Consider the following 230,686-nt stretch of genomic DNA (forward strand, 5'->3'; position numbering starts at 1 on the left):
GATGCGCGCTGATCCTGATGCATGGGCAACGCGCCTCAATGGCGAAAGAATTTGTGAGCGCACAGTGCGCCTTGCGGCGGTCAGCAAGGTGTTTGAGCTGGATGGATTCAAATCAGGTGACTGGTGGGTCCAGGATGCGGCAGCTTCCGTTCCCGCTGATCTTTTGATGAATGCCTTACGGCGCGGTGGTGCGCTAGGCGATACGCATGTGCTGGATGCCTGCGCTGCCCCCGGTGGCAAGACGGCTCAATTGGCAGCTGCCGGGCTGCAGGTTACGGCACTGGATATCTCTGCGCACCGTGTGAAGCGCCTTCAGGAAAACCTGCAGCGTCTCAACCTGTCGGCGAAAATGGTCACTGCTGATTTGCTGACTATGAATGACCCATCGGCCTTTGATGCCATCCTGCTGGATGCACCCTGTTCGGCCACGGGAACGATCCGACGGCACCCGGATGTGGCCTGGTTGAAAACCCGAGCCCAGATCAATGAATTGGTGGCCTTGCAGCGCAACATGCTGGCCAAGGCTGCAAAGCTGTTAAAGCCCGGCGGAACCATGGTCTTCTGTACGTGCTCGCTTCTGGCCGAGGAAGGCGAAGCACATCTTGACTATGTGCAAAACGAGCTTGGACTTGTGCTGGACCCAATTACGCTGGACGAGACGAATTTATGCAGCCCGTTGACCGTTGCAGATGGTGTCTTTAGAAGCACGCCAGACATGGTGCCAAGTATGGATGGATTTTTCATCCTAAGGTTAATGCGCCCTTAATGGTAACTGCTGTATCTGTGGGTGGTTGAACGAAGTTGCGCACGCAATTTTAAAGGCGCTCCGTTTTAGAGTGAAGGGATTTCGCCGTTGTCAGACGCGCGTAGAATGGTGGAAATCAAATTACCTGGTGCTTTTGCCGGGAAGTTTCGCCTGTCCAGCGTTGTAGCTCGTGCAGCGTTCCAGTCCCTCAAACGCAGCTTCCACTCCAGCCCGGCCTACCGCTGGAGCTATGGCGGTCCTGCGCCGGAACGGTTGCTGATTGCCCCGCCCGATGTGCGCACTGCTGATCCCACCATTGCAACAGAACTGATCAACGGCACATTTGTGTTTGCTGGCGAAGTTGTGGAAGCACCGGATTACTCTCCGTTTGAAGTCATTCCGCCAACACCGGCCTGGGGCCGTGAAATCCACGGGTTTTCCTGGCTGCGCCATCTCAAGGCGACCGACGATCCGGCAGCCCGACAAGTTGCGCGCGAAATGGTGGAAGACTGGATCGAAATTCACGGACGATGGGATGATCTTGCCTGGGATCATGAAGTCACCTCAACCCGCATTCTGGCCTGGCTGGCTCAGTCACCGCTGGTGCTGCAGGGCAGTGATCATGAATTCTACACCACGTTTTTGAAATCACTGAACCGGCAGGTCCGTTATCTGCGCCGCATGGTGGGTGATTTGCCCCCTGGTGTCGGGCGGCTGAAAGCATCCATTGCGCTGGCCGCTGCGACACTGTCGATGTCTGGTCAAAAACGCTATTCCCGATCCAGCGCCCGGCGTCTGGATGAAGAACTGAATTCCCAGATTCTACCCGACGGTGGCCATATCAGCCGCTCACCAGCTGTGATCATTGATATTCTGACAGATCTTCTGCCGCTTCGGCAGGCGTTTACAGCGCGTGGTCTGGAGCCAACCAAAGCCATCATGACTGCTATTGACCGGATGATGCCGATGCTGCGGTTTTTCCGCCATGGCGATGGCGCTTTTGCCCATTTCAACGGGATGGGTGGCACCAAGTCTGATCTGATTGCCACTCTGCTGGCCTATGATGATGCGCGTGGAAAGCCCGTACTTCAGGCCAAATACACTGGTTACAGCCGTATGGAAGCTGGCACTGCGATTATTATTGCTGACACCGGACCCGCACCGCCCATGCGGTTGAGCGATACCGCCCATGCGGGCACGCTGTCGTTTGAGTTTTCCAGTAACCGGCAGCGGATCATTACCAATTGCGGTGCGCCGTCTGCTCATCTGTCCGAGTGGCGCCAAATGACCCGCTCGACGGCAGCTCACAGCACGCTGGGCCTGAATGACACATCCTCGGCCCGGTTCCTGACCGATTCAAGCGCTGAAAAATGGCTTGGCCCGGTGGTCATCTCCGGTCCCGAAGATGTGCGGTCCAGCATTTACGAAAACGAGCGTGGCCATGAACTGGTCATGAGCCATGATGGTTATGGTGCGCTGTTTGGACTGGTCCATGAACGCACATTGATTTTGGAGCAGGACGGCAAAAGCCTGTTTGGCGTCGATACATTGTCCGGACGGCCTATGGAGGGTTTTGATGAATTCGCCATACGTTTCCACATTCACCCTGGCGTCTCGGCCAGTACGACATCCAATGGAGAAAGCGTATTTCTGTCATTGCCCAATGGCGATGCCTGGGAATTTGAGGCCACGCCCGGTATCGAACTTGCGCTGGAAGAAAGCATCTACATGTCCGAAACCTTCGGCCATCGGCGCAGCGAACAGATTGTGATCTACGGCAATGCCAGCAAAATGAATTCGGTCACCTGGTCCTTTGTCCAGTCCGGCAGTGCGCGCTCCCGGCCCTTGTCCGAGGCAGATCGGGAAGTTGCCATGCGGGTCGACGAAAAAGACTACGCCACAGCGCCGCAATATGCCGATGATGATGATGAAGAGGTTGGCAAAGACGATCCGCTCAAGTAAGCAGGTCGGACTTTCCACAAACTTTCATCGCGAGTCTCTCCATGTCTGCGCCCATCGCCAAAGCGATCTCATTTCCGGATATTGTTCCGGTCAAAACCGCCCTGCTGTCTGTCTCTGACAAAAGCGATCTCATTCCCTATGCCAAGACGCTTCATGAAAACGGGGTGGAACTGATCTCCACTGGCGGCACGTTCAAGGCGATTTCCGATGCCGGTATACCGGTACGCGATGTCTCATCCGTCACCGGCTTTCCAGAAATCATGGATGGGCGGGTCAAAACCCTTCACCCGTCCATTCACGGTGCCTTGCTGGGTCTGCGCGATGATCCTGAGCACCAGGCCGCCATGGCAGACCATGGAATTGCGCCCATCGATCTGGTTGTGGTCAATCTGTACCCGTTTGAAAAAACCGTTGCCTCTGGTGCGGATTATGCAAATTGCGTTGAGAACATCGATATTGGCGGCCCCGCAATGATCCGGGCAGCGGCCAAGAATCATGGCTATGTAACTATTGTCACGGATGCCGCAGATTATGATCTGGTTGGCAAGGCCATTGCGGAGCAGGGCGGCTTGTCCCTTGATGCGCGCAAATCATTTGCCGCACGGGCCTATGCCCGCACCGCCCGTTACGATGCCGCCATCAGCACCTGGTTCGCAGGTCAGTTGGAGAATGAACTGGGCACCGAGCGCGCTTTTGGCGGCACGCGTCATTTGTCTCTGCGCTATGGCGAAAACCCGCATCAGAAGGCCGCATTCTATCTCAGCGATGAAACCCGCAATGGCGTTGCGACCGCTGTTACCCTGCAGGGCAAGGAACTCTCTTACAACAACATCAATGACACCGATGCAGCCTTTGAACTTGTCAGCGAATTCGACCCAGCGGAGACACCGGCTGTCGCCATCATAAAACACGCCAATCCGTGCGGCGTGGCCACTGGCAGCACCCTGATTGAAGCCTATGGCAAAGCCCTTGCCTGTGATCCTGTTTCAGCCTTTGGCGGCATTGTGGCGCTGAACCAGACTTTGACGGCAGAGATGGCCGAGCACATTTTGAAGGTCTTTACCGAAGTCATCATTGCACCGCAAATCGACGAAGCCGCAAAAGCGGTTCTGGCACGCAAACCAAACATCCGCGTCCTGTCTACCGGTGGTCTCTCCAACCCGCGCGCCGTTGGTCAGATGATCAAATCAGTGTCGGGCGGCCTGCTGGTGCAAAGCCGCGATAATGTCTGTGCCGCTGATCTGACTTTGAAAGTCGTTACCAAACGGGCACCGACCCCGGAAGAACTTGCTGATCTGCGCTTTGCCTTCACAATTGCCAAACACGTCAAATCCAATGCCATCGTCTACGCCAAGGACAGGGCAACGGTAGGCATTGGCGCTGGCCAGATGAGCCGTGTGGATTCCACCCGTATTGCTGCTCGAAAATCGGAAGACGCGGCTGAAGCCATGGGCATCAAACACGCGCTCACAAATGGCTCCGTTGTTGCATCCGATGCGTTTTTCCCCTTTGCTGACGGTTTGCTGACAGCAGCCGAGGCCGGCGCAACAGCGGTCATTCAGCCCGGCGGCTCCATGCGCGATCAGGAAGTCATTGAAGCCGCCGATGGCGCGGGCCTTGCCATGGTCTTCACTGGTATCAGGCACTTCCGGCACTAGCCAACGCAGGAGAGATCCTAACGCGTCGCCTTGGCCGCAAAGCAGCCTTGCTTGGCATTGTGGATATGAGCGTAATCAATCGCCGGGTTGGCAAACAGGGCATCGAGTTTTGCAGCCAAGGTTTTGCCGTCCACCAGATCAGCCTCTTTCAAGAGATGATCATTGCCAAATCCCCTCACAGAAAGAACGCGAAGAGACAGCGATTGCGGTACTTCGTTTCGGTCAGGTTTGGCTTGGCATGCGCCCTTGCGCACATAAATGGCGTGGGATGCCTGATACGGAGAATTTTCCGGCAGGTGCTTAAAATTTGTCAGAATAAGCTCATCACCAATGTTTGCATCCTGAAGGCTGACGCGGCAGGGAAATCCCGGCTTGCTGTCTGCTGTCACCCGAAGAGCCCCGATATGTTTCAGATCTGCGTCTGAAAGCGCGAATAAATCTTCAAAGTCGCGACCGGCAAGAGCATGAATCTGGAATGACATTTTGATCCCCAATAAGTTTGTACATCAGGGACGATATAAGACTTGGCCGGTTTAACTGGTCGACCCGTTTCTTGCTTCAGGCGATCAATCAATCGGTTAACCCGACTGTTATCAGGGTAAAAACTCTTGCTGCGGGTTACGGCAAGATATCCCCAACCAGCCCAGCTGCTAATAAGCCGGCAAACAACAGCAGAAGTGCGCAGGTAATGGCCACAAATTTGGATCGTTCGGAAAAGCGCTCGACGCCCATCAGAAACGCCAGGAAAACCATCAATCCGAAAGCATGGCCCGAGACAGTGGAAATCGCCATCATGGGAAGGCAGGCTTTTATGCAATGGCCATCAGACCGGCGTGGACATAGGGCAGGCTGAGGCTCTGAAAGAGGCTTGTGGAACAGGAAACCGCATTGCCAATGCAGACCGATCCAGCTGGCAAGGCGACCGCGCTGAAAATAGGTTTCAATGTCTCAGCAGGGTGGTGGGCTCAACAAGGGAATGCAACACTTTAATCTTTGAATGAAAATGGATGACTGGCAACTGACGTAAGGGCAGCTTTTTCCTGAACCGACCGGTGTGGATTGGGCATTCGTTGTTTGGCAGGTTCCTGACGAAGGAGGCAGCCGGAGTGGCGAAAAGCGATGGGCCGAACGAATGGCCACGCTACAGTTTCCGGCCCTGTTCGCTCCCCAACAAAAGTCAAATGCAATTGACAATTGTAAAGAAGGCTCTTACCCTGCCTTAAAAATAAGGGAGGAAAGCACTATGAATAAGTACAGCCTGAAGAAATCCTTTGGAGTGATGACTGCGGCGATGGCAGTGTCATCTCTACTTGTCATTCCCGGGATTGCGCAGCAAACAACCGTCAATTTTCTGGGAACCAATTCGCCCGAATGGTACGCGCCCGTTATTGAATCTTTTGAGGCAGCACACCCCGACATCGCGATCGCCTACCAACAGGTGCCGTTCAATGATTTGAATGCAGCCATCGAGTCCCGTGTCGGACAAGGCGACGCCAGCATTGATATCTTCGAAGCGGATACGCCACGTGTTCCAGCATCGGCTGCGCGCGGACATCTCGCGTCACTTGAAGATCGCCGTGCGGCTATCGAGGCAGCTGTTCCAAACCCGGTGGATATCGAGCAGGTCAGCCACGAGGGCGAGATCTTCGCTTATCCGATGTGGTCCTCCACGCAGTTGCTCTTCTTCAACCGCGATCTCCTCAACAAGGCTGGTGTCGAATTGCCTTCTGGCGCACCGGAAGACAGGCTGACATGGGCGCAACTGCTTGAAAAAGCGAAAGCGGCGCAAGAAGGTGGCGCAGAGTGGGGCGTAATCGTTCAGCAGGTTGATCGTTACTATCAATTGCAACCGCTGTTTGAATCAAATGGCGCGGGACCAGGCCTTACCGGCGATGGTTTGCTGGAGCCGGATGTGACCAATGACGGCTGGATTTCAACGGCACAATGGTACCAGGACATTTTTGAAAATGGCATTGCACCACGCGGCATTGCGCCAAACCAGACCAATGCGCTGTTTACCAATGGCGAGCTTGCCTTTCTGGTCGGTGGCCCCTGGGTATTGGGCGGCTTTACCGGAACGGACGGATTGAACTTTGGCGTTGCACCGCATCCCTACTTTGAAGGCGGCTCCAAGGTGACACCCACAGGCGCCTGGGCGCTGGGGATTAATCCAAGCGCAGCCAACAAGGAAGCTGCTCAAACGTTTGCTGAGTTTATCACGCTGACCGGCGATGGCTCCTATCTGAGCATTTCCAAGGCACCATTTCCGCCGACCAATGCCGAGGCTCGTAAACGCTATATCGCTGACCTTGCTGCCATGGTGGAGACCATAGGACCGGTTGATGAAATCATCTCCCATGAGCTTGAAGAAACGGCTGTTGGCCGTCCCAGAACCATTGGCTTTGTGGCCTTTGAGACCATCATGAATCGCACTTTCAGCGATATTCGTAATGGTGCAAATGTTGAAGAGGCACTCAGTGAGGCTGAGACGCAGATCAGCCGTGCGCTCAGCCGTCTCTAAAACGATCTGAAACCTGTCTCGCGCGGTCAAAGCACACCAGGGTCTGGACTTGATTTAATCCCCGATTGAGTTCAGACCCCGGGAGTTTTGACCGCGCTTTTCATTTTGCAACTCCGCCTGACAGGCGCAAGAAATAGCAGGCAGTGATGAACGCGCGTAGCAGGCTTTTTGCCGCGATACTCTTTCTCGGTCCAGCGCTTCTGGCCGTCATTCTGCTGCGTTTGTGGCCAGCAGTCAGCGCCGTTAATGATTCTTTGCTGGCCCCGCGAGCCGTCACCTACAGCCTGGAAAACTACTTCTTTATTCTGACCGACCCGTCGTTCCAGAACAGTCTGGTCGTGACCCTGATCTATTCGTTGATCGTCAATCCACTTCAGATCGCCATAGCCCTTGCATTGGCCCTGCTGGTGAACGCTGCCATTCCGCTCATTGGTTTCTGGCGAACGCTCATTCTGCTACCTGTCGCCATTCCACAAAGCGTATCGGCTGTTGTCTGGGGGGTTGCGATGCGCCCGGATGGACCGTTGAATGCGGTCCTCGTTGCGCTGGGTTTTGAAGAACAACGCTTTCTCACCTCGCCGGATCAATCACTTGCCTCGATCATGATTATCGTCAGCTGGATTGGCGTTGGCTACTGGATGATGTTCCTGCTGGCGGGTCTTCAGGATGTTCCCAAATCGCTGTATGAGGCCATCAAGATTGATGGCGCCAACCGCTTCCAGCAATTCTGGTATGTCACGCTTCCCCAGTTGCGCCGACCGCTGACCTTTGTGCTGGTCGCGAACACCGTTGCCAATTTTCTGGTTTTCGCGCCGGTTCAGATTCTGACCCAGGGCGGCCCGCAGGGCTCCACCAATCTCATCATGAACGAAATTTATACGCTGGCTTTTGTCTCTGGTGATCCGGCCAGCGCAGCAGCGGCCACGGTCATCCTGGTATCTGTCGTGCTGCTGGTGGTGATTTTTCAGTTCCGCATGATGAGTGCGCCAGAGGATACGGATCGATGAGTTATGCCCGCGTCCTGCGCTTTGCGCTGATTGTTGCAATCGCTCTTCTGTTTTTCCTGCCGCTGTGGTGGGTGGCGGTCAGCGGCATCCGGCCATCTGACGAAGTTTTCAAGTTCTTGTCGCCCATCAGCCCGTGGACTCTCTGGCCGCAGGAGCTCACCTTTGAACATTTGGTCGAGTTATGGAATGGCGCGTTCCGTGTGGCCATATTCAACTCCATTTACGTGACATTGGTAACCGTGATTGTTGGCCTGGTGGTGTGTGCCACAGCAGCTTTTGCGCTTGCCGTTATCGACTTTCCGTTTCGCAATGCCGTGTTCATTATCATGGTGGTCAGTTTCCTGATCCCGTTTGATGCCATCGCCGTGCCACTGTTTAACATCATGCGCGGCCTTGGCCTGCAGAACACCTATACCGGCCTTATTCTGCCAGGCATCGGCAATGGGCTGGCGGTCTTTTTGTTGCGGCAGTTTTTCCTGGGGATTCCCAAGGAACTGCGTGAAGCCGCGTTTGTCGACGGGATGGGCTGGTTCGGGATCTTTGCAAGGATCTACGTTCCGCTGTCGGGCCCGGCGTTGGTGAGCGCGGCGCTTATTCTGTTTGTCTTTCAATGGCAGGCCTATCTCTGGCCTCTGCTGATTGCGCCAAATCCGGAATACAAATTGGCCGCTGTGGCGATGGCGCAACTGTCCAACATCTACGACCAGAACTTCGGTCTGCTGTTCGCGGCTGCCCTCTTCATCGCGCTGGTTCCGATGGTGGTGCTGAGCGCATTGCAACGGTTCTACACCGCTTCGGTCGCATCCAGTGGGAGCAAAGAATGAAACCTGCAGCCGATCATCACACAGACCCAAGCCAGGCGAACGCGCAATGAGCCGAGTAACCCTTACCAATATTCGCAAATCCTATGGATCAACGCAGGTTATCTACGGGGTTGATCTGGATATCGCCGAGGGAGAATTTGTGGCGCTTGTCGGCCCGTCGGGCTGCGGCAAATCTACATTGCTGCGCATGATTGCAGGTCTGGAACACATCACAGCCGGCGAGATTGAAATCGGCGGCAGGGTGGTCAATGGGCTGGATCCCAAACAGCGCAACATCGCGATGGTGTTCCAGAACTATGCGCTCTATCCCCACATGACCGTCGAGCAGAACATCTCTCTCAATTTGCGCCTGTCGCGCATGAACAAGGACGAGATCAAACAGCGCGTGTCCAAGGCAGCAAAGCTGCTGGATATTGAAGACTATATGAGCCGGCGACCCTCTCAGCTGTCCGGCGGGCAACGTCAGCGGGTTGCGATGGGCCGCGCAATTGTTCGCGATCCGGCGGTCTTCCTGTTTGATGAACCGCTCTCCAACCTTGATGCCAAACTGCGCGTGCAGATGCGCGCTGAGATCAAGAACCTGCATCAGAACGTGGGAACAACCTCTGTCTACGTCACCCATGATCAAATCGAGGCGATGACATTGGCTGACCGGATTGTGGTGCTGAACGCAGGCCGGATCGAGCAGATTGGCACGCCACTGGAACTTTACGAAACACCGGCCAACCGCTTTGTGGCCGGTTTCATTGGATCGCCGCCCATGAACATGCTGAAGGCCACTATCTGCGAACAACAGGCCGGAGGACTTGGCGCGCAGATTGGCAACCTTGGCACAATTGCACTGCCTGAGACCTATGCGATTTCACCTGGCAGGGAGGTCGAGCTGGGCATTCGCCCCGAGCATTTGATTTTGACCGATGACGCGACCGGAATTCCGCTGACCGTAAACCAGGTCGAACCAACCGGCGCGCTGACGTTTCTCATGCTGGATTGCGCCGGACAGGAAATCGTCGCCAGTGTGAATGGTATGCTCAATCTGACACCAGGTGCGAGCGTACGCGTGCGCGCCGATGCAGCACACATCCACCTGTTTTCACCGTCAGACGGTGCGCGGATCGCGCCGGAGTAACTGAGCGTAGTGAATTTTGGGCCAAACAGGCCTCTTAACAAGCATCAAGGAGTGTAAATCGATGGCCCTGAGTGACGCGCAAAGACTGGACCTTCTCCAATCACCAACGGGCAAGGTTCGCATGGTGCTGGATACGGACACATATAATGAAATCGATGATCAGTTTGCGGTGGTCCAGGCGCTGCTTTCACCAGAGCGACTGGACGTTCAGGCGATTTATGCTTGCCCCTTCCACAACGGACGCTCAGATGGCCCCGGGCAGGGCATGGAGTTGAGCTATGAAGAAATCCTGCGCGTTCTGACGCGTATGGGCCACGCATCTGACGGTTTCGCTTTTCGTGGGGTGACGGAATTTGTCGGTCCTGAAAAAAAGGCCCGTCATGCCGAAGCAGTCGACCATTTGATCGGTTTGGCGCGTGCATCAAGCACAGAGGACCCGCTTTACGTGGTTGCAATCGGTGCGATCAGCAACATCGCTTCTGCGCTTTTGTTGGCACCCGAAATCGCGGAGTCCATCGTCGTCGTCTGGCTGGGAGGAAATGCGCCGCATTGGCCCAAAAGCTTTAACCAGCTTGCCTCATTTAATCTTCGACAAGATGTCGGTGGCGCACAGGTCTTGCTCGATAGCGGGGTTCCGGTGATCTATGTTCCGGCTTCCGGCGTCACATCCCATTTACGCAGCAATGTCCCCGAAATTGAAAAATACGTCGAACCTCATGGTGAAATCGGTGCGTTTCTGGCTCAGCGGTTCAAGGAATACAGCACCGACCATAAGGGATGGTCCAAGGAAATCTGGGACATGGCGGCCATTGGCTGGCTTCTCAACGCGGACTGGGCCCCCAGCGAAATCATGCCTGCACCTGTTATGGGCGACGACATGACATGGCTGAAAGCCGAGGGCCGCCACCCCATGCGCTATGTCGGCCATGTCAACCGCGACGCGATCCTGCGCGACTTTTTCGACAAACTGGAGGCCCATGCCGCAACGTAGCAGCAGATAAAATCTGCTTCGGCCCAAACCACCGGTAAATGAGTCCAGACCCTGTCATTGAGGTGAAAGGTCGCCGGGTTTTCTGAATGGCGCAGGCAGAAACCTCAGCACGGCACCTGAGTCTTGTATGCTTTAGGCATTTGCATCTGCAAAGTCGCGCACATGCATTCGCCTATCCCGTATTCAAGCTCACTATCAGCAAAGCTGACATGATCGGATCAGGCAAAATGACCACTCTCAGAATGGGTTGCAATGTCTTGGTAGGGCGGATTGCGGCCGTTCGCTGCAAGCGCAAACTTGATGGATTATAAGAGCGAAAGCGGACATTGATGAATGAGCTAGGCTTGCATATTTAGCCCTATCTGCTCGAATGACTGTTTATGGCAAGATGCTGTACGGATTTGAGGTTCATGTTCAGCCTCCGGCCGTGCGCCTCGAATGGCGCTCTGTCGGACGAGGAAGACGCTGCGATGAACCAGAGATCCGCAACGAGCCCTATGATAACTAAGAGAAAAATAATCTATGGCTAAGATTTGGCGACATCGTTCTTGATAAACTGCAAATATCCGCTGAGTTATCGGTATTTCTACTGAAAACTATACGAAGCGCTCCCATCTCCAACCGCGAACTCGAATATGTCAGAGCCGGAACCACCGATCAGCATATCATCTCCCAAACCAACTTATGGAGCCATCCGGCTTAACAAGTTTTGCTGGAGAGTTTTGGCTACGAAGGTTGGGTCCTGATTGGGATCCGATACGGTTATGTGAACCACTCCTGCCGGGCGGGCTGTGATGATATGAATATACATACCAAAATCCGAAGGTGCCTGTCTTAAATAATGGGTTTCCCCATCTGTAGAATACGGCACGTAGCTGTCATATTCATATTCTTGCTTCTCGCCAAGTTGCGGTTTGTAGATATTGAACGTCACCGTTCGCTGCCCTGAAACGCCATCTTCAAACATGTTCCACGTGCATGTTGAACTACCTCGTGCGCCCGGTTCCACAATTGCTTGATCGCCAACATTGAATGCTGTTCTGAGATCATCTCGAGCCCAAATTTTGCACGCTTCGAACGGCACAGACAGCTCGCGCCTTTGGTGCTGAATATCAGCTACACTGTCCATGCGGCGCGCGATTTCATCGGCCGCGGGACGCATTATGAGGGCGTTAGTCTTGAAGCCGAGATACTGCATAAATACCAGCTTACCGCCCACTTCAAAACTATAAGCATATGGCAACGGTGTGTCCCACGCGGTATCGTTTAGCACCGCTGCATTGGTACCAGGACCATCTTGTGGCACCAATACCGGATCAACGTCAATGTTGAGCCGACGCTCCGAAACAGGCGTTGCGCTTGTCACATCTTCGAGGGTGATGTCGATCGAAAAACCTGCATTGTAGGACCACCGGCAGGCCGTGTTCGATACCTCCCGGCGGGTGATTTCGAAGTCCGTTCGTACGGATGCAATGATGGTTTCATCGGACACAAACGGGCAAGGGTCAATTTCGATCATCGTTGCTGTTTTGCCGGTCGCATCCGCAAATGAGATCGGGGTGTTTGTCAACGGCGCTTCTGCATTTGCTTGCTGAACAAAAACCCCGAGCGCGATTGCGCTGGCAAAAATTGCTTCTCTGACGTGTTTAGCCATCTGATTTCCCTCGTATTTAGTCGGTTCGCCTATGGCCTAATCGTGCTTGCGATACAGATTTCAGCGTTGAATGGAATAAGCCTCGGACCGCCCGCTTTATGGTCAACCCCTAGATACCAGCTCTCACTGTATGTGCCGGAGAAGACGGTTGAATTCGACAGGCCGCTAATCTGAATCTCTCCGTCCAATGGTTCCAACCGAAATGTGTTGTCTGGACCACAGCGGTTCGATGGCCGGGTCGTAAATTCGGGGATTTTGAAATTTATGGTAACTTTTCCATTGCTCCTGCGGTTGCATACCCGTTGCCCCGTGCAATCCAGTTCTTGTGCTGTGATAGAAAGCGATACGCGACCAACAGTGTCATACGCTGTGGGTTCAGCACCTGTATTAACATGAATCCACATTTGAGTGGTGTCATTCTGTCTTCGATCGTTTGAGGTGAAAACATGTTGACCGACCCGGATAGGGAAATATCGCGTACCGCCGACAATACCGCCCTCATTGATCGAATAGAGCTCGGTGCCCGAGAACTTTAGTCTATCATACTGATCCCTGGCTTCCTGATCATAAGCCTGCAGTTCGACGGTCATTTCATGCAATTCGCCCACACCATCGGAATCGCCAGCCTCCAACACTTCGAGACGATGTAAATTACGGACCTCCACTCTGTAGATATCTGGCCCGGAACCCAATCGCTGTTGTGATGTCCGTTCACTGGCCATGACCGGCGCGCCAAAAGTCGATATTGTGGCGGCGATCATTCCCGCGGCAACGCCGAAGCGAAATTGTTTGTACATGATTTTATTCCTCATTTTACGAAGTTCTATTAGCCGCCAGTCCAAGCGGCACAAACGCGACCACTGTTCATCGCAAGCTGACCACCTGAATTAACGCCTCCAGCGCCAAAACTAATGATTGACCACCACTGGTTACAGGCCGAACTCTGATATCATTGCCGCGCCCAGAAGATGCATTTAAAGGTTCCGGCACCATGCGCGCGTCATCCGCCATTTGATACGATAGGTATTTGCGCGCTACAAGTGTTATCCCGCCTAGCCGGTATCGGCATCGAAACCTGATAGGTAACAACGCCGGTGCTTCCGCGATTACAGACACGATCAACGGAACAGTCCAATTCGTGTGCGTCTTCGCATTGCCAAATCTTACCCGAACGATCAGAGAGTGGCACGAAGCTCCGGACAATTGATCTTGATTTGAGTAGAATGCCCGACATTGAACCAATGTCAGCTTCAAGAAAATCCTCTAGTTGAGTTATGTACACCATAAATATCTGCTAAGGGCCGGATTCCGGACCTTAGCTGCAAGTGCGAGAATTGCAGGCTCAATCTGGGAAGCAGGCCATGACGCAGGCATTACGTCGTTCTTGGTTTTCAAGCTCGGGAGCACTGTCCGTCTGCTCCTCTTTGCACTACGTGTTCACGGACCTGCCCCCCGAGGCTCCCGTCCAGTGGGTCTTATTCCGACATCGGCATAAGACCAATAATGCCGAGGTTCAGATTATGCCGCGCTCTCATGATGGGATGCTGGTTTACTAGGGTTTGTCTCAAACCTCATCTGCATAAACCTGCTGTACGCCACAGCGGACATTGCGGCATTTAGCAGCGAGTTGACACTTTGAGCCCAATTTGCAGAATACTGCACATTGGCCGAATGGAATTGAAGCCCACCACGTCAAGCCGACATCATCGTGCAAAAGCACTGATCAATGACCCCCTATTAGAAAGACGCCTCCTGCAGGCAAGTTGGGCTTTAGAAAAGGGACGGACTTTTTAGTTCAGGGACCACGGGCTGGACATATGACCTCATTGGCCAGACTGCAGATCAAAGAATACTCAAGCAGAGCACCGCTTCTGCAAACTGCCGGGAGGGGGCCAATCTCAATTGATGACCTTATTCACCGCACCATTTCTGACGCTAATTCGACTTTCCGGAACAAGTCATGGCGGACATCAGGTTTCACGATTTGATCTATGTCAAGGCCAACTTGGCGATTCGGTCTAATGTATGGGTCATTGGAGATGTACCCCATGAGACAGTGGAAACTGCAGCGTCGGATTATCACTCAATCGAATAAGGTTGTGATGATCGTCGCAGTTCTGGCGCTTGTCGTATTGAATGTCTTCGACGGCCATGTAGCGGGCACTTGGCCACACGACCCCGTTGTTGAACTCGTTCAGATCGATGACAAACCGCTTATGACCAAAGCGCAGGCGAAGACTGATGAGAGCGATTACTGTCAGTCCGCATTCGGCTGTCATGTCGCGTTAACGGGTGAATTTACGAATTTTGCATGGACTGACTCGAACGATACGTTTTTTGCAGCGCCCTTTGACAAGATGGGATCGTCTCTGCTGAACGGCCATTTCCGACCTCCCAAACATATCTGACATACGTGCGCCGGCACGCCCCGGCGCGTTGAATTCCTGATCTTGGAAGCTGTATTTTTGAAGGCGACGGCCTTTGTTCCGATACCATAGGCGGTGTGTCGTGCTTCGGGAAATGGTGCCGATTGGAGATCGATTGACACGTGAAGTCAGGACAATTGGCGGGATGATGCAGCAACACTCTCACACATAACGGCCTGGTGGCCGACATCCGGAAGGAAACCCAATGAAGTGTAGAAATTTGAGAAAGGTGCTGGCGACGGCATCGGTGGGTGCGCTGATCAGCGGTATGGCTGTCGCGCAGACCGTCTTTATCCCCGAAGGCAGCGCGAATTCCGTTCTGATGGTGGATGCGTCCACGGGCAGCGCGATCCGCCGGATTGATGGGTTGGAGGCGGTGCATGGTTTGTCCGGCGCGCCTGGCGTGCCGGTTCTGGTTGCCGGCAGTTATGCCGAGATCGACCGCGATGACGTTGCCCAGACCGCCCAACCCGAAAGCGTGTCCGCCGATGAACACGCCGCCCATCATGCCCCAACGGCCAAATCCATGGGCCCCGCCGACGCGGGCGTGAGCCTGCTCAGCATTCTTGATACACAGACTGGCGAAATACTGCGCCGGATCGAGGTGCCGGGCGCTGTGCATCACACCGCCGTGTCACCCGATGGCCGGTTTGCAGTCGCGACCCATCCGTCGAATGACGGAATTTCGGTGATCGATTTGAAAAGCTTCAAGATGACTGCGTGGATTCCGACCGGGGCGATGCCCAATTACGCGGTTTTTGATGTGGATCGCGGCACCGTTTATGTCTCGAACGCGGGCAACGGCACCGTCAGCGAGGTTGATCTGGCGCGCGGGATCGTGCGCCGTAACATGGTCGTTGGTGCAGCCCCCGAACACATGGTCATTGATGCTGTAGGGCGTGCACTCTATGTCGCGGACGCTGATGCTGGGCGCGTTTTGGAACTGGCACTGGAAAGTGGCGAGACGCGCCGCAGCTTCGATCTGGGTGGCGAAATCCACGGCATTGCACTGACCGATGACCGCACGCGCCTGATCGTGGCCGGGCGGGGCGAAGATATACTTGCGTCGATCGACCTTGCGCGCGGCGTGATCACGACGGTTCCACTTGCGCCCGAGCCCTATCACCTCACCACGATCCCCGGCACCGGGCGTATCTTCGTCTCGTCGCGCGCCAAGTCCAAAGTCTGGATTATCAATCCAGTCGATCTCAGTGTGACTGGCGAATTTCCGGTGATGGGCGAAGGCCACCAGATGGTGGTGATGAACTGAGGCCCCACGCCCGGAATCTGACAGGGAACCACATTAGAAGAAGAAGCCAAACAGAGGGAGGAAATGAAGATGCTAGAAATGCCCTCAATCATTGCGTCCGCCATAATCGGACTCGTTGCAGGTGCTGACCCATCGCCTGCGCTGGCGCATGAGTTTACCGTGGCGATTGTCGGCGACGGGTTGGCCGACGATCCTGTCACACATGTCGCCGAGGCCGTGCGCGGCTTCATCGTAGCCACCCGCGAAAACGACGGCCACGCATTTGAAACGTCTGACGGGCATCTGGGCGGGCTGGATGTTCAGATATGGGTGCTGCCGCCCGGCGGTGCCGCCGCTGTTGCCGAACTGGTCGGCTCTCCTGCGGAAACAGCCGATATCGCGCTCCTTCTCGGTCCGGTGCCCTCGGCCATGGGGATCGGCGACGCGGCGCTTGGTCTGGCAACGATATTTGTACGACCAGCGGCCTTGCCGTCGCCGGACCTTCGCGCAGCCAGCGGGTTTGCGGGACGGTTCAGGGCGCAATTCGGCCACGAGGCAAGCGAGGCAGCAGAGCAAGGCTACAATGCGGCCCGACGGATCGATCGGGCGATCCGCGCCTCTGGCGATCTGGACCTGCGCGCCACAATCAGGGCGGCGCTGAGCAAAACTGAACGGGGCATGGATTGGTAGACCGCCCCGTATTGCTCCACTGGATCCGAAAACAAGGCTACCCGGCTCGTTTGAAAAAAGAACCACCAAGCGAAATCGACGCTGAAAAGACAAAACCAAACTAAAAATGGAAAGGACATTCAATGAAAATCATGAAACTGACGATCGCCGCTGCCCTTTTGCCGTTCACATTGCCAGTGGCCGCACAGCAGCAAGGCTCAACAATTGGAATGAACAACGGGATGATGGCCGAAGGGTTGATGATGCCCGAGATGGACGCGGGCAAGGGGCGAACGCTTTTTGCTGAAAAGGGGTGCGTTGTTTGTCATTCAATCAACGACGTGGGTGGTCAGGATGCTGCGATGCTCGATGCCGAATTCATGGAAATGCCGATGAACCCCTTCGAGTTCGCTGCACGCATGTGGCGCGGGGCCGGTGCCATGGTCGCATTGCAGGAGGAGGAGTTGGGTGGCCAGATCGAGCTTACCGGCGAGGAATTGGCACATATAATCGCCTTCGTGCATGACCAGTCCGAACAGGCAGAGTTCTCCGAAGCCGACATTCCCGAGGCGGTCAAGGGGATGATGCACCATGAGACGGAAGATGACCATCACGAAGGAGGTCCGGAAGACGACCACGGCTGATGCGCGGTCGTGCCCGATGGTGAATTCCGTTACGCCGGAGCATGGCGCCGGAATGCGCATTCAGGCGCTTTTAAGACGCCAGACCTGCGCCGCCCGCCAACCTCGGGATGTAACGGAATTCACATCCGGACATGCCGGTGCGGACCGGTCTCGATGTCTATCAAAGGAAATTAAAAGGAGAATGAATTGATGAACGGATTTGGAATGGGTTTCGGCGGAATCTGGATGTTCCTGATCCTTCTGGTGATCGTTCTTGCGATCGCTGCACTGATTAAATACTTGCAAAAATAGCAGCAAACAAGGTGGAGAACTTCCCGATGAACTACTCGATTGACCGGACGTTCGAAGGCGCGGACACGCAGTGCGCTTGCCGGGGCTGGCTTTGGCGTCCTGACCGAGATCGACGTCAAGGCGGCAATGAAAACGAAAATCGACAAGGATATGCCGGGCTACCTCGTTCTCGGGGCTTGCAATCCGGAGATGGCCTGGCAGGCGATCGGTCTGGAACCGAAGGTGGGCGCGATGCTTCCTTGCAATGTCATCCTGCGCGAGGTCGGCAACGACGTTGAGGTTTCGGCGGTCGACCCGCAAGCCTCGATGGCCGCGATTGACAATGGCAACCTCAAGCGTGTCGCGGGCGAAGTGCGCGATCTGCTGCGAAAGGTAGTGGAGGCGATATGACCGGTGTGAACAACCGCCACCGTAACGGCCTGATCGCCCTCGCGGGGGTCGCATTGGCAGCTGTCGCAATCTGGATCTTCGGTTTCTCGATGGGGCCGAGGGTCAGTCACAGCGATTGGCCGCCGCAGTTTCAAAGCAACGGTGCGCGGTTGTACTTCACCGGCGTGGGTGTTGGCGGGCAGCCGATCAGGGCCATTGGCGGTGATCGTCACATGCCGATGATGGGGGGCGGTGCTTGTGTCGCCTGCCATGGTATCGATCGGGAGGGTGGCAGGTTACGCCCGTTCTTCTGGACGGTCGCTCCGGCGATTACCGCAGAGGCCCTGACGGGCGCGCATGGCGATACGGACGATCACGCACATTCTGCCTATACCCGCGAGAGCCTGGCAGAGGCACTGACGCGGGGCGTCCGGCCAGACGGCAGTGAGATCGGCCTCGGTATGCCGCGGTGGGCCATGTCGCCCGAGGACCTGTCCGACCTTGTCGCGTATCTATTGCCGGGCGACAGCGGCTAAGTTTGGCAATCTGCTGACGGGTCGTATGTAGATACCCTGTTCAGACGCGACCAAGTGCCCCGTGCCGAGCAGTGTCATTTGAGCGGCCAACCGCCTATTTGGCATTATAAATCGCAATGATTGTCAAATACCGGGTTCCCACTGTGAGCGCTATAACGGAAATTACGGTGTCGGAAGTGTTCTGCCAGAATGCGAACGTTCGAGTTCTGTGCCGCGAACAGCAGTTAGGCGCGTCTTTGCGTCTCTGTGAAAACGCAATGCGCAAGCTGCGGCCATTGGAGTTGATGGCGTGAAAGGCAGCAAAGTCCGCATTGTTATCGTCCAATTGCGGGAGATTGAGCGTCTGCTTTCTTGATCTGTCATAAGTTTAGCCTTCACCCAAATGAATGAAAAACTTATGAAAAACAATGCAACATCACAGTGTAGCACGGGTATTGAACACGATATTGTTGACCCGGTAGCGGGTTTTGGCACCCTCATTGAGGCTGAGGGCTATGGCCACAACTCACAGCTGCAATACAGCGCCACCGCAAGGAAATTTTGGTCTGCGATGATCGCAGCGGACCTCAAGCCCATTGATCTTTCCGATGACCAAATGGAACAGGTTGCCACTCAACTTGTCAATAAGGCGTCGGCGAAAGATCGACAGCACTGCCGCTTTCGTATCAACAGGTTCAGGGATTATCTGATCCAGAATGCAAATACCCCCGCACGTTCTGTGCCGAAACTCGACATGTCACCAAGAGCCTGTCTGAAACGCGAATATGACACGTATCTCAGGATTCAACGCGGCCTTTCTGTCAATACGATTTATCACTGTCTACGGTTCTTTGACCGTTTCTTAACGTCAAAGTTTGGTGAAGGGCTTGGTGATTTAGACGCGATTAGTCCAACTGATGTAACCGGCTTCATCCTAGAAATACGCAAAGCGAAGAATGGACTACCCCTTTTGCCGAGGGCCGAATGAACTGAGCCCAGCAGAAGTTCGATCTCTGTTCCCTGTAAGCGAACGTCTCTGAAATCGAAGCGCTCTGATGGTGCAAATTGAAGTCACAATGGACCTGCCCCGCTTTTGTGCCGCCCCGAGTGCTCGGGAGGCCAGAATGCTGCGCTCTACTGCCAATGTCTCCTTCGGTGGGCCGCACTGCAGCATCCCGATGGTAGGGTCAATGGCAGCTCCGGGCCGGCTTTGACGCCGGCCCATCAATTCTAAATTTCTACACTCTCCGAAATGGCGAGCGCGTCCTCGAGGTCTACACCAAGGTATCTGACGGTACTGTCCATTTTGGTATGGCCGAGCAAAAGTTGAACTGCACGCAGGTTGCCTGTTTTCTTGTAGATCTGCGCGACCTTGGTGCGACGCATCGAGTGGGTGCCGTAAGCGCTTGGTTCGAGACCAATTGAATTTACCCAATCCTTCAGCATTCGCGCATATTGCCTTGTCGAAATGTGGGGGCGATCATGGAAGCGACCGGGCCAGAGAAAGTCATGGCCTGACATCAATGGATGGCAGACCCAGTCCACTAAAGATTTGCGCGTCCCTTCTGTAATCTCGAACCGGACCGGAGTTTGGGTCTTGCTTTGAAGAATTGAGGCGCGCTCCTTAATAGCGCCCGAGGCGTAGACATCGGCCACCTTGAGCTTGACCAGATCACAGCCGCGTAGCTTGCTGTCGATAGCGGTGTTGAACAATGCAAGATCGCGGACGGTATTTGCGAGTTCTAGCCGAACACGGATTGCCCAGACATGCTTGGGCAACAACGGACGTTTTTGGCCGATAATACGACCATGGTTCCATGCGCGCTTTGACGGAATAATCATGGGAAGGTTGGAAGTGGACATGACAAAGTCTCCTCACCATTCCCTCCATCCGCAGCACTCAGACATTCAGCAATAAGATATTCGGTCGGAATTGGTTTCGAGGCAAATTCCGCTTTGAGCCCATATTGCTTTGGGTCAGGGCGCCGTAGCCTGTTTGGGGCAGTCGTGCTTGATGAATTGGGCACGCGTTGATATGTTGTTTGAATGGTTGAAAACGTGGCTCCCGTGCAAGTAGTTCAGTTCAAGAGACCGGACGGAATTTTGCTAACCTATTTGGGTGGGGTGATCATTTCTGCGGCCTTTTTGGGTTTGATTGTGGTCGCCGTGCTGGCGCGAAGCTATGACCTCAAGACCGTTACTTTGTGCGTCTTAGGGTTAGCAGGAGCCTGCGCATTGGGGGCCGGGTTCATCAATGCCTGGCGGACGCCCATGCTGACGATCCGACCCAACGTTTTGACAATAACAACATTTTTTGGACAACGCGAAATATCAATCCATGAAGGTCATCCGTTCGGGGAATACCTCGCATCGTCCGTGCATAGCCGCCGCCGAGGGGGGACAATAGAGGGCAACAAATTCGTGCACTTCTACACGTTGGATGCCGGTGACTTGGTCGAGTTGGTGGCCATGCATCGTGAGGCAACCGAGATTTCGCAGATCCGTCGGGCTTTTCAGGACGTTGCCGGACTGACTATCGAAACGCTCAAGGTTGATGCTAAAAATCCGTCGCGGCCGGATGTTGCGCACTGGAAAAATCGATGAACCCTTTTTCTGCTTGCCGACTTGAACTGATCGAACCATCGGTTGCCCGCGCTGCGTAACGGATCCCACTTGGCTTTTGGAAGACTAGATCGGGAACGACCGAAAAGTCCGCTCAGCTGTAATTTGTGCTGGAGTTATTTCAAGCCACTGGAAATCATGTGAACGGCAGGTTTGAGCCCGCTTTACCGATTCTCTGCAATGCAGCTAATGTCTGCTATCACGTGAGAGCCAAAACCCTTTAACCACTGGTTGGGTTTTGATCGGGGTTTGTGGCAGCGTCAAACGGGGTGGTTTTGGTGTATTCCAAAAAGGAGCGTTTTTGGAATATAGCCGTATTGCCTAGTAGGTCTCGTTCACCGGACATTCAGAGCAAGCTACAACGTCGCAAAAGCGACAGCATTGCACAGCCGCCTCCGGTGATGACACCATGCTTGCAAGAGCCTTTTTCAGTAGCGCTTTCAACTGCTCTTGCTCACTGGATTCAAGCCCCTCGATAACGGAGCCAGCCGTTGCGGCCCGTGCGCCCAGAAGCTGCTGATAGGTTTCTAAACCGTCATCGGTTAGCGACAGGCCAACGGCACGCCGATCTGTTTGAGATGTCGCGCGGATCACCAAGCCATCGTCTGACAGTCGATCGATCATGCGAAGCGTCGCCGCGTGAGAAAGCTGCATGTGCGCACTCAGCGCACGGATGGTCATGTCCGTCTCTCGTCCTATGAACGCAATGGCCTTTGCCGGTTCATCCCGAGGAAGACAACGTGCAGTGGCCACGGCAAGCCGGTCGGAGACGGCAAGCCCGAATGCGCAGACGATGTTTGAAAGGTCAGTTTTAATCATAGCGCAAATATATATGCGTTGCACACACATCGCAAGTCGCCTAAGTATGTGTGCGACACACATAATAAAGGTGAGTGATAATCATGCGAAGCTTGATGGCAGACACAACAGCCCTTGTTCTCTTTTTCACGCTTACTGGCGTATTAAACGAGCGGTTCATTGCGGGAATGGACTGGCAGGAAGTCGGCCTAGCGCGATTGATAGGGACACCACTTATGATAATAACAGCTCGCCCCTATGGTCTTTGGCGTGATCTGGTCATGGCTACATCTGGCGAGGCAATCTTTGGAAGGCCAAAGGCGCTTCTATTCGATACGCTAGCACTGTTAAGTTTTCAGGTTCCAATTTACGCTGCGATCATTTGGATGGGTGGAGCCTCCGGCGCAGGTCTTCTTTGGGGTATCGTTGGTGCGGCAGTCATTATGATTTTTTGCGGACGGCCATACGGGCTTTGGCTTGAAATAGTGCGGCGATGGTATGGCGTCGGCCAACCGCACAAAGAACGCAGTGGCCGTTTTGCTTGAGGGAACTGCCCTGTCAAAAACCACCGTTTGTTGAACGGTAAGAATTACAGTCGATCAGGAGCCGATTTCACGAAAGCAGCCATTGGCGCACCTGCAGCGAAAGCACACTATGTCCCGCATTGCGGTCATCTGAGCCAGTTATTGTTCGCAGATGCGGCGAACGACTGCAATCGGGAGAGCCGATCTTGCCCGACGAACGGCGGCTTTGGGCCGGAAGTGTCGGTGGTCTGTGCGGACTGGGTGGCAGTTGCGGCGAACTTCCGCTTAGTGTCCAATCTGTTAAATACTGCGCCTAAAACAAAAGGCGTGTTGCGCATCAAGCGTACATGTTCGCCAGCGATGCGCCAGACGGATTGTCCCGGTAGAGACAGGCGATTTCGTTCGCCTGTGCAGATTGTTTCATTGAAGATTGGTATGACGCTGCCACATTCTGTTGTGAGCGTCGTCTGTTTTTTTCACAAGCTCAAGCGCCAAACAGTCCAGTAAGATCAGGGCTCCTTGTTCAAAAAGTGTGCCTCCGAACTGCATAGTTTCTCCCATAGGTACGGTTAGAAGCACGTCGGCATCAAGGGCGATTTCGCTGTTTGGCTTATGGGTAACAACGATCAGCTCTGCCCCATCAGCGTGAGCAATCTCGGCGAAGCTCTTGCTGACAGGCGTGCGCCCCGAACCGCACACTAGTACAAAGTAGTCGCCTTTCCGAACAGCCGGTGCGGTGGCCTCATCGGTTACATGGCATTCGAATCCGAGATGCATAAAACGCATTGCTGCCATTTGAGCGATGAGGCCTAATCGTCCCTGCCCGGAGAAGAACCAACGCCGATTGGATGATTCTTCAAATACCGAGAGCAGTTGCCTAAATTCCTCCTCTGATACTTTGTCTAGCAGTTTGACAATCTCAGCCTGAATGGAGTTCCAAGGCCTCGGTTCTATGTGATCTCTCATATTGATGTCTCCCAATACGCGTTGAATATTCGACGCACGGTTTCAACTGTCTAGCGGTATTTATCCCACCAGATGCCTCAGCACCAGATGTGATGAATTTTCGAAGATGGTCTCCCAAAGCGGGCGCGCAGCCTAAGTCTGCAAAGTGCGCATAGCTATCGTCCTAAGCCAAAGGACGAACACTTTGAACGAATGTCTGCATTGGAGCGCAGTTGGATTTCAGTGCAAGGGAGATCGAAAGCCGGCTTTGGACCGTTAGCTCCAGCGTAAGAAGCCGATGATGGCAGAGCCGGCATAAAACAGTTGCAGCGCGAAAAACGCTCATCTTTTCTCAATTATCGCCCAGCCGGAAAATGGAGTTGCGGAGGTTCGGAGTACTTGCCGTTGTCGATGCCAGGAAAACCCGAGATTGTGGCGTGACACCGATAACTGCAAGTAGTCCCAAGCTTCGCGATGTGAACCAGGCTGACCTGGACAGTTGGAATTTTCGTCTGTTTTTCCAAAGAAAATGTATAAACAGGTCGATGTAAACATACGGGGGACTGGTGATGCAAAGTCGAACCTGGACGACAATTTTCGAATGGCTGGGCTCCGCTCTCGGTATTCTATATGCCCTTCTGATAGCATCAAATACCGGCAATGAAATTCTTGCGTTCACATTGCTGCTCACCTCCGCGACGCTATTTTCCGGCTGGGCAGTAATAGACAAAAGATGGGCGTTTTTAACGCTGCAACTGTTTTATGCAGGCTCGGCAATCATCGGCTTCTTACGCTGGGGCTAACGGTCCGGAGCGGACCTTCGTGTGTTCGGCAGCGAAGGGCAGCAAGGAGCCCAAACTACCGAATGCTGCGACATTCACGAATGTCCGCTTCGTGCTTGTATTAGCTCAATTTCTTGAGGTTCCGCGCAATCCGGGGCACTGCAAAGGCGGTAAAGCGGCGGATCTCGGGCCGCTTATGCGCAGATGGAGATGCGATCAACCAGACCGGCAATTCAGAGCCGGGTGGCGGGTCAAAACAGCGCACAAGATTCGGGTTTGCATCCCCAGTCGTCACCGGGAATGCGCCAATACCTTGGCCGGTTTGGATCGCCATCATCAAATCGTTGGCTGTTGCGCATCGCACAATGTTGCGACGTTTGCTCTGGATATGCGTCAGCAAATGGACACGATGATCTTCCATATCCTCGCAGAATTCCGTAGGCAGCGTATGATTGGCGGCATAGGTGCGCGAGGCATAATAGGTCCAATGCGTCTGGCCGACTTTCTGGGCAATCAACCTGTTGTCAGAGATCACTGGTGTCATGCGCAGGGCAACATCAGCCTCTCCTTTCATCAGGTCCAGATTTCGTTCCGAGAAAACGAATTCAAAACTGACTCCCGGATGTTTCTCGACATATTCGGCGACCACTGCCCCTATGTTGCCAAACGTCTCGTTCTCAAACGCGGTGATACGGATAGGCTCGCTGGCCCGACCCCTCTCGGTTTCGGCTTCCGCTGCAAACGCAAGGGCGGCTTGCTCGAGGGATTCGGCATAAGGTAACAAGGCGGTCGCGCGCTCTGTCGGCTCCGCCCCGCGCGTAGTTCTGTCAAACAATGTCACACCGAGAGTGTGTTCAAGAACGTCGATGCGCCGCGCGACAGTCGTCTGGTTGATCTCCAAATGACGAGAGGCCGCAAGGGTCGACCCTTCGCGCATCACTGCGAGGAATACCCGCACGTCTCCCCAATCTCTGAACCGGCTCTGCATTTTTGCATATCAGCACGGCGCCGTGACAGATACCAGAAGTACTTTTCCAAGCGTAATCTATGTCCAACAATATGATGGAGACCAAAGATGAGCGCCCTGTCCCTTTCCCCTTTCTCGTTTCTCAACTGGACCTTTCGGAAAGCCGAACCAAAGGTCGATGACACCGCCCTGTTCCACGATGTTGAACGGCGTAAGATCGTCGGTCACATGATTGCAGCAGGCGCCTGTAACAGCGAACACGGCGTCCAAATGCTAATGTCGGTTTTTCCAGACCAGTTTTGAACCAGGCCTTTAATGCCTGCCACAGCATTGGACGGCCCGATCGGGCACAGCCTGTACCTCATAGGAAAGAGGGTGAATCCTAAGACGCGCATCTCTGGCGGTTACAGGACCTGGTTGTTAAACGGCTAGAGGGAATTTGAGATTCAAGAGCGCAACAACGGAAGTATCCAACGGCAGCCTTGGACCGATGCAAATCGATAGTTCAGGTAACGGGTGCCATGGCCAAACCTAAGGCTGCCGAGCGCTTTTTGCGGCAAATGTCAGAACGATGAAACCCGCAACCAGAAATACGATCAGGGCGCTGATGCCGATGCGCTGGGATTGCGAGATGAAGGTCAGCAAACCAACGGCCAGTGGTCCGGCAAAACTGGTAACTTTGCCGACCATGGCATACAGCCCATAAGCGCCTGTGCGCTCATGCGGCTGTGTGATTTCTGCAAGATAGGTGCGGCTTGCTGATTGTAGCGGACCTGCCGCTGCGCCAATGACGCCGCCGATCAGATAATAGCACAACTCGGCGACGCTGGTGGACACCGGCACCACAAACAAAATGGCCGTTTTTTCAACCGACAGAATGGCAATTGAGGACAGGATGAGAATGATGATGCTGCCCTTGATGACGGCAATGGAGCCAAGGCGATCATTCAGGCGGCCACCGATCAAAGCGCCGGCAACGCCGGTAATGGTCAGGAAAATGCCGAAAATGCCAAGCTTGGTCGTATCCCAGCCAAACACGCTTTGGGCATAAATTCCGCCAAAAGCAAAAAGGGCAATCAATCCATCCACATACAGCATATGTGCCAGAAGATAGAGAAACAGGGGCCTGTCCTGCCGTGCGCGTTTCACCCGTGTGATGAGATCGCTAACGCCCTGCCGGGCGGCTTTGGCAAAAGACATGCTTTGCCGTTTGGCACTGTCCGGAGTGAACAGAAACAGGGGCAACACGAACACAAGATACCACAATGCCGTCAACGGGCCTGTCGCACGTGTGCCTTCTGCTGCAACCGGATCGAGGCCGAACAGCGGCACCATGCCCAACAGTGTTTTGCCGCTTTCAGGCGAGGCCACCAGAAAGCCCAGCATGATGACGAGAGACACCAGACCACCTGCATAGCCAATCGCCCATCCGGTTCCGGACAGGCGTCCCAGGCGCTCGGGCGGCACCAGATCCGGCATCATGGCATTGGTGAAAACCGTGGAGAATTCCGCGCCGATTGTCACCAGAATATAGGCCCCCAGCACCAGGAAAATGGCGGAGGTGTGAGAGCCGCCAGGTGCCAAAGGTTCAGAGAACCACAGCAAGAGTGCACCAATCATCAGCAGCACTGAAAAGCTGGCAATCCAGGGTTTGCGGCGGCCCGTTATGTCTGCAATCGATCCCAGCAACGGCGACAGAACCGCAATCAGAATTCCGGCGGTGGCGGTGGCATATCCCCAATAGGCCTGACCCGCGACACCATCCTCCATGAACCTGCCGGCAAAGTAGGGCGCGAAGATAAAGGTGGTGATCAATGTGAAGACCGGCTGTGTTGCCCAATCAAACATCAGCCAGCCGAAAATTCCCCGCCTGGAAACGGTCATAAAAATCTCCTGATAGACGCCTGGCCGGTTTGGCTGGTTAGCCCAACGGGTTGATCAGCTTCCTGCCAGATCCGATAACAACCCGGCCGCAACAGCGAGTTTGGAAACGGTGAGTGTGCCGCTTTCAACAACGCCTTCGACGGCCTGACTGGTCCGCTTTACTCCAACGCCCTGATCTGCAATCCACACGGTAATGTCAACCTTGCTGGCGGGACTAGCTGTCAGCACATCGGATGTGATGGCCCGGTGGGCTTCTCCCAGAACCTGTCGCGCACGCTGCACGGCAAGACCATCGAAATAATCAGTGATCGGAATACCCTGCGCCAAGGCGTCCAGACGCCCCAGTTTAAACAGACCGGCAACCTCCAGATAGGCTTCCGCTGCCTGCTGTAGCGAGCGTTTGCTGTTCTGCGCAATCAGTACGATATCGGGCAACATGGCTTCCAGTTGCAAGCTTGAAATGCGTTCGGCCAGAGCTGCAGGAACGCCGCCTTTCACAAAGCGTGATTTTGCGTCGGCAACCCGATTTTTCAGATAATCCGGCAGATAGGGCGTCAGCGTACCGCGCAAAGTGCTGATGCCGGTGGCAAAATTCTCCACCACACCGGCAATTCCCTGGCTCATATCTGCATTTTTCAGGAACCAGATGATCCGGTCGATCAGTAATTCGCGCACTTGCGCATATAATTCGAGCTGCAACTGACCATCAATTTTTGTGTCCAGACCATCGATCGCCTCATTCAATTCGGTTAGTCCGAAACTGTCGCGGACAATAGCAAAGGCGCGGGTGATTTCAGCAGGGGCGGCGCCGCTTTGATCAGCGACCCGTGTCAAAATCGTTGCACCACCGCGATTGATGAGTGAGTTGGCCAGCATGGTGGCGATGATTTCCCGCCGCAGTCTGTGAGCCGAAATCTCGTCCACATAGGACTTGGCCATTTTCTTTGGAAAATAGCGGAACAGCTCTTTGGCAAGATAAGGATCATCCGGCACATCCGAGGCCAGAAGATCATCAAACAGCACAATTTTGGCATAGGCCAGCAGCACGGCAATTTCAGGCCGCGACAGGGTCTCGCCGGTGGTCAGTTTTTCATTCATGGCCGCGTCATCGGGCAGCAATTCGACCGCACGATCAAGCAACCCCCGATCTTCCAGCTGGTCCATCAACCGTGCCTGGAAGCCAAAATCATCCATCCCCTCACGCTCGGTCAAAGACAGGGACAGGGTCTGGAAATAATTGTTACGCAGAACCAGATCGGCCACTTCATCGGTCATGGAGGCAAGGAAGCGATTGCGCTTTTTCAGATCAATCTTTTCGCTGCGGACGGCAGCGCCCAGCGCGATCTTGATGTTGACCTCCATATCGGAGGAATTCACACCTGCCGAATTATCAATCGCATCCGTGTTGATCCGGCCACCGATCCGGTCATATTCAATGCGGGCTCTTTGGGTGACGCCCAGATTTGCGCCTTCCCCAATGGATTTCGCCCGAACCTCGGGTGCCGTAATGCGAATGGCATCATTGGCCTTGTCGCCGACATCCGCATCGGATTCTGTCGTGGCGCGGATATAAGTACCAATACCGCCGAACCACAGAAGGTCGGTATCCAGTTTCAAAATGGCTGTCAGAATCTCATTGGGTGCTGCCTTGTCGGCAGACAGGCCCAGAAGTTGCTTGATCGGGGCTGACAGGGGAATGGATTTGGCGCTGCGCGGGAACACACCACCGCCCTTGGAAATGAGTTTTGTATTGTAATCCTGCCAAGAGGACCGGCCCATATCAAACAGCCGTTTGCGCTCTTCCCAGCTGCTGGCCGGATCAGGGTCAGGATCAATGAAAATGTCCCGGTGATCGAAAGCCGCCACCAGTTTTGTTGCCTTGGACAGCAGCATGCCGTTGCCGAACACATCACCTGACATATCGCCGACACCGCAGGCGGTGAAAGGCTCAGTCTGAATATCCCGGTTCAGTTCACGGAAATGGCGCTTGACTGCCTCCCAGCCACCACGGGCGGTAATGCCCATTTTCTTGTGGTCATAGCCGACGGAGCCACCGGATGCGAAAGCATCGCCGAGCCAGTAATCATGCGCTTCGGAAATGCCATTGGCTGTATCGGAAAACGTGGCTGTTCCCTTATCCGCGGCGACAACCAGATAGGGATCATCCGGCTCAAGGCGCAGCACATTTTCGGGCGGCACCACCTTGTCGCCATCCAGATTATCGGTGATATCCAGAAGACTGCTGATGAAAATCTTGTAAGCATCGCGACCGGCTTCAAACCAGGCCTCGCGTCCGGCAGCCGGATCAGGCAGTTGTTTTGGATAGAAACCACCCTTCGAACCAACGGGCACGATGACCGCGTTCTTGACCTGTTGCGCTTTCACCAGCCCCAGAACTTCCGTGCGGAAATCCTGTGCCCGGTCTGACCAGCGCAGCCCGCCGCGCGCGACTTTGCCAAAGCGCAAATGCACGCCTTCGACATCAGGGCTGTAGACGAAAATTTCCCGGAAAGGACGTGGCGCAGGTAGTTCCTCCACTTGACGGGAGTTGATTTTCAGCGAGATGACGCGCCCGGGCCGACCGTCTTCATCCACTTGATAAAAATTCGTTCGCACGCTGCTTTTGATGACATTGGCAAACCGCCGCAAAATACGGTCATCATCCAGACTGACCACATCATCCAGTGCTTTGACAAACCGGTTAAAGCAGGCCTCTTCCGCTGCCGGATCAGCATTGACCGGGTCAAAGCGCGCATGGAACAGAGTGACCAGCTCACTGGCAATCGCACTGTAGCGGTTCAGGGTGGACCACATGTAATCCTGCGAGAACGGAATGCCCGCCTGGCGCAGATAGCGTGAGACAGTGCGTAACAACGCAATGTCGCGCCACGCCAGCCCGCCATTTAAAATCAGCGCATTATAGCCGTCATTTTCTGCCCGGCCTTGCCAGATCGCCAGAAAGCAGTCGGTCAGCTTCGTGCCTAATGCCGATATATCCACGGCACCGGAATTGGCCTGTAACGTCATGTCATAAAGAAAGACTGACGGGTTGCCCGTTGGTTTGATCTGATAGGTCCGTTCATTGAGCGCGGCAAAGCCCATATTTTCCAGCAAGGGAACCCGCTTTGACAATGGCAGGGCTTGCCCTGCCGCATAGACTTTGAGGCTGACACGATCATCTGGCATGTCGTCCTGACGGCCGAAGGAAATCGAGATGTCTTCCCCTTCGCCCATGGCATCAAGGCGATTGATATCATCAACAGCCTGTGCGCCGGAAAACGCATCCTGATAGGCAACCGGGAAGGCCCCTTCATAAATGCCAGCGCTTGAGGAGCCAAGAGCAGTGTTCAGACCATCATCCCAGGTGCGCACAATATCGCTGATCTGTGCTTCAAGCTCAGCTTGATCGAGTTTCGGAGTTTCGCCTTCCGAGCGTCCGATAATGAAGTGGACGCGGGCCATATTGCCTTCCGGGAAGGCAGGATAATAGGCGGAGAGGCGGCCCTGATAGACCGTTTTCAGATAATCGCCGATGCGTGTGCGCACTGTGGAATTGTAGCGATCACGCGGCACATAGACCAGAACCGAGACAAAGCGGTCAAACTTGTCGAGCCGGGACAGAACACGCAGGCGCGGACGCTCGTCCAACTGGCGAATTTTGTCAGCAAATTCGGACAGTGTGTCCAGATCAATCTGGAACAATTCATCGCGCGGATAGCTTTCAGCCACATTCAACAGGGCCTTGCCGGCATGGCTGTCCTTGTCGAATTCGGAGTTTTCCAGCAGCATTTCAACTTTTTTGCGCAGCATCGGTATTTGCTTCACAGAGCGCGTATAGGCGGTGGAGGTAAACAGGCCGACAATGCGCAATTCGCCTGATAATTTGCCTTTGTCGTCAAAGGTCTTGATGCCCACATAATCCATATAGGTCGAGCGGTGGACCCGTGATTTAACATTGGCTTTGGTAATGATCAGCGGCTCGGGGGCCATGAAGAATGCGCGGATTTCCGGCGTCATCGTCACAAGCTCACGGCCACGGCGCAGAACGTGCACATCGGGATCGCGCAAGATACCGAGGCCGCCATCATCGTTGCGTTTCAGCGTGCCGCGTTTCGGGCCACCGGAAAATGCATAATCACGCATGCCAAGGAAGGTGAAATTCTGATCCACCAGCCATTGCAGAAAGGCAACCGCCTCATTGATTTCGTCTGCAGGAAGTGGTGGCGGATTGGTTTTGTAATTCAGGATGGTCTCTTCGAGACGCAGCAGCATGGACTTCCAGTCCCGCACGGCCATGCGCACATCTTTCAGCATCAGATGAAGGTTTTTCTCCAGCGCGTCCTTTGTATGGGGATCGGCAAATGCATCAATCTCGATGTGAATCAGGCTTTCACGAATGGCGCGGGCCTGAGGGCCTTTTTTATGATGGGCTTTCAGCCCTTCCAGTGCGCCCTTCTTGTCGCGGGTAACAGACAGAACCGGGTGCAAAACAAGAGCAATATCAGCGCCCGCCTTTTGCAGTTCAGACATGACGCTGTCGAACAGAAACGGCATATTGTCGTTGACGACCTGAACGCTCAGACCTTCTGGCCGTGCCTTGGATTGCTGAATCGAGACAATTTCCGTCTCGGTCTTTCGGCGCAATAATTGATCATGCGCATTGCGGACAATCGCAACAAGCGCATCGTTGGAGAAGGCTGCAATATCTTCCGACGCTGCATTTTCAAACAACAGTCCGGCAAAATCCGCGAGCGGCTTTTCTTTGCTTTTCGTGAAGGCTGCTTTGACAGTTCGAATGATGCTGTCACGAGTCTTGTCTTTGGCCAGTGTCATCACGGCTCCCCATTTACGCTTCCCGGAATCCATCTGATATGCTTCTCAGAACGGACTGTGCAATGCAATGTCTGCGATTACCTCGCATTGTTTTGTAAACAGCCTATCGTGAAAGATGAGTCAATGCGAGTGTCTGCAAGCTCAGATGAGAACGGAAAGCTCAATGGGTTGGTCCTTTGGCAGGCGATGCAATCCTAAAGTGTGTTTTCGCTGTCAACTCGTCAGTCCACCTTGTCACAGCAATGCGGAAAGGGATAAGTAGACCATCCAACATTAGAAAGTCTCCCTTGGAACTGGTTATCTCAATCGTATTGCCGGTCTTTGGTCTGATCGGTCTTGGCTGGCTGTCGGCTCACAGCGGCTATCTGAAAATGACAACCGGCGACGGATTGATTGATTTCGTCTTTCGCATCGGCATTCCGTTGCTGATCTTTCGCACCATCGCCTCTGCCGATTTTACCGGCGTGCAACCCTGGAGCCTTTGGGCCAGTTATTTCTCGGGCGTTGTGATTGCGTGGGTGCTTGGGACGCTGGTCATCCGCCGGGTGTTTCAGCGCGATGCGCGGGCAGGTGTTGTCGGCGGTGTTTCATCAGCCTTTTCCAACACGGTTCTGATTGGCATTCCCCTGATCTTGCGGGCTTATGATGATGAAGGTGCCGCCGCGATTTTCCTTCTGATCTCAATTCATCTGCCACTGATGATGCTGACCTGCACCCTGTTGCAGCAGCGTGCCATGCGGCTAGATGGTCTGCTGGACAGGGAAACGGGTATTATCGAGACATTGAAAGTGGTGGTGCTGGGTCTTGTCAAAAATCCAATCATCGTGGGCATTGTCGGCGGGGGATTGTGGTATCTGGTCGGTCTGCCGCTTGCCGGTCTGCCCAAAACCCTGATTGGTTATCTGGCCGATGTGGCTGGAGCGCTGGCCCTGTTCGCCATGGGCATGCAGCTCCGCCGCTACGAGGTTTCCGGCAACATACTGCCAGCTATCTATCTTTCGATCATCAAATTGAGCGTCATGCCCGCCATCGTTCTGGTGGCTGCGCTTTACATTTTCCCGCTGCCGCCCTTATGGGTGAAAGCGATGGTCGTAACCGCCGCATGCCCTGTCGGGGTCAACACCCTGTTGATTGCGGATTACTTCAAAACCGGGCAGGCACTGGCCTCCAACACCATCACAATTTCCACCGGCCTCAGTGTGGGAACCATGGCGCTGTGGCTGTATATTGCCGAGCTCGTGGTCTGAGGTTTTTTAATTGGGTTTCCGAAACACCAAAGCGACCATTGCACCGAATCTCGGCCTGACATAACTCTGTGACATGAAAATTCTAGCGATTTCCGGCAGCGGGCGAGCGGCCTCAACCAATACGGCCATGCTGCACGCTTTGTCCGCAATGGCCCGGCCAGACAATCAGATTGTCGTGTTTGATCGCATTTGCGATTTGCCAGTCTTTTCCCCGGATATGGAAGCCGTGGCATTGCCGCAACCGGTCCAGAACTTTGCCGATCTTGTTCGGGACAGCGACAGCATGATCGTAGCAAGCCCGGAATATGTCAGAGCCATTCCGGGCGGACTGAAAAACGCCATCGACTGGCTGGTGTCGCGCGATGAAATCATTGGAAGGCCAATTGCTCTGATGCATGCCTCTCATCGGGGCGATGATATGCTCCAACAACTCCGGTTGGTCTTGTCCACGGTCAGTACACGTTTTTCTGCAGACATCTTTTTGCGGTTTGACCTGATGAAGCGGTCACCTGAAGAGATTTTGAATTTTTTTCAGTTGCCGCCGAACAGGCGGGCGATGGCAGGTTTCCTCAGTGAATTCTCGGAGTTTTGTCAACAATGATCGCTCTGGGTGATGAGATTGATGCCAGCACATTGTCTGGAGATCCACAAGTTCAGCGGTTCATTTTCAGGGATCGCTCGCGCAAAATAATAAAAAGCCCGCCGCCCACGATCAACAGAACCCCGGGGAACAACCGGTCAAACGGTGTTTCTGAAAAGAAAAGCCACCCCAGAGAAAATGAAAAGGGTATGGCGAAATATTCAAACGGGGACAGGCTGCTGGGTTCTACCGATCTGTAGGCGGAAATCATACAAAAGGCAGCAATGCTTCCAGCTATGCCCATGACGCCCAACCACAGCCAATCTATTAAGCTTCCAATGGGGACAAATCCACCGGTGAAGACGACCAGAGCGACTGCGCCAATCAGCGCGCCGGTGTTGTAATAAAGATTGATCAAAGCTGTCGGTACGGCGTCGTCAAACAGGTGAGCTGAGACGCTGATACTGGCAAATCCTGCAGCCGCGCAGAGCGGAAGAACCGCATACCAGGTAAAGTCGGGAGCCGTGGGCTGCATCACCAGCAAGACGCCGGCAAATCCAATCAGCACTGCCAGCCATCGCGCCAGACCAACCTTGTGACCCAGCAAGGGAATGGACAGCGCTGTTACGAATAAGGGGCCGGCAAACAGGATTGTCGTGGCAGTGGCAAATTCCAGATGAAAGATCGCAAGGTAAAAACTCACCTGGGCAAAGGCACCGATCCCGCCACGCGCAAATGCCAGCTTCCATTGCCGTATGACCAATGGTCTGCCTGCCTGAACCCATTTTGGTGACCACAGAAGAATGAGAAGAGTTGGGATAAACCCGAACAAATTGCGAAACATCGAAAGCTGCGGGGTCGGATATGACTGGCTCAGATGCTTTATGATCGCGCCCATAACGTCATAAAGCATGATCGCCAGTAAAATGGTGGCGGCAGCGAAAAGAAATGATGTCTGTTTGTTTTGGGCTTCCACCTAACGCGTATCCTTGCGCCCCCGGCAAAGGATGGCTTTAGCCATCCACCCATCCGATTTGCTCAAACAGTTGATCGCGGGTCATGCCTTCGGCCCGCAAGGCCCTCAGTGAAATCGATTTGTCAGACTTTGACAGCTTCTTGCCAGCATCATCCAGCACCAGACGGTGGTGATGATAGATTGGTGCCGGGAGACCCAGCAGTTCCTGAAGCACACGCTGAACGGTGGTATTTTCCTGCATATCCGTGCCGCGCACAATGTGGCTGACACCGATCAGATTATCATGCACCACGGTTGCAAACGTGTAGACATCATCACCGGATTTGGCGCGCAAAACCACGTCACCCCAATCGGAAATGGCCCGCTCTTGCTGTGTGGTTGAACCGTCAGCATCAAATTCCGTCCACACGACAGTTTCCCGGCCCAACGTCTCAGCCACCGAGCTCATTCGCAACCGTTCGGCCGCATCGCCATTGCTGGCAGTGTCCTGCGGGCTTTTGGGATAGAAGGGCGCACCATCCGGGTCCTTTGGCCAGGGCGTTCCGGTCTCGCGTTCATGTGCGCTCGCTGCATCCTTGATCTGCTTGCGCGACAGCCGCGCCTGAAAGGTCTGTCCTTTCAGACGCAGTGTTTTCAGACAGGCATCAATTTCGCCGCGGGCAGTGGTAAAGCGCAGCGGATCGCCAGACCAGGTAATGCCGAGCCAGGCCAGATCATCCAGTATCTGTGCTTCATATTGTGGCCGCACCCGGCCACGATCCGTATCGTCAAACCGCAGCAGAAACACGCCACCCAGTTGCTCTGCCATGCGATGGTTGGTGAGGGCCGATAGGGCGTGGCCAATATGTAACTCGCCATTGGGGCTGGGCGCAAAGCGGAAAACAGGTTGCAGGTCGGGTACGTTCTGGGACAAAACAGGAGCCTCTCAATTGGGCCGCCAACATGGCGCACTTCCCGATAAACGCCAAGGTGTTATGCGACATGCAACCCATTCGTTGCCAGGAAGATGTGAATAAGGGGCTGGAAGCGCTGCTGGCGAAAGATCCGTCCCTGCAAACTCTCGCAGATCAGATTGGCACCGTGCCGCTGCGTTTGCGTGAGCCGGGCTTTGAGGGTCTCGCCCGCATCGTCAATTCGCAACAGATTTCCGTTGCCAGCGCCAATGCCATTTGGGCGCGGCTCAGCGCGTTGGTTGATCCATTTATGCCGCAGGTGCTGCACGCCCTGTCTGATGAAGCTTTGCTGGGTGCGGGGTTGTCACGACCAAAACTGAAAACCATGCGCGCGCTGTCCCAAACCTGTCTGGCCGGGCTTGATGTGGAACGGCTGGCCCAACGCCCGGCCAAGGACGCCCGTGCCGCACTTACAGCCATTCATGGCATTGGTCCCTGGACTGCCGATATTTTTTTGATGTTCTGTGCCGGACACCCGGATATTTTTCCGGTCAAGGATGTGGCCCTCCAGGCCATTGCGCAGGAGGTGCTGAATTTGAAAAAGCGCCCCAGCGAAAAACACCTGACGGTTCTGGTGCGGCGCTGGTTGCCGCATCGCTCTGTTGCAGCGCGGCTGTTGTGGGCTTATTACGGACTTCAGAAATCTGCCTCAAAAGACAATGCCGCCACAAGCCGCCTCCCAATTTAGGGTGCGGACCCTTTATGGGTGATGAAATAGCAGAACAAATGGCAAAGAGATGCAAGGAAATGCGCGCAGAGCGGGCTTTCTGCCCGGTCAAGCGCTTTGACGCCGCAGGTCGCAGCCATTTTTCTGTCCATCAAGGATCGGGCCTGTTTGCCCGCAGCCCGCGTCGCAAAGACTTGAAAGTCTTCAGACTTCCTGCTTCTTTGCTCCTGGTCTGCAAACAAACCGATCCCGACTATTTCACCACCCATAATGGGTCCGCACCCTAGGAATTTTGTATTATGACCGCACCCCTTCTCGACGGACCACGCCTTGCCCCCCAATCCGGCGGCGCAGCAAAGCAGTTGATTGTTTTTCTCCATGGCTATGGATCCGATGGCAATGATCTGATCGGGATTGGCGATCAATGGGGAGCGCTTTTGCCGGAGGCCGCCTTTGTCTCGCCTCATGCGCCGGAAGCCTGCGCCATGGCCCCTGTCGGGCGGCAATGGTTTCACCTCACCTTGCGCGATCCATCGGAATATTGGCGCGGTGTTGTGGCCGCGAGGTCGGCTTTGGACGCATTCCTGGATGCGGAGCTGACCCGGCTGGGTCTTACCGACAAGGACATGGTTTTGGTCGGTTTCAGCCAAGGCTCAATGATGGCCATGCATACCGGCGTGCGCCGCAAAACCCCGCCGGCCGGCATTGTTGCCTATTCCGGTCTGCTGGCAGGACCTGAACATCTGCAGGCGGACCTGACGGGCAAACCGCCGGTGTTTCTGGCCCATGGCACCCATGATGAAGTGGTGCCCTTTGCCTTGATGGGCGCTGCCGAATCAGCCCTGAAAGCGGCAGACGTTCCGGTTATCAGCCACGCGGCACAGGGCATGGGCCATGGCATTGACGGCGCAGGTCTTGCCATGGGTGTGGCCCATTGTCAGCAGGTTCTGAAAGGCGCCTGACCCCTGACAGGACACGGCCTGACACGCCATATGTTGTGTGCGACGTAAAAGCGCTTCACAAGACTGACATAGTGATTATACATTATGCCGTGAATTGCAGAGCGTTGGCACTGTGCCCCCGCGATGTAAAGGAGCGTAGTGTGACTAAACATGTGTCACTCGATGCCCATCCGGCATTGGTGCTGAATGCGGATTTTCGTCCGTTGAGTTATTATCCGCTGTCGCTGTGGTGCTGGCAGGATTCTATAAAAGCCGTCTTTCTGGAACGGGTGAACATCGTTTCCGAATACGATGTCTATGTGCATAGCCCATCGACAAAAATGCGGGTGCCAAGTGTTGTCAGCCTGAAGGATTACGTTCAGCCCTCGCGCTATCCGGCCTTCACACGGTTCAATGTTTTTCTGCGTGACAAGTTTCAATGCCAGTATTGCGGCTTCGACAGGGATCTGACCTTTGACCATGTGATACCGCGCTCCAAGGGCGGCATAACAAGCTGGGAAAACGTCATCACCGCTTGTGCGCCCTGCAATCTGCGCAAGGCCAACAAGACGCTGAAACAGGTTGGCATGAGTGCACGCAGCCGGGCTATTCAGCCCACTGTGCATGAGCTGCATAATAATGGGCGCTATTTCCCACCCAACTATCTGCATGATAGCTGGATGGATTATCTGTATTGGGATGCAGAACTGGAGCCCTGAGCGCCAGTTTCTCGATCAAGCGTCCGGATCAAGCACTTCCATTTTTGGTGGCAGAAAAGCTGCCAGCAGGCCAAGTGCGCCCAGCATCATGGTGGACACAGCGTTCCATCCGGCAAAGGACAGGCCAAGGAACCGCCCGGCAGCTTCCGTACAGCTGATCAGCTTCACAGTTTCCAGTTGGGCCAGCAAAGTGCTGGTGTCATCTGACAGGACGGCATTGCCGCCACAATCGGTGGGTCCTGGCCAGAATGCCCATTCCGCACCAGCATGATAAATCGCCAGATAAAGGCCCCAAGCCATGCAGATGGCAAAGTTGAAAAACAGCAGCCGACCCAGCTTTGACCACGAATTGAGCCTGGTCACAATCAGCGCCGCTATCAGCATTGGTATGCCAATATAGTAGGGAATTCGTTGTTCCAGGCACAGGGCGCAGGGAATATAACCGCCGATCAGCTGAAAGCTCCAGGCTCCGCCAATCGCGGCCAAAGCCAGCAGCAGGGCCAGAAGGCCAACGCCCATACGCGCGCCTGCGCTGTTATCTTTCCGAAGCGGCTTGTCACTCACGTGTCCAAATTCCTTAAATCATGTAGCGGGCGACCACAAAGCCCCCCACCAGAATTGCCAGCGATACGGCAAACACAAGGCCAAGCCGCTTTTCAATAAAGGTTCGAACCGGCGGCCCGAACACATAGATCAGGCCCGCCACGGCAAAAAACCGAATGCCGCGGGCTACAATGCTGGCAAGTATGAACACGGGAAGGCCAAGCCCGGTTGCGCCGGAGGCAATGGTAATCACCTTGAACGGGAACGGCGTCAAACCGGCCATCAGAACCACCCAGACGCCCCATTCATTGTAACGTTCGGCAAATTCATCAAACTTGTCCGCATAGCCATAAAAGCCAAGAATCGGTTGCGCCACCGTTTCAAACAGCAGGGCGCCAATGGCATAGCCCAGCAGCGCACCCAGCACCGAAGCCACGGTACACAAAAACGCATACCACCAGGCTTTTGCCCGGTTGGACAGTACCATGGGGATCAGCAGCACATCCGGCGGAATGGGAAACACCGAGCTTTCAATGAAGGACACAAAGGACAAAGCCCATGCTGCATTTTTCTTCGCGGCCAGTTCCAGCGTCCAGTCATAGAGACGGCGCAGCGGAGAAGGGGTCGGAGCCGGAACCGGAGTAGGCGATTGGGAAAATTTTTCATCTGTCATGGCGCTCCTTTATCAAACGTCACGACCCAAAGAAAGGGACTTGTGCATCACCCGCACTTTCGGTTAATCAGTGCGCACCAGTTGCAAGTAACTGCTCAAGTGCCCCTTTGGCGGAACTGGTAGACGCGCGGGATTCAAAATCCCGTTCCTTCGGGAGTCCCGGTTCGATTCCGGGAGGGGGCACCATCGGCTCGTTTGAGAGCGTCCGGAAAATCCCTCAAAACCTCACGTAAACCTAAAGAAATAGCCGTTTGTAGGCATCATGTTGTCGGATGTGATCCGAAGTAGTGTGTTGGCATCCGAGGAGTTTGTTGGTATCGTTGTTGGTATATTGCAGAATATCAACACTTCATTCGGAATTGAGATACCAACAAATGCCGTTGACTGACGCGAAACTGCGAGCCCTGAAGCCAGAGGCAAAGCCGACAAAGCACAGTGATAGCGGTGGGCTGCATGTGTTGGTTACGCCAACTGGCTCGAAGCTCTGGCGCTTGTCTTATCGCTATGCGGGGAAACAGAAGACGCTGGCGCTTGGAAGCTATCCGATTATTTCTCTTATTGAAGCTCGGCAGAAGCGTGATGTTGCAAAAAAACTGATTGCAGATGGAAATGACCCGGCGCTCCAGGCCAAGCTGGAAAAGGCGCAGCGCAAGCATGCTCATTCAAACACCTTCAATGTGCTTGCAGACAAGCTTTTGGAGAAGGATGAAAGGGAAGGCAGAGCGCCCGCAACACTGAAAAAGAAGAAATGGTTGCTGGAGCAGGCGCGTCCAGACATTGGCAACAGACCGATCTCCGAAATTTCCGCGGCTGAAATCCTGGTACCTTTACGAAAGGTGGAAGCAAAAGGAAATTTGGAAACAGCAAGGCGCATGCGCTCGACGATTGGAGAGGTATTCAGACTCGCGATTGCAAACGCATTGGCTGAAAATGATCCGACCTTTGGACTGAAAGGCGCATTAACAACACCAACAGTCCAACATCGCGCAGCTTTCACGACAGAGCGCGAATTTGCAGGATTGATCCGGGCTGTTTGGCAATATGACGGCATGCCAGAAACACGGGCGGCTTTGCAGTTGATGGCTCTACTTTATTCAAGGCCAGGAGAATTACGTCATGCGGAGTGGTCCGAATTCGACTTTGACAGCAATTCATGGACGATACCTGCATCCAGGACCAAAACACGTAAAGAGCACAAAAAGCCATTGCCAAGCGCTGCAATCAAGATTTTGCAGGGACTGCGGAATTTAACGGGACATAGAACATTGGCGTTGCCCTCGGTGCAGTCGCCTTTGAGGCCCATGAGTGAGAACACATTTAATGGAGCTTTACGTCGTCTTGGGTTTGCCAAGAACGAGGTGACTGCGCACGGGTTTAGAGCCTCAGCGTCATCGTTACTGAACGAAAGTGGGCACTGGTCGCCAGATGCCATAGAGGCCGAACTGGGGCATGTGGGTGCAGATCAAGTCAGGAAGGCATATCACAGAGCTCTTTATTGGGAAGAGCGCGTCAGGATGGCTGAATGGTGGGCTGGTCAGATCTGCGCATTCTCGGTGCCATTGCGATAGTTGACAATAATTCTGAGTAGGAGTTCGATATTGCATCTTAGAATCGATGCGACGGATGGTATTTGCTTTGCGCTTTCCTTCATTTGACCCGATAGAATATTTAGTGACAGCCAAATTCGGAAAAGTTTTGGCATCAAAGAGCGATGGCCTTGAGATTCAATTATCGCCCGAGCGGATGGCACGTAAAGGTGGATTGACGAAGCAGAAATTAGAGGAGGCGGCTGCATACCGCAGGGAACTGGCGTCTAAATCAGAGGAAGAGCTTTCGGGTCTGGTATCGGCAGAAAAATTGCAACAACAGTTTATCGCCAAGATTCAGGCTGAAGCGAAAGAGAAAAGCCACAGTTTCAATAAGCCGGCTGCATTTGCAAACATACGTACCTATTCGTATTGGGTGAAGGCCGCCTACTGGAATATTGATGAAGCAACGGCGTTATTCTTGGGAAGAAATCCTGAACGAGTAAAATTAAAATGGTTGGATAGCCTCCGGCTTGTGTCAACTTTTGCGGGCGAATTTTTGGCGTTACACGAACTAATGTCACGTGCGGTGCACATGAAGCAATTGGGACATCAGAACAGCCCAGGTCACGTCGTCGCGTGGGTACAGAGAAATAGAATTGAAATTCCGCTGGAGCTAACCGCAGAGATTGAGGCCCATGGAATTCAAGTTGCCGATTGGAAGACATGTTATGATTTAGCAGAGTCAAAGGTAGATAAACTAGCTGAAGAACTGCAAGGAGCGCGCGAAGCAAACATAAATGGTATCAAGGACCATACCGAATTTATTAGCCGTTACCAGAATGATCACAGGGCTATTTGCGACGCATATGAGCAAAAAGCGAAGGAACGTGAGGCGATGATTGCCGAGCTCCAAGAGACCATTTCAGGCCTCGCCAAAAGCTCCTCGGGAAAAGAGTTCTCGCCCGATGGCAGAGAACAAAAGACGCTCTTGAAGCTAGGGTCCGGACTCTTTACAGCCACCATACCACGGATGCGATGAGGCACAGTGCAGCCATATAGGTTTTGAGTTTTCGGTCATAGCGGGTTGCTATTCGTCGGAAATCCTTGAAGCGATTGAAGGTGCGTTCGATGATGTTTCGCTCACGGTAGAGTTTCCTGTCGTAGTGATATTGGATTTTGCGATTTGAGCGTGGCGGAATGACTGGAATAGTGCCACGGGACGTCAGCCAATCACGAAATGCCGTGCTGTCATAGCCCTTGTCAGCGATAAGATGTGTTGCAGGTGGCATGGCTGCCAGACATTGATGCGCTGCCTTGTGATCACTGGTGTTTCCTGGAGTTATCGCCAGAACACACGGCCTTCCACGTCCATCGGTCACGCAGTGGATTTTGGTCGTTCTTCCGCCTTTTGATAAGCCGATACCATGAGCCAAGGCCCCCCTTTTGCACCACTTGAAGAGCGGTGCGCCTTGACGATTGTACTATCGATCATGAGCCTGTCCGGAACATCTTCACGCCCCGCAAGTGCGGAGAAAATATCTTCCCATATGCCGCGTTCTGCCCAGCGTTGGAACCGATTATACAGGGTTTTCCTGGGACCGTAATCAGCAGGAGCGTCCACCCACCGACCGCCGGAGCGGATGACATGGACAATGCCACTCAAAACACGGCGATCATCAACACGTTTCAAGCCACGTGTGTTGCTTGGCAATAGTGGTTCAATACGAGCCCATTGTGCATCGGAAAACCAAAACAAATCAGACATTTGCAATCCTCCAAAAAAGGGGATTGAATCACATAACAAAACAATTGGGAATCCCGTTAAAGGGTCTGGACCCTAGTCATTGGAATGGCGATAGAGCAATATAATTACAATCATACAGGCGCGCGCAACACCGCTATCAAACAGATCAAAGATGATCTGGAAGCCCATGAGTTAGCTGTCAGTGAAAACACAATTCTCAAATGGCTGCGCGAAGGAGCAGAACTTCTTCCTACTAGGCTGAAGGATAGTTAGTCACCCTGAACTACAATTTATATCATTGACCTAACTGATATTAGTTTGGTCGGAAGGCGGATGCGGTTGTGCTGAGTGAAGAGGAACAAATGTTTCTTGAAAGTCAGGATTGGCGGCACAAAGTGTCATGTTCATTGTCTGATCGTTGCCGTACGGTCCTGCTGCGCAGCGAAGGATTGCCGAGCAAAGCAAACTTCACATGTTCGTCGCCATAAACTGCACATTGAAATTTGCTTTCGTCAAGCTGGAGGAGAAAGCAAATAGGGTCGCCTCGACTGCTTTCCTGAACGCACATGTCGAGGCGATACCCTACAAGATTCACACTGTCCTGACTGATAACGGAAACCAGTTTGCTGACCTGCCGAAAAATAGGGATGACCCCACCGCACGGCGGCGTGGCCATCCTTTTGATCGCGCCTGCCGGCAAGATGACATAGAGCACAGGCTCACAATGCCCGACCCACCACATCCCGGGACTGGACACCCAGATACAGTTGCTGGGTAAATTCATATCGTTTGGTTGAATGCATGTCTGCTCACTCAGGTGAATAGATTGTAGAACACGTCATCATCAACTTTATGGTTGCTTCACCGGCCCTGCTGGATATGGTGTGAAACGAATAAAGTAAAATTTGCAGCAAGAATTTCACAGTTCTGCATCCAATAGTTGCATGGCCGCGAAATGTTCCTGAGATTTAGTCTGAACGCTCCAGGGGCGAAGACGTCTCGCTTGGAGGTATTGCTGAGGATGCTGAGGGGCCCGACGGTTAGGATTTAGTGACGTCGCGTAGAAACTGCGCTTTCAAGCCGCTGCCATCGTTGGCCTAGCAAAGCAATCACAACAATTAACTCTTGTTTAGAAGAAAACAACTAAGTGCCGAATCCATCAGATACCGATAGCAATTTAGCAGATCCGTCGATCATTGAACTTGTAGCGGAACGCCTTCAGGAACTGCGTAAACGCCTGTTAGATGCTTCTCGCAGGAACCCTCTCGTATCGATACCTTTTCGACCAAATTCCACAAATATCCTGCGTGTTGTGGATGAACTGCCTGACGTTTTGCGCTTCAATCTTGCAAGCGGTACATCGATGCGTCTGGTTGCGCTGCCAGCCCTAGAAGTGGAGCTGCCGGATGAGCAGACCGACGCATTTCTGGACGCGCTTTACAGGTTACGTAACGAAGACGAGGAATACCTCGCGGAAATCGAGGCGCTCGACTCTGAGGCCCAAGACTTTGAGCAGATGACGCTCGATCTTGAACGGGCGCTGAAGGACCGCTTGCGGGCGGACCTTGGTCTGCCGCAGCGTCAGACCAAGGAAAAGCTGTCTCTGGCGGAGCACGCAAAGGCTCATGGAGTTTCCCCCTCATACAGCCTGCCCGTGCCCGAGGAAGAGCACGAAGATGGACGGCACAATGATACCGATATCCAGACCTTAATATTGCCCGATAAGCTTAGCAGGGTTGCAAAAGGGATCTTGGAAAAAGGGCGTGGTTTCGAGCGGGAAACTGGCGTCAACGTGCTGCATGTCGCTTTTGGTCTGCTGGAATGGAAAAGCCCTGACGATCGCGACAACTATGTCAGCCCGCTGCTTTTAATGGAAATCCGTATTACCCGCAAACAATCGCCGCGGGGATCAGAGTTTCACTTGGTCGGGGAAGGCTCGATTTCGGTAAATACAACTCTAAAACAGAAGCTTTTCAGTGAGCACAGGTTGGACCTGCCGGAGTACATTTCGGGCAGCGTCGAGAATTATTTTGCGGAAGTCGCTGATGCCGCCCCGCCAGGTTGGGAATGGTCGGTACGCAGGGAAGTGGCAATCGGCATTTTTCCATCATCCAAGATCGCCATGTATCACGATCTCGACCCCGCCAAGCGCCCGGTGGCGGAAAATGAAGTTATTGGCCGCCTACTGGCGACCTCCGGCAGTGGCAAAGCTGCTTATGCCGATGTCTACAGCACCGATGATCCAGAGATAACGCGCAAGGTTCCTTACCTCGTGATGGATGCGGATGCCTCTCAGTATTCCGCGTTGGTGGATGTGGCTGATGGCGCTCATGTCAGCATTGAAGGCCCGCCAGGATCCGGCAAGAGTCAGACAATCGTGAATCTCATTGCTGCCGCCCTTGCGGACAACAAGAAGGTTCTTTTCGCTGCGGAAAAACTGACTGCCCTCGACGTAGTGAAAAATCGACTGGAGGCCGCGAGTCTGGGCGAGTTCATTTTACCGCTTCAGGCCGGCCGGGGCACTAAGGAGAAAATCTACAACAGTCTCGAAGAGCGACTGTCGATGGGACAGGCCGACGAAGACGCCCGCCGTAAATTTGCCTCGCGGCGGGGTGCACTCGAGCAGCGCCTCAGGGTGTTGCAGGACTATCTTGATGCCCTGTCAGCGGACTTTGGGAGCTCCGGATATTCGGTCTATGATGTAATCGGCTACGGCATCACCACTAGTGATGATCGTGACAGCGTACCCAAGGCAGTCCGACGGATATCCGTGCCGGACTGTGAAAGGCTAGGGATGGCGCAGATCGAGACAATCATCAGTGACGCTGAAAGCCTGGCTGAGCGGCTGGGGCGGGTTAACCGGATGCCGGCGTTCTGGCTCGATTCGGCGGCCATGATCCTTAACCGCGATGACGCCGAGGACGTCTGTGAAAGCCTCGATGGTCTCGCCGGTCGGATGGAGGCGTTCATTTGCCGGGTCGCCGAATCTATGGCGGCACCACTAATTGCGCAGGACCCCTTTGCCGCAGGTTTCCCGAATCTTCTCGATCTTCTTCACAAGATCGAGACCCGGGGTTCCGAGGTCGACCCGGACATGGTCGAGAGACTGTCGGACCCGGCCGCGCGACTGGCCGTTCAGGACCTCTGCAGCCAGATTCGGGAGCGTCGGACCCTTACAGCGCAGCTGATGCGTCACCTGAAAGAACCTGAAGCCTGGAACTTACTGGACCAGATGCGCAGCGCGCTCAGTTTTGCGAAAACTCAGGGAGACATCATCGATCCATTGGCCCATAGTCGGCGTATCGAAGAAATACGGGTGAAGCTGGAGGACCTGTATCAGCAACACAGCCTCGCGGCAGACCTGCCGGGCGACTGGGCTGCGCGGACGGAACGTCCCCTCTCGGTTATTCACGGTGAAGCAAGCCGCTTAGTGGCCTCTCCAGATCACGCGCTGGCGTTCCGCAGAGCAGACCCCAAACGGGTGGCAGGGGGTCGCGCTGAAAAGCTCAAAGAGGGGGCCCGGGATCTCAGTGAAAAACTCGGATATATCCAGCAGGCTCTGCCTCATGCTGGTAAGCATGCTGAGAGCCATTTGCGACGCGCGGCTGCAACGATTGCAAATGCCGGGATGTTCCGCTTCATGTCGGGCGAGTTCAAAGCGGCGCGCAACTACTATGTGAATATTCTCGGTGGTTCCGCGAAAGACGATCGCAAAACCATGGTGGAGCGTCTGAAAGCCTACGCGGACTGGCTCGGCAAGGAACGGGCTTTTGCCGGGGATGCCGACTTCTGGCAGAGCTTCGGAGAGACCTTCGTCAGCCTATCTACAAATCTAAACAAGATCGATGAGATGGTGGCGTTGCATAATCTCTGCGATGAGATCTCTGACGGCGATACCAAACTTTACATGGCCCTGGAGGAGGCGGATCTTTCCAAGGTTGAGAACTTCGTGGAATACGCGGGTTGGTCGAGGTTTTCCCTGAGTGAGTTGAAGGTCGAGATCGAACTTCTCAAAGGCCGCCTCACCTGTGAGGAGGCCCTAGAAAAGGCAGCCGGTGCACATCGCGATCTTTTTACCGGTGTGACCGCGGTGCCGCAGGAGGCCATCGCAGATATGTTGCAGTGCAAGGAGCGCGAGCAGGAATTGACGGTTCTGATCGAGCGGTCTGAGGCTGCGGACGTGATAGGTGACCGATTCGCCGGCACCAGAACACTCACCGAAACGCTCATTGTCGAATGCTCGGTTGCGGAACTGGTGGCCGGAGCCGCCGACCCCGTCTTCATTCTGTCGGCACTGAAGTCCGGCGCTGTAGGATCGCTTGTCACCGAGGTGGCAGACCTTACGAAGGAGCGGGAGGCGATTGATGCCGAGACGGCATCAATCAGCCTGATGCTGCAGTTGCCGGAAGATCTGGCAACGCCTGATGCGCTGTCGGCTCGCCTGTCGGACCTGCGCGCTGCGGCCGCGGATCCCTCCGGGCTCATGGAGCGAGCCCGCCTGCGCAGGAGTGAAGACATGCTGCGCGACCAGGGATTTGGCAAGCTGGTGGACTGGGTTCTGTTGGAAGGCGAGGCCTTCGATCCGGCCCGGCTTGCCCCAATCGTGCGATCCATCATTGCCAAGTCGATGGCCGACAGGGCTTATGAGATCCACGACGCGAGCCTGCGGGGGTCCAATGGTGCGGACTTCGACCGGATCCGCGCCGAGTTCGTCGAAAAGGACCGGCTTTTGATCCGGATGTCCCGGGAAGTGGTACGCAACCACTTAGTTGGCTCTGCAAACCCGCCCTCCGGTAACAGTATCGGCCGTAAATCGACTTTCACTGAAATGAGCTTGATACGCAATGAGATGGGTAAGAAACGCAACCAGATAGGCGTCCGGGAGCTGACTCGTCGCGCGGGGCGGGCCTTGCTGGAGCTCAAGCCTTGCTGGATGATGTCACCACTAGCCGTGGCCAATTACCTCCACGACGGCATGACCTTCGATCTGGTGGTCATCGATGAGGCCTCTCAGATGACACCGGAAAATGCCATTGGCGCGCTCAGCCGTGCCCGGCAGGCGGTGGTCGTGGGGGACACCAAGCAGCTCCCGCCCACCAGCTTCTTCCAGAAGATTCTCGATGATGGCGATGTGGATGAAGACCTACGTGAGGACAGCGAAAGCGTGCTCGACATGGCCAATATGGCTTTTCGCCCGGTGCGTCAGCTTCGCTGGCACTACCGATCGCGTCATTCGGCGCTCATCCGTTTCTCAAACGAATGGATGTATGACGGCAAGCTGACAATCTTCCCCTCGGCCCGCGAGGATGATCCGGAATTCGGCGTCCACCTCGAAGAGGTCCCCGGCATCTATAAGGGGCGCACTAATCAGATAGAGGCGCGCGCCATTGTGACAGCGGTTGTGGCCCATATGCGCGATGCGCCAGACCTTTCACTCGGAGTCTGTACCATGAACTCGGACCAAAAGGAGCTTATCCGGGAGGAGTTCGAGCGTGAACTGGAACGCAACCACCACGTCCAGGCCTATGTGCGCGAGTGGCAGGAGCGTAATGACAGCCTCGAGGAGTTCTTCATCAAGAACCTCGAAACCATCCAGGGGGATGAACGCGACGTGATGTTCATCTCAACACTCTATGGACCCGAAGCGGCCGGCGGGCGGCCGCACCAGCGGTTCGGACCGATAAACTCTGCCCACGGGCACCGCCGGCTAAATGTTCTCTTCACCCGCGCCAAGCGCAAGATCGTAACCTTCACATCACTCAGGCCCACCGACATTCTGGTCAACGAGAGCAAGAATCGGGGTGTCCAGATGTTCCGGGCGTGGTTGGAGTACTGTGCGACGGGCAATATCCCAGACAAAGCCGATACCGGCGGCGGAGAGGCGGAAAATCCGTTTGAGGATTATGTCATCACTCAGATCGAAGCGCTTGGTTGCGAGGCCGTTCCGCAGGTTGGTGCGGCCGGTTACCGGATAGATATCGGCGTACGCCATCCGGACTGGCCCTATGGCTACCTGTTAGGTGTCGAATGCGACGGTGCGAGCTATCACTCCTCAAGTTCCAGCCGCGACCGGGACCGTTTGCGCCAGGAGGTTCTGGAAGGCCTTGGGTGGCGTTTTCATCGAATCTGGTCAACAGACTGGTTCAATGACACCAGAACACAAGTAGAGAGGCTGAAAGAAGCTATCGACGCCGCATTGGAGGCTGCACAGGCCGAACAAGCGACGAAGGAATCTCTGAACAAAAAAACTGTTTTGGCTAAGCGTCCGGAGGAAGAGAACCTTGAGTCAGCACGAGGGCGGAATGATACGGTTGATGTGCTCCTGCCTGACGAACCAGCCGCTCAAACTCGCCTTTTCGACGACGAAGAAAACGCCAATCCGGAAACACCAGCTTCAGTCAAGCTGGAAGTTTCCACCGTGCCCGCAGGAGCAAATGGCACAGAGGAATTTGAAACAATCCGGCTTGGAAGCAATGTGAAGATTGAGAATCTGTCAGAAAAGGGCCGTATGTTCGCCTTCACGCTAGTTAACGAGGGCAATGATCTCGATAACGGCAAACTGAGTGTGCATGCGCCTCTTGGCAGTGCGCTAATCGATTGCCAGGTGGGAGATACGATTGAGTATCAGGTGGGTGTTGAAATCAAAGAGGTCCGAATTCTGGAAGTTACCTAACTCGATCTATTTCAATTGCGATTGGCAATAACTCAGTTGGGCCTCTTCCCGCATTGCATCTGAAACAACCATCTCGTTCCAATTAAGACGAGGTGGCACCATGCCAGACGAACTCCATTTTCCCAAAACAGGCTTCGTACGCCTGAAACAAATTCTCTCCCCTATTGGCCCAATCCCAGTCAGCAAGTCCACCTGGTGGGCTGGCATCAAGGATGGCCGCTTTCCCAAGCCTGTTAAGCTTGGTTCTCGCATTACTGTTTGGCATGCTGAAGACATTCAGGCGCTGTTCGACGCAGAAAAGGCTGGCGATGCCTAAGAAGGTTTCATCTCGCAGCCTTAAGGCTCATCGCACATACACGGTATTGGAATTGGCAGAGACGCTTGGCGTCACTGTCGGAACCGTTCGGGCTTGGATCAGACAAGGCCTTCGGACGCTATCGTCAAAACGTCCAATTCTGATCGTTGGTTCCGATGCCAAGGAATTCTTGGATAGCAGGAAAAAACCAACCTCACGCCGATTGCATGACAATGAGTTTCATTGCTTGAGCTGTGGCACTCCCATACGCGCGTTAGGAGATCTTGTTGATTGCACCCTCCAATCTGAAACAACAGCACGCCTTTCCGCCATCTGTGTGGGTTGCGAAAAGATGGTCTGCCGAATGATCAGCCGCGCCGATCTGGCCGGTTTTGAGCGGGTTTTCGACATTTCCTATCGCGATGTTTCAGCGACCTAAACGATAGCCACAATTCTCACTCTAATCGCTACTTGGAAAGGATATAAAATGCCGCGCAAAGTGAACGAAGAAAATGAACGGATTAAACGCCAGTACCTCACCTATCAGAGAGAGGCTCGCGGAAGGGATCAAAAAACCATCGACATGATTGCAAGCGCACTTTTTGATTTTGAAAAAAGCACAGGCTTCAAGTCGTTCAAGGCCTTTCGGATTGAACAAGCCATAGCCTACAAACAAAAGCTTTCGCTAGCCACTCATCAGCGTACGGGCAAGCCTCTTTCAAAGGCTACCATCAGCAGCCGCCTGCGTATGATCAAACCCTTCATAGTCTGGTTGGCAGACAAACCTGGTTACAAGTCTCGGATCTCATATGGCGATGCGGAGTATTTCAACCTGAATACAAAGGACATGCGAGTAGCACATGCTCGCCGCGATATTCCTTATCCTACGCTTGACCAATGCCGTCATGCCTTCCTGTCGATGCCAGACAAAACCATCTTCGACAAACGAGATAAGGTCATTTTCGCAATCCTCATGATCACAGGTATCAGAGACGGTGCTCTGGCTTCACTGACGCTGAAGCGCATCGATTTGGTAGAAGGCTGTGTTCATCAGGACGCCAGAGACGTAAAAACCAAGGCGTCCAAGACTTTCACGTCATGGTTTCTACCGGTTTGGGATGAGTATCGTGCTTGTGTTGAGGATTGGGTTCGTTTCTTGCGTGAAGAAATGCTGTTTGGCTACGACGATGCATTGTTTCCCAAGCCGCAAAGGATTGTCGGAAAAAATGGTTTCGGAGTCTCAGGCCTTTCCAAAGAGCCATATGCCAGCGCCACGAAAATCCGCGAAATTATCAAGGAAGCTTTTACCCGAGTGGGTCTGCATCCCTTTACGCCTCACAGTTTCCGTAAAACCTTGTCCTTGTGGGCCGATAAGTACTATCCGTTGCATGAAGAGTTTAAGGCGTTTTCTCAAAATATGGGGCATGAAAATGTGGCAACGACAGTGAACTCCTACATTCCGGTTTCTCGCGAGCGACAGGCGGAATTGATTCGAGGGAAATAGAAATTTTTGTTGGAAGGCATAAAACGACTTCACACAAACTTTGTCATTTGCCGATGAATGGATTGCGCTCTACCTCTCAGTTTCCAAACCTATATCGTGCGATGCGGTTTGGACAGGAATGCTTCAAGCGGACCGTTTTCATTTTCAAGCCAGGCTTCAAAATCCGAGCCAGACCCTGATTTTTCCCAGACTTCGCGATATGAGACACCACGATATTGCCTGTTGTTTGCAAACAGGCATTTGTCGGACCTGCGCTGATCATGATCGCCACGATGCATTTTCAGAACCGGTTTTTTTAAGGGGTTGCTTGAACAATGGCTGGCTCCGCTCCCAAAAAATGTTTCTGGCCACTATAGTAAATAGCAAATTTGCAATCTACAACTTTGGATATAAGGACTCATATTTTCCCTGATTGCTAGATTTCTCCGCAATTGCAGTCTTTTGAGATAAGAAGGCAATAGAGCTGTCTGGACTTTCTTTCTGTGATCTGAAAACGCTTGTAAAATGGGGATGAGCTTTGAACGCCGTTGAAATTGAAGAAGCCATATCGGGACTCGCCGAGCTGCCATTCGATGCTCAGGAGTTCCCGTTTGCCTTCTTGCAAGCCTTTGGAAACAAACCCACAACGCTCAAGCGACTTCGTTCAGGGACTTCGAACAAATCCGACCTGGACGGCGTTCTTCAAACCAACAATATTCACATCCTGGTCTGTGCTGAAGGCGAAGTCACGCAAACTCTGGCCGCTTTGAAAGCCAGTCCTGCCACGACGAAAGCCAAGGCCAAATTTATCTTGGCCACCGATGGCATCTACCTTGAAGCCGAAGACCTGACAACTGGCGAAACAATTGCCTGCGCCTACACAGGCTTTCCGGATCATTTTGGTTTTTTCCTGCCCCTGGCAGGGATCAGTACGGTCAGGCAAATCCGTGAGAGCGCCTTTGACATCAAGGCGACTGGACGTCTCAACCGGCTCTATGTTGAGCTTTTGAAAGACAACTCCGAATGGGGCACAACCGCGCGCCGCCACGACATGAACCACTTCATGGCGCGCCTGATCTTTTGCTTCTTTGCCGAAGATACCGAGATCTTTAAGAACGACGATCAGTTCACCGGCACGATCGAACGGATGAGCGAGAAGGACAGCTCCAACACTCATGACGTGATCAGCGAGCTCTTCCGCGCCATGAACACCAGGAAGCAGGATCACACCGCGGCAGGTATTGCCCGTTGGGCGAGTGTCTTTCCTTACGTGAATGGAGGACTGTTTTCTGGCAATATGGATGTGCCGCGTTTCAGCAAGATCGCCCGTTCTTACCTTTTGCACATCGGCAGCCTCGACTGGACGAAGATCAACCCGGATATCTTTGGCTCGATGATCCAGGCTGTGGCGGATGATGAAGAGCGCGGCGCGCTTGGCATGCACTACACATCCGTGCCGAACATCTTGAAGGTGCTCAATCCACTCTTTCTTGATGATCTGCGCGAGAAACTGGAAGAGGCAGGGGACAACCACCGCAAACTTTTGAATTTGCGCAACCGCATGGCTAAGATCAGGGTGTTCGATCCAGCCTGCGGATCGGGCAATTTTCTTGTCATCGCCTATAAGGAAATGCGGGCGATCGAGGCTGAGATCAACAAGCAGCGGGACGAGGCGGATCGGCGCACAGAAATCCCGATTACCAATTATCGAGGGATCGAGCTGCGCGACTTTCCTGCCGAGATCGCGCGGTTGGCGCTGATCATTGCTGAGTATCAGTGCGACGTGACCTATCGCGGCCAGAAGGAAGCCTTGGCAGAATTCCTGCCGCTTGATGCCATGAACTGGATCACCTGCGGTAACTCTCTTCGGCTAGACTGGCTGAGCATCTGTCCACCAACCGGAACAGGCGTGAAGTATCAGGCGGACGATCTGTTTCACTCACCGCTCGAACAGGCTCAGATCGACTTCGAGAACAAAGGGGGGGAGACATATATTTGTGGCAACCCACCATTTGCGGGTCAAAAAAAGAAAACAAAAGAACAACGTGATGACATGGCGCTAGTAATGCCATCTGCAGTAACGAAATATGGGGAACTTGATTACGTTGCCCCGTTTTTTGTCAAAGTCAGTCAGTACTTGAAGCACACTAAAGGTGCGGCAGCGTTGGTATCCACAAACTCTATTGTTCAGGGTCGCCAAGTTCCGGCTTTGTGGCCATCTCTGTTACGGGGGGGGTTGGAAATAACATTCGGGCATCGGTCGTTTATTTGGAAAAACAGCGCTACTAAAAACGCATCGGTTTACTGCGTGGTTGTCGGGCTTGGTTTCAATTGGCAGAGAACCAAGTATCTCTATGAGGGTGGCGAACGAAAAGAAGTTGTTTCAATCAGCGGTTACCTAACGCCAGGAACCACTGTGGGAATCAAGAAAAGGAAGACGCCCCTCTCAAAAGACCTTCAACTAATGAAATCCGGAAACATGCCTTTGGATAATGGAAATCTCCTGCTGTCGGTGAGGGAGCGAAAACAGCTATTGGACGAGTTTCCTGCCTCAAAGAAATTTATTCGGCCCGTTGTTGGAGCAAAAGAGATCAACCAAGGTCTGCAAAGGTACTGCCTGTGGATTGACGACCAAGAGATTGATGAAGCAAAGGCAATACCACCGATTTTGAAGCGTTTGCATGAGTGTAAAAAGTTTAGGGAGACATCAAGCGCACCAGAGTTAGCGAGTACGCCTCACGCATTTCGGGACCGGCATAGGCAAGCCAAAAACGTCATACTTCTTCCAAATCTGTCGTCTGAGCGCAGACGGTTTAGGGTTCCAATTGTCGGGTCGAGTGACGTTATCGCAACGAATCTTGCATTGGCAATTTATGATGGAATGTTGTTTCAGGTTTCAATTCTGGCCAGTCGAATGCATCATTTGTGGGTTGAAGCGGTTTGCGGAAAGTTTAAGCAAGACTTCCGCTATTCAAATGATCTTGGTTGGCACACATTTCCAATTCCAACACTCATCGATTCACAGAAAGCTGCGCTGACTAAGTGCGCTGACGATCTTCTGTTGGTACGAGAGCAATCATTTCCTGCGTGCTTAAACGATCTCTACAACTCCTCAGATGTTGAAGATCGAATGCCAAACAATCTTCGCGCCGCACATGAGCGCAACGACGAGACGATTGAGCGCATCTATATTGGCCGCCGCTTCCGCAATGACACGGAGCGGCTGGAAAAGCTTTTCGCGCTTTATACGAAGATGACGAAAAAAATACCGGAGGCGCTGAGAGAATGATGACGCCACTTGAAGTGCTTGAAGCTCCAGAAGATCAGGTTTGGTTGACTGGAGCATTTGGTTTCACGCCCAGTGACTGGGGCTACCTCAGTTTCACTGATAAGGGGCGGCGAGATTACGTACTCAAAGAAACTCAGCCGGGTTTCCTTGCTGTGATCTACGGATCAACCAATAAGTTGGTTCGTCAGACAGAACGGCGGAAAATCCTTGGAATCGTCCAGTGCAGCCACGTAGCTGGCATTGCATCCGACTATTTGTCGCGAGAAGGGCATGCACGTTGGGAAGAAATCCGAACGAGTCCCAACAGCTGGAAGTTCGCTATTCAGCTGCTACGTGCGTGGAAGGTCTGTGAGGAAAGCCGGCCGTACGTGAAGGATTTTGCAACAGACACATATCGTCCGGAAAAAGGCCGGTCCATCAGCAGGTATTCTGCGAAACTCACAGCGCATGAAGCCCAGAAGCTACGCGACCTTGAAATTATAGAAATTGATGTATTCAATATTAGACCGCGATTTCAATCTGGTGTCGGGCAAGCGAAGGACATATTTGCGAGACCTTACGACTATTAGAAACCTATCAGCAGTCCATACACCAGCGAGAAGTTCTTTTTGAACTCTATACCAAGATGACGACAAAAGTTCGAGGGACGAGTGCCTGAGTTTAACAACATGACATTGGTGGCAGCGGCTGAGATGCTGGGCTATAGCAACTCCCAATCCGACTTGGATTTGTTGGAACTTGAATGGGGCATTCAGGGAAAATGTAGAAGTTCCTCAAAATCGGCGAGGTTAGCTGATTTGGCGCGTCTTGCTATTGAGGAGAATGTTGATGTTCCAACAATTAATGGACGGCTTCCTTTAGCAAATGCCATTTTGAAAATATCAATAGAAAGCTCGATCGACCTAAGAAAACGTGGCGCACAAACTTGGGTGAAGTTGGTCGCTGGGCTTAGAATGGACGGCTATGAAGTCGTGGAGACCCCCACACTGACAGGCGGTGAGGACATCTTTGGTGAACCAGAGCGGGTTTTTGTTTCGGAACTACGCCGCATGCACCCCGAGATCGCGCCAGAACTAAATTTCAGGGAGGCCGAAAGTGAAATTGAGGGTCTTCTCGATCGGCATGGTTTTCAGATCGCCAAGGGGCATCTTAGCCAGGCTGTCGCTAATTTTACTCAGGGCAATTGGTCCTCCGCAAACGCTATGATCAGAGATTTTTATCAAGAATTACTGGACAAAATTGCCGAGTATTTTGGTTGTGATTCCTATGTCAGTGATGATGCAAAAAGGCAATACTTGGCAACGGATCAATCGGGTCCGTTTCTGTACAACGAATACAATGAGTGGGAGAATGATCGAGGCCGACCTTCCTATGTTTTGGGGCTGTGGGCGAGACTGCATCCACATGGAAGCCATCCTGGGCTTTCAGATGAAGAAGATTGTGCTTTTCGGTTTCAAATTATTTTGATCACAACTCGGCTATTTTTAAGACGTTTCGACAAAAGAGTAAGTATGCGAAATGAATAAGCAAGTTCCCTCAGTCTCCGTCACCTACGCTCAAACAGGCGCTTCCACCCAATCGAATGAGCTTGGTATGCGGGCGATGCAGGAGCGTGCTTATGAGAAGCGGGGTGAGCAATATCTTCTGATCAAGTCACCACCTGCTTCAGGCAAAAGCCGTGCGCTGATGTTCATTGCGCTCGACAAGCTGCACAATCAGGGCCTCAAACAGGCGCTAGTGGTGGTGCCGGAAAAGTCCATTGGGGCGAGCTTCAATGATGAACCATTGAGCACCTTCGGCTTTTGGACAGACTGGAGGGTCGCGCCCAAATGGAACTTGTGCAACTCGCCTGGGACAGATGGCGGCAAGGTCAAATCGGTCACGGCATTCCTGGAGAGCGATGACCGGATTCTTGTCTGTACCCACGCCACCTTCCGCTTTGCCGTGGAAAAGCTTGGGGTGGAAGCGTTTGACGATCGGCTGATCGCTGTGGACGAATTCCATCACGTTTCAGCAAGTGAAGACAGTATCTTGGGCAAGCAGCTCAATGACTTTATAGCGCGCGACCGCGTGCATGTCGTTGCGATGACCGGCAGCTATTTTCGCGGCGATGCGGTCCCGATCCTGTTGCCCGGGAACGAGGCCAAGTTCGATACCATCACCTACACTTATTACGAGCAGTTGAACGGCTATAAATACCTGAAAACGCTCGACATCGGCTATTTCTTCTATTCTGGCTCATACGCCAATGATATCCTGAAGGTGCTCGATCCGAGCGAGAAGACGATTATTCATATTCCTTCTGTCAATTCACGAGAGAGCACCAAGGACAAACACAAAGAGGTCGAGCACATCATTGAGGCTCTGGGTGACTGGCAGGGATCAGACTCCGAGACTGGATTTCAACTTGTGAAGACGCCTGAAGGAAAAATTCTGAAGATCGCTGATCTGGTGGATGATGAGGCGGCGAAGCGCGACAAGGTATCAACGGCGCTGAAAGACTCCGCGCAGAAGAACAACCGCGATCATGTGGACATCATCATCGCCCTGGGCATGGCCAAGGAGGGCTTTGATTGGATTTGGTGCGAGCATGCGCTGACTGTCGGTTATCGGGCCAGCCTGACCGAGATTGTTCAAATCATTGGCCGTGCAACCCGCGATGCCAAGGGCAAATCACGTGCCCGTTTCACCAATCTGATCGCTGAACCTGATGCTGCTGAAACGGCGGTCACTGAAGCCGTGAATGATACGCTGAAGGCAATCGCCGCCAGCTTGCTGATGGAGCAGGTGCTTGCCCCGCGTTTTAACTTTCTACCCAAAACGCCGCAGAGCGGACCGGTGGACGGGTTTGACTATGGGGAGGGTGGCTACGATCCCAATAAGACAAATCTGGGCTTCAATGACAAGGACGGTCAGTTTCAGATCGAGATCAAGGGGCTGGCAGAACCGAAAAGCAAGGAAGCCAAGCGCATTTGTCAGGAGGACTTGACGGATGTGATCACGGCCTTTGTGCAGGACAAGCCGACGCTTGAGCGTGGGCTGTTCGATGGCGATCATGCAGGTGGTGAAACACTGCCTGAAGAACTGACTCAGGTGCGTATGGGCAAGATCGTCGGGGCAAAGTTCCCCAAGCTTGATGCTGAGGATCAGGAGGCTGTAAGGCAGCACGCGGTCGCGGCACTGAACCTGACGCAAAAGGCGAAGGAGATTGCGCTGTCATCTTCACAGGACCAGCAGACCAGCGGCAATACCGCGCTGATCGACGGTGTGCGAAAGTTTGCATTGGATGTGCGCGAACTCGACATCGATCTGATTGACCGCATCAATCCCTTTGGTGAAGCTTATGCGATCCTGGCAAAGACCATGAGTGAAGAAAGCCTCAAACAGATTGGGGCGATAATCTCTGCGAAGAAGGTACAACTCTCGCCCGATGAGGCGCGAGATCTGGCGCGGCGTGCGGTAAAATTCAAACAGGAGCGTGGACGTTTGCCTGACATTACATCCTCTGACGCCTGGGAAAAGAAGATGGCTGAAGGCGTAGCCTATCTGGCACGCATGAAGCAGGAAGCCGACAGTGCCTAAGGCGTTTACCCCAGACGATGACGCGCTGCTGGCTGAACTTGGTGTTGAGGTTGAGACCAGGAAGCTTGTCAGCCGTACCCCGCGCGAGGAGCGCATTATTGCCGGTTTCGAAGAGATACAGCGCTTCACCGGGGAACACGGGCGCGCGCCGCAACACGGTGAAGACCAGGATATCTTTGAACGCCTTTACGCCGTTCGTCTGGATCGCATCCGCGAATTTCAGGAATGCCGTGAGCTGGTGGAACCGCTTGATCATCAAAAACTTCTGGCGGGATCAAGACAGGCAATGGCGACGGACACCGATGAGCTCGACGATGATGCGCTTCTGGCTGAACTTGGAATCGAGGTCGAAGCTTCCCCGATCACAGAGCTGAAGCACGTCCGATCGACCGCTGAAAAGAAGGCTGTCGAAGATATTGCCAACCGCGAGAGATGCGAGAACTTCGACACCTTCAAACCGCTCTTCGAGCAGGTGCAGAAGGAGCTGAATAGCGGTTTGCGTGAAACGCGTAACATAAGAAAAGATGCAGGCTTTCTGAAAACTGACATCAAGCAGGGCGAGTCTTTTATCCTCAGTGGCCAGACGCTTTACATTGCTTCGGTGGGGGAGCCAATCCGTGCACCCAATGGTGAGTTTGATGCGAGGTTGCGTGTCATTTATTCCAATGGAACAGAAAGCAATATTCTGCTGAGGTCACTTCAAAGAGCACTTTATAAAGATGAAACGAGCCGGATCATCACTGATCCAGGCAGCGCCGGTCCCCTGTTTTCTGATCAAGCCATCGATGGCGACGAGGCGAGCGGAACGATCTACGTGCTGCGCAGCAAGTCCGATCACTCGCTTGTCACTGAAAACCGCGATCTGGTTCACAAGATCGGGGTGAGCAATATGAGCGTGGAAAAACGCATCGCAGGGGCGCAGCTACAGCCGACGTTCCTTATGGCTAATGTCGAAATTGTTGCGACCTATGAGCTCTACAATATTAACCGCACAAAGCTGGAAAATCTGATCCATCGCATCTTCGAGCCTGCACGCCTTGAGATCGAGATCATGGATCGTTTTGGGCGACCGGTAACACCACGTGAGTGGTTTCTCGTACCGCTCTTTGTGATTGATGAAGCGGTCGAGCGGATCAAGGACGGGACGATTTCTGGATATCGCTACGACGCCGACAGCGCAACTTTGCTGCGACGTGGATGATGGCCAACTTTGAAATTGATCCAACCACCTGGTTGGCTGACAGAGTTCCGCGTTTCCATGAGCTACCGGACGGCGAGAAGAAGGCTATCGGCGACTTCTGTCTTCTATGGGGGCTGTTCGAAGGGCGATGCCTTGATGAGAGGGCTAGCATTTCTAAGATCGAGCGGTTCGTTAGCGTTATCGCGCCCGCATTGGAACAAGATAGGCGGTTTCTGGATAGCACTCTCAGATACTTTCAGGACCGCTACGTTGCACCGGGCGACGACTTCACGGACCGCTTCGAGCAACTGCAATTTGGAAATGGTGACAGGCGACGAGATGTTGAGGCTGTGCTTATAGGTCACCAAACAGACAAGCAGGCCGTTCTGGTAGCGTTGCTGATAATAGTCTACCGGTTCCGGAACAACCTCTTCCATGGTCAAAAGTGGCAGTACGAACTTAGCGAACAACTCGACAACTTTTCGACAGCGAACCGACTACTCATGAAAGCCATGGATCTCAGCGGGATCTTTCAAGAGACAGGAGAATCGTAAGTGATTTTTGCACGCTGCAATTGCTTATTGTCGAATGGGTAGATCAAGCCTTCGGACCGCTTTAATTTGATCCGATGCATTGCTATCAATGACTGCAACATCATGGGTCAAAAATACTGGCAGTATCAAATTACTGGAGAATTAATATGAAGATTTCAATGATCTTGGATAAAGTTGATGAAAACCAGCTTTTTGTACCTGCTTTTCAGCGGGAGTACGTATGGAAGCGGGAAGATGCCAAGCTCCTGATGGATTCCTTGATCAAGGGATACCCAACTGGGACCATGCTGACTTGGGAGACCAACAATCCACCCGAGTTAAAAGGTGGGCATGTCTACGATGAGCGACAGGGAGCGGTCCGCATACTGCTCGACGGCCAACAGCGTGTCACAACCCTATACATGCTAGTGAAGGGGGAGCTCCCACCCTATTACACTCTCGAAGAAATTGCTAATGATACACGGGGTTTATACGTCCATGTAGAAACGCTAGAGCTTGAGTACTACTCGAAGATTCGTATGGAAAACGAACCGCGTTGGGTCGACATCACCGACGTATTCAACAAGAAGATAAAATCTTGGAACCTAATCAAGAATCTGGAAGCTCGAGGCGAAGGTTTAACGGGTGATCAGGTAGACCTCATACAAGAAAACTTTGCGCTCGTTCTATCAATTCTTGACCGCGATTTCCCGGAGCAAACCGTGCCGGTGAAAGCAACCATTCGCGAAGCGATTGACATCTTTTACAAGGTCAACGCTGGAGGGGTTGCGTTAACAGATGCCGAATTGGCCCTCGCCCAGATTTCCGGCTACTGGCCGCAGGCACGTGAGAGATTCAAAGCAAAGTTGGATAAGCTCGAGCAGGATGGCTTTTCCTTTAAGCTCGATTTTGTAGTCTACGTGTTGCTCGGTGTCCTCCACCATAATGGCTCGGACATGCGCAAGCTGCACGCCGACAATAACGACGATGCGCTTCGGGCTGCGTGGGAGAAGCTCGACAACCAGGTCTTGGATTATGCAGCTAACTTGTTGCGATCCTTTGCATATGTTGACCATACCTATGAGATCAACTCGATCTATGCACTCGTTCCGATTATTGTCCATTGCTACGATCGCGACTGCGACCTCTCACAGACAGAGGTGCTAAAGATCGTCAAATGGTTTTACTATTCGCAAGTTCGGCGTCGATACGTGAGCCAATTGCCGCAAAAACTCGACTATGACCTGAAAATCGTGGCTGAGAACTCTTCGCCGTTCGATCGGTTGCTGGACGTCATCCGCGAAGAGCGCGGTGGCAATATTTCCATCGCTGCCGATGAGTTTGAAGGCCGGGCAATTCAGCATCCGCTGTTTTCTTTGATGCGGTGGCATCTCAAGAGCCGCGGTGCGAAATGTCTCACCACAGGCGTGAAAATTCAAAAACCGATGGGTGACAAGTATCAGCTCGAAAACGATCACATCTTCCCATATTCGCGTTTGAAGGCGGCGGGATACGGAATGGATAACAGAATTAAGTATTCCCTCGCTCAGGAGCTAACGAACCGCGCCATCCTGACCCAAGTCGCAAATCGTACAAAAGGCGCGGTTCTTGCGAATGACTATCTCTCGGATGTGCAAGGCCGGTTTCCGAATGCACTTAAGTTGCAACTTATCCCAGAAGATCACGAACTCTGGGAGATCGAGAATTATGAACTCTTTCTAAAAACGCGCCGAAAAATTCTGGCAGACAGCCTGAATACCTGGCTGGAGGGTATCGTCGAAACGATTTCTATGGATGGAAAAGTCACCCTCGAAGACTTGATTGCTGACGGAGAGAATGAAGACCTAGAGTTCAAGGAAACTTTCCGTTGGGATGTGCGACAGGAGACAGTGAACAAAGACCTTGAGAATGTGATACTCAAGACCATCGCGGCGTTCTCCAACGCGTTGGGTGGTCGACTTCTGATTGGCGTTACCGACGACGGTGAAGTCGTTGGATTGGAAAGGGACTACAAGTCCCTCGGAGGCGGCGGCAAGGACAAGTTCGAACTTCACTTGACCAACCTTGTTCAAAGTTCGTTTGGCCAGTCATTTGCGGCTACCAAGGTTACAGTGACCTTCCCGGAAGTTTCAGGCGTCGAGCTCTGTAGCGTCGAGATCAGACCGGCGAACAAAGCCACCTACCTCCGGGTCTCGATGAAGGGCGGACCAGCCCAAGAGCGCTTCTATGTAAGAAGTGGTAACTCGTCTCCGGAGTTGCCACTTAGTGAGGCGAAAGCCTACATTGATGAGCGATTTGTTTGATGCGCGTACCTCCCCAGCTTGCTAGTAAAGCTGGGGAGCAAGCCATGGTGCATTATTTTCGAGATCCCAACGCAGGTCACAAATAGTCTGACGCTTAGAAAAATTTAGATTGCACTGACATTTGTTGGTACTATTGTTGGTATTTTTGGATTTACATTTCAATAAGTTATTTAATTACTGATGTTTAGGTCTAAAGTTCGATTCCGGGAGGGGCACCACTTTCCAATCCAAAATCATCCCAAGACATCCGATCCGCATTCGGATCAAATGACTGCAACGTCGGCGGCACAGGGGGCGTACTGGGTGTGTGCCAGCTCAAGCGCACCGGTACTCGAATCAATTTGGAAACATTCAACGCAGTCAGCGTCCTGGCTCGCGACAAGCAGGTACTTGCCACTCGGGTCCAGCGTGAGGTTTCGAGCATTTGAGTTTGCCGCAAGCGCATGTCGACTGGAAAATGTCAGCCTGCCATCGTCAGCGTCCACGGTGAACACGGCGATGCTCTGGTCGACCCGGCAGATGTAGTAATAGTGTGCTCCACTGGCCGAAAGACAACCTTCGGCTCCCCAGAAATCTGCCATGCCGAAATTCTCCAGATGGCCGCGCCCAGCAAAGCTTTTCGGATAGCAGCCGATGGACTGTATAGGAACTAGTCCCTTTTCGTCGTCAACAGCGCATACGACGACGGTGCCATCAAGCTCGCAATTCACATAGGCCACCCGCAATGAGCGGTGGAAGTTGATGCCGCGCGGGCCGCACCCCGGTGCCAGCGCCACGTCTCCCTGCGGCGACAACGCGCCCGTCGCCGGGTCAAGCATGTATTGGTGCACCTTGTCCGTGCCCAAATCCATTGCATAGACCCGGTTCGATCGGGGGTCGCCGTGTATGCCGTGTGGGTGAGGCATCGACTGACGCACGGGATCGGGTCCCGCGCCGCTGTGGTCGGGCGCCGCTGTGACTGCGCCGATCATTCCGGTCTCGGGGTCAAACGGCAGCACCGAGATGCCACCCTCCCAATATCTGGTCACTAGTAGAAACCGCCCGGTGCGGTCAAAGGCTGCACATGTGTTGCCCCGCCCGCTGGTTGACTGGGTGCAGATATTCTCCAGCGAACCATAAGGCTGTATCCGATACGACGTCACAAATCCGAGACCAGCTGGCGTCCCTGTGTGGTGGGAAAGCTCATGTGTGGCAACAAGAAAGCGCCGGTTGGGGTGAATCTCCAGCCAGGTAGGTGAATCCTGCTTCGCAACTTTGCCGGTTGGGGACAGTGAGCCATCTGCACTGTTGAATGAAAAGGAGAGGACTCCTTCGCCGGGATTCTTTGAGCCGACCCATCCAAGCTGCCCAGGCGCAAATCCTGAATAGCATCCAACGAAAGCGTAGTGCTGCGACATTTGACATATCCTCAGTTGAAACGGTTCATCTGGTCGACTTCATTATGCGGGGCGCTTGCGGTGTTGCAAGCGCATGACTTGGAGATCGTCAGGAACTTCCTTCCATCGAATGAGCGGAAGCACCATGGGCGATGACAGGAAACAGGTACGCGCAAGCAAGCGTCTTCTCTAAAAGGGTGGAGTGTAAGTGGGTCTGTGTTCAAAGCTGCTTGTCGGTTTCGACCAAGTGCATGAATATAGGGGTATCATTGGGGGTAAATACAAAAATCTCATATAAATAACTGCATTAAATCAGATTTTTATGTGCCAAATATGAGTGCGGGGGCGCACCATCAGAGCGTCCAGAAAACCCCTCAGAAATTAGATAAACCTAAGGAGTTCGCCGTTGACAGGCGCCTTGGTGTCCGATGCCCCTCGGCCAAGATGCTGACAGGCACGTAGGCCCGTTTCATTTTTCATTGGCAAGAGTGATCTTCCGGGGGCGCTGGTCAAACGCCATGAGAGTTTTCTGTCTTGCCTTTCCATTTGGCTGTGGGACTAGTCGAACACAGAGCGCTGTTCAGGGCGCTTTGATGCTGTGTTCGAAGCCCGATTCGGATGAGCTGATTTGGTTCCTACAGCGTGAGCTGCATGATTGCATTTGGAGCCCGTTGTTTAAGCTCCAGTCACGCGCCAGATAACGTTGCCAACATCATCTGCGACCAACAAGGAATTTTCGGGTCCAATCGTCACGCCAACGGGTCGCCCATAAGCTACCTTTTCATCAGGTGCTAGAAATCCGGAAAGTATGTCCCGTGCTGGTCCGGACGGCTTTCCATCTTCGAAGGGAACGAAAATTACCTTGTACCCACTCAGGTTGCTGCGATTCCATGAGCCGTGCTGCCCAATCACCATTCCATCGGGAAAGCCGGGCAGTGTGCCCGCAGGCATCCAGCATAGGCCCAATGAGGCAGTGTGCCCGCCCAAAGCGTAATCTGGCCGCGTTGCCGTTGCCACCATTGCAGCGTCCTGTGGTACCCGGTCATCGATGGTTTGTCCCCAGTAGCAAAACGGCCAGCCGTAAAATCCGCCCTCTTGCACAGATGTCAGGTAATCCGGTGGGACTTCGTCGCCAAGACCATCGCGTTCGTTCACGACGGTCCAAAGGGTTTCGCTGGATGGTTCCCAGGCCATACCGACAGCGTTGCGCAAACCAGATGCGAAAACTCTGCTTTTTCCGGTTGTGACATCCAACTCGTGGATGGCGGCGCGCCCTTCTTCGGCTTCCATGCCGTTGTCAGCGATATTCGTTTCAGACCCGACACCAGCATAAATTTTCGCGCCATCAGGGCTGGCCAGCAAGCTGCGCGTCCAGTGCCCTCCGGGTTTGAAATCCACCAGCTTCTTTCCGGCAGCGGTGATTTTAGTCTGGCCGTCCGAATATGGGAATGCAACGATACCGTCCGTGTTGCCGACATAAAAAGTGCCATCCAGGAGCGTCATGCCAAATGGATGGTAAAGGTTCTCCAGAAAGATGTCCCGCACTTCTCCAACGCCGTCGCCATCAGCATCCCTGAATATTGTGATCCTGTTGGCGCTTTCGCCAACTGCCTTTGCACGCTTCATCGTGCTGAAAATGGCATACTCAAATGGTGTCTTGGCTTTGTCCCACGGCAATCCCAGGGCCTCTGCCACCAGCACATCATTGTTTGGAAGTACGTAAATCCAACGAGGATGCTTCAGATCACGCGCGAACGCATTCACTTTCAGACCCGGCGCCGCAGTCGGTGTGTGATCACCAACCCAGCCTTTGGCGGTCGGCATTTTCAGCGTCGGAATGCCTTGCGCCTTGGCCTCTGGAATCATGGGCGAGCCACCGACTGCGGGAGGATCAGTTTCCTTGCCCCATCGCCGCATCAGTATCATTGCGGCGCCGACCCAGGTGACGATTTGTGCGAAAATTCCAGATATGCTCATTTTGGTCTCCGTCAGATTTTTGCGCAGGCTAGCCTATGAGGGCTCGGCTTGGAACAAAGCTTTGTCAAGTTAATGCGGACAAGCCAGATAAGGAGGCGCTGCCCGGAATCTGGATGTGGTGCCACAATTTCACGCTCCTCCTCAAGGTCTTGCGTCAAAGTAGTGTGGCTGGCGACCCGCTCAGTTTTAATATCCTGTCACCCAAGCGATGCGCTTCGTCTTCAGAATGCGTCACAAAAACCGTTGCAGGGCGTGTGTCGCGGATCAATTTCTCGGTCAAAGACAACATCTCATTGGCAGTTTCTGAATCGAGCGACACGAAGGGTTCATCCATGATCAGCACTTCGGGACGTCCTGCAAACGCGCGGGCCAACGATAGCCTTCTTTGCTGTCCAAGCGATAGCTGCCCTGGAAACATATCGTCTTTGCCGGCAATACCAACGCGCGCCAGCGCATCTCGCGCAGCTGAGATGCTCAATGTCTCGTGGACCAGAGTAATGTTTTGCAAGGTGGTGCGCCATGGCAGGAGGGTTGGTTCCTGAAAGACAAAGGATCTGGATTTGGAGCAGTTGATGGTGCCCGTAAAATTCGTGTCCGTTCCTGCAATCAGCCTCAGCAAAGTGGATTTTCCGATACCAGAGCGTCCGACAATGGCAACAGTTTCACCGGTGGCAACTTCGAACTGAATGTCACGTAGAACGGCTGTTTTCCCAAAATTCTTGGAGGCGATATTGACTTTGATCATGCGTCCCTCCAGCGCCGTGTGTGGCGTTCCCAGGGTTGCAGAACCAGCCATTCAACGAGCAACATGACCGCTATGAAAGAGAGCGAATAAACCAGCACCATCGCGACATCGAAAAGCTGAAAATACAAATGTATCTGAAAGCCAATCCCGTCGGAACGTCCAAGAAATTCAACCACAAGGACGATCTTCCAAATGACTGCAATGCCAGACCGGGCAGCGGCAGCAATAAACGGCGCAATTTGGGGCAGAACGACATGACGCAGATAGGTTCTGCGCCGCATGGCAAAGACCTGGCCCATCGCTGCCAGATTCGGGTCAAGCGCACGGCCGCCTTCACGGATGATGGTTGTCACGTTGGGGATTTTGTTGAGCGTCACAGCGATAATCGCGGCGGTCCCATTCAGACCAATCCACAGATAACACAACACAATCAGGACCAGCGCCGGAAGGTTCAGAAAAACCACCAGCCATGGGTCCAGCCATTTGTCGATGCTGGGAAAAATTCCCATTACCAGACCAAGTATGAGCCCGATCGACATTGCCAGAGAAAAAGCCCAGGCGACCCGCAAAGCGGTCATTGCGAGATGGTATGGCAATTCGCCGGATATGAGTTCCGACCACAAAGGTCCTGCCAACGCAGTTGGCATGGGCAGGATTTGGGGGTCTGCCGTCAGCTTCGCTGCGACCACCCAAAACGCAAGTAGCACGAACAGGGATGATATCCGGATCATCACGGGGTATAAACAGTGGTCATTCGATTTCCGCGAACAGACCAGCGGGCAATGTTGTCGCCGCGCCGACCAGTTTTTTGCCGCCAAGTTCAGCCATCAATTGAAGAAATTTATCGGCACCGACTTTGTCAATTGCCCCCTTATTTGGTATCCCGGCGCGAAAATCAGCCCGCAGCGTTTCATATTGCTTGTCAGTTGTGACATTCATCTGCTTACGCAGCGGCTCCCACGCGCTATCATCGTTTGCAAGCAGAGCTTTCGCCGCACGCGATGCATTGTAGAATTTTTGGGCAATGTCAGGATTTTCCAGAATAAAGCTGTCCTTCATGACATACCCCAGAAGCGGCGTATCAGGATTCAGTCCCAGCGCCTTGGCCGCATCCGCGACGGACACCAGTTCGCGCATTCCGGCTGCTTTCATCTTGGCCAGGAAGTGCCAGAAGTTGATGGCTCCTCCCAATTTACCCTGTAGCGCCGTCTTGAAGATCAGCGGCGACGCGCCAAACACCTGCTCAGTGCTCGCCGCAAGCTGCATATCGTATTCCTGCAGCGCATAGGCCTGCAGGATAAGCCAACTCTTGTCGAGTGGTCCGCCAGCGATGCCAATTTTCTGCCCGACCATGTCCTGTAAGCTTTGTGCCGGGCTGTCAGCGGGCACGACCAGGCCTCCGACGGCTTTGGAATACGGAATAAAGACATAGTCTTTTCCGGCGGCACGCTGGCGCGCGACCCAGATCCAATCAGCCACGGCCACATCAGCCTCACCACCCGCCAGCGCAACGCGCGTTGCGCCATTGTCCGCAAATGGTTGGACAATCAGTTCGAATTCGTTGGCCGTGTCGAAACCGTTTCGCTTGATGGTATCAAGTTCCCAGTTCACGGTTCCGGTTTTGAGAATTGCGGCGCGTATCTGAGGCGTTTCGGCAGCAACATATCCAGCCGACGCAAAGGCAAATATGCCAGCCGACACGAAGGCAAATACGAATGGCATCAGAATTCGGATCAGCACGGTCAATTGTTCCTCAAAATGAAGTTTCTTAGTTGTTCGGCACGTTTATGTTAACGAGGCGGTCTTGATAAAAAGCCTGGGCCAAGGCTTCAGCTGTACGCGATGTTCGCCACCAGCTTTATCGCTGAATCTGAACCGATCAGATCGTTTCCAGCGTTTTTTTCAAGGGGCATTTGCGGTCGCTTCGACTTTTCCGCTAGCTCTGTTCCAATTTTGGTCTGGTGACCGGATTACAAATTCATAGGGTGTGAGCCCGTTTAGGTTCGTGTGCGGTCTTTGAGTGTTGAAGTCAATTCTCCATTACGGCAGAAGGCGTTGGCCAACTGCTTTTGCATGGGCATGCGGCAGTAGGCCTCCACCATGCCGAGGCAACGAACGGCGCTTGCAATACGACAGGCCGGCTGCATAATATCACAAAACGGATGAGCCAAAATCTCGCTTAGTCTAGGGTCCGCACCCTAGGCTCCAATCTGTTCCAAAATCCCGGATGACGGACAGCAGGCAAAAGCGACTATGGACCTCAATCAGATCAATTACTTCCTGCACTTGGCAGATGCATTGAACTTCACGGAGGCGGCACGCCGGTGCGGTGTTTCGCAACCGAGCCTGACCAAAGCGATCCGCAAGCTGGAAGACGAATTGGGAGGCCCGCTGCTTTATCGGGATGGCAAAGACACGCGGCTGACAACTTTGGGCCGTGAAGTCCAGGTTGAGTTCATGCGTCTTGAAAAAGGGGTGCAAAACGTTCGTGAATTGGCTGAGAACTCGGTTCGTGGGCGTCGACGTGTCCTTAATCTGGGGGTGGCATCGACAATCGCACCGGCCGCGATCTCAGGGTTCCTGACACATGCTATGCGGGAACTTCCGACCATTGAGATCAATGTCCACGCGCTTCAGCCCGGGGAGGGTGCGAACGAAGTCTTGTCCGGGAAATACGATGGATGCTTCCTGCCCCAGGCGCCAAAGCAGAATTTCAAACTCGCCGTTCAGTCTCTTTATTCTGAGCGTCTGATGCTGGCCTTCGCTGAAACACACCCATTGGCCTCCCAAAATTTGGTGAGCCCGCAGCAAATGGCCGAGCAACCTTATATGGACCGGCTGAATTGCGAATTTCATAGCCAGATCGTTGCGTATTTCATGGACCGGGACATATTGATGCACCCCCGCTTTAGCTCAGAGCGTGAGGATTGGGTGCAGCAGATGGTCCAGTCGGGAAATGCCGTTTGCATCATGCCAGAACGTTCGGCTTATTTGCCGGGGATCGTCACGCGTCCAGTTGATGGGCTCGATTTGGTTCGCGAAGTTGTTTTTGTAGTGGTTTCTGGATCCGGAAATCCGATGGAATTACGCCAATTGTTTGAGATGTCTTCGAAATTCAATTGGGACTGACTCGAATTGAATCTATAGCCTCCTGCTATTGGTAATGCAGTTTCCGCGACCCCATCTTTATCTCAACGCAGCAAAGCCGAGAGGGAAGATATGAAATCCTATATAAAAACCGACGACGCCATTGCCAAGCTGACGCCTGAACAGTTTCACGTCACTCAGCAAAGTGGAACGGAACGGAACGGCCCGGCACCGGCGAATATCTTGAGAACAAAGAGATCGGGCTCTACGTCGATATCGTGTCCGGCGAGCCGCTTTTTGCATCGTCTGATAAATTCGATAGCGGCTGCGGTTGGCCCAGCTTTACCAAGCCGATTGAGCCTGCCTATGTCAACGAATTACGCGATGATGCGCATGGCATGATCCGGACAGAAGTCCGCTCCAGCCACGGCGACAGCCATCTGGGCCATGTGTTCTCTGATGGACCGCAAGATCGCGGTGGACTGAGATATTGCATCAACTCGGCATCGCTTCGGTTCGTGCCTCGTGATGAAATGCAGGCTGAAGGCTATGGCGATTACATAAACCAAGTGGAGGATATCTGATGGACAATCAACGCGCTGTTTTTGCCGGTGGTTGCTTTTGGGGCATGCAGGATTTGATCCGCAAATTGCCTGGGGTGGTGTCGACACGGGTCGGATACACCGGTGGCGACGTGCCCGATGCCACCTATCGCAACCATGGGACCCACGCTGAGGGGATAGAGATCATTTTCGACCCAGCCGCTACCAATTATCGTGCGCTGCTTGAGTTTTTCTTCCAGATCCACGATCCGACCACGCCAATGCGGCAGGGCAATGACCGAGGCACGTCGTATCGATCGGCAATCTACCATGTTGACGAGGCCCAAAGAACTGAGGCGTTGAATGCCATCGCCGATGTCGAAGCCTCTGGTCTGTGGCCGGGCAAGGTCGTAACCGAGGTCGTTCCGGTCAGTGATTTCTGGGAGGCAGAGCCAGAACATCAGGATTATCTGGAGCGGATTCCAAACGGCTATACCTGCCACTTTGTGCGGCCCGACTGGGTTTTGCCAAAACGCGAAGCCGCTGAATAACGCGAAGCCCGACACATCACTAGTTTCCCGTCGCGCATGCCTGCGCGACGGTCCGGTCGAGGGGCGCGCTGTCGCCATCAAAATCGAAGGGAAACGCTATGCAATTTGGAACACTTAACGCCAAAGCACCTGACCTGCGGGTCGCTAAATGGATCGACGCTAACGGACAAGACATGGCGCCGCTGAAACTGGCCGATCTCGGTGAAGGCTACAAGATCATCTACTGCTTCCAGCACTGGTGCCCCGGTTGCCATTCCCGCGGGTTTCCAACGCTGAAACATTTGCACGACAACCTCAAGGACAAGGGTTTTGGCTTTGCCGCCATTCAAACCGTTTTTGAAGGGGCTGAGATAAATACCCAGGACAAGCTGCAGGTCAATCAGGAGCAATACAGCTTGAAAATGCCATTCGGCCATGACACGCCACCCAGGAACGAGCGTTATCCGACTTTCATGGAGGATTATCGCAGCGGCGGCACGCCTTGGTTCACCGTAATCGATCCGGATGGACATGTGATCTACGCAGATTTCCGCATTGATCCCGAGCAGTTTCTAAAGGCTTTGGGCGCGGAAGACATCGCGTTTGAGGCCGCCTGATCCAAGAGCGGGTGGTTGTGTAACTGCCCGCCAAACTTCTGTCGCAGAAAGGCAAGCAAATGAACCTTCACGTCCCCGAATTCGGATTTGAAAACACCTATGCAAACGAGCTGGAAGGGTTTTTTGTACCGTGGCAGGCAGCAACTGCGCCACAGCCTGAACTCATCTTCCTGAATGATGAATTGGCCGAGGAGCTCGGTCTCAATCCGGAAACTTTGAAGGGTGAGGCAGGGGCCGCGCTCTTTTCTGGAAATCAGGTTCCCGATGGCGCAGCTTTGATAGCGCAGGCCTATGCCGGGCACCAATTTGGTGGCTTCTCGGCGCAGCTTGGCGATGGCCGTGCGCTGATGCTGGGCGAAGTGAAAAACGTCCATGGTGAGCGCCGTGATATCCAACTCAAAGGTTCAGGGCGCACCCCATTTTCGCGCGGCGGTGATGGCAAGGCTGTGCTGGGCCCGGTCTTGCGCGAATATTTGATGGGCGAGGCCATGCACGCACTTGGCGTTCCCACCACGCGCGGCTTGGCCGTGGTCACGACCGGCGAAGATATTCAGCGCGACGGAACCCAGCCCGGCGCGGTCCTGACGCGTGTGGCTGCAAGCCATTTGCGCGTCGGCACATTTCAGTTTTTTGCCGCACGTGGTGAGGATGAAAAAGTTCGGAAACTGGCAGATTATGCAATTGCCCGCCACTATCCACATCTGGTGGATGCAGATGACAAGTATCTTGCATTCTTGTCTGCGGTTATCGACGCCCAGATCGCGCTCGTGGCAAAGTGGGTGCATGTCGGCTTCGTTCATGGGGTCATGAACACGGATAATGTGACGATCTCCGGCGAGACAATCGATTACGGGCCTTGTGCATTTATAGACAGCTACGATCCCACAGCGGTTTTCAGTTCCATCGATACCGGCGGACGCTATGCCTTCGGCAACCAACCAATTATCGCACAGTGGAACCTTGCGCGATTTGCCGAAACATTGCTGCCGCTGATCGATCCGGAGGACAATGACAATGCAATCCGATTGGCCACAAATGAGGTGAACGGCATACCTGCGCGCTATACAGCCACATGGCTTGATGGGATGCGCCACAAGATCGGGCTATTGTCGGAAGAGGGCGACGACGCCGATCTGGTCAATAACATGTTGCAGACAATGGAAGGGGAAGGTGTTGATTACACCCGGTTTTTCCGTGGTTTGGCGGTCGCGGCTGGCGGCAAAACCGATTTGGTTTTGGACCTGTTCAGCGATCCCGCGCACATAATTGGTTGGCTGTCGAAATGGCAGGACAGATGTTTGCGCGACCCACAATCGCCGAGCGAACGCCGTGCTGCCATGAATCGCACAAACCCAATTTACATCCCGCGCAACCACAAAGTTGAAGAAGCATTGGATGCGGCGACGCAGGGTGATCTGGAGCCGTTCAAGCGGTTGCTCGACGTGCTGTCCTCACCCTACGACCAACGCGCCAATCTGGAGGCCTATGAGGGTCCGGCCCCAAGTGACTTTGGCCCCTATAAAACCTTTTGCGGAACATAAGGGTCTAGGGTCCGGACTCTTTACAGCCACCATACCACGGATGCGATGAGGCACAGTGCAGCCATATAGGTTTTGAGTTTTCGGTCATAGCGGGTTGCTATTCGTCGGAAATCCTTGAAGCGATTGAAGGTGCGTTCGATGATGTTTCGCTCACGGTAGAGTTTCCTGTCGTAGTGATATTGGATTTTGCGATTTGAGCGTGGCGGAATGACTGGAATAGTGCCACGGGACGTCAGCCAATCACGAAATGCCGTGCTGTCATAGCCCTTGTCAGCGATAAGATGTGTTGCAGGTGGCATGGCTGCCAGACATTGATGCGCTGCCTTGTGATCACTGGTGTTTCCTGGAGTTATCGCCAGAACACACGGCCTTCCACGTCCATCGGTCACGCAGTGGATTTTGGTCGTTCTTCCGCCTTTTGATAAGCCGATACCATGAGCCAAGGCCCCCCTTTTGCACCACTTGAAGAGCGGTGCGCCTTGACGATTGTACTATCGATCATGAGCCTGTCCGGAACATCTTCACGCCCCGCAAGTGCGGAGAAAATATCTTCCCATATGCCGCGTTCTGCCCAGCGTTGGAACCGATTATACAGGGTTTTCCTGGGACCGTAATCAGCAGGAGCGTCCACCCACCGACCGCCGGAGCGGATGACATGGACAATGCCACTCAAAACACGGCGATCATCAACACGTTTCAAGCCACGTGTGTTGCTTGGCAATAGTGGTTCAATACGAGCCCATTGTGCATCGGAAAACCAAAACAAATCAGACATTTGCAATCCTCCAAAAAAGGGGATTGAATCACATAACAAAACAATTGGGAATCCCGTTAAAGGGTCTGGACCCTAAGACATGACACGGTACCATGGCCGCCATGAAACGTAAGGTCTTAGGTAAACCCTGCTCGCTTAACGGCGGCAATCTGATAATTGGAGCTGTGTTTTGAGCAACGCGCGCATTGGGTTTGGTGGGGGGTGTCATTGGTGCACCGAAGCTGTTTTCAATGCCTTGCGGGGTGTCGAACAGGTGTCACAGGGTTTCATAAAATCAGACCCGCCCCATGACAGCTTCTCTGAAGCTGTTTTGGTTGATTACAAGCCTGCCGAAATTCCGTTGGAGGTTCTGATCGAGGTCCATTTACGCACACATTCAAGCACCTCGAACCACAAGATGCGCGGAAAATACCGAAGCGCGGTCTATACATTTTCAAACGAGCAGTCGGCGGCAACCCAAGACGCGCTCACCAAACTTCAAGGCGCATTTGATTTGAAGCTGGTGACGCAGGTGCTGCAGCATGTTGCGTTCAGGGCGTCTGATGACCAGTTTGCAAACTATCAGGAAAAAAATGCCGATGGACCTTTTTGCGAGCGCTACATTGATCCAAAACTCGACCTGCTGAGGGACAAGTACGGGGATTGGATTAAAGCTGGCGCAAGCCGTGCCATTCCCCGGCGACAAGCATGACGAGAGCCGAATTGCTTGAACAGTGCAGTTTGGGCATTCTGTTTGGCCTGCCAGTTGCACATCTCACAAGTCTCTTTCGCTTCCCGTGTCCATGACTTCGGCAGCCTTAAAACTTGGTAGTGCTTTCATGCGCTCATAGTAGTTTTCGAGCGCTGTCCTTCGCCACCAATCTTGAAGCTTGTGCATCTTGAACCGTGCCAGCACGGCCGTCGCGAAGCAGTCGGCGAGGGAATAAGTTGGACCAGCAAGGAACTGTTGCGACTCCAAAGCTTCGGACATGCGCAAGATAAGGGCCTTGGTCGAGGCTAGATGCCCTTCAATTTCATCGGGCTTACGCAGCAGTTATTAAACCATCCGCTAAGGGCTGCTTTTGCCAGCGGCATTTTCGGCGTCACACACGCGTTTAAACGCCCATTTGTCAGCTCGGTCTAAAAAGAGTTGCTGGTGAAGTTTCGCTGGGCTCGGTTTCAGGTCACATCATGAGCGCTTTGTTCACGAGGGCTGCTTTGCCATTGTATTTCGATACATCGACACCACGCTCTCCAAGGGCCTCGCTGAGTTCAGTTTCCGTCAGAGCCTCAATGGCCTCTGTGGTCATTTTCAGAAAATTGATCTTGCGGTTTATCGGCGGATTGGTTGCACCGAACACACTGCGGTTTTCGAACGCAAACTCCTGAGAATACTTGCTCATGAAATGGGTCAGGAACGTATTGATGCTGAGACGAATTCGCGGGTCTTCGGTCATATGCTGCGTTGAGTCATCAAGCGTGTCGACCATCAACTTCGACCAACGCTTTGCCCCCTTTTCATTCATCAACTGGATCGCATTGTGGGTGTGGTGAAAGTTCAGCCTAAATTCTGCGCCGTGGTAGTAGGGGCCGCCACCCATCACATCGATCCACATCGAAGCCTGTGTATTTACGTGGTGGCCAATACCCCCAACACGAGCAAAGACGGACGTAAACCAGTCCTCATCAGCAAACACCCGTTCGTAAAAATTTGTGACGATATGAACGATGGGGTCCTGCCCGAGCACCGAATAAAGCTGCCAAAACTGAACAGGTTTGGTCCGGTCGTTTGAAGCGTCAAGCGAAACAATTTGCTCCATCCTGTGAGCATCCCTTGGAAGCTGCTTTTTTATGATAGCTGCCGATATGTAGTCGCGTTGAATCTTTTCGGACATGTACCCATGTCGCGTCGGATGTTTCGGATAAACGGATTTCGTCACAAATTAAGTCCTTCGCGCAAACGGATAGTCATACCAATGTCACTTCTGGATCGTGTCTTGGGTTATGACGTGCAGTTCGCACAGATTTGTACGCAGCGCAGTTTTTTCAAGAGCGTTGTTGCATGGGTTGATTTTCGTAGAACGGGTTTCTGAGGCGATAAGCGGTCTTTGGTTATTGGCAAAACAAGGTCAAGATTGTCCGTGAGCGTGCTGAATTGCTAGGCCGGTCCGGATGCACCCGTAATGTCTCTCAGTGCTTGGGCCGATATTTCAAAGGACTTTAGCCTCGCGGCGTGATCGTGGATCATACCCGTCACCATTATCTCGTCTGGCTGGTACCTGGCAGTCAAAGCGCCAAGTTCTCGGCGCACCGTTTCGGGACTGCCGGTTGCCGAACAGGAAAGCGCCTGTTTGACTTGCGCCATCACAGGCGCCGGAATCTCTGCTGATGGCTCCGCAACAGGACGCGGGAGCAGGCCCGGTCGCCCGGTACGCAAACGAGCGAAAGCCAGAAGTTGGGAAGAGCGCAAATAAGAAGCCTCTTCATCGGTTTCAGCTGCACAAACACCTGCGGCCATCATGAAGTACGGCTTGGTAAGCCACTGTGATGGACGGAATGTTGTTCGATAGGTCGCAATCGCGTCCTCGAGCATTGCAGGCGCGAAATGTGAGGCAAACGCATAGGGTAACCCAAGGTGGGCAGCCAGTTGCGCGCCATATAGGCTGGAGCCGAGCACCCAAACCGGAACATGTGTGCCTTGACCGGGGATGGCACTTATCCGCGCGCCTTCGGACGCGTCATCAAAGTAGGACAGTAATTCCACCACGTCCTGCGGGAAATTGTCATTTGCTTCCATATGCCGTCGGAGTGCGTGCGCAGTCGCTCCGTCGGTTCCAGGAGCCCGGCCGAGTCCGAGATCAATGCGCCCAGGATGGAGCGTGGCAAGGGTTCCAAACTGCTCGGCAATCACCAAAGGCGCATGGTTGGGTAACATGATGCCCCCGGCACCGACGCGAATGGTCTTTGTGCCCGCCGCAACGTGGCCGATTACAATCGAAGTTGCTGCACTGGCGATGCCCGGCATGTTGTGATGCTCCGCCAGCCAATAACGGTGATACCCGTTTGCCTCGGCATGGCGCGCAAGGTCGAGTGTATTGCGCAAAGCTTCAGCGGCTGATCCGCCTTCGGGGATCGGCGACAAGTCGAGTAGAGAGAATTTGTGCAACACCAGACTCCATGATTGGTCAGAGCCTATATAGGTTAGTATTGAGCTCGCTGTAATGTCTTGACTTCATACAGGCCATGCTTGCCGGCAATTTGGCTCAAGATGCTGCCGGGCTGACACGCCTCAGCTTCTGAAACCTTCGAGCTGGAGCAGGCATCTCGCGATCCGGAAAGACTTGGCCCCAATCAGCATCAACGACATCGCCAACGTAGAGATCTCCTTTGCTGTCATAAGCGATGCTATGGGGGGAAAGAAATTGGCCTGGCTCCAGGCCCGGCCCAGTCTTTGCGTCGAGGCGCGACAGCACGTTGCTCTGCTGGTCAAAAATACTGACAAACGGTCCAATATTTGGAAATTCCCGGTTCACCTTCAGATACGAAGCCAACTCACCTACAATACAATCCGGACAACTACCGGGCGCGATGGCCAATCCGCTGGGACGGTGCATGTTGTTGATTTGCGTTTCAAATCGACCGTCTTCATCGAAAATCTGAATGCGAGAATTTTCCCTGTCGGCGACATAGATCCAGCCGTCGGCATCGCAGCAGATGTTGTGAGGAAGATTAAACTCTCCGGGACCCGTTCCGGGCGTGCCCCAACTTTTAAGCAGCCTGCCACTGGCGTCGAACTTGTGAATGCACGCGTTCTGATAGCCATCGGACACGAATATATCGCCGGAAGGCGAGACAGCCGAATGGGTGCATTTGCAAAACGGCTTGCCGCTCATGAAGCCAGAGCTAATACCCGCCGTTCCAATTTCCAAAAGAAGCTTACCATCGAGGCTGAACTTCCGAACCGTATGGTCGAAATTATCCGTTAGATAGATACATTGGTCAGGCCCGATGCTGGCGCCGTGCGGGTTCGCAAAGGCACCATGCCCCCAGGTCGACAACACATCTCCGTTTTGACTCAGGACAACGACCGGGTGGCTGCCCCGGTTGAACAGGTAAACTCTGTCTTTGTCGTCCACGGCGATCCCTGCGACATCGCCCAACGCCACCTCCGGTGGCAAATGCGCCCAGTCCGGCAGGGGTTCGTATGAGTAATCACCTTTGCCCAGGATTTCGTTCATATATTCCTCTTGGTCGCGAATTAATTGGGGTATTCGCGGATTTCACAGTTTTCCATCGAGAATCCCGCCAGTTCCTTGAAGGCGTCTCCATGGCCGACCACTGCCAGTTGAATGTCTGCCATCTGGTTAAGTTCCAACGCGAATTTTCTAATGCGTTGTTGGAAAACATCCCTTGGCTCGACCGGCACGCCATTCTCGTTCGTTGGTCCCTGATGCCACCATATCTCGTCCAAATGGTCAAAAGACAGGTCGGAGAATTCCATCTGCAGAGCGCCTGGAGCGCGGCCCATATCGCAACTGTGGCTTAGAAGCTCACGGTGGCCTGCCTGCACGCTTATTGGCGCAATACCCTGGAAAATTGTCAGGGCTGTCTGGATGGCGCGGCTCAATGGTGAGGTTATGACTTGCTGAATTCCAAGCTCCCTGATTGCGATCCTTGCTTGTTCCGCCTGCATGCGCCCTTTCTCCGTTAGTGGCGCATCAAAAATCATCGGGTCCGCCGCGCCTTCATTGTGCGCAGCATTGAATTCCGATTGGCCATGCCGGATTAGATAGACGGTCATTTGTTTTCCTGTACCAGAAATTAGAAGGATATTTCACACTGGCATAAAGCGATTGAAGAAACGTCAGTCTCATTGAGCATCTGACCAGCTGACCAGCTGACCAGCTGAATTGATCGGATCCTTTCAAAGAGAGTAGCAGACCAAAGAACTTTGGCAGCTGTAGTGACGTTTTTCAGGGCTAAAAATCCTAGATCGGCGCGTGCCAATCCACCGTCAGGGGCGCGGTTGAACCTCGCTCAATCAGCACGTTCGGGATCAGCAGGCGCATGGGCGCGAGTTTTTGCGAGGGGTGTCTTAAGCGGGTGTCGAGGCGTCGCACGGCTGCCCGTCCAAATTCCTGTGCCTTGATTTTGACAGTGGTCAGGGTCGGGGTAACCTGAAGGGCGGGGCTGAAATCTCCGAAACCGACAACCGAAACATCACGCGGAATGCGCCAGCCGCGTGACAGGATGTCAGAATAGGCGGTGATGGCCAGCCCGTCGTGACCGCAGAAAAAAGCCGTTGGGTGGCCACCCTCAGCCAGAATTCGGTCAAGTCCCTGGGTAAACGTCGTGTCGCCACCCCATGTCACGTCATAGCAGGTCATGCCAGGTGTCGCCTCGACCACCTCCTGCAGGCCGAGCAGACGTTCCCGCCGACCGCGCAAATCAATGTCGCCATGGACAAAGACAATCTCGCGGTGGCCCAGATCATAAAGATAAGTGCCAATGGCGATGCCGGCCTCACGGTCAGTGCCGCCGACGAGATCAACCTGTTCCAACGGATCAGCCCAACCAGACCGCACAACGGGTTTGGCGCTGTTCATGATCTGCGCCAGCGAGGGTTTGTGCTGCACATTGACTGAGAAAATGGCGTCGCAGCCGTCAATGAACTTTTTGAGATCGCCGTCTCCAGCGGTCCAGTGGGCACGGATCGTATAGCCAAGGCGCGCCGCCTCGCTTTGCAGGCCGTTTTGAATCTGGACGTTCATTTCCCCGTTGGCATGATCCTCGACATCAAAAACCGCACCGATTGTGAAGGTGTTGCGCGTCGGTCGGTTGTACCCAAGGTTTGTTGCGGCCTCGATCACACGGGCGCGGGTGGACTCGCTGACGCCCTGTTTGCCGGACAGCGCGCGGGAAACAGCGAACTTGGACAGACCGGTTTGTTCGGCAATGATTCGGAGGGTGATTTTACTCATTCGGGCCTCATGGTTTTGCCGCAATGCGGCGGGTTTGGGTCAACTTTTTGAGTCCCGACGGTCGCGCAGTGTTTGCTAACATGGAAACTTTTCTTTTACATAACGCTTTACCTAACGATATTCGATGTATGATGCTATGGGGGAACCAAAAAATTGTTTTGTTCTGGGAGGGACAGCATGAACAGGATTGGCAGACGTAGCTTTATTATTTCCACTACGGCCCTTGCCGGGGTCGCATTGAGCGGCATTCCGGCATTTGCACAAGAGGTTGATTTACCGCCCCAAGACGCAAGATTGCCCGAAAATCCGCTGGTTATAACACCAACGGACCGGCCGGGCGCGCAGGGCGGCACCTGGAACCACGCACTTGTTGGTGGTGGATCCTTGTCGATGCTGATCCGCTATCAGGGCTATGAGCCACTGGTGCGTTTTACTCCGGACTGGTCTGGTCTGGAGGCTAACGTTGCAGAAAGTTATGAAGTCAACGCGGATTCAACGGTTTACACATTCCATTTGCGCAAGGGGCATAAATGGTCAGATGGCGAACCTTATACGACTGAAGACATCCGGTTTTGGTATGAAGACATTTTTCAGGATCCCGAGGCCCCGTCGACCAAAGGCCAGAGCTATTGGCAGGCCAACGGCGAAGTTGCGAAAATAGAGATTGTCGATGAAACGACCTTCCGCGTTATCTTCGCTTCGCCCAATGGTTTTTTTGCGCAGGGTCTTGCATGGGCCAACCAGGATCAGCTGACAAAAGCGCCTGCCCATTATCTCAAGCAGTTTCATATACGGTATAATCCCAAAGCCAATGAACTGGCGCAGGAACGGGGGTTTGAAAGCTGGGTTGCGCTGTTCGGACGTGAGCACGGTCTGGATGAGGACAATGTCTATTTCCAGAACTCGGCCCGTCCGACCCTGAATGCCTGGAAATTCACATCAGCACCGGGCGAAGATACCGAGCGTGCCATTGCCAAGCGCAACCCTTATTACCACAAGGTCGATACCGAGGGCACACAGCTGCCATATTTCGATCAGGTGGTTTATCAGATGGTCGCTGATCCGGAGGTTCTGTTGTTGAAGACCCTTCAGGGTGAAATCGACATGATGGACCAATATATCGCCACTCCGGCAAACAAGCCGGTGTTGTTCGACGGTAAGCAGGACGGGGACTATGATTTCTATTCGCTGCAAGAAACCGCTGCGAATGTCATGGTGTTCCAGTTGAACCTGAACCACACTGATGCGGTCAAGAACGAGCTTTATAACAATATCGAGTTCCGTCAGGCGCTATCGGTTGCCATTAACCGGCAGGATCTCATTGATGCTGTGTTCGTGGGGCAGGGCAAGCCAGCGCAGCCTTCGATCAACGACAGCGATCCGCTTTATAATGAACGGCTGGCGACGCAGTTTACCCAGTACGATCCCGATCTGGCCAATGAGATGCTCGATGCCATCGTGCCTGAGCGGGATGGGGACGGCTATCGCCTTGATCCATCGGGGCGGCGCCTGTCGATTCTGTTTGAGATTGATCAGGTACGGTCGACATTTATCGACATGTTTGAATTGGCAATCCCGATGTTTCAGGCTGTGGGCATTGATGCGCAAATCCGCACAATGGACCGCTCCCTTTGGGAAACCCGGGTGCGCAATGGCCGCGATTTCGACGCCTCGGCCCACCAGTTCGGCGCTAATGGCGGAATCGCGGCGATGCTCGATCCGCGTTATTTTGTGCCTTACAACAGCAACTCGATCTATGCGCCGGGCTGGTCGCTCTACTTCGGTTCGCCCGACAATCCCGATGCGATTGAACCGCCGCAGGAGATCAAGGATCAGCAACAGCGCTACCGCGAGTTGCTGGCCACGGGTGATCTGGCAGAGCAGCAGGCCAAGATGGCCGAGATACTCGAGGCCGCTGCCGATCAGTTCCTTGTCTTTGGCGTGTCACTGCCGCCAAACGGATACGGGGTGGTCAAGAATGACATGGTCAACACCATGCCGGTCATGCCCAACAGCTTTGGATGGCCAACACCGGCGCCATCGAGGCCGGAGCAGTTCTTCAAGAACTGATTCTTTGACACCAATGTGTGGCCCGTTGGGACGAAACCGGGCCGCACCCTTTTTTTCTCTGGAATTGAGAGTATGACATGCCTGATACGGCACATGATGCTGCACGTCTTTTGCGGAGTTCAGATTGGCATCGCGGGGCGACGCGCTGGACGCAGTTGACGCTGGCCGAGGATGATCCGGTAAAGTTCGATGCAGTTGAGTGGATCGATGTGTTTCGGCAGACAGGATCAAACGCCACCTGCCTCAGTGCAGGCGGGTATATCGCCTATTACCCGACAAAGGTGCCGTACCATTATCGCAGTAAATGGCTGGGCGATACCGACCCGTTTGGCGCGCTGGTCGATGGCGCGCGGGCGCGGTCCATGCATGTGATGGCGCGGGTTGATCCACATGCCATTCATAATGACGCCGCTGAGGCCCATCCCGAATGGGTAGCCGTTGATGCAGCGGGCAATCCGCGGCGGCACTGGGCGTTTCCCGATGTCTGGGTTACCTGCGCCTATGGCGACTACAACATGGAGTACATGCCTGAAATCGTGCGTGAAATCGTGCGCGAATATGACATTGATGCGGTTTTCGCCAACCGCTGGCAGGGGCATGGCATCTGCTATTGCCAGGGTTGTGCCAAGCGGTTCCGGGATGCCTCCAGCCATGATTTGCCGCAGGCTAGCAATCCCGATGACGCTGCATGGAGGGCTTGGGTGGCGTGGCGGCGCGACCGGTTGACGAAACTGGTTGTCGACTGGGACCGCGCGGTGCAGGCGATCCGGCCCAATGCAAGCTTTATCCCCAATATGGGTGGGGCTTCGCTCATGGAATTCGATCTGGAAACGATAGAGGCCCATTGCCCGTTTCTGGTGGTTGATCATCAGGGCCGCCATGGGCTTGAGCCGGTCTGGATGGCGGGGCGTAACGCCAAACGCATCCGCGCCACGTTCCGTGACCGGTCTGTGGTGCTGATTACATCTGTCGGACCGGAAGAGCCGGTGCACCGCTGGAAGGATTCAGTCACCACCGGACCAGAAATTACCACCTGGATCGGGGACGGAGTGGCGCATGGCATGCTGCCATGGTTTACCAAGTTTAACGGGGTCATTCCCGATCCGCGCTGGATCGCGCCGGTGGCCGAAGGCTTTGATCTGCACGCAAAGTTGGAACCCGCGCTGGAAGCGACGAAGCCGGCCTGCGAAATTGCCATTCTGGATGCGACCACGACACTGCGTCTGTATGACTGGTCCAGCCGCGATCTGGCCGAGGCCGATGAAAAGGGCTTCTGTCACGCGCTGGTCGAGGCCGGATTGTCGTTCGAGTTTGTCTCCGATCACGCAATGACAGACGAGATGCTGGACCGGTTCCGTGTGCTGATCCTGCCCAATGCGCGATGTTTGTCCAACGCGCAATGCGCGTTGATTACCGATTGGGTCGAACGCGGCGGCAATCTCATCGTCGCGGGCGAAAGCGCCATGGCGGGCGAGGACGGTACGCCGCGTGCAGAATGCGGTTTGACCAGGGTTTTGGGCACGCGGGTCACGGTTGCGCCACGCGGACCGGTCAAGAATACCTATGTCGAACTGTCGGGCAATCATCCGGTCAACGCCGGCTATGAAGGTGCCAAACGGATCATCGGCGGCATTCGTCTTGTTGGGATTGAGGCGGACAAAGACACCGAGACGCCGTTTCTTTACGTTCCCGATTTCCCCGATCTGCCGATGGAGGAGGTCTATCCGCGCGATGCGGCAACAGCGCCTGCAATTGTGACGCGCCAGACACCATCGGGGGGCCGTACGGTGCATATCCCGTGGAACATCGGTGCCACCTATTGGGACGTGCAGGCCAAGGATCATCAGCGTTTGATGGAAAACGCAGTTCGTTGGGCATTATCCGGACCTGCGATGGTCGAAGTGACGGGCAAAGGCGTTCTGGATATTGGTGTGCGACAGGGGGAAGGGGCAGCGCTTGTCACACTCGTGAACCTTACCAACCCGATGATGTGGAAGGCGCAGATCCACGAGATTTATCCCGTGGGGCCAATTGAGGTATCGATTGCACTCCCCTCTGGGGTGACTGGTGTGGCGGCGCATCTGCCGATTGCCGAAAACTCTGCAGATATAACCCTGCGCGATGGTCGCGCCATTGTAACCGTGCCGCATATTGATATCGTTGAGGCAGTTCATTTGACATGGAAGGTGCCTGCCTGATGTGGGGTTATTTTCTCAAACGGATATTGTTGATGGTGCCAACGATGTTCGGCATCTCGGTGATTTCGTTCTTCATCATCCAACTGCCACCGGGTGATTATCTGACGTCGCTTCTGGCGTCGATGGCCGACAGCGGTCAGACGGTTGATCCGGCCGAGCTTGCCCGGATGCGGGCGACTTACGGCCTTGATGATCCGATGGCACTGCAATATTTCAAATGGATCAGCGGCATCGTGCTTCGTGGCGATTTTGGTTATTCGTTTGAATGGGGCCGCCCGGTCAGCGAGCTGATCTGGGATCGCATGGGAGCGACCCTGTCGGTCTCGATGGCGGCATTGGTGTTTGTCTGGGCAGTGTCGCTTCCCATTGGCATTTACTCCGCCGTGCGCCGTCATTCCATTGGCGATCACGTAGCAACGTTTTTCGGCTTTTTGGGCCTGGCGATCCCGAATTTCATTCTCGCGCTGACGTTGATGTATATCAGCTACAAATATTTTGGTCAGAGCGTTGGCGGGCTGTTTTCGCCGGAATATGTCGGGGCTGACTGGTCATGGGGCCGGGTCTGGGACCTGATGAAACATCTATGGATTCCGGTGATTGTCATTGGCACTTCGGGTACCGCTGCTCTGATCCGCATTCTACGGGCCAATCTGACCGATGAGCTGTCAAAGCCCTATGTTGTGACCGCGCGGGCCAAAGGTCTGTCGGAATACAAGGTGATCATGCGTTATCCGGTGCGCATCGCGCTCAACCCATTTGTCTCGGCAATTGGCTGGGTGCTGCCGCAATTGATCTCTGGCGTCACGATCACAGCGATTGTTCTGAACCTGCCAACCGCTGGACCGCTTTTGCTGCGGGCGCTGGTCAGTCAGGACATGTATCTGGCCGGCAGTTTCATCCTGCTTATGGGAGTGCTGACACTGATCGGGATGCTGGTGTCCGATCTGCTGCTGGCCCTGCTTGACCCGCGCATAAGGTTCACCTGATGGAAAAAACATCACAGATACAAGAGGAAACCGGCCCCGCGATCAGTCCACTGCGCCCCGGTGAGGATGCAAGCAAGATTGCTGTTTCGGGTCAATGGACGCTGATCCGGCAGAAGTTTTTTGCCAATAAGGTGGCGGTTTTTGCCGGGATCGTCGTGCTCCTGTTTTATCTCGTCGGGCTGTTTGCCGAGTTTCTGGCACCCACATCGCCCACGCTGGCACAGCCGCGTTTCACCTATGCACCGCCGCAAAGCATTGATTTCTTTGTAACAAATGAAAGCGGCGACCGGCACTGGCAGCCACACGTCAAAGGTTACACCATGACGGTGAACCAGGAATCTCTGCGTCGATCATTTGCGATTGATGAAACGGCGGTGATCCCGATTGGTTTCTTTGTTGAAGGAACGCCCTATCGGCTCTGGGGTTTGTTTGAGATGGATACCCATCTGATTGGGCCGCTGGACGCCAGTAAACCGATGAACCTGCTGGGCACCGACAGCCTTGGCCGGGATCTGATGAGCCGACTGATCTATGGAACACGGGTGTCGATGTCGATTGGTCTGATCGGCGTTATCTCGAGCCTGTTCATTGGCGTCGTTCTGGGGGCCCTTTCGGGATACTATGGCGGCTGGACCGATATCGTCATCCAGCGTCTGATCGAAGTCACGAGCGCGATGCCGACAATCCCGCTTTGGCTAGGTCTTGCTGCTGCGGTGCCGATCACATGGTCTCCGCTGACCGTCTATTTCATGGTGACGCTGATCGTATCGCTGCTGGCCTGGACGAGCCTGGCGCGTGAGGTGCGCGGCCGGTTTCTGGCACTGCGCGACGAGGATTTCGTAACGGCAGCCATATTGGATGGATCCGGGCAGGCGCGTGTTATTTTCCGGCACATCCTACCCTCGCTAACCTCGCATATCCTGGCCGTGGTGACGCTTGCAATCCCGACGATGATCGTTGCGGAAACGGCGCTGTCATTTCTTGGTATCGGGTTGAAATCACCGGTGGTCAGCTGGGGTGTGCTGCTTCAGGACGCGCAGAATATCCGCACGGTGGCGACAGCACCCTGGTTGCTGGTCTGGCCTGCAGGAGCGGTGGTTCTGACCGTCCTTTCGTTTAATTTCCTGGGCGACGGAATGCGTGATGCCGCAGACCCTTACGCTACATGAGCGCTGAGATGACCCAGCTTGAGAAGATCCAGCCAGACTTGGCACAAGAGCCGGTTCTGACCGTGCGCAATCTCAGTCTGGATTTCCACCTGCGGACCCATATTCTGCATGCGGTGCGGGATGTGAGCTTTGATCTCTATCCTGGCAAAACCCTGTGTCTGGTCGGTGAGAGCGGCTCGGGCAAATCGGTTACGGCGCGGGCGCTTTTGCGGTTGATTGATGCACAGGCAAAGGTATCGAGCGGTGAGATTACATTGCGCGGGCCCGAGGGGGCGCTACCCCTTCATACTTTAGCGCCCAACAGCCGCGAAATACGTGCTGTGCGCGGCGGGCGGATTGGCCTGATCTTTCAGGAGCCGATGTCCTCACTGTCGCCGGTACGGACCATCGGTACACAGATCGTCGAGGCGCTGCTTTTGCACCGCAAGATGACCAAGGCAGAGGCCAAGGCCGAGACCGTCAATCTGCTGCGGCAGGTCGAGATCGCTCAGCCAGAACATATGGCGGACCGATATACGTTCGAATTTTCAGGCGGCATGCGGCAACGCGCGATGATCGCCATGGCGCTGGCCTGTGATCCCGACATTTTGATTGCCGATGAGCCAACCACCGCACTTGATGTCACCACGCAGGCCGAGATCATGGATCTGATCGCCCGCCTTCAGGCCGAGCGTGGCATGGCTATGCTGATGATCACCCACGATCTTGGCCTTGTTGCTGAAGTCGCCGATCATGTTGCAGTGATGCGTTGGGGAAAGATCGTCGAGCAAGGACCGGTGGACAACATTTTTTACGGTGCTCAGCACCCTTACACCAAAGCGCTGCTGGCCGCGACTGTGCGCCTTGATACCGCAGTAAAACGCATTGCGCCGGATAGGGCTGGGCAGCCACTGTTGCAGGCGCGGGGGTTGACCAAGGGGTTTGGTGCCACAAATTGGCGCGGCAAAAAAACTTATGAAATCAAAGCGGTGGAAGATGTCAGCCTTGATCTCTGGCCGGGTGAAAACTTGGGAATCGTGGGCGAGAGCGGTTCTGGAAAAACGACGCTTGGGCGAATGCTCTTGCGGATTGTCGAGCCGTCGGAAGGCAGCATTTTGTGGCATGGCGACGCGGGTGCCGAGGACGTAACGCAGATGCCGCGCCCCGATCTGGCGCGCTATCGCTCGGCTGTACGCCTGGTTTTTCAGGATCCCTTCGCGTCGCTCAATCCGCGGATGACGGTAAAGCAAGTGATCGCCGATCCGCTTATTGTGGGCGGCGGCATGAGCGATGCAGCGCTTAATGCGCGGGTGGCGGAATTGCTGGAACTGGTTGGTCTGGAGCAGTCCGCGATGGAGCGCTATCCGCACGCCTTTTCCGGTGGTCAGCGTCAGCGGATCAGCATTGCCCGCGCGCTTGCTTCGAACCCGCGTGTGATCATCGCGGATGAGGCGACATCAGCGCTGGATGTGTCGATCCGGGCGCAGGTGCTGGATCTGCTTCTTGACCTGCAAAAGCGCCTCGATCTCAGCTTTATCTTCATTGCGCATGACATTTCGGTGGTGCGGTATTTCTGCGATCGGGTCGCCGTGATGCATCAGGGCCGGATCGTTGAGACGGGACCCGCCGAGCAAATCTGCACCGCCCCCACTGAACCCTATACCAAAAGCCTGATTTCCGCCGTGCCGAACCCTGATCCACGTAATCGGCGGATGCTTCACCGCACGCGGTTTAACGCCTGAAACAAACCCTTTCGCATAAGAAGAATATAGAGGACAAAATGGCTAATTTTCCCGCCAAACTGCCACAGGTGCCCTACGGGGCTGTTTACTTTCGCAAATCCAACCCCCCGCAAGAGGATTGGACCCGTGATTACGGCATTGCATCAAGTGATGGCCTGAACACCTTTCGCCACTGGTTTATGTGGTCGGCGATTGAACGCGCGCCCGGCAAATACGATTGGGATGATTTCGACCGACAGCTGGATCTGGCGGCAGAAAATGGCATGGCGACGGTGATCGCAGAATTCACCATGGCGTCGCCCGACTGGCTGCAACGCAAACTGGACTTTGCAAGGATGTGCAAGGCGGACGGAACGCTGATGGCGTCGCAGCTCAGCCCCTCGGTCGCGGTTGGTGGCTTTGGCGATGGCCTGGGCGGCGCGGGGCCGCTGACGCTGAATGCACCCGAAGTGCATGAGGCGGTGATGGGATTTCTGACCGAACTGGCAGGTCGCTATCGCGGACATCCGGGCCTGCTGGGTTATGACGTGAACAACGAGGTGAACTACAGTCCCGACTATGATTTTTCAAAACCGACGGCAGCCGCGTTTCGCGTCTGGCTGCGTGAAAAATACGGCACGCTTGATGCGCTGGCAAAGGTCTGGCATCGCTATTCCTATGCAGAGTGGGACGACATCATGCCGCCCCGGCAAATTCAGCCCTATTCCGAATGTCTGGACTGGTTGAGATTTCGTGAGGATAATTTCTATGGCCATGTACAGGATAAAATCAACACGATCCGCGCCGTAGATCCTGACGCCAAAATCATTTCGCATGGCATTGCGGGTGCGGTTACGGCGCTGGCCGGGCATGGCTGCAATGATTGGCGTGCAGCCGAACAGGTCGAGATTTATGGCTATACCTGGATCGGGGCGCGCAAGGGCAACCAGCCATGGCGCAACTTTTTCGCCGGTGATCTGATCCGGGGCGCGGCGCGGGGCAAACCGTTTTGGCATGCCGAACGGCAGGGCGGCCCGCTTTGGATGCAGCCTCAGGTTCTGGGCCGTGACAAGGAAGATGCACGCGTCGCCACGCCTGAGGATATCCGGCTGTGGTCGCTGGCCTCCTTTGCCGCCGGTGCCCGTGGCATGATGAATTTGCGGTATCGTCCGCTGCTGAACGGGCCGCTTTTTGGGGCATTTGGTGCCTATGGCATGGACGGCAGCCGCACACCCCGCTCCGAAATGCAGGCCAAAATTGGCCGCTGGGTTAATGCGCCCGAGCAGACCGCCTGCATGGCTGCCAAGCCGGTGCGTGGCGATATTGGCCTGTTGATGATCCCCGAGGCGCAGCGGTTTGACCTGTTATTGTCCAGCCAAGGTGGGTTCAAGACCTACCAGGATGCCATGTGGGGCGCCTATCGCGCCTTCTTTGACATGGGTGTGCAGGCCGATTGGGTTCATGACCAGGATATTGAAAAATACGATGTGATTTATGCGCCTTACCCGATCATGATGCCAGCGGAGCTCGCTGGTCGACTGGCCAAATGGGTGGCGGATGGCGGGCGGCTGATTTCGGAAGCCTGTCCGGGATATTTTGGCGATGATGGCCGTGTTGGCGTGCAGCAACCGAACAACGGACTGGATGCCGTATTTGGCGTGGTCGAGGACGAAGTGGAATTCATGCCCGACATAGGGGACCGGATCCGTCTTTCGCTGGACGCGGACGAGGGTACGATATTGCGCGGTGGCGGGTTCCTCCAATCCTATTCTCCAAAGGGCGCAGACGTTCTGGGGCATTTCGAGGGCGGGCGTGTGGCAATCACCACCTCAACCCACGGCAAAGGGCGCACGCTTCTGGTCGGCACGCACATGTCCGCCGGGCATTTCCGCGATCTCGATGCCGATGGCGCGGGAGCGGCTTCGTGGTTTCAGGCCTGTGTAGACTGGGCCGAGATCACCCCTGCGGTTCAAACCGGCAACAAGGCCGTACAGGGGCGTTTGCAACAGGATGGGGATCAGCGATATCTGTGGCTCATCAATCCGACCCCAGACGCGCAACCAATCGCAGTGACGATCGACGGTGCGCCGCTTGCCGTTAAGGATACGCTTTGGGGTGATCCGGGTGCGACGCATATTCCGGGCCGTGACGCGGTGATTGTCGCACTGTAAAAGATTTCGCCAGCGCCGAAATATTTGGCGCGGGCTCTATGTCTGCTCTCCGCCATCAAAACGTTTGTCCAGCAGCGTTTCCTGGTCTGCCGGAGTTCGCGCTGGAATTTGTGGAACGAGCGCTGCTTCCTGCAAGTTGGATAATTGAACAACATCGCGGGATAGCGGGTGAAGGCAAACTATCTGTTGAATGTAACGACTGCAGGCACCATCATCCCCTGTCTGTTTCTGATTGTAACACCACGGGCGAATACACTTCGAGGATTTCCCGCGCCAAGCCAATGACCTGACTCATTGCAACTGACTGAAGCTCGACATGTTTCAAACCCGCGATAAAATCATATGTCAGACGGGGACGAAATGGACGAACCACCACCCCGAATGGCTCGAACATCGGTGCACTGAAGGGCTCCATGATCGCGACGCCCAGACCGCGTTGCACCATGGCATAAGTCGCTGCTGAACTGTGGCAAAAAATGCGTTGATTGACCGCGACATCTGCCTCCTGGAACAGTTTTTCGTGCCGCAGGAAGACCCTGTGCCTGTCATCGAGAAGCGATATGATCGTCTCCCCCGCAAGATCTTCGACGTGAACAATTTCCTGGCCCGTCAGCGGGTGCCCCGGCGGAAGGACACATACGAAATCGACCTCGGCCAGCGTTGTCTGTTCCATATTGGCCTCAAACCCGACGCGATGGCCCAGCACGATGTCATGTTCAGTTTCACAATGCGCTGCGAAATAGCTGTAATAATCCAGGGTAATCAGCTTGGCGCGCATTTCCGGATGCTCAGCAACAAGGCGGGCCATCAGTTCAGGAATAATCGTCATGGAGATCGCTGGTGTCGAGAAAATTCTGATCTCGAGAAAAGCGTTATTTCGCAAGCGTTCCGTCGTGTCATTGAGGCCAGACAAAGAGGCAAAAACCTCATCAACACTTTGATAGAACTGCATGCCTTCGTTGGTCAGATGCAGCCGCCCTTTTTCTCGTCGAAACAGGGTGATGCCCAAATCGCGTTCCAACTGGATCAACATGCGGCTGACAGTTGGCTGCGTTGTCCGCATGTATTTTGCGGCGGCAGATATCGTGCCGTTGATGACCGTGGCGCGAAAAGCCTCAAGTTGACGAATTTTCAAGGATATTCCAATTTTGTATAGCTACATACATATTTATACGTTGCTTGTATAAGTGGCAATGGCATACTTCGTTTCCATGAGACGTACTGATTGCAGATTTGACCAACGGAACCAGACAGGCGCGCATGAATCAGGCGCCGCCCATGCGTGACCTCACGCAGACCGTGTCTCGTTGGTTTGCCTGGTTGGCGGGAGCCGTGATTTTGTTTGGCTGCGCTTTGCCAATCTCCATTGATGTGATCAGCCGCGCCATTATCGGACGCACAATTGTCGAGAGTTTTGAGATAGCAGGATATGCGCTGGCAGCCTGTATTGGTTTGGGTATGGGCTATACCGTGACAAGCAAAGCCAATGTGCGTGTCGACATTTTGACAGCCCGACTGCCGCGCGGGCTGCGTTTGGCTGTTGATCTGATTGCATCGCTGGCTTTGGCCGTAACCGCGTTTGCATTTGCTTACTATACATTCGACGTTTTGGCCGAAAGCTGGCGGCTGGGCGCGCGGTCTGTATCTACGCTGCAAGTGCCGTTGATCTTGCCACAAAGCATCTGGTGGATTGGATTTGCATGGTTCGCCACCGTTGCGTGTCTGACCCCAATTCTCGCCTTCATCCGACTGCTCTCCCGAGATATGGATGGAGCAGAGGCACTGATCTCGAATCCTGACCTGATGGATGAGATGAAAGAGAGCGGGATCGGGACGAAGGACCGCGCATCGTGATCAAAACGGCTTTGCTCTTGTTGCTTGGAGGGCTGGCGCTGAGCTTGCCCGTGGCCAGCGTTCTGGCAATCGGGGGCTATTTTCTTTCAGAGAATTTTTCATTCATCCCCATGACCGGTGCTGCAGGCACGCTGACATGGAGCCATTCTACCGATTTCATCCTGATTGCAGCACCGATGTTTATCATGATGGGTGAATTGATGCACCGCTCCGGTATTTCAGAACGCTTGTTTGGCGCCCTGACACCCTGGTTTGCACGCGTGCCTGGCCAGTTGATCCATACCAATATTGCTTCCAGTGCGGTCTTTGCCGCAACGTCCGGCTCGTCCCTGGCGACGGCCGCGACCATAGGCACGGTCGCCGTGCCCAACATGGACAAGGGCGGCTACAACAGGCCACTCTTTCTGGGATCTATCGCAGCCGGTGGCACGCTGGGTATTTTGATCCCACCCTCAATCAACATGATCGTCTATTCTGTTTTGTCCCAGACATCGGTTGTGGATCTCTATGCTGCAGGGTTTATTCCCGGTCTGATGTTGGCAATGTTGTTTTCCGGGATTGTTCTGGTGGCTGTTCTGCTTGTGCCATCATTGGTCAAGGGACAGCCTGCCGACGGCTCACTTTGGCGCGCTCGGCTAGCAGGCTTGCCGCATCTGTTGCCACCGTTGATGTTGTTTTTCGTGGTGGTCGGGTCAATTTACCTGGGCGTCGCCACCCCAACGGAGGCCTCGGCACTGGGTCTTATGGCCACGCTGGGTTTGGTCGCGATTAACGGACAGCTCAATCTTAGTGTGCTGCTGAGCGCATTTGAGGGCACTGTGCGCACGACCTGCATGATCATGCTGATCGTGTTGTCGGCGTTTTTCCTGAACCTTGTCATGGTCTCCATCGGTTTGGTGGACACAATCACGTCCTCTATCCTGGATTTGGGATGGTCGCCTTTGGCCATGCTGCTCGCCATTATCGCTTTCTATCTGGTGCTGGGCTGTTTCATGGAGACAATCTCGATGATGATTGCCACCACGCCCATTGTCGTTCCGGTTGTTGTTGGTCTGGGCTATGATCCGGTCTGGTGGGGCATCGTCTTTGTCATCCTGATCGAAGCGGCTCTGATCACGCCCCCCGTGGGCCTGAACCTTTATATCGTCCAGGCCGTGCGCAAATCCGGCTCTATCTCGGATCTGTTTATCGGGTCTGTCCCGTTTCTCGCGGCCATGCTGGTGATGGTCGTCCTGCTTCTTCTCTTTCCGGGTCTGGCACTTTGGCTTCCTGAAGTCGTCACCCCAAATTAGGGCGGAAACCACCAATCAATAAAATGGAGAACCTCATGAAGTATAAACCAACCCTCGCAGCCATTATGGCAATGGCATTCGCAGTGCCTGTAATGGCAGCAGACATCCCCGAAACCGAACTGAACGTTGTTGGATCAATTGGCATTCTGTCCATGTACAAGGATATGGAATCTCCGTTCTGGAACGAGACAATAAAAGAAAGCTCTGATGGTGCAATCAAAGCAAACCTGAAGCCCTTCAATGAACTGGGCTTCAAAGGCGGTGAGCTGTTTTCGCTTGTGTCAAACGGAACTGTGCAGATGGCACATCAGGTTCTGGCTTACACCTCCGGCTCTGTCCCCATGAACGAAGCAACAGACCTTGTTGGTGTCGTTGCAGATGTTGAAGCGGTTCACATAGCGGCCAAAGCATTCCGCGACACACATGCGGAATTCTTGGCAAAGGACCACAACATCAAACTTCTGGGCTATGGCACTTACCAAAGTCAGGTCATTTATTGCCGTGATGCCTTTACGTCTATCGCCGACATGAAGGGGCGCAAGGTGCGCGCCTCTGGTGCCTCTCAGCAGGTGTTCATCGAGCATCTTGGCGGTTCGCCGATTGGCATGTCGTTTGGTGAAGTTCCGACTGCCATGGCCAATGGCACCATCGACTGCGCGATCACCGGGGCGCTGTCCGGTTACCAGGCCAAATGGCACGAACCAGCGAATTATATTTCCGCACTACCAATCAACCATGGCGTGATCGCGCATATTGCCAATATGGACTGGTGGAACAGCGTCGATCCCGCCGCTCAAGCCGTGATTGAGGCCGGACTGACCGATCTGGAAGAAAAGATGTTTGCTTTGGCGAAAACGGAAACCACCGATGGCCTGGCCTGTAATTCAGGCGGGGCTTGTGCATATGGGGATGCGGCCAACATGACGCTGGTGCCTGTTACAGACGCTGACCGCGCCTTGCGCACCGAAGCTGCAAATGTTGCAGTTCTGCCCGCCTACAAAGAGCGGTGCGGCGAAGAATGTTCTGCCGCATGGAATGCAACGATTGGTGCAGCGATGGGCTTCACCATCAACTAAGCGGATCAGGGACGAGTGGGTTCGCCCGCTCGTCCACATCAGTGATCAGTGCCGCGTTTTGCAGGGTCACACTACAGGCCCAATACAACGGGACTTCGTCGGCCTGAAATGGCACAATCTTACGGACTGTTAATCTGCGTCAATGATGATTGCAGAAAAGCCCGTACACCGTTTTCAAAATAGGCCTGCGCTGTGTGTTCATCAATCCGGTTCAGTGAAAACCGGTGCAACGCGCCGTCCCGGAACTGCTTATATCTGGTCCAGTAGAAATTGCCCTCGAATCCATACTGACCGTCATCCGTGCTGCCATCCGCCATTGTCACGTGACAGGACCAGTCGGGACGATACTGCACCGTTGCGACCCGAGCCAATGTCTCGGGATCAAAGGCGTGAAGCGTTTGATTAAAGAGAAATTCCTTGATCTCTTTTTTGAATAAGCGCGCGTTAGCCATTGCTGCTTTCTAAGACCATGAACGTGCGGCGAGACAGATTGTCAGAACAGCAACCATCGTTAAAGCTGATTGAAAACATATTGGCAAAACCTCAAGCGTTTTGCGACAGTGGAAACAGGGTCACAAAGCGTTCTGCGAGGCTACGGTCACCTTCAATCTGTAGCAAGTCGTCCTTCTCCATCGCCTCAATGGGTGCGCCCCCATAGATGATTCCGGCCATCACCTCCGGTACTGCGGTGAATATGACATCGGCATGGTCTGGATCGCTGGCAACAATTCTGATCGTTCCATCCTGCATCGTAGCGACATATCGCTCTTCTCCAATTCTGAAGCCGAAGGTGGCATCAATATTGGCCGACGCTTCGCGATCAATCATGGTCCGAAATGACAGGAACATGGACGCTGCACTAAACGGGCGCGTTGGGTCGTGACCGGGAGAGCCACAGGCCCAGCGTCCCAGTTCGACAAAGATCGGTTCGCAGCGCAGCCCCCATTCGGTCAGTTCATATACCTGTGTACCGGCGGGAGGGGGCAGCTTGCGCCGGATAAGAATGCCAACACTTTCCAACTCTTCCAGCCGCTGTGTCAGCACATTGGCGCTGATACCGGGCAGACCTCTGCGGATATCGCCAAACCGGCGCGGTCCGAACATCATCTCTCGAATGACGAGCAGCATCCATCGGTCGCCGATGAGGTCCAGGGCGTGCGCAGCAGCGCAGGCGTCATCATAGCGGCGGCGTTTGTTAGCAATTTCATTCATAGTTATTTTTAATAACTCAATGGTTGACAATAGTAACACGTGATTGCATCATCGGCAAACCTTATCCTGTAATCATAAGGAGATATCCCATGAACTATGTCGATGGATTTGTGACTGCGGTACCGGCCGCCAACAAACAGAAATATATCGAGCATGCGCGCAATGCGATGCCGCTCATGAAAGAATTTGGCGTACAGCGGATGGTTGAGTGCTGGGGCGACGACACCCTGAGGGCAAGACCACTGACTTCAAAGGTGCAGTAAAAGCGAAGAACAACGAGGTGGTGCTGTTTAGCTGGTTTGAATGGCCCGACAAGGCAACCCGCGACGCCGGGGTGAAGATGATGATGGAAGACCCGCGTATGAAGAAGATGGGCAATGAAATGCCCTTTGACGGCAAGCGCATGATCTTTGGCGGGTTCACACCAATTCTGGACGAATAGGGAGATAGACTGATGAGCAATCGTGAAGGCACACCCATCTGGTACGAATTGATGACCGAAGAGCCCGGTGCGGCTCAGGAATTTTATGGCTCCGTCATGGGCTGGACGTTTGAGGCCATGCCCGGCGGGCTGGAGCGCGAATATCTTGTAGCTTCTGCCGGTGACCAAACGGTCGCCGGTTTGATGCGAACGCCCGAGCATGCCAAGGGGATGCCAAATATGTGGTTCGTCTATATCGGGGTTGAGGATGTTGACGCGTCCGCCGAAAAAGTAGCGTCGCTGGGCGGAACGGTCGATATTGAGCCGACTGACATTCCCGGTGTTGGCCGGTTTGCATTCTGTGCCGACCCGCAAGGCGCGCATTTCTATTTGATGCGCGGCAGCAGCAACGAGGACAGCACGGCCTTCGCGCCAAGGAAAGCGGGCCATTGCAGCTGGAACGAGTTGGTGACGTCCGATCAAAAGGCGGCAATGGACTTCTACAGCAAACTGCTTGGTTGGGAAAATGGCGGGGCGATGCCAATGGGCGGAACCATGGGCGACTATACGTTCATCAATCATGGCAAAGAGATGATCGGCGCCGTTATGGATGCGCCCGACAAGGACACCAGGCCTTTCTGGAACTTTGCATTGCAAGTGACCGATATTGATGCGGCCGTGATGGCTGTCAAAAAAGGCGGTGGCACTGTGCGGACGGGTCCAAACGAATTACCGGATAACAGTGGATGGCTGATCCAGACAACCGATCCTCAGGGCGCAAGGGTCATGTTCACCGGTGCCAGAAAATTGTGAGGTCTGCGCCTATATAACTTGGCCGTGTATATGCTGGTATAACCTATACGGCCCTGACACTGTAAGGAGAGGATAATGACAGCCCAACAGAAAATAGCGCCTTGCCTGTGGTTCGACAAGCAAGCACTGGAAGCTGCTGAATTCTACGTATCGGCGTTTCCGGATTCCCGGATAGACAACGTCATTCGATCTGGAGTGGACTGGCCGGCAGGCGAAGCCGGTGACGTGATCTTTGTCGAGTTCACGCTTTCAGGTGTTGCGCATCAAGCATTAAACGGTGGGGCCAACCAACCCTTCACCGAAGCTATTTCGCTGTCCGTCACCTGTGAGGATCAAGCGGAAATTGATCGACTTTGGGCGGCGTTAACGGACGGCGGTGGCGAACCAATTCAATGCGGCTGGCTGAAAGACAGGTTCGGCCTCCGTTGGCAAATCGTTCCAGCGTCTCATCAGCGTATGATGAGGGAGGGAAACGATGAGCAATTGGCACGACTCATGGCTGCGATGATGAATATGGTGAAGTTCGATGTCGCTGCGCTGGAAGCGGTCTTCGAGGGCAAGGAAAAATAAAGGGCCTTCGTAGAGTCAGGATACCTGAAAATAGTATACACCAGAAGCTGGAAGACATCAGGCCACAAGCCGGTTTTCGCCATTAGATCACTAGCGCAGCAACGCTATCAAAAATGTTGGTCTGGAATTTGGGGCTCTCCCGAATTTATTCCAAAATGATGCTGCCATGCCCAAACATTGTATAACTTACGGCGAGGGGCAGCCCGGTAAAATTGTGGGCTTTGATGGATTGTTCGCTTCCATGTGTCGTTCATTAAAATTGGTGATCGAATATATGACAAACCGCTGGATTGATTGCGCAAACCCATACTAAACTGACACGAATAAAATGGTGCGGACGCATGCTGTGAGGCGTTTGCGCGGGACAAATGCGCAGACTGTCGGGAGGAACTGGAATGAAATATCGGACCCTTGGGAAAACCGGGCTAAAAATTTCTGAAATCACGATGGGCACGTTCACCTTTGGGGGTAGCGGGCCATTTGGGATGGTCGCCAGTCAAGGTGTTGCCGAGGCCCGCAAGCTTGTGGATCTGTGCGTCGACAATGGCGTCAATCTGTTTGATACCGCCAATATGTACTCGACCGGATTGTCTGAAGAGATTCTTGGCGAAGTCCTTGAAGGCCGTTATGATGATATTCTCGTCACATCCAAGGCGCGCATGCCCATTGGTGAGGGACCAAATGATGAAGGCGTGTCCCGATGGCACCTCATTCGGGAATGTGAGCGGTCTCTAAAGCGTTTGCGCACTGATCATATCGATGTTTACTACATGCATGAATGGGACGGCATAACTCCGGTTGAGGAGAAAATGGCGGCGCTCGACACGCTCGTTCAGCATGGCAAGGTGCGCTATGTCGGTTGCTCCAATTATTCCGGCTGGCATGTCATGAAGTCGCTGGCTGCAGCACCAAGCTATGCATCGCGCTTTGTCACCCAACAAATTCACTACACTTTGGAAGCCCGCGAAGCGGAATTCGAGCTGTTGCCCTTGTCGGTCGATCAGGGTCTTGGCGTGTTGGTCTGGTCACCGCTGGCCGGTGGCCTGCTCAGCGGCAAGCATCGGCGCGGTCAGGATGCACCAGCAGGATCGCGCCAGGCTGCCGGATGGAACGAGCCACCAATCCGCGATATGTCGCGTTTGTGGAACATTGTTGATGTGCTTGTGGAGATCGGCGAGGAGCATGATGTGGCGGCCGCGCAAATCGCGTTGGCCTGGCTTTTGACACGGCCGGCGATTTCCTCACTGGTGGTCGGAGGCCGTACAGAAGAGCAGTTCGAGCAGAACTTCAGGGCCGTCGATATCACGCTTACTGATGATCAGCTCAAACGCCTCAATGATGTGAGCCGCCTGCCGCTGCATTACCCGTATTGGCACCAGCATAATTTCGCCCGGCCACGGTTTACAGAGGCCGATCAGGCGCTGCATGCCGATTATCCGGATCGCCACTATGGTGGCGAAGATAATTTGATCTAGAGCCTATCAACCAGCGGCGACGCTCGTCAGCTTTCACGCTGCTAGCGCGCCGCTGCGGCTTTAACAATGCGTTGCATGGCCAGCATCCCCGGATCGTCCATGCCGATGCTTTTTTCCCCGAAAATGCGGGCGCGGCCAATGGTTGCCGGTTTGTCGCGGATATCATCCAGCGCTTGATCAACGGCTTTGGCAGCTGCATCTGCCAGGGCTTCCGGCGTATCAAGCCCGGCGGTTGCCTGAGCCACGGCATCAAGACTGTCGAGGACCGTTTTACCGCCCAGTTCAGCCTTGCCCCGCTCCTGCATTTTATCGCGGGCAGCGGCAACGAGATTTGAAATCTCGGCGGCATCAAATTCCGTCTGACCTTTCAGCGTCTTTGCCGCCGTCATCAGACCGGTTGCCATCAACGTTCCGTAGGATGAGCCGGACGATTTGGTAAATGCTTGGGCGCATTGAAACAACGCCATGCCGATGTCATAGGGAAGGTCGTCCTTCATCGCGGAAATGGCGCGCATGCCGCGGGTCATGGTCACCCCCAGATCGCCGTCGCCCAGCGCACCGTCAGCGGCATTCAATTCATCAAAGTCACGTTCCATTGCCGCCGTCACACGGTCGATTGCCTGTACCAGGTCCGCCTTCGCAAGTGTCATCGGACCCTCCAGAAAGCGCAGTCGCATGGGGCTTTCAAAAGCGCTTCCAGCTCATCATTAAGCTTGCACAGCGTGAAGGATACACCTGACATTTCCATGGATGTTGCGTAGCGCCCGACAAGCGGCATGACAATTGTCACGCCGGCCTTATCAAGCCGCTGCTTGACAATTCGGTAGAGGATATAAAGTTCTTCGGGCGGTGTGGCACCAAGACTGTTGACCAGAATTGACACGCGGTCACCCGATGCAAGCGGCATATCAGCGAGCAGGCGGTCCATCATTTCGTCCGCAATCTCATCGGCAGTGCGCAGTTTGCCGCGCCACACGCCCGGCTCACCGTGGATGCCCATGCCCATTTCCATCTCATCATCTGCGATGTCAAATGTCGGCTTGCCCGCTTGTGGAACCGTGCATGATGAGAGCGCCGCACCGATGGAGCGGCAGGCATCGGCAGCCTTTTGTGCAACGGCGGTAACGCCTTCAAGGTCGCGGCCTTCTTCTGCGGCAGCGCCCGCCAGTTTGAACGCGTAGACCATACCGGCCACGCCGCGGCGTTTTTCATGTTCTGCTGGCGGCGCGGAGGCCACATCGTCGGCCAGCAGCACTGTGGTGCAGTTGATATCTTCAAACTCGACCAACTCTCCGGCCATATCAAAATTCATGACATCGCCGCCATAATTGCCGTAAAGCCGCAGCACGCCCGCGCCTTGATCGGCAACGCGAATGGCATCTGCCATCTGCTCAGCGGACGGGGAGGCGAACACATCGCCAACAGCGCAGGCATCAAGCAGCCCTTCACCGACATAGCCGGTAAACACTGGCAAATGGCCTGAGCCGCCGCCGGTGACAATGCCCACCTTGCCGTCTTTTGCCTGTTTGGCACGCGTCACGACTTTGCTGCTGTCACCGTGCATCCGGTAGAATTCAGGATGCGCTGCGACGAAGCCTTCCAGCATTTCGTCGACGTAGTTTTCGGGTTTGTTAAGTATCTTCTTCATCCCATCCCCTCGGTTCAGCTGGATTTAGTCGGTTTGGACAGGGCCGAGCGGAAAACGGCCAGTCCGTTGGTGTTGATCACCATCACAAATATAAGCAGTGCGCCCCAGATCAGTTCTCTGGCAAAATTGGATACCTGGAGCATGTTGAGGCCGCTCGACAAAAACTGCATGGAGAGCACGGCCAGGACCACGCCAACAACGCGCCCGTATCCGCCATAGGGGTTTACACCGCCAAGCACCGCAATCAGAACCGCAAGCAGCAGATAGCTGGAGCCATAATCTGCTTTGGCCGAGTTTGCGCGGCTCATGATGACAAGCCCGGCGACAGAGGCAAACATGCCTGCGATCACGTAAACTTTTAAAATCATGCGGTTGATATCAACTGCAGCATAGAGCGCTGCCAGCGGATTTGCACCAAACATGGTCACCCGCAGGCCAAAAGCTGTGCGCGTCAACAGCAGGTGCAAGCCAAAGCCCAGCAGCGCAAAGACGATCAATGGCACCGGTATGCCAAGCAAACGCTCATTGCCAATCCAGGCCACAGCATCGGGAAAGCCCATTACGGCACTGCCTCCGGTCATTGCAATTGCAAAGCCGGTAAAGACAAGGCCGGAGCCGAGCGTTGCCAGGATGGGCGGCAAGCCAAAGAATGCGATCAGTGATCCGTTGATCAAACCAGCAATTGCGCCAATGCAAAGAGCCGCGACCATAGCCAGGCCAAGCCACAGCAACGATTGGCCAGCAGCCATTGTGGGGTCGGCAAACTGGGTCAAGATGATAGCTGCGATGACCGCCGAAAGGTTTGAGACGCCCACCACCGACAGATCAATGCCGCCGGTCATCATGGTTATCGTCATGGCAAGGGCCAGAATGGCAAATTCCGGAAACTGGAAGGCCATCGAAGTCAGGTTTTGCGGTGACAGGAACCGGTCTGGTGACAGCACCGCCATGAAAGCAAACACCGCAATGGCGATAACAAGCAGACGGAACTCGGGGGCCCGGGTGAAGTCTTTTTTATGGATTTGCGTTGTCATGTAAACCTCATCACCTCATCCGGCGCGCGCAGCGGCGCGTTTGGCACGATAGGCCGGGACACCGGTTCCGATCAGGATCAACAGCCCGATGGTCACCGATTGCCACGTGGTTGGAATGCCGACGACGATCAGGCTGTTTTCCACAATCACAATCAGAGCAACACCAAGCAATGTTCCGGTCAAAGTACCGTAGCCCCCGATCAGCCGCGCACCGCCCAGCACGACAGCGGCAATAACTGATAATTCAAGGCCAACCAGCGAGAACGGGTCAGCCATACGGCCCACCGAACCATGAATAATTCCTGCAAGACCTGCCAGGGCACCAACATAGACATAGACAAAAAACTGAGTGCCTTTGACATTGATACCGAGCCGCCGGGCGCTTTCCAGCGACCCGCCAATGGCATAAATGGATCGTCCTAGCATCGTCTTGTGCAAGATGAACCAGGTCATCAGGATAACGCCAATGAGCGCCACAAGCGCCCAGGGGAACGAGTAGAAACTTCCGGCTTCAGTCGTCCCGCGTGCGATCACACCACGCGAGAAATCCCGCATTTCCGGTGGCAGGGCGGAGATGCGTTGCGAGCCAATAAAGGTCAGCAGAAAGCCGCGAAACATGGATAAAGTGCCCAGCGTCACGATCAACGTTGGCAGTCCGAACACGGCAATAAACACGCCATTGATTGCACCCAGTGCCGCGCCGATGCAAATCGACAGTGCAAAGATCAGCGGCCATGGCATATCCGGCCAGATCGCGAGCGCAAGCACTGAGGCTGAATACATCGCAAAAACAGCAATTGCGGTAAAACTGACATCAATACCGCCCGAGACAAGAACCAGCATGGCACCAACGGCCAGAATGCCGATGACGATCGATGCGCGCAGCAGATCAGACAAGGTTGTGACGGACAGGAACAGCGGGTCTGACAGCGTTGCGATAATGCAAAACAGGATTATCACGCCTGCGACAAGCGTTTCGTTTCGGGTCAAGAAATCTTTGGAAAACAAGCTACTCATGATGCCAAACTATGGGCTAGCTTTTCTTCGGTCGCTACTTCGCCAGCCAGTTCATCTGTAATTTTACCCTCACGCATGACCAGAATACGATGACAGGTCGCAAGCAGTTCTGGCAGATCGTCAGAGATGACGATGATCCCGATCCCTTCATTTGCCAGTTCCCGTATGATGTCGTGGATATCGGCTTTGGAGCCAACATCGACGCCAACACTTGGTCCATTCAAAATCAGCACACGGGGTGTCCGTGACAGCCAGCGCGCCAGCGCAACACGCTGCTGGTTGCCCCCGGACAGTGACTGGACCGGCGCTTCAATATCGGGTGCCTTGACCTTCAGGCGCTTCAGCCAGTCGGCAGCTTCCGCCACAAGTCCGCCCATGTTCAGGAACCCGGCAGCGCTCGTATGTTCATCCAGACGGCCGATTGCGACATTGCGCACAATGGATTGGCTCAGGAAAAGTCCTTCAGTCAAACGGTCTTCAGGCACATACCCGATGCGTGCGTGGGACGCTGCGACAGGATCGCCAATCGGGACAGTGTTTCCGTCAACCGTAATGGTGCCATGGTCGGGTTCGATCAGTCCAAACAGTGCCTTGGCCAGGGATGTTCGGCCGCTGCCCAAAAGCCCCGTGATCCCGAGCACTTCTCCTGACATAAGCTCAAAATTGATATCGTCGAAGGAGCCGGTCTTGCCCAGATCGCGCACGCTCATCAGCGTCCGCGCGTCGGCGATAACCGGACTTGGCCGCGCTTCAGGGACATCACGCCCAGTCATGTGGCGGGTCAGTGATTGGGTATCGAATTCTGATGCGGGACCTTCTGCAACCTTTTCACCATTGCGCAGCACAACAACCTTTTCGCTGACTTCCAGCACTTCGGCCAGTTTGTGACTGACAAAGATCACGGCAACACCGTCTTCTTTGAGGCGCCGAATGATGCGCAAAAGGGCGGTGACTTCTTTCTCGGTGAGCGCTGTTGTTGGCTCATCCATAATGATCAGACGCGCTTTTGACGCCAAGGCGCGACAGATGGCGACCAATTGCTTGTGGGCAACAGGTAAATCTTCCACCCGGGCATCCAGATCGATTTTCACGCCGACACGATCCAGCGCCTCTTGCGCAATTTTGCGCGCCTTGCCACGTTCAAAGAACCGCTTGCCTCCGGTCAATTGTGTGGAAAAGGCGATGTTTTCATAAATGGTCAAATTGGGAAAAAGCGAGAAGTCCTGAAAGATGACCATCACACCCGCCGCAGCTGATATCCGCGGATTGAGCACTGATTGCACCTTACCGCCTATGCGGATCGTGCCTTCTGTCGCTTGTTCAACGCCGGAAATGATTTTGATCAGTGTGGATTTACCGGAGCCATTCTCGCCTGCAAGGCAAACGGCTTCTCCGTGATTAACAGTGAAATCCACACCATCCAGGGCGGTTACACCCGCGTAACGTTTTGTGATCCCGGCAAGGTCAATAAACGCATCTGGACTTACATCAGACATGCTGGCCCGTAACTTTTTTTGAGGAGTAATAGTGAAATGCGGTCGGGGCAGCCAGACGGCCGCCCCGCGCATTATACATGATCAGAAAGGATAGTCTGCCATGTTTGCCTTGTTTACGTTCACCCAGGCTGAGCCATAGATAACCTTGCCATCGAGCGTAATATTCTCGTAGCCGGGCAGTCCAAGATCCATACCGTCAGTGACGGTTCCGCCATCCATAACCATAACTGCAAGTTTGTTCATGGCTTCACCGGCAACTGCAGGATCCCAGAAACCGATGCCGTCGACAGCACCTGTATCAAGATACTGGCCAGCGATTGACGGCAATGAGGTGCCGAAGATGCATGTGTCATCTTCTTTGCCGCGCTCTTCGATTGCACGGCCAATACCTGCCACATCGGTGGAAGCAGACCCCTGCATACCCTTGATATTGGGGAATGCACGCAGAACTTCCTGCGCCTTGGTGTAGGCTTTCTCAGCATCATCAGCAGTTTCGTTCTTGTCGCCGACGAGTGTCATGTTTGGATAGTTTGCCTTCTGGTGTGCAATGCCACCATCAACCCACTGATTATGCGTCTGTGAGGTCAATGAACCAACAAACACTGCATATTCGCCTTCGCCGCCCATGCATGTTGCCAGTTGTTCCATCAGATTGGCACCGAAGTCTTCATTCACGAATGCTTCGAGATCGTAATTTGTATTTTGCTGAGCTGCAGCTTCGTGCGTGATGACAATGATGCCTGCATCCATTGCGCGTTTGAGCACAGGCTCAAGAGCTTCCGGTGACATGGGAACCACAGCAAGCGCATTCACGCCCTGTGCAATCATATCTTCAATCAGGGCAGCCTGCTGCTGTGGATCGGCCTGTGCGGGCCCGACCTGGAATGCGTTGTTGCCAGATTCTTCAGCAAACTTTTTAACGCCTTCTTCCATCCGGTTGAACCATTGAATGCCAGCAATCTTTACAACTGTGGCAATGTCTTTGCCGCCGGTATGGCTGGCGGCAAAACCTGACAATGCCGTTCCAGCTACCAGTGCACTGGCAAGCAGTATCGTACGTTTTTTCATAGTAATTTCTCCCTTAATCCGCCGCAGCGGACTGAATTTCTCAGGACCCGAAAATACGGTGCCTCACCTCCAGCAGCTATCGTGTTGCGTATCTTTTACAAAATCAGCGTGCGGTGCTGAAACGCCGCTTTGCAACACTTGTGCATTGACTGCACACATGTGACTATATAACGAAGAAAGGCGCGGTCAAGGCATTTATGAGGATCGGGCAGGGAGGTAAAAATCCGACATGTATGCAGGCAAGCGTCAGGCAGATAACGAAATAGCGCAGGCGGCGTGGCTCTACTATGTTGGAAATTTGAGCCAGCAGGAAGTCAGCGAACATCTCGGCATTTCACGCTTCAAGGTGTTGCGTATGCTGGCTGATGCGCGCGAGCAGGGACTGGTGCGCATATCGGTGGAACACCGCACATCCCGTACTCTTGCATTGGCCGACCGGCTGGCTGAGGCCTTTGATTTGAGCGAGGTGCAAGTTGCGCCCGTGCCAAGTGATGTTCTGGATGACAGCTATAGCCGCGCCGCAGTGGGCATGCTGGCAGCAGGCTATCTGGCGCGCATCGCTGCAACCGAAACCCCGGTAACGGTGGGCGTCGGTTGGGGCCGCACGCTGTCCGCGATGGCCGATAATGTAACGGCGGTCACAAACCAGAATCTTACCTTTGTATCGCTCATGGGGTCTGTCACCCACGCAACCCATACAGCCCCTGGCGACGTTTGTGTGCGCCTGGCTGCGCAAACCGGCGGGCGGGCTCTGTTACTGCCAGCGCCGTTTGTCACCGACAGTGCCAGCGCCTGCGAAATGGTCATGTCACAGCGTCTGGTTGCCGAAGCGCTCACCGTTGCGCGCAAGGCGGATCACGCATTGATGAGTATTGGCGAATGCCGTGAAGGTGCGATCCTGTTCGAGAGCGGAATTTTCAGTGAGGAACAACTCCAGCAATTGCTGGACGCTGATGTGGTTGGCGATTGCTGCGGCGTTTTTTTCAAGGCCGACGGATCTGTCGCTGACATTGAATTAAACCGCAGCACGCCTTGCGTGAAACCACAGGAATTCACCGGCATGGATGCTGTTATCCTGGCCAGCGGCAAAGGCAAATGCGCAGCAACACTGGCGGTCTTGCGCGGAGGGTTTGTCAACCGCTTGATGGTGGATGAAGCGCTGGCGGTATTGTTATTGGAAAACGTCGAAGCAGGAATGAATTGATGGAAGGTTTTGGCGTGCATACCAGCATGTGGACGATGTCGTGGGACCGTCCGGGATGCGAGAAGGCGGTTGCGAAGGCGGCATCCTACGGTATGGATTTTCTGGAAATTGCCCTTCTTGATCCCCCATCGGTGGATGCTGAACACAGTCGCAAGACGCTTGAGGCGCATCACATGCGCTCGGTCTGTTCTCTGGGTCTTCCGCAAGAGGTATGGGCCTCTCACAACCCCGACGGGGCCGTTGATTTCCTCAAAATCGCGCTTGATAAATGCGCCGCGATGGGCTGCGAAGCCCTGTCTGGTGTCGTCTATGGCGGCATTGGCGAACGCAGTGGAAAGCCGCCAACCCAACAAGAGTTGGACAATGTTGCCGACGCGCTGACGCGTGCTGCAGCCTACGCCAGAACCCACGGCCTCCTGTTTGGTATTGAGCCGGTCAATCGCTATGAAACGCATCTCATAAACACCGGTTGGCAGGCGGTCGACATGATCGAGCGCATCGGTGCGGACAATATGTTCGTGCATCTGGATACCTACCACATGAACATCGAGGAAAAAGGCATTGGGCAGGGTGTCATCGATGCGCGCGAGCATCTGAAATACATCCACCTTTCAGAATCTGATCGCGGCACACCGGGTGCCGGCACGATTGGTTGGGATGAGATTTTCGCGGCTCTGCGGGCAATCGATTTCAAGGGCGGACTGGCGATGGAAAGCTTTATCGACATGCCGCCGGAAATGGCTTTCGGGCTGTCGGTCTGGCGGCCGGTCGCATCGGGCGAAGCCGAAGTAATGGAAAACGGTCTGCCGTTTCTACGTAACAAAGCAAGGCAATACGGATTGATATGATAGATGCCAATAACGAAGCTGCGGGCAAAAATTCTTTGTTGGCTGATTTTTATCGTGAGATGCGCCGCGTGCGCACCTTTGAAGAGCGTGTCGGCGAATTGTTTGTGCGCGGACAATCGGCAGGCTCAATGCTGCATTTGTCGATTGGCGAAGAAAGTGCGGCGGTCGGTGTTTGCGCAAATATGCGTGACGGCGACACGTTCACAACCCACCATCGTGGCCATGGCATTTTTCTGGCGCGCGGGGCGGATCCAGCGCGCATGATGGCGGAAATTGCCGGCAAGGAAGCCGGTTATTGCCACGGCAAGGGTGGCTCAATGCACATCGCGGATATGGGCCTTGGCCATTTGGGTGCCAATGCGATTGTCGGTGGCGGTATTCCTGCGGTGGTTGGTGCAGGTCTTGCGGCGCGCAATCGCAAAACAAATGCCGTTTCATTTGCCTTTTTTGGCGATGGCGCGACGGGCCAGGGCATCCTCTATGAAAGCATGAACATGGCCGCCCTTTGGAAGCTGCCCGTCATGTTTGTCTGTATCAACAATCAGTATGGCATGGGCACGCGCATCGATCAGGCAACTGCAAATCCCAACCTTCATGAACGTGCCGAGGCATTCGGACTTGCCGCACGCACCGTTGATGGGTTGGATGTTGAAGATGTGAACGAGGCCGCAGCCGAATTAATCGCAGGTGCACGGGCCGGTCAGCCCGCATTTTTGGTCATCGATTGTTATCGTTTCTACGGCCACGCCCGCAAGGATAAATCGCCGTATCGCGACGAGACTGAGGAAGCCGAAGGACGCATGAAGGATCCGGTCACGCGCGCGCGTGAAAAACTCATTGCGTCCGGCATGATGAGTGAAGACGCACTCGACGCATTGGACGCCGAAATTGCAACGGAAATGGACGCAACCATCGATTTCTCCATAGCTGAAAAAGAACCTCAACTGAACTCGATGTACCGCGATGTCTACGCGCCGGGAGAACCGGAGCCTGAACCGGTGCGCACCCGGCTTGAACGTGTTTTGGCGCGGGAGTAGGGGCTATGGCACAGATCGAAACCAATTATCGCGACGCTTTGCGTCTTGCCCTGACAGAAACAATGCAAGAGGACGACAATGTCATCATCATGGGTGAAGAGGTTGGCCGCTATGGCGGTGCCTACGGCGTTACCAAAGGACTGATAGATGAATTTGGCGAGAACAGGGTCATTGATACGCCCATCTCCGAGGCGGCGATTGTCGGTGCTGCGGTCGGCGCTGCAATGGCCGGGCTGCGCCCTGTGGCCGAGCTTATGTATGTTGATTTCATCGGCATGACGATGGATCAGCTTGCCAATCAGGCGGCCAAAATCCGTTATATGTTTGGCGGGCAGATCGGTGTTCCCATGGTTCTGCGCACCCAGGGCGGCACGGGCCGTTCGGCAGGCGCGCAACACAGCCAGAGCCTTGAAGCCTATGTCATGCACACGCCGGGGCTACGGCTTGCAATGCCGTCAACCGTCGATGATGCCTATCATTTGCTGCGCCAGGCCCTGAAGCAGCCAGACCCGGTTGTGTTTATCGAACACAAAGGGCTTTACACAATGAAAGGTACATTGGACACCGATGTGGAGCCCGTCGGTTGGGGCAAGGCGCGGGTGATGCGCGAAGGTGCGGATATTGTCATCGTCAGCTATTCGCGACAGCTCCATCATGCACTTGCAGCCGCTGAAACCCTTGCCAAGGAAAATGGTATTCAGGCGGCAGTTGTTGATTTGCGGACACTTAATCCACTGGATTTTGATACCATCCGTCCGCTTGTGGAACAGGCGGGGCGTGCCATGGTCGTCTCAGAAGGCACGATGACCTCCGGTGTTGCTGCAGAGCTTGCAGCGCGCATCACCGAAGAATGTTTCGATTTCCTTGAAGACCCGGTCGTGAGGGTGGCCGGTGAAGACATTCCGATATCCGTGTCTCCGCTCCTGGAAAAGCATTCGGTACCGACGCCTGAATTTATCACTGACGCCGTGCGGATGATGCTGAAATGAACGCGGTGACACAGGTCAAATTGCCGATGCCTCGCCTTGGCGAGACGATGGAACAGGGCACAATTTCAAATTGGCTGATCAAACCCGGCGATGATTTCGCGCGGGGCGACCCGTTGCTGGAACTGGAAACCGACAAGACGCTTGTGGAATATCCAGCGCTCGGCTCCGGCAAATTGATCGAAACATTGGTCGGGCCCGGCGATGTCGTGGATGTGGGCGCACCCATCGCCATCATAGAAACACCGGATATGTGGGACAGTGTCGCTGATACGCCAGAATCTCCAGAAGCACCAGAAGCGGCAGAAGCGCCAGAGACAGCAGCTCCGATAGACAAACCTTCAACGCTCAGCACAGTGCCAGATCGCGAAATTGCTGGCGTGCGGGCAACGCCGCTGGCACGGCGTCTGGCGCGCAAGGGCGGTGTTGATCTTGCTGATGTTAAAGGAACAGGTCGACGTGGGCGCGTCGAAGCGCGGGATGTTGAATCTCATCTTGAGACCGGCGCATCTTCATTGTCGTCTGCCCGGATCAACCGCACCGGCGCAAACGATCTGAGCACTGTAATATTCATTCACGGTTTTGCCGGCCTTGGTTCCAACTGGGCCGCGTTGCGCGCAAGCCTGCAGAAAACCGGCCCGCAAAAAACCGGCCTGAAGACGATCGCACCCGACATGCCGGGCCACGGGCAAAACAGTGCAGAGGCAAACGGCGTTGAGGATTGTATCTCATGGCTCGAAACATTGCTGAACGAGCAAGACGGACCCGTGCATCTTGTCGGACATTCGCTCGGCGCACATGTTGCCACTCTTGCCGCGGGCCGTGCGCGTTCAAAAGTTGGCCGTTTGACATTAGTTGCACCAGCTGGATGTGGTCATGAAATCAATGGCGACTTCCTGCATGGCATGGCACACGCCCATTCGGCAGGCGAATTGGCGCATCTGCTTCGCCTGCTTGGTCCAAAGGCTTCGAAATTGCCGGCGGATGCCATCGAAACCATGTCGAATGAACTGGCCAAAGGCCGTTTGATCACGCTGGCCGATGCGGTCGCGCGCGGCAATATGCAGTGCATTGACACAATTTCGGCAGCCGGTGAGCTGAGCCAGAACATACCGGTCACAGCAATCTTTGGGGTCGCTGATATGATTATTCCCAAAGAGCATATGTTTAATATGCCACCACGGGTCAGCTCGCATATCGTTCGCACAGGACACATGCCGCAATGGGATTCACCAGCCCTGCTGGAAAAATTGATCCTGCAGACTAGCTGACTGACTAACTTATTGACTGGCTAACTGACGTGGCCGCTATCTATTGGGAGGAAAACAGATGGCATATTTTCTGACAGCCGATGGTGGCACCGAAAGCCTGCGCACGCGCATCTACGACATCGAAGGTCATTGCGTTGCCTCGCATGCAGAACCTTACGATACGAATTTTTTGCCCGGTGCACGTGCTGAACAGCAGCCCGAAGACTGGTGGGACTGCCTGTGCAAGGCAACCCGCGCCAGCCTGGCCAAAGCCGGATTGAAACCGGATCAAATCGAAGCCATGGCCTGTGCCACCACATGCTGCACCGTTGTCGCGCTGGATGGCGCTGGCAATCCGCTGCGTCCGGCTTTGATGTGGATGGATGTGCGCGCGTCCGATGAGGCCGCAGCGGTGCTGGAGACCGGCGATGAGCGCCTGAAATTCAATGGCAATGGCAGCGGACCGGTCTCTGCGGAGTGGATGATTCCAAAAGCCTTGTGGATCAAGCGCAACGAACCGGACATCTACGATAAGGCCGTGACCATCTGCGAATATCAGGATTTTCTGACGCTGCGGCTGACAGGTGAGCGCTGTGCGTCGCTGAACAATGTCGGCCTGCGCTGGCACTATGATAACCGGGATGGCGGCTGGGCGGAAACACTGGTCACCAAACTGGGGATGGCTGATCTTGTTGAAAAATGGCCGTCACGCGTGGCAGCGCCAGGTGAAGTGGTTGGCAATCTGACGGCACAAGCAGCTGAGGCCCTCGGCCTGACCACACAAACAAAACTGGTGCAAGGTGGTGCCGATGCGCTGATCGGCATGATCGGCCTTGGCGTCTACCAGCCCGGTCAATTGTGCATGATTACAGGGTCCTCTCATCTGCAATTTGGTGTCACAGAACAGTCGTTTAACGCCAATGGCATGTGGGGTGCCTACCCGGATATCGTTTATCCGGATCGTTACATCATTGAGGGCGGTCAGACTTCGACCGGGTCGATTATCAATTGGCTGAAGCGCTTTGTCGGCGGCGAGATGGACTTTGAGGACATGAACCGCAAGGCGGCGCTACTGCCGCCCGGATCGGAAGGCCTTGTGGTGCAGGACCACTTCCAGGGCAATAGGACACCCCATACGGATGCCTTGTCACGCGGTGCTATCACTGGACTTACGCTTGCGCACGAACCACATCACGTGTTCCGCGCCATTATCGAGGGCATCTCTTTTGGCACCCGCGCCATTCTGGATGCCTTCGCCAGGGGTGGCTATCAGGGCACCGAAATGGTTGTCGGCGGCGGCGCAACCGGCTCTGATTTGTGGATGCAGATCCATGCCGATGTGGCCGGTATCCCACTGCGCATTCCAGCCTCAACTGACGGCCCATCCCTCGGCTCGGCCATACTGGCCGCACATGGAGCTGGACATTTTGCCACCATCGATGAAGGCATCGAGACCATGGTCAAACCTGGACGGCTGATTGAACCGGACCCAAAAGCCACACTGGCCTATGACGAAATCTACCAAAAGTACCAAGCCCTTTATCCAGCGCTCAAAGGCGCTCTTGATGCCTAGGCCTATGCTGTTTGCTCGAAAACACACCCGGCGATAGAGGCCAGATGAGAGTGGATTTTTAGCTCTCAGCAATCAAGAAAGTTCAGTGCCACAATAGTCGGTACACCAAACCAGCTTTGGCGATGCAGCCTACTCTGCCGCTTCCAGCGCATCCCCGCGTTCGATCTTCGCAGCACAGAATTTGAATTCCGGGATTTTTCCGAAAGGGTCAAGCTTTGGATTGGTCAACACATTGGCGGGGCTTTCATTGAAGCAGAAGGGCATGAAAATCATGCCATCGGCCACTTCACGATCAGCGCGCAACATGGCTGAGACCGTGCCACGCCGGGTTTCCACATTGACCCTGTCGCCAATGCTCAAACCCAGGCGCTCGATCTCGCGCGGGTTCATGGCCGCAATTCCTTCCGGTTCAATCGCGTCAAGCACGCTGGCGCGGCGCGTCATGGCGCCAGTGTGCCAGTGCTCCAGCAATCTGCCCGTTGTCAGCACCATGGGATACTCTGCATCAGGCACTTCGTCCGGGGCCAGCAGATCAGCGGGCACCAGTTTGCCACGTCCGTCCGGGGTTGGAAAACCGTCGACGAAAATCACCGCATTGCCGGGCTTATCTTCGCTGTCTGCCGGGTAGGTGACGCAATCTTCCCTGGTGAGGCGTGACCACGGAATGTTGGTCAAGGACGGCATCACGCTCATCATCTCGGTGTAAACCTCGCTGACATCTACATAGCGCCAGTCAAGGCCCATGCGATCAGCAAGATCGACAATGATATTCCAGTCCTGGCGGGCCTCTCCCGGCGGGTCCAGCGCTGGTCGGCCAAGTTGCACCTGGCGATTTGTGTTGGTGAATGTACCGAGCTTTTCCGCATGGGCGGACGCGGGCAACACCACATCTGCATGCCATGCGGTTTCGGTCAGGAAGATATCCTGCACCACAAGATGCGTCAGCTTTGCCAGCGCCGCCCGTGCGTGATTTTGATCCGGGTCAGACATGGCCGGGTTTTCACCCATTATATACATGCCGTGAATTTTATCGGCGTGCACCGCATCCATAATTTCAACGACGGTCAGCCCGCGTTTTTGATCAATCGTGCGGCCCCAGACATCTTCAAATTGCTCGCGGATGGGCGCGCTTTCAACGCTCTGATAATCCGGCAAAAACATGGGAATGAGCCCGGCATCAGACGCGCCCTGCACATTGTTCTGGCCACGCAGCGGGTGCAGCCCTGTGCCCTCGCGGCCAATCTGGCCTGTGATCAACGCCATGGCAATCAGGCACCGCGCATTGTCCGTGCCATGGGTGTGCTGTGAAATGCCCATGCCCCAGAAAATGAGAGACCGGTTGGACGTCGCATAAAGCCGCGCCACAGCACGCAGCGTATCGGCGGGTATGCCGCAAACCTCTGCCATCGCCTCCGGTGCAAAGTCCTTGACCTTGTCTTTCAGCGCATTGAAGCCGGACACATTGGCCTGAATATATTGCTGGTCGTAGAGTTGCTCTTCGATAATCACATGCAGAAATGCGTTCAGCATGGCCACATCAGTGCCGGGCTTGAACTGCAGGGAATGCTCCGCAAAGCGCATCAAATCCTGCTGGCGCGGGTCTATGACCACAAGCTTTGCGCCGTTCTTCGCCGCCTGTTTGAAATAGGTGGCAGCCACCGGATGGTTGGTTGTGGGCCGTGCGCCAATCACAATAATGCAGTCTGCAACCATCGCGTCTGTAAAAGGCGCAGACACGGCTCCGGAGGAAACACCCTCCATCAGCGCTGCGACAGACGAGGCATGGCAAAGCCGTGTGCAATGATCGACATTGTTCGTTCCAAACCCCAGGCGAACCAGTTTCTGAAACAGATAGGCCTCTTCATTGGAGCCCTTGGCTGAGCCAAAACCCGACAGCGCATCGCCGCCATGGGCTTGTTCAATCGCCATCAGGCCTTCGGCGGATTTGGCCATGGCTTCTTCCCATGTGGCTTCTCTGAAAATGTCTGAAACCTTCATGAAACGCATGTCGATGTCGCCGCGTTTTGGCGCGTCATCGCGGCGGATCAGCGGCTTGGTCAGGCGCTCATCGCTCATTACATAATCAAATCCAAAGCGGCCTTTGACGCAAAGCCGGTTTTCATTGGCCGGCCCGTTACGCCCATCCACCTGAACGATCTTGTTGTCTTTGACATTGACGATGGTCTGACAGCCAACACCGCAGAACGGGCACACACTATCGACTGATTTGTCAAAGTCACTGATCACCCGTTTTTTGCCAGCTGTATCCATCAGTGATTTTTCAAACAGGGCACCGGTCGGGCAGGCCTGCACGCATTCGCCGCAGGTCACACATGTCGACAGGCCCATCGGGTCATGAATATCGAAGACCGGAACAGTACGCGCTCCGCGTCCGGCCATGCCGATCACATCATTTACCTGCACTTCGCGGCAGGCGCGTACGCACAAGCCGCAGGCAATACAGGCATCCAGATTCACAGCAATGGCGGGGTTGCTGATGTCATTGGTATCAGCGCCGTCTTCAAATTTGCCGGGCAACCGATCAGAACCAGAAATGCCAAACGTGTCCGCCCAATTCCAAAAAGCGCTTTGATTATCCGCTGTTTCATCGCGCTCAGGCATATCAGCGGCCAGCAGTTCAAACACCATGGCTCTGCTTTTTTCTGCGCGCTCTGTGGCAGTATTCACAACCATGCCGTCGGTCGGTTTGCGAATGCAGGAGGCAGCCAGTGTGCGCTCGCCATCAACATCCACCATACAGGCGCGGCAATTGCCATCAGCACGGTAACCGGGTTTGTCCAGATGGCACAGATGCGGAATATCCACGCCTTCGCGCTTCGCAACCTGCCAGATTGTCTCGCCTTCATTGGCGCTGACAGTTTTGCCATTGAGGCTGAAATTGATTTTATCAGACATCACAATTCATCCCTGAAATATGTCAACAGATGATTGACCGGATTGGGTGCCGCCTGACCCAGACCACAGATCGATGCATCACGCATGACAGTCTCCAGATCCCGAATTGTCTCTTCATCCAGTTTGCCTTTGGCGCGCAGAAGTTTTGCCAGCTTTTCTGTGCCGCCCCGGCAGGGCGTGCATTGCCCGCAGCTTTCATGAGCGAAGAAATCAATCAGATTAATCACGGCGTCTTTGACGCTGTCATTTTCAGACAGGATTACCACGGCATGTGATCCCACAAACGCACCGTGCTGGAACAGATCATCGCCAAAATCCAGCGGGATCGCATCCATTGAGGCGGGCAGAATACCGCCAGATGCGCCACCTGGCAGATAGGCTTTGAAACTGTGCCCCTCTGCCATGCCGCCACAATGCTCTTCAATCAGTTCACGCACGGTGATGCCAGCCGGGGCAAGCTTGACACCCGGCTTGGCCACACGGCCGGAAACAGACCAGGAGCGCAGTCCGGGATGACCCGGTTTGCCCTGGTCGGCAAACCATTGCGGCCCGTTTTCAACGATGTCGCGAATCCACCACAGCGTTTCCACATTGTGGTTCAGCGTTGGTCTGCCGAACAGACCCACTTCGGCAATGTAAGGCGGGCGGTGGCGTGGCAGCCCGCGCTTGCCTTCAATGGATTCGATCATCGCGCTTTCTTCGCCGCAAATATAAGCGCCAGCGCCGCGCCGCAATTCTATGAATCCGGGTTCAATAATGCCGGCGTCTTCCAGCGCAGATATCTCGGTGCGCAGGATTTCCAGCACGGCGGGGTATTCATCGCGCATGTAAAGATAGATGCGTTCAGCGGCGACACAGTGGGCTGCAATTAACGCGCCTTCAAACATGCGGTGCGGATCACTTTCCAGATAATGCCGGTCTTTAAAGGTTCCCGGTTCCCCTTCATCGCCATTAATGGTCATAAGCCGTGGCGCCGGATAGGCTTTGACAAATCCCCACTTTTTACCAACGGGAAAACCGGCGCCACCAAGCCCGCGCAAGTTTGCCTCGCCCAGGGTTGAAATCAGCGCGTCGGTTTCAAGTTCTCCGTTTTTCAAACGCTCCAGAACCCGGTATCCACCCAGGTCGCGATAGGCTTTCAGATCCACATGATTTGGCACCAAGACATCTGTGTCGCCATTGTCAGCCATGGTCAGCAGTTGCGCCGAGTCCGCATGGTCCACTTCCCGGTTGCCGATGCGCGCCGCAGGAGCAGCAGCGCAACGACCCATGCAGGGCGCGCGCGCTATTCGGATTTGAGTTTTGTCCGCAGTGTCTTCCAATTGGGCTATCAGCGTCTCCGCGCCAGCCATCATGCAAGACAGGGATTCACACACGCGGATGGTCAGCGGCGCAGGCGCGTTCTCGCCCTCACGCACAATATCAAAATGATCGTAGAACGAGGCCACCTCATATATTTCGGCCTGGCTCAGTTTCAACTCCTCGGCCAGCGCTCGCAAATGCGCGGCTGACAAGCAGCCATGGCGATCCTGTATAAGGTGCAGAAATTCGATCAGAAGGTCGCGCCTGCGTGGCGCATCGCGCAATAAATCCTGCACGTCAGAAAGCGCTGCCTCATCCAGTTGACGGCCCTTTGGCTTTGCGTTGTTTCGCCGCCCGGCCTGTTTGGTATCAACTTTGTTCAGCACGTCGAACTCCCGGTCAAATCAGCCTGTTCCATCGGTACACCACTATTATACCAACAGGAATAATTTGTCTGAAACATCTTGATGGATCACATACTGCAAGCACATATCGGGTCTGAGCAATAGCCCAAAACAGCGCTTCAGAAATGGCGGTGCTTCTGCACCCTATATCAACTCTTGGATAGCGTCGAAAAGACCTGGATCAATCGGATTCTCCGTGTCGACCTGTAGCACCGGACCCAGGGACATGGGGCGTGCACGCCCGGCCAATTCGAACAACTCGTCAGCGTAGGTAGATGGCAGGTGCCCGGCATGGCGTGTCTGCGCGCGGGCGCGATAGCGCGCCGCTGCAGTTTCGGGCGAGACCGCACACCAAACCTCGATGACCCGCTCAATCCCGGCGCGCGCCACATGCTCGCGCAGGACGTCTTTGGGCTCGAACCCGTGCCAGGCATCGATAATGGGAACAAGCGATGCGGGAAATGCTGCAACGGTGTTGAAAATCGCGTGATAGCTGGCCCTGCCGAGCATGCGATTATGGGCGCGATCACCTGTGCCAACATGCACGAAGAGGCCTTCCTTGATCGTATCAAGCGTGAGTGGAACAGCCGCAACGCCCCGGTCTGTCAGTGCCTCAACCAGCGCTGCCGTCACGGTCGATTTTCCACTGGCTGGAACACCGTTCACGATGATCGCTTGCTTCACCGGTCTACTCCGCTTTTGTGGGAGCATGCGCTGCAAGGGCACAGAGCCCCGCGCCAATAACACCCGCATCGTCACCCAGAAGGGCCGCTTCGATCGGTAAGTTGAACCATTTGTCCTGTTTGGGCAAACGCTCAAGCGCGCGCGTCATGTCAACACCCAGCCCGCCTCCGATGATCACCAGCCGGGGGTCGGCAACCGAAACCAGCGTTTCAATGGCGCGCAAAAACGGGCGCGCCCATTCGTTCAAAAGGTTGGTTGCAGCATGGTCGCCTGCCGACGCGCGCGTATGCAAATCTTCAGCGCGACTTGTATCGGGAAGCCCTGCCTTGGCGATCAGCTGTCCCAGGGCCGTGCCCGAGCTTAGGGTTTCCACACAGCCAATCCGGCCGCAATTGCACAGCGGTCCGTCAGCAGACACGACGATATGGCCGAATTGCCCTGCTATGCCACCGCCATACCATGGCGCGCCGTTTTCCAGTGCTGCACCACCAATACCGGTGCCGACGGTCAACATCATGATCAATCCGGTTGCGCCATCCGGCCGGGCATAGCCTTCTGCAAGAAGGGCCATCGTGGCATCGTTTTCGATTCGGGCAGGTAGCCCCGTTTCGCGGGTAATCATTGCGGGCAGATCCATGCCTGCAATATCAAGATATCCAGCGGACTTAATGGTTTGGGCGGTCCCGTCGATCCGGCCCGGAATGCCGATGCCGACCGCCCTGGAACTGTCATCACGCGCTGCGTTGATCAGTCTGATGATTTGTGCAGAAAATCCGTCCCGGTCCTGTCGAACCGGTTCCGAAACCCGATTCTGCAGGGTGCCGCCCAAGGCACCTCCTTGGGCAATGCGCGCGACGCGAATGCGGGTTCCGCCCACATCCACGCCGATGGCGGTGTCAGCCACGCGCAGCATGATCGTCCAAAATGGCCTGAATTTCGCGCAGGCGCTTACTGGCAATATTTTCCAAACGGTCCTCGCAGGTAGCCGCATCCAGAGAAATGCAGTCTTTCCATAAAGCACGTCCGGCAATCACACCAGATGCGCCATTTTCCATTGCAGTTGCCACCTGACCGATAAAGGTCTCGTGATCAACACCGGCAGACAACACCGCCCAGGGAACACCATTACAATGATCAGTGATCTGCTTGCAGGCCTCGGCATTGCCAGGGAATGGCAATTTAAGGACTTTGGAACCAAGTTCCAGCGAGATCCGGGCACTTTCCACGATCAGGCCGGGGAATGCCGCGGCGTAATCGGCTTCAGATTCGCCATCCAGGCTATAGGTCAGAATTTCGACCACCAGAAGCAGGTCTTCTTGCGCGAAATCTGCAATGCAATCCCGGATGATCTGAATGTTGACGTCGTTCGCTTCCGGGCGGTCAGGGCGCAAATAGACCATCAGTTTTGCGCCGGTGCCGCCCAGTTCCCGCACGCGGCGGGCTGTCGTGCCGGGCACCAGCTTGGAAATACGATAGCCATTGGCATCGGTGTCCCAGCCCGACGCATCCAGCCCGACCAGCAACCCTGTATCGCGTGACAAAACTTTATCATCAACAACATCGGGTACTGCACAGACTGCATCCAGCAACACGCATGACGCCTTATTGGCAAGGTGGCTTACGATGCCGGCCTTCACCACGCCAAGGGTCGCTTCGTCGATGGCGGCCTGAGCCTCGGGTGTGTCTGCAAGCACTTTGCGCATGCCGCCACGTTGGTCGCAGGCGACGACCATCATCAAGCCATTAGCGCCACAAATCTGCTGGTAGCCGCGCCACTCTGACGTTGTCATATTTAATTTCATGCGGAGTGATCCTCAAATCAGAATGTTGTTGTGCGCGCTGCCGGAGCAACGTGTCGAATTAAAACCATAGGATGCAATGAGGGGGTAAAACTGGTTCGCGATACTGCCCCTGACCATACGATCACCTTTGAAGGCCGGGATCACATTGGCATGCAGGGGCGATGTCACGCGTCCACCAGCTGAGACCTCCCTTGGCTGCACCAACCGCAGATATCATGTGGCTCTCTTATTGAGATTCTCGTTTGACCTGCAGCTTATTGTGAATTAGCGGCAGTCGAAAATCATATCAACAACTTTTTTCAGAAATATATTTCATGCAACCTGAGACTCATCCAGCTGTTCAAGGATTTGCGACGCTACGCGCGTATCGGTGACCAGCGCATTGATCATCCCGGATCGTGCCGCGCCAATAATGACCGGAACTTTCTCTTTGCCGGTGGCGATACCAATGCTGAGGGGAATGCGTTGAAGCTGTTTGCGGCTGAGGGCCATCAAATTCTCTTGACCGGACCAGTGAACTTCGTCTCCGTTCTGGTCAAAATAGTTACGCACAACGTCTCCAACCACACGTTTGGCGTCCTTGGGTGCAAACTCGAAGTTGCGATTGCCTGACGAGCGTTGGAAATCACCGATCCCCACAATCGCCACGTCCACTTTCGTCCACAGGTCAAGCATCTGTGAGGTATCAGGATCGCGCGACAGAACAGACAGCAGCTCTGGTGAAACAATCGAGGGCGCGTAAAGAAAATGAGCTTCGCCCTGCATTTGCTCCGCGCCTTTTCGGACGAATTCATTGATTTGAAAATGCGATGCGGTTTCGTGCATTCCGCCCGATGTCGGCACAACAACAACGTTGGGTATTCGGGGAAGACCCGCTGCAATGACGCTTTGAACCGCGCGGCCCCAGCCGATTGCTATGACAGCGCCCGGTGCCAGCTTGGCCTCGGTGAGCAAGGAGCCGACCTGAGACGACAAGGCTGCAGGCTTGCCACTTTCCAGGACGCGAACCGCGCTTAGTCCCAAAGCGATCTGCAATTTGTCGCCGAGCGCATCCGTTTCATCAAGATCAGCAACCTGAATGCGGACGATACCCTCCTCCCGTGCATGAGACAGCAGGCGTGACACGGTCGCTGTGGAAACCTGCATGCGCTTTGAGACTTCCAGTTGTGACAATCTTTCGATATAATGTAGCCGTGCAGCGGCGTGCATGAGGCTGCGGTTCAGGAGTTTGGCGCCTTTCGGACGTCCGATCATCGACAGGCACCTTTGTGAAATATATTTCTGATATTTACTTCTTGCAGTAAATCGCTTTGCAGGGCAACTTACATTTCGTCAAAAGTCCATTTTGACTCGTCATGGGTAAATCCCAGACGTCCAATGTAGCGGCTCCAATGGGGCCGTAACTCCTAGGGAGGAATCTATATGCGGAATTTTATTAAATCCACACTACTCGCGGCAACGCTGAGTGTTTCATCAATGGCGCATGCGCAAGAAGACATCACGATCACACTGATCCCTGGTCTGACCACAGACGCCTTTTACATCACCATGAATCGTGGCGCACAGGCAGCTGCCAAGGCTCTTGGCATCACTGTTGATTTTCAGGGTGCCGAAGAATTCGATCCGGTTTTGCAAACCCCGGTTCTGGACGCCGTCATTGGTCGCGGACCGGATGCAATCCTGATTGCACCAACCGATACCACACAGATGATCGAGCCTCTGCGCCGTGCGCATGAAGCTGGCATTGCGGTGATTACCGTTGATACGTTCATCGATGATGGCAAATATCAGGATGGGCTTGGCGACGCTGATTTCCCATACTCTTACGTTGCTTCTGACAATATCGGTGGCGGTCGTATGGCTGCTCAGTTCATGGCTGCTGAAATCGGCGGTAAGGGCAAGGTCTACGTGTCTAACGTACGTCCAGGCATCTCAACGACTGATCAGCGCGAAGAAGGCTTCAAAGCTGAAATGGCCGAAAACTTCCCGGATGTTGAAGTTCTCGACACTCAGTATAACGAAAACGATGCTTCACTTGCTGCCTCACAATTCCAGGCCGTTTATGCACGCCATTCCGACATTGCGGGTGTTTTCGGTGCAAACCTGTTCTCCGCTCTGGGTGCCGGTAATGGTGTTGAAAGTGCGAACAAGGCTGACGAAATTACTGTGATCGCATTTGATGCGCCGACCAGTATTGTCAACAATATTTCGTCCGGTCTTGTAGATGCAGCTATCGCGCAGCATCCTGCTGAAATCGGATATTTCGGTGTAATGGCGGCTTATGCAGTGCTGACCGGCAATTCTGTTCCAACCACAATCGGAACCGGATTTACCGTGATCAATGCAGAAAACGTCGATGATGAAAATATTGCAAAATACATCTATTCCGAATGACGCATACTGACATGTCAAAAACAAAAGGGACTTCATTCGTGAAGTCCCTACTCAACGCCTGGTCGTGGCTGTTCCTCGTGATCATCCTCGGCTTTTTTGAAATCTATGCGCAGACTCAAACAGGAAACACGTTCCTGTTCCGCATCTACAATATTCAGTCCATTTCGGTTGCAGCATCGCAAATTCTGCTGCTCGCTCTGGGGCTGACACTGGTTATCGTCGCAGGACACATTGACCTTTCAATTGCCTTCACAACCGGTTTTGCAGCCGTCGCAATGGCCCTGGTCATTCGATTTGTAGGACCTGAAGCCGGTTGGTTTACGGTGATCATCGCCATGGGCGTCGGCTTGCTGGCCGCGATTACCGTGGGGTTGGTCAACGGGTGGCTGGTGGCGCAGCTGAATGTGCCGAGTTTCATCGGGACATTGGGCACTTACGGGATTGCACGCGGCGCCGCACTGATTGTCGCCGGAGGGGCCACAGTGTCAATCCGCAGCGATGAGGCACGGGTTCTGGGCAATGGTCATATTCTTGGCATTCCCATACCGGTTGTTGCCGCCGTCTTACTGGCAATTATCTGTCACTATGTGTTGACGCATACAAGGTTCGGTGTTCACACCTATGCGCTTGGTGCCAGCAGGGCATCGGTTGAGCGCGCTGGCGTGGATGTCAAACGCCACCTGGTTTATTTGTTCGTCATCTCCGCGATCACTGCCGGTGTTGGCGGCCTGATCTATACCAGCCGTTTCTCGGCGGGTGCTGCCAATGCAGGCGAGCCGATACTGCTCTATGCGGTGGCGGCTGTGTTCATCGGCGGGGCATCTCTGACCGGCGGGCAAGGTACCATCATCGGCACTGTGATCGGGGCATTCATCATTGCTGTAATCCAGTTTGGCCTCGTCTTTTGCGGCCTGCCGCCCTATTGGCAATTCGTTGCTGTCGGGCTTGTTATCATCGTGGCCGTTCTCGTCGATCAGTCCAAAGGCAGACTTGTCGGAGGAAGCACATGACGACCATCCTCAAAGTAGACGGTCTCAAGAAACGATTTGGCGGAAACGAAGCTGTCAGCAGCGTTTCCTTCGATGTCAATGAAGGTGAATGTGTTGTGCTGGCCGGTGACAATGGCGCTGGAAAATCGACCGTGATCAAAATGATCTCGGGCGTCTATCAGCCAACCGCCGGCCAAGTGCATTTTAATGACACGGTCCTGACCGGAAAATCCCCCGAAGCTGTGCGCAGCCTGGGGATCGAAACCATCTATCAGGATCTCGCATTGGCCGATAATCTGGATCCTGGTCTGAACCTTTATCTGGGGCGGGAAAAGACGCGCCGGATTTTTGGGATCTCGTTTCTGGACCGCAAGGAAATGCAGCGCAATGCAGTCGAGGTCATGAAAAGCCTTGGCATCGTGGTTCCTGATCCCTCTGCTCCCGTGCGTGAAATGTCCGGCGGACAACGCCAGGCCATTGCCATCGCACGTGCGATCCACTGGCAAGCCAAGCTGGTGATCATGGATGAGCCTACGGCTGCACTGGGCGTTCCAGAGCAGCGCGAAGTCATGGCCTTGATCGAGCGGCTTAAGAAAAAGGGCGTGGGAATCATTCTGATCTCGCACAATCTCCCCGACATCTTTGCCGCCGCAGACCGCATCATCGTTCTGGCAAGGGGAGTTGTCGCAGGTGAGCGCAAGCCCGCCGAAACGAACGATGAAGAAATCGTCCGGATGATGATGGGTGCCACTTTGTGACACCGTCATGATATCCGGGCGAATCGCGCCCCGCCCCTTTCTCTCAGGGCGGTGGCGCGGACCAGACTACGGTCTGACTTGAGTTAATTACACTGTTTCGTAAAAGTTGTAAAAGTCGATTGATGCCAATCTCCGCATGAGCCTGTATAGTGAATGACAGGCGAAGCACGTTAGGAGATTTGATATGCCAAATCCGAAGCACGAAGCAAAAGCCGCCGATACCGGAGGGCGGACCGGCTGGATTGTGGCCGGGATTGTAATCTGTCTGCTGTTGGTTGGCGGCTATGTCTTCCGAGATACAATTTTCGGCGAGCCATCAGATGATGTCAATTTAAACGTCGAACTGCCCGGAGATTGACAGACGGCAGCCACACACGATTATCTGGGTTTGAGCCAACCTGTCAGGCAGCCAACCAGTCAGGCACTATGATAGCCTGACGGATTGTCTGATTGTAAATCCTGGATATAAAAAGAAGATGCTGTGGAACAAGCCGCAAAGAAACCAGAGCCTGAAACGCCAGAGTCTGAAAAGCCAAAGCCTGTAGCGCCAGAGCATCAAGACACTGACGTGAGGAAGAATGAAACAATCCAGCAGCAGGTCAGTCTGGCCCGTTCGCCGCTGAAATTGTCTTTGACCAGCCTGTGGGCAGTGCTGAAACGGGCCGTCATCCGCGTTTTTGAAACGGATGTATCGTTGCGTTGTGCCGGCGTTGCCTTCTTTGGGTTTCTGTCTCTCTTTCCTGCGGTCGCGGTAGGGGTGGCCCTTTATGGTCTGATTGCAGACGTCCAGACCCTGAATCAGCAAATGTATCTCGCCGACCAGTTTTTACCATCCAGCGTCACCGAATTGTTCACTGAACGGTTGGAAGCGATCATCACAGAGAGTGATGAAACACTGACCCTGGGGCTCGTTATCAGCCTGGCGCTCGCTTTGTGGAGCGGATCGCGTGGCACCAATGCGCTCGTCTACGCGTTGACTATGGCCTATCGCGAAGAAGATCATCGGGCTTTCGTCTTGGCCACGGCGATTTCCATTGGCCTGACAATTGCCGCGTTTTTTGTTGGTATGCTGGTTCTGGGGGCGGTTGCTGTTCTGCCAGCCATCACGACGTTCCTGCCAATGCCAATTGAAGCGGAGACATCCGCGCTCTGGCTTCGCTGGCCGGTTGTGGCACTCATTGTGTTGTTTGCGATTGCGTGTCTCTACAAGACCGCGCCGCATCGTCGGGATCCAAAATTTCGCTGGGTTTTGCCAGGAGCCGTCACCGCCACGTTGCTGTGGCTTGGTGGCTCGATCGCGTTTTCCTTCTATATCGAAAACTTTGCAAATTATGGCGCAACTTTCGGGTCCATTGCCACGGCTGCCATCCTCATGCTGTGGCTGTATTTTTCGGCCATGGTCTTTGTCAGCGGTGCAATTTTGAACGCCGAGCTGGAATTGCAAACCCTTCCCGACACCACAATCGGTCCGGATGTGCCGAAAGGGGAGAGGGACGCTTACGTGGCCGATCACGTCATTCCACCAACGCGGAAGCCGAGTGATAATTGACGCCTGACCGGATCATCACTAAGCACATTGATGGGTAGGCTCCCGATCGAGCGCCTTTGGGCCTGATTTCAGAACATGTCATTCGCAATCGAGCGAGGCATAGCTGACAATTCGGCAAGATCTGAATCGGCCAACAGGGAACAATCCAAAAATGGTAAATCTCAAGATAGCAGTGCAGCTCGACTACAAACTGCCTCGACCAACCGACATTTTGGCCCAAATCCAGGTTCCGGATCTGGCGGATCAATCTGTCAAATCGCAGAATTTCTCGGTTCTGGATACAACGCATTCTGCAGATGTTGTCGCCGAAAACGGGATGGGCGTTCGGACCTGGATCCGCGTGGAAGACAGGTTTCGTTGTGACTACACCTGCACTGTTTCCCTCGACCGTCCGGCTCTGGATATATCCCTGTTGCAATCTGTGCCGCCGCATCTGCTGCCGGGGGATACAGTGCGCTATCTCATGCCATCGCGCTATTGTCCGTCTGACGAGTTTCAAAGTGTTGTTACGGCAGAATTTGGCGACTTGCCCGGTGGGCAGCGGGTCGCAACCATGAGAGATTGGATTTTCGACAAGTTCGAATATGTGCCAGGCGCAAGCAGCGGCCAGACAACGGCGCTGGACTCGTTCGTGCAGCGGCAGGGTGTGTGCCGGGATTATGCCCATGTTCTCATCGCATTTTGCCGGGCGTCGGCTATTCCGGCGCGGTTCGTGAGTGCCTACGCGCCGGATGTGATGCCACAGGATTTTCATGCCGTTGTCGAAGTCTTTCTGGAGGGCACGTGGCATTTGATGGATTCGACCAAAATGGCGCATGCCACTGACATTGCCCGTATCGGAGTGGGAATGGATGCTGCCGAGGTCGCCTTCCTGTCCTCATTTGGGCCAATGACACTGGAGACGCAGACCGTATCAGTCGACAGATTTACCCCGACCGATTGATCCTGACGCAGGCACTGGATATAAATTTGTTGTGCAACTAAGCTGCGCGCAAATCGAACATCAAAACATGCCTGGGAGGCTTTAAATGGGACTGAAATCACGCTTTTTGCAACGGGGAACGTCTCCAAAGGTCAACTTCACAGAGCTGGGCTTCGGTGCCGGAGGGATCGGAAATCTGTATCGCGCGGTCAGTGATGCTGACAGCGATGCCGCCCTGCAGGCAGCGTGGGATGGTGGCGTTCGCTATTTTGACACCGCGCCGCTTTACGGCTTCGGTCTTGCGGAAACGCGCCTCAATCGGTTCCTGCGGGATAAGGATCGGGATTCTTTCGTGCTTTCCACGAAAATCGGACGCATTCTGAAACCAGCCACAGCCGAGACACGTGACGCCATTGGCAAGTTTTTTGATGTGCCAAACCGCAAGGAACATTTTGATTATTCCTACGATGGCGTGATGCGGTCTGTTGAATTTTCGCTGGAACGACTGGGCATGGATCGCATCGACCTCTTATTGGCTCATGATCTGGACATCTTTTCCCATGGCAGCCAGGAGGCCCTGGACCCGTTGATGGATGAGTTTCTCAACGGTGGCTACAAGGCTCTGCTGGAAATGCGCGAACAGGGCGTGATTGCCGGATTTGGTGCAGGCGTGAATGAGTGGCAGGTTTGCCAGTATATGGCCGAGCGCGGTGATTTTGACTTGTTCCTGCTGGCAGGTCGCTACACGTTGCTGGAGCAGGAGGCATTGAACAGCTTCCTGCCGCTTTGCGAAGAGCGCAACATCGGGATCATTCTGGGCGGGCCATACAATTCCGGCATTCTGGCCATGGGTGCTGTGCCCGGTGCCAAATATAATTACGAAGAGGCCCCGGCAGACATCATGGACAAGGTCTCACGCATCGAAGCGATTTGCCGCGACCATGGCGTGGCACTGGTCGATGCGGCATTCCAGTTTCCGCTGGGTCATCCCAATGTGATGTCCGTCATTCCCGGCGCTCAAAATGCGCGGGAAGTTGGCCTGAACCTGGCTGCAGCTGATGCCGTCATTCCAACCGCGCTTTGGGCCGATCTGAAAAAACAGGGCCTGATGCGGGAAGAAGCGCCAACGCCAGGCTGATTGTATCCAAGCCGGAGGCCAGGCTAATTAAATCCAAACCGGAGGTTTGAATGGCCCTTCATATTGATCTGGCTGACGCGCAATTTGGCGTGGTGGAACACGTCATCGTCCGTAACGAAAAAATTGCGGTCAGCACCTTTCGTTATGCCTCCGGTGTGGCGGCGTTGCGATTGAAAACAGCGCGCGCGAATATTGTGGTGCTGCCCTATAAAGGGCAGCAAATCTGGAGCGCAGAGTTTGAGGACCGCGACCTGACCATGGGTTCCATGTTTGAAGAGCCTGTGGATACGACAGACTATCTGCGGACCTATGGGGCTTTCTTCATTCATTGCGGTCTGGCCGGGGTCGGCGCGCCCGGCCCGCAAGACACGCATCCGCTGCATGGTGAATTGCCCAATGCGCCTTTTCAGGCGGCTTGGCTGGAGGTCGATGAAGGGGAAAACCGCATCTCCATCTGCGGCAGCTATCAGCACACGATTGCCTTTTCCTGCAATTATCTTGCCACCTCAAAGGTCAGTCTGGGCTTTGATGAGACCTGGCTGACTGTCGATCTGTCGGTGGAAAACAAACGCAATGTCCCAATGGATCTCATGTATCTCGGCCATGCCAATTTTCGGCCAGTTGATTTTGGTAAATTGATCTATGCGGCACAGTATGACCCTGCCAGTGTGCGTGTCAGAACATCGATACCGGCCCATATTTCACCGGCGGAAGGCTATGTGGAATTTATCGAAGCGCTGGCGCGGGAACCGGTTTTGCACCATGTACTGCGTCCAGATCTGGCCTTTGACCCCGAAGTGGTGTTCTCAATTGATATGATGGCCGGGCTTGATGGCTGGACCCATGCCATGCAGAAACTTCCGGATGGCGGGGCTGATTTCATTTCCTATCAGCCAGCTCAGGCACCGATGACCGGCCGCTGGCTGTGCCGAACACCCGACCAGCAGGGCCTCGGCATTGCCTTTCCGGCCACCAGTGGTGTGGAAGGTCATCACAGGGAAAAGGCCAAAGGCTGCTATGTGGAACTGGCCGCGCGCGACACCTGGTCCATCACAATGCGGATGGGCGCATTAGGTGCCGCTGATGCAGACGCCATGGAAGACAGTATAAACCACATTGCAGGGCGCTAGAGCCTTTCTTGTTTATACGGAATCATTTGATGACCCAAAACAGTTCATCCCGCAAGGCAGTCAGCGCAGCGCCCAATCGTGTCGGGGGCGGTCGCATCGGGCAAGCTGGCTAACGCTGCTGGTGGGCTGTTCTGGGTCACCGAAGGCCGGATTTGCGCGCTCGCTGGACATCGTTACAGCCCACTTGTGGTCGTAAAGACCACCACGTGGCCTGTGCCTTGCCAGCAAACGCGCAAATCCGGTCAAACGTTTCCGTATAAACAAGAAAGGCTCTAGCGCCTGTAAAGCTAACGACTATAAAGCTAGAGACTGTAAAACTGTGTAGCCGTTTTGCCCATGACCCAGTCTCGATCTTCGTCATTCAATCCGCTCAGCATTTGCTGAACCGCTTCAAACCATTGGGTGTAGGAGCCAACCAGCTCCAGTACCGGCCAATCGCTGCCCCACATCAGGCGGCGGGGGCCGAACGTGCTGAGCAGATGATCGCAGACTGGTTGCAAAGTGCTGGCTTGCCAGCCGGGGCCCTGTTCGGTTGCCATGCCGGACAGCTTGCAGAAAATCTGGGGTTTTTCAGCCAGGCGCGCCATGCCAGATTCCCAGTCAGGGCCTGCCGCCTGTCCATTGGCTATGACCGGTTTGGCCGCATGGTCAATCACCACATTCAACTCGGGTATCAGATCGGTCAGGCGATCAACAATGGCAAGATGCCGAGGCTGGATCAACGCATCGAAACATAAATTCAATTCGGGCAGGTGGCGCAAATTGTCGACGACCTGCGGCTGTAAAACCCAGTCACTATCGGCAATGCCCTGTAATATGGGCCGGACGCTCTTCACCTTGTCATGTGCAGCAAGGTCTTCCAGCTGGGAAGGGGCATCAGCGGTTGTCAGATCAACCCATGCGACGACGCCGGCAACAAAGTCTGAATTATCGGCGATCGCCAGCATTGCGTCGTTTTCCAACAGGCTTTCACCCGCTTGCACCAGCACGGTTTTACTGACACCAAGATGTTTGAGATAGGGAGCCAGATGTTCGGGCTGATAGTCTCGGCGAATGCCGGCAATATCGTCAGAAATCCAGTTATAAATCCCGAGATCGATTTTCCAGAAATGTTGATGTGCATCCACCATGGTCATAGCTCTGCTTTAGCTCCTGTTTGGCGTTGAAGAATGGCTTCGGCGGCACTTTGATCGGTCACCAATGTATGGATGCCAAGACGTTTGACCGCTGCAACAATGGCGCGGTCTCTGTGATGGCCGCCCGTGGCTAGAATTTTGTGCCGGCAGTTCTCAAGTTCCCGCAAATCCACAGACATCACACGATCATCGATGGGATGGATAATGTCCTGACCGGCCGCGTTGATGAAATTGCACAAGACATCTGCAACACATCCCGCTCCAATCAATTCGTCCAGATCGCTTTGGCTCATCAACTGACGTGCCAGCGATGTACAATCCGGCCCGATATCTCCGACACTCAGCACGGCCATATCAAGGTTTTTGGCCATATCGAAAATGGTGCCAAGTCCGCAATGATTGATGAGATTGTTTTTGGTCTCGGCACAATCAACGATCAGCGGAGAGGGAAACATGTAGCAATCTGCGCCCATTGTACTGCCCAGTCGCCAGCAATATTCCACCGGATTGGGCGGGATCGGCTCGACTGAACCGCCCAGGAGCGACATGATTTTTACACCCTGGCGCATGGTGGAACGGAAGCTGACCAGGGACGCAGTGAGCGTTCGGCCCCATCCCACACCAATGGTCATATGATCGCTGACAGCGTTCGACAGATATTTGCCGAGTGCCAGCCCAACAGAATCCGAGATTTCATCATGATTGTCGCCAGCGGGAATAACGATGGCTTCTTCCAAACCAAGTTGAGCCTCTAGTTGGATACCTAGCTGAACACACCGTTCTTCAGCTTCCTCGATCCAGAATTTGATTTCGTGGCGCTGCCGCGCTTCTTCGAGAAGCCGTATCACCGTTGTCCGGCTGACTCCCAATCGTTCAGCGATCTCCCGTTGCGTGCGCCCATGGGAATAATACATCCATGTCGCCCGCAACCGCAGCGAGTCAGAATTGTCAAAGGATCTTCTCCTCTGCGGGGGCTTTTTATCCAACAATGTCCTCACCTGCTCACATGCGCCATTGGCACATGTGACGCCAAGCCGCATTTTTTCTCCCGGCGCTTTGCTTGTTAATTCAGCTTTTCGGCACCTTATTTGCCTACCACTATTGCGGTCTCCAGCGGGTTTCGCAATGACATGTTGTAATTTTTTGACATTTGTTGAGTTGACTACGCAAAAGTATTGACGATGACGATTTGCTGTAGCAGGCTATAGAAGCAAGCAATAAAAATTGCTGTTCCAATGGGAGGACATAATGAAATCTGCTTTTAAATCGCTCCTCGCGGGCGTGGCCGCTGCTGCCGTTCTAGGCACTGCGACCCCGACTTTTGCTGCCGAGTTCGACGGCGTAACCATCAATATTCTGACCCGTCCGGGTCCGGTGATTGCTGGTCGTCTTGTTGATCGCGGTAAAGAATTCACAGAAATGACCGGCGCTGAAATTCGTGTCAACGAAGTGCCATTCGCTGAAATTTTCCAGAAACTTTTGACCGACTGGGCCACCGGCACCAACTCTATTGATGTGGGTGTTTTCGCGTCAGGTTGGGCTGTTGAGCTGGTTGATGGCGGGCTGGTTGAAAACCTCGATCCGTATATCGCCAAAGATGACAAGATCGACATTGATGACATCGCCCCTTACTTCCGCGAGTTCAATCAGAAGATTGGTGGCAACACCTATCTGATCACCGTCGATGGTGATTTCCAGATGCTGTATTATCGCCGCGATATTCTGGAAAAAATCGGCATGGAGCCGCCCAAGGATTGGGACGACTACATGAAGGTTGCCGAAGCCATGAACGGCATGGACATGAATGGTGACGGCGAGGCGGATTACGGCTCCTGCATCTTCAAAAAGCGCAATGCGCAGTCCTATTTTGCCATCGGTTCAATTGCAGCCGGTTTCACCCAGACCAAAGGTACTGGTGAGGGCCTGTGGTTCGATCCGGAAACCATGAAGCCGAAAATGAACAATGCGGGCTGGGCTGAAGCCTTCCGCATTTACAAGGAAACCGGCAAATACGGCCCAACCGATGAGTTGAACCAGGATATTGGTGATACACGTGCATTGGTTCAGGCTGGCCGTTGTGGCCTTGTCATTGACTGGGGCGACATCGGACCGCTCTCCATCGATGAATCAGGCGCAGCGATCCGGGACAAAATGGGTGCGGTTATCATGCCTGGCTCCCGCAAGGTCCTGAACCCGGCAACGGGTGAATTGCAGCAGTGTGATTCAGAGCTTTGCCCACATGCAACAGATGGCGTGAACCATGCGCCTTATGCTGCCTTTGGTGGTTGGGCTGGTGCGGTCAACGCGAAAGCTGATCAGAAGGTCAAGGATGCCTCTTACGCATTCCTGTCCTATATGAACCAGGCAGAGCAGTCCAATGTGGATGTGACGCTGGGCTGGACCGGATACAATCCGTACCGGAACTCCCAGTTGAACGACACTAGCAAGTGGATTGAAGCAGGCTTCTCACCGGAGTTTGCAGACAATTATCTTGGTGCGATCAAGGACAGCCTGAACCATCCAAACATGGCCTCCGATGTGCGTATTCCAGGTGCCCAGCAATATACTGGTGTTGTACTGGATCGTGAACTGGCCCGTTTCCTGGCTGGAGAAATCACAGCTGAGCAGGCATTGACCAACATCGAAGCTGGTTGGGAAGAAATTACCGAAGATTTCGGTCGTGACACCCAGCAGCAGATGTACAAACTGTCTCTTGGTATCACCAACTAGGGTGCACAGAGCATGACCTCGACAACTGGTCGGGTAGAGAACAGTCAGCCGGGATATCTCCCGGCTGACAACTCGCAGCCCCCGTCACGCAGATTTCGCTTCAATGAATGGCTTGATGGCCATGCAAGGCAGCTGTTCATCACCCCAGCTGTGGTGATGATCCTTATCTTCTCAATATTTCCGCTGGTGGCCTCGCTCATTATCGCGTTTTCGCGTGTGCGCTTGAAGGCCGGTGGCTATCAGGTCCGATTTGTCGGATTTCAGAATTTTTCCAAACAGATTTTTGGCTCTGAGCAATTTCACTTTCTGGGCACGTTTACCAGTCTGACGTTTCTGGGATGGGCCGTTGCCCTGTCAGCCACTGGCGCAATTCTGTGGTGGATGTATCGCTACATTACGACCGGCTTTTCCGTAGTGGGCTTTATCGGCCGCATGATCACAGCTCTTGTCATCCTTGGTATTTCCTGGATGTTTGCAGCAACCTTCTTCAGCGGAAATCCGTTTGGCACACTCGGCGTAACGCTCTTCTATGTGTTTGTTGGCTGTGCCATTCAGTTTATCATTGGCCTGGCTCTGGCATTTCTGTGCTCCCAGCCAATTCGTGGTCGTGGTTTTTTCCGCGTTGTGTTTTTCATTCCCATGATGATCACGCCCATCGGCGTTGGTTATCTGTTCCGCATGATGGCTGACACCACCAAGGGCCCGTTTTCGCCAGCCTGGCAATGGTTAGGCCTGAATGATTTTGCCTGGGCTGCCAATCCCTGGACGGCGCGTTTGTTCATCATCATCGGGGACAGCTGGCAGTGGATCCCGTTTATCTTTATCATCCTGCTGGCGGCGTTTGAAAACATCCCGCGTGATTATGTGGAAGCAGGTCAGGTAGATGGAGCCAGCAATTGGCAGATTTTCCGCGAAATCAGTTGGCCGCAAGTTATGCCGGTCGCTGTGACCGTCATGTTGATCCGCGTCATCGAAGGCTTCAAGATTGTGGATCTGCCGAACATCATGACCTCCGGTGGACCGGGGATCGCGACTGAATCCATGTCGCTGCATTCTCTCTTTGCCTGGCGCTCGCTTGATCTGGGCCAGTCTGCAGCCATTGCCTATCTGTTGCTGTTTGTGACGGTGGTGATCTGCGTGTCGTTCTTTAATCTTATTGTTGTCAACCGTATGAGGCGGATATGAGTAATGTCTCTAACGTGCCGCCAAGAGGCCTGCTTGCGCGGCTTTTTGAGCCGCCCAGAATTGGCGCAATGGCGCCCGGTGCCAAGTTTATCGTCTATACGCTTCTGCTGGCCTGGTCCGCCTTTGTGCTGTTTCCAATCTACTGGTTGGTGATCACTTCGGTAAAATCAGCGGCAGACGTCAATGGCGGTCCGGTTTACATTCCCTTTGTTGATTTCATGCCCAGCCTTCACGCCTGGCGTGAATTGTTCGTGGTGGATTACGCCGACACGCTGCGGGCCTACGTCAACTCAATCATTATCTCGCTCGCAGCAACGGCGCTGGCTGTTCTGATCGGATCCATGGCTGCCTATGCGTTGGCGCGCATTCGCTATCAGCCCAATCTGATCACCATCTTGCTGTTCGTCCTGGTCATGGCGGCAGCTATGTTTGCCGTCGGTAGCTATGGTGTCGACTGGCGCCTTGTGCTGGTGGTCGGTGTCGGTATTTTCTATTTCCTCAGCAAGGCAGTAGCGTCGCGTGTCCATGTACCTTTGGGCAATGGCGATATTCTTTTCTGGATGATTTCCCAACGCATTCTGGCACCCATTGTTGTGGTTGTGCCGATTTACATGATGTTCCAGTCGGTGCGTATGCTCGATACCCATCTGGCAATCATTCTCACCTATGCCGTGGTCAATCTGCCCATTGTCATCTGGCTGATGTATGATTTCTTCAATTCGATTCCCAAGGATCTGGAAGAAAGCGCCCAGTTGGATGGCGCGACCATGATCATGACCTTCCGGGAAATTGTGCTGCCCCTGTCACGTGCGGGACTGGCGGCAACCACATTGCTGGTCATGATCCTGTGCTGGAATGAATATCTTCTGGCCCTGTTTCTCTCCACCGCAAAGGCTCAGACCATGCCCATTCTCGTTGCCGCGATGAATGCAGGTGAGCGTGGAATCTTGTGGTGGTCCATGTCGGTGGTGATCATTGTGATGATCATACCGGTGGTGTTTATGGCGATTGTCTTGCAGCGCTACATTTCCAAGGGCGTATTGCTGGGAGCCGTTAAAGGATGAATACAGACATGACTTCAGCGTCTGAAACAGACACTCCATCTTCGGATGCCAAACGGCTTTCAATCAGGAAGATGAACAAGCATTACGGCGAGTTTCACGCAGTTAAGGATCTGGACATTGAAGTGGAGCCGGGTGAGTTTCTGGTTCTGCTTGGGCCGTCCGGCTGCGGGAAATCCACCGCGCTTCGCATGATTGCCGGTCTAGAGGAAATCACCTCTGGCGAGGTGTTCATGGGCGAGCGCGATGTCACCCATGTTCTGCCGAAATACCGCGACATTGCCATGGTGTTTCAGTCCTATGCGCTCTATCCGCACAAGACAGTGGCCGAAAATATCGGCTTTCCGCTGAAGGTGACGGGCGTTCCCGTAGAGCAGCGCAACAAAGCTGTGTTTGATGCCGCCGTGCAGGTGCAGATGGAAACTCTGCTGGAGCGGTTCCCCCGAGAATTATCAGGTGGTCAGCGCCAGCGTGTGGCCCTTGCGCGCGCAATCATTCGCCGTCCATCAGCATTTTTGATGGATGAGCCTCTGTCCAATCTGGACGCCAAACTGCGCGGTTTCATGCGCGCAGAGTTGAAACACATGCAGCATGAACTTGGTGTCACCACCGTCTATGTGACCCATGATCAGATTGAAGCCATGACGCTGGCCCATCGGGTGGCGATCATGAAAGATGGTGAACTGCAACAGCTGGGCACGCCGGCGGAAGTCTATACAAATCCGATCAATCTGTTCGTGGCGGGCTTCATGGGATCACCGCCCATGAACTTCCTTGAGGGCAACGTATCGGAAAGTGGCCTGCAGGTCGGGAAAGATAAAATCGCTCTGGAGGGTGTTGAAGAAGGTGTGGGCATTACACTTGGCTTCCGCCCGGAAGATGCAAGTGTGGTGGACGTCGGTCAGGGCCGCTTTGATGCCATGGTCTACACAGCTGAAATGACCGGCGATCTGACCCTGGTTACGGTCAAACATGGCTCTTCTATTCTGACGATCAAAATGCCAAAGGATTTCATAGTCGATTACAATCAGACTGTGGGCATCCAGTTTGACAGTGCGTTGAGCTATCTGTTCAGCACCAGCGATGGCGCCCGTCTCAAAGCGATTGTGGTTGATAGCTAGGGTCTTGGTACATCTCCCGCAAACCATGCGCGCTGTCGTCCTGCGAGGGCAGGGCTTTGACAATCTGGCGCTGGAAGACGTGCCTTTACCAAGGCCGGGTCCAAATCAGGCATTGGTGCGCGTCGATGCTGCCGGCATATGTGCATCGCTGGTAAAAATGATTGCTCAGGGCAATGACCACACCTTTCTTTATGGCTGGGACTTGTCGCAATTTCCGTCCATTTTGGGGGATGAAGGGTCGGTAACCCTGATGGAGCTGGGCCAGAACCTTCAGGCTCAGAATCGGCAGGGGAAATATAGCCTTGGAACGCGCTATGTGGTGCAGCCCGCGGTTGATGCGGCTCCCGTCAATCATCTGGAGCGCTATCGCAACAATGGCGCAGGCGTCAGCAAGATCGCCTGTGGCTATACGCTGCCGGGCCATCTGGCAGAATATATGCTGATACCCGAAGAAGTTTTTGCCGCAAAATGTCTGATCGAGATACCGGATCAAACCATGCCTTTGGCCCATGCTGCTATTGCTGAGCCAATCTCCTGTTGTGTCTCAGGACAGTTTCATCACATGCATTTGCAACAGCAAGCACTGACCGAGCCGCGCAAGGCTGTTGCGGGCCTGAAGCGCGGGGGAACCACCGTCGTCATCGGGCTGGGGGCCATGGGCCGCATGCATGTTGATGTTGCTTTGGCACAGGGTCCTGCCAATCTGGTAGCGTCCGATCCCATGCCATCACGCCGGGACCGTGCTTTGTCCGATTTTGCAGCCAAGGCCAAGGCCAATAAGTGCCAGCTGAAAGTTGTGCACCCGGATGATCTGGCCGCCGAAGTCCAGACAAGTACCGGCGGTCGGGGCGCGGATGATCTGATCATTGCGGTCGGTCATCCCAAGGTGGTTGAGGCCTCGGTGCCCTTATTGGGCAAAGGCGGTGTTGCCAATTTCTTTGGTGGTTTGAAACACGGTCAGGAATTTGTCAGCCTGAACGCCAATCGCATCCATTATGATGAAACCGTCATCACCGGCTCCTCCGGCGGCACGGCATGGGACATTGCACAGACGCTGAGCTGGATATCTGAAGGTCAGATTGATCCATCCCGGCACATTGCAAAGATTGGCGGTCTTCAACACGCCATTGAGATGATCAACGACGTTAAAGACCAGCACCTTGACGGCAAGGCCGTGCTCTACCCGCATTATCCACTCACTGATGCTTTTGAGGTTCCTGAATGGACGGCGCTGGATGAAACATCGCTTCTGACGGGGGCGCGCTGAATTATGGGGCGCATCTTTGTTGGTATTGGTTTCGGTGCCATTCAAACCGGATTGTTTTTGAGAGAAGCGCAGCGTTCAGGTAATTTTGACCGCTATGTGGTCGCCATGCGCAGACAAAATCTCGCAAAGGCGCTGAGCGACAGGGGAACGGTCACTGTCAATATTGCCATGCACGATGGCATCGTCGTTGAAACCTACACAGATATCGAGGCTCGCTGTCTGTCCGTGAAGGAAGATCTTGTCAGCTTGCAGCAGGACCTGCTGGCAGCCCACGAAATTTCTGTCGCCGTTTCCAGCGTCGATGATTACGTGTCTGATCACCCCAACAGCCTGCACCGGTTGATTGCCCAGGCCATCGCCGGCAAAATGCGCGGTGAAGGGCCAAAAGTGCTGATTTACTCTTCCGAAAATCATAATGAGGCAGCGTCTTTGCTGCAGCAGGCCATTCTGTCTGCCTTGCCGGAAACTGATCATGCGACCGCGAACAAAGTGTTTCAAACGGTTGATACGGTCATTGGGAAAATGTCGCGCGTTATCCGTGATCAGGACGAAATTGCGCAAGCGGCTCTGGCACCGTCATTTGATGGCGGAGACGAGGCGTTTCTGGTTGAGGCCTTCAACAATATTCTGGTCAGCCAAGTGGATCCGGCACGTAGCAGCGGGCGCGCAATTTCCCAATTGGTGGAAAAGGCGGATTTAACCCCGTTTGAACACGCCAAAATACATGGCCACAATGCCACCCATGCCGGCTTTGCCTATGTGGGTCAGGTGTTGGGCCTGAAATGGATGGCCGATGTTGCCGCAATTCCTGAAGTTTTCAGCTTCTTCCGGGATGCCTTTCTGGAGGAATCCGGTGAAGCCCTGATCCGGCTGCATGGCGGCAAGGACCCGCTTTTTACGAGTGATGGCTACCGCGCTTATGTGGATGATTTGCTGGCACGCATGGCCAATCCATGGCTGCGCGATACATGCGAACGCATTGGCCGTGATGTGTCCCGCAAACTGGGTTGGGATGATCGGCTGATTGGCACAATTCGCCTTGTACGCTCTCAAAATATTTCTGCCGAACGCTATGGTTTTGCAGCGTTGGCGGCTTTCGAGACCCTGGGAAATGGGCCTGAAATCATGATCAAAAGCTGGATGAAAAGCGGCGCCTCGGCAACCGAAGCAGAAGAGATGGCGGACTTCTTGAACGCTCTGCAATCCGATTATCATACCTGGCGTACTGGATTGCCCAACCCGACCGAGACACATATTGGAAATCACGGAACCAAAAGGAACATTGAATGACCAAGCATCGCCTGAACCGTTTTCTGGGAGCCGATGGAAAGTGCTTCGACGTTGCAATTGACCATGGCTTCTTCAACGAGCCGGGTTTTTTGTCTGGTATTGAAGACATGCGTGACGCAGTTGCCACGGTGGCACAGGCGCAGCCCGATGCCGTCCAACTGTCGCCCGGCATGGCAAGGCATTTGCAGGCCATTCCCGGCAAGGACAAACCGTCTTTGGTGCTGCGCACCGATGTTGCCAACATCTATGCCAAAGACCTGCCGCAATATCTGTTTTCCCAGATCGTTGAAAACGCGGTGGAACAGGCTGTGCAACTGGATGCGGCGTGCCTGTGCGTCAATCTGCTCTTGATGCCCAATCAGCCGGAAGTTCATGCGCAATGTGTCAGCAATATTGCGCGCCTCAAACCGGAAGCCGATGCTGCCGGCATGCCACTGATGGTCGAGCCATTGGTCATGCAGGACAATGCAAAAGCCGGTGGCTACATGGTAAATGGCGATTTGGCGCTGATCCGCACCCTGGTGCGGCAGGCTGTTGAAATGGGCGCCGATGTCATCAAGGCAGACCCGACTGATGATGTGGCCGAATACCACAAGGTCGTGGAAGCCGCCTCTGGCATTCCCATTCTGGTGCGCGGTGGTGGCCGGGTATCTGATGCGGAAATTCTTCAGCGGACAACCGACCTTATGGAGCAGGGAGCCATGGGCATTGTCTATGGCCGCAATGTGATTCAGCACGACCACCCGGCTGCCATCACCAAAGCCCTGATGGCCATCGTTCACGAAGGCATGTCGCCAGAAGATGCTCTGGCCATGATGCAAGATCTGTCATCATGAAGGACATCCGCTTTGGTGTCATAGGCGGTGGTTTGATGGGCAAGGAATTTGCCTCTGCCGCTGCCCGGTGGCTGCATCTGGAGTTCAAGGATGCAAGGCCTGTCATCAAAGGCATCTGCGATATCAATCCAGATGCCAGATCCTGGTTCACAGACAACATTCCGTCCTGCACCCTGTCTACGGGTGATTATCAGGAGATGCTGGCCAGCGATCAGATTGATGCCATTTACTGTGCAGTGCCGCACAATCTGCATCAGCAGCTCTATTGCGATATCATTCGGTCCGGCAAACATCTGATGGGCGAGAAACCGTTCGGGATAGATCAGGCTGCCAATGCTGCGATCATGTCCTGCATTGAAGAACACCCTAATGTGCTGGTGCGCTCAAGTTCGGAATTTCCGTTTTTCCCCGGCGCATTGGCCATTTCGCGCGCTATTGAAGAGGATGTATTTGGACAGATTGTCGGCGTTCGTGCCGGATTCCATCACGCCTCGGACCTGGATCCAGACAAGGCAATCAACTGGAAGCGCATGATCGCGGTGAATGGCGCGTATGGTTGCATGGGCGATCTGGGTTTGCATGTGATGCATATTCCTTTGCGCTTTGGCTGGAAGCCAACCCGGATTGCAGCTCAACTGAGCAATATCATGACCACGCGGCCAGATGGCAAAGGCAACATTGTTCCGTGTGAAACCTGGGACAATGGCGCGATCCACACCATGGTGGAAGGGTTCGGTCAGCCATTCCCTTTGACGATGGAGACAAAACGCATTGCGCCCGGCGAGATGAACACCTGGTTCATCAAGGTCGAGGGGACGAAAAAGTCCATGGCCTACTCCACCAAATATCCCAAGACGCTGCAAATTATGGATTATCAACCAGGAGTGGCGCAGGCATGGCAGCATGTTGATCTTGGTTACAATTCAGCCTATCCGACGATCACCGGCGGTATTTTTGAATTTGGCTTCTCGGACAGCTTCCAGCAAATGTGGTGTGCGTTTCTGGATGAGTTGGTGAACGGCAAGAAGGCTATGTACCAACCATTTCATTGTGCTACACCGGCTGAAACTGCGGCCAGCCATGACATTATGACGGCAGCCATTAAAAACGCTATCTGAAGGGGGCCAAATGCCAAAACTCCATATTTGCGGCGAAGCACTGATCGATTTTGTACCGTTCGAAGGTGCTGAAGGTCAGGTCGGATACACACCAAAACCAGGCGGCTCGCCTTACAACGCCGCAAAGGCGGCGGCTCGTGCAGGTGCGGATGTCAGCTTTCTGGGGGCCATATCAACTGATTTTTTTGGCGATCAGTTGAAATCCCATCTGGAGGAAAGTGGTGTCTATTGTGACGCGCTGCCGCGCTGCAAACACCCAACCACCCTGGCATTTGTAGATCTGACAAGCGGTGATCCGCGCTATGCCTTTTACAACAATGAAACATCCACCGCCAATATGGCACCAGATCCAACCATGGTTGAGGTCGGGCCTGGCGATATTCTTGATGTGGGGTCAATTTCCCTGATTGATCTTCCCGGTGCCGACAACATCACGGATTTTACGGTCGCCATGAGCGATCGGATGATGATCTCAATCGATCCCAATGCGCGTCCCGGCATGATTGAAAACTGGTCGGCCTGGCACAAACGCATTGCGCGTCTGCTGGAGGTCGCAAGCATTATCAAGCTCAGTGTGGAAGATCTGAATATTATTGCACCCCATCAGACAGCGGTGCAGTTTGCCAAGACCTGTCTGGCAAAATCGGCAGGGCTGGTCGTCATCACAGATGGTGGTGAGGGCGCTACGGGTTACACCGGTGCTGCAACAGTTAAAGTGAAGACACCAAGAATTGTTCTTGCTGATACAGTGGGCGCAGGTGATACGCTGATGGGGTCCACTCTGGCATGGCTTCTTGACCAGGGTCTTTCTGACGCCGAGGCGTTACGTAGCCTGAATGAAGATGCTCTGAAAAACATGCTTGAATTTGCCACAAGTGCCGCTGCCATTAATTGCCAGAGTGTCGGGTGCAACCCGCCGACACGGGCTGAAATTGAAGCTTTTCTGGCTGATGGGCTCTGACACGGGAAGCAACAGAAATCTGAAGCAAAAGCCGGCGGGAGCGCATTCGCACTCGGAGGCGACTTTTTTGCGATGGCGGTGCTAATGGTGTCTCCAGCAAAACTCTAAGAAGCTGCTCTGGATCACGTTAAATTCCGGTCAGATCATGAATGCTTCTTCGCCTTCAATCAATTCCGGCTTGGTCTCTTCTTCCGGTGGTTTTCCGTTTCTTGGCATGGGGCCAAAATAGGATGCAGTCCGCACGAAGGGGCGTGGCTTCATGACAACCGAAAGAAGCCTTTGATAAACCGGTTTCGCAGCAATCGGTTTGCACAGCAACTCATGGATGCCAAGTTTGGTAGCATGTTCAACACGCTCAAATTCGGTATGTGAGGTAACCATGATAACCGGAATGTAGGGATGCGGTGCTTCCTTTTTGCGAATATTGCGCATGACTTCCGGCCCGGACATGACCGGCATTTCCCAATCCAGAAACAGGATATCGGGCCTTTGCCCTTCTATCAATGCCAGGCATTTCTGCCCGTCTTCAACTTCGAAAACATCCCGAATGCCAAATCCCAGAAGCACGGACCGCAGTGCTGTTCGAAAGAACGCACTGTCATCGGCAATGGCCACGTTGAGATTTGAAAAGTCGTACAAGATAAAAGCCCTTGAGACAGGAAGGGCTGATATGTGGCATCGAAAGCCTTAAAACTTCGCAAAATATATGGCTGACTATAGGCAATAACCGATTTTTTGGGTTGAATTTTCTATGTCTGGGAACAATGAGTCCGCAATGCAATTAAAGGTTTAGTTATCTGGCGCAAGCCAGGCGGTTAAACCGTTGGTTGCGGTGATCAAGTCGTCGTGATTGCGCGCAAAGCACATGCGCATGAAGCCCGCACCTCCAGCCCCGAAGGCTTCGCCCGGCGACATGGCAACCCCGACGTCATCCACTAACCTGATACCCAGCTCCATTGTATCGGGAAAGTCATTCAGGCCAAAAAACAGGTAAAAGGCCCCACGGGGTCGTTCAAGACGGATTTTCCCCGTCGCTTCAAGGGCATCGCAAACAAGGTCACGTCCCTTGTGGCAATCCGCGACCTGTGCATCGACGAAACTGTCGCCGTCATTGAGTGCCGCAATCGCAGCACGTTGCATAAAGGCGGCAACGCCTGACGTGGAATATTGCACCAGGTTTTCGAAAACCTGTTGCAGCGCGGGTGGCGCCGAAATCCAGCCGATGCGCCAACCGGTCATGGCCCAGTTTTTTGAAAACGTATTGACGAACAGAATTTTATCGTCTGGTTCCATAATATCATAGAAGGATGGCGCACGGGCACCGCTATAGAAGAACCTGTTATAAACCTCATCGGCGATGATCCACAGATCATGCTTGCGGGCAAACTTCAGCAGGGCACTCAATAGGTCGGCATCTGCAACCCAGCCTGTTGGGTTGCACGGCGAGTTCACGAACAGCGCGCGCGTTTTCGGCGTGATGGCCGCTTCCAATGCATCAATATCCAATGTCCAGGACTGACCGTCAAACTGCATCGGAACGCTGACCGGTTTTGCCCCCATTACACCAAGTGCCGCTGCAAAATTCGGCCAGGCGGGTGTGGGCACCAGAACCTCTTCTCCTGCACCGGCAACGGCTTGAATGCAAAGCTGGATGGCTTGCATGCCTGAGCCAGTCACAATAAACCGGTCAGCTGCAAGATCGCGGTCAAAATGCCGCTGATGGTAGTCTGACAAAGCCTGCCTCAGTTCTGGCAGACCCTTTTGATAGGTGTAAAATGTTTCGCCCTTTGCCAGAGAGTCCGTGGCAGCCTGGCAAATGAACTGAGGTGTCGGCTGATGGCCTTCACCAGCAACCAGCGGAATTATAGGTTTCCCGCAGGTTCTTGCATGGTTCATGACCCTGATTATGCCGCTTTCTGCCGAATAAGCAGCTTCGGGGCGTAATGCGCTCAGCATAAAATTGTCACTCACAGCCAACTCCGTGATGTCGGACAGACTAAATGCTCCAGACGCAAGCAATGCGCCAGATTACTTCTTGGCAAGAAGGTCGCGGATTTCTTCCAGAACTTCCACTTCGGGTGGCTTTGTGGCCACTGGTGCCGGCTTTGCTTCTTCCTTGCGTTTCATGGAATTGATGGCCCGAACAGCCATAAACAACACGAACGCGATGATCAGGAAGTTGACCGTAGCGGTAATGAAATTACCATAGGCCAGCACGGCGCCCTGCTCTTTGGCAGCATCCAGTGTGGTGGCATCAACGTTAGAGGCAAGGCCGACGAAGAAGTTGGAGAAATCGACGCCACCGGTGATCGCGCCAATGATAGGCATGATGACGTCATCCACCATCGATTTGACGATTCCGCTGAATGCTGCGCCGATGATCACGCCGATGGCGAGATCCATGACATTGCCCTTCAAGGCAAATTCTTTAAATTCCTTAAGCATGTTCACCCCTTGATTTTGCTTGTGTAAGGAACCGGATACATGCCCCAAAACAGGTGGCAAAGGCAAGTAAGACCTCAACTATGTAATGACTTTCACCATTTCAGTTCCGCAGCTACAGTGGCGTAACAAAAGAATACTCCTCGGGAGGAGAAGGGAATGCTGGCCGGTTGGGTCGTCGTTGCGACGGCACTATTTTACATTGTGCTTCTGTTTCTGGTTGCAACCTATGGCGATCGCGCATCACGACGCAAGTCGCGCTCCAACCCGGGATTTGCTCAGCGTTTTTCTGCACGACCCACACTCTATGCGCTCTCTTTGGCCGTTTATTGCACCAGCTGGACGTTTTTCGGCTCGGTTGGCCTGGCAGCCAGAACGGGATGGGACTTCATCGGCATCTACACCGGCCCCATACTCGTCTTCACTGTGGGCTATCCATTGGTGCGCCACATTGTTGCCGTTTCCAAAACCGAGCGCATCACATCTGTCGCGGATTTCATTTCCGCGCGTTATGGCAAAAGCCAGACCGTGGCCATGGTCGCAACCCTGATCGCGGTTGTAGGTTCGGTTCCTTATATTGCCCTGCAATTGAAAGCCGTCTCGACATCTCTGGCAGCAACAGTGCTGCGAACGGAGAGCGGTCAGGCAGCAGATTTATCCGTGCCGATTATCGGCGACGTCGCATTGCTTGTGGCCATTGCAATGGCGCTCTTTGCGGTCCTGTTTGGAACCCGGCACAGCGATGCGACAGAGCACCAGGAAGGTCTGATGCTGGCTGTGGCCACGGAAAGTGTGGTCAAGCTGATTGCCTTTGTCAGTGTTGGCGTATTTGTCCTGACAATCCTGTATGACGGGCCTGCCGATCTGTTCCAGGCCGCCGCTGACGCAGGCAACATTCTGCCGCTTTATGAAGGGCCCCTGAATTGGGGGCAATTGGCTGTTTTCACGCTGCTCAGCAGCTTTGCTGTCTTGCTGTTGCCTCGGCAATTCCATGTCACCGTCGTGGAGAACAACAATGCCAGCGAGTTGAAGCGGGCTGTCTGGCTGTTTCCACTGTATCTGCTGGCCATCAATCTGTTCGTGGTCCCCATTGCAATTGCGGGTCGGTTGACCCTGGGGCCGGATGTGAGCGCTGATCTGTTCGTGGTCGCTCTTCCGCTCTCCACCCAATCGGTGGGCTTTGTCATCATCGCCTTTATCGGTGGTCTTTCTGCCGCCACAGCCATGGTTATTGTGGCAGCTGTTGCGCTGTCGATCATGATTTCCAATCAGATTGTCCTTCCGATCCTGTTGCGTCGTTCACCCGAAAAATTTGCTGGTTGGGACATGACCCGGACCGTATTGGTGGTGCGCCGGATTGCTATTTTTTTCGTGCTGGCGCTGGGCTATCTGTATTATGAACTGGCCGGTGACAGTGCAGCGCTGGCGTCCATCGGATTGTTGTCATTTGCCGCCATTGCGCAACTGGCTCCAGCTTTTCTGGGTGGGTTGTTCTGGCGTGGTGCAACGGCGCGCGGCGCTGTTGCCGCAATGGTGATGGGGTTCGCGGTCTGGTTTTACACACTGCTGCTGCCAAGCTTTGCCCATAGCAGCGGCGCTTTGGCGGCACTGCTGGCAGAGGGACCTTTTCAATTGTCCTGGCTGCGCCCCGAACATTTGTTTGGCAGTGATCTGCCACCACTCACTCACGGGGTACTTTGGTCTCTTGCCGCCAATGTATTTGGCTATGTCGCTTTGTCCCTGACGCGGCAACCATTGCCACTGGAACGGCTGCAGGCGGACAGCTTTGTGCATAACAATCTGCCAAACACGGGCACCTTGCTGGCCCAGCGCAAATCCTGGCGTGGAAATGTAACAGTCGAGGAATTGCAGCAGACGATTTCCCGTTATCTTGGATCGGAACGCACGGAACGCGCCTTCAAGGCCTATGCAAAAGACAATCGTGTTGATCTGACACCATACATTCTGGCGGACTCTGCGCTGATCAGCCACTCCGAGCAATTGTTGGCGTCCGCCATCGGAGCAGCGTCTTCGCGGCTGGTCCTGTCCCTGCTTATGCAGAAAACTGACGCCAAAGGGCGTGTCCCGATTGGGCTTTTGGATGATGCCTCACAGGCGATTCAATACAACAGAGACCTGCTGCAAAGCGCGTTGGATCATGTGTGGCAGGGCATTGCCGTGTTTGACATCAATCTGCGTCTGATTTGCTGGAACCAGCATTTCAGAGGGTTCCTGAACCTGCCAACCGAGTTTGGTCAGGTTGGCACCTCTCTTGGCGATGTTGTGCGTTTTGGGGTTGAGAACGGCCACTACGGATCAGGCAATCCTGCAACCATGATTGACAGCCGCCTGAAGCAATTGGTGGAAGCACCGAGTATCTTTGAAGAGACGTTTCAACCAACCGGCCAAATTCTGGAAGTGCGCACCAACCGCATGCCCGATGGCGGCATAGTGGTGACCTATACAGATGTCAGCGAGCGGGCAGCCAGCAAGCGCACGCTGGAAGAGGTCAATCATGCTCTGGAAGAGAGGGTCAAGGTGCGAACTGAAGAGCTGACCCAGCTGAATGCGCAGCTGGAACACGCCAGCCAGATGGCCCACGAAGCGAATGTCGGCAAAACAAAATTCCTCGCGGCTGCCGGTCACGATATTCTCCAGCCGCTGAATGCTGCCCGGCTTTACACAACGGCGTTGGGTGAGCTTCTGACCGATGAAAGTCATCTGAAAAGCGCTCATAATATTGAAGCGGCTTTGGGATCGGTTGAAGACATTTTAAGCGCGTTGCTGGATATTTCCCGGCTTGATGCGGGCGCCACAACCACGGAGATCACCGTGGTGTCGCTGGACGATTTACTGGAGAAGCTGCAGGTTGAATTTTCGCCGATGGCGGAAGCCAAAGACCTGACATTTCATGTGATCAAAAGTCGGCTACATGTGCGCTCTGACAGACGCTTGCTGCGCCGATTGCTGCAGAACCTTATTTCAAATGCCATCAAATACACGCCGCAAGGGCGTGTGACCGTCGGCTGCCGCCGACACGATCACACCACAACGCTGCATATCTATGACACGGGCATAGGGATTCCGCTTTCCAAGCAAAAAGAGATATTCGGAGAATTTCAGCGGCTGGAATCCGGAATAAAGGAGGGCCCGGGCCTGGGTCTGGGTCTGTCAATTGTTGAGCGTCTTTCTGACATTTTGAAACACCCGATAAGTCTTGAATCGCGCATCGGCATGGGAACACGTTTTTCAGTGACAATGCCGATTGCCCAAGCCGTCGCGCTGCCGCAAACGGCAGCATCAAAACCCGTGGCACCGCTGGCCCGGTTGGAAGGAACGCTGATCCTGTGCATCGACAATGAAGTCCAGATTCTGGATGGAATGCGCAATCTGCTGGAAGGGTGGGGCTGCAGAGTGTTGATCGCCTCCAATCAGGACGAGGCGACCCAGGTCATTGAAGCAGAGCGCAAACGGTCCGGCGATTTACCTGATGTCATTCTGGTGGATTATCATCTTGACGGTGACATACGGGGTGTTGAAGTGCTGGCAAGACTGCGCTGGCGCTTTAAAAGTGGCTTGCCTGCCGTATTGATCACAGCAGACAGGACGGCGTTTGTCAGAGATGAAGCGGCGAGGAAAGATATGCCGATCCTGAACAAACCTTTGAAACCAGCCGCGCTGCGCAGCCTGTTACAACAATTGGCGCGCACCGGTCATCCCAAAACCAACGCCCCTGCAGCGGAGTAGGCTGCATGAACAAATTACGCTCCAGCATCATCCGCAGTTGATCTTCCTGGAAGAATGCCGGGAACTACAGGCAACAGCAATCTCATGGGCTGGGCAGCACTGAGTTGGCAAAACTGTGCTTAGTTGGCGGTGTCGCCCCCTGCGGTAGTACCCTGCCATTGACCGGCTTCAATCCTGGCTGCAGCAATCACGGCCTGGGTTCGACTGTCGACATTGAGTTTTTGTAAAATGGCTGACACATGCGCCTTGATTGTCGCTTCCGAAACGCTGAGTTCATAAGCAATCTGCTTGTTCAGCAAGCCTTCACTTAACATCATCAGAACTCTGACCTGCTGAGGTGTCAGCGTGGAGAGGCGCGCTACCATATTTGCGGTTTCATCATCAATCGGAGCGTCGGGATCATAGTCGTCCGGCAGCCAGATTGCGCCGCCCAGCACGGCATCAATCGCTTCTCGCATCACGTCAATGCCCATCGACTTTGGAATGAAACCGCTGGCACCCAGCTCCATACAGTGGCGCATTGTCAGCGGGTCTTCCTTGCCGGAAACAACAATAAGCGGGACAGCGGGATATTGCGCCCGCAAATACATCAGGCCCGAAAATCCCCGTGCACCCGGCATCGACAGATCAAACAGAATGAGGTCGGTGTCAGGTTGCGCATCAAGGCTCGCCGTCACTTCATCCAGAGTGCCAGCTTCATGAATAGATGCATCGCTGAACAAGCCTTCCACCGCCTGCCGCAATGCACCGCGGAACAGTGGATGGTCATCTGCAATAATAATGTGCTGAAGATTTGTCATATTCTGTGCCTAAGCTTGCAGATGTAAGCCCCGACACACTCCCCCATATTTTGTTATATGCGTGTCAAGCATTGAGACTGTTTTGTAGCACAACAGGCAAAAAATGCACGTCCGGTTCACACAAATCACCCTGTATTGCGCCTCATAGGACTGGCAGGCAAAGACAAACGGCAGGAATTGCGTTAGAAAACCCATATTGGCCGGGGCCTGCGGCGGTATGATTCGTCGCGGAGCGTTGGTTGGCGAAGTGATTCCGTCCCAGAACACAGATACAGAGTACCGGCAAGGCAGAATGTCAAAACCCTATTGGCGCTCAGCAACATTAAGAAACTGGCTTATGGCCCTGTTGATTCTGACGGCCCTTTTTGGCGCGCCACTGGCGGCTGCCCGATTGCCGTCAGACCTGATCATGGGCCTGCCGGCAACGCTGGTATTTTTTGCCATTGGGATGCCCCTGCTATTTTTGATTTTGGCCATTTTCAAGATCAGCCTCCAACATGGTCTCGATCGAAACTATGAACTGGACAGGGAAGATCAGTTGCTGCGCAGGCGCGTACCAAAGCGCCTCAAATCCTTTCCGGTCAAAGCCATCGATGTGCCTGACCCGGATATCCCTGTTACCAAAAGCAAGCAGTCTGACGACGATGCAAAGCTGCATGAGATGACCGACATTAGCCAGAACAGCCGAACGCAGGTGGCTGAATAATGCGGCTTCGGGTTCTCAATTCCTTCCTGCTTGGCACCATTATTCTGCTTGGAATTCTTGGCCTCCTGGAGCGGCTTGGCCTCTCCAGTGATCTTGTAACCCGCCTTCTGTTTGCGCTGCTGCTTGTGTCACTGCTGTTTTCCGGCGTGCGGGCGCGCAGCGTTCGCACTACCGATATGTTTGTTGATGGCTACCGCATGACGCCCATGCCAAACGGGCTTGCCATGGCGATGATTGCCACCGGCGCTCTGGGCTACAGTTTTTGGCCAGGTGACGTGTTCGCCAATCAATTGAGTGGATTTACAGTTCCGCTGGGCGTTGTTGGCGGCGTGGCGTTGATGGGCGCCCTGTTTGTTCCGTTTCTGCGGCGCGCGGATGTATTAACTCCCATGGAGTTGTTGCAGCAACGCTTCAACTCCCGCACTTTATTATTGTTGGCCACCGTCATTTCAGCGGTCGCGATCATCAGCGTCCTTATCGGACAGATTTCTTTCCTGTTCGGCCTCAGCGCCCGTTTCACAACGGTGTCCGCAAATTCGGCGCTGATTGTCATTCTGGTTGGTGTTTCACTGCCGCTGGTGCTGGGCGGTATGCGGGCTGCAAGCTGGCTGCAGATGACAATGGCCGTGCTGGTGGGCTTTGGCTTTTTATTGTTTTTGGCATGGATTGCGTTCGATCTGACGGGCCTGCCGATGCCTCATCTGTCGGCCAGTGATGCCTGGACCGCAACCCGATTGCTGCAGGAAGATGCCGTGGCACGGCAATTGGCTCAGCCGTCGGATGTCAGTTGGCTCGAAATTCTGCCGACCGACTGGCGGGCGGTCAGCCTTGGCATGGTTGGTGTCGCGCTCGGCGTAAGCGCATTTCCCCCACTTCTGGCGCGCGCTCAAACCACACGAACCGCCAAGGAAAGCGATTCCAGCATCGGCTGGGCTCTGGTGTTTCTTCTGGCACTTGTCTGCACCTTGCCGGTCTATGCAATCTTTCTGAAGTACCAGATCACGCAATCAATCACCGGCATGTCAGTCATCGCTCTGGGGCGTGAAGCGCCTTTTCTGTTTTCCGCGACATCAGGTGTGTCCCTGTGCGGCACCGCAGTGTCAAACTTGCAGGACTTCATTACGGCCTGTGGTGATGGCCACAGATTGACCGCGTCGGATTTGCAGATTTCGCCAATCGCATTCATGACGGCTCTGCCGGACATCATTGCCGGCCTCGGGCGGCCTGTTCCGCAAACTATGGCTGCAATGCTGGCTTGCGGAGCGCTGGCAGCCTTGGTGGCGGTTGTGTCTGCCTGTCAGATTTCCCTGTCGCATCATGTGGCACTTGATCTTTATGCCAAGTTTCTGGGCACCAGCGCTCCTATGAGCCGCATTGTTTTTCTGGTGCGTTTGTCAGTGCTGTTGGTGGCCTTTGGCATTTATTGGCTTTTCACCTGGCCACCGCTTGGGCCGTTTTTACAGCAACCGGAAACACTGATACTGGCTGGACTTGCTCTGGCAGCTGGCGGCCTGTTCCCGTCCTTTTTACTTGGAATCTGGGTTGGTCGAGCCGGGCAGATAGCGGCTCTGGGAGCCATGATTGTGGGAACAGCCATCACCATTGCAATGTTGGGTGTTTTGATAGGGCTTGATCAATTTGACAGGGTCGCTGCAGAACTGCTGCCGCTTATTGGTGAAACCTATCCTATTGCGGCAGCGGGCCTGCCGGGCGCGATTATCGGTCTGGTGACAGGTCTCGTGCTTTCGGTTGTGGCACCGACCAGGAAGCCGGATATCATCAGTGCCAGACTAAGTGGCCAATCCGAGATCTGATTTTCGGGCCGAACGCAAATCCGGTCAAACGTTGCCGTATAAACAAGAAAAGCCCTAGTTTGCTAGAGCTGTGCGCAGTCGGGTTAGGCCGCGCAAGACAAACCACAATGCGGTCACAACATTTCCAAGAACGAAGATCGGCAGCAGCCAGATAAGCGCCACCTTCTTGTCGGGTTCAGCGTAGAAAATCACCACTGCGGACAGCAGAAAGCCCAGATACAAATCCACCATGGAAACAATGCCCCATGGCTTGCCAAGAAGAAATTCTCCTGCAGCGCCAAAATCACCAGCGGCAATGGCCCAAAAAATGAGGCCTGTCAGAAGCAGACCAAGGCCACTGATCAAAACTTTCATACATGCATCATGGCGCTATTGGGCCATGTCCTTTTTCATATCCTGCACCATTCCAAAAAATCGGCGCATAAACTTCTCACTGGTATCTAGAGCGTCTTCAAGTTCGGTCAAATCCGGCCTGTCGAGCTTCTCGGCTTCCAATTGTGCCACACGGTCTTCAAGATCCGCAACGCGGCCAGCCAGCGAGGCATCAGCTCCGGATGATTGAACTTCAATGGCTGTGCATTGCCAGACGCTGTTGTCCTGCTCGCAGCGCGCAATAGCGCCATTTTCCAGGTCTACGCGCAAATAGGCTTTTCCACCGTTCTCATTCAGCTCGATCATCTGAAACCGTTCTGCCTGCGCTGCAGCCGCGCTGAGTGCGAAAATGGTAACAACAGTCGCCGCCACTAACCGGCCGACCGGCCGTTTTATGAAGCTTTTCATGATGGTCTCCTTCAAATATGGGCTTTTTGCTGCTCACTATCAGCCGTGAAGATGGCAAGGTCGTGATTGACAGGCAGCGTTGTATTTTGGTTCAACAAATATGGGCGTTGGGGTCCAATCAATGTGGACCATATTTCGGGCAAAGCATTTTTCATGAATGACAGATTTATCTTTAAATTATTGACGCAGGATCAATGGCAGTCCTTTCAGGCGGAAATGACATTCAAAGGTGCGCCGGTTGATCTTGCAGATGGGTATATTCATTTTTCTAGCCGCAAGCAGGTGGCGGAGACAGCACAAAAATATTTTGCCGACGAGCCGGGAGTTGTCTTGGCCGAAATTGCGGTTGATACCCTGCCACAGTCGCTGAAATGGGAACCGGCGCGCAAGGGCGCGCTCTTCCCGCATCTTTATGCAGATCTGCCATTGGCAAGTGTGGGCCGACACTGTGTTCTGACCCGCAGTGAAGATAGCCGTTTTCAGTTTCCAGTCTGGGCACAGGCTAACGCATGAGCGCTTTTCTGCAAATTATTGCGCAACGGGGGCTCAAATTGCTGGGTCCGGAATTGGCGCATGATGTCAGCATCAAGGCGCTCCGCTCCGGGTTGTTTCCCAAAAGCGCCGTCAAGGATGATCCGCGGCTTGCCGTTCAAATTCTTGGGCAGCGTTTCCCCAACCCGATCGGCATGGCGGCAGGTTTTGACAAAAATGCACTGGTGTATAATCCGTTGCTGCAAATGGGATTTGGCTTTGCAGAAGCGGGAACAGTAACGCCGCTGGCGCAGTCCGGCAATGCAAGTCCCCGCGCGTTTCGCCTGCGCGATCATGAAGCCATTATCAACCGCTACGGCTTCAACAATGAGGGCATGGAGGCTTTTGAACAAAGGTTACAGGAAACGCCCCCCGCCGGTATTTTGGGCATCAATGTTGGTGCCAACAAGAACACTGAAGACAAGGCTGCCGATTATGCAGCCTGTATTCGCAAGCTTGCGCCCTTGGCCTCATACATCACTGTCAATATCTCATCTCCCAACACGCCCGGCTTGCGCGCATTGCAGGTTGGCGATGCATTGGATGATCTGCTGGCGCGGGTGGTCGAGGCACGCGATGAGGCCGTGCGCGGCAATCTGCCAAAGCCATTATTGTTGAAGATTGCGCCGGATGTCAGCGAACATCAATTGGACGCCATTGTGCATTCTGTCGCCAGGCATCGGTTGGAAGGCATGATTGTGTCGAACACAACGCTGGACCGCAGCAAGGTCAAGGATGCCCGCCACGCCAAACAGGCAGGCGGCCTTTCAGGGGCACCTTTGTTTGACCGCGCCACCATTTTGCTGGCCAAAACGCGTGAGCGTGTGGGGCCGCTGCTGCCCATTATTGGCGTTGGCGGCATTTCCACGGGTGCGCAGGGCTTGCAGAAGCTGGAGGCCGGGGCCAACCTCATTCAGCTTTATACCGGAATGGTGTATCACGGCCTGCCGCTGCTACAGGATATCAAGGCGCACATGGTGGCTGAACTGGATAAGCAGAATGTGTCGCGTGTCTCGGTACTGACCGGCAGCAACATGCGCGAATGGGCCGCCAAATCCTTTTAGTCGTGACTGAGTGACGGTCGCCTGGTGAATATCAGACAAAGCTTTCGTTGATCCGTTTTTTGCAAATGAACCAAAGCGAAAATCCGCGCGCTGCGAGGAAGATCCAAAGCGCAATCCAAAGGCCCGTATTGCCATAAAGTGGCATCAAGACCCACCAGGATGCCAGAAACAGTGCAAGCGACAGCAACATCATATTGCGCACATCGCGTGACCATGTTGCCCCGATAAAGACCCCATCCATGATGAAAGCCAGCACACCCAAAACGGGCGTCAGTGCAGCAAAAGGCAGATACGTGCGAGCCAGTTCCCGAACAGTGGGTTCGGTGGTCATAAGGTCAACCAGATGGCCGCCCCAAAAGAGAAAAATCAGAGACAGGCCAACCGCCAGTACGATTCCCCAAAGTGTGGTCAGACGGACTGATTGTTCAAATCCCTTACGATAATTCGCGCCCATTGCTCTGCCGCCCAATTGTTCCGCCGCGACGGCCAGACCATCCAGAAAATAGCCACCTGTCATGAAGAAATGAAAGAGGACGGCATTGGCAGCCAACAGCAGGTCGCCCTGTCGCGCGCCTTGTGCGGTAAAGAAGGCAAACGAAAACAGCAACACCAAAGACCGGATCATGATGTCCCGGTTCAATGAGAACATTTTTTTCAATGAGGCGTGGTCAAAGATACGTTTTCGACTTGGGCGTTCTTCGACGTTAAAGCGTTTGCTGATCTGCCTTTGAACCATCAGGCATCCGGCAACTGCAATCAGTGCCTCTGCCAGAAAGGTTCCCCAGGCAATGCCCGCCACACCAAAATCATAATACAGCACAAGGGTCACGTTGAAGATCATGTTCAGCCCGTTCAGAACGGTTTGGATCAGCAATCCTGTGCCGGATTTTCCAAGGCCCAGAAACCAACCCAGGACCGCGTAATTGATCAGCGAAAAGGGCGTTGCCAGCACGCGAAGGGAATAATAGGTCCGAACCGCCTCAGCCACCTCCGCGCTGGGTTTCATAAAGGTGAGCCCAAGCTCCAGAAACGGTTTGCTAAGCGCAATCGTAAGCAAGCCCAACAGCCCAGCGAGCATCGCAGCGCGATAGTAAACCGCCTGTTGTTCCTTGCTGTCATTGCGCCCGACGGCTTGCGCAGTCATCCCGGTTGTGCCAAGGCGCAGAAAATTGAAACCACTGAATATGATGTCAAAAATTATGGCGCCAACCGCGATGCCCCCAATCAGGGCTGCATTGGATAATTGCCCAATCACTGCCGTATCAACAATGCCCAAAAGCGGCGTTGAAACATAGGCCAGTGTCATTGGCAAAGCCAGGCCAACAACCACCCGACTGTTAACAGGGAAGGTGGTTTTTTCGCGGGTCAGGGATGTTGGTTCCGAATCGGCTGTCACGAATGTGCTTTCTCTTTTGCGCAGACACTCTATGTCTGTTGTTGAGGCAGAAAAAGTTCGAAGTTTCAATTTACACTATGCGACAGCCCCAATTACTCCCCATCATTCACCATCCGGCTTATGACGCGGCGGATCTGCCGGACCAGCACCGTTTTCCCATGCGTAAATTCCGTGCCTTGGCCGAAACACTGGTGGCCGAAGGTCTTGTCGCAGTCAATGGCATTGGTGGATTTCATGTGCCTGCACCAGCGCCGGAAAGCTGGCTGGCGCTGGCCCATAGCCGCATCTATGTGGATCAGGTTCTCAATGGAACCCTGCCTGCCTCTGTTGCAAAAGAAATCGGCTTTCCACTGGACAATGCAACTGCCGGACGGGCGGTGGCATTTCGTGGTCGCTGCGCCACAGCGGGGACGGTGCTCACCGCAACTCTTGCACTTGAACATGGGATTGCCTGCAACACGGCAGGGGGCAGTCATCATGCGCGCTACGAGCAAGGTGCCGGGTTTTGCGTTTTCAATGACGTGGCTGTCGCCATTCGTGTGCTGCAGGCGGATCACCGTATTGGCTCCGCCCTGATCATTGATCTGGATGTGCATCAGGGTGATGGAACTGCTTTGATGTTTGCTGATGATGCTAAAATCATGACGATTTCCATGCATGCGAAGCGCAATTACCCACATCCCAAAGCGCACTCTGATATTGACGTGGCGCTTCCGGATGCCATGGAAGACGCGGCCTATCTCGCGCAGCTAAGGCAATTGCTGGATGATTTGCCGCCTCGGCTCCAGCCCGACATCGTGTTTTACAATGCAGGCGTTGATCCCCATGCTGAGGACCGGTTGGGTCGGCTTAAGCTGACAGATGAAGGATTGCGCCAACGCGACACGCTTGTGCTGTCACATTGCCGGGCGCGCAACTGGCCCGTGGCGTGCGTTATCGGCGGTGGTTATTCCCGCGATATCGCGGCCTTGGGCCGCCGCCATTCAATCATCCATCATGTAGCGCGCGGATTTTGGTCTAAGGTGCCCTAATCCCGCGATTTCATCAGTCTGAGTAGGAACCACACCGGCACCACGATTACCGCGCCCAGCACGATATAGCTGATGAAATCTTCCAGAGAATTGAACACGCTGATAAAGGCGCGTTCGACGAAATCGATCATCGTGCGCACCAGTTCCAGTGGATGCAGCTGGAATGCAGATAGCACAAAGCCTACCACCAGTGACAGGATGATCAGCCTGACCGCAACGCGCAAAGGCGTGTCGCCCAGAAAGCGTTCCAGGCCGGATCGGCTGTCGCTCAGTGTGTTTCGGTCATTCATCGAATTTGGATCGCTCATTCAGCTGCCTTGTGGATTTCTACCTGATGTGGGTATGGAATTGTGATTCCGCCAGCATCAAATGCTTCCTTGACCTTTTTAAGGACGGTAAAATTAAGTTCCCAATAATCACCAGTATTGCACCAGGCCCTTAATTGCAGGTCGACGGAGGAGGTATTGAGTGTTGTGACGCGGACCCAGGGTGCGGGCTCAGCAAGGCAGCGCTCATCTGCGCCTGCAATATCCAGGATGATGCCCATGGCCTTGTCTATATCATCGCCGTAATCAATGCCGAAAATGATATCCAGCCGACGCGTTTCCTTGCGGGAATAATTGACAATGGTCGAGCCCCAGGCATCGCCATTCGGCACAATGACCTGAACATTTTGCGGTGTCACAAGCTGGGTGAAGAACAGATTGATCTCCTCCACGGTGCCACTCTCGCCGCCAATGGAGATGAACTCATATAATTTGTAAGGCCGGAACATCACCAGCATCACGCCTGCAGCCAGATGAGACAATGTGCCCTGAAGCGCCAGGCCGATGGCCAGGGTGGTTGCACCCAGAACGGCCACTAGGCTGGTGGCTTCAAAGCCGAACAGCTGCAGAACCGCAATAATGACGAATACAAGGATAAGATAATAGGCAATATTTGAGACGAAGACGCCCAGCGTATCGTCTATCCGTACGCTGGAAATTGCACGTTTGCGGATCATGCTACGCACGAGAGCGGCGGCCCAAAATCCAATGATCAGAAAGAGAAATGCCTTCGCTACATCCCACAGGAAGGGCGCTGCATCTGCAGCAAGTGTCTGGGCGAGTTGTGTTGCTTCTTCCATGGGGCGCTTTCCGGCAAAATTTTGATTTGGTTTACATAACCGGAAACAGATGCGGTTTCAGCACAAATTCGCACATTTCTTCAAACACTGTCTTCGCGCGGCAAAAGCGCTTCCAGACTCTCTAACCGATCCGCTTCGGCCGGGGGCTTATCCCAACGCAGCCGCGCAATGCGTGGAAACCGCATGGCGACGCCTGATTTATGACGTGTGGACCGGTTCAGACCTTCAAACGCCACCTCAAGCACCAGACCCACTTCCTGGTTGTGCGTCACCTCACGCACGGGGCCAAACCGATTGATCGTATTGTTGCGCACGAAGCGGTCGATCTCTTTCAGTTCCTCATCGGTAAAGCCGAAATAGGCTTTGCCAACAGGCACCAGTTCCTCGCCGCGCCAGACACCGAATGTGTAATCCGAATAGAAGGAGGAACGTTTGCCATGGCCGCGCTGGGCATACATTAAAACAGCATCCACGCTGAGTGGATCACGCTTCCATTTAAACCACGGTCCTTTCGGGCGGCCCGGCACATAGGCGCTGTCCCAGCGTTTCAGCATCAGGCCTTCAACAGCGTCTGCGTCAACACCGGCCCCGTGATCCGCAGGGGTCTGACGCGCCGCTGCAACGGCGTCCCAGGTGTCAAAATCCACCAATGGCGAGAGGTCGATGCGGCTTGTCGCGAGCTTGGCAACAGCTTGTTCCAGCCGTTTACGGCGCAGGGAAAACGGCAGGGCTCGCAAGTCCGCTCCATTTTCAACCAGCAGATCATAGGCACGTATATGGGCCGGGTAAGCATGCATCATCTTGGCGGAAACAGTTTTTCGATTAAGCCGCTGCTGCAGCACATTGAAGGGCTGTACCCGGCCTTCAATCAACACCAGCAACTCGCCGTCAATGCTCATGTCTGCGTCCAGAGCTTCCATCAAATCCGGAAAAGCGCGGGCGATATCTTCCCCGGTACGCGAGTAAAGCGCGCGCTTCAATGTGCCGTCCGGGGCCAGCCCGGCGCTGGCCTGGACCCTGATCCCGTCCCATTTGAATTCAGCACTGAAATCGGCCGCATCCAGCTTTGCAAAATCGTCATCCTGTATCGGATGCGCCAGCATGGCCGGGCGAAAGGGCGCTGGATTGTCATTCTCCGGACGTGGACCTGTGCCTTCCACCCAGGCGAACAGGGTTTCATAAGGTGGCTCCAGCCCGTGCCAGATTTCCTCAATCTCATCCACATCATGAGCGCCCAATTGCGCCAGCGCTGTTTTGGCCAGACGCGCCGATACGCCCACGCGCAAACCACCTGTCAGAAGTTTCAGCAAAGCGTAACGCACGGAACTGTCGGACCGGTCAAGCCAGGCCTCCACCAATGCGGGTGTTTCCCGGCGCGAGGTCTTGAGAAGTGTCTCGACGATATCGCTCAGATGCAGGTCTGAATTGGGCAGATCCGGGGATGTTTTTTCCGGCCAGGCCAGCGAAATGGTTTCAGCCAGATCACCCACATAATCGTAGGACAGGGCAAACAGAACCGGGTCCATGCGGCTTTGGATCAGTTCCCGCAACATGGCTGGCTTGGCGCTGGGCAGGTTCAGCTGTCCTGTGATCGCGGCCAGCGCAAGGCCCCGCTCAGGATCGGGTGTCGTTGCAAAGTAATCCTTGAGCAACGTCAGCTTTCCATTGCGCTGCGGCGTCAGGATCAACCGGTCCAGCAGTTGCGAAAAGGCGCGCATTAGTCAGTCTCCTCTTCGTAACCCACCAGCGACAGGGGCCGGGCAGCATAATTGTTCAATTCGCACCAGCGGGTCAGCGCATCTTCGCGGCCATGGGTAATCCAGACTTCCTCCGGATCGATTTCGCGAATGGTGGCCAGCAATTCATCCCAGTCGCAATGATCTGACAGGATCAATGGCAGTTCCACACCGCGCTGCTTGGCGCGCTGCCGCACCTGCATCCAGCCGGAGGCAAAGGCGGCAATCGGGTCCGGAAACCGCCGTGCCCATTTATCGGCAAAGGCGGAAGGTGGTCCCACCACAATCGCCCCTGCAAAATTCCCTTTCTTGCCTTTTTCCAGCGTGGCCGGGGCAAGCGCTCCAAGATCAACACCCTGAGACTGATAATAGTCGCACAGCTTCTGCATGGCCCCGTGGATGAAGATCGGCTCGTCGTAACCGGCTTCCCGCAACAGCGCGATAACCCGCTGCGCCTTGCCCAGCGCATAGGCCCCCACCAGATGCGCCCGCTCGGGAAACTGGACGACCGAAGTCAACAACTTCTGGATTTCCTGCCGGTCATCGGGATGGCGAAACACCGGCAGGGCAAAGGTGGCCTCGGTAATGAACACATCGCAGGGCACCGGCTCGAACGGCAGACAGGTCGGATCATCAGCGCGCTTATAGTCGCCCGACGCCACAATGCGTTTGCCCTTGTAATTAACGGCAATTTGAGCTGATCCCAGAACATGCCCTGCCGGATGAAACGAAACGCTGACATCACCGATGGTCTGCTCGGTGCCATAGGCAATGTCCTGCGTGTGCTCGGCATGCGCCTCGCCATAGCGCAAAGCCATGATATCCAGCGTCTGTCGGCTCGCCAGCACAGATGTGTGGCCCGGTCGGGCATGATCCGCATGGCCATGAGTGATCAATGCGCGCGCGACCGGCTTTACGGGATCAATATAAAAATCACCCGGCGGGCAGTAAAGCCCTTTCGGTGTTGGATGCAGCAAATCGTCAAAACGCATTTTCAGTTCAGATCCTTCTGCAAACATCTTGCACAGCGATGACCAGTTTCCTGACAGCATGTGCTGCAAGTCGGTTTCCCCAGCCCCATATATGCCAGTCTGCGCGTATGTCGAACGCCGCGCGCACAGTCTGGACTGATTGGCCAGGCCCGGGCCGTGGCGTTTTTCCATCCATGAAGCAACTCCACTGCCGCGCTGGCGGTTCCATCAATGTGGCCGGCAACAGAAAACAAAAACCAGTTAAATTGTCCAATTTGATTTCAATCAACACATCTGCCGAACAATTGCGCCAGATTATACCAAGAGTTCGAAACGGAGGAGGCAATTTGTCTGACAGCACTGTGTCCGGCAGCACTGTGCTTGAAGCACCAATTAACAATCCCCAATGCGGACAAGGATCATAAGATCGTAAAGATCGAAGACCCGTTGATTGTCGGACGCAGCTCGGATGTCATTGGCCGCGGGGATCATATCCTCGGCACAACAATGCACCCCGGGCAAAAACGAAACCGAAACAGCCGCTGATTCCAGTTTGGACGATTGCAGCAATGGTCCCCTCTAACGCCGACTGCGCACCCCAAGGTCGGTCACGTTCTGCAATCGTCCAATTCACCTGGCGGGGATTCGACATTCCAAATTGCTTTGATCTCTCACCGTCATATTTGAAGACGGTCCGACACCGCGCCCAGCTGCAATCGGCGGTCCAGCTTCAGCCCGTCCAGAAACGCCTCATCATGACTGACAACAATCAGTGCGCCGTCATAGGCAACCAGTGCCGCCTCCACGGCCAATATGGATACCAGATCAAGATGGTTGGTGGGTTCGTCGAGAAGAAGAAGCGCAGGCGGGTCTGTGCGGCCCAGAGTACAGGCCAACCCGGCGCGTAGTTTCTGGCCTCCGCTGAGTTGACCGGCATTTCGATGTGCGTGATCAGCCCGAAACCGGAAGCGCGCTAACGCGGCCTGACATTGATCTTCACTTGCCCCCGGATTCAGCTGCAGAAAATTATCCCGCAGCGAGAGCTCAGATTTGAGCAATGTCACATGCTGATCCAGAAGTGCGCGGGAAGCGCGGGGCTTGGTGTTCCAGATACAGTGACTTATCAGTGTATTTCGATAGCGAATCTAATCAAATCTCACCTCGCCCTGAACGCAATCCATGGTGTTGATTGAGTCCAGGGGGTTGGTAAAACCGGCTGGTTTATGAAAATGCAGCCGAGACCTTTGGTGACTTATTGAGGTTTTGGAACAAAAGGTGGAAGGCGTCCGCAGGTGCTGTTGCCGCTTCCATTTGTCCAAACCGTACAATACCAGCCAAAGCCGGAGCAGTGAATGTAGCCGGGGTTGAGTGTGCAGGATGCTGGCACGACACCACCGCCTCCTCCGGCATAATAGTCCATCGCCGCTCTTTCTGTCTTGTTGTACAATTTATAGACATCAGGATTTTGTTTGCGCAGCTGTGACTTCGTCATGTTTTTTTGGCTGCCTTTTGGCCCGACTTTTATTGTTTTTGAAACCGAGAGCTTTTTGGCGACCAGAATAATTGATGTGTCGCACTGTTCACCACATCCTGTCTGAATCTGCTTAACCGGGTTACCTGGAGCTGTCATGCCAGAGGCATGGGCTATGGGAGAAATCATCATCATGAAGCCAAAAGCTATGAGGATTTTAGTTGGAATACGCATTGTCGTTTACCTTTCACAATAAAGTCCGATGAGAAGCTTGATGAACTCGATCCGGCCTTTTGATTGGCAAACCCCCGTTTAGACAGTCTGTCACTTTTCTCGTCTTTTTATATCCCCCAGATGGGGTAACTGCTTGTTGGAAATCATTCATTCACAGCTTGATGAGGCCTTTAAAACCAAACCACATCTCATCCCCCAACAAACCCACTTCGCAAACCCCCATTTGATTTCTATGCTGCACGCCACGCACAAATGGAATCGGATGGTCTGTGGACGAAAGCCAAACTGCCGGACAAGGGACCGACCTCCCGCAGATTTTCCAAAACTGGTTTGCCGAACGCGGCTGGCAGCCACGGGCGCATCAGCTTGATCTTTTGGCGCGGGCGCATGGTGGGCAGTCGACCCTGCTGATTGCACCGACCGGAGCCGGTAAAACGCTGGCGGGCTTTCTGCCGAGCCTGATTGATCTGTACCGGGAAGATGGATTGCGCCGAAAGCCGGGCATGGCGTTTTTCGGGCCGCATACGCTTTACATCTCGCCATTGAAAGCGCTGGCGGTGGATATTGCGCGCAATCTGGAAGCGCCAATCCGGGAGATGGAGTTGCCGGTCACGGTGGAAACCCGCACCGGAGATACACCAGCCCATAAGCGGCAACGGCAGAAGGAGCGCCCGCCGGACATCTTGCTGACCACGCCGGAGCAGATTGCCCTGTTGCTGGCGGACAAGAACGCGGAACGGTTTTTCAAACAGGTCAAAACCATCATCTTCGATGAGTTGCATTCGCTGGTGGTGTCCAAGCGCGGTGATCTGTTGTCGCTGGGGCTGGCACGGCTGTTTCGTCATGCGCCAAAAATCACCACCATCGGCCTGTCTGCCACCGTCGCCAATCCGCAGGATTTGCAGGCCTGGCTGGTGCCGCAGAACCGCGAGCATGGCGAAGTCAGCGAAGCCAGTCTGATTCAAATCACCGGCGGGGCAAAGCCGGATATCAGCATTCTGGAAACGCAAGAGCGCCTGCCATGGGCCGGGCATACGGCGCTTTATGCAATCGACAATATTTACCGGCAGATCCAGGAGCACAAGACAACGCTGCTCTTCGTCAACACTCGCTTTCAGGCCGAATTGCTGTTTCAGGAACTGTGGCGCGTTAATGAAGATGGTCTGCCCATTGCCATGCATCACGGCTCACTGGATGTGGGGCAGCGCCGCAAGGTGGAAGCCGCCATGGGCACCGGCAGTTTGCGCGCAATTGTCGCGACCTCCACTCTGGATCTGGGCATTGACTGGGGTGATGTGGAACTGGTCATCCATGTCGGCGCGCCGAAGGGGGCCAGCCGTCTGGCCCAGCGCATCGGCCGCTCCAACCACCGCATGGATGTGCCGTCCAAGGGCATTCTGGTGCCCGCCAACCGTTTTGAAGTGCTGGAATGCAAAGCGGCGCTGGATGCGAATTACATTGGCGCACAGGATACGCCGCGCCTGCACGATGGCGCATTGGATGTGCTCTGCCAGCATGTGTTGGGCATGGCCTGTGCAGCACCGTTTCAGGCCGATGATCTGTTTACCGAAATCAAAACAGCCGCACCCTATGCGGATCTGCCGCGCTCCACGTTTGACAAAATAATGGAATTTGTCGCCACCGGCGGCTATGCGCTGAAAAGCTATGAACGTTATGCCAAAATCCGCAAGACGGAAGATGGCACATGGCGGCTGACCCACCCACGACTGGCGCAGCAATACCGCATCAATGTCGGAACCATCATTGAAAACCCCACGCTTCTGGTTCGCATGACCAGCCGCAAGAATGGCCGGGTGGGGCGCGGTGGCCGGGTGCTTGGCAAGGTGGAAGAGTATTTTCTGGAAACGCTGGAGCCGGGCGATACATTTCTGTTTGCCGGTCAGATTGTGCGCTTTGAGGGCATTCGCGAGACCGAAGCGCTGGTCACGAAAAGCGCGGCGGATACGCCCAAAATTCCAAGCTTTGCCGGCGGCAAATTCCCCTTGTCGACCTATCTGGCACAAGGCGTGCGGGATATTCTCTCGGACCCAAAGACATGGAATTCATTGCCCGATCAGGTAGCCGAGTGGCTGGAAATCCAGAAGGCCCGTTCCGTCCTGCCCGGCAAGCGCGAATTGCTGCTGGAAACCTTTCCTCGCGCCGACAAGCATTATCTCATTGCCTATCCGTTTGAGGGACGTCTGGCACACCAGACCCTCGGCATGTTGCTGACACGGCGGCTGGAGCGCATGAAGGCGCGGCCTCTGGGGTTTGTCGCCACCGATTATGCGCTGGGTGTGTGGTGCCTGCGCGATCTGTCCTCCATGATCCGCCGGGGTGAGCTAAGCCTTGATGCTCTGTTTGATGAGGATATGCTGGGTGATGATCTGGAAGCCTGGCTGCGTGAAAGCTTCATGATGAAGCGCACCTTTCGCAATGCGGCTCTGATTTCGGGCCTGATTGAAAAGCGCCATCCGGGCAAGGAAAAATCCGGACGACAGGTCACCGTGTCGTCCGACCTCATCTATGATGTACTGAACGAACATGAGCCGGATCATATTTTGCTGCAGGCCGCCTGGGTTGATGCGTCAACAGGTCTTTTGGACATTGAGCGTCTGGGCGCTATGTTGAAACGCGTCAAGAATCACCTGCGTCACCAGGCGCTGGATCGGATTTCGCCCTTAGCGGTTCCAGTGATGCTGCAAATCGGCAAAGAGCCGGTGTTTGGCAGTGCGGATGAAATGATACTGGCGGAAGTCGCAGGCAATGTCAGCCCGCTGGATGAGCTTGTCGAAGAAGCAATGCGGTTATAAGTTGGTCAACTAATATGGCTCTGGCAGAGACAATTCAGGATGAGGCGCCGCTTGGCTCAGTGAGTTTCACACTCATGGGCCAAAGCTTTATGGCGCTTCCCGAGGGTGTTTTGTACTGGCCGGATGAGACGACACTGATCGTCGCCGATCTGCATTTGGAAAAAGGTTCCAGCTTTGCCCGCAAAGGCATATTTCTGCCACCCTATGACAGTCGAGCCACGCTGGGGCGTCTTGAGCGTCTGATCACATCACTGCAGCCTGCCCGCATCATTGCGCTGGGAGACAGTTTCCATGATATCGCTGCAGCAAACCGTCTGGGCGCTGATGAATGTACTGTGATCAACCGCTTGCAGCAGGGCCGTGACTGGGTCTGGGTCTCTGGAAATCACGATCCCTACCCGCCCGATGCATTGGGTGGACGCGCATGTGACGAGTTGTCAATTGGCCCGATTACATTCCGGCACGAGCCGATACAAGGCGCAAAGGGAGAGATCGCCGGGCATCTGCACCCCTGCAGCAAGGTAAGAGGCCGTGCGCGGTCTGTGCGGCGGCCTTGTTTCATTGAAGATGGAACGCGCGCTATCCTGCCCGCCTTCGGGGAACTGACCGGGGGGCTCAATATCCGTAATGATGCATTTTCAGGCCTGTTCGAGCAGCCGGACACGATTTGCATTCACATGCTGGGCGACCGGCAGATTTATTCCGTCAGCCCATCAAACTGCAGACCCGACAGACGCGGTTGAGCGGCTACAGGAGTGCGGCGCCGCCGATCAGGAGGAAGAGCGTGGCACCGGCTGTCAATTGCACCCGGAGCCGACCAAACCAGCGCGGAAGAATATTCTGTCGCATGGCATTCAGATCGACATAGACCTGCCAGATATAGCCCAATATGAGCAGCAGCACGCCTGCAGAAACAAGGGGCAACAGCAGGCAACTCCATCCGAAGATGGAAGGAAGCACGCTGAGCACAAAGTCACGGGTTTGCAGTCTGGTGTTGGGCGCATAAAGGGCGCGCCCCCAATGCGCGCCACCCAGAAAGGACAGGATGACAGCCCCATAGGCCAAAAGGGCCCGGCCTGCTGTTTCCTGCAAAAACAGGTCTTCCCGAAAAACCACGACTGCCAATGCACAGGCCGCAAAGGGAATAAGCCCGGCATAACCCAGCCAAAGCGCGGCTTTTGGCGGTGATTTACCAGAACGATCCGAGCTGATTGGCTCGTCAGACATCATTGTCATGGGATGGGCGCTCCGATCTATTCTCGTCTGAACACAACGCCACCGAACCAGCCGACAAAAACCGCCAGAACCACAGCAATAACACCAAACCAAAGGCCTCTTTCACGACTGAAATCATAAATCAGCTGCTCCAGCCCGGCTTTGGAGATCCACAATGTCTGTTCATCATGAGCCACCAAAGCGCCCTGATCAAAGACAAAGACCTCAATGCTGTAAGTGCCAACTGAAACGCGCCCCGGGATGCGAATGGTGGTTTTGAACAGGGTTGGCGTCAGCAACTCCATCCCTTCCACATCCATGGAAAACAGATCATTGTCCGCCTTCAGCCGCCGGTAGGCGAGTGCAAATTCGGTCGAATTACCAGGCGCTTCTATGCTGTCGGTCGCGACCGGGAAAATGATGTTTTCCAGTCCGATCTGGTTGGCCTGCAGGGCCTGGGACTGAGCAATATCGTCAGGCGGACGATTGGAAGACAGGGCGTAAAAGGAGGGCACACTGAGAAATGTCCGCGCATTCCGGTTGATCCAGACCCCGAAAATACGCTCCTTCTTTCGTGTAACCACATCCACGGGTGGGCCTTTGACAACAGCCACAACATCGTAGCCATCTTCGCCCCTGTCATCGCCGCCATCTCCCTCGATACTGCCGAAAAGCGTGATATCCATTCCGGAAAAATTCGAGTTGATGGCAACCCGTTCAGATGAAACGGCCAGCACCACTCTTTCTGCAAAGGCAGCAGATGCCGTTACCATCAACATGATGCAAATTGCAATGAGACGTGCCATCAGCCCCCCACCATCAGCTTCAGAACGGAAAAGGAATACAACTCGTCCGGCTTCAGCACCAGATTGACCGCAAAGCGCATGCCAACGGCCAGCACCAGTAAGCCGAGCAGGGCGCGAATTTGTTCGCCCCGCAGCTTTTGGCCCAATTGCGCGCCGAATTGTGCCCCGAACACGCCGCCAATCATCAGGCAAAGCGCCAGCACAACATCCACCGTCTGGTTGGTGCTGGCATGCAGTACGGTGGCAACCGACATGGTGACAACAATGTAGAAAAGGGATGTGCCGATCACCATCGCTGTTGGCACACGCAGGAGGTAAATCAGGGCGGGAACCATAATAAACCCACCGCCAATGCCAAGCACCGATCCCATGAAACCGATGGAAATTCCAAGGCCGAGAACCGGCAGAACGCTGACATACAGCTTGGAGCGCCGGAACTTCATCTTCAAAGGCAGGCCGAGAACCCAGCTGTGTTGGCCTGGCATTCTGGCAGGCGGGCGTTTGCCGTCGCGGTTTTTCAGCATGGCCCGAATGGATTCGCGCAGCATCAAAATGCCGATGGACGTCAGAAATGTCAGATAGGAAACCGAAATGATCAGGTCCAGCTGTCCGACTTCACGCAACAACCGAAACACAAACACGCCAAGTGCCGAGCCAACAATACCGCCCGAAATCAGCATGCTGGCCAGTTTCAGATCAATTGCCTGACGCCGCCAATAGGACAAGGCACCGGATGTTGATGAAGCAACGGTCTGCGAGGTAACGGTGGCCACGGCAACAGCGGGTGGTATGCCGGTGAATATCAGCAGGGGCGTCAAAAGGAATCCGCCACCAACACCAAAAAGCCCCGAAATAAAGCCCACCGCAGCACCCATGCCCAACAGCATCAAAATGCTGACCGGTAGTTCGGCTATGGGCAGGTAAATCTGCACGAAGGTCTGTCTTTTTGGCTGGGCGCTGTAAAGCGCAAACTACAATCAATCCCGGTGTGAAATATGGATTCAAACGCAAATCAGGCTTGAAACCAAGGCCCTGATAAACGCCTGCTTTCGCGCGCTGTCAATGTCCAGAAGGCAACACAGTGTCGATTAAATTGCAGATTCGTCAAACTTTGCCAGAGGAATGTCGCTGAGCCCGCCTTGCGGGTTCTGGAAATCCGCCCCTTGATTGCTGGCGATAGGCCCCGTATCGCTGATCTTTTCAGCGTGTTTCTTAAGCTGCGCTTCGGCATTTTTGGGAACCTTGACGGCAATCCAGCCTTCATTCGGCATGGAAACCATGTTGGCAGCTTTCGCTGGCCTGTCCGGGCCCCAATTGGCAACCGTCCCATCAATTTTGGCAACAATATCTGCTTCCAGGTCCTGTGCCAGCGCGTCGCGTTTTGCTTTCGCATCCGGATCGCCGTCCTTGGCAGCAACAGCAAACCAGAAATAGGCTTTCTCAAGATCGGTGGCAACGCCCATGCCTCTGGCATACAGGATGGCCAGATTGAACTGGCTGTCTTTCACGCCTGCATTGGCAGCCATTCTGAACCATTTAGAGGCTTCAGTGAAATTTGGTTCGCCCAGCGTGCCCTGAGCATGAAGAACGCCCAGATTATACATCGCCTTGGTGTTCCCTTTTTCTGCTGCCTTTTTGTAAAGATCTGCGGCGGCAGTCAGGTTCTTGGTAGTTCCCCGGCCATGTTCCAGCAGGCTGCCGAGGCGGTATTGTGCGGGGGCCAGGCCCTGATCAGAGGCACGGCGATACCACTCAACGGCTTTCGGCATATTGGGAGTTGTGCCAAACCCATCAGCATAACGGCTGCCAATTTCGAACTGCGCAACAGGATCGCCGATGACCGCTTTGTAACGCAGCGGCAGCGGACCGATATTGGTCGCTGGCGCCGGGGCAACAAACGTGCGCTGAAGTGGTGTGGTTGACGCTTTTCGTGTGATTTTTGGCTTGGCCACGGGTGTGGCAATTTTTGTCACTGCATTTCTTTCGGCAAAGACGCTGTCACCCAGCGCCTTGATCCGGTCTATACCGCCTGGCAAACGATCCGGCAGTTTCTGACCGGTCGGGATCGGAATTGGTTTGACCATCGCGCTGTTGGTGGTCAATTTTCTGTCTTTGCCAGGGTCGATCGGCTTGGAAATGCTGCCGGTGGCCAGATTGTCGTCTGGTCCCTGCTGCGACTGGTATGTTTTCAGCGCCAGCGCGACAGCGGCGACAATCAGCGTCAGACCAAGGCATACGCCCAGAATTTTCTTCCGGCGGGCTGGGTTGCGCTCGCGTTTCAGCTCTTCACGCTGCTGGGATAAAATGCCTTCGGCACGTTGCTTGATACCCTCAACCGATTTTGGATCTGCGGAAGCGGTTTTGCTGGCAGTCTTGCCGACTGTTTTGTTGGCAACGGGCGTTTTTTCGGTTGCAGCAGCTTTGCCAACAGGTGCGGCTGTCTGGCCGCCTTTTTTGGTGGCACGTCTTGCAGCCGCAATGTAATTCATCCCGACTTCAAGATCAGCGTCTTTTTCGGTCTTGGGCGTTGGTGCATTGCGCTTTGGCTCAGCCGCTTTGGGCGGAATAACATCAGCTTGCGCCTGTGCAGCCTTGCGGAACCTCGGGCGGCGGCTTTCTTCCTTGCCGGCTGCCGGTGTCAGCTTTTTCTGTGTGGCTTCCAGGCGATCCACGCCACTTTCCAGATCATGAATCTTGTTCAGCAAAATCGTCAGCGTATCGGGAACCGAGCTCAGCTGATTATGCAGCGCATCATCAGAATTTGGTTTTTTGGCAGTTGATTTGACCAGAGCTGACAGATCATCCAGCGTCTGGCGGCTGCGCGCATCCAAGCCGCGCTCAACCCGGTTCAGAGCCTCATTCAGTGGCACAACGACGGCATCTGAAACCGCTTTGGTGATCACGGAAGCATCAGGACCAGCCGGTGCGACAGGATCGGGTTTGGCCAGTTGCTGTCCTAATTGCTCCATCACGGTGGATAATTGGGTTTCAATCCGGGCCATGTCGTCTTGCATATGCTGATGCGCAGCATCTGCAGCAGCGGCCTGCTCACGGTTCTCGTTGGGCGCTTCTTCTATCCGGCGTTCCAGACTTTCAATCTGGGCCGTGAGCTGTTTGATAAATGACGTGTTCTGAGATTTTTGGTCTTTAAGATTTTCATCGGCACGACGATCAGCTTCCAGCGAAGCGGAATCAAACCGCTTCATTGTATCGTCGAGGCGCGACAGCAGCCCGTCAAACCGCTCTTTGAACATCTGCGTCTGATCGCCGATATTCATATCGCTGAGTGTGGTTTGCTGTTCCAGCATGATGCCTTCAAGCCGGCCAACCGTATGCTCGATCGATTCAAGCGTTTCGCGGGGCGGCAGGAAGCTGATCAGGCTTTGTGCATTGGGCTGCTGCTGTGCGATTTCGGCCGGCAAATCTTTCAGCGTCTTTTCCAGCTGAGCAAGATGGGTTTGCAGTGCCGCATTGGTTACGGCATCAGGCTTGTTTCTGGCCGATTTCTCCAGCTTCTGGACAGTCAGGTCCAGAAGGCTTGCAACATCTCTGGACAAAGCAGGCTTCATTGATTTCAGCGATGCTTCCAGCTTGCTGATCTGGTCCTGCAGCGCCGGGATCTGTGATGCAGTCTGTGATTGTGTGGCAGAATTCTGCAGACGGATATGGTCATCTGCCAGCTTTTTGAAGTTGCGGTCCAGCCGGGTCTGATCTTCCTGCAGCTTGACCTGCATTTTGGCCATCGGCTGCAGAATTGCGACATCATTTCGGGTTGGCAACTCGGAAATCTTGCTCTCCAGCAGCGCCAGATTGCTGTCGAGCTGCTCGCGAATTTCGTCATTCTGAGATTTGGTCTCAGTGTCGGCCTTCTCAAGAAGCGTGTTTATTTTTTCGCCGAGCAGAGCGAAATGGGCTTCCATGGTCTCATTGAGGGCAGCTTCCTGTTGCGCTGCATTGTTGCGCGCTGGATCATCTTTCTGCTCATCATCTTCCTGATATCCGTAATCAGCCTCGTCGGCTAAATCATCTTCTTGATAATCTTCATAGCCATCCAGCGTGACGGGTGGCGCTGTCGGTTGCAATGCAAGTTCCAACTCGTGTTCCAGATCATCATCGGAATAAATCTCTTCCTCTGGTAACGCATGGATGGGCTCGGCTGGTCGTGCAGTTGTCTGCCTGATTTTTGTTTCAGGTGGCGTGGTATCAGAGGGAACAATGCGTTCCTTGAGCGCCAGAATGCGAGCACGCAATTCTTCGACGGTCTGGGCATCTTCCTGAATCGCGTTTTCCGGCGCGTCGGATGTATCGGATGGGTTTGGCACTGCCGCTTCGACGTGGCTGTCAAGAACGGCCTGACTTGCCGGGCGTAGTTCTGGCCTGTCAGCTTGTTTGGGCGCATCGAAGGCTTTCAGAGCGCCCAATTGTTGGCTCAAATCATCAATTGCGTGCATCAGGGCCTGACTTTCCGCGTCAGGTTCCTGGTCTGTGGGATCATCCAGCAACGCCTGCTCGGCAACCTGAGCGGCGCGTTCGGCCCCCTGGCGGCTTTGCCGCTGGGTTTGCAGTAACTTCTTCAATGTTAACTCATCCGGCGACAGATGATCTTCCTGAGCCTCGTTTTGCAGCACGGCATCCTGAAGCCATGCTTCCAGGCTCATCCCGTTGCGTTGGGCGGCTTCTATGACACGGCTGAAAACATCACTGGGATCGTCACCGTGATGGCTGTCAACACGACCGGATATTGAGGGTGCTTTGCGCTGTAAAACGGCCACTTGCTTCCACGCTTTCTCATCGGATCACATGAATTACCCGCCAAACAGAGCGATTCATGAGAGTTTCAATTACCGAAAAGTCAACAATTATAGTAAACATGTCGTTAATTTCATCAGGAATACTGAATCAAAAAAGCTGCCCACCACAGGTCGGTGCTGCCAATTGCCCGGATATCGGCAGCGGGTTTATCTGCTCCTGCGGACGAAACCAAAACTATAGATAAAAGAGTGCTAATCATAAGAATACAATTTGTAGTATGGACTCTGAACGTGTCTTCCGTTAATCGACAAAGGCTTTATTCTGGTTGGGAAAACGTATTGGTGTCATGAATGGCGCTAAGAATGATTGCCGATAGAGTATAGATCCTGACGCTGTTGCTTGATCAATTTGCCGACCGGATAATACATATTGTCATCCAAATTGGCTGAAAGTGATGCTGTGAACAAAGGTACAGAAACCGTCTCATCCAGAGCGCAACGAGCTGGGCAGGATGAGGACACCACAGAAAATTCCTTTTCGATTGGACAATTGGCGCGTGAGTTTCAGGTCACGTTGCGCACACTTCGCTTTTACGAGGATCGCGGTCTGGTCAGTCCCAAACGTGACGGTACGACGCGGGTTTACAGTCGGCGCGACAGAGCCAGACTCAAACTGGTCTTGATGGGCAAAAAGGTCGGTTTTTCGCTCACGGAAATTCGTGAAATGCTTGATCTGTATGATCTGAAAGATGGTCAGATTGTACAATTACGTGTCGCGCTGAAGCGGTTTCAGGAACAGGTTGATGTGCTGAAAGATCAGCGCAGTGACATCGAGCAGGCCATTGAAGAACTTGAGCGCACAGTTGATGTTGTCGCAGGTATGCTGCGCGAAAAAGAAACAGCAACCGGTTGACCAGACCTGTCGTATAAAACGTCTTTATCATGCAAAAGTGAAAGGACGTGCGCCAGCCCGCCTTTTAAAGTTGACGTTAACGTCATATATGCATTGAGAGACATCTTCATTTGTGAAGGGGTTAAAGATGCCAACCTATCAAGCGCCACTGAAAGACACTCTGTTTTTGCTGAATGAAGTGTTCCCGATGGAACACTTCAAAACTTTGGACGGATTTGCGGATCTGACGCCGGATCTGCTTGAGGCCATTTTGGGCGAGGCAGCCCGGTTTTGCGAGCAGACCCTGCAACCGCTCAACAGCGTCGGGGATCTTGAGGGATGTCACCGCCTTGATGATGGCAGCGTCACAACGCCCAAGGGTTTCAAGGAAGCATTCGGGCTTTTTGCAGAAGGTGGCTGGTCCGGTCTCTCAGCCGATCCGGCCTATGGAGGTCAGGGGCTGCCGGGCACTTTGAGCAGCATTGTTCAGGAATTCATTTACGCAGCCAATTTCTCCTGGGGGTTGTATCCGGTCCTGTCGCAAGGCGCTTACGCCGCCCTGAAAGTGCACGCTTCGGAAGAATTGCGACAGATTTACCTGCCGCCGCTGGCGTCGGGGAAATGGACCGGCACCATGAATATGACAGAGCCTCATGCCGGGACAGATCTGGGTCTTTTGAAAACCAAGGCACTGCCACAGGCAGATGGGTCCTACAACATCACCGGTCAGAAGATTTTCATCTCTTCCGGCGAGCATGATCTTGCAGAAAATATAGTGCATCTGGTGTTGGCCCGCATCGACGGCGCGCCGGACGGCGTCAAAGGCCTCTCATTGTTTGTGGTTCCAAAATTCATTCCTGATGCAGATGGCAATCCCGGCCAGCGCAATGCACTGCAATGCGGATCTCTGGAAGAGAAAATGGGCATTCACGGCAATGCCACCTGTACCATGAATTATGACGGCGCGGCCGGCTGGCTGATCGGTGAAGAAGATCGCGGACTGCCTGCCATGTTCGTCATGATGAATGAAGCGCGTCTGTCTGTTGGTATCCAGGGGTTGGGTATTTCGGAAGTGGCCTATCAAAATGCCGCCAGCTACGCCAGGGAGCGGCTGCAGGGCCGCGCTTTGGGCAAGCCCAAGGATAGCGATGCAAAGCCGGACCCCTTGGTGGTGCACCCGGATATCAGACGTATGCTGATGAACATGCGGGCCTTCAATGAGGGCGCGCGCGCCCTGATGATCTGGACAGCGCTCAAAGCAGATGAGCTGCATAAATCAGAAGATGCAGCCATACGGCAGGCAGCTGACGATCATCTGGGTCTTATGACGCCGGTTATCAAAGGCGTGTTTACAGATGCCGGATTTGCCAATGCGGTACAGGCACAGCAGGTCTTTGGTGGCCACGGCTATATAACCGAATTGGGCATTGAACAATTTGTGCGCGATGCGCGCATTGCCATGATCTATGAAGGCACGAACGGCATTCAGGCGCTGGATCTGGTGGGCCGCAAATTGCCAAAGGATGGCGGGCGCGCCCTGAAAACATTTTTGACCGAAGTGACCCTGTTTCTTGCCGATATGAAAAAGGATGACGCTTTTGCGGTCTACGGCGAGCCCTTGGGCATGGCGGTTGATGATCTGCAATCGGCAACAGTCTGGCTGATGGAGAACAGTATCGCAGAACCCGACAATGCCGGAGCCGCTGCCAATGATTACATGCATCTGCTTGGTCTGGTGTCCCTTGGTTATATGTGGGCGCTTATGGCGAAGGTCAGCCAGGAGCGCCTGACAGATGAAACTGGCGACCGGGCCTTCTTCGAGGCGAAGTTGACCACCGGGCGCTATTTCATGGAGCGGTGCCTGCCGAAAACCCAGACCCATCTGACGCGCATTTGCAGCGGTGCAGAGAGCATGATGGCGCTGCCCGCCGAGGCGTTTTGAAGGAGATTTGCGATGAATGATGCCTTCATCTATGACGCGGTCCGCACACCGCGTGGACGGGGCAAGCCTGATGGTGGGCTTCATACTGTAACAGCTGTCGAACTGGCAGCCACGCCGCTGCGCGCTTTGCGTCAGCGCCACGATTTGGCCACCGATCAGATTGACGATGTGATTCTGGGCTGCGTTGACCCGATCGGGGAAGCCGGTGGCAACATTGCCCGCGCTGCCGTTTTTGCAGCGGGCTTTGACCAATCCGTGCCGGGAATGCAGATCAACCGCTTCTGTGCATCGGGTCTGGATGCGGTAAACACTGCCTTTGCCCAGATTGCCAGTGGTCAGAACGAGTTGGTTGTGGCTGGCGGCGTTGAATCCATGAGCCGCATTGGCATTGGCGCGTCGGGCGGTGCATGGCCGGTCGATCCCAGCGTCGCGGTACCATCCTATTTCATGCCGCAGGGTGTTTCTGCCGATTTGATCGCCACCAAATACGGGTTTTCGCGGGATGATGTGGACGCCTATGCTGTGCAAAGCCAGCAGCGTGCAGACAAGGCCTGGCAGGAAGGCCGTTTTGCAAATTCCATTGTGCCGGTCCATGCGCCCCATGGTGATGTTCTGCTGGATCGTGACGAGCACATGCGTCCCGATACCAATATGCAGTCTCTGGCTGCCCTGCAGCCATCCTTTGCGCTGATGGGCGAAATGGGTGGTTTTGACGCCGTTGCCATTGAAGCGCATCCGGAGATCGAGCAAATCTACCACATGCATCATGCGGGCAATTCGTCGGGGATTGTCGATGGCGCTGCAGCCGTACTGATTGGTTCCAAAGACGCTGGAAAGCGTGCCGGGTTAAAGCCACGTGCCCGCATCAGAGCTTGCGCCAGCATCGGTTCTGAACCGGCGTTGATGCTGACCGGACCGGTCGATGTCACGCGCAAGCTGTTCGCCAGAAGCGGCTTTTCCTTTGATGATCTGGATCTTATCGAGATCAACGAAGCGTTTGCCTCGGTGGTGCTGCGCTATCAACAGGCCTTTGATCTTGATCCTGAAAAAGTCAACGTTAATGGCGGCGCCATTGCCATGGGTCATCCATTGGGCGCGACCGGAGCCATGATCCTGGGCACGGTGCTGGATGAGCTGGAGCGGCGCGATCTCTCGACCGCCATTGTCACTCTGTGTATCGGTGCCGGAATGGGCACTGCAACCATCATCGAGCGGGTGTAATTATGGCGGGCTCCTACACTGCCTTTAGTATGGATATCGACGCGGATGGCTGCGCGCTAATCATTTGGGATATGCCGGATCGTTCCATGAACGTCATCACGCCGACTGTGATGGAAGAGTTGGATGCGATCATTGACCAAGTCGTGCAAACGGACGCCATCAAGGGTGCCGTCATTACGTCTGCCAAACCGGATTCCTTCACCGGGGGCGCAGACATCACAATGATCCAGTCGCTGAACCAGACTGAAGGCCATAAGGAGTTCAAAAACGCTGCCAAAAATGCTGGGGCAGAACTTCTGGAAAAATCATCCAGCCTGTCGCGCCTCTACCGCAAGCTGGAAACCTGCGGCAAACCCTTTGTCGTTGCCATCAACGGAACCTGCCTTGGTGGCGGCACTGAATTGGCGCTGGCCGCTCATGGACGGGTCATGGTGGATGACGGGAAAGCAAAGATTGGGCTGCCCGAAGTCCGGATCGGTATTTTCCCCGGTGCAGGCGGCACCCAGCGGGTGATGCGCATGACAGACCCGCAAGCGGGCCTGCAGATGCTGCTTCAGGGCAAAACGCTCACGGGCAAAAAAGCCAAAGCCATGGGTTTGGTGGATCAGCTTGTGTCTCAGCCAGGTGACCTCGTGCCCGCCGCAAAAACCATGCTGGCAGAAGGCCTGTCGGCTGAAAAACCATGGGATCAAAAGGGTTATAAACTCTCCGGCGCAGCAAATATCTATTCCAAAGCGGGCTTTCAGCTCTGGCCGGCAGCCAATGCGCTGTATCGTAAGGAAACCCACGATAATTATCCCGGCGCACGCGGCATCATGAAAGCGGTCTATGAGGGCCTGCTATTGCCTATGGATCAGGCGCTGGCCGTTGAAAGTCGCCATTTTGCGGCTGTCCTGCAAACGCCGGAAGCCAGCAACATGCTGCGTTCGTTGTTTATCTCCATGCAGGCGCTTAACAAGGGCGCGCGGCGACCGCAGAACATTGCAACAGCGCAGCTTAAAACCATCGGCATTGTCGGTGCCGGGTTCATGGGTGCGGGTATTGCCTATGTCAGCGCCAAGGCGGGATTACAGGTTCTGCTACTTGACCGGACCAAAGAAGCTGCAGAAAAAGGCAAAGCCCATTCTGACGGGCTCATGGAAAAAGCTGTGAAACGCGGATACGCGACGCCAGCAGACCATGAAGCTGTTTTGGCACGCATTGCCACAAGCGACGACTATGCGGATCTGGCAAAGTGCGATTTGGTCATCGAAGCGGTGTTCGAAGATCGTGCCACCAAGGCCGATGTCATCGCCAGCATTGGCGCTGCTTTGCCGGCAAATGTGACACTGGCTTCAAACACTTCGACCTTGCCCATCACCTCTTTGGCGCAGCACCATGTAAGCCCCGAGGATTTCATCGGTATTCATTTCTTCTCGCCGGTCGACAGGATGATGCTGGTAGAAATTATTTTAGGCGAGAAAACCGGCGATCAAGCGCTGGCACATGCTTTTGATTTTGTGCGCCTGATCAAGAAAACGCCGATTGTTGTCAATGATGCGCGGGGCTTTTATGCCAACCGCTCGGTCATGGCCTATCTGCTGGAAGCGCATTTGCTTCTGACCGAAGGCGTTCCGGCCGCCATGATCGAAAACCTCGCATTGCAGGCGGGTATGCCCGTTGGCCCGCTGGCCCTGACAGATGAAGTGGCCGTTGATCTTGCCTGGAAAATTCTGCAGGCCACCAAGGCTGATTTGGGAGCTGAAGCGGTTCATCCCGCGCAGGAAAATCTGCTGCAGCAAATGGTCGTGGAGCTGGAACGCTTTGGCCGCAAAAATGGCAAGGGCTTTTACGATTATGACGGGCGCGATAAGCGGCTTTGGCCGGGCCTGTCCAAACTTGTCCCCCAGCTTACCGACCCCGACCGGATTGATCAGATTGACCGGCAGGAGATCAAAAACCGGCTGTTGATCATTCAGGCGCTGGAGGCGGCTCGCTGCTTTGAGGAGGGCGTCATCACCGATGTGCGCGAAGCAGATGTGGGTTCAATACTCGGCTTTGGTTTTGCCCCCTTTACCGGCGGAACCCTGTCCTTCATCGATACAATGGGTGTCGCAAGTTTTGTTGATTTATGTGATGAACTGGCTGAAAAATATGGCGAGAGATTCCAGCCCAACGCGCTGTTGCGAGATTTGGCCGCCAGCAATGAGACTTTCTATAGCCGGTTCGCCAATGCATCTGCAGACGCATTTACGGGTGCCATAGAATAAGCCATCTTGCGTTGGACGATCAGTCGGAAGAAAGCCTGATCAATTTTAAAACTTTGTCGGGATTACGACTTGAAAGCGTTGTTCATTAAAACCGCGACTGCCGTTTCCCTGTGGGCAATGGCAAGTGACGCTGGAAGTGCGCAACAGGACCTCAATCCCGGTGTCAGCCGCGATGTGACGCCAAGGGGCATGACCCCGGCACCGCAAATCACCGCGCCGTTGAAACGTATTCCCGGTGTTGAACCACCAGCGGCGGAGGTGCGTGAACGCAACCTTTATCGCATTCGGGTGGTGGATACGGCGACATTTGAAGGGCGTTATCTCAATCGGGTCTGGCGGCTGGAATTACCGGGTGTGATTGGTGTGTCACAGAACGAGACATGCCAACTTGGCCAAGCCGACCAAACAGGTCAATCTGACCAGGCAGAAAAGGGTGACTGGCCCTGCGGCGGGTTCATCACGCGCAGTCTGCAACGTCATATCAGATTGACGGCGCTGAATTGCGCCTTTGCCTGGCGGCCATCAGATCAGCCTTTGAAGATATCCTGCAGTTTGCGCGGGGCAGATCTGGCAGAGCTGGTGGTTTCCAAAGGCTGGGCGCGTGTCGCCACAGATGCCTCGACGGCGCTCAAGACCCTGGCGGACGAAGCCGAGCAGCAAGCACTTGGCATTCACCAGGCACCGCCACGCGGATTGCAGAATTATCAGGCACTGACCCGGCAGGGTAGCAGCGCTGAACTGCCACCACCGCCGGATTTGCCAATTGCGGATATTAATGGCCCCTTGCGCCCGGCTGACGCGGACGAAGAGCTGGAAGACGGTTTAGCTGGTAACGAGGGACCCGGAGAGGGCCTCATCGATCAACCGTGAGGTTTCATCCAGCCCGTATAGCGCCGTGAAGGAGCCAAAACGCGGCCCCTGATCCTGCCCCAGCAGCACCTGATAGAGGGCTTGAAACCAGCCACGCAGGGGCTCGAATTCATGCGCTTTGCCGACCGCATAAACTTCGTTCTGAATGGTCTCGCCATCTGCATCACGCGGCAGGGCATCAAAGCGGGTTTTCAGATCAGCCAGCGCAGCGCGTTCTTGCTCGTTGGCCGTGCGGAACACTTTGCCCGGCTTCACGAAATCCTCAAAATACCGCACCGCATAGTCCACCATCTGATCCAGCTTGGGATGGCTTTGCGCATTGGTTCCCGGCGCATAGCGGGAAATGAACCCCCACAGCACAGCTTTGTCAGACGCGTTTGATGCGCTGACCAGATTAAGCAGCATGGCAAATGACACAGGCATTTCCACGTCCGGTGCCTTGCCCATATGAATGTGCCAGATCGGGCTGGAAAGCTGCTTGTCAGCTTCCAGCCCCTCAAACGAGGCCAGATGTGAAAAATACTCATCCACCGTTTTTGGAATAATGTCGAAATGCAGTCGTTTCGCCGTCTTTGGTTTGACATACATATATTGCGACAGGCTTTCAGGCGTCGCGTAAGACAGCCAGTCTTCAATCGTCAGGCCATTGCCTTTTGATTTGGAAATTTTCTGACCGCTCTCATCCAGGAACAGCTCGTAATTGAACCCTTCCGGTGGTCGTTTACCAAGTGCCCGGCAGATTTTCCCGGATAGCTGCACGGAATCGATGAGATCCTTGCCAGCCATTTCATAGCTCACATCCAGCGCTGCCCAGCGCATCGCCCAATCGGCTTTCCACTGGCATTTCACAGCACCACCGGTAACCGGCGTTTCCACCAGTTCACTGGTTTCCGGATCGCGATAGGAAATCGTACCCGCTTCCACATTGCGTGCTTCCATGGGCACTTGCAGCACCACACCGGTGCGCTTGCAGATTGGCAGAAACGGTGAATAGGTCGCCCGCCGGTCTGGCCCAAGGGTCGGCAGAATGATGTTCATGATGTCATCATAAACCGCCAGCATTTTCAGCAGTGTTTCATCGAACACGCCGCTTTTGTAATACTCGGTTGAACTGGCAAACTCATAGTCAAACCCAAAGCCATCCAGAAATGCACGCAGTCGCGCATTATTGGCAGCACCGAACGAGCCATGCTCGCTGCCAAACGGGTCGGGTACAACGGATAGTGGCTGGCCGAGATAGGCTGTCATTTGCTCTTTATTGGGAACATTATCCGGCACTTTGCGCAGTCCATCCATATCATCGGAGAAGGACAGAAGGCGCGTTGCAATCTTGTCTTGTGTCAACAGACGGAAGGCATTGCGCACCATGCTGGTGCGCGCCACTTCGCCGAAGGTGCCGATATGTGGAAGGCCGGAGGGGCCGTAACCGGTTTCAAACAAAACCGGTTTGTCTGGCGTTTTGCCATTCAATCGCTTGACGATTTTACGCGCTTCTTCAAAGGGCCAGGCTTTGGAAGTCTGGGCCGCCGCAACCAGTGTGTCGTCCATTGGAATCGCCTCTAGCGTCGGGGAAGTCATGTAAATTCTCTCACGATGTCGACCAGCGGGTTGAATTTCATGGCAAAAGGCTGGTCATGTCATTTGTTTTGCGCCATTTATGCGCCCATATGTATCGCGAACAGCCAAGCGGTCAATCGACAGCAGCAAGAATTATAGCGTCATCAGGTATTGAGCCGGGCGCGAAGACAGGAAAGAAGCCCTTATGTCTGAACCAATCGCAATCCAGGAAGCGTTGATTTACGCAATGGTCACCGTGTCGGCCGCCGACAGCAACATGACGGATGCCGAGTTGAAAACCATTGGCGATCTGGTCAAGGGCCTGCCGATCTTCCACAATTACGATCCTGAAGCTTTATTGCTGACCGCTTCGTCCTGCGGGGAACGGCTGCAAGGTGAAAACGGCCTGTCAGATGTTCTGACCATCATCGCCGAAAGCCTTCCCAGCCGCCTTTACGACACCGCCTATGCTTTGGCCGTGGAAGTCGCTGCCGCCGATGGTCAGCTGGAACGCGAAGAACTCCGCTTCCTGCAAATGCTCCGCAACCGGCTGGGGCTAGACCGCCTCACGGTTGCTGCGATCGAACGCAGCGCCATCGCGCGGTTCCGCACGACAAAACAGTCCTGAAAAGAGATTTGCTCTTAATAAAACGGCCGGCCGGAAGGGAACATATCTACAGGGTCAGCCGTTAGCATTCTTGAACAAATTTGAGGGCTTATAATGAGTGACTATACGCATGGCACCATCGTGGAATGGGACTGGGGAAACGGCTCTGCCAAGGGCAAGGTTGATGAAAAGTTCACGGAGAAAGTCACTCGGACGATTAAAGGTACTGAGGTGACGCGCAACGCAACCAAGGATGATCCTGCGTATTTGGTCAAACAATCAGATGGTGACGTTGTGCTGAAAAGCGGCAGCGAATTGCGCAAGGGTTCATAACAGGCAGCAGAGGCGACTGCCGTAATCACCTCTGCGATATTTCATTTACACGATTCTGACTTGGTGTATGCCCCACGTGTTTCAGGCACTCTGTCACAACAATAATCGAACCAGATGCATCAGGAACCGGGATCTGTTGTAAAGCCCGGACACTGTGTATCAACACATGTGCCCGGGCTTGATATGACAATCGTCAGGCAGCGTCGCGTTCGTGTTCGCCTTCTCGGACTTCTTCGATAATCTTGGCAACGAAGGCCTCAAGGTCATTGGGATCACGGCTTGTGATGATCCCGTTGGAAATCGCTACTTCCTTGTCCACCACGTTTGCGCCGGCATTTTTCAGATCAGTTCGAATGGATTTGTAACTGGTCATCTCGCGCCCTTTCACCACGTCCGCTTCGATTAGAAGCCAAGGTGCATGACAGATTGCGGCGACAATCTTGTTGCCGGTTACAAAGTCGCGCACTTTGTTGACGGTCGTTTCATCAGCGCGCAGGATATCCGGGTTGATCTGCCCGCCCGGCAGGACCAGAGCAATGTAGTCATCGACATTCACGTCGGAGATTTTGAGGTCAGCCTCGACGGAGTCACCCCAATCATTGTCATCCCAACCCCGGATCGACTTGCCATCCAGCGTAGCTACCTCAACTGTTGCGCCATGTTCGCGCAAGGCGTGCAGCGGCGTTTCCAGCTCAGACTGTTCGAACCCATGGGTGGACATTATAAGGATTTTGGCTTGGGAAAGTTTTGGCATTTATTTTCTCCTCGTTGTTGAGTCCAAACAACCAACGAAGCGTATGAAAGTTCCATCCAAACAGGTTTATTTATGACGGGCCGGTTCTGGCGAGGTCTAATCCCGCCAATATCCAAAAAGTGCCCTAGTCGGTAAGCTGGCCAGACGCGCGCCAGCGATACGCGATCATGGCAAGCATAAGAATAACGGCTATTCCTGACAGAACCGCAACAAGCGTATTTGTCCCCGAATTCGCAAAAGCGATTCCCAGAAAACCCCAGGCAACCGCAGCGCTGTAGCACCAGTGCCCCAGTCTGTGAAAATTATACATCGCAAATACCACGGCCAGCACCAGCGCAATAATGGCAGCTGTTATTTCCGATGTTATTCCATAGCCTGCCAGAAGCAGACCGATAGACACAAAGGATGCAGCGGAAAGCCATCCGGCATAAAGCGCCACAGGCCAGCTGGCTGACCATACGGGTTGCGCAGATTGTGTCTGGTACAGGGAAACCAGCACACTGATCAGCATCACCCAGATCAGAACCGTGGCCCAAATCGGCGAGAGCAGCGCAATTGGCAACCAGATTGATCCGACAGCCAGAGAGATGAACAGGGCAATGCGGCCGCGGTCCCAAACGGCATCATCCTTGTGTCTGAAAACACCAATCCCTGCATGCATGATCAGGGCGAGATAGATCAGACCCCAAATTGAAAATGCCCAGCCCGCAGGCTGCACAGGTGGGTCATTTTGAGGTATGGGGTAGCGCTCAGGGTCAAAACCACCGAACTCAGGTGACAGGAACGGTGATATGGCAAATGCAACCGCTGCAATTAATACGAGATAAGCTTTCATGGTTTCAAGAGGTCCTTAAGTACATGTTCGTTACGGTTCCAATCACCGCAGCCTGGCGTGTGAAGATGTGGGCAGCCTTGCAGGCGTCTCAAAATGCAGACATATCCTGAAAGCTCCCAAAACTTCGACATAGGGGAGGTTGGGTGTTGTTCAAGCGTGTTGAAGTGAGAATGCTGATCAGAAAACAGCACTGTCACATGAACGGCCTTGTTGGGTTGGCTCTGGCATATCACACGGTCAGGATCTCAACGCATGCCTTTGGCGAAGGAATTGTGAGGCCAACGATGGTCCTGTCTGTCAGGCCAATGAATTGAGCTGGAGGGTCATATGATGTCACAAAAATTCGTTCTCAGCCAATCGTGCGGCAATTGGATCGGCGTAATTTATACGGTCTTTGCCCTGCAATTTGCCCTGCTGTCCGGTGCCAATGCGACGCCGGACCCCGGTATAGTGATCTCCGATCAGATCATTGGCACCACACCCAACACGTTTTTCGTCATCAGAACCACGACATTGCGCCCGCCAAGCCACTATGAATACAAAAAGCGCGTAGAGCTGGTTGAGTTGTCCATTCCGTCCGGAAAGATCGAGCAACAATGTCTCGTTCGGGAAACGGAATATCATTATGATTTTGAAGCCAGCCAGGAAACCTGGACGTAGGCCGAACTGATGACATCCGGGTGCCGGGTTTTCGATGTTCTGACAAAGCGCGGCGCAAACTATATTGAACCTGAACAAAAGCGGCCTCACTACTATGAAATCCAGCTGGCAGATGACGGGGTTTCTTTGAGGAAAACTGATTTTGACGATCCGCGCCCCTGGCAGTTGCTTCTGAAACAGACTGACATAAAAACGCGCGCTGCCGAGCTGACGAAATTCTCAAGCTCAACCCTGTCCTGGCGAACACATGAAGATTTGAAAGACATTTTCAGCCTGATCGACCCGGCTGGTGAATACGAGACTTTGTCGGGCATATGCGAATTGAACGCTGAGCCCCTTAGCGCATTGCGGCAGGACTGGCTGTTCCAGAAATTCATCTGCTGGTCAGGCGATGATGATTCTTACGGAGCGATTTTCTACCTGCCCATCAAACATCCCGTAGCGGATGAATAGGTTTGGAGCAGATTGAAACAGAACAGTCGGGAGGCCCCTGTTGCGCTGTCGCGGCTTTCACACAAAGTCCAGACCCTAATTGTTTGGTCCCGGAGTGTGGTGTCTTGGCCATTTGCGAGATTGGGCGCTGTCAAACAACGCTGAATTGCCCTAGAATACGAAGCTGAATAGCGCCTAACCAAGAGTAGAATTTAACCGCAAATGGCAATCTGGACACTTATTACGCTCGCGGGCCTGTGCCTGTTGATCAGCCTGTTGCCGTTGATACGGCTGCCGCATGGCATATTCCGCGTCTTTGATTTTCCGCGTCCACAGATATCTATCATTTGTCTGCTGGTGGGCGCGTCTGCGCTGGCGCTGGGAGTTTCTGGCAGCCATTTGATAGTGGTCCTGGGAATGCTGGCTTGTGCATTGGCGATTCAGCTTGCGCACATTCTTCGATTTTCACCGATCTGGCCGCGCGGCGTGCGGCGTTTCTCTGGCAGTCCTGAATCCGTGCCGACGCTGCGGATTCTTGTTTCCAATGTAAAACAGAGCAACAGCCATTACGACCGCCTTATTGAGACGGTAAAGCGCACGAAGCCGGATATTGTGCTCTTCATGGAAACGGACGAGACATGGGCAGAGGCGCTTCGGCCGATAGCCGATGATATGGACATCTGTTTGAGCCATCCACTCGATAATACCTACGGCATGGTTTTGTACGCACGGCTACCGGTTGTCAAAAAACAAATCCGCTTTCTGACCAATCCCGAAGTGCCAAGCTTTGATTGCGATGTGGAACTGGAAGATGGCACGGTGTTCAGGCTTCTTACTGTGCATCCCGAACCCCCGATCGTACATGGCGATACCATTGGCCGTGATGCCGAAATCGCAAAGATTGCCCAACTAGCGCAAGACGAGGACCGACCGGTTATTGTCACAGGTGATCTGAATGATGTTGCATGGTCACCTGGAACCCGTCGGTTTGTGCGCATATCCCGCCTGTTGGACCCGCGCGAGGGACGCGGTCAGTATAATTCGTTTGACGCACGTTTCTTTTTTCTTCGGTGGCCCCTGGATCACATTTTTCTGGCACCCCAGTTTCAGGTGATATCGATGAAACGCCTGCCTTTTATTGGCTCGGATCATTTTCCGATGCTGTATGACCTTGCCCTTGTCGCTGACGAACAACCCTATCGTGAACCGGACGCCGTCAAATCGTCTGATATGGAAGTGGCCGAAGACCTGGTCGCAACGGAACGGTCCCGAGACCGCCACCCGGTTGGCCATGATTGGGAATAAAGCGGCAACTGACATGTCGGCCGCAAAAACCGCGTTGGAGGTGCCGGATAGAAAAATCCCGCTTTGCCGGGATAGTCCCTGCTCCACTGGCATGGTCCCCACTTTTCTGCATGGTTAAGGAAGACCGATGCCCTATAATTCAGAAGATACCAAACTCTCAAATGGGTTTGGACCCTGACAAACCGAGAGAACCCTTATGAACTGGAATGTCGAGCCACTAAGCATCCTGGCTGAACAACTCAACAGCCTTCTGCGCAGTACCGTCGAATTGGCTCCTAACATCGTGGCGGCCTTGCTTTTGCTGCTGGTTACCTGGCTGATTGCCCGTCTATTGGGTGGTGCAATCCGAAAAGTGCTGGTGAGCTCGCAATCTCGTCCTTCGCTTGTTGTTGCGCTTGCCAAATTGGTGCGTATCTTTGTCTGGGTCATTGGAATTCTGCTCACAGCCACTCTGGTGTTTCCGGGCCTCACACCCACAAAGCTTTTGGCTGGCCTGGGAATTGGATCGATTGCAATCGGTCTTGCATTCAAGGACATCTTTGAGAACTTCCTTGCCGGGTTTCTGATTTTGCTGCGCAAACCGATGCGCATTGGCGATGACATTGAGTGCGAAGATCTGAGCGGCCGGGTGGAACAGATATCAGTCCGCGATACATTTTTGCGAAAGCGGTCTGGAGAACTCGTGCTGGTTCCCAACAGTTGCATTTACAAGAATCCGGTCCGTATCCTGACGGACCACGCGCACCGGCGAATTTCAATCATTGTCGGCGTTGCCTATGGGGAGAATGTGGATGCAGCCAGGGACGTGATTTCCAAAGCCCTTGAAAACATTGAAACCCGCAATCGTGAGAAACCGGTTGAGGTCTTTGCACAAGAATTCAACTCGTCATCTATTGATTTCATGGTTCGCTGGTGGACCGGCAGTACACCCTTGCAGGAACATCAATCCCGCGATCAGGCTGTTGCCGCCATTAAAGCGGCTCTGGATGAAGCTGGAATTGAAATTCCGTTCCCGTACAGAACGCTGACATTTGCGCAGCCGCTGACCATCAACACTGAATCCGGAGGAGACCAAAAATGAGCGACAAAGAACCGAAACCGCCCGCCGACTACTCGGATCTCAAGGCGCTTTATCTGAACACCACTTTGAAGAAGGGCAAGGATCCCTCGCACACCGAAGATCTCATGTGCCGATCAATGGCGATCATGGAGGAAAATAAGATATCAACCGATATGCTCCGTCTCACCGACCACCAGATTGCCTTCGGCGTTTATCCCGATATGACGGAACATGGCTGGGACCGGGACGACTGGCCGGCCATTCAGGAAAAGGTCATGCAGGCAGACATCCTCGTCATCGGCACGCCGATTTGGCTGGGTGAGGAATCCTCCATATGCCGACTGGTTATCGAACGGCTCTACGGCAATTCAGGCAATCTCAACGATGCGGGGCAATACGCCTACTACGGCAGGGTTGGCGGATGTCTGGTTACCGGAAATGAAGACGGTATCAAACATTGCGCCATGACGGTGCTGTACGCACTTCAGCATCTGGGATATTCGATACCGCCACAGGCGGATGCCGGCTGGATTGGTGAGGCTGGGCCTGGTCCGTCTTACGGCGATGATGGTGCGGGTTATGACAATGAATTCACGCAGAGAAACACAACATTCATGACGTGGAACCTGATTCATCTCGCGCGTATTCTCAAGGATGCAGGCGGAATACCAGCCCATGGCAACCAACGCTCAAAATGGGAGGCCGGCTGCCGGTTTGACTATCCCAATCCGGACTATCGCTAAGCCTCGGGAAGACGCGCATGAACCAGGGCCGCAGCGCTTGCAGTTTTATGCCTAGCCTTAGGGTGCGGACCCTTTATGGGTGGTGAAATAGTCGGGATCGGTTTGTTTGCAGACTAGGAGCAAAGAAGCAGGAAGTCTGAAGACTTTCAAGCCTTTGCGACGCGGGTTGCGGGCAAACAGGCCCGATCCTTGATGGACAGAAAAATGGCTGCTACCTGCGGCGTCAAAGCACTTGACCGGGCAGAAAGCCCGCTCTGCGCGCATTTCCTTGCATCTCTTTGCCATTTGTTCTGCTATTTCATCAACCATAAAGGGTCCGCACCCTAAGCGGCAGCCCTCTGATCACTGTCTCACATCAGGGCGCTCTGCTTGAGGAATTCCAGCATGGTTGCCTGCTGTTTTTCGGTGAGCGGCCAGGCGGAAGGCGGGCGCGTTGGTCCGCAATCAAGACCGAGCGCCTGCAAAGCCGCTTTGACGCCGGTCACATTGGTGCCGTTCAATTCTTCTGCACGTATGTCTTCAAAGGCACGCATTCCTTTAATGAGCTCATTTGCTTTGACATAATCGCCGCTGTCGAGCGCTGCATGAATTGCAACAGAACGTTCAGGCCACACATTGATCAGACCAGAGGTAAAACCGCGCGCGCCGACCGCATAAAGCGGTGGAGCCCAAACCTCAGCAAGCCCGCAAACCCAAACGATTGATGGATCGCAAGCGGCAATGGCTGCAGCCAATTTCAACGGATTCGGAGTTGCCCACTTAACGCCTTTAACACCCGGCAGGTCGCACATGGCTTTGATAGCGTCGATGCCAATAGCATCGTTCCGCAGATACAGCATCATCGGCAGGCCGCCACTCGCGTCACTAACCGCTTTGAGATAGTCCAGAGTGCCGCGTGGCGCCACAAACGGGTCTGGTGGTTGGTGGATCATCAATGCTGAAGCGCCTGCATCGGCGGATTCTCTTGCAAGACGGCATGCATCACGGATACCACGACCGATACCAGCCAGAAGCGGTGCACGCCCGTTGATCATTTCTGAAACGGATTTTACCATGGCGCAGGCTTCATCCGTCGTCAGCGCATAGAACTCGCTGGTATTTCCATTGACGACTGGAATGTGCATGCCAGCACCCAGCGCCCTGTCAATAATCGGCTTGAGCCTTTGTGGTGCGATGTTGCCATCAGCACCGTAGGGCGTGACGAGAATGCCCGAAATTCCGGTTAAAGCTTCGTCGAGATTATGTGCCATCAATGTATATCCGGTTCGCCAGCGGCAGTCCCAAAACCACGCTCAAGAAAATCGAAATCACAGCCCTTGTCAGCCTGGGTCACGTGTTTGGAGAACATGTAACCCCAACCGCGTTCAAAACGCGGGGCCGGGACTTTCCAATTCGCCTTTCGCTGCGCCAGTTCAGCCTCGTCCACCAGCATGTCGAGCGTGCGATTGGGTAGATCGAGCCGAACGATATCACCTGTCTTGAGCAGCGCCAACGGCCCGCCGATAAAGCTCTCCGGCGCGACATGCAGAACACACGCACCATAGGATGTGCCAGACATGCGCGCGTCAGAAATGCGGAGCATGTCCCGGTGACCCTGTTTGATGAGCGCCTTGGGGATTGGCAGCATGCCCCATTCGGGAAAGCCGGGGCCGCCCAGTGGACCGGCATTGCGCAGAACCAGAACGTGATCAGGTGAGACGTCGAGATCCTCGTCGTCAATCGCCTCTTTCATCTCCGGGTAGCTATCGAAAACAAGCGCTGGCCCCTCATGCACATGGTATTTTGGATCGCAGGCCGCAGGCTTGATAACGGCACCGTCGGGACACAGATTGCCGCGCAGCAACGCAAGTGAACCTTCGGCGTAAACCGGATTGGAAAGCGGACGAATGACGTCGTCATTATAGACCACCGCGCCTTCAAGGTTTTCACCCATGGTCTTGCCCGTGACCGTCAGCACCGAGGTATCAAGGCGTTCTTCCATCTGCTTCATGAGGGCGCGCAATCCACCGGCATAGAAGAAATCCTCCATCAGATAGTCTTTCCCCGATGGGCGAATATTTGCGATCAGCGGCGTGACGCGGCCAAGCTCATCCAGATCATCCAGCGTGAATTCCACGCCGGCGCGGCGTGCCATGGCAATCAGATGCACCACGGCATTTGTGGAGCAACCGGTTGCCATGGCAACAATAGCTGCATTGCGAACCGATGCATCATTGATGATTTTGTCAGGTGTCAGATCTTCCCAGACCATGTCAACGATGCGGCGACCACTGTCGCTTGCCATCCGTTGATGGCCTGCATCGGCTGCCGGAATAGACGAGGCACCCGGTAACGTCAGTCCCATCGCATCACTGATGGCTGTCATTGTCGAGGCTGTGCCCATTGTCATGCAGGTGCCGACGGAGCGCGCTATGCCGCCCTGAATGCCAACCCACTCTTCATCTGTGATGTTACCGGCACGGCGTTCATCCCAGTATTTCCATGCGTCCGATCCTGACCCCAGGATGCGTCCGGCATAGTGACCGCGCAACATGGGTCCCGCTGGCATGAAGATGAAAGGAACCGCTGCCGTAATTGCCCCCATGACGAGGCCGGGTGTTGTCTTGTCACAGCCGCCCAGCAGCACCACGCCATCAAGCGGGTGAGACCGGATCATCTCCTCGGTCTCCATGGCCAGCATGTTGCGATAAAGCATGGAGGTGGGTTTTGTAAAACTTTCATCGACTGACAGGGCAGGCATTTCGACAGCAAAGCCGCCAGCTTGCAGAACACCGCGGCGGACATTTTCCACCCGCTCTGGAAAGTGACCGTGACAGGAGTTGAGCTCGGACCAGGTATTCAAAATGCCAATGATTGGCCGGTCGCGATAATCATCTTCCGAATAGCCAAGTTGCATCATCCGCGACCGGTGCCCGAATGACCTCAGGTCATCGGGCGCAAACCAACGCGCGCTGCGCAATTCTGAGGCAGCCTTCTTTGTCGGGTGATCTGGCATGGTTTTTCCTAAATAGATTGAGATTTATGTATGCGCATACATTTTATATTGTCAACTGCGTCCAATTCTAGATTATACCTTTATAACCTTGATCTTGACACATAATTACGAACCGTGTCATGCAATGAATGCGAATACATAAACAGTTCATAGGACGACCTGTGTCTCGGGCTGTTTTTCAAATGGTGCCGCCAATGTGTGGCACAAACGGGAGGAATACCATGACTTTTACACGCAGAATGATTCTGTCCTTCGCGGCTGCGACGGTGCTTTCCGCATCATCCTATGTTGCGGTAGCGCAGGAATTGCCACGCAATGTGCGCCTTGTGATTGGCTCAAAATCAACCGGCGGCGACACCTATCAGAATTCGGCGATTGTCGCTGAGGCTCTGGCTGAGAAGCTGGGTATCAATGTGAAGGTGGATGCAGTTGGCGCGACCGAAGCATTCAAAGCGCTTAACCGCGATAGCCGCGGCACAACGCTGATGATTTTCCACGATCAGTCTTATCTTGGCAATTTGTATGGGGTGCAGGGATACGCAAATCCGTTTGAAGGTTACAAGATAGGGCCAACGGTCGCGATCAATCCTGGCAACGCATATCTCGTTCCAAAAAGTTCGAAATATCAATCCATGGATGATATTTTTGCGGCAGCCAAAGCCGGTGACAAGGTGCGTGTAGCAATCCAGCCTGGCGGTGTTTCCGAAATTGGCTTCTCCGCAATGAAAAATGCCGCAAAGGTACTTTCACCCGGTTCTGAAGCAAACATTGTCGCGGTCAACACTGGCTCGCAGTCAGACAAGAATCAAACCATGTGGGACGATCTTGCTGATGTGATAAACGGCTCCATTCAGGCAAATGAGCAATTCACGCAACTGCCGGACGATGATCGCAAGGCGATGCGGTTTGTCTGGATCACAGCGCGTCCTGCCACTTTGGAACAGGCACCCGCACAAGGCATGGGCAACACCACCCGCGACCAGATGTTAAAATTTGCGGCTCCGGAAACAAAAGTTCCGCTTGATGACAGTGAAAACTTCACTTTCGACAAGGAATTTTTCTTTCTTTACAATCAGGATATGGATGACGCAATCGTTCAACAGATTGACACAGCGTTGACTGAAATTTACGCCGCTGGCGAGATTCAGAAACGCCAGAAGGAAGCCTTCTTCATTCCAAACTTCCTGCCATCAGGCGAAGCGCTTGCACATCTCCAGGCCAAGCGCTCCACATATGAGCAGGTTATCAAAGACATCACTTCGAATTAATGCATAGTCTCAATACGATAAACGCGGTCTGATCAGGCCGCGTTTATCACTCTCGGTCGCATGGAGGCGCGCATGGGTGAATTGACCAAGGTGACCATAGACTTTCAGTCGTCGCACCTGCTGTTTCCGATTATCATAGGCTGCGTACTGGCTGTTCTGGGGCTTGCTATTGTCGTAAGAGAGCGCAGCCGGATCACCACATCGGGAAGCCATTGGCACCGAATTTTCACACAGATGGACAAATTTCGGTTTTTCGGAACCCTGGCGCTGACTCTGGCCTATTTCTCGCTGATGGTGCCGGTGGGCGACTTTTGGCCCAACACGGGCCTTGGCTTTCTGTTCTGTTCCATGCCCTTCGTTTTCCTCGCCGGTCTGCTGTTTATGCACGTTTGGACTGCGCGTTCGGTGTTGGTTCTTGCAACCGTTGCTGTGTTGGTCCCGTCTTTGATCTGGTGGCTGTTCACTGAAGTCTTTTTCCTGACATTACCCTGAAAGGCGTGCCGATGCCGTTCTTCGAATTTATCACGCCGCTCTTCCTTCTGCTCATTGTTGGCGGCACATTCGTAGGCATTATTTTTGGGGCGATCCCCGGCATGACCGCCACAATGGCAGTGGCAGTCTGCCTGCCGCTGACCTATCCGCTTGGTCTGGAAAATGGTCTGGCCCTGTTGCTGGGTCTTTATGTTGGCGGAATTTCAGGCGGGCTTGTGCCCGCAATCCTTCTCAACATTCCCGGCACGCCGTCTTCGATCACCACCACCTTTGATGGCTATCCCATGACCCAAAAGGGTGAGGGTGAAAAAGCGCTCAAAATTGGCATTTGTGCATCATTTGCTGGCGGCATCATTTCGCTGATCGCTCTGTATCTGTTTGCGCCCGCACTGGCGGATTTTGCGATCCGGTTTTCCTATGTGGAGAAATTCCTGATCATTCTGTTTGCGTTAAGTGTCATGGGTGCGCTTTCCACCAACATGCTCATCGGCATCTTCTCCGGCTTTCTCGGTATTTTCATCAGCCTGATTGGAGCCTATGATATTTCCTCCGGCGGAAATGGCAAACACAGGCTCATCCCGCCGGGCACGGAATACTGGCTGGACAGTGGGTTTTCGCTTCTGCCGGTTCTCATCGGCATTTTCGGCCTCAGCGCAATTTTGCATCAGGCAGAGGCTGGCATGCCGCCTGGCCTGTCGCGCGATAACGTTAAAATCGGCAAGTCTTCGAAGTTCTCGTTTTCCATCTTCAAAGGGCAGATCCTGAATGTAATACGGTCATCCGGCATCGGAACATTCGTCGGGATTCTGCCCGGTGTTGGCGGCTCTGCCGCCTCCATTCTGGCTTACACCAACGCCAAGACATTCTCCAAAAACCCGGAAAATTTTGGCAAGGGTGAACCGGCAGGCATCATTGCCTCTGAATCCGGAAACAACGGCTTAACCGGTGGTGCGCTGGTGCCACTGCTGTCGCTCGGCATTCCCGGGGATTCGACAACCGCATTGCTGATCGGCGCCTTCACGCTGCAGGGAATTCAGGTCGGGCCGCTGTTTATCGGCAACAACCCACAGACATGGACCGCCATGATCTTTGCAATGCTTATTGCCAATATCGTCATGTTCATGATGATGTTCTACGCAATCCGATATGTCGCGCTGATCGTTACCATCCCAAAGCACATCCTGTTTCCCATCATTCTGATGATGTGCGTGATCGGCGCCTATACGATTAATTATGGCATCATGTTTGATGTCTGGACGCTTCTGATCTTCGGGTTGTTTGGCTGGCTGGCGCTGAAAATCCGGCTAGAAATCGCGCCCTTTATCATTGGCTTTATTCTCGGCCCCTCCGCAGAAATCTATTTCGTGAAAAGTCTGGAGTCTTTTGGAGATCTGTCGATCTTTTTCACGAAAAGTTGGATTGCAGTGTTGCTCTGGGTTTTGATCCTGGGGTCAATTGCCGGGTCTGCCTTTATCAACAGCAAAGCCAGGCAAGCGGAATAACACCGGTCTGGTTTTCCCGGTCCGGATATTATACACACCATCTCTAATTCATTGGGTAAGCGGCTTTGGGAAATTTGAGGACAGGAGGCGCGAGGGGAGGCCAGGCGAGTGGCCGCGTGACAATGGCAACCGTCGGGCGCATCGCCGGCGTGTCTCAAGTCACAGTCTCACGTGCGTTAAGTGATCCATCGAAGGTCTCATCGCTGACTTTGAAGAAGATTGAAGATGCCATCCACGCAACCGGCTTCGTTCCCAATGCGCTTGCCGGTGCGCTTGCCTCGCAGCAGAGCCACCTTGTATCTGCACTTGTTCCCTCGCTGACCAACATTGTCTATTCATCCGTGGTGAAAACATTCAGCCAGAGAATGCGGGAATTCGGATATCAGATACTGCTTTCCGAAACAGGATTTGACCTTGCAGAAGAAGAGGTTTTTGTCTCGGGCCATTTGTCGAGGCAGCCGGATGCTGTTCTCCTGACCGGTATTCAACATTCAGCGCAGACTCGGCGAATGCTCCTTGGGGCAGGGATTCCGATCGTCGAAGTGTGGGACATCACAGCCTCTCCGATCGACATGTGTGTGGGCTTTTCCCATGCCGATGCCGGGCGCGCTGTTGCGGACTTTGCAATTGACGCTGGGTTTGCTTTCGGTGGGACAGTGACCGCCAATGATGAACGCGCAAAATTGCGACGCGATTCTTTCACAAGCAGGTTTTTACAGAAAGAAGGACAGTCTGTTTCCGCCCATGATTGTCCCGGTGCTGCCAGCATGGGGGCAGGACGCGCAGCCCTTGCCGATTTGATTGATAATCAGGGACTGAAGTCCGGGATTGTGTTTTGCAGTTCGGATGTTTTGGCACAGGGGCTTTTGATTGAAGCCCATGCACGCGGCCTGAAAATACCGGGCGATCTGTCCATTGTCGGTTTCGGAGATCAGGAATTCGCCAAGGATCTGGAGCCGGCACTCACCACTGTTCGCGTTGATCGTGAACTTTTAGGACGAACGGCAGCTGATGCAATTCTCGCCAGGATTATGGGAACAGAATTCCCTCAGCCTGTTTCCGATCTTGGGTTTGAAATTGTGCGCCGAATGTCGGCATAAAATACCTGGCGGATGATGCGACTGTCTGGAAACTCATTTCTTGATGGCCCCCATTGTGAGGCCGCGAACGAGATGTTTCTGCATCAATAAAATGAAAATAAATGCCGGAACGAGCGCAGAAGTGCCGAGCGCAGTGGTAAATCCAGAGAGTCCCCAACCTGGCAGGATACTCATCTTGACCGGGATCGTTGTGATTGAGTTTGTCAGAAAAATAGCGAGCAAAAACTCGGTCCAGGAAAAAATGAAACACAGGAGCGCGGTTGATGCCACGCCGCCTCTGATCATTGGCAATAGAACCAATTTGAAAGATTGAAACCGGGTCGCGCCATCAATCATGGCTGCGTCTTCAATTTCAATTGGAACATCATCAATGAAAGACTTCAGCAGCAATATGGCAATGGGCAGATTGATCACGGTATGGGCGACAATCAATCCCAGATGAGTGTTGAGAATACCGAGATCGCGGTAGAGCAACACAAGAGGGATGACGATGGCAATTGGCGGCAGACATCTGAGCGTTACAAGCCAATATTGCAGTCTATGCACACCGCGATTTATCAAACGCGATAAAGCATAGGCTGCCCATAGTGCAATTGACGTTGTCAGAATAGTTGATGCCACCGCAACAATGGTGGACGAGGCAATGGAAGCCCGGCCGTCAAATATTTCAAACTCGCCAAATTGACCCAATACGGTGATCAGATAATTATCAAAGGTCGGATTAAAATCGAACCAGATAACATCATGACGGTTAAACCAAACGGACATTGGTTTGATTGAACTCAGCGCCCACCAAAAAATTGGAAACATGAAAACCGCAACCACTGCGATAGACAATAAATAACGTAAGAAAGTGGCCAGAGATTTTGCGATTGTCACGTCCATTCAGTTTTACGCAGGCAGCTGAATTTTACGATGTAACAGTCGCTTTTACATCAGAAAACTGCAAATTCTTGCATAGGCCGAGACGCTCGTGGCGATCAATATCAATGAATTGGAGACCATTCGGCTTATCTTCATGCTATTTACATATCAATCAGAGGAAGCAGGCCGGTGGGCGTCAAACCGATTCCAGCCATCTGAATGAAAAAGTAATCAAATTATGGTGGACCGGTGGGGATTCGAACCAGTGAACTATGTCTTCAGGCCGGACAAAAGCTGCCTTTCACTAAGTCCGGCACCTGACTTCTGCACAGGATCAAACAACCCATTCGAAAAGGTATCCCGCTGCCAGAGATCCAACGACCGCAAGGCCCAGATACAGAAGGAACGGTTTCAGCTTCAGGATCGGAGCAATGGCCATTGCACCCCAGATGCTGACCACACCACCGGATACCATGAATGCCATGGCCGCGCCTGAAGACATGCCGTTCTCAATCAGGCTTCTGGCCAGAGGCAGTGCCGCATAGCCGTCGATGTAAGCGGGCGCACCGACGAAGACTGCAGCGGGGATTGCCCACCACTGGTCCTGGCCCACGTAACTGGCAAGCGATCCGGGTGTCAGCGTTGCATTCAGCGCATATTCTGCGGCAAACGCCGGGGTCAGGCAGATGAGGATCAGTCTGGTTGTGGCCCAGGCCTGATTGGTAAAAGAGGTCCATCGGCTCTGCGTCCGCCAGAGCCAAGGGTCGAACGGCAGATCCGCACCGCAGCGCGCAGTGCTCAATTGGCGGGCAAGCCCGGTGTCGCGGAGTGCATTTTGAGCCCAGGCCCGCCGCGCAAACAGAGCTGTCACAGCGCCTCCGAACAGGCCCAGACCGAACGCTGCCACTGTCTTGCCCACGGCAAAAGACAGGCCTAGGGTGGCGACGGTTGTGGCCAGCATGGCGGGATCGGTGACGGGAGATGACAGCCAGAAAGCCATGATCGGAGCCAGTGGTATACCCGCCGCCAAGAGGCCTGCCATCAACGGCAGTACCGTCACCCCGCAAACGGGCGTGATGGCGCCAATCAGCGACGCAGCCACAATCGTCCGAGCGGTTCGCCCTTCAAATGCGCGAGAGATATGAGCATCTGCGCCGCTTGCGATGATCCATGCTGCGACCAGGATACCGGGCACGACAATCGGCGCGACAAAGACCAGACCCCAGACAATAAACTTCACCGCAGGAACGATGTGCGCCGGCCAGATCGCGGCAATCACCAATAGTGTTCCTGCGCCCAATACTCCAAGGATATGGGGGCGGTATGTTCGCGGTACGGTGGTTGTTTGGTCGGGCATGGTGGGCTCCTCAATACTTGCAAGATAGAGTGAGGAATGTCATATATAAATCGAATAGTTTAAATATCAGCCATTGGAAAAACAGATGGAATGTCTCGACAGCGAGCTTCTGCGCACCTTCATCGCGGTCACCAAAGCAGGCAGCGTCACCGATGGTGCTGCACAAATCCATCGCTCCCAATCGGCCACCAGTCTTCAGATCAAGCGTTTGGAAACCATCATTGGACGCGCCGTCTTTGAGCGGCACGGGCGCGGTGTGGTATTGACCGAAACCGGGCGATATCTGCTTCCGGTCGCCGACGAAGTGACCGCACGTTTGGATGGCGCGCTTCGCGATATGTCCCAACAGGCAGTGCGCGGGAAATTGAGGCTTGGTATTCCGGACGATCACGGGCGTGCCAAACTGGCGCAGATCATAGCCACCTTTACCCGTGCTCACCCTCAGGTCGAACTGGAGGTCACCTGCGCCTTGAGTCCCGAATTTCCTGATGCGCTGGAAAAGGGCCGTCTTGATATGGCCGTCTATGAGGTCGAGCACCCGGCACAGGGAGAAGAGCTTCTCTGTGAAGATCCGACGTGCTGGGTTGCATCGGATCACACCGACTTTTCCGCGACCGTCCCACTTCCTGTTGCCTTGTTTGACCATGCTTGTTGGTGGCGCGACGCAGCGATTGCATCATTGCAGGCGCGGGGCAGGCCCTTTCGGGTGGTTTACTCAAGCCAAAGCGTGTCCGGGGTGATCGCCGCAGTTGAGGCCGGTGTGGCGGTTGGCCTTGTCGGGCGCTCCTCTATCAAGCCCGGCCTGTCCAGGGTGTCCTCCGCGTTCGGTTTTGACCCGACGCCAACATCCAAGCTCGTTCTGGCAACAGGCAACTTGCAAAATCCCGATCTCATAATTGCAATGAAATCGGCCATTCGGTCAGCACTGAATTGAAAAATTCAGACCGGACATGGGCAGCACTCCGCTGCTACATATTATCAGAACTCTGTTAGTCGCCTTTCTCAACAGGCAGGTCTGAAGCCGCCAAGTTGAGAGCCATTGCGTCATAGCTTCTTCATTCGCAACCTATTCGGTAACCTGAATTGTTGAGCAACTGTTCTCAGCGCAAATTAATCTGTTCTTAGGCCAAAAAACATTGGCTCGTAGCGGTGTGCAAAAGATGGCGGAAATTGCGTGGAAATAAGCTAATATGGCGAGGCTGTGGGGGGCTCTTCCAATGAGAGGACGTCTCGATGAGTACGCAAAATATCATTATTCAACAGCCGCAACCCTTCGATCTGGTGGGAAGCGACATACTGATCGCCGGGATTGCCGTTGCCTTTGAGGGCACGCTGACCATCAATGTGAGCGAGGGGCATGACGAGTATGCGTCTTTCACCACCGTTGGTTCGCTCGCCCTGAAACAATTTCAGGGCCACATCGCCATTCCTGCAACCAATTCCTTTCAACTCAGTCGCCTGTTTGTGCGGCTGGCAGATGACACAGGGAATGAGGATGGCCCTGCAATTACAATCCCGGTTCTGTTCGGGCCCAAAATTCTGCCCGGTTATACAGGATACCGGAACTACACGGTGGTTTCGGGAGACAATTTGACGAAAATTGCGCAAAGCGAATACGGCAACAATGACTTTCAGCCTATCTTGCAAGCGAACCAAAATATCATCAGCGATCCGAACCTGATCCTGGTCGGTCAGACATTGCGCATTCCCCGCAATGACACGTGATCATGGTGTAGCGGCATGTGGTGATTAGGATGTGAGCGCCGTCAGTGGATAATGACGCCTGCTGACGGCGGCCGTTTCCAGTCTTTTCTGTTGGATGCCCACACATCACCACAGACGCCATATGCTACTCAAGCCAAAGCGTGTCCGGGATGTCTTCAGCGTTCGGTTTTGACCCGACACCAACATCCAAGCTGGTACTGGCAACAGGCGACTTGCAAAATCCAGATCTCACAATTGCGATGAATTCGGCCATATTTGACTGCAGTCATCCCGAAATATGTCAGGAGATTTGATCGGGCGAAATCTGTCTGAGCATGCTGCGCCGGGCGAGTTCCATACCAAATCCGGGCGCGTCGGGGATTTCCAGACGGCCATTCACTGGAACAGGCTCGCCTTCCATCAATGTGCCGAAAACGGGCAGGATTGAGCGGCCGTCAGCGCTGGCAGCGACATATTCGCAAAAAGCGGGTTCAGTGCGGCTTGCAATGAAATGATAGGAATAGGGGCCGCTGCCATGGGGCACGATGGGAACGTCATAGGCTCCGGCATGGGCTGCAATCCGCAGTGTTTCGGACAGGCCGCCTACCCACATCACATCCGGCTGGAGGATGTCGAGCAAGCGGTCCTCGATCAGTTTCCGGAACCCGTAACGGGTATATTCATGCTCACCCGTTGTCCATTTCAAGCCGGGGTGGGCCTGTCGCAGCCTTCGGTAGCCCTCATTGTCTTCGGGGGAAAGCGGTTCTTCCCACCAATAGATGTCCAACTCGGCGCATGCGGTGGCAAGGCGGCTTGCATAGGGCACATCAAGCGACATGTAGCAATCCACCATCAGCGGAAAACCCGGACCAATCGCTTCGCGCTGACTTTTGAGAAACGCGACGTTTCTCTGAAGTCCGGCCTCACCATCGAACGGGCCTTCGGGCAAGGGGACCTTGGCGCCCCAAAATCCCATTTCCTTGATGGCAGCGGCATCGGGTCCGGTACAGTAGAATTCTATTTCGTTGCGGACCTTGCCACCAATCAGATTGAAGACCGGCTCGTCCCGAACTTTGCCGTTCAAATCCCAAAGAGCAAGGTCCACTGCACTGATAGCCAGAATGGGGATGCCTTTGCGCCCGTATGGCAGGCTTGAGCGGTACATCTGATCCCAGATCAGATTGATATTGCGCGCATCCTGACCAACGATGAATCGGCTGAAATGGTTGGCAATAATCCAGGCCGCCGGTACGCCGCCGCTTCCCGTCGCAACCCCGGTCTTGCCTGATTCTGTTTCCAGTTCGACGACAATGCTGTCGAGAGCGTTGATGCCCCAGCTAGAGCGTCGAGCGCGATAAGGGGCGTGGCCGGACATCGGATTTGCGATCAGACTATCGACCAGCCAGTGCTCGGACTTTCCCTGCTGAAAATAGGTGCCGGCCTCGGAGCTGGGTTCGACCACGTAAACGCGCATATCCTTGATGCGGAAATCCTTGTTCATTTATCGCTTTCTGCGTGCTTTTGGGTGAAGTCAATGGCCCGTCTGGTTGTTTCCGACACGTGTTCAAGGTGCATGCGATAGGTTCGGGCAGCCCTTTCCGCGTCACCTTCCAGAACAGCGTCTGCCACTTCGATATGCTGGCTTACCGAGAGTTCGATCACCCCAGGCAAGGCACTTGCAATCCGGCGCATATCAAGTCCCAGATCATACAGGCTCTGTGCCAGATCCGCGAGAAGCCGGTGCTTTGAGCCTTCGTTCAAAGAGCGGTGGAATTCGATGTCGAGAAGTCTGAACGCTGCGGGATCGTTGTAGAATTCACGACCGTCCAGCGCGAGCTGCATAATGCGCTTCCGCTGCGCATCTGTGGCGTTAACGGCGCAAAGGCGCGTCAGCTCAAGATCAATCAATGCGCGGGCTTCGAAATGTTCCTTGAGGTCATAATCGTTCACCGACAACATTGCGTTGAACGGGGCAGCCATGCGCGTGGGTGATAGATCGGTGACGGTGTAACGTCCACCCTGACGGCTTTCCAGAACCCCCATCAGCGTGAGCGCTTTCAATGCTTCGCGCAGTGGCGGGCGCGAGATGCCAAAGGCGACGCACATCTTGGCTTCGGTCGGCAATTTGTCAGCCGATTTCAAATTGCCGCTTTTTATCATTGCCATAATGCGGGAGGTGACTTGTTCGGAGATTGATTTCCTTTCCAGCGTGCCCCCCAACTGCTTTGTGTCAGCCATGTCCGGCACACCGCCGGCGGCTGCTGCGAAAACAGCTTCGACGTTGGGGTCAGGCGGCAGTGGGTTGGTAGGCATGGCTGAGTTCTCCGATTCTATCAAAGACCGAGACGATAGAAGCTATTGGCGTTGTCGCGATAAAACTTTTTCAATTCCGGCTCGCTGAAAGTCGCTAATGCGCGGTCCAGGACTTCAACCCACTGAGGTATGTTGGTTGCCTGCAGGCAAATGGGCCAATCATTGGCGAAAATCGTTCGGTCCATACCGAAATGCTCAATCGTTGTGTCGATAAATGGTCTGAGGTCCTGCTCACTCCAGGAATCATGTTTCGCTTCGACCGGAAGATCAGACAGCTTGATCCACAGGTTCGGGTGTTTGGACAGTTCGGCAAGATCGTCGCGATATTGCGCGATCTCGCCTTCTTCAATCCCCGGCTTTCCGCAATGGTCCAGGATCATAGGGACATCGGGAATATGACGCACGAATTCGCGAATGATGTCCATTTGGGTGTGGTTCACATTGATCTCGAAATGCAGGCCGAACTTATGCAGCAGATTGACGCCCTCAATGAACCCGTCAGACAGGGTCAAGGCGCGGGGATCATCGTCAAATTCCATGATCCTCCTGATGCCTTTCACCTTCGGAAATCGCTCTACCATCTCCGCAAGGAGTGGCTCTACGGCACGGCCCTTTTCCAGCGGGGCCATCGGTACGATGCCCTTGATGCGCGGGTCTCGTTTGGCTTCGTCTTCAACGAACTCAATTTCTTCGATGTACTGGCCGCTTTCGGCATTGAAGTCGCAATAGCATTCCAGGAACACCATCGCTTCGACATCGACATCCCCGCAATCCCGCTGATAGTCCTCGACATGGTAGGATTTGCCAAACAGCGGGTGGCCTTCAAACAGGCTGTATTTAAGACGTTTAAAATCCCAAACGTGAAGGTGCGTGTCAATAATCGGAAAGTTGGGCATGGGGTGCTCACTTTGTCAGTTTGAAATTCTCATCCGGTGTTTTCAGGGTCAGGCCAAAGCCGGGCTTGTCATCGGCAAGGTTGACGAACCCGTTTTCAGCAACCGGCTCGCCGTCAAAAATGTACCAGAAAAGCTCGTTGCCAACCTCAACCGGAACTTTTGGAAAGTATTCAGAGATCGGTGCCGCGTAGCTGGACATCGACAAATGGTAGTTGTGCATTTGCCCAGCGTGGGGAATGACGGGAATGTCATGCGCTTCGCACAGATCGGCGATCTTCTTGGCGGCGGTGATGCCGCCCACCCGGTTCACATCAAACTGGACGATGTCGTAAGCGCCGAGATCCAGTGCATGGCGGAAGCCCTGAAGCGTGTATTCATGTTCGCCACCCGAAATCGCAACCATATTGAGTGCCTTCAATTCAGCATAGCCTGCAAGGTCATCGGCAATGACAGGCTCTTCAACCCATCGCATGTTAAGAGGCTCCAGCAGCCGGAGCATGCGTTTGGCATATTCAACATTCCAGCCCATGTAACAATCGGCCATGATATCAATGGTTTCGCCAACGGCTTCGCGGGCTGCAGTGACAAGCTCCAGGTTCTTGTACATGCCTTCGCGACCGTCCTTCGGTCCCCAGCCAAACCGCAACTTGATCGCCTTGAAGCCCTGGTCGACGTAATTCTTTGCCTCAAGGGCAAGACTGTCGACGGGCTGGCTGTAAAGCCGGCTCGCATAGACCGGGAGTTTGGGTTTGGTGCGGCCACCCAGCAGCCTGAACACTGGCTGGTTCAAAATTTTGCCCTTCGCATCCCAAATGGCCAGATCAACCGCGCTGATCGCAGTCATGCCGATGCCTTTGCGCCCGAATGGCAGGGTGCGCCGATACATGCTTTGCCAGATATATTCGCTGTCCATCGGATCAGTGCCGATGAGCAGGGGCTTTAGATAGGTATCTATGGTTGCCTTGGTGGCATGTGGTGCCAGAGCGGCATTACCGATGCCGACCGTGCCATCGTCCAGTTCGATTTCGACGATGAGCCAGCCAAGAAAACGGAAGCCTGCGATGGACCCGGTGACATCCGTCACGAGATCGCCTGCCGTGGTGCAAAAGTGGGGCGGCATGGGTTCGACGGGCCCGACCCATTCCCAGATTGTCGTTTTTACATCAGTGATCCTGGCCATCGTGCATTCCTGTTCGTGTTCAGTGGGTCAGCGGACCCGATTCGTCTGCCACGCAGGCTTCCCATGCGTCGCTACGGGCATTTCCGCACAAGGACGGAAGTCGAGAGGCACTCCGTTCGATGTCAGGCAGATGCGCAGTAATCCGCGTTCCGCGAAGTAGGCGATGCCGCGCATGATGAACATCGCGGTGGGCCGCATATTGTATGGCCAGCCGGGCATCGATAGCACTGAAATCCAGCATGCCATCCTTGCGAAAGAAGGTGTGAATCATCGGGTATGTGCCACACATCTGTGGTGTCATGAATCCTCCTGATCGGTGACTCATTCGCCCCCAAGTCTGTCGATATTGCACGGAAAAGAAAAAACTTGTCAAATCAATTTTTGTCTGACAAGTTTTACGAAATGACGGAAGAGGCGGTCCAAAGAGGCTGTCCCAAGTCTGCGTTTGAGAGGGGGAGCCTATGATCTCGGTGAGGACCAAAAGGACGGTTGGAGCAACCGGGCTTGAACTGCCGGTCTTTGGCTTCGGTGGCGCTCATATCGGCGAATTATACGGAACTGTCGAAGAAAGCGTAGCACGTGAAACCCTGCAGGCAGCCTGGGATGCAGGCTTGCGCTATTTTGATACTGCTCCATGGTATGGCAGGGGCCTCAGCGAACATCGCCTGGGAGGCTTTTTGCGAACTCTGCCCCGGGACAAGTTCCACGTTAGCACCAAGGTCGGTCGTACGCTTCACCGGCCTGCCAATCCTGCAACGTTTGATCGAAGCCCCTGGGTTGGCGGTCTGAATTTTGAAGTCAAATTTGACTATAGCCGTGATGGCATCATGCGCTCATACGAGCAGGCATTGCAGCGCCTGGCGCTGGACACGGTAGATGTTCTTGTTATCCACGATCTGGATGCAGCCTATCATGACGTCGACGAATATGCGCGTCATCGCAAAGATCTGCTGGAGACAGGGATTCCCGCTCTGGAAGAGCTGAAGAAGTCGTCCGACATCAAGGCATTTGGCATGGGCATCAACACGAATGAGGCCTTCGAGGTGGTAGCTCCCAGTGTGGATGTTGATTTCTTCCTTGTGGCGATGCCGTACACATTGGCAGATCAGGGCAGCCTTCACCGAGGCATGGCGGATTGTGTGAAACGGGGAATCAGCGTTGTTGTCGGCGCGCCCTTCGCATCCGGCATTCTGGCGACGGGTGCAGGCGAGAACGCAACATACGGGTATGCTTCGGCCTCAGCAGAAATGCAGAAAAAAGTCCGCGATATCAGCGAAGTTGCTGACAAGCATGGCGTTTCATTGCCAAGCGCAGCGTTACAATTCCCGCTGGCTCACCAGGCCGTTGTGTCGGTCATTCCAGGTGCTGCGAAAGCCTCGGAAATTATCCAGAATACCGAAAGCCTCAGTGCTGAAATTCCGGATGCGTTTTGGACGGAACTCAAGGAGCGCGCCTTGATTGTGGCCGACGCTCCGGTGCCAATGCAGGGCGGACACTAATCAATGGATGCAACCAATCAGTCGCCAGACGCCGAGACTTTCATCTCGGCCCGTGGAATTTCCAAGCAGTTCGCTGGCGTTGAGGTTCTGAGCGATGTCGATCTGGACCTGCGCAGCGGCGAAATTCACGCTCTCCTGGGCGAGAACGGCGCGGGCAAATCAACTTTCGCCAAAATTCTGGCGGGTGTTCACAACCCGACAAGGGGCACGATCGCGATCAACGGCAAGAAGGTTGATGTTGGCTCTCCGCTCAACGCACAGCGCCTTGGCATAACGCTGATCCATCAGGAACCAATTTCGTTTCCCGATCTCTCGGTCGCGGAAAATCTGGTTCTTGGCAGGAGTCAGGATGCCGTTCTTGGACGTGTTCGCTGGTCGGAAATTGCAGCGCGAGCGCGTGAGCTCATGGACATGCTGGGCATTCGGATTGATGTAACTCGCTCGATGCGGGGGCTGTCGATTGCTGACCAGCAGATGGTCGAAATCGCGCGGGCGCTGGATAGTGACGCGCGCCTTATAATAATGGATGAGCCGACAGCGCCGCTAACCCCTAAAGAGGTTGGAACCCTGTTCGGCATCGCCCGCAAACTGCGTGATGAAGGGCGGACGATCGTCTTTATCTCGCACCGGCTCGAGGAAGTCAGGGCACTTTGTGACCGCGCTACGGTATTCAGAGATGGCGTGCTCGTGGGCACTGAAATTGTTGCGGACCTCAATGATGACGATATCATACGGATGATGATCGGCCGACCCGTCAAAGACTATAAGCATGCCAAGGAAGCCGAGATTGGCGACGTTGCACTTGAAGTCAAAAACCTGACCTCGCGCGGTGCATTCCGCGACATTTCGATTTCTGTCCGAAAAGGCGAAATTGTTGGGCTTGCGGGATTGGTTGGTGCGGGGCGTACTGATGTGGCCCGCGCCATATTCGGTGTGGCTCCTGCCGATAGCGGCTCGATCCACGTCGCCGGTTCCGAAGTCAAGATCGACGATCCGAGCAAGGCAATCGGTCTGGGGCTGGCATTTGTGCCGGAAGACCGTGCGGCTGCCGGAATTTTTGCCACAATGTCAGTTGAAAATAACATCACCGCAGCCGTGCCTGACAAGATCGCACCGCGCGGGTTCATCAAAGCGTCGCTCGTGCGGCAACTTGCGCAGGCGTCGGTAGAGCAACTGAAGATCAGATTGGCCAGTCTGCGCCAGCCGATCATGGAATTGTCCGGTGGCAATCAACAAAAGGCAATTCTTGCCAGGTGGCTTCACACCGATCCATCGGTTCTGATTCTGGATGAACCGACCCGGGGTATCGATGTTGGTGTAAAAGCCGAATTCTACGATATGATCGGCGCTCTTGCCGCCGAAGGAAAAGCAATTCTGTTGATTTCTTCTGAGCTTCCCGAGTTGCTTGCCCTTTGCGATCGTATTCTGGTCATGGCGGAAGGCCAGTTGACAGCGGAGCTTCCGCGCAAGGATGCAACGCAAGAACTCATCATGCAGGCTGCGGTGCCGCGCACCGGATCGCACGCTTCAAACCCAAATCCCGATCAGGGCCCAAATTCCGATCAGGGCCCAAATTCCTCTCAGGGAGTGGCCGCCCAATGAGCCGCCTTTTGAATGAACTCCTGCACAGACGCGAAGCTGGTATCTTCCTGATGATCGTGCTCATCACCATTGTCGTGGGCATCATCGAACCACGCTTTATCTCGTTTGAAACATTGCGAATAACAGCGCTCGCCATACCGTTGATCCTGATTGCGGCGATGGGGCAGATGATGGTTTTGGTCGCGCGCCACGTCGATCTTTCGATAGGCTCGATCCTGGCGTTTTCCTCCATCATTGCGGGAATGATTTTTCGCGATATGCCTGAATTGCCTGTGATCGTCGGGGTCCTTGTCGCTATTGGACTGGGCGCGATGCTGGGATTGTTCAACGGGGTGCTGGTCGTGCTGTTCCGGCTGCCATCCATCATTGTGACACTGGGCACACTGAGCCTGTTCAGAGGGTTTGTATTCCTCGTCTCGGGCGCGCGTCAGGTTGATCCGCAATTCATCCCTCGTTCGCTGATCCAAATGTCCCAGACATCACCCATTTTCGGAATTCCATGGCTTGTGATCATTGCCTTTCTGGTCGCCTGTGTGACGTATCTCTTCCTTGATCACACGCGTCTTGGCCGCCAGATTTATGCTCTTGGGTCAAACCCGGTTGCGGCACCCTTGCGCGGGATTAATGTGGTCCCTGTCACGCTGCTTGTGTTCTCTCTGTCTGGGGCACTGGCAGGCCTTGCCGGTGTCATGTACGCATCGCGTTTCGGATATGTGAATCCGGGAATAACCGGCGTGGGCTTCGAGTTCACAGTCATCGCCGCGGTGGTCGTTGGCGGTGTGTCCATCAATGGTGGGGTGGGCACTGTCCTGGGAACGGTTCTGGGCGTGCTTTTGCTTGGCATGGTTTCGGTCGCGCTTCCAATCCTGGGCGTTTCGGCATTCTGGCAAGATGTCTTCAATGGCGCGGTCATTGTGCTTGCTCTTCTGATTGACAGAACGGTTCGCGAACGCAGCATTCGAGCCATTGCAGAAGCGAGGACCTCGGCATGACCGACAATCCAACCAATAAAGGCCTGGCAACCGATCCGGTAGCGCCCGTCGAACACACAGCTTCGCTAGGCGCAACCGAAGTGAGGCCACTCTGGCAGGTCATCCTGATCCGTCCTGAAGTCATGACCTTCGTGCTGCTGCTCATCGCGTTTGCTGTTGCCACACAATTATCGCCATTTTTTGCCGACACGACCTTCATTCTGGAAAGCGCTACCTTTTACGTCGAATACGCGATCATCGCGCTTGTGCTGACGCTCATTATCATTGCAGGCGAGATCGATCTCTCGCCGGCTGCAATGATGGCATTTTCGGCCTGTGTGTTCGCGTCGCTTTTCAAGCTTGGGCTGCCGATTGGGTTTGCCATGGTGGCATCCGTCATCACCGGTGCCCTCATGGGTGCGTTCAACGGCATTCTCGTGCTCAAATTTCGACTGCCCTCGATTATCGTCACAATCGGCACGCTGACACTTTACCGGGGCCTTGCGCAGGTACTTGCCGGTGACCGTTCTATCAGCGGATTCCCCACATGGTTCATCGGGATCGACTGGAAATACTGGTTCGGTGTGCCGATACCTGTCGTCTTGTTCCTCATCGCAACCATTATTCTCGCGGTATTTCTGGCCTTCACAGTCACGGGCCGGCAGATCTATCAGATCGGCACATCGCCTGAAGCTGCAAGACATGCCGGCATTCGTGTTCAGCGCATCAAGATGGGCCTTTTTGTCCTGCTCGGCGTCGTCAGTTCGTTTGCAGGCATGCTAACGGCGTCACGTCTGGCGTCAGTGCGCTATGACATGGCGACCGGTGGCGAACTTCAAATGGTGCTTATGGTCATGCTTGGCGGCACCTACATTTTCGGCGGACGCGGCTCGATTGCGGGCACCTTCCTTGCGGCTTGGCTTTTGATTGTCATCGCAACAGGAATGAACGTCGCCAATATCCAGATCACCTCGCAGTTGATCGTGATGGGCTTTCTGCTCATTGTCTCGATCATCGCGACCAATGCAATCTATGCCCGAACCCAGAGGTGAATACGGGTCGGGCAAACCGCTCCATATGGAGCACACTAATGGAGGAATTGAGAACCATGAAACATATCACCAAGCTGGCTATCCTTGCCGTAAGTGCGTCGATTTTCGCAGCACCGGCAATCGCCCAGGATCCGGTCAACATCGTCTACATTCCAAAAAACACAGGCAACCCGTATTTCGACAGCCTGGTTGCTGGCTTTGAAGACGCCTGCAAGGAGATCAACTGCACGTTCAGTCAGGCTGCTCCGGCAACGGCAGAAGCGACTTCGCAGATCCCGTTCATCACAGCGCAAATCCAGCGCGGTGTGGATGTTATTACGATCTCGCCAAACAGCCCGGACGCTCTCAACCAGGTGCTTGACCGCGCCCGCTCGCGTGGCATCCTCGTGCTTGCTGTAAACGGCGATCTTGTCGACAATGAAGAGCACCGCGATGCAGCCATTCTGCCAGTCGATTTTACGAAAACCGGGCCTGGTCAGGTCGAGCTTCTTGGGTCGATGATCGACTATGAAGGTGAGATCGCAATCTTGTCGGCGACAACAGATGCGCCGGATCAGAACGCCTGGATCGGCGCGATGGTAGAGACTCTGAAGAATGATCCAAAATACGCAAAGATGACGCTTGTCGCGACTGTCTATGGTGATGATGAGCCTCAGAAATCCACGACAGAAGCTGAGGCATTGCTTCAGACTTATCCCAACCTTCGCGGCATCATCTCGCCGACGACTGTGGGTGTCGCCGCTGCGGCACAGGTTATCCAGTCAGCCGGAAAGGCCGAGCAGGTCAAACTCACCGGTCTTGGAACGCCAAACCAGATGCGCCCATTCATCAAGGATGGCACCGTCGAGGCATTTCAACTCTGGAGCCCTTACAATGAGGGATGGCTTGCGGCTCACTTTGCCGTTGGTCTGAAAAACGGCGAGATCGCGAATGAAGTTGGCGGCACGTTCGAAGTGCCAAATCTTGGTGAAGTAACGATCCTGGAGAAGAACGTTATGAACACTCAGCCAGAGCTGACAACGTTCGACAGCGACAATATCGACGATTTCGACTTCTGATCCTCGCATTAAAAATGAACAGTTCCGGGGCGCTTTGCGGCCCGGAACACCTTTCAGGAGGGATGGTATGGAACGCGTTGGCTTCAAGATGAAACTGCATCCTGGCATGGAGGCGGAATACAAGAAACGGCATGATGAAATCTGGCCGGAGCTTTCAGAGCTTTTGGCCGCTTACGGTATTCGCAACTACGTGATTTTCCACGATCCCGAGACGAATATTCTATTCGCCACTTTTCAAAAGACCGAGACCAACCGGCTTGATGAGCTGGCGGACGCGCCTGTGATGAAAAAATGGTGGGCCTTCATGGGCGACATTATGGATACCAATCCGGATACGTCACCGGTACAGAAGCCGCTTGATTGCGTCTTCGATATTGCTTGAGGGGCAACCATGAAAAATCGCAACAGTTACAATTTTGAGGGACGCACGGCTGTCATCACCGGTGGCGGGCAGGGCATCGGTCTGACCACAGCTGAGCGCATTCTGGAAGGCGGCGGCGCTGTTTCGATCTGGGACCGTGATCAAGACCTGCTTTCAAAGCTCAAGGAGAAATATTCTGACGAGACCCGTGTGCTTACGCAGCCTGTGGATATCGGCGATCTTGCTGCCGTCAAGGCTGCGACCGCGAACACAGTCAGTCATTTCGGTCGGATCGATATCCTGGTGAACAATGCCGCGATTGTCGGTCCCAATGCCAGTGTTGTGGATTATCCGCCGGAAGCCTTTGAACAGGTGATTCACATCGGCCTGACGGGCACTTTTTACGTTTCGCAAAGTGTCGTGCCGCATATGCTGGAAGCAGGCTATGGCCGGATCGTGAATGTCGCATCCGTGGCAGGCAAGGAAGGCAACCCGAACGCGTCCGCCTATTCCTCCATGAAAGCCGGAGTGCTGGCCTTCACCAAGTCGCTTGGCAAGGAATTGGCGGACAGTGATATCGCAGTCAATGCCGTCACACCTGCAGTTGCGAAAACCACCCTCGCGCTGCAGCAGAGCGAAGAGCATATCGCTTATATGCTCGCCAAAATTCCACGTGGCCGGATGCTGGAACTGGACGAAGCGTCTTCAATGATTTGCTGGCTTGCAACAGAGGAAAACAGCTTCACAACGGGCGCTGTATTCGACCTTTCCGGCGGTCGCGCCACTTACTAAGCGCCGCTTAAAAAGCGCTAGAAACGTCTTTCGAAAAAAGTTTGGCGACAAGAATCTTTGAACGCGCCAACAGGAGTTGCAGCGATGAGTGAGATGATAGGGGAGCTTACGCAGGAGCTTGGTGCTGGCAATGTCCTCACCGGCGACGACACCCGCAAATGGCAAAGTGACTGGACCCATAGCATTTCCTGGGTGCCTTCCGCAGTATTACGCCCGAAGTCGACCGAAGAAGTTTCGGCAATCATGCGCATTGCATCGCGTTACAAGATGCCGGTCGTTCCTGTATCAGGCAACACCGGACTTTCCGGCGGAACCAAGGGCGAAGGTGCGCTCATGCTTTCGCTTGACCGTCTCAACAAGATCGAAGAAATCCGTGCCGACTCTCGGACTGCCCGGGTTCAGTCCGGTGTTATTCTCGAAGATATTCACACAATGACTGCCGAGCATGGGCTTGTCTTTCCGCTGACGTTCGGCGCGCGCGGGTCGGCCCAGATCGGCGGGTGCCTTGCCACCAATGCAGGCGGATCCAACGTGTTGCGCTACGGCAATGCACGGGATTTGTGCCTCGGTCTGGAAGTCGTGCTCGCCTCAGGGGAGGTGCTTGATTTGATGACCAGTCTCCACAAAGACAATACCGGCCTCGATCTCAGGCATCTTTTCGTTGGTTCGGAAGGTATTCTTGGCATCATTACCGGCGCCGTTCTGAAGCTCCATCCCAAACCCAAAGCCTATGCGACGGCCATGATTGCAGCCGCGCGCCTGGAGGACGGACTGACCATACTGAACCGTCTGCAGGAAGAGACCGGTGGTATGGTGGAAGCATTCGAGTATATGCCACGCTTGTACATTGAGCAGCACCTCAAACATGATCCCACGGCGCGAGAGCCGTTCGACAGTGCATATGACGTCAATCTGATGATTGAATTGGGGGCGACGTCACCAAAAGATGCGACCGAAGATGACGATGGCAGTGTGCCGATTGTTGAACGGCTTATGTCAATGCTGATGGACATGATGGAAGAGGGGCTCCTGCTTGATGCGACCGTCGCACAAAATGAAGCGCAGCGTATTGAGATGTGGCACCGTCGCGAGCTTGCTGGCGAACTGACCGTGACCGTCGATGATTTGGTAATCAACGACATCTCGTTGCCATTGCATGCGGTCGCGCCTTTTCTTGTCAGAGCGGAACAGGATCTCCTGAAATACGATCCGGGTGCCCGTTTCTTTGTCGTGTCTCATCTCGGTGACGGCAATGTGCATTTCACCATCTGGCCTTCGCCAAGCGCTGCCGGAAAGCACGAGGAGCTACGGGCAATTCTGGAAAATCTTGTCGAGGACTATGAGGGCAGTTTTTCGGCGGAGCATGGCATCGGGACCCTGAAGTTGGGATCTATGGCGCGCCGAAAGTCGGGCACTTCCCTGACGGTCATGCGTGCGATCAAGGATGCGCTTGATCCACTCGGGATCATGAACCCGGGAAAAGTGTTGCCTCCGCAGAAAACAGAATAACGCCCTCCCTGCTTAACTAACAATGTAGCTACAAGAATTTGGAGCAAACAATGCGAACACAAGCGATGGTTCATCCAGAAAAAGGCATGACGGAGCTTGCTGAGGTTGATCTGCCTCGGCCCGGTCCCGGTGAGGTTCAGGTCAGGACAACGATGTCGGCCATCAGCGTCGGTACCGAAGGCTGGATGATGAACGACGTCTTTTCCTGGATTCCGACGCAATTTCCATGTGTTCCCGGATATCAGAGAGTGGGCGTCGTCACCGAACTTGGCGAAGGTGTCTCAGATATAGAATTGGGCAATCGGGTTGTTGCTACCGAGAGCAGCTGGCAAAGCCCACTGACAGGCCAATGGGGATCACACGCGGCATTTGGAAACACAGCTGCGACCGAGATTTACCAAATACCAGATGGCGTCGCCGACGAAGACGCAGCTGCCTGCGTCATTGCTCAGGTGGGCTGGAATGCTGCCAGTCGCGTCATCATGGATAAGAATGATTGGGTTCTGGTCTATGGCGATGGTTTGATCGGACAACTCGCGGCACAGGCCGCAAGGGGCCGGGGCGCACGCGTTGCCATTATAGGGCACCGGCCCGAACGCCTGGCGATTGCCGAGCGATGCTCGGCAGATGTGGCGATCAACAACAATTCGGCTGATGTTGCGACCGAGATGGCGCGTCACGCGCCGGAAGGCATTCGGGCGGTCATCGACACGACGCAAAACCTTGACGCGCAGCTGGAGTTTTCACCATTACTGCAACACGGGACCGGTCAAGTGGTCTATTCCGGGTTCACAACAGGCACCCATTGGGGAGACATGGCACGTCTGCAGCAAGATGAATTCACAGTTCATTTTGTGTCTGGCTGGACAAGGCCGCGCATGTTGGCAACGCTCGACTGTTTTGCGGACAAAACCATGAGCTTTTCCAACCTGATTACGCACAGAGCCAAGCCAATTGACGCCCCTAAGCTTTACGCCATGATAAATACAAAGGATGAGCCGTTTCTGGGATTGTTGCTTGATTGGAGGCCGTGAGTTGAGCCGCTTGGCGCTGGAAAACTAACCCTCTTGACGCCGACATCCGGTCTTGGTTCTTGCATTTAATATTTGTGTTACAAAGTAGCATGAAGGCAACGACTATCAGGCGCTGTTACAGAGCACACGATATCGCGACCACCGTTCAGCCACTAAACGATTAGCGCAACGCTCAATCGGTGGCTGGCTGAAAAGGTCGCACTGGCCGTGTCAGCATTGACGGCTAATCCTTCGTCGATTGCAATAATGCTTTTTGCAGATCAACTTTGGATATCGGTTTCTTCAGGACACGATCAGTTTCGTCGACGAAACTCACTTGGTTTGCATCATACGCAGTGATGTAAACATATGGAATTCCGCGGTCTTTCAGAATTTTCGCAATAGGTTCTGAGGTCTTGCCGTTCCCGAGATTCACGTCGAGACATGCCACATCAATTTCTTCGTCTTCGGCGCGTGAAAGTGCGTCTGATAATTGCGTAGACGGTCCAACGACCTCGAAGCCAAGGTCTTCAAGGGTGTCGGCCATCTCGAACGCGATTATGGTTTCATCATCGACTATAAAAATTTTTTTAGTGTCCGTCTTCATGGTCCTCATCTTCGTTCTTTAACGGCATTTCCAATCTCCATTCATACCCTGTTTCTGGGTAGCTCATGGTAACATTTCCGTTTGTTTCTGCGGCAAGGACGCGACCAATAATCCGCGAACCAAAACCTTTGGTCGTAGGTTCAACGGGTTGAGGTCCATTATGTTCCATCCATTCGATACTAAGCGACGTTTGGCTGGCATCTGCAAAGCCCCATACCATCGAAACATGTCCTTCTGGTACTGAAAGGCTGCCATGCTTCAGTGCGTTTGTTGCCAGTTCGTAGAACGCCATGGATAGGGACAAGCCAATTTTCGACGGGAGTTCAATGTCGGGCCCTGTGAACGAAATACGTCCGTCCGATATCTGTCCGATGGTGTCATTTGCGATGTTCGAAATGAGGGCACGGTCCCAGCGATTTCCGATGAGCTGCGAGTGCGCCTTGGCATAGGCTCCAAGTCGACTGTCAATTGTATCTCTGACATCAGGCGAGGCTTCAGATCCACGAAGTGATTGGCTGACAATTGACTTTACCACCGTGAACGCATTCTTGACCCGGTGATTGAGCTCTCCAATCAGTATTTCTTGTTGAGCAATCAAGTGCCGCTCATGGTCAATATCAAGGATCGCAACAGCCGCGCCTACAACGTTTCCATCTTCTCCGATGACCGGACGTCCGATGATCCGCATCCAGAACTTTGTTCCGTCGCCACGTTGATAGTTGACGTCCAGCTCTGAATAATTCTTCCCGTCCTTTATCACTCGTGAAAGGGGATATTCATGGCTTTCCACTCTGCTCCCGTTTTCGTGGTATGAGACCCATTCGCCGTAAGAATCAACATCTTTGGATTCGTAAATGGCATGGCGTACCAACTCTTCCGCTCGCTTGTTCCCCATCAGTATCTTGCCGCTTGGCGCGTGCGCCATTACGACACCAATTGGCATCGTCTCCAGCATGGCTTCCAAAAACACGGATCGCTGTTTCGCGATATCAGCATTGCGGAGATGCTTAGCGCGCTCCTTGACAGAGGCGGCCAATTCTAGCTTCAGCCGCTCGTTTTCTGCGATGATTTCACCAATTGATTGGTCCATCAGTCTGCCCCAGGTCAAATTTGACGCGTAGATCAACGTCGTATCCAGTATTTAGCATTTGTGCTCGCCACTATCTATTCCAAATTTTGGGGTGTCTGAATGGCAGATGGTTTATTCCAGCGTTTCTATCAGCGTCAGTTCCGGCGCGAGAGCAGGCGATGGACAATATCCAGCCGTTTGCTCTCGTCTGAGATTGCTTTTGCAAGCACCAGAAGCGGCACTGCGATCAGCAGTCCAATCACACCCCAGACCCAACCCCAGAAAATCAGTGCCAGAACCACTGCAATCGGCGCAATCTTCATCTGATTGCCGATGATAGAAGGTGTCACGAAATTGGCTTCCACAAGGTTGATCGCCAGATAGGTGACGGGCGGCAGAAGTGCCAGAAAAAGCGTGTCATATGTCACAATCGATACCAGAGACAACGCTGTTGCGCCGATCAGAAGTCCCACAAGCGGCATGAAGTTCAACAGCGCCGCAGCGGTTCCCCAAAAGGCTGGCGCTGGCATGCCGTAGGCCCAAAGCGCCAGTCCGACAACCAGCCCGAGCCCAGCATTGATCGCCGCAGTGGCCAGAAAGTAACGCGCGATCCGCCTTTCTGCACTACGCCATGTCTCGGCTGCGTGCCGTTTGGATGTAAATCCGGAAAAAGGCACGGTTGCCAGGATAAGGAATGGGTTTCGGGCGACGAGCATGAAGCTCACAAACACCACAGTCAGCGCAAAAATGGATGCGATTTCGACGAAAGAGAGAGCGGCCTGGGTCATGAAGCTGGGCTCCCTGACGACAACTTCGGGAACCGCTTCTTCTCCCACAATGGCTGTCACATCGGCAGCGGCCTTTTTGATGGATTCAGTTGCGTCTTCTGCATCACGGAAGGAGTGTCGCAACTCCTGCAACTTATCACTCAGATCGCCTTGGAGGCGAGGCACATCACCTAACAATTGCTGGGCGGGCACCAGCGCAAATTGATAAATGGCCCAGCCTGCGGCCAGAACAAACAAAATGACCGCAATAACGGCTGCACGCCTTGGAACCCCCCGAATTTCCGCCGCTTTAACGGGCATTTGCAGGATGAGCGCCAGAAAAATGCCAAGCGCCAGAGGCTGCAAAATGGGCGCGCCCATGACAAGCACAAATGTTGTGAGGCTTATCAGTGAGAGAACAATTAACGGTTTCAAGAGTGGAACGAGTTGACGCAAGGAGTATATCCTGATGTTGGAAAGCCGCGCGCCGCCGGCACACAATCCCGAACATAACTGGCGGGATAATACTTTAACTTCCCACTCGCGATTCCGTTCCCAAGTTTTCAGCGTTAGAGCGGGTTGCCGTTGGAGTTACTTTTGGAACGCATCTTCATTTCCGGCTCGTCACGACATTTTTGCTGATGATCGAACGGAACCAATTCCGTGCCCCGCCGTTGTGTCAGCGAAGGAGATTTGAAATGGAAACCACATTCGCTGTCATGTTGTTGTTGGGCTGTAGTCACGACTTGTCCCAGTGTGAGACGATTGAGGAAGTAGCCTCCAAGTACGTGTCGGTAGACGCGTGCGAACGAGACATCGAGAATAATTTCAGAATGGATTCCGATTATCCAATGCTTATGGGCCAGTGTCTGGAAGCTCCTGCGGGCGAGACTATCGCCACGGTAGAGATTGACTGGCAGGTTACCGAAGATGGCAATCTTTTGGCGCAACTGGTTAATCCAAACAGGCAATATGCATCGCTGGATCAGCAATCAGGCGGGACGCCTGCTGGCAACTGAACATTTCATGACTGAGTGAGGGAAATGAAGCTGCAGCAAACGTTCGCAGCTCCCTCATCAGAGACGGATAGTTATTTACGGCTGAACCATACGGATTGTCCGATCCGGGCCGATGCGGGTCGTATGTATGGAACACAGGCTTGGAATATGGTGATGGACGCAGCCCCTGCCTCCAAAGTGGCAGACATTCTTATTACGGCAGCGGAAGCATATCCAGCTATGGAACGCCTCATTTTGGGGGCGCATTCCCACATCTGCCTTTCCCTTCATGCTTTGTCCTTTTCAACGCCGGTCAAGAGTAAAGAGGCTCAATCCGCAGGGCTTTGCACCTGGTTGGATCTCCTGTCCCATGCCGCCCACAGGCATGTGGACATCTATCTCTTGCTAACCGACTTCGATCCGGTCGGCGCTCATGAACTTCACGAAGAAGTCTGGTCCCGGACGGATGTGCTGCTGGAGCATTTATCAACACTCCCCCATCCGGTCGCAAAACGGTTTCATCTCCAGGTTTCCTTTCCGGGAGGCCGGGCAGGTTCGATGCTGCAACACGGTTTCTGGCCGTTTGTCAGACACAAGGCAGCGGATCTCCTGGACGGTAGGGATATTGGTACTCGCTTGCCGCCCGGACTGGCAGTCCTTGCCGGAAGAAACGGGCGGGTCCGGCTGGCGCCGTCAAAGCCCCTTTATTCGCAATCCTTTCATCAGAAATTTCTGATTGCTGACCACAAGGCGGCCATGATAGGCGGCCTGGACGTGGATCCGCGACGATTTGATGATCCGGCGCACGACCGAACCGCTGAGGAAACCTGGCATGATGTGGATTTGCACATCGAGGGCCCCGTCGTATCGGAACTCTTGGCGCATTTTCAATTCAGTTGGTCAACGGCACGGAATTTCGGCTTTTCCTTTTTGCCACACTATCTGGAACAGCATTATCCGGATCTCGGCTTTTTGACCGACCCAAACTCTCTTGACTCAGACTCTCTTGACCCAGACTCTCTTGACCCAGGCTCTCTTGATTTAGCCTCTTCCCAGGAAATGGCGGATACCAGCCAGGCCGGGGCACAGATCAAGCTCGTTACGACGTCGGGACGGAACGCACCTGGACTGTTGAGTTGGGGCGCAGAGTTGCCAGTCACAGACCTTGAACAGGCGCATCTGGACATGATCGGCTCTGCGCGACAGCAAATCTATCTGGAATCCCAGTTTCTGCGCTCCAGAACCATTGTGGAGGCTCTGTCGGAGGCAGGGCGCAAAACGCCATCCCTCAAATTAATTGCCTTGCTGCCAGCGGCTCCTGAAGATGTGGCTTTCGGTGGTGGCACATCCAGTGTTCATCGTTTTGGTGAGTGGCTTCAGATCAAAGCCCTCGAACGCTTGAAAACTGGGTTTGGAGATCGTTTCGGGGTGTTTTGCCTGACAAATGATGTCCGGCAAACAAAAGACCAGGACCGGGATTCCCTGTACGGCCATTCGATGGTTTACATCCATTCCAAAGTCATGCTGATCGATGATGCCGTTGGGCTGGTTTCTTCAGCCAATCTCAACGGACGATCCATGCGATTTGATTTTGAGGCGGGCGTTCTGATCAATTCTGCCGAGGATGTCGGTTTACTGCGGCGTCGTCTGTGGGCAGCTCATTTCAGTGCAACACATGATAGCCTGATTCAGGAATTGTCGCTTGATGACGGCCTGTCGTTTTGGCGGCAAAAAGCGGCCGAGCGTGCAGCTTTGGGAGATCAGGCCAAAGGGGTCGGTGTCGTTCCGTTTCCTGCCCGGAAAACAAGACGGTTTTCGCTGCCAAATCCATTTTTGTCAGAGAATCTCGTCTGAATCGCTGGCAAAGGGAACCTTTCCCTCAGACGTGCGTTTGACTTGTGCAAAACACTTTCTGCGAGGAACAATGAATAAGAACGAAACAAAACTTCCAGAACAGGACGCAAAACAGGGCAAAAAAGGGTTCCCAGTATTGTGGGTCCTCGTTTGCGGTTTGGCCCTCGCGGGCATCGCGGCGATATTTTTTGCGTTTTAGTGTAAACGCGTCCTGAAGCGCTACAGACCTCCCCCAAAAAAATTCACCAAACAAGAGGAGAAGGCAATGAACGCCTCCACTACAACAATAATGTCGCCCTCCCTGGGCGATGAAAACGTCAATACCGGCCTCAACAAAGACGCCAGAGAACAGATTGCAGGTCATTTGTCGGAAATTCTGTCCGACACGTATATGCTGGTGATCAAAACGCACATCTATCACTGGAATGTGGTCGGCCCCATGTTCCACGCAGTTCACGAAATGACCGAGCAGCAATACGAAGATCTGTTCAAGGCAGCTGACGTGATTGCGGAACGAATTCGCGCACTCGGTTTCCGCGCGCCGTTATCTGATCACTCCGGACCGTCAGAAACGGTCGTCTCCCGGGCTGCAAAGGCAGAATCCGCACATGAGATGGTGCATGATCTGATTGACGGGCACGAAGCTGCTATCCGCAAAATGCGCAAAGCCGCTGAGCTTGCTGAAAAGCACGATGATTTCGTATCACACGACATGCTGGTGGGACGTATGACATTCCATGAGCAGGTCGTCTGGATGTTACGTTCTTTGGTTACGGAGTAAAATGATGGGCATCGAAGTTGGTTTTTTTGGATTGCTGATTCTGATTGCGGACATCTATGCAATCGTAAAGACATTTGAATCCGGCGCATCCACTGGAACCAAGGTGATCTGGATTCTGCTGATCCTGCTGCTTCCTGTTGTGGGACTGATATTGTGGTTCATATTCGGGCCAGGCCGTAAACGGTAAACGGTCAGCTGAGGCCGGTTTAAGCGATCAGCCCAAACAGCCTCAATCGCACGCATCAAAAACCCATTTGCCTATTATTTGGCAAATGGGTTTTTTTTCGTATTCAGGCGATCCCGATCAGATTCAGATAAAGGGCCGTTTGAGGTCCGGCAAGCCATCCCAGCTTGCGATATGTTTCAGCGTATCTATGTCCAGAATCGCGAAACCGGTATCTTTCCAGCTTATGATACCGCGATTCTGCAATTTTTTGAGCGTCTTGTTGGTGTGGACGAGCGAAAGGCCCAGCGTATCAGCCACATGCTGCTGGGTGAGCGGTGTGATGACATTTGTCTGGTTAAACAGACCGACCAGGTTGGCGCGCTGGTGCAGGAAGGCAAGCAGGTAGGCAGCACGCTCAAGCGCAGAACGGCGACCGATGCTCAGAAGATGTTCATCCAGCATCTGTTCCTCACGTGCACCCAGCCAGGTAATGTCAAAACCCAGTGCTGGCTGTGCCTTGAACAGCTCAAACAGACGGTCCCTTTCAAACACACACAGAACCATGTCTGACAGCGCTTCGACGGAATGTGACATCTCATCCAGAAGAGAGCCCTGCAATCCGAGGAAATCACCGGGCAGGGCATAATTCAAAATCTGTCGGCGACCATCTTCCAGTGTCATATATCTAAAGCCCCAACCGGAAATCACGGTGTAGAGATGGGGGCTGTTGGACCCTTCAACAAAAATGGCAGATCCGGCTTCCGCCACCAGTTCGCCGCGCTTGAACCCTGAGATGTATGACAGTTCCCCGCCTTCGAAGTCACGGAACGCTTCGCTTGCACATAAAGGACATTCTTCACAGGGAATGTTCCGGGTCTTTTTAGGCGCGCGTGTGCTCATGGGATTTTCTCCGCAGATTTATCGGGACACAATTTAAATTCAGATGTGTCAAAGTTAAATGACGTCAAATTTGCCAGCCGTTAGATAAGAGGATTGAAGATTAACGACAGGCAGTGAAAATGTGTTTGACAGAATGCCGTATTTTGGTGGTGGATGACGAGAGTCTCATAGCCTTTCAAATTGCAGATATTGTCAAGGCAATGGGTGTGGCTGATGTCACACTTTGCAAATCAACTGTTGCGATACAAACTCTCCAGGAGGCGGAAGGTTCCTTCCAACTGGCGATCGTCGACATTCGCAACGCGCACGCCGTATGTGCAGACGTGCTCCGAGAAATCTCGCGTCAGAGGGTTCCGGTTGTGCTGACAACCACCGATGATGAAATCGACACCGACCTGCTTACCAATAAAAGCTTGTTGCAAATAGTTGTGAAAAAGCCGTTTGGGAGTCAGGATATCAGCGATGCGATTGAAGAAATCGTTTCACAGTCGGATGGCAGAAACAATGGTCAGAATGCCAGACTGGAAAGATCACTGCCGATGACCCCTACGTCAAATCGTGTCTGCTAAAGCCGGGCGCGACAGGATATGTGCCGACACATTGTCGGGGCCAAAATCTGTAACATCATCAATGCCGAGTATTTCGGTCAGCTGGCTTCTTGCTCTGGACACCCGGCTTTTGATGGTGCCGACTGCAACACCGCAAATTTCCGAAGCCTCTTCATAGGAAAGACCTGACGCGCCGACGAGAACAATTGCCTCTCTTTGGTCTTCGGGCAATGTCGCCAAAGCAGCTTTAAAGTCCTGAAGATCCATCTTGCCATTCTGTTCGGGGTGGGCAGCCATGCGCTCGGTGAGATTGCCCTCGGCATCTGAAATTTCCCGACCCTTCTTGCGCATCTGGCTGTAGAATTCATTGCGAAGGATTGTGAACAACCAGGCCTTGATGTTGGTCCCCATCTGAAATGATGATTGTTTATTCCAGGCTTTTACCAAAGTTTCCTGCACCAGATCATCTGCCGAGCTGCTGTTGCCCGAAAGCGAGAGAGCAAAGGCGCGCAGGTTTGGAATGGCCCCCAATAGAAGGTCCTTGAAATTCGCATCAGCGCTCATGAATCACCATCTTCCGGACTTGCTTTTTCGGAAGCTTCCAGAGTCGCCAGTAATGCGAGAAATTTGTCGGGAACCGGTTCTTTCACAACTTCTTCATAACCATCACGAAGTATCTTCCCGATTTCCGATTGTGCGAGTGGGTCCAGTACAGGACCGTCTTCACCGTCAGCTTTATCTCCACTCATTGCAATATCGCCTTTCGGTGTTTCAGGAAAGAATTATGGTTTTACATGCTTTATAACGCAGAGATTGAAAAAAAGTTCCAGAAAAAGTGGAACAAAAGTGCCGCCCACACATTTACATAATGGTAAAGACACCTTTGCCGCATTTTCAAGGAAATCATGCCATGTCGCTCGCTGCCGAAATTACCCCTCATATTCCTTATCTGAGACGCTTCGCCCGGGCACTGACTGGCGCGCAGTCGAGTGGCGACGCATATGTTGCTGCCGTCCTGGAGGCTCTGGTGTCAGATGCAGGAAGTTTCCCTAAGGAACTCGGTGCCAAGGTCGGCCTTTACAAATCTTTCATCACCATCTGGAAGTCGATTGATTTGAATTTGAAGTCTGATCCCATACTTTCCGAGCTCAGCCCGCCATCGACAAAGAAACTCCAGGCCATTACCCCGGCAGCGCGGCAGGCGTTTCTTTTGACAACAGTGGAAGATTTTTCGCACGCTGAAGCAGCTGCGGTTCTCGACGTAGCGCAGAACGAGCTTGAAGCACTGCTTGATCAGGCAAATCGTGAGATAGCCGCACAAGTGGCCACGAGCGTCATGATTATCGAAGATGAGCCCATCATCGCCATGGACATCGAATCGATGGTTGAGGATCTGGGCCATTCTGTCACCGGCATTGCGCGGACCCACAAGGAAGCTATTGCCCTGTTCAAATCAGATCAACCAGGTATCGTTCTGGCTGACATTCAACTGGCCGATGGCAGTTCTGGACTGGAAGCAGTGAATGAATTGCTTGAGGATTTCGAAGTTCCAGTGATCTTTATCACCGCCTTCCCGGAACGACTGCTGACCGGCCAGCGACCGGAGCCTGCATTCCTTGTGACCAAACCATTTCAACCCGACATGGTCCGAGCATTGATCAGCCAGGCACTGTTTTTCAGTGAGCGGGATACTAGTAAGGCTGCTTAGGGACGGATCTGCTGACACGGTGAGAGCGGCTGCATCCTGATTGCAAACTTTGAGAGTCGATGAATGTGAAGGCTGAATCGGTTGGTTCATTTTTTGGGACGTAAGACCGCCAGGGGGCATTATAGATCACGAACAAGATGGTGATCGATGAGGTGCGTCGTTTCTGACAGGGAACCATTTGGTGCCTTGCTGCGTTTGGCTAGGTAACATGATAAGGAGAATTCCATGCTGCGTTGGGCCTTAATATTTCTGGTTGTTGCGCTGATCGCCGGAGTGCTTGGTTTCGGTGGCATTGCTGGTGCGTCCGTCGGTATCGCAAAAATTCTGTTTTACGTTTTCCTCGTTCTTTTGCTGGTTAGCGTTGCGCTGCATTTTGCCCGCCGTGCTTAAATCAAATCAGCCCGTCGGCAAGCCGACGGGCTACAACCTTTATTGTGCATCATATGAGCTCTGAAAAAAACCATAATGACCTTATCGCCGAATCCATCCTGGGTACGCCGATCACGGTTTTCATGCAGGATGCGGACGGCATAACTGCATGGGTTTCGAACCCCCAATCCGGTTGGACCGAAGATTCATTTGTCGGCAAGCGAAACGACGAAATTTTCGACGAGAAGACAGCAGCTGCATTTGACGCGTCCAAATTGCTCGCCAATGAGAGCGGAGATGACCAGACGATCACGATAGAAGTGCACGCCGATGGCCGCGCGCGTTGGTTCAAAATTGTCATCAAACCGGTCAGGCAGGATTGTGGTCGCGCCCACTATCTATGTTCCTCTATCGAGATTACGAATGAGCGAGAGCGCGAAGAAACGCTCCGCGCTCTACTCATGGAAGTCAGCCATCGATCAAAGAACATGCTGTCGGTTGTGCTTAGCATTGCGGCTCAAACAGCCAAGAGTGCCAAGACGCCAGATCTTTTTCTGCGCAGGTTTACAGGGCGCGTGCAGTCTCTAGCCAAATCGCAGGATGTGATCGTCAACAGTAAATGGGTTGGCGCCACCTTAGAAGATCTCGTCAACAGACAGGTATCAAGATTTGGCCCCGACGTCAGCGCTCAGATAGTGCTGGAAGGTGAAAATTTGAAATTCAGCCCGAATGGGGCGACTCATATTGGGCTGGCGTTACATGAGCTCTACACCAACTCCCTTACATTTGGTGCGCTATCCATACCGGATGGAAAGGTCGCTATTAAATGCAAGAAAACAATAGTCGACGGCGCCGCCAGCGGCGAGTTGACCTGGGAGGAAAAACCGCGCGTTCGTCGTGATAAGGCCCCGGCGCAGTCATTCGGTCGAACAGCCCTTGAAAAAATCGTTCCGTCCGCCGTTAACGGCAAGGGCAAACTGTCTGTTGATCCTGACGGTGTACGCTACTGGCTGAAAATCGGCAGTTCCGAACTGATAGACTAGAGTTTTTCTATGTCGATGATCTTCCGGGGTAGAGACTTTCGTCACAGACACGATTTGCACTTCAGATTTGCTTGACTGATCGCCGGTGGGCGGTGCGCCAAGGGAGGGAGCATGGGAGGGCGTTGCAACCTGCGCTGCGTCCATCTTAACAGCGCTACATGTGACATCTGTCGTTGGGTGCCATTCCCCAGACCCATCAGATCAATCAAACACCAACTGCTGTCTGGCTCCCACAAAGTATGAACGCCCCTTGTTTGTAGCACTCGGAGGCCTGAGCGCCTGCAAGCCGACCTTGAGTGGCTGGCCGCGTGTGAGTTTTTGAACTCAAGTCCGGAGGGCAGCTTGTATGATGCGCGGGGAACGTACTGTCACGCCGACATCCCGTCAGCTGAGGCGAATTATAAACCAGATACACAGCTGCAATCGCAGGTTCGCCATCCGCGTCTACGTGTGTTGAAGCACAAAAAAGGCCGCTCGAAAGCGGCCTTTTCAATCAGATTTATCGTTCAATCAGATTTGTCGTAATGTGAGATTAGTTCTTGTCCAGCCAGTTGTCGATTTCCTGCTCGGCTTCTTCTTTGGTTTTGCCATACTGAGCCTGGATTTTTCCGGCCAGTGCTTCACGATTGCCGTCGACTTCCGCAAGTTCATCGTCTGTGAGCTTGCCCCACTGAGCTTTCGCTTTGCCGGTAAACTCAGTCCATTTGCCTTCGATTTGGTCCCAGTTCATTGAAATCTCCTTGGTTTTGTTTGTCTCGCTTAACTAACGAGCGACCCTTCAATAGGTTCCATCTTTTTCAAATTTTTTCGGAAAAACTGATCTCAATCGGCTTTTGCCTGAAACACATGATCCGCCACGTAAGCGCCGCGTTCGCCAGGCGGCGAATCGGGTCCTATCGTTGTGTCCGGATAGGTCTGCAATTCCAGCTCCGCATTCAAAATTGCCCCGGCGACAAAAACCATCGAGGAGAAGTAGAGCCACAACATCAATATTGCAGCCGTGGCAATGGATCCGAATGTCGCCCCGTAATTCGCAAAATTCTCTATGTAGAAGGAAAACGCAATGGACCCGCCTAACCACAAAAGCGAAGCTGTTATGGCACCTGGCAGCACCCAGCGGAATTTCGGATCTCGGCGATGCGGTGCCGCTTTGTAAAGATAGGCGATTGCAAACAGAACGATCAGCGCGACAACCGGCCAGCGTAGCCAGAGCGCCATTGTTTCCCCCTCGATCGGCAGCGGCAAAAGGGTCGTGACTGCCGGCAGAACTGCCACCGCGCCCAGAACAAGGATGCCGACCAGAAAGGCCGCAATCGTCAGACCGATGGATATAAGGGCGGCCAGAATAAAGGGCCGTTCATCCTCTTCCCGATAGGCCTTGGTCATGGCATGGACAAGCGCATTTATGCCGCGTGATCCACTCCATAACGCAAGCACCAGACTGATGATCAGGCCGAGGGTCAGCGTTTCATCGCTCTCGGAAATGATCGCTTCCAGCCGCTCGGTAAACAGCTGTGTCACGCTGGAAGGCAGAAACTGGTCCGCAAGATACATCTGCTGGTTCAGTGTCTGAATGTCGGCGAACAGTCCATAGAGCGCGACACCCACGGCGACCGCAGGAAACAAAGACAGAAAACTGAAAAACGCAACCCCCGCGCACCGCAGAGAGACATCAGTCTCCGAAATACGAACCATCGCCCGCTTCAAGGCCGTCCATACGCTGGAGAAGGAGAATGTGAAAGGCGACTTCGCCACACTCGCCCTGGCTCGGATTTCATCGGCAGTACCGGCATCTGTTTCCAGAAACTCAACGCTTACGATGCCCGGGCTTTGTTTGGCATTGTCCATAAAGCTAACTTTTTTGGGGGTTTGGAATCACCTGCCCATCAATACACCATCAGGACCGGAGCAGGCAGGTGATATTTTGTCGCTTCTGATCAGCCTTCCGGCAGGTCGACCTTAATATTGATATCGTTGGATGATGCGCCAAAAATTGCGTCACGGAAAACGTAGCCGCCAACCAACAGCAGACAAATTGCAATAACGGCAATCACCCAGCCGGCACTCCCGCCAGAATTGACGACTTTTACCTTAGGATCTGGATCCGACATAATATTTTCCTTTTGATGTTTCCGTTGACCGTAATCTATCGAGGCCAAGCGTGTTGTGGCGGTTCCTGTACGGGTTCGCCGTGTCAGTCTGCAACGTGCATACTGCAAAAAGGTTCCAGAATCGAGGGACTATAGTTCCCGACTTTTATTGGGTTGGTTGAACTTCGGCGTTAAACAGCGGAACCGTCGATATGGACATTTTCGCCGATCCGTCCTGAACCTGGCGGGAATGCGACAAATAAATCAATGTGTTGTTGGTCTCATCATAGACCCGTTTGACAATCAACTTTTTCCAGATCAACGAGCGGCGGCTCTTGAATATCTCTTCGCCGTCCTTGTCCATGTCGATGTCGCCCACGCGAATTGGGCCGGTCTGGCTGCAGGCAATGGATGAGTTTGAAGGATCTTCGAACCAATTTCCCTTTTGAAGCCGGTCGATCAGGCCACGCTCAAAATAGGCAACATGGCAGGTAACACCTTCAACATCCGGATCCTGCACAGCTTCAATGATGATATCATTGCCAAGCCAATCCACGCCGATCTCTCCGACCTCTTCAGCCTGCCCTGGTGTCAGGACGGTAGCATAAAGGGCAAAGGCAGCGGCCGCGATCAGGCGTTTGTAATTTCGTATCATGACTTTGATATCCTGTCTGATTTGGCCCACTCAATTCTTGGTTGAGCGATTTTCCAGGTGACGCAGTTCCTGCTTAAGCAGCTGAACGTTTTTTACATTGGATTTATAGGCAAAATCGAACAAATCACCAACCAGAGGTATTATGCCGATGACCATATCTATTGCTGAGTTGGATGCCATGCGCACAAGTGTCCGTTTGCGCGCGCCCTTACGATGTGCATCGAAGATGATCAGAGCTGAAAGCCCCGCCGTCAGCGTATCGCCAATTCCCGGGATCAGACCGATCAATCCGTCGAGCCCGATGCGCACACCGGTGCCTGGGATCGCGAATTTTGAATCAAGCCAGCTTTCCAGTTGATCCAGTTGTTGCGGACTGAACAGGCCAGTCTCGACCTTTTGCGGCAAAGTGCTTGCGTTTGGGTTTTCGGGTTTTGCTTCAACAACAGGGTTCATGTGCCTGTTTCCGCTCTAGCGCCGGGCAATGATCCAGACCGCGTGGACGACACCTGGAATGTAACCCAGAAGCGTGAGAAGAATATTCAGCCAGAACTGCGCACCAATGCCAACCTGGAGAAAGACGCCCAGTGGCGGCAACAATACGGACAAGATGATTCTGATAAGATCCATGATTTTACCCCTTGAAGAGAGCCCGGCGCCAATTGCGACACCGGGCGATATTTAGTCAGCTTAAGTCTCGTACCAGCCCTCAGGCCAACCCGAGAAATGAAAGGAGTGCCAGTACAACGACGACCACGCCTATAATGTAAAAAATGCTATGCATGTCGTGTTCGCTCCTTAAGATTTTGAAATAGAGCCGGACCGGGACATTGTGTCTGCTCCCGTGCTCGGCGCTTTGCTTTCAGCATTCTTGCGAGACTCTGACGTCTTGCCTGCTGGTGTCGTCTTGCCGGTTTGGGTCGTCTTGCTTGAAGCCGATGGCTTGCGATTTGCCGGCTTGCGGGTGGCCGCATTAGATGCCTGACCTGATTTCGTCTTTGCTTTCGGCTTGGAAACCACTGGCGAGGACGGCTTGTAGGCAGGCATTGTTCGATCCGCCTGTGTCCGCAGGTCCGATGTTGACCCTTTGGGAAAATCATCAGGCGCCGGGATGTGGTGTGGCGTTACATCTGACTGCGGCAGCGGCTCGGATTGTGCCGACGAGGTCTGTTTCTTGGCCGTCAACACGGTTGCTGCAGCTGCCCCGAGGGCCAGTGCCATCAGGCCCAGCGGAACTGGGTTTTCCTTTGCCCATTCCACAGCCTTTGAAGATGTGTCGCGCATCTGGTCAGGCACATCTCCCGCACGGCGTTTGAATGTCTCGCCGGTCGCGGACACACTGCCGCCGATGTGGCGCGCCTGTTCCCGGAGTTGGGAGGAGCCGCTTTCAACACTGTTTTTTGCATCGGCATAGACCCGTTTTGCTTCATCCGCCACATGATCCACCTTGTCACCGACCGCCGCTTTCGCGCTCTCCAGCTTTTCGCTCGCCGTGGCTTTCAGCCGTTGTGCTTCGGATTTCAAATCCTCAACATGAGAGGCCACGCGCTCTGCCGGATGCGATGATGTTGCCGCGAAACTTGCGGGTGTCTGGTAGCCATTGGCATGCGGTGTTGTCGGGGCCACATCGCCAGATACGTTCGTTCGGGATTTCTGGCTGGCCAGCAGACCCACCAAGCCGGCACCAATCAGCGCTGCGGGTATCGGGTGCTGCTTCACCGTGTCGAACGCGGCATCCAACAGCTCTCCGGGACTGTTGCCCTTGGCGCCCAGAGTGCGGGAGGCGAGGGAGGACAGATTCAGATCTTCCGAGATATTTTCCACTCTCGCGCTCATACGATCCTGAATACGCTTGATGTTGTTTTCAATGTCTTGTGTGTTCTGTCCCATTATGCTGCATCCTTTATTGTCTCAGCGCTGTCGCGCATGGAATTGAGTGTCCGCTCGGGCACCAGATTCTTGGCTTTGAGCTGCTCCGTGCCAGCTTTGACAGATATGTAGGCCAGGACCGCCAGTACGACGCCGACCAAAAGCGCAGCCAGAGAGGGGGCCATGATGTTGGAAAGGGCGACGACCAGAGCCTGAAGCAGGATCAGAAGAGCGCAGAACGCCAGCAGCAATCCTGATACAATGCCAATCATGCCGATTTGGACCTGTTCTATTTTCTCGCCGACTTCGGCGCGCGCCAGGCGTGCCTCTTGCTGAGCCAGCAATGCTGCATCGCTGACCAGTGATTTGACGGTATCGATGATATTTGGACTATTTGTCATATTCTTACCCCGGTTTTAGTGGATGCCATGCGCGTGTGTCGGCTGCCAGGCTGCACCATTTGCATGGTTGCTATCCGGCAGACTGCGCGCTTGGCTTTTATTGTCTGGTATTTATTTCCCAGAGCGTGTGTTGACGAAGCTTGCCAGTGCGAAGCCAGCAACGGCCAGTATACCGGCTGCAGCCAAAGGCTTGTCGCGCACAAAATGTTCCACGCGCGCGGTGACGTTCTTGGGATTGAAGCCATCCACCTCGTCGGCAGCGCTACTGATACCGCGTGCCGCTGCACGGGCATATCCAGCTGTACCGAGCATGCCGTCGCGTTCCAAACTGGCACCGCCGGCATCAATTGCGCGTCCGATGGACTGCACCACCTGATTGATCTGGGATTGACCTTTCAAAGCCACCTCATCCGCCTTCAAGCGGGCCGCATCAATCGCTTCGGATGTGGCTTGCTCGGTTTTGTCCACAAGCTGCTCCGCCGCTTCAGCCGCAGTCTCCTTGGCCTTCTGGGCAGGGCTCTGTTTGCTGTTCTGCGTCTCAGTGTGCTGAATGCTCACGATTTCTCTCCTGCGGTTATTTGTTGCACTTACAACAGCCAGGTCAGCAATTGGTTCCGAAGTTTTTTTTGGAAGGGTGAATAAATTGTGCCGTGGACATGCGGTGCCGGCCCGAAAGCGCCAGCGAGACAATCAAAGCACATTTGCATGCTGTGGCTTTTTCTGTGGGTGCCGTTCTAATTGAGTCCAGATCCTAATTCGCAGCCCCGGAATTTATACGCGTTCCACTTAAGATCGGTTGAGCGAACCGGCGCTTTGCGGCAAGCTGGAAGCTGGAAGCTGGGGCTTGATCCCGCAAAGGGCAAAGGGTGTTCGATGCCAGAACTGATGGACGGAGCGATCTTTTTCGGATTTTTCGCTGCAGGCTTTTCGTGGGTCTTGGCCAAACGATCCGGTGAACGAAGACGTCTGCCGTTTTGGGGCTCGGTCGTGATCGGAGTGTTGGCGGCCTATATAGGTCCGCCTGTCTTCGGCATGGCACAGGATGTCTGGCGAACTGTGCCGGGATTGCGGGAAATTACCGGTGGTGCAGTCATCCTCGGTCTCTGGGCTTGGTTTGTTGCAATCACGCTATTTGAACGCAAGGGTCAGCCGAGGCGCGTCCCGATTTGGGCAGGGGTAGTGATTGCGATGATCACGGCACTGGTGCTGCCGCCCCTGATGGACCGAGTCACGGGTTCCTATCAGAACGCGTCGCTTCGATCCGACGTCAATGGCTGCGTACGCTGGACTGTGGACGACGGTACTTTGCGCCAGGCGACCAATATTTGCGACTACCCCGTCACTGTGGGCCTTTGCATGCCGGGGGAAAAGAATCCCGCGCCTTGCGATCAGTCTTCGACGTTGACGCCTGGTGCCATGGCCAGGTTCGACTCCGGCGGCGCACGCCAGTCCTCTCTTCCGTCCAGCCCGGATGGGTTCACCATGGTTGCTTGCCGCCCCCCACACCGCCCATCACGCACCCTAAGTGTGATGGGGCGCGGCTATGGTGGAGTTTGCCTGCCTGAGGGCTGATTACGCCTGGTCAGGAACGTATTTGCAACCTTGACCTGTTGTTACCGGTCAGGAATACGAGTTTTGCAATTGGTTGGCGACGGCTCATCTTTGGTCAACATCACTCGCACAACCGGTATCCACCGTTTCGCAAACGCATATCCAGATGAAAATGATCTCCGTGCGCAGCATTCGTCATCGGTCCCAAAACCGTTGTGAAATAGGCGCATGCAGCGCCGCGTGCCGCAGCCTGAAAACGTGCTGGCATGCCGCTGTCATCATCGCGCTCCTGAACGGTGACGCGTTCTGCACCTTCAGCTTCAAAGAAGTGAACATCCAGCCCGTTGGCAAAAGAGTGCTCGCTGAGTTTCGCGCTTGATACACCGTTGCGGGTTCGGCACTGGTAAGATGTGCTGATGCCCAATGTCTTCAAATCCCCATTCAAATAGAGCTTTGATAAAGGGTCAACCGCCTGTTTTACCCAGTTTGCCAGCCCTACGGCCATAGGGCAGGAGAGCGTCGCCGTTTCGCTCAATGCGATACCGTCTCCCAGTCCGGTAACGGCCACCGGATGGGCTATACCGCAGCCTCCATCAGCAATAATGGGATCCAAAGGGGTGAACTGAGCACGTAAAGCTTTCAGTTCTGCCTGGCATCCAGCCGCCTGGGTCGCGTCTTCCGTGACGGATCGTAAAATAGCGTCCGCTGAGAGCCCATTTGGCGGCAGATCATCCGCTGGCGTTGCCGGTACTGTTGGCACGTCTACTGCGGGTGCAGGGGGCGGCGGGACCGGTGTCGGCACAACCGAGATTGTGCCGGGTTGTTTGGCTGTCGTTAAAGCGTCTGGCGCGCCATCGGCAGGTGGCCTACTGGTTGGGAGCGGGACCACCTCAGCTGCAGCAAGGGGCATTAGCGCAGCAACCGACGACGCAGCCAGAACAAGTGTTCTGAGGCGAATGACTCGCATCAGGAATCTTTTGAAAATTCGACAATGGTGCCAGGTGAAACCAGCTTCGCCAGTTCTGCCGCATCCCAATTCGTCAACCGCACGCACCCGTGACTCTGGGTCTTTGCGATTTTGGAAGGATTAGGCGTTCCATGGATGCCATAAGTCGGTTTAGTCAGATCAATCCAGATCGATCCCACCGGGCCATTCGGTCCGGGTGGAATAGTAAGAACCTCGGTGTTGTCGCCCTGAGTGAAATTAACATTAGGATTGTAGGTATATGTCGGGTTGACCGCTACTGCACGGACCTCATGGGTTCCGGACGGACTTGGCGTCGTAGCGCTGCCAACCGATGCCGGATAATCAGCAACGAGCAGGCCGTCCTTGTCGTAAGCATGCAACCGGCCATACTCGGCATTGACTATGATACGTGCAACGCTCGCTTCCCGGATTGGCCGCATTGGATCGGCAACCACGATGATTTCGCCTTCAGTGGTGAAGGTCGCAGCGGGGTTCAAAGCTGCCAAAAAGTCTTCGTCCATATGAAAGCGTTCTGCGAGCATTTCGCGGACGCTGGTGTAACTGACCGCCTTCAGTTCCGCCATCTTTGCGTAATCCTGCGGAACTTCAGGAATGAGTTCAGTTGCAAGGTCATCGGCGGTGATCGTGTATTGGACGGCGGCATTCTCACCAAAACTGGTTGACAGCATGTCCCAGGTTTCAGGCGTCAACACACCGGTCAATTCAAGATTGTTGATGGATTGAAACGCCGCCAGTGCGCGTTGGTAATTGTCTCCCTCATAGCCATCGATCACGCCAACCGAAAATCCGGCACGGTCCAGGGCAATCTGAGTCCGTGCGACAACCGCAGACGGTCCGTCATTATCAGCTGCATCGGGCGTCGTGGACGCTTCGACGATTGGAGCAGACTGTTCTGCAAAATCCGGCGCCGCCAAGGAAATTTCGTCTTGGGTCAGAACCCCTTGGCCAAAGGCAAGTGAAGCCGCCAACACCATATACGCGCAGGAGGCCAGCGCCCCGGTAATCACAATAGATTTTTTCATTGTATTTCCTTCCAACAGCTGCTGCACGCAGCGCCAACGCAAATGATGACGTTCTCGTAAGCGGAAAACGTGGAGACGCCTGAAAGGTTCCCAAAAAAGATCACTTATTTTCAAAATTGGAGTTTCGAAATTGAACAATAATTAACCAAGACGAAAATGGAACCAAATGGTCCAGAGCCCGTTGTTCTGATAAGTTTTATTGGAGACACAAAATGACCGACGCATTATTTGCAATATTCATGGTTAGCTGTTCACACATGCTCGGTATTTGTCGTGAGAATACTGAGCCTGTTGAAGTACTTCAGTCGGAGCAGGAATGTGTTCAAACTCTTTACGGCAGACTGAATGTCGCCAGCATAAAGTATGAAGACAGATTTCCCGTGGCCATCGGCAAATGTGTGGCCATGGACTCCACAATGGCGCTTGACGAGCCAGCGTTTGACTGGTTCTTTCAACTAGACGGAAAGCTCTCCGTGAAAATCATCCCTCCTGTTGAAGTTCAGAACGCAGCAAACACTGTTTCGATGGTTGTCGATGGAGACGAAGGTTAATCTCCCTTGAACTGTATAAGACGCGACTTTGTCTGATGCCGATGCCTACTCCGCCGCTGACGCTCGCAAATTCCAGCCAGCCAGTGAAAACACCTGTTGCCAACCCGGCAGGGCCTCCAAGAAAACTGGCTTTCATGATGCCCTGGTCACGTTCATGAGGGTGGCGCACATCGTTTGAGGCATGGCCCGTTTGAGGCATGGCCCGTTTGAGACGTGGCCCGTTTGAGACGTGGCCCGTTTGAGACGTGGCATGAACGAACAAGATGTACCCGAACCCAATAATTCGCTCAGCAAAACTGGCGGTCACTTTGGTGTTGAACTCTTACCTCACGGTAGTGGTATTGGAGCGGTGCCGGCAATGAGTTCAAAATACTCCATCACGCTCTTAAGCATGGGCTCA

Annotated in this window: 214 protein-coding genes, 1 tRNA gene and 3 pseudogenes (2 of these 218 only partly in view); 126 read left to right on the top strand and 92 right to left on the bottom strand. The window is 54.2% G+C overall.

The window, feature by feature from the left end; all coding sequences use genetic code 11:
- The 3 genes from RAL91_RS02630 to purH form a co-directional block, all read left to right on the top strand.
- Positions 1-766, top strand: partial view of an RsmB/NOP family class I SAM-dependent RNA methyltransferase gene (locus RAL91_RS02630; protein ID WP_306259456.1) — the 3' portion only. Its footprint begins 614 nt before the window's first position; 766 of the gene's 1,380 nt are visible here — the last part of the coding sequence; its start codon lies off the left edge, out of view; it ends in the stop codon at positions 764-766.
- A 105-nt stretch (positions 767-871) separates the two neighbouring features.
- Entirely contained in the window at positions 872-2,707 is a 1,836-nt protein-coding gene (locus RAL91_RS02635; RefSeq protein WP_306259458.1) for a heparinase II/III family protein, read from the top strand.
- 41 nt (positions 2,708-2,748) lie between these two features.
- Entirely contained in the window at positions 2,749-4,365 is a 1,617-nt protein-coding gene (gene purH / locus RAL91_RS02640; protein WP_306259460.1) for a bifunctional phosphoribosylaminoimidazolecarboxamide formyltransferase/IMP cyclohydrolase, read from the top strand.
- Between the two features lie 17 nt (positions 4,366-4,382).
- On the opposite strand, the gene RAL91_RS02645 is transcribed toward purH, so the two are convergent.
- On the bottom strand, positions 4,383-4,847 hold the full coding sequence (locus RAL91_RS02645) for a DUF1203 domain-containing protein (protein WP_306259462.1): 465 nt from the start codon (positions 4,845-4,847) through the stop codon (positions 4,383-4,385).
- 136 nt (positions 4,848-4,983) lie between these two features.
- Positions 4,984-5,160, bottom strand: coding sequence for a hypothetical protein (locus RAL91_RS02650; RefSeq protein ID WP_306259464.1), 177 nt, complete (start codon positions 5,158-5,160; stop codon positions 4,984-4,986).
- Between the two features lie 448 nt (positions 5,161-5,608).
- Here RAL91_RS02650 and RAL91_RS02655 point away from each other — a divergent pair, with 448 nt between their 5' ends.
- The 5 genes from RAL91_RS02655 to RAL91_RS02675 all read left to right on the top strand — a co-directional run bounded on the left by RAL91_RS02655 (position 5,609) and on the right by RAL91_RS02675 (position 10,837).
- Positions 5,609-6,886, top strand: a complete 1,278-nt coding sequence (locus RAL91_RS02655; protein WP_306259466.1) for a sugar ABC transporter substrate-binding protein — start codon at positions 5,609-5,611, stop codon at positions 6,884-6,886.
- Between the two features lie 146 nt (positions 6,887-7,032).
- Positions 7,033-7,893, top strand: a complete 861-nt coding sequence (locus RAL91_RS02660) for a carbohydrate ABC transporter permease (protein WP_306259467.1) — start codon at positions 7,033-7,035, stop codon at positions 7,891-7,893.
- A complete protein-coding gene (locus RAL91_RS02665) occupies positions 7,890-8,717 on the top strand; it encodes a carbohydrate ABC transporter permease (RefSeq protein WP_306259469.1) in 828 nt (275 codons plus the stop codon). The genes RAL91_RS02660 and RAL91_RS02665 overlap by 4 nt, the downstream gene beginning before the upstream one ends.
- Positions 8,718-8,763: 46 nt before the next feature.
- Positions 8,764-9,846, top strand: coding sequence for an ABC transporter ATP-binding protein (locus RAL91_RS02670; protein WP_306259472.1), 1,083 nt, complete (start codon positions 8,764-8,766; stop codon positions 9,844-9,846).
- A 61-nt stretch (positions 9,847-9,907) separates the two neighbouring features.
- A complete protein-coding gene (locus RAL91_RS02675) occupies positions 9,908-10,837 on the top strand; it encodes a nucleoside hydrolase (protein WP_306259474.1) in 930 nt (309 codons plus the stop codon).
- 682 nt (positions 10,838-11,519) lie between these two features.
- Here RAL91_RS02675 and RAL91_RS02680 read toward each other — a convergent pair.
- Both RAL91_RS02680 and RAL91_RS02685 read right to left on the bottom strand, forming a co-directional pair.
- Positions 11,520-12,491: a hypothetical protein gene (locus RAL91_RS02680; RefSeq protein ID WP_306259476.1), complete on the bottom strand. Its 972-nt coding sequence runs from the start codon at positions 12,489-12,491 to the stop codon at positions 11,520-11,522.
- 29 nt (positions 12,492-12,520) lie between these two features.
- Positions 12,521-13,288 carry a hypothetical protein gene (locus RAL91_RS02685; RefSeq protein WP_306259478.1) on the bottom strand — a complete coding sequence of 256 codons (768 nt, stop codon included), beginning with the start codon at positions 13,286-13,288 and terminating at the stop codon, positions 12,521-12,523.
- A 1,251-nt stretch (positions 13,289-14,539) separates the two neighbouring features.
- Here RAL91_RS02685 and RAL91_RS02690 point away from each other — a divergent pair.
- From RAL91_RS02690 to RAL91_RS02720, 7 genes are all read left to right on the top strand, one after another.
- Positions 14,540-14,899: a hypothetical protein gene (locus RAL91_RS02690; RefSeq protein WP_306259480.1), complete on the top strand. Its 360-nt coding sequence runs from the start codon at positions 14,540-14,542 to the stop codon at positions 14,897-14,899.
- Between the two features lie 223 nt (positions 14,900-15,122).
- On the top strand, positions 15,123-16,187 hold the full coding sequence (locus RAL91_RS02695; protein ID WP_306259482.1) for a YncE family protein: 1,065 nt from the start codon (positions 15,123-15,125) through the stop codon (positions 16,185-16,187).
- 69 nt (positions 16,188-16,256) lie between these two features.
- Positions 16,257-16,856, top strand: a complete 600-nt coding sequence (locus tag RAL91_RS02700; protein WP_306259484.1) for a hypothetical protein — start codon at positions 16,257-16,259, stop codon at positions 16,854-16,856.
- Between the two features lie 122 nt (positions 16,857-16,978).
- The gene (locus tag RAL91_RS02705) at positions 16,979-17,479 is read left to right on the top strand and encodes a c-type cytochrome (protein WP_306259486.1); all 501 of its coding nucleotides are present in this window, start codon (positions 16,979-16,981) and stop codon (positions 17,477-17,479) included.
- Positions 17,480-17,809: 330 nt separating this feature from the next.
- Positions 17,810-18,160: a DUF302 domain-containing protein gene (locus RAL91_RS02710; RefSeq protein ID WP_306259488.1), complete on the top strand. Its 351-nt coding sequence runs from the start codon at positions 17,810-17,812 to the stop codon at positions 18,158-18,160.
- A gap of 89 nt (positions 18,161-18,249) precedes the next feature.
- On the top strand, positions 18,250-18,675 hold the full coding sequence (locus RAL91_RS02715) for a cytochrome c (protein ID WP_306259490.1): 426 nt from the start codon (positions 18,250-18,252) through the stop codon (positions 18,673-18,675).
- Positions 18,676-19,072: 397 nt separating this feature from the next.
- Positions 19,073-19,642 carry a hypothetical protein gene (locus tag RAL91_RS02720; protein ID WP_306259492.1) on the top strand — a complete coding sequence of 190 codons (570 nt, stop codon included), beginning with the start codon at positions 19,073-19,075 and terminating at the stop codon, positions 19,640-19,642.
- Positions 19,643-19,884: 242 nt separating this feature from the next.
- Here the strand turns inward: RAL91_RS02720 and RAL91_RS02725 are convergent, their stop codons facing one another.
- Positions 19,885-20,517 (bottom strand): tyrosine-type recombinase/integrase, encoded by a 633-nt coding sequence (locus RAL91_RS02725; protein WP_306259494.1) that lies wholly within the window; start codon positions 20,515-20,517, stop codon positions 19,885-19,887.
- A 183-nt stretch (positions 20,518-20,700) separates the two neighbouring features.
- Between RAL91_RS02725 and RAL91_RS02730 the strand changes: the two genes are divergently transcribed.
- On the top strand, positions 20,701-21,258 hold the full coding sequence (locus RAL91_RS02730; protein WP_306259496.1) for a hypothetical protein: 558 nt from the start codon (positions 20,701-20,703) through the stop codon (positions 21,256-21,258).
- Between the two features lie 339 nt (positions 21,259-21,597).
- Here RAL91_RS02730 and RAL91_RS02735 read toward each other — a convergent pair whose 3' ends face one another.
- Positions 21,598-22,095 (bottom strand): MarR family winged helix-turn-helix transcriptional regulator, encoded by a 498-nt coding sequence (locus RAL91_RS02735; RefSeq protein ID WP_306259498.1) that lies wholly within the window; start codon positions 22,093-22,095, stop codon positions 21,598-21,600.
- Positions 22,096-22,190: 95 nt separating this feature from the next.
- Here RAL91_RS02735 and alaE point away from each other — a divergent pair, with 95 nt between their 5' ends.
- Complete coding sequence (alaE, locus tag RAL91_RS02740; RefSeq protein WP_306259500.1) at positions 22,191-22,619, top strand: L-alanine exporter AlaE; 429 nt, start codon at positions 22,191-22,193, stop codon at positions 22,617-22,619.
- A 399-nt stretch (positions 22,620-23,018) separates the two neighbouring features.
- On the opposite strand, the gene RAL91_RS02745 is transcribed toward alaE, so the two are convergent.
- Positions 23,019-23,564 carry an SIS domain-containing protein gene (locus tag RAL91_RS02745; RefSeq protein ID WP_306259502.1) on the bottom strand — a complete coding sequence of 182 codons (546 nt, stop codon included), beginning with the start codon at positions 23,562-23,564 and terminating at the stop codon, positions 23,019-23,021.
- Between the two features lie 548 nt (positions 23,565-24,112).
- Between RAL91_RS02745 and RAL91_RS02750 the strand changes: the two genes are divergently transcribed.
- Positions 24,113-24,346, top strand: coding sequence for a hypothetical protein (locus RAL91_RS02750; protein WP_306259504.1), 234 nt, complete (start codon positions 24,113-24,115; stop codon positions 24,344-24,346).
- A 100-nt stretch (positions 24,347-24,446) separates the two neighbouring features.
- On the opposite strand, the gene RAL91_RS02755 is transcribed toward RAL91_RS02750, so the two are convergent.
- Positions 24,447-25,313 (bottom strand): LysR family transcriptional regulator, encoded by an 867-nt coding sequence (locus tag RAL91_RS02755; RefSeq protein ID WP_306259506.1) that lies wholly within the window; start codon positions 25,311-25,313, stop codon positions 24,447-24,449.
- Positions 25,314-25,400: 87 nt separating this feature from the next.
- Between RAL91_RS02755 and RAL91_RS02760 the strand changes: the two genes are divergently transcribed.
- Positions 25,401-25,595 (top strand): hypothetical protein, encoded by a 195-nt coding sequence (locus tag RAL91_RS02760; RefSeq protein WP_306259508.1) that lies wholly within the window; start codon positions 25,401-25,403, stop codon positions 25,593-25,595.
- Between the two features lie 228 nt (positions 25,596-25,823).
- Here the strand turns inward: RAL91_RS02760 and RAL91_RS02765 are convergent, their stop codons facing one another.
- Both RAL91_RS02765 and RAL91_RS02770 read right to left on the bottom strand, forming a co-directional pair.
- Positions 25,824-27,176 (bottom strand): MFS transporter, encoded by a 1,353-nt coding sequence (locus tag RAL91_RS02765; RefSeq protein WP_306259510.1) that lies wholly within the window; start codon positions 27,174-27,176, stop codon positions 25,824-25,826.
- Between the two features lie 54 nt (positions 27,177-27,230).
- Positions 27,231-32,009, bottom strand: coding sequence for an NAD-glutamate dehydrogenase (locus RAL91_RS02770; protein ID WP_306259512.1), 4,779 nt, complete (start codon positions 32,007-32,009; stop codon positions 27,231-27,233).
- Positions 32,010-32,296: 287 nt separating this feature from the next.
- Here RAL91_RS02770 and RAL91_RS02775 point away from each other — a divergent pair, with 287 nt between their 5' ends.
- Positions 32,297-33,256 (top strand): AEC family transporter, encoded by a 960-nt coding sequence (locus tag RAL91_RS02775; protein WP_306259514.1) that lies wholly within the window; start codon positions 32,297-32,299, stop codon positions 33,254-33,256.
- Between the two features lie 73 nt (positions 33,257-33,329).
- On the top strand, positions 33,330-33,857 hold the full coding sequence (locus RAL91_RS02780) for an NADPH-dependent FMN reductase (protein WP_306259516.1): 528 nt from the start codon (positions 33,330-33,332) through the stop codon (positions 33,855-33,857).
- A 52-nt stretch (positions 33,858-33,909) separates the two neighbouring features.
- On the opposite strand, the gene RAL91_RS02785 is transcribed toward RAL91_RS02780, so the two are convergent.
- Positions 33,910-34,812, bottom strand: coding sequence for a DMT family transporter (locus RAL91_RS02785; protein WP_306259518.1), 903 nt, complete (start codon positions 34,810-34,812; stop codon positions 33,910-33,912).
- Between the two features lie 37 nt (positions 34,813-34,849).
- Entirely contained in the window at positions 34,850-35,725 is an 876-nt protein-coding gene (gene gluQRS / locus RAL91_RS02790) for a tRNA glutamyl-Q(34) synthetase GluQRS (RefSeq protein ID WP_306259520.1), read from the bottom strand.
- Between the two features lie 68 nt (positions 35,726-35,793).
- On the opposite strand from gluQRS, the gene RAL91_RS02795 reads away from it, so the two are divergent.
- From RAL91_RS02795 to RAL91_RS02810, 4 genes are all read left to right on the top strand, one after another.
- Entirely contained in the window at positions 35,794-36,453 is a 660-nt protein-coding gene (locus tag RAL91_RS02795) for a DNA-3-methyladenine glycosylase (RefSeq protein WP_306259521.1), read from the top strand.
- 38 nt (positions 36,454-36,491) lie between these two features.
- The gene (locus RAL91_RS02800) at positions 36,492-36,719 is read left to right on the top strand and encodes a hypothetical protein (protein WP_306259523.1); all 228 of its coding nucleotides are present in this window, start codon (positions 36,492-36,494) and stop codon (positions 36,717-36,719) included.
- Between the two features lie 12 nt (positions 36,720-36,731).
- Positions 36,732-37,394, top strand: a complete 663-nt coding sequence (locus RAL91_RS02805) for an alpha/beta hydrolase (protein ID WP_306259525.1) — start codon at positions 36,732-36,734, stop codon at positions 37,392-37,394.
- Between the two features lie 140 nt (positions 37,395-37,534).
- Positions 37,535-38,092 carry an HNH endonuclease gene (locus RAL91_RS02810; protein ID WP_306259526.1) on the top strand — a complete coding sequence of 186 codons (558 nt, stop codon included), beginning with the start codon at positions 37,535-37,537 and terminating at the stop codon, positions 38,090-38,092.
- 15 nt (positions 38,093-38,107) lie between these two features.
- On the opposite strand, the gene RAL91_RS02815 is transcribed toward RAL91_RS02810, so the two are convergent.
- Together RAL91_RS02815 and RAL91_RS02820 are read right to left on the bottom strand one after the other, a co-directional pair.
- The gene (locus RAL91_RS02815; RefSeq protein WP_306259528.1) at positions 38,108-38,656 is read right to left on the bottom strand and encodes a disulfide bond formation protein B; all 549 of its coding nucleotides are present in this window, start codon (positions 38,654-38,656) and stop codon (positions 38,108-38,110) included.
- Between the two features lie 13 nt (positions 38,657-38,669).
- Positions 38,670-39,308 carry a YqaA family protein gene (locus RAL91_RS02820; protein WP_306259530.1) on the bottom strand — a complete coding sequence of 213 codons (639 nt, stop codon included), beginning with the start codon at positions 39,306-39,308 and terminating at the stop codon, positions 38,670-38,672.
- 101 nt (positions 39,309-39,409) lie between these two features.
- Between RAL91_RS02820 and RAL91_RS02825 the strand changes: the two genes are divergently transcribed.
- The 3 genes from RAL91_RS02825 (at position 39,410) to RAL91_RS02835 (ending at position 41,876) form a co-directional block, all read left to right on the top strand.
- A tRNA-Leu gene (locus RAL91_RS02825) sits at positions 39,410-39,494 on the top strand.
- 188 nt (positions 39,495-39,682) lie between these two features.
- The gene (locus tag RAL91_RS02830) at positions 39,683-40,876 is read left to right on the top strand and encodes an integrase arm-type DNA-binding domain-containing protein (RefSeq protein WP_306259532.1); all 1,194 of its coding nucleotides are present in this window, start codon (positions 39,683-39,685) and stop codon (positions 40,874-40,876) included.
- A 55-nt stretch (positions 40,877-40,931) separates the two neighbouring features.
- The gene (locus RAL91_RS02835) at positions 40,932-41,876 is read left to right on the top strand and encodes a hypothetical protein (protein ID WP_306259533.1); all 945 of its coding nucleotides are present in this window, start codon (positions 40,932-40,934) and stop codon (positions 41,874-41,876) included.
- On the opposite strand, the gene RAL91_RS02840 is transcribed toward RAL91_RS02835, so the two are convergent.
- Positions 41,848-42,602, bottom strand: a protein-coding gene (locus RAL91_RS02840) for an IS5 family transposase (RefSeq protein WP_371932440.1) whose coding sequence is annotated in 2 segments (ribosomal slippage) — positions 41,848-42,258 and positions 42,261-42,602 — 753 coding nt in all. Because the reading frame shifts where the segments join, the coding sequence is not laid out codon by codon here. The genes RAL91_RS02835 and RAL91_RS02840 overlap by 29 nt on opposite strands.
- A gap of 84 nt (positions 42,603-42,686) precedes the next feature.
- Here RAL91_RS02840 and RAL91_RS02845 point away from each other — a divergent pair.
- The 4 genes from RAL91_RS02845 (at position 42,687) to xerC (ending at position 51,053) form a co-directional block, all read left to right on the top strand.
- Positions 42,687-42,854, top strand: a complete 168-nt coding sequence (locus tag RAL91_RS02845) for a hypothetical protein (RefSeq protein ID WP_306259535.1) — start codon at positions 42,687-42,689, stop codon at positions 42,852-42,854.
- 874 nt (positions 42,855-43,728) lie between these two features.
- Positions 43,729-49,254: a DUF4011 domain-containing protein gene (locus RAL91_RS02850; RefSeq protein WP_306259536.1), complete on the top strand. Its 5,526-nt coding sequence runs from the start codon at positions 43,729-43,731 to the stop codon at positions 49,252-49,254.
- A 100-nt stretch (positions 49,255-49,354) separates the two neighbouring features.
- Positions 49,355-49,570 (top strand): AlpA family transcriptional regulator, encoded by a 216-nt coding sequence (locus tag RAL91_RS02855; protein ID WP_306259537.1) that lies wholly within the window; start codon positions 49,355-49,357, stop codon positions 49,568-49,570.
- Between the two features lie 466 nt (positions 49,571-50,036).
- Positions 50,037-51,053, top strand: coding sequence for a tyrosine recombinase XerC (gene xerC, locus RAL91_RS02860; protein ID WP_306259538.1), 1,017 nt, complete (start codon positions 50,037-50,039; stop codon positions 51,051-51,053).
- Positions 51,054-51,142: 89 nt separating this feature from the next.
- Here xerC and RAL91_RS02865 read toward each other — a convergent pair whose 3' ends face one another.
- Entirely contained in the window at positions 51,143-51,331 is a 189-nt protein-coding gene (locus tag RAL91_RS02865) for a hypothetical protein (RefSeq protein WP_306259540.1), read from the bottom strand.
- Between the two features lie 239 nt (positions 51,332-51,570).
- On the opposite strand from RAL91_RS02865, the gene RAL91_RS02870 reads away from it, so the two are divergent.
- The 7 genes from RAL91_RS02870 to RAL91_RS02900 all read left to right on the top strand — a co-directional run bounded on the left by RAL91_RS02870 (position 51,571) and on the right by RAL91_RS02900 (position 61,919).
- Positions 51,571-54,321, top strand: coding sequence for a DNA methyltransferase (locus RAL91_RS02870; protein WP_306259542.1), 2,751 nt, complete (start codon positions 51,571-51,573; stop codon positions 54,319-54,321).
- A complete protein-coding gene (locus tag RAL91_RS02875) occupies positions 54,318-54,890 on the top strand; it encodes a hypothetical protein (protein ID WP_306259544.1) in 573 nt (190 codons plus the stop codon). The genes RAL91_RS02870 and RAL91_RS02875 overlap by 4 nt, the downstream gene beginning before the upstream one ends.
- A gap of 81 nt (positions 54,891-54,971) precedes the next feature.
- Entirely contained in the window at positions 54,972-55,847 is an 876-nt protein-coding gene (locus RAL91_RS02880; RefSeq protein WP_306259546.1) for a hypothetical protein, read from the top strand.
- Positions 55,840-57,903, top strand: coding sequence for a DEAD/DEAH box helicase (locus RAL91_RS02885; protein WP_306259548.1), 2,064 nt, complete (start codon positions 55,840-55,842; stop codon positions 57,901-57,903). Before RAL91_RS02880 ends, RAL91_RS02885 begins: the two co-directional genes overlap by 8 nt.
- On the top strand, positions 57,896-59,104 hold the full coding sequence (locus RAL91_RS02890) for a GIY-YIG nuclease family protein (RefSeq protein WP_306259550.1): 1,209 nt from the start codon (positions 57,896-57,898) through the stop codon (positions 59,102-59,104). The genes RAL91_RS02885 and RAL91_RS02890 overlap by 8 nt, the downstream gene beginning before the upstream one ends.
- Positions 59,101-59,637: a hypothetical protein gene (locus RAL91_RS02895; RefSeq protein ID WP_306259552.1), complete on the top strand. Its 537-nt coding sequence runs from the start codon at positions 59,101-59,103 to the stop codon at positions 59,635-59,637. The genes RAL91_RS02890 and RAL91_RS02895 overlap by 4 nt, the downstream gene beginning before the upstream one ends.
- Positions 59,638-59,783: 146 nt before the next feature.
- Positions 59,784-61,919, top strand: a complete 2,136-nt coding sequence (locus RAL91_RS02900) for a DUF262 domain-containing protein (protein ID WP_306259554.1) — start codon at positions 59,784-59,786, stop codon at positions 61,917-61,919.
- 263 nt (positions 61,920-62,182) lie between these two features.
- Here the strand turns inward: RAL91_RS02900 and RAL91_RS02905 are convergent, their stop codons facing one another.
- The 5 genes from RAL91_RS02905 to RAL91_RS02925 form a co-directional block, all read right to left on the bottom strand.
- The gene (locus tag RAL91_RS02905; protein ID WP_306259556.1) at positions 62,183-63,316 is read right to left on the bottom strand and encodes a lactonase family protein; all 1,134 of its coding nucleotides are present in this window, start codon (positions 63,314-63,316) and stop codon (positions 62,183-62,185) included.
- 654 nt (positions 63,317-63,970) lie between these two features.
- On the bottom strand, positions 63,971-65,272 hold the full coding sequence (locus RAL91_RS02910) for a sorbosone dehydrogenase family protein (RefSeq protein ID WP_306259558.1): 1,302 nt from the start codon (positions 65,270-65,272) through the stop codon (positions 63,971-63,973).
- A 154-nt stretch (positions 65,273-65,426) separates the two neighbouring features.
- Complete coding sequence (locus RAL91_RS02915; RefSeq protein ID WP_306259560.1) at positions 65,427-66,017, bottom strand: ABC transporter ATP-binding protein; 591 nt, start codon at positions 66,015-66,017, stop codon at positions 65,427-65,429.
- Positions 66,014-66,748, bottom strand: coding sequence for an ABC transporter permease (locus tag RAL91_RS02920; RefSeq protein WP_306262747.1), 735 nt, complete (start codon positions 66,746-66,748; stop codon positions 66,014-66,016). The genes RAL91_RS02915 and RAL91_RS02920 overlap by 4 nt, the downstream gene beginning before the upstream one ends.
- A 19-nt stretch (positions 66,749-66,767) precedes the next feature.
- Positions 66,768-67,739: an ABC transporter substrate-binding protein gene (locus RAL91_RS02925; protein WP_306262749.1), complete on the bottom strand. Its 972-nt coding sequence runs from the start codon at positions 67,737-67,739 to the stop codon at positions 66,768-66,770.
- 531 nt (positions 67,740-68,270) lie between these two features.
- Here RAL91_RS02925 and RAL91_RS02930 point away from each other — a divergent pair.
- The 5 genes and pseudogenes from RAL91_RS02930 (at position 68,271) to RAL91_RS02950 (ending at position 72,334) form a co-directional block, all read left to right on the top strand.
- On the top strand, positions 68,271-69,146 hold the full coding sequence (locus RAL91_RS02930; RefSeq protein WP_306259561.1) for a LysR family transcriptional regulator: 876 nt from the start codon (positions 68,271-68,273) through the stop codon (positions 69,144-69,146).
- 90 nt (positions 69,147-69,236) lie between these two features.
- Positions 69,237-69,688: pseudogene (gene msrB / locus RAL91_RS02935) on the top strand (peptide-methionine (R)-S-oxide reductase MsrB).
- Complete coding sequence (msrA, locus tag RAL91_RS02940) at positions 69,688-70,197, top strand: peptide-methionine (S)-S-oxide reductase MsrA (RefSeq protein WP_306259563.1); 510 nt, start codon at positions 69,688-69,690, stop codon at positions 70,195-70,197. Before msrB ends, msrA begins: the two are co-directional and overlap by 1 nt.
- Before the next feature lie 98 nt (positions 70,198-70,295).
- Positions 70,296-70,793, top strand: coding sequence for a peroxiredoxin (locus RAL91_RS02945; RefSeq protein ID WP_306259565.1), 498 nt, complete (start codon positions 70,296-70,298; stop codon positions 70,791-70,793).
- Between the two features lie 59 nt (positions 70,794-70,852).
- Entirely contained in the window at positions 70,853-72,334 is a 1,482-nt protein-coding gene (locus RAL91_RS02950; protein WP_306259567.1) for a YdiU family protein, read from the top strand.
- Positions 72,335-72,354: 20 nt separating this feature from the next.
- On the opposite strand, the gene RAL91_RS02955 is transcribed toward RAL91_RS02950, so the two are convergent.
- Positions 72,355-73,109 (bottom strand): IS5 family transposase gene (locus tag RAL91_RS02955; RefSeq protein WP_371932440.1). Its coding sequence is split into 2 segments (ribosomal slippage): positions 72,355-72,765 and positions 72,768-73,109, totalling 753 coding nucleotides; the frame shifts between segments, so codons are not numbered across the junction.
- Between the two features lie 169 nt (positions 73,110-73,278).
- Here RAL91_RS02955 and RAL91_RS02960 point away from each other — a divergent pair.
- Complete coding sequence (locus tag RAL91_RS02960; RefSeq protein WP_306259569.1) at positions 73,279-73,800, top strand: peptide-methionine (S)-S-oxide reductase; 522 nt, start codon at positions 73,279-73,281, stop codon at positions 73,798-73,800.
- Between the two features lie 63 nt (positions 73,801-73,863).
- On the opposite strand, the gene RAL91_RS25000 is transcribed toward RAL91_RS02960, so the two are convergent.
- From RAL91_RS25000 to RAL91_RS02985, 6 genes are all read right to left on the bottom strand, one after another.
- Positions 73,864-74,142, bottom strand: coding sequence for a glutathione S-transferase family protein (locus RAL91_RS25000; protein ID WP_371932518.1), 279 nt, complete (start codon positions 74,140-74,142; stop codon positions 73,864-73,866).
- 130 nt (positions 74,143-74,272) lie between these two features.
- A complete protein-coding gene (locus RAL91_RS02965; protein WP_306259571.1) occupies positions 74,273-74,908 on the bottom strand; it encodes a hypothetical protein in 636 nt (211 codons plus the stop codon).
- 338 nt (positions 74,909-75,246) lie between these two features.
- Positions 75,247-76,254 (bottom strand): LLM class flavin-dependent oxidoreductase, encoded by a 1,008-nt coding sequence (locus RAL91_RS02970; RefSeq protein ID WP_306262751.1) that lies wholly within the window; start codon positions 76,252-76,254, stop codon positions 75,247-75,249.
- A 97-nt stretch (positions 76,255-76,351) separates the two neighbouring features.
- Positions 76,352-77,326, bottom strand: a complete 975-nt coding sequence (locus tag RAL91_RS02975; protein WP_306259573.1) for a peptidyl-alpha-hydroxyglycine alpha-amidating lyase family protein — start codon at positions 77,324-77,326, stop codon at positions 76,352-76,354.
- A 20-nt stretch (positions 77,327-77,346) separates the two neighbouring features.
- Positions 77,347-77,889, bottom strand: coding sequence for a histidine phosphatase family protein (locus RAL91_RS02980; protein ID WP_306259574.1), 543 nt, complete (start codon positions 77,887-77,889; stop codon positions 77,347-77,349).
- 187 nt (positions 77,890-78,076) lie between these two features.
- A complete protein-coding gene (locus RAL91_RS02985) occupies positions 78,077-79,069 on the bottom strand; it encodes a LacI family DNA-binding transcriptional regulator (RefSeq protein ID WP_306259576.1) in 993 nt (330 codons plus the stop codon).
- Positions 79,070-79,246: 177 nt separating this feature from the next.
- Between RAL91_RS02985 and RAL91_RS02990 the strand changes: the two genes are divergently transcribed.
- The 6 genes from RAL91_RS02990 to RAL91_RS03015 all read left to right on the top strand — a co-directional run bounded on the left by RAL91_RS02990 (position 79,247) and on the right by RAL91_RS03015 (position 89,363).
- Positions 79,247-81,139 carry an ABC transporter substrate-binding protein gene (locus tag RAL91_RS02990; RefSeq protein ID WP_306259578.1) on the top strand — a complete coding sequence of 631 codons (1,893 nt, stop codon included), beginning with the start codon at positions 79,247-79,249 and terminating at the stop codon, positions 81,137-81,139.
- Between the two features lie 77 nt (positions 81,140-81,216).
- The gene (locus tag RAL91_RS02995) at positions 81,217-83,337 is read left to right on the top strand and encodes an alpha-amylase family protein (protein ID WP_306259580.1); all 2,121 of its coding nucleotides are present in this window, start codon (positions 81,217-81,219) and stop codon (positions 83,335-83,337) included.
- Positions 83,337-84,323, top strand: a complete 987-nt coding sequence (locus tag RAL91_RS03000) for an ABC transporter permease (RefSeq protein ID WP_306262753.1) — start codon at positions 83,337-83,339, stop codon at positions 84,321-84,323. The genes RAL91_RS02995 and RAL91_RS03000 overlap by 1 nt, the downstream gene beginning before the upstream one ends.
- A complete protein-coding gene (locus RAL91_RS03005; RefSeq protein ID WP_306259582.1) occupies positions 84,323-85,492 on the top strand; it encodes an ABC transporter permease in 1,170 nt (389 codons plus the stop codon). Before RAL91_RS03000 ends, RAL91_RS03005 begins: the two co-directional genes overlap by 1 nt.
- Positions 85,493-85,500: 8 nt before the next feature.
- Positions 85,501-87,213, top strand: coding sequence for an ABC transporter ATP-binding protein (locus RAL91_RS03010; protein ID WP_306259583.1), 1,713 nt, complete (start codon positions 85,501-85,503; stop codon positions 87,211-87,213).
- 38 nt (positions 87,214-87,251) lie between these two features.
- A complete protein-coding gene (locus RAL91_RS03015; RefSeq protein WP_306259585.1) occupies positions 87,252-89,363 on the top strand; it encodes a beta-galactosidase in 2,112 nt (703 codons plus the stop codon).
- 211 nt (positions 89,364-89,574) lie between these two features.
- Here the strand turns inward: RAL91_RS03015 and RAL91_RS03020 are convergent, their stop codons facing one another.
- Positions 89,575-90,498, bottom strand: a complete 924-nt coding sequence (locus tag RAL91_RS03020) for a LysR substrate-binding domain-containing protein (RefSeq protein WP_306259587.1) — start codon at positions 90,496-90,498, stop codon at positions 89,575-89,577.
- 143 nt (positions 90,499-90,641) lie between these two features.
- On the opposite strand from RAL91_RS03020, the gene RAL91_RS03025 reads away from it, so the two are divergent.
- The 3 genes from RAL91_RS03025 to RAL91_RS03035 are packed head-to-tail and all read left to right on the top strand — an operon-like array spanning position 90,642 to position 93,585.
- Positions 90,642-91,217, top strand: coding sequence for a TRAP transporter small permease subunit (locus tag RAL91_RS03025; RefSeq protein WP_306259589.1), 576 nt, complete (start codon positions 90,642-90,644; stop codon positions 91,215-91,217).
- Positions 91,214-92,509 (top strand): TRAP transporter large permease, encoded by a 1,296-nt coding sequence (locus RAL91_RS03030; RefSeq protein ID WP_306259591.1) that lies wholly within the window; start codon positions 91,214-91,216, stop codon positions 92,507-92,509. The genes RAL91_RS03025 and RAL91_RS03030 overlap by 4 nt, the downstream gene beginning before the upstream one ends.
- Before the next feature lie 35 nt (positions 92,510-92,544).
- A complete protein-coding gene (locus RAL91_RS03035) occupies positions 92,545-93,585 on the top strand; it encodes a TRAP transporter substrate-binding protein (protein WP_306259592.1) in 1,041 nt (346 codons plus the stop codon).
- A gap of 119 nt (positions 93,586-93,704) precedes the next feature.
- Here the strand turns inward: RAL91_RS03035 and RAL91_RS03040 are convergent, their stop codons facing one another.
- Both RAL91_RS03040 and RAL91_RS03045 read right to left on the bottom strand, forming a co-directional pair.
- Positions 93,705-94,037: a hypothetical protein gene (locus tag RAL91_RS03040; RefSeq protein WP_306259593.1), complete on the bottom strand. Its 333-nt coding sequence runs from the start codon at positions 94,035-94,037 to the stop codon at positions 93,705-93,707.
- A gap of 91 nt (positions 94,038-94,128) precedes the next feature.
- A complete protein-coding gene (locus RAL91_RS03045) occupies positions 94,129-94,797 on the bottom strand; it encodes a winged helix-turn-helix transcriptional regulator (RefSeq protein WP_306259595.1) in 669 nt (222 codons plus the stop codon).
- 89 nt (positions 94,798-94,886) lie between these two features.
- On the opposite strand from RAL91_RS03045, the pseudogene RAL91_RS03050 reads away from it, so the two are divergent.
- The 4 genes and pseudogenes from RAL91_RS03050 to RAL91_RS03065 all read left to right on the top strand — a co-directional run bounded on the left by RAL91_RS03050 (position 94,887) and on the right by RAL91_RS03065 (position 98,076).
- A pseudogene (locus tag RAL91_RS03050) lies at positions 94,887-95,239 on the top strand (DUF1428 domain-containing protein).
- Positions 95,240-95,251: 12 nt separating this feature from the next.
- A complete protein-coding gene (locus tag RAL91_RS03055) occupies positions 95,252-96,031 on the top strand; it encodes a VOC family protein (RefSeq protein ID WP_306259597.1) in 780 nt (259 codons plus the stop codon).
- Between the two features lie 75 nt (positions 96,032-96,106).
- On the top strand, positions 96,107-96,601 hold the full coding sequence (locus RAL91_RS03060; protein WP_306259599.1) for a VOC family protein: 495 nt from the start codon (positions 96,107-96,109) through the stop codon (positions 96,599-96,601).
- 395 nt (positions 96,602-96,996) lie between these two features.
- Positions 96,997-98,076 carry an aldo/keto reductase gene (locus tag RAL91_RS03065; RefSeq protein WP_306259601.1) on the top strand — a complete coding sequence of 360 codons (1,080 nt, stop codon included), beginning with the start codon at positions 96,997-96,999 and terminating at the stop codon, positions 98,074-98,076.
- Between the two features lie 41 nt (positions 98,077-98,117).
- Here the strand turns inward: RAL91_RS03065 and RAL91_RS03070 are convergent, their stop codons facing one another.
- From RAL91_RS03070 to RAL91_RS03095, 6 genes are all read right to left on the bottom strand, one after another.
- On the bottom strand, positions 98,118-98,726 hold the full coding sequence (locus RAL91_RS03070) for a dihydroxyacetone kinase subunit L (RefSeq protein ID WP_306259603.1): 609 nt from the start codon (positions 98,724-98,726) through the stop codon (positions 98,118-98,120).
- The gene (locus RAL91_RS03075) at positions 98,723-99,724 is read right to left on the bottom strand and encodes a dihydroxyacetone kinase subunit DhaK (protein ID WP_306259605.1); all 1,002 of its coding nucleotides are present in this window, start codon (positions 99,722-99,724) and stop codon (positions 98,723-98,725) included. Before RAL91_RS03075 ends, RAL91_RS03070 begins: the two co-directional genes overlap by 4 nt.
- Before the next feature lie 14 nt (positions 99,725-99,738).
- Positions 99,739-100,758 (bottom strand): ABC transporter permease, encoded by a 1,020-nt coding sequence (locus RAL91_RS03080; protein WP_306259607.1) that lies wholly within the window; start codon positions 100,756-100,758, stop codon positions 99,739-99,741.
- A 15-nt stretch (positions 100,759-100,773) separates the two neighbouring features.
- Positions 100,774-101,775, bottom strand: coding sequence for an ABC transporter permease (locus RAL91_RS03085; protein ID WP_306259609.1), 1,002 nt, complete (start codon positions 101,773-101,775; stop codon positions 100,774-100,776).
- Positions 101,772-103,271: a sugar ABC transporter ATP-binding protein gene (locus RAL91_RS03090; protein ID WP_306259611.1), complete on the bottom strand. Its 1,500-nt coding sequence runs from the start codon at positions 103,269-103,271 to the stop codon at positions 101,772-101,774. Before RAL91_RS03090 ends, RAL91_RS03085 begins: the two co-directional genes overlap by 4 nt.
- 81 nt (positions 103,272-103,352) lie before the next feature.
- Positions 103,353-104,339 carry an autoinducer 2 ABC transporter substrate-binding protein gene (locus RAL91_RS03095; protein WP_306259613.1) on the bottom strand — a complete coding sequence of 329 codons (987 nt, stop codon included), beginning with the start codon at positions 104,337-104,339 and terminating at the stop codon, positions 103,353-103,355.
- A 229-nt stretch (positions 104,340-104,568) separates the two neighbouring features.
- Between RAL91_RS03095 and RAL91_RS03100 the strand changes: the two genes are divergently transcribed.
- From RAL91_RS03100 to RAL91_RS03125, 6 genes are read left to right on the top strand one after another with little or no spacing between them, the layout of a single operon-like run.
- Complete coding sequence (locus tag RAL91_RS03100; protein WP_306259616.1) at positions 104,569-105,543, top strand: sugar-binding transcriptional regulator; 975 nt, start codon at positions 104,569-104,571, stop codon at positions 105,541-105,543.
- Positions 105,543-106,391 carry a sugar phosphate isomerase/epimerase gene (locus RAL91_RS03105; protein ID WP_306259618.1) on the top strand — a complete coding sequence of 283 codons (849 nt, stop codon included), beginning with the start codon at positions 105,543-105,545 and terminating at the stop codon, positions 106,389-106,391. The genes RAL91_RS03100 and RAL91_RS03105 overlap by 1 nt, the downstream gene beginning before the upstream one ends.
- Positions 106,392-106,429: 38 nt before the next feature.
- The gene (locus RAL91_RS03110; RefSeq protein ID WP_306259620.1) at positions 106,430-107,428 is read left to right on the top strand and encodes a thiamine pyrophosphate-dependent dehydrogenase E1 component subunit alpha; all 999 of its coding nucleotides are present in this window, start codon (positions 106,430-106,432) and stop codon (positions 107,426-107,428) included.
- A 5-nt stretch (positions 107,429-107,433) separates the two neighbouring features.
- Positions 107,434-108,417 (top strand): alpha-ketoacid dehydrogenase subunit beta, encoded by a 984-nt coding sequence (locus RAL91_RS03115; RefSeq protein WP_306259621.1) that lies wholly within the window; start codon positions 107,434-107,436, stop codon positions 108,415-108,417.
- Entirely contained in the window at positions 108,414-109,685 is a 1,272-nt protein-coding gene (locus tag RAL91_RS03120) for an acetoin dehydrogenase dihydrolipoyllysine-residue acetyltransferase subunit (RefSeq protein ID WP_306259623.1), read from the top strand. The genes RAL91_RS03115 and RAL91_RS03120 overlap by 4 nt, the downstream gene beginning before the upstream one ends.
- A 58-nt stretch (positions 109,686-109,743) precedes the next feature.
- Entirely contained in the window at positions 109,744-111,237 is a 1,494-nt protein-coding gene (locus tag RAL91_RS03125; protein ID WP_306259624.1) for a ribulokinase, read from the top strand.
- Positions 111,238-111,366: 129 nt separating this feature from the next.
- Here the strand turns inward: RAL91_RS03125 and fdhF are convergent, their stop codons facing one another.
- The 6 genes from fdhF to RAL91_RS03155 all read right to left on the bottom strand — a co-directional run bounded on the left by fdhF (position 111,367) and on the right by RAL91_RS03155 (position 119,599).
- The gene (fdhF, locus tag RAL91_RS03130) at positions 111,367-114,153 is read right to left on the bottom strand and encodes a formate dehydrogenase subunit alpha (protein WP_306259626.1); all 2,787 of its coding nucleotides are present in this window, start codon (positions 114,151-114,153) and stop codon (positions 111,367-111,369) included.
- Complete coding sequence (locus tag RAL91_RS03135; RefSeq protein ID WP_306259628.1) at positions 114,153-115,841, bottom strand: NAD(P)H-dependent oxidoreductase subunit E; 1,689 nt, start codon at positions 115,839-115,841, stop codon at positions 114,153-114,155. The genes fdhF and RAL91_RS03135 overlap by 1 nt, the downstream gene beginning before the upstream one ends.
- Positions 115,842-116,003: 162 nt before the next feature.
- Positions 116,004-116,543: an AAA family ATPase gene (locus RAL91_RS03140; protein WP_306259630.1), complete on the bottom strand. Its 540-nt coding sequence runs from the start codon at positions 116,541-116,543 to the stop codon at positions 116,004-116,006.
- Between the two features lie 4 nt (positions 116,544-116,547).
- Complete coding sequence (locus RAL91_RS03145) at positions 116,548-117,456, bottom strand: ROK family protein (RefSeq protein ID WP_306259632.1); 909 nt, start codon at positions 117,454-117,456, stop codon at positions 116,548-116,550.
- The gene (locus RAL91_RS03150; protein ID WP_306259634.1) at positions 117,440-118,345 is read right to left on the bottom strand and encodes a tagatose-bisphosphate aldolase; all 906 of its coding nucleotides are present in this window, start codon (positions 118,343-118,345) and stop codon (positions 117,440-117,442) included. Before RAL91_RS03150 ends, RAL91_RS03145 begins: the two co-directional genes overlap by 17 nt.
- Before the next feature lie 312 nt (positions 118,346-118,657).
- On the bottom strand, positions 118,658-119,599 hold the full coding sequence (locus RAL91_RS03155; protein WP_306259636.1) for a sugar-binding transcriptional regulator: 942 nt from the start codon (positions 119,597-119,599) through the stop codon (positions 118,658-118,660).
- Positions 119,600-119,767: 168 nt separating this feature from the next.
- On the opposite strand from RAL91_RS03155, the gene RAL91_RS03160 reads away from it, so the two are divergent.
- The 8 genes from RAL91_RS03160 (at position 119,768) to RAL91_RS03195 (ending at position 127,225) form a co-directional block, all read left to right on the top strand.
- Positions 119,768-120,739 carry an ABC transporter substrate-binding protein gene (locus RAL91_RS03160; RefSeq protein WP_306259637.1) on the top strand — a complete coding sequence of 324 codons (972 nt, stop codon included), beginning with the start codon at positions 119,768-119,770 and terminating at the stop codon, positions 120,737-120,739.
- A 38-nt stretch (positions 120,740-120,777) separates the two neighbouring features.
- Positions 120,778-121,749, top strand: a complete 972-nt coding sequence (locus RAL91_RS03165) for an ABC transporter permease (RefSeq protein WP_306259638.1) — start codon at positions 120,778-120,780, stop codon at positions 121,747-121,749.
- Positions 121,746-122,486, top strand: coding sequence for an ATP-binding cassette domain-containing protein (locus tag RAL91_RS03170; RefSeq protein WP_306259641.1), 741 nt, complete (start codon positions 121,746-121,748; stop codon positions 122,484-122,486). Before RAL91_RS03165 ends, RAL91_RS03170 begins: the two co-directional genes overlap by 4 nt.
- A gap of 184 nt (positions 122,487-122,670) precedes the next feature.
- A complete protein-coding gene (locus tag RAL91_RS03175; RefSeq protein WP_306259643.1) occupies positions 122,671-122,844 on the top strand; it encodes a hypothetical protein in 174 nt (57 codons plus the stop codon).
- 123 nt (positions 122,845-122,967) lie between these two features.
- Positions 122,968-124,035: a YihY/virulence factor BrkB family protein gene (locus RAL91_RS03180; protein ID WP_306259645.1), complete on the top strand. Its 1,068-nt coding sequence runs from the start codon at positions 122,968-122,970 to the stop codon at positions 124,033-124,035.
- Between the two features lie 151 nt (positions 124,036-124,186).
- Positions 124,187-124,978, top strand: coding sequence for a transglutaminase family protein (locus tag RAL91_RS03185; protein ID WP_306259646.1), 792 nt, complete (start codon positions 124,187-124,189; stop codon positions 124,976-124,978).
- Between the two features lie 91 nt (positions 124,979-125,069).
- Positions 125,070-126,095: an aldo/keto reductase gene (locus tag RAL91_RS03190; RefSeq protein WP_371932519.1), complete on the top strand. Its 1,026-nt coding sequence runs from the start codon at positions 125,070-125,072 to the stop codon at positions 126,093-126,095.
- A 50-nt stretch (positions 126,096-126,145) separates the two neighbouring features.
- Positions 126,146-127,225, top strand: a complete 1,080-nt coding sequence (locus tag RAL91_RS03195) for a DUF4432 family protein (protein WP_306259649.1) — start codon at positions 126,146-126,148, stop codon at positions 127,223-127,225.
- 302 nt (positions 127,226-127,527) lie between these two features.
- Here the strand turns inward: RAL91_RS03195 and RAL91_RS03200 are convergent, their stop codons facing one another.
- Both RAL91_RS03200 and RAL91_RS03205 read right to left on the bottom strand, forming a co-directional pair.
- Positions 127,528-128,361 carry an amidohydrolase gene (locus RAL91_RS03200; RefSeq protein ID WP_306259651.1) on the bottom strand — a complete coding sequence of 278 codons (834 nt, stop codon included), beginning with the start codon at positions 128,359-128,361 and terminating at the stop codon, positions 127,528-127,530.
- Positions 128,358-129,359 carry a sugar-binding transcriptional regulator gene (locus tag RAL91_RS03205; RefSeq protein WP_306262755.1) on the bottom strand — a complete coding sequence of 334 codons (1,002 nt, stop codon included), beginning with the start codon at positions 129,357-129,359 and terminating at the stop codon, positions 128,358-128,360. Before RAL91_RS03205 ends, RAL91_RS03200 begins: the two co-directional genes overlap by 4 nt.
- Before the next feature lie 250 nt (positions 129,360-129,609).
- Between RAL91_RS03205 and RAL91_RS03210 the strand changes: the two genes are divergently transcribed.
- Genes RAL91_RS03210 through RAL91_RS03250 form a run of 9 tightly spaced genes read left to right on the top strand, consistent with a single transcriptional unit; the run spans position 129,610 to position 139,930 of the window.
- On the top strand, positions 129,610-131,091 hold the full coding sequence (locus RAL91_RS03210; protein WP_306259653.1) for an ABC transporter substrate-binding protein: 1,482 nt from the start codon (positions 129,610-129,612) through the stop codon (positions 131,089-131,091).
- Positions 131,092-131,103: 12 nt separating this feature from the next.
- Positions 131,104-132,276: a carbohydrate ABC transporter permease gene (locus RAL91_RS03215; RefSeq protein ID WP_306259655.1), complete on the top strand. Its 1,173-nt coding sequence runs from the start codon at positions 131,104-131,106 to the stop codon at positions 132,274-132,276.
- Entirely contained in the window at positions 132,273-133,340 is a 1,068-nt protein-coding gene (locus RAL91_RS03220; RefSeq protein WP_306259659.1) for a carbohydrate ABC transporter permease, read from the top strand. Before RAL91_RS03215 ends, RAL91_RS03220 begins: the two co-directional genes overlap by 4 nt.
- A gap of 8 nt (positions 133,341-133,348) precedes the next feature.
- The gene (locus RAL91_RS03225) at positions 133,349-134,458 is read left to right on the top strand and encodes an ABC transporter ATP-binding protein (protein WP_306259661.1); all 1,110 of its coding nucleotides are present in this window, start codon (positions 133,349-133,351) and stop codon (positions 134,456-134,458) included.
- Between the two features lie 4 nt (positions 134,459-134,462).
- Positions 134,463-135,725: a zinc-binding dehydrogenase gene (locus RAL91_RS03230; RefSeq protein ID WP_306259663.1), complete on the top strand. Its 1,263-nt coding sequence runs from the start codon at positions 134,463-134,465 to the stop codon at positions 135,723-135,725.
- Positions 135,726-135,728: 3 nt separating this feature from the next.
- Entirely contained in the window at positions 135,729-137,015 is a 1,287-nt protein-coding gene (locus RAL91_RS03235) for a hypothetical protein (protein WP_306259665.1), read from the top strand.
- A complete protein-coding gene (locus tag RAL91_RS03240) occupies positions 137,012-137,851 on the top strand; it encodes a class I fructose-bisphosphate aldolase (RefSeq protein ID WP_306259667.1) in 840 nt (279 codons plus the stop codon). Before RAL91_RS03235 ends, RAL91_RS03240 begins: the two co-directional genes overlap by 4 nt.
- The gene (locus tag RAL91_RS03245) at positions 137,845-138,969 is read left to right on the top strand and encodes a Gfo/Idh/MocA family protein (RefSeq protein ID WP_306262757.1); all 1,125 of its coding nucleotides are present in this window, start codon (positions 137,845-137,847) and stop codon (positions 138,967-138,969) included. Before RAL91_RS03240 ends, RAL91_RS03245 begins: the two co-directional genes overlap by 7 nt.
- 10 nt (positions 138,970-138,979) lie before the next feature.
- Positions 138,980-139,930, top strand: a complete 951-nt coding sequence (locus RAL91_RS03250) for a carbohydrate kinase (protein WP_306259669.1) — start codon at positions 138,980-138,982, stop codon at positions 139,928-139,930.
- Between the two features lie 138 nt (positions 139,931-140,068).
- Here the strand turns inward: RAL91_RS03250 and RAL91_RS03255 are convergent, their stop codons facing one another.
- The 3 genes from RAL91_RS03255 to mscL form a co-directional block, all read right to left on the bottom strand.
- Positions 140,069-140,569, bottom strand: a complete 501-nt coding sequence (locus RAL91_RS03255) for a response regulator (RefSeq protein WP_306259671.1) — start codon at positions 140,567-140,569, stop codon at positions 140,069-140,071.
- A gap of 150 nt (positions 140,570-140,719) precedes the next feature.
- On the bottom strand, positions 140,720-141,886 hold the full coding sequence (locus tag RAL91_RS03260) for a pyridoxal phosphate-dependent aminotransferase (RefSeq protein WP_306262759.1): 1,167 nt from the start codon (positions 141,884-141,886) through the stop codon (positions 140,720-140,722).
- A 72-nt stretch (positions 141,887-141,958) separates the two neighbouring features.
- Positions 141,959-142,375, bottom strand: a complete 417-nt coding sequence (gene mscL, locus RAL91_RS03265; protein ID WP_306259673.1) for a large conductance mechanosensitive channel protein MscL — start codon at positions 142,373-142,375, stop codon at positions 141,959-141,961.
- Positions 142,376-142,531: 156 nt separating this feature from the next.
- Here mscL and RAL91_RS03270 point away from each other — a divergent pair, with 156 nt between their 5' ends.
- Positions 142,532-146,119 (top strand): PAS domain-containing hybrid sensor histidine kinase/response regulator, encoded by a 3,588-nt coding sequence (locus tag RAL91_RS03270; protein WP_306259675.1) that lies wholly within the window; start codon positions 142,532-142,534, stop codon positions 146,117-146,119.
- A gap of 119 nt (positions 146,120-146,238) precedes the next feature.
- Here the strand turns inward: RAL91_RS03270 and RAL91_RS03275 are convergent, their stop codons facing one another.
- Positions 146,239-146,919 carry a response regulator transcription factor gene (locus RAL91_RS03275; RefSeq protein WP_306259677.1) on the bottom strand — a complete coding sequence of 227 codons (681 nt, stop codon included), beginning with the start codon at positions 146,917-146,919 and terminating at the stop codon, positions 146,239-146,241.
- A 337-nt stretch (positions 146,920-147,256) separates the two neighbouring features.
- Between RAL91_RS03275 and RAL91_RS03280 the strand changes: the two genes are divergently transcribed.
- Positions 147,257-147,625, top strand: a complete 369-nt coding sequence (locus RAL91_RS03280; RefSeq protein WP_306259679.1) for a hypothetical protein — start codon at positions 147,257-147,259, stop codon at positions 147,623-147,625.
- Positions 147,625-149,439: a hypothetical protein gene (locus RAL91_RS03285; protein ID WP_306259681.1), complete on the top strand. Its 1,815-nt coding sequence runs from the start codon at positions 147,625-147,627 to the stop codon at positions 149,437-149,439. Before RAL91_RS03280 ends, RAL91_RS03285 begins: the two co-directional genes overlap by 1 nt.
- Positions 149,440-149,493: 54 nt before the next feature.
- Here the strand turns inward: RAL91_RS03285 and RAL91_RS03290 are convergent, their stop codons facing one another.
- Together RAL91_RS03290 and RAL91_RS03295 are read right to left on the bottom strand one after the other, a co-directional pair.
- Positions 149,494-149,793, bottom strand: a complete 300-nt coding sequence (locus RAL91_RS03290) for a hypothetical protein (RefSeq protein WP_306259683.1) — start codon at positions 149,791-149,793, stop codon at positions 149,494-149,496.
- Between the two features lie 15 nt (positions 149,794-149,808).
- Positions 149,809-150,219 carry a hypothetical protein gene (locus tag RAL91_RS03295; protein WP_306259685.1) on the bottom strand — a complete coding sequence of 137 codons (411 nt, stop codon included), beginning with the start codon at positions 150,217-150,219 and terminating at the stop codon, positions 149,809-149,811.
- Between the two features lie 153 nt (positions 150,220-150,372).
- On the opposite strand from RAL91_RS03295, the gene RAL91_RS03300 reads away from it, so the two are divergent.
- Positions 150,373-150,732 (top strand): DUF952 domain-containing protein, encoded by a 360-nt coding sequence (locus tag RAL91_RS03300; protein ID WP_306259687.1) that lies wholly within the window; start codon positions 150,373-150,375, stop codon positions 150,730-150,732.
- Positions 150,729-151,814: a quinone-dependent dihydroorotate dehydrogenase gene (locus tag RAL91_RS03305; protein ID WP_306259688.1), complete on the top strand. Its 1,086-nt coding sequence runs from the start codon at positions 150,729-150,731 to the stop codon at positions 151,812-151,814. The genes RAL91_RS03300 and RAL91_RS03305 overlap by 4 nt, the downstream gene beginning before the upstream one ends.
- A 31-nt stretch (positions 151,815-151,845) precedes the next feature.
- Here RAL91_RS03305 and RAL91_RS03310 read toward each other — a convergent pair whose 3' ends face one another.
- Complete coding sequence (locus RAL91_RS03310; RefSeq protein WP_306259689.1) at positions 151,846-153,210, bottom strand: MATE family efflux transporter; 1,365 nt, start codon at positions 153,208-153,210, stop codon at positions 151,846-151,848.
- 158 nt (positions 153,211-153,368) lie between these two features.
- On the opposite strand from RAL91_RS03310, the gene RAL91_RS03315 reads away from it, so the two are divergent.
- Positions 153,369-154,241 (top strand): histone deacetylase, encoded by an 873-nt coding sequence (locus RAL91_RS03315; RefSeq protein ID WP_306259690.1) that lies wholly within the window; start codon positions 153,369-153,371, stop codon positions 154,239-154,241.
- Here RAL91_RS03315 and RAL91_RS03320 read toward each other — a convergent pair.
- The 6 genes and pseudogenes from RAL91_RS03320 to RAL91_RS03345 form a co-directional block, all read right to left on the bottom strand.
- Positions 154,238-154,549: a DUF6460 domain-containing protein gene (locus tag RAL91_RS03320; protein WP_306259692.1), complete on the bottom strand. Its 312-nt coding sequence runs from the start codon at positions 154,547-154,549 to the stop codon at positions 154,238-154,240. The genes RAL91_RS03315 and RAL91_RS03320 overlap by 4 nt on opposite strands.
- Positions 154,546-155,367, bottom strand: coding sequence for a mechanosensitive ion channel family protein (locus RAL91_RS03325; RefSeq protein WP_306259694.1), 822 nt, complete (start codon positions 155,365-155,367; stop codon positions 154,546-154,548). Before RAL91_RS03325 ends, RAL91_RS03320 begins: the two co-directional genes overlap by 4 nt.
- Positions 155,368-155,447: 80 nt before the next feature.
- Positions 155,448-157,085: a cisplatin damage response ATP-dependent DNA ligase gene (locus tag RAL91_RS03330; RefSeq protein WP_306259696.1), complete on the bottom strand. Its 1,638-nt coding sequence runs from the start codon at positions 157,083-157,085 to the stop codon at positions 155,448-155,450.
- A complete protein-coding gene (locus tag RAL91_RS03335) occupies positions 157,085-158,095 on the bottom strand; it encodes a ligase-associated DNA damage response exonuclease (protein WP_306262761.1) in 1,011 nt (336 codons plus the stop codon). Before RAL91_RS03335 ends, RAL91_RS03330 begins: the two co-directional genes overlap by 1 nt.
- Positions 158,096-158,751: 656 nt before the next feature.
- A pseudogene (locus RAL91_RS03340) lies at positions 158,752-159,210 on the bottom strand (ATP-binding cassette domain-containing protein); the annotation flags it as partial.
- 116 nt (positions 159,211-159,326) lie between these two features.
- Complete coding sequence (locus RAL91_RS03345) at positions 159,327-159,740, bottom strand: hypothetical protein (protein ID WP_306259698.1); 414 nt, start codon at positions 159,738-159,740, stop codon at positions 159,327-159,329.
- 308 nt (positions 159,741-160,048) lie between these two features.
- Between RAL91_RS03345 and RAL91_RS03350 the strand changes: the two genes are divergently transcribed.
- A complete protein-coding gene (locus RAL91_RS03350) occupies positions 160,049-162,592 on the top strand; it encodes a ligase-associated DNA damage response DEXH box helicase (protein ID WP_306259700.1) in 2,544 nt (847 codons plus the stop codon).
- A 14-nt stretch (positions 162,593-162,606) separates the two neighbouring features.
- Positions 162,607-163,335, top strand: coding sequence for a ligase-associated DNA damage response endonuclease PdeM (gene pdeM, locus RAL91_RS03355; protein WP_306259702.1), 729 nt, complete (start codon positions 162,607-162,609; stop codon positions 163,333-163,335).
- A gap of 4 nt (positions 163,336-163,339) precedes the next feature.
- Here pdeM and RAL91_RS03360 read toward each other — a convergent pair whose 3' ends face one another.
- The 4 genes from RAL91_RS03360 to RAL91_RS03375 form a co-directional block, all read right to left on the bottom strand.
- On the bottom strand, positions 163,340-163,828 hold the full coding sequence (locus RAL91_RS03360; RefSeq protein ID WP_306259704.1) for a DUF3429 domain-containing protein: 489 nt from the start codon (positions 163,826-163,828) through the stop codon (positions 163,340-163,342).
- A 17-nt stretch (positions 163,829-163,845) separates the two neighbouring features.
- Complete coding sequence (locus tag RAL91_RS03365; protein ID WP_306259706.1) at positions 163,846-164,613, bottom strand: TIGR02186 family protein; 768 nt, start codon at positions 164,611-164,613, stop codon at positions 163,846-163,848.
- Positions 164,613-165,545 carry a sulfite exporter TauE/SafE family protein gene (locus tag RAL91_RS03370; protein WP_306259708.1) on the bottom strand — a complete coding sequence of 311 codons (933 nt, stop codon included), beginning with the start codon at positions 165,543-165,545 and terminating at the stop codon, positions 164,613-164,615. Before RAL91_RS03370 ends, RAL91_RS03365 begins: the two co-directional genes overlap by 1 nt.
- 156 nt (positions 165,546-165,701) lie before the next feature.
- Positions 165,702-169,385, bottom strand: a complete 3,684-nt coding sequence (locus RAL91_RS03375; protein WP_306259709.1) for a hypothetical protein — start codon at positions 169,383-169,385, stop codon at positions 165,702-165,704.
- Positions 169,386-169,905: 520 nt separating this feature from the next.
- On the opposite strand from RAL91_RS03375, the gene RAL91_RS03380 reads away from it, so the two are divergent.
- From RAL91_RS03380 to RAL91_RS03400, 5 genes are all read left to right on the top strand, one after another.
- Positions 169,906-170,277, top strand: a complete 372-nt coding sequence (locus RAL91_RS03380) for a MerR family DNA-binding transcriptional regulator (protein WP_306262764.1) — start codon at positions 169,906-169,908, stop codon at positions 170,275-170,277.
- A gap of 127 nt (positions 170,278-170,404) precedes the next feature.
- Positions 170,405-172,198, top strand: a complete 1,794-nt coding sequence (locus RAL91_RS03385; RefSeq protein ID WP_306259711.1) for an acyl-CoA dehydrogenase C-terminal domain-containing protein — start codon at positions 170,405-170,407, stop codon at positions 172,196-172,198.
- Between the two features lie 12 nt (positions 172,199-172,210).
- Complete coding sequence (locus tag RAL91_RS03390) at positions 172,211-173,419, top strand: acetyl-CoA C-acetyltransferase (protein WP_306259712.1); 1,209 nt, start codon at positions 172,211-172,213, stop codon at positions 173,417-173,419.
- Positions 173,420-173,421: 2 nt separating this feature from the next.
- Positions 173,422-175,668 carry a 3-hydroxyacyl-CoA dehydrogenase NAD-binding domain-containing protein gene (locus RAL91_RS03395; protein ID WP_306259714.1) on the top strand — a complete coding sequence of 749 codons (2,247 nt, stop codon included), beginning with the start codon at positions 173,422-173,424 and terminating at the stop codon, positions 175,666-175,668.
- Positions 175,669-175,737: 69 nt separating this feature from the next.
- Entirely contained in the window at positions 175,738-176,538 is an 801-nt protein-coding gene (locus tag RAL91_RS03400; protein ID WP_306259715.1) for a hypothetical protein, read from the top strand.
- Here RAL91_RS03400 and RAL91_RS03405 read toward each other — a convergent pair.
- Positions 176,491-178,116 (bottom strand): lysine--tRNA ligase, encoded by a 1,626-nt coding sequence (locus RAL91_RS03405; protein WP_306259716.1) that lies wholly within the window; start codon positions 178,114-178,116, stop codon positions 176,491-176,493. The two genes, RAL91_RS03400 and RAL91_RS03405, sit on opposite strands and share 48 nt — an antisense overlap.
- 184 nt (positions 178,117-178,300) lie before the next feature.
- Here RAL91_RS03405 and RAL91_RS03410 point away from each other — a divergent pair, with 184 nt between their 5' ends.
- A complete protein-coding gene (locus RAL91_RS03410; protein WP_306259718.1) occupies positions 178,301-178,723 on the top strand; it encodes a tellurite resistance TerB family protein in 423 nt (140 codons plus the stop codon).
- A gap of 93 nt (positions 178,724-178,816) precedes the next feature.
- Positions 178,817-179,035, top strand: a complete 219-nt coding sequence (locus RAL91_RS03415; RefSeq protein ID WP_306259719.1) for a DUF2945 domain-containing protein — start codon at positions 178,817-178,819, stop codon at positions 179,033-179,035.
- 193 nt (positions 179,036-179,228) lie between these two features.
- On the opposite strand, the gene RAL91_RS03420 is transcribed toward RAL91_RS03415, so the two are convergent.
- Complete coding sequence (locus tag RAL91_RS03420) at positions 179,229-179,789, bottom strand: type 1 glutamine amidotransferase domain-containing protein (protein WP_306259720.1); 561 nt, start codon at positions 179,787-179,789, stop codon at positions 179,229-179,231.
- A 124-nt stretch (positions 179,790-179,913) separates the two neighbouring features.
- Complete coding sequence (locus tag RAL91_RS03425) at positions 179,914-180,624, bottom strand: TspO/MBR family protein (protein ID WP_306259721.1); 711 nt, start codon at positions 180,622-180,624, stop codon at positions 179,914-179,916.
- A gap of 327 nt (positions 180,625-180,951) precedes the next feature.
- On the opposite strand from RAL91_RS03425, the gene RAL91_RS03430 reads away from it, so the two are divergent.
- The 5 genes from RAL91_RS03430 (at position 180,952) to RAL91_RS03450 (ending at position 184,824) form a co-directional block, all read left to right on the top strand.
- Positions 180,952-181,284, top strand: a complete 333-nt coding sequence (locus RAL91_RS03430) for a hypothetical protein (RefSeq protein ID WP_306259722.1) — start codon at positions 180,952-180,954, stop codon at positions 181,282-181,284.
- A gap of 9 nt (positions 181,285-181,293) precedes the next feature.
- Positions 181,294-181,737: a hypothetical protein gene (locus RAL91_RS03435; protein WP_306259723.1), complete on the top strand. Its 444-nt coding sequence runs from the start codon at positions 181,294-181,296 to the stop codon at positions 181,735-181,737.
- A 201-nt stretch (positions 181,738-181,938) separates the two neighbouring features.
- The gene (locus RAL91_RS03440; protein ID WP_306259724.1) at positions 181,939-183,021 is read left to right on the top strand and encodes an endonuclease/exonuclease/phosphatase family protein; all 1,083 of its coding nucleotides are present in this window, start codon (positions 181,939-181,941) and stop codon (positions 183,019-183,021) included.
- Between the two features lie 196 nt (positions 183,022-183,217).
- Positions 183,218-184,102 carry a mechanosensitive ion channel family protein gene (locus RAL91_RS03445; protein WP_306259726.1) on the top strand — a complete coding sequence of 295 codons (885 nt, stop codon included), beginning with the start codon at positions 183,218-183,220 and terminating at the stop codon, positions 184,100-184,102.
- A complete protein-coding gene (locus RAL91_RS03450) occupies positions 184,099-184,824 on the top strand; it encodes a flavodoxin family protein (protein WP_306259728.1) in 726 nt (241 codons plus the stop codon). Before RAL91_RS03445 ends, RAL91_RS03450 begins: the two co-directional genes overlap by 4 nt.
- 350 nt (positions 184,825-185,174) lie before the next feature.
- Here the strand turns inward: RAL91_RS03450 and RAL91_RS03455 are convergent, their stop codons facing one another.
- Both RAL91_RS03455 and araD read right to left on the bottom strand, forming a co-directional pair.
- Positions 185,175-186,074 (bottom strand): dihydrodipicolinate synthase family protein, encoded by a 900-nt coding sequence (locus RAL91_RS03455; protein ID WP_306259729.1) that lies wholly within the window; start codon positions 186,072-186,074, stop codon positions 185,175-185,177.
- Complete coding sequence (gene araD / locus RAL91_RS03460) at positions 186,074-187,819, bottom strand: L-arabinonate dehydratase (protein WP_306259731.1); 1,746 nt, start codon at positions 187,817-187,819, stop codon at positions 186,074-186,076. Before araD ends, RAL91_RS03455 begins: the two co-directional genes overlap by 1 nt.
- Before the next feature lie 221 nt (positions 187,820-188,040).
- Here araD and RAL91_RS03465 point away from each other — a divergent pair, with 221 nt between their 5' ends.
- The 4 genes from RAL91_RS03465 (at position 188,041) to RAL91_RS03480 (ending at position 192,181) form a co-directional block, all read left to right on the top strand.
- Positions 188,041-189,087, top strand: a complete 1,047-nt coding sequence (locus tag RAL91_RS03465; RefSeq protein ID WP_306259733.1) for an ABC transporter substrate-binding protein — start codon at positions 188,041-188,043, stop codon at positions 189,085-189,087.
- A gap of 72 nt (positions 189,088-189,159) precedes the next feature.
- Positions 189,160-189,579, top strand: coding sequence for a tripartite tricarboxylate transporter TctB family protein (locus RAL91_RS03470; protein ID WP_306259735.1), 420 nt, complete (start codon positions 189,160-189,162; stop codon positions 189,577-189,579).
- An 11-nt stretch (positions 189,580-189,590) separates the two neighbouring features.
- Complete coding sequence (locus RAL91_RS03475; RefSeq protein ID WP_306259736.1) at positions 189,591-191,081, top strand: tripartite tricarboxylate transporter permease; 1,491 nt, start codon at positions 189,591-189,593, stop codon at positions 191,079-191,081.
- A 122-nt stretch (positions 191,082-191,203) separates the two neighbouring features.
- Positions 191,204-192,181 (top strand): LacI family DNA-binding transcriptional regulator, encoded by a 978-nt coding sequence (locus tag RAL91_RS03480; RefSeq protein WP_306262766.1) that lies wholly within the window; start codon positions 191,204-191,206, stop codon positions 192,179-192,181.
- Between the two features lie 33 nt (positions 192,182-192,214).
- On the opposite strand, the gene RAL91_RS03485 is transcribed toward RAL91_RS03480, so the two are convergent.
- Together RAL91_RS03485 and RAL91_RS03490 are read right to left on the bottom strand one after the other, a co-directional pair.
- Positions 192,215-192,949 (bottom strand): carbohydrate ABC transporter permease, encoded by a 735-nt coding sequence (locus RAL91_RS03485; protein WP_306259738.1) that lies wholly within the window; start codon positions 192,947-192,949, stop codon positions 192,215-192,217.
- A 430-nt stretch (positions 192,950-193,379) separates the two neighbouring features.
- Positions 193,380-194,402: a permease gene (locus RAL91_RS03490; RefSeq protein WP_306259739.1), complete on the bottom strand. Its 1,023-nt coding sequence runs from the start codon at positions 194,400-194,402 to the stop codon at positions 193,380-193,382.
- Between the two features lie 85 nt (positions 194,403-194,487).
- Here RAL91_RS03490 and RAL91_RS03495 point away from each other — a divergent pair, with 85 nt between their 5' ends.
- Together RAL91_RS03495 and RAL91_RS03500 are read left to right on the top strand one after the other, a co-directional pair.
- On the top strand, positions 194,488-195,336 hold the full coding sequence (locus RAL91_RS03495) for a LysR substrate-binding domain-containing protein (RefSeq protein ID WP_306259741.1): 849 nt from the start codon (positions 194,488-194,490) through the stop codon (positions 195,334-195,336).
- A gap of 299 nt (positions 195,337-195,635) precedes the next feature.
- A complete protein-coding gene (locus RAL91_RS03500) occupies positions 195,636-196,127 on the top strand; it encodes a LysM peptidoglycan-binding domain-containing protein (RefSeq protein ID WP_306259743.1) in 492 nt (163 codons plus the stop codon).
- A gap of 280 nt (positions 196,128-196,407) precedes the next feature.
- Here the strand turns inward: RAL91_RS03500 and rhmD are convergent, their stop codons facing one another.
- From rhmD to RAL91_RS03525, 5 genes are read right to left on the bottom strand one after another with little or no spacing between them, the layout of a single operon-like run.
- A complete protein-coding gene (gene rhmD, locus RAL91_RS03505; protein ID WP_306259745.1) occupies positions 196,408-197,607 on the bottom strand; it encodes an L-rhamnonate dehydratase in 1,200 nt (399 codons plus the stop codon).
- Positions 197,604-198,419 (bottom strand): FadR/GntR family transcriptional regulator, encoded by an 816-nt coding sequence (locus RAL91_RS03510; protein WP_306259747.1) that lies wholly within the window; start codon positions 198,417-198,419, stop codon positions 197,604-197,606. Before RAL91_RS03510 ends, rhmD begins: the two co-directional genes overlap by 4 nt.
- 20 nt (positions 198,420-198,439) lie before the next feature.
- A complete protein-coding gene (locus RAL91_RS03515) occupies positions 198,440-199,315 on the bottom strand; it encodes an amidohydrolase (protein WP_306259749.1) in 876 nt (291 codons plus the stop codon).
- A gap of 7 nt (positions 199,316-199,322) precedes the next feature.
- Entirely contained in the window at positions 199,323-200,495 is a 1,173-nt protein-coding gene (locus RAL91_RS03520) for an L-rhamnonate dehydratase (RefSeq protein WP_306259752.1), read from the bottom strand.
- Between the two features lie 19 nt (positions 200,496-200,514).
- On the bottom strand, positions 200,515-200,796 hold the full coding sequence (locus RAL91_RS03525; RefSeq protein WP_306259754.1) for a hypothetical protein: 282 nt from the start codon (positions 200,794-200,796) through the stop codon (positions 200,515-200,517).
- Positions 200,797-200,956: 160 nt separating this feature from the next.
- Here RAL91_RS03525 and RAL91_RS03530 point away from each other — a divergent pair, with 160 nt between their 5' ends.
- The 9 genes from RAL91_RS03530 to RAL91_RS03570 all read left to right on the top strand — a co-directional run bounded on the left by RAL91_RS03530 (position 200,957) and on the right by RAL91_RS03570 (position 210,373).
- A complete protein-coding gene (locus RAL91_RS03530; protein ID WP_306259756.1) occupies positions 200,957-201,994 on the top strand; it encodes an aldo/keto reductase in 1,038 nt (345 codons plus the stop codon).
- A gap of 3 nt (positions 201,995-201,997) precedes the next feature.
- A complete protein-coding gene (locus tag RAL91_RS03535) occupies positions 201,998-203,596 on the top strand; it encodes a sugar ABC transporter ATP-binding protein (RefSeq protein ID WP_306259758.1) in 1,599 nt (532 codons plus the stop codon).
- Positions 203,593-204,588 carry an ABC transporter permease gene (locus RAL91_RS03540; protein ID WP_306259760.1) on the top strand — a complete coding sequence of 332 codons (996 nt, stop codon included), beginning with the start codon at positions 203,593-203,595 and terminating at the stop codon, positions 204,586-204,588. The genes RAL91_RS03535 and RAL91_RS03540 overlap by 4 nt, the downstream gene beginning before the upstream one ends.
- Positions 204,585-205,619 carry an ABC transporter permease gene (locus tag RAL91_RS03545; protein WP_306259762.1) on the top strand — a complete coding sequence of 345 codons (1,035 nt, stop codon included), beginning with the start codon at positions 204,585-204,587 and terminating at the stop codon, positions 205,617-205,619. The genes RAL91_RS03540 and RAL91_RS03545 overlap by 4 nt, the downstream gene beginning before the upstream one ends.
- 56 nt (positions 205,620-205,675) lie before the next feature.
- Entirely contained in the window at positions 205,676-206,677 is a 1,002-nt protein-coding gene (locus RAL91_RS03550) for a substrate-binding domain-containing protein (RefSeq protein WP_306259764.1), read from the top strand.
- A gap of 67 nt (positions 206,678-206,744) precedes the next feature.
- On the top strand, positions 206,745-207,059 hold the full coding sequence (gene rhaM / locus RAL91_RS03555) for an L-rhamnose mutarotase (RefSeq protein ID WP_306259766.1): 315 nt from the start codon (positions 206,745-206,747) through the stop codon (positions 207,057-207,059).
- A 9-nt stretch (positions 207,060-207,068) separates the two neighbouring features.
- Complete coding sequence (locus RAL91_RS03560; RefSeq protein ID WP_306259768.1) at positions 207,069-207,830, top strand: SDR family NAD(P)-dependent oxidoreductase; 762 nt, start codon at positions 207,069-207,071, stop codon at positions 207,828-207,830.
- Between the two features lie 84 nt (positions 207,831-207,914).
- A complete protein-coding gene (locus RAL91_RS03565) occupies positions 207,915-209,339 on the top strand; it encodes an FAD-binding oxidoreductase (RefSeq protein ID WP_306259770.1) in 1,425 nt (474 codons plus the stop codon).
- A gap of 50 nt (positions 209,340-209,389) precedes the next feature.
- Positions 209,390-210,373 (top strand): medium chain dehydrogenase/reductase family protein, encoded by a 984-nt coding sequence (locus RAL91_RS03570; RefSeq protein WP_306259772.1) that lies wholly within the window; start codon positions 209,390-209,392, stop codon positions 210,371-210,373.
- 223 nt (positions 210,374-210,596) lie between these two features.
- Here RAL91_RS03570 and RAL91_RS03575 read toward each other — a convergent pair whose 3' ends face one another.
- The 3 genes from RAL91_RS03575 to RAL91_RS03585 form a co-directional block, all read right to left on the bottom strand.
- The gene (locus tag RAL91_RS03575) at positions 210,597-210,959 is read right to left on the bottom strand and encodes a response regulator (protein WP_306259774.1); all 363 of its coding nucleotides are present in this window, start codon (positions 210,957-210,959) and stop codon (positions 210,597-210,599) included.
- On the bottom strand, positions 210,943-212,049 hold the full coding sequence (locus RAL91_RS03580) for an HWE histidine kinase domain-containing protein (RefSeq protein ID WP_306259776.1): 1,107 nt from the start codon (positions 212,047-212,049) through the stop codon (positions 210,943-210,945). Before RAL91_RS03580 ends, RAL91_RS03575 begins: the two co-directional genes overlap by 17 nt.
- A gap of 134 nt (positions 212,050-212,183) precedes the next feature.
- Positions 212,184-213,251 (bottom strand): AI-2E family transporter, encoded by a 1,068-nt coding sequence (locus tag RAL91_RS03585; protein ID WP_306259778.1) that lies wholly within the window; start codon positions 213,249-213,251, stop codon positions 212,184-212,186.
- A 242-nt stretch (positions 213,252-213,493) separates the two neighbouring features.
- Here RAL91_RS03585 and RAL91_RS03590 point away from each other — a divergent pair, with 242 nt between their 5' ends.
- From RAL91_RS03590 to RAL91_RS03605, 4 genes are all read left to right on the top strand, one after another.
- Positions 213,494-213,814: a hypothetical protein gene (locus tag RAL91_RS03590; RefSeq protein WP_306259780.1), complete on the top strand. Its 321-nt coding sequence runs from the start codon at positions 213,494-213,496 to the stop codon at positions 213,812-213,814.
- Between the two features lie 24 nt (positions 213,815-213,838).
- On the top strand, positions 213,839-215,647 hold the full coding sequence (locus RAL91_RS03595) for a phospholipase D-like domain-containing protein (protein ID WP_306259782.1): 1,809 nt from the start codon (positions 213,839-213,841) through the stop codon (positions 215,645-215,647).
- A 265-nt stretch (positions 215,648-215,912) separates the two neighbouring features.
- Positions 215,913-216,428, top strand: coding sequence for a Dps family protein (locus tag RAL91_RS03600; RefSeq protein ID WP_306259784.1), 516 nt, complete (start codon positions 215,913-215,915; stop codon positions 216,426-216,428).
- A gap of 4 nt (positions 216,429-216,432) precedes the next feature.
- A complete protein-coding gene (locus RAL91_RS03605; protein ID WP_371932520.1) occupies positions 216,433-216,615 on the top strand; it encodes a PLDc N-terminal domain-containing protein in 183 nt (60 codons plus the stop codon).
- Between the two features lie 123 nt (positions 216,616-216,738).
- Here the strand turns inward: RAL91_RS03605 and RAL91_RS03610 are convergent, their stop codons facing one another.
- Positions 216,739-217,494, bottom strand: a complete 756-nt coding sequence (locus RAL91_RS03610) for a Crp/Fnr family transcriptional regulator (RefSeq protein WP_306259788.1) — start codon at positions 217,492-217,494, stop codon at positions 216,739-216,741.
- A gap of 146 nt (positions 217,495-217,640) precedes the next feature.
- On the opposite strand from RAL91_RS03610, the gene RAL91_RS03615 reads away from it, so the two are divergent.
- Positions 217,641-218,063 (top strand): hypothetical protein, encoded by a 423-nt coding sequence (locus tag RAL91_RS03615; protein ID WP_306262768.1) that lies wholly within the window; start codon positions 217,641-217,643, stop codon positions 218,061-218,063.
- Here the strand turns inward: RAL91_RS03615 and RAL91_RS03620 are convergent.
- Together RAL91_RS03620 and RAL91_RS03625 are read right to left on the bottom strand one after the other, a co-directional pair.
- Complete coding sequence (locus RAL91_RS03620; protein WP_306259790.1) at positions 218,046-218,606, bottom strand: sigma-70 family RNA polymerase sigma factor; 561 nt, start codon at positions 218,604-218,606, stop codon at positions 218,046-218,048. The genes RAL91_RS03615 and RAL91_RS03620 overlap by 18 nt on opposite strands.
- Complete coding sequence (locus RAL91_RS03625) at positions 218,603-218,791, bottom strand: NepR family anti-sigma factor (protein ID WP_306259792.1); 189 nt, start codon at positions 218,789-218,791, stop codon at positions 218,603-218,605. Before RAL91_RS03625 ends, RAL91_RS03620 begins: the two co-directional genes overlap by 4 nt.
- Before the next feature lie 161 nt (positions 218,792-218,952).
- Between RAL91_RS03625 and RAL91_RS03630 the strand changes: the two genes are divergently transcribed.
- From RAL91_RS03630 to RAL91_RS03640, 3 genes are all read left to right on the top strand, one after another.
- Complete coding sequence (locus tag RAL91_RS03630) at positions 218,953-219,750, top strand: response regulator (RefSeq protein ID WP_306259793.1); 798 nt, start codon at positions 218,953-218,955, stop codon at positions 219,748-219,750.
- 225 nt (positions 219,751-219,975) lie between these two features.
- Positions 219,976-220,140 carry a DUF1328 domain-containing protein gene (locus RAL91_RS03635; RefSeq protein WP_306259795.1) on the top strand — a complete coding sequence of 55 codons (165 nt, stop codon included), beginning with the start codon at positions 219,976-219,978 and terminating at the stop codon, positions 220,138-220,140.
- A 53-nt stretch (positions 220,141-220,193) separates the two neighbouring features.
- A complete protein-coding gene (locus RAL91_RS03640; protein WP_306259798.1) occupies positions 220,194-221,162 on the top strand; it encodes an HWE histidine kinase domain-containing protein in 969 nt (322 codons plus the stop codon).
- Positions 221,163-221,694: 532 nt separating this feature from the next.
- On the opposite strand, the gene RAL91_RS03645 is transcribed toward RAL91_RS03640, so the two are convergent.
- The 9 genes from RAL91_RS03645 to RAL91_RS03685 all read right to left on the bottom strand — a co-directional run bounded on the left by RAL91_RS03645 (position 221,695) and on the right by RAL91_RS03685 (position 226,732).
- The gene (locus RAL91_RS03645; protein WP_306259799.1) at positions 221,695-221,892 is read right to left on the bottom strand and encodes a CsbD family protein; all 198 of its coding nucleotides are present in this window, start codon (positions 221,890-221,892) and stop codon (positions 221,695-221,697) included.
- A 92-nt stretch (positions 221,893-221,984) separates the two neighbouring features.
- The gene (locus RAL91_RS03650) at positions 221,985-223,010 is read right to left on the bottom strand and encodes a YihY/virulence factor BrkB family protein (RefSeq protein WP_306259801.1); all 1,026 of its coding nucleotides are present in this window, start codon (positions 223,008-223,010) and stop codon (positions 221,985-221,987) included.
- 89 nt (positions 223,011-223,099) lie between these two features.
- Positions 223,100-223,273 (bottom strand): hypothetical protein, encoded by a 174-nt coding sequence (locus tag RAL91_RS03655; protein WP_306259804.1) that lies wholly within the window; start codon positions 223,271-223,273, stop codon positions 223,100-223,102.
- A gap of 145 nt (positions 223,274-223,418) precedes the next feature.
- Positions 223,419-223,907 carry a CreA family protein gene (locus RAL91_RS03660; protein ID WP_306259805.1) on the bottom strand — a complete coding sequence of 163 codons (489 nt, stop codon included), beginning with the start codon at positions 223,905-223,907 and terminating at the stop codon, positions 223,419-223,421.
- A gap of 30 nt (positions 223,908-223,937) precedes the next feature.
- Positions 223,938-224,360: a DUF4112 domain-containing protein gene (locus tag RAL91_RS03665; protein WP_306259806.1), complete on the bottom strand. Its 423-nt coding sequence runs from the start codon at positions 224,358-224,360 to the stop codon at positions 223,938-223,940.
- A gap of 15 nt (positions 224,361-224,375) precedes the next feature.
- Entirely contained in the window at positions 224,376-224,534 is a 159-nt protein-coding gene (locus RAL91_RS03670) for a YqaE/Pmp3 family membrane protein (protein WP_306259807.1), read from the bottom strand.
- Between the two features lie 168 nt (positions 224,535-224,702).
- Complete coding sequence (locus RAL91_RS03675; RefSeq protein WP_306259808.1) at positions 224,703-225,794, bottom strand: hypothetical protein; 1,092 nt, start codon at positions 225,792-225,794, stop codon at positions 224,703-224,705.
- Positions 225,794-226,174 carry a phage holin family protein gene (locus tag RAL91_RS03680; RefSeq protein ID WP_306259810.1) on the bottom strand — a complete coding sequence of 127 codons (381 nt, stop codon included), beginning with the start codon at positions 226,172-226,174 and terminating at the stop codon, positions 225,794-225,796. The genes RAL91_RS03675 and RAL91_RS03680 overlap by 1 nt, the downstream gene beginning before the upstream one ends.
- Positions 226,175-226,285: 111 nt before the next feature.
- A complete protein-coding gene (locus tag RAL91_RS03685; RefSeq protein ID WP_306259812.1) occupies positions 226,286-226,732 on the bottom strand; it encodes a hypothetical protein in 447 nt (148 codons plus the stop codon).
- Positions 226,733-227,047: 315 nt separating this feature from the next.
- Between RAL91_RS03685 and RAL91_RS03690 the strand changes: the two genes are divergently transcribed.
- A complete protein-coding gene (locus RAL91_RS03690; RefSeq protein ID WP_306259814.1) occupies positions 227,048-227,746 on the top strand; it encodes a hypothetical protein in 699 nt (232 codons plus the stop codon).
- A gap of 100 nt (positions 227,747-227,846) precedes the next feature.
- On the opposite strand, the gene RAL91_RS03695 is transcribed toward RAL91_RS03690, so the two are convergent.
- Both RAL91_RS03695 and RAL91_RS03700 read right to left on the bottom strand, forming a co-directional pair.
- A complete protein-coding gene (locus RAL91_RS03695) occupies positions 227,847-228,692 on the bottom strand; it encodes an extensin family protein (protein ID WP_306259816.1) in 846 nt (281 codons plus the stop codon).
- Entirely contained in the window at positions 228,692-229,735 is a 1,044-nt protein-coding gene (locus RAL91_RS03700; RefSeq protein WP_306259818.1) for a L,D-transpeptidase, read from the bottom strand. The genes RAL91_RS03695 and RAL91_RS03700 overlap by 1 nt, the downstream gene beginning before the upstream one ends.
- A gap of 212 nt (positions 229,736-229,947) precedes the next feature.
- Between RAL91_RS03700 and RAL91_RS03705 the strand changes: the two genes are divergently transcribed.
- Positions 229,948-230,286: a hypothetical protein gene (locus RAL91_RS03705; RefSeq protein WP_306259820.1), complete on the top strand. Its 339-nt coding sequence runs from the start codon at positions 229,948-229,950 to the stop codon at positions 230,284-230,286.
- Between the two features lie 327 nt (positions 230,287-230,613).
- Here the strand turns inward: RAL91_RS03705 and cphA are convergent, their stop codons facing one another.
- On the bottom strand, positions 230,614-230,686 hold the 3' end of the coding sequence (gene cphA, locus RAL91_RS03710) for a cyanophycin synthetase (RefSeq protein ID WP_306259822.1). The gene runs 2,555 nt beyond the window's last position; 73 of the gene's 2,628 nt are visible here — the last part of the coding sequence; the start codon falls outside the window, past its right edge; its stop codon occupies positions 230,614-230,616.

The organism is Pararhizobium sp. IMCC21322 (assembly GCF_030758295.1).
In the GTDB taxonomy this organism is placed as follows: domain Bacteria; phylum Pseudomonadota; class Alphaproteobacteria; order Rhizobiales.

Bases quoted from the DNA above. Each gene is read 5' to 3' on its own strand.
- RAL91_RS03060 (WP_306259599.1), top strand. From the start codon at position 96,107: ATGACAGCCCAACAGAAAATAGCGCCTTGCCTGTGGTTCGACAAGCAA.
- RAL91_RS03160 (WP_306259637.1), top strand. From the start codon at position 119,768: ATGCGGAATTTTATTAAATCCACACTACTCGCGGCAACGCTGAGTGTT.
- RAL91_RS02895 (WP_306259552.1), top strand. From the start codon at position 59,101: ATGATGGCCAACTTTGAAATTGATCCAACCACCTGGTTGGCTGACAGA.
- RAL91_RS02885 (WP_306259548.1), top strand. From the start codon at position 55,840: ATGAATAAGCAAGTTCCCTCAGTCTCCGTCACCTACGCTCAAACAGGC.
- RAL91_RS03415 (WP_306259719.1), top strand. From the start codon at position 178,817: ATGAGTGACTATACGCATGGCACCATCGTGGAATGGGACTGGGGAAAC.
- RAL91_RS03500 (WP_306259743.1), top strand. From the start codon at position 195,636: ATGAGTACGCAAAATATCATTATTCAACAGCCGCAACCCTTCGATCTG.
- RAL91_RS03600 (WP_306259784.1), top strand. From the start codon at position 215,913: ATGAACGCCTCCACTACAACAATAATGTCGCCCTCCCTGGGCGATGAA.
- RAL91_RS03625 (WP_306259792.1), bottom strand. From the start codon at position 218,791: ATGAGTGGAGATAAAGCTGACGGTGAAGACGGTCCTGTACTGGACCCA.
- RAL91_RS02720 (WP_306259492.1), top strand. From the start codon at position 19,073: ATGAAAAACAATGCAACATCACAGTGTAGCACGGGTATTGAACACGAT.
- RAL91_RS02910 (WP_306259558.1), bottom strand. From the start codon at position 65,272: ATGAGCATATCTGGAATTTTCGCACAAATCGTCACCTGGGTCGGCGCC.
- RAL91_RS03590 (WP_306259780.1), top strand. From the start codon at position 213,494: ATGGAAACCACATTCGCTGTCATGTTGTTGTTGGGCTGTAGTCACGAC.
- RAL91_RS02725 (WP_306259494.1), bottom strand. From the start codon at position 20,517: ATGTCCACTTCCAACCTTCCCATGATTATTCCGTCAAAGCGCGCATGG.
- RAL91_RS03610 (WP_306259788.1), bottom strand. From the start codon at position 217,494: ATGAGCACACGCGCGCCTAAAAAGACCCGGAACATTCCCTGTGAAGAA.
- RAL91_RS03305 (WP_306259688.1), top strand. From the start codon at position 150,729: ATGAGCGCTTTTCTGCAAATTATTGCGCAACGGGGGCTCAAATTGCTG.
- xerC (WP_306259538.1), top strand. From the start codon at position 50,037: ATGCCGCGCAAAGTGAACGAAGAAAATGAACGGATTAAACGCCAGTAC.
- RAL91_RS02965 (WP_306259571.1), bottom strand. From the start codon at position 74,908: ATGGAGCAAATTGTTTCGCTTGACGCTTCAAACGACCGGACCAAACCT.
- RAL91_RS03530 (WP_306259756.1), top strand. From the start codon at position 200,957: ATGATCTCGGTGAGGACCAAAAGGACGGTTGGAGCAACCGGGCTTGAA.
- RAL91_RS03515 (WP_306259749.1), bottom strand. From the start codon at position 199,315: ATGCCCAACTTTCCGATTATTGACACGCACCTTCACGTTTGGGATTTT.
- rhaM (WP_306259766.1), top strand. From the start codon at position 206,745: ATGGAACGCGTTGGCTTCAAGATGAAACTGCATCCTGGCATGGAGGCG.
- RAL91_RS03145 (WP_306259632.1), bottom strand. From the start codon at position 117,456: ATGCTGCGCGTGGCTGACACCGCCATCGGCGTGGATGTGGGCGGAACC.
- RAL91_RS02985 (WP_306259576.1), bottom strand. From the start codon at position 79,069: ATGAGTAAAATCACCCTCCGAATCATTGCCGAACAAACCGGTCTGTCC.
- RAL91_RS03595 (WP_306259782.1), top strand. From the start codon at position 213,839: ATGAAGCTGCAGCAAACGTTCGCAGCTCCCTCATCAGAGACGGATAGT.
- RAL91_RS02835 (WP_306259533.1), top strand. From the start codon at position 40,932: ATGGTATTTGCTTTGCGCTTTCCTTCATTTGACCCGATAGAATATTTA.
- RAL91_RS03570 (WP_306259772.1), top strand. From the start codon at position 209,390: ATGCGAACACAAGCGATGGTTCATCCAGAAAAAGGCATGACGGAGCTT.
- RAL91_RS02945 (WP_306259565.1), top strand. From the start codon at position 70,296: ATGCAATTTGGAACACTTAACGCCAAAGCACCTGACCTGCGGGTCGCT.
- RAL91_RS03070 (WP_306259603.1), bottom strand. From the start codon at position 98,726: ATGACACTTGCGAAGGCGGACCTGGTACAGGCAATCGACCGTGTGACG.
- RAL91_RS03290 (WP_306259683.1), bottom strand. From the start codon at position 149,793: ATGAAAGTTTTGATCAGTGGCCTTGGTCTGCTTCTGACAGGCCTCATT.
- RAL91_RS03510 (WP_306259747.1), bottom strand. From the start codon at position 198,419: ATGCCTACCAACCCACTGCCGCCTGACCCCAACGTCGAAGCTGTTTTC.
- araD (WP_306259731.1), bottom strand. From the start codon at position 187,819: ATGCCAGATCACCCGACAAAGAAGGCTGCCTCAGAATTGCGCAGCGCG.
- RAL91_RS02780 (WP_306259516.1), top strand. From the start codon at position 33,330: ATGAAAATTCTAGCGATTTCCGGCAGCGGGCGAGCGGCCTCAACCAAT.
- rhmD (WP_306259745.1), bottom strand. From the start codon at position 197,607: ATGAACAAGGATTTCCGCATCAAGGATATGCGCGTTTACGTGGTCGAA.
- RAL91_RS03125 (WP_306259624.1), top strand. From the start codon at position 109,744: ATGGCATATTTTCTGACAGCCGATGGTGGCACCGAAAGCCTGCGCACG.
- RAL91_RS03700 (WP_306259818.1), bottom strand. From the start codon at position 229,735: ATGAAAAAATCTATTGTGATTACCGGGGCGCTGGCCTCCTGCGCGTAT.
- RAL91_RS03680 (WP_306259810.1), bottom strand. From the start codon at position 226,174: ATGACAAATAGTCCAAATATCATCGATACCGTCAAATCACTGGTCAGC.
- RAL91_RS02635 (WP_306259458.1), top strand. From the start codon at position 872: ATGGTGGAAATCAAATTACCTGGTGCTTTTGCCGGGAAGTTTCGCCTG.
- RAL91_RS02875 (WP_306259544.1), top strand. From the start codon at position 54,318: ATGATGACGCCACTTGAAGTGCTTGAAGCTCCAGAAGATCAGGTTTGG.
- RAL91_RS03655 (WP_306259804.1), bottom strand. From the start codon at position 223,273: ATGTCGGATCCAGATCCTAAGGTAAAAGTCGTCAATTCTGGCGGGAGT.
- RAL91_RS03390 (WP_306259712.1), top strand. From the start codon at position 172,211: ATGAATGATGCCTTCATCTATGACGCGGTCCGCACACCGCGTGGACGG.
- RAL91_RS03005 (WP_306259582.1), top strand. From the start codon at position 84,323: ATGGAAAAAACATCACAGATACAAGAGGAAACCGGCCCCGCGATCAGT.
- RAL91_RS03550 (WP_306259764.1), top strand. From the start codon at position 205,676: ATGAAACATATCACCAAGCTGGCTATCCTTGCCGTAAGTGCGTCGATT.
- RAL91_RS03705 (WP_306259820.1), top strand. From the start codon at position 229,948: ATGACCGACGCATTATTTGCAATATTCATGGTTAGCTGTTCACACATG.
- RAL91_RS02715 (WP_306259490.1), top strand. From the start codon at position 18,250: ATGGGGCCGAGGGTCAGTCACAGCGATTGGCCGCCGCAGTTTCAAAGC.
- RAL91_RS03360 (WP_306259704.1), bottom strand. From the start codon at position 163,828: ATGACAATGATGTCTGACGAGCCAATCAGCTCGGATCGTTCTGGTAAA.
- RAL91_RS02755 (WP_306259506.1), bottom strand. From the start codon at position 25,313: ATGCAGAGCCGGTTCAGAGATTGGGGAGACGTGCGGGTATTCCTCGCA.
- RAL91_RS02980 (WP_306259574.1), bottom strand. From the start codon at position 77,889: ATGACCGTCTATCTAATCCGGCATGGCCAATCGGAATTCAATGCTGCG.
- RAL91_RS02905 (WP_306259556.1), bottom strand. From the start codon at position 63,316: ATGTCGCAGCACTACGCTTTCGTTGGATGCTATTCAGGATTTGCGCCT.
- RAL91_RS03395 (WP_306259714.1), top strand. From the start codon at position 173,422: ATGGCGGGCTCCTACACTGCCTTTAGTATGGATATCGACGCGGATGGC.
- RAL91_RS03565 (WP_306259770.1), top strand. From the start codon at position 207,915: ATGAGTGAGATGATAGGGGAGCTTACGCAGGAGCTTGGTGCTGGCAAT.
- RAL91_RS02920 (WP_306262747.1), bottom strand. From the start codon at position 66,748: ATGATCCGGATATCATCCCTGTTCGTGCTACTTGCGTTTTGGGTGGTC.
- RAL91_RS03185 (WP_306259646.1), top strand. From the start codon at position 124,187: ATGGTAAATCTCAAGATAGCAGTGCAGCTCGACTACAAACTGCCTCGA.
- RAL91_RS03470 (WP_306259735.1), top strand. From the start codon at position 189,160: ATGGGTGAATTGACCAAGGTGACCATAGACTTTCAGTCGTCGCACCTG.
- RAL91_RS03285 (WP_306259681.1), top strand. From the start codon at position 147,625: ATGCGGCTTCGGGTTCTCAATTCCTTCCTGCTTGGCACCATTATTCTG.
- RAL91_RS03495 (WP_306259741.1), top strand. From the start codon at position 194,488: ATGGAATGTCTCGACAGCGAGCTTCTGCGCACCTTCATCGCGGTCACC.
- RAL91_RS03605 (WP_371932520.1), top strand. From the start codon at position 216,433: ATGGGCATCGAAGTTGGTTTTTTTGGATTGCTGATTCTGATTGCGGAC.
- RAL91_RS03520 (WP_306259752.1), bottom strand. From the start codon at position 200,495: ATGGCCAGGATCACTGATGTAAAAACGACAATCTGGGAATGGGTCGGG.
- fdhF (WP_306259626.1), bottom strand. From the start codon at position 114,153: ATGTCTGATAAAATCAATTTCAGCCTCAATGGCAAAACTGTCAGCGCC.
- RAL91_RS03240 (WP_306259667.1), top strand. From the start codon at position 137,012: ATGACCAAGCATCGCCTGAACCGTTTTCTGGGAGCCGATGGAAAGTGC.
- RAL91_RS03280 (WP_306259679.1), top strand. From the start codon at position 147,257: ATGGCCCTGTTGATTCTGACGGCCCTTTTTGGCGCGCCACTGGCGGCT.
- RAL91_RS03475 (WP_306259736.1), top strand. From the start codon at position 189,591: ATGCCGTTCTTCGAATTTATCACGCCGCTCTTCCTTCTGCTCATTGTT.
- RAL91_RS03485 (WP_306259738.1), bottom strand. From the start codon at position 192,949: ATGTCCGTTTGGTTTAACCGTCATGATGTTATCTGGTTCGATTTTAAT.
- RAL91_RS03580 (WP_306259776.1), bottom strand. From the start codon at position 212,049: ATGGACCAATCAATTGGTGAAATCATCGCAGAAAACGAGCGGCTGAAG.
- RAL91_RS03575 (WP_306259774.1), bottom strand. From the start codon at position 210,959: ATGAAGACGGACACTAAAAAAATTTTTATAGTCGATGATGAAACCATA.
- RAL91_RS03295 (WP_306259685.1), bottom strand. From the start codon at position 150,219: ATGAAAAGCTTCATAAAACGGCCGGTCGGCCGGTTAGTGGCGGCGACT.
- RAL91_RS03675 (WP_306259808.1), bottom strand. From the start codon at position 225,794: ATGGGACAGAACACACAAGACATTGAAAACAACATCAAGCGTATTCAG.
- RAL91_RS03430 (WP_306259722.1), top strand. From the start codon at position 180,952: ATGATGTCACAAAAATTCGTTCTCAGCCAATCGTGCGGCAATTGGATC.
- RAL91_RS03535 (WP_306259758.1), top strand. From the start codon at position 201,998: ATGGATGCAACCAATCAGTCGCCAGACGCCGAGACTTTCATCTCGGCC.
- RAL91_RS02685 (WP_306259478.1), bottom strand. From the start codon at position 13,288: ATGTACAAACAATTTCGCTTCGGCGTTGCCGCGGGAATGATCGCCGCC.
- RAL91_RS03645 (WP_306259799.1), bottom strand. From the start codon at position 221,892: ATGAACTGGGACCAAATCGAAGGCAAATGGACTGAGTTTACCGGCAAA.
- RAL91_RS03540 (WP_306259760.1), top strand. From the start codon at position 203,593: ATGAGCCGCCTTTTGAATGAACTCCTGCACAGACGCGAAGCTGGTATC.
- RAL91_RS03640 (WP_306259798.1), top strand. From the start codon at position 220,194: ATGAGCTCTGAAAAAAACCATAATGACCTTATCGCCGAATCCATCCTG.
- RAL91_RS03330 (WP_306259696.1), bottom strand. From the start codon at position 157,085: ATGCGCGCCTTTTCGCAACTGCTGGACCGGTTGATCCTGACGCCGCAG.
- RAL91_RS02950 (WP_306259567.1), top strand. From the start codon at position 70,853: ATGAACCTTCACGTCCCCGAATTCGGATTTGAAAACACCTATGCAAAC.
- RAL91_RS02680 (WP_306259476.1), bottom strand. From the start codon at position 12,491: ATGGCTAAACACGTCAGAGAAGCAATTTTTGCCAGCGCAATCGCGCTC.
- RAL91_RS03335 (WP_306262761.1), bottom strand. From the start codon at position 158,095: ATGCGTTTTGACGATTTGCTGCATCCAACACCGAAAGGGCTTTACTGC.
- RAL91_RS03435 (WP_306259723.1), top strand. From the start codon at position 181,294: ATGACATCCGGGTGCCGGGTTTTCGATGTTCTGACAAAGCGCGGCGCA.
- RAL91_RS03325 (WP_306259694.1), bottom strand. From the start codon at position 155,367: ATGGAAGAAGCAACACAACTCGCCCAGACACTTGCTGCAGATGCAGCG.
- RAL91_RS02665 (WP_306259469.1), top strand. From the start codon at position 7,890: ATGAGTTATGCCCGCGTCCTGCGCTTTGCGCTGATTGTTGCAATCGCT.
- RAL91_RS03315 (WP_306259690.1), top strand. From the start codon at position 153,369: ATGCGTAAATTCCGTGCCTTGGCCGAAACACTGGTGGCCGAAGGTCTT.
- RAL91_RS03405 (WP_306259716.1), bottom strand. From the start codon at position 178,116: ATGACTTCCCCGACGCTAGAGGCGATTCCAATGGACGACACACTGGTT.
- RAL91_RS03450 (WP_306259728.1), top strand. From the start codon at position 184,099: ATGAGCGACAAAGAACCGAAACCGCCCGCCGACTACTCGGATCTCAAG.
- RAL91_RS02695 (WP_306259482.1), top strand. From the start codon at position 15,123: ATGAAGTGTAGAAATTTGAGAAAGGTGCTGGCGACGGCATCGGTGGGT.
- RAL91_RS03480 (WP_306262766.1), top strand. From the start codon at position 191,204: ATGGCAACCGTCGGGCGCATCGCCGGCGTGTCTCAAGTCACAGTCTCA.
- RAL91_RS03200 (WP_306259651.1), bottom strand. From the start codon at position 128,361: ATGACCATGGTGGATGCACATCAACATTTCTGGAAAATCGATCTCGGG.
- RAL91_RS03085 (WP_306259609.1), bottom strand. From the start codon at position 101,775: ATGAGTAGCTTGTTTTCCAAAGATTTCTTGACCCGAAACGAAACGCTT.
- RAL91_RS03300 (WP_306259687.1), top strand. From the start codon at position 150,373: ATGAATGACAGATTTATCTTTAAATTATTGACGCAGGATCAATGGCAG.
- RAL91_RS02730 (WP_306259496.1), top strand. From the start codon at position 20,701: ATGGTTGAAAACGTGGCTCCCGTGCAAGTAGTTCAGTTCAAGAGACCG.
- RAL91_RS02900 (WP_306259554.1), top strand. From the start codon at position 59,784: ATGAAGATTTCAATGATCTTGGATAAAGTTGATGAAAACCAGCTTTTT.
- pdeM (WP_306259702.1), top strand. From the start codon at position 162,607: ATGGCTCTGGCAGAGACAATTCAGGATGAGGCGCCGCTTGGCTCAGTG.
- RAL91_RS02975 (WP_306259573.1), bottom strand. From the start codon at position 77,326: ATGAACGAAATCCTGGGCAAAGGTGATTACTCATACGAACCCCTGCCG.
- RAL91_RS03620 (WP_306259790.1), bottom strand. From the start codon at position 218,606: ATGAGCGCTGATGCGAATTTCAAGGACCTTCTATTGGGGGCCATTCCA.
- RAL91_RS03010 (WP_306259583.1), top strand. From the start codon at position 85,501: ATGACCCAGCTTGAGAAGATCCAGCCAGACTTGGCACAAGAGCCGGTT.
- purH (WP_306259460.1), top strand. From the start codon at position 2,749: ATGTCTGCGCCCATCGCCAAAGCGATCTCATTTCCGGATATTGTTCCG.
- RAL91_RS02995 (WP_306259580.1), top strand. From the start codon at position 81,217: ATGCCTGATACGGCACATGATGCTGCACGTCTTTTGCGGAGTTCAGAT.
- RAL91_RS03490 (WP_306259739.1), bottom strand. From the start codon at position 194,402: ATGCCCGACCAAACAACCACCGTACCGCGAACATACCGCCCCCATATC.
- RAL91_RS02930 (WP_306259561.1), top strand. From the start codon at position 68,271: ATGGACCTCAATCAGATCAATTACTTCCTGCACTTGGCAGATGCATTG.
- RAL91_RS03095 (WP_306259613.1), bottom strand. From the start codon at position 104,339: ATGAAAAAACGTACGATACTGCTTGCCAGTGCACTGGTAGCTGGAACG.
- RAL91_RS02705 (WP_306259486.1), top strand. From the start codon at position 16,979: ATGAAAATCATGAAACTGACGATCGCCGCTGCCCTTTTGCCGTTCACA.
- RAL91_RS03000 (WP_306262753.1), top strand. From the start codon at position 83,337: ATGTGGGGTTATTTTCTCAAACGGATATTGTTGATGGTGCCAACGATG.
- RAL91_RS02745 (WP_306259502.1), bottom strand. From the start codon at position 23,564: ATGAGAGATCACATAGAACCGAGGCCTTGGAACTCCATTCAGGCTGAG.
- RAL91_RS03270 (WP_306259675.1), top strand. From the start codon at position 142,532: ATGCTGGCCGGTTGGGTCGTCGTTGCGACGGCACTATTTTACATTGTG.
- RAL91_RS03260 (WP_306262759.1), bottom strand. From the start codon at position 141,886: ATGCTGAGCGCATTACGCCCCGAAGCTGCTTATTCGGCAGAAAGCGGC.
- RAL91_RS02865 (WP_306259540.1), bottom strand. From the start codon at position 51,331: ATGCATCGTGGCGATCATGATCAGCGCAGGTCCGACAAATGCCTGTTT.
- RAL91_RS03385 (WP_306259711.1), top strand. From the start codon at position 170,405: ATGCCAACCTATCAAGCGCCACTGAAAGACACTCTGTTTTTGCTGAAT.
- RAL91_RS02690 (WP_306259480.1), top strand. From the start codon at position 14,540: ATGAGACAGTGGAAACTGCAGCGTCGGATTATCACTCAATCGAATAAG.
- RAL91_RS03100 (WP_306259616.1), top strand. From the start codon at position 104,569: ATGTATGCAGGCAAGCGTCAGGCAGATAACGAAATAGCGCAGGCGGCG.
- RAL91_RS02820 (WP_306259530.1), bottom strand. From the start codon at position 39,308: ATGACAGATGAAAAATTTTCCCAATCGCCTACTCCGGTTCCGGCTCCG.
- RAL91_RS03345 (WP_306259698.1), bottom strand. From the start codon at position 159,740: ATGATGATGATTTCTCCCATAGCCCATGCCTCTGGCATGACAGCTCCA.
- RAL91_RS03695 (WP_306259816.1), bottom strand. From the start codon at position 228,692: ATGCGAGTCATTCGCCTCAGAACACTTGTTCTGGCTGCGTCGTCGGTT.
- RAL91_RS03215 (WP_306259655.1), top strand. From the start codon at position 131,104: ATGACCTCGACAACTGGTCGGGTAGAGAACAGTCAGCCGGGATATCTC.
- RAL91_RS03155 (WP_306259636.1), bottom strand. From the start codon at position 119,599: ATGATCGGACGTCCGAAAGGCGCCAAACTCCTGAACCGCAGCCTCATG.
- RAL91_RS03210 (WP_306259653.1), top strand. From the start codon at position 129,610: ATGAAATCTGCTTTTAAATCGCTCCTCGCGGGCGTGGCCGCTGCTGCC.
- RAL91_RS02770 (WP_306259512.1), bottom strand. From the start codon at position 32,009: ATGACACTGGCCAAAGACAAGACTCGTGACAGCATCATTCGAACTGTC.
- RAL91_RS03175 (WP_306259643.1), top strand. From the start codon at position 122,671: ATGCCAAATCCGAAGCACGAAGCAAAAGCCGCCGATACCGGAGGGCGG.
- RAL91_RS02645 (WP_306259462.1), bottom strand. From the start codon at position 4,847: ATGTCATTCCAGATTCATGCTCTTGCCGGTCGCGACTTTGAAGATTTA.
- RAL91_RS03105 (WP_306259618.1), top strand. From the start codon at position 105,543: ATGGAAGGTTTTGGCGTGCATACCAGCATGTGGACGATGTCGTGGGAC.
- RAL91_RS03320 (WP_306259692.1), bottom strand. From the start codon at position 154,549: ATGAGCGATCCAAATTCGATGAATGACCGAAACACACTGAGCGACAGC.
- RAL91_RS03170 (WP_306259641.1), top strand. From the start codon at position 121,746: ATGACGACCATCCTCAAAGTAGACGGTCTCAAGAAACGATTTGGCGGA.
- RAL91_RS03660 (WP_306259805.1), bottom strand. From the start codon at position 223,907: ATGATACGAAATTACAAACGCCTGATCGCGGCCGCTGCCTTTGCCCTT.
- RAL91_RS03670 (WP_306259807.1), bottom strand. From the start codon at position 224,534: ATGGATCTTATCAGAATCATCTTGTCCGTATTGTTGCCGCCACTGGGC.
- RAL91_RS02700 (WP_306259484.1), top strand. From the start codon at position 16,257: ATGCTAGAAATGCCCTCAATCATTGCGTCCGCCATAATCGGACTCGTT.
- RAL91_RS03690 (WP_306259814.1), top strand. From the start codon at position 227,048: ATGCCAGAACTGATGGACGGAGCGATCTTTTTCGGATTTTTCGCTGCA.
- RAL91_RS03665 (WP_306259806.1), bottom strand. From the start codon at position 224,360: ATGAACCCTGTTGTTGAAGCAAAACCCGAAAACCCAAACGCAAGCACT.
- msrA (WP_306259563.1), top strand. From the start codon at position 69,688: ATGGACAATCAACGCGCTGTTTTTGCCGGTGGTTGCTTTTGGGGCATG.
- RAL91_RS03055 (WP_306259597.1), top strand. From the start codon at position 95,252: ATGAGCAATCGTGAAGGCACACCCATCTGGTACGAATTGATGACCGAA.
- RAL91_RS02765 (WP_306259510.1), bottom strand. From the start codon at position 27,176: ATGACCGTTTCCAGGCGGGGAATTTTCGGCTGGCTGATGTTTGATTGG.
- RAL91_RS03560 (WP_306259768.1), top strand. From the start codon at position 207,069: ATGAAAAATCGCAACAGTTACAATTTTGAGGGACGCACGGCTGTCATC.
- RAL91_RS03120 (WP_306259623.1), top strand. From the start codon at position 108,414: ATGAACGCGGTGACACAGGTCAAATTGCCGATGCCTCGCCTTGGCGAG.
- RAL91_RS02795 (WP_306259521.1), top strand. From the start codon at position 35,794: ATGCAACCCATTCGTTGCCAGGAAGATGTGAATAAGGGGCTGGAAGCG.
- RAL91_RS03420 (WP_306259720.1), bottom strand. From the start codon at position 179,789: ATGCCAAAACTTTCCCAAGCCAAAATCCTTATAATGTCCACCCATGGG.
- RAL91_RS02855 (WP_306259537.1), top strand. From the start codon at position 49,355: ATGCCAGACGAACTCCATTTTCCCAAAACAGGCTTCGTACGCCTGAAA.
- RAL91_RS03440 (WP_306259724.1), top strand. From the start codon at position 181,939: ATGGCAATCTGGACACTTATTACGCTCGCGGGCCTGTGCCTGTTGATC.
- RAL91_RS03065 (WP_306259601.1), top strand. From the start codon at position 96,997: ATGAAATATCGGACCCTTGGGAAAACCGGGCTAAAAATTTCTGAAATC.
- RAL91_RS03195 (WP_306259649.1), top strand. From the start codon at position 126,146: ATGGCCCTTCATATTGATCTGGCTGACGCGCAATTTGGCGTGGTGGAA.
- RAL91_RS02925 (WP_306262749.1), bottom strand. From the start codon at position 67,739: ATGCCATTCGTATTTGCCTTCGTGTCGGCTGGCATATTTGCCTTTGCG.
- RAL91_RS02650 (WP_306259464.1), bottom strand. From the start codon at position 5,160: ATGATGGCGATTTCCACTGTCTCGGGCCATGCTTTCGGATTGATGGTT.
- RAL91_RS02760 (WP_306259508.1), top strand. From the start codon at position 25,401: ATGAGCGCCCTGTCCCTTTCCCCTTTCTCGTTTCTCAACTGGACCTTT.
- RAL91_RS03445 (WP_306259726.1), top strand. From the start codon at position 183,218: ATGAACTGGAATGTCGAGCCACTAAGCATCCTGGCTGAACAACTCAAC.
- RAL91_RS03545 (WP_306259762.1), top strand. From the start codon at position 204,585: ATGACCGACAATCCAACCAATAAAGGCCTGGCAACCGATCCGGTAGCG.
- RAL91_RS02655 (WP_306259466.1), top strand. From the start codon at position 5,609: ATGAATAAGTACAGCCTGAAGAAATCCTTTGGAGTGATGACTGCGGCG.
- RAL91_RS03410 (WP_306259718.1), top strand. From the start codon at position 178,301: ATGTCTGAACCAATCGCAATCCAGGAAGCGTTGATTTACGCAATGGTC.
- RAL91_RS03650 (WP_306259801.1), bottom strand. From the start codon at position 223,010: ATGGACAATGCCAAACAAAGCCCGGGCATCGTAAGCGTTGAGTTTCTG.
- RAL91_RS02675 (WP_306259474.1), top strand. From the start codon at position 9,908: ATGGCCCTGAGTGACGCGCAAAGACTGGACCTTCTCCAATCACCAACG.
- RAL91_RS03225 (WP_306259661.1), top strand. From the start codon at position 133,349: ATGACTTCAGCGTCTGAAACAGACACTCCATCTTCGGATGCCAAACGG.
- RAL91_RS03630 (WP_306259793.1), top strand. From the start codon at position 218,953: ATGTCGCTCGCTGCCGAAATTACCCCTCATATTCCTTATCTGAGACGC.
- RAL91_RS03090 (WP_306259611.1), bottom strand. From the start codon at position 103,271: ATGTCTGATGTAAGTCCAGATGCGTTTATTGACCTTGCCGGGATCACA.
- RAL91_RS02670 (WP_306259472.1), top strand. From the start codon at position 8,764: ATGAGCCGAGTAACCCTTACCAATATTCGCAAATCCTATGGATCAACG.
- RAL91_RS02990 (WP_306259578.1), top strand. From the start codon at position 79,247: ATGAACAGGATTGGCAGACGTAGCTTTATTATTTCCACTACGGCCCTT.
- RAL91_RS03635 (WP_306259795.1), top strand. From the start codon at position 219,976: ATGCTGCGTTGGGCCTTAATATTTCTGGTTGTTGCGCTGATCGCCGGA.
- RAL91_RS02750 (WP_306259504.1), top strand. From the start codon at position 24,113: ATGCAAAGTCGAACCTGGACGACAATTTTCGAATGGCTGGGCTCCGCT.
- RAL91_RS03250 (WP_306259669.1), top strand. From the start codon at position 138,980: ATGCCAAAACTCCATATTTGCGGCGAAGCACTGATCGATTTTGTACCG.
- RAL91_RS03275 (WP_306259677.1), bottom strand. From the start codon at position 146,919: ATGACAAATCTTCAGCACATTATTATTGCAGATGACCATCCACTGTTC.
- RAL91_RS03235 (WP_306259665.1), top strand. From the start codon at position 135,729: ATGGGGCGCATCTTTGTTGGTATTGGTTTCGGTGCCATTCAAACCGGA.
- RAL91_RS02830 (WP_306259532.1), top strand. From the start codon at position 39,683: ATGCCGTTGACTGACGCGAAACTGCGAGCCCTGAAGCCAGAGGCAAAG.
- RAL91_RS02915 (WP_306259560.1), bottom strand. From the start codon at position 66,017: ATGATCAAAGTCAATATCGCCTCCAAGAATTTTGGGAAAACAGCCGTT.
- alaE (WP_306259500.1), top strand. From the start codon at position 22,191: ATGGCAGACACAACAGCCCTTGTTCTCTTTTTCACGCTTACTGGCGTA.
- RAL91_RS03465 (WP_306259733.1), top strand. From the start codon at position 188,041: ATGACTTTTACACGCAGAATGATTCTGTCCTTCGCGGCTGCGACGGTG.
- mscL (WP_306259673.1), bottom strand. From the start codon at position 142,375: ATGCTTAAGGAATTTAAAGAATTTGCCTTGAAGGGCAATGTCATGGAT.
- RAL91_RS03040 (WP_306259593.1), bottom strand. From the start codon at position 94,037: ATGGCTAACGCGCGCTTATTCAAAAAAGAGATCAAGGAATTTCTCTTT.
- RAL91_RS02805 (WP_306259525.1), top strand. From the start codon at position 36,732: ATGACCGCACCCCTTCTCGACGGACCACGCCTTGCCCCCCAATCCGGC.
- RAL91_RS03115 (WP_306259621.1), top strand. From the start codon at position 107,434: ATGGCACAGATCGAAACCAATTATCGCGACGCTTTGCGTCTTGCCCTG.
- RAL91_RS03365 (WP_306259706.1), bottom strand. From the start codon at position 164,613: ATGGCACGTCTCATTGCAATTTGCATCATGTTGATGGTAACGGCATCT.
- RAL91_RS03425 (WP_306259721.1), bottom strand. From the start codon at position 180,624: ATGAAAGCTTATCTCGTATTAATTGCAGCGGTTGCATTTGCCATATCA.
- RAL91_RS02845 (WP_306259535.1), top strand. From the start codon at position 42,687: ATGGCGATAGAGCAATATAATTACAATCATACAGGCGCGCGCAACACC.
- RAL91_RS03080 (WP_306259607.1), bottom strand. From the start codon at position 100,758: ATGACAACGCAAATCCATAAAAAAGACTTCACCCGGGCCCCCGAGTTC.
- RAL91_RS03015 (WP_306259585.1), top strand. From the start codon at position 87,252: ATGGCTAATTTTCCCGCCAAACTGCCACAGGTGCCCTACGGGGCTGTT.
- RAL91_RS03075 (WP_306259605.1), bottom strand. From the start codon at position 99,724: ATGAAGAAGATACTTAACAAACCCGAAAACTACGTCGACGAAATGCTG.
- RAL91_RS03455 (WP_306259729.1), bottom strand. From the start codon at position 186,074: ATGGCACATAATCTCGACGAAGCTTTAACCGGAATTTCGGGCATTCTC.
- RAL91_RS03025 (WP_306259589.1), top strand. From the start codon at position 90,642: ATGCGTGACCTCACGCAGACCGTGTCTCGTTGGTTTGCCTGGTTGGCG.
- RAL91_RS02800 (WP_306259523.1), top strand. From the start codon at position 36,492: ATGGCAAAGAGATGCAAGGAAATGCGCGCAGAGCGGGCTTTCTGCCCG.
- RAL91_RS03525 (WP_306259754.1), bottom strand. From the start codon at position 200,796: ATGACACCACAGATGTGTGGCACATACCCGATGATTCACACCTTCTTT.
- RAL91_RS03045 (WP_306259595.1), bottom strand. From the start codon at position 94,797: ATGAATGAAATTGCTAACAAACGCCGCCGCTATGATGACGCCTGCGCT.
- RAL91_RS03220 (WP_306259659.1), top strand. From the start codon at position 132,273: ATGAGTAATGTCTCTAACGTGCCGCCAAGAGGCCTGCTTGCGCGGCTT.
- RAL91_RS03150 (WP_306259634.1), bottom strand. From the start codon at position 118,345: ATGAAATTAAATATGACAACGTCAGAGTGGCGCGGCTACCAGCAGATT.
- RAL91_RS02660 (WP_306259467.1), top strand. From the start codon at position 7,033: ATGAACGCGCGTAGCAGGCTTTTTGCCGCGATACTCTTTCTCGGTCCA.
- RAL91_RS03035 (WP_306259592.1), top strand. From the start codon at position 92,545: ATGAAGTATAAACCAACCCTCGCAGCCATTATGGCAATGGCATTCGCA.
- RAL91_RS02735 (WP_306259498.1), bottom strand. From the start codon at position 22,095: ATGATTAAAACTGACCTTTCAAACATCGTCTGCGCATTCGGGCTTGCC.